Annotated in this window: 188 protein-coding genes, 1 tRNA gene, 3 pseudogenes and 1 riboswitch (1 of these 193 only partly in view); of the genes and pseudogenes, 86 read left to right on the top strand and 106 right to left on the bottom strand. The window is 44.6% G+C overall.

What is annotated here, in order from left to right:
• A protein-coding gene (locus GXP65_RS01895) for a hypothetical protein (protein WP_050919356.1) crosses the window boundary here: on the bottom strand, positions 1 to 64 show its beginning. It extends 545 nt beyond the left edge of the window; the window shows 64 of its 609 coding nt (coding positions 1-64); its start codon is at positions 62 to 64; the stop codon falls past the left edge of the window.
• Between the two features lie 192 nt (positions 65 to 256).
• Between GXP65_RS01895 and GXP65_RS01900 the strand changes: the two genes are divergently transcribed.
• Positions 257 to 1,363 carry a 1-acyl-sn-glycerol-3-phosphate acyltransferase gene (locus tag GXP65_RS01900; RefSeq protein WP_011999473.1) on the top strand — a complete coding sequence of 369 codons (1,107 nt, stop codon included), beginning with the start codon at positions 257 to 259 and terminating at the stop codon, positions 1,361 to 1,363.
• Between the two features lie 162 nt (positions 1,364 to 1,525).
• On the opposite strand, the gene GXP65_RS01905 is transcribed toward GXP65_RS01900, so the two are convergent.
• Positions 1,526 to 2,125: a hypothetical protein gene (locus tag GXP65_RS01905; RefSeq protein WP_045457276.1), complete on the bottom strand. Its 600-nt coding sequence runs from the start codon at positions 2,123 to 2,125 to the stop codon at positions 1,526 to 1,528.
• 149 nt (positions 2,126 to 2,274) lie between these two features.
• Between GXP65_RS01905 and GXP65_RS01910 the strand changes: the two genes are divergently transcribed.
• Positions 2,275 to 2,547, top strand: a complete 273-nt coding sequence (locus GXP65_RS01910) for a YnjH family protein (RefSeq protein ID WP_011999475.1) — start codon at positions 2,275 to 2,277, stop codon at positions 2,545 to 2,547.
• Between the two features lie 89 nt (positions 2,548 to 2,636).
• Here GXP65_RS01910 and GXP65_RS01915 read toward each other — a convergent pair whose 3' ends face one another.
• Positions 2,637 to 2,936 (bottom strand): YfcZ/YiiS family protein, encoded by a 300-nt coding sequence (locus GXP65_RS01915; RefSeq protein WP_010645003.1) that lies wholly within the window; start codon positions 2,934 to 2,936, stop codon positions 2,637 to 2,639.
• Between the two features lie 527 nt (positions 2,937 to 3,463).
• Here GXP65_RS01915 and GXP65_RS01920 point away from each other — a divergent pair.
• Positions 3,464 to 3,925 (top strand): TetR/AcrR family transcriptional regulator, encoded by a 462-nt coding sequence (locus GXP65_RS01920; protein ID WP_005441131.1) that lies wholly within the window; start codon positions 3,464 to 3,466, stop codon positions 3,923 to 3,925.
• A 99-nt stretch (positions 3,926 to 4,024) separates the two neighbouring features.
• On the opposite strand, the gene GXP65_RS01925 is transcribed toward GXP65_RS01920, so the two are convergent.
• From GXP65_RS01925 to GXP65_RS01950, 6 genes are read right to left on the bottom strand one after another with little or no spacing between them, the layout of a single operon-like run.
• Entirely contained in the window at positions 4,025 to 4,807 is a 783-nt protein-coding gene (locus GXP65_RS01925) for a heme ABC transporter ATP-binding protein (RefSeq protein ID WP_162091852.1), read from the bottom strand.
• On the bottom strand, positions 4,807 to 5,844 hold the full coding sequence (locus GXP65_RS01930) for an iron ABC transporter permease (RefSeq protein ID WP_162091853.1): 1,038 nt from the start codon (positions 5,842 to 5,844) through the stop codon (positions 4,807 to 4,809). The genes GXP65_RS01925 and GXP65_RS01930 overlap by 1 nt, the downstream gene beginning before the upstream one ends.
• 9 nt (positions 5,845 to 5,853) lie before the next feature.
• Positions 5,854 to 6,723, bottom strand: a complete 870-nt coding sequence (locus GXP65_RS01935) for an ABC transporter substrate-binding protein (RefSeq protein WP_162091854.1) — start codon at positions 6,721 to 6,723, stop codon at positions 5,854 to 5,856.
• A 26-nt stretch (positions 6,724 to 6,749) separates the two neighbouring features.
• A complete protein-coding gene (locus tag GXP65_RS01940) occupies positions 6,750 to 7,163 on the bottom strand; it encodes a biopolymer transporter ExbD (RefSeq protein ID WP_005433575.1) in 414 nt (137 codons plus the stop codon).
• A complete protein-coding gene (locus GXP65_RS01945; RefSeq protein ID WP_122020774.1) occupies positions 7,160 to 7,858 on the bottom strand; it encodes a MotA/TolQ/ExbB proton channel family protein in 699 nt (232 codons plus the stop codon). Before GXP65_RS01945 ends, GXP65_RS01940 begins: the two co-directional genes overlap by 4 nt.
• Positions 7,858 to 8,604 carry an energy transducer TonB gene (locus tag GXP65_RS01950; RefSeq protein ID WP_162835431.1) on the bottom strand — a complete coding sequence of 249 codons (747 nt, stop codon included), beginning with the start codon at positions 8,602 to 8,604 and terminating at the stop codon, positions 7,858 to 7,860. Before GXP65_RS01950 ends, GXP65_RS01945 begins: the two co-directional genes overlap by 1 nt.
• Positions 8,605 to 8,770: 166 nt before the next feature.
• On the opposite strand from GXP65_RS01950, the gene hutW reads away from it, so the two are divergent.
• The 5 genes from hutW to GXP65_RS01975 all read left to right on the top strand — a co-directional run bounded on the left by hutW (position 8,771) and on the right by GXP65_RS01975 (position 12,503).
• Positions 8,771 to 10,138, top strand: coding sequence for a heme anaerobic degradation radical SAM methyltransferase ChuW/HutW (hutW, locus tag GXP65_RS01955; RefSeq protein WP_162091855.1), 1,368 nt, complete (start codon positions 8,771 to 8,773; stop codon positions 10,136 to 10,138).
• Between the two features lie 22 nt (positions 10,139 to 10,160).
• Positions 10,161 to 10,664 (top strand): heme utilization cystosolic carrier protein HutX, encoded by a 504-nt coding sequence (hutX, locus tag GXP65_RS01960; RefSeq protein WP_162091856.1) that lies wholly within the window; start codon positions 10,161 to 10,163, stop codon positions 10,662 to 10,664.
• A gap of 114 nt (positions 10,665 to 10,778) precedes the next feature.
• Positions 10,779 to 11,309, top strand: coding sequence for a heme utilization protein HutZ (gene hutZ / locus GXP65_RS01965; protein WP_005433525.1), 531 nt, complete (start codon positions 10,779 to 10,781; stop codon positions 11,307 to 11,309).
• 103 nt (positions 11,310 to 11,412) lie between these two features.
• Positions 11,413 to 11,949, top strand: a complete 537-nt coding sequence (locus GXP65_RS01970) for an ATP:cob(I)alamin adenosyltransferase (protein ID WP_162091857.1) — start codon at positions 11,413 to 11,415, stop codon at positions 11,947 to 11,949.
• Between the two features lie 143 nt (positions 11,950 to 12,092).
• On the top strand, positions 12,093 to 12,503 hold the full coding sequence (locus tag GXP65_RS01975; protein WP_005433511.1) for a hypothetical protein: 411 nt from the start codon (positions 12,093 to 12,095) through the stop codon (positions 12,501 to 12,503).
• 6 nt (positions 12,504 to 12,509) lie between these two features.
• On the opposite strand, the gene GXP65_RS01980 is transcribed toward GXP65_RS01975, so the two are convergent.
• Positions 12,510 to 13,424 carry a chemotaxis protein gene (locus GXP65_RS01980; protein WP_079401844.1) on the bottom strand — a complete coding sequence of 305 codons (915 nt, stop codon included), beginning with the start codon at positions 13,422 to 13,424 and terminating at the stop codon, positions 12,510 to 12,512.
• A gap of 253 nt (positions 13,425 to 13,677) precedes the next feature.
• Between GXP65_RS01980 and ppiC the strand changes: the two genes are divergently transcribed.
• The 3 genes from ppiC to GXP65_RS01995 all read left to right on the top strand — a co-directional run bounded on the left by ppiC (position 13,678) and on the right by GXP65_RS01995 (position 16,887).
• Positions 13,678 to 13,971: a peptidylprolyl isomerase PpiC gene (gene ppiC, locus GXP65_RS01985; protein ID WP_223976268.1), complete on the top strand. Its 294-nt coding sequence runs from the start codon at positions 13,678 to 13,680 to the stop codon at positions 13,969 to 13,971.
• Between the two features lie 157 nt (positions 13,972 to 14,128).
• Positions 14,129 to 15,043, top strand: a complete 915-nt coding sequence (locus tag GXP65_RS01990) for a BRCT domain-containing protein (protein WP_077201923.1) — start codon at positions 14,129 to 14,131, stop codon at positions 15,041 to 15,043.
• A gap of 494 nt (positions 15,044 to 15,537) precedes the next feature.
• Entirely contained in the window at positions 15,538 to 16,887 is a 1,350-nt protein-coding gene (locus tag GXP65_RS01995) for an alpha-amylase family protein (RefSeq protein WP_162091858.1), read from the top strand.
• A gap of 104 nt (positions 16,888 to 16,991) precedes the next feature.
• On the opposite strand, the pseudogene GXP65_RS02000 reads toward GXP65_RS01995, so the two are convergent.
• From GXP65_RS02000 to GXP65_RS02015, 4 genes and pseudogenes are all read right to left on the bottom strand, one after another.
• Positions 16,992 to 17,315 (bottom strand): annotated as a pseudogene (locus GXP65_RS02000) (choloylglycine hydrolase); the annotation flags it as partial.
• A 27-nt stretch (positions 17,316 to 17,342) separates the two neighbouring features.
• Positions 17,343 to 17,786, bottom strand: coding sequence for a GNAT family N-acetyltransferase (locus tag GXP65_RS02005; protein WP_050906864.1), 444 nt, complete (start codon positions 17,784 to 17,786; stop codon positions 17,343 to 17,345).
• A gap of 175 nt (positions 17,787 to 17,961) precedes the next feature.
• A complete protein-coding gene (gene sigZ / locus GXP65_RS02010) occupies positions 17,962 to 18,522 on the bottom strand; it encodes an RNA polymerase sigma factor SigZ (protein ID WP_005433506.1) in 561 nt (186 codons plus the stop codon).
• Positions 18,509 to 18,802, bottom strand: coding sequence for a metalloregulator ArsR/SmtB family transcription factor (locus GXP65_RS02015; RefSeq protein WP_005433559.1), 294 nt, complete (start codon positions 18,800 to 18,802; stop codon positions 18,509 to 18,511). Before GXP65_RS02015 ends, sigZ begins: the two co-directional genes overlap by 14 nt.
• 251 nt (positions 18,803 to 19,053) lie before the next feature.
• Here GXP65_RS02015 and GXP65_RS02020 point away from each other — a divergent pair, with 251 nt between their 5' ends.
• Positions 19,054 to 20,148, top strand: a complete 1,095-nt coding sequence (locus tag GXP65_RS02020; protein WP_162091859.1) for a permease — start codon at positions 19,054 to 19,056, stop codon at positions 20,146 to 20,148.
• A gap of 74 nt (positions 20,149 to 20,222) precedes the next feature.
• On the opposite strand, the gene GXP65_RS02025 is transcribed toward GXP65_RS02020, so the two are convergent.
• Positions 20,223 to 20,594, bottom strand: coding sequence for a nuclear transport factor 2 family protein (locus tag GXP65_RS02025; protein ID WP_005433527.1), 372 nt, complete (start codon positions 20,592 to 20,594; stop codon positions 20,223 to 20,225).
• Positions 20,595 to 20,710: 116 nt separating this feature from the next.
• On the opposite strand from GXP65_RS02025, the gene GXP65_RS02030 reads away from it, so the two are divergent.
• Together GXP65_RS02030 and GXP65_RS02035 are read left to right on the top strand one after the other, a co-directional pair.
• Positions 20,711 to 21,577 carry a LysR family transcriptional regulator gene (locus tag GXP65_RS02030; RefSeq protein WP_162091860.1) on the top strand — a complete coding sequence of 289 codons (867 nt, stop codon included), beginning with the start codon at positions 20,711 to 20,713 and terminating at the stop codon, positions 21,575 to 21,577.
• Between the two features lie 152 nt (positions 21,578 to 21,729).
• A complete protein-coding gene (locus tag GXP65_RS02035) occupies positions 21,730 to 22,023 on the top strand; it encodes a hypothetical protein (protein WP_038889088.1) in 294 nt (97 codons plus the stop codon).
• 58 nt (positions 22,024 to 22,081) lie between these two features.
• Here the strand turns inward: GXP65_RS02035 and GXP65_RS02040 are convergent, their stop codons facing one another.
• Together GXP65_RS02040 and GXP65_RS02045 are read right to left on the bottom strand one after the other, a co-directional pair.
• The gene (locus GXP65_RS02040) at positions 22,082 to 24,040 is read right to left on the bottom strand and encodes a monovalent cation:proton antiporter-2 (CPA2) family protein (RefSeq protein WP_162091861.1); all 1,959 of its coding nucleotides are present in this window, start codon (positions 24,038 to 24,040) and stop codon (positions 22,082 to 22,084) included.
• Positions 24,037 to 24,654: an NAD(P)H-dependent oxidoreductase gene (locus GXP65_RS02045; RefSeq protein WP_038889085.1), complete on the bottom strand. Its 618-nt coding sequence runs from the start codon at positions 24,652 to 24,654 to the stop codon at positions 24,037 to 24,039. Before GXP65_RS02045 ends, GXP65_RS02040 begins: the two co-directional genes overlap by 4 nt.
• A 674-nt stretch (positions 24,655 to 25,328) precedes the next feature.
• Between GXP65_RS02045 and GXP65_RS02050 the strand changes: the two genes are divergently transcribed.
• From GXP65_RS02050 to GXP65_RS02060, 3 genes are all read left to right on the top strand, one after another.
• Positions 25,329 to 26,270, top strand: coding sequence for a LysR family transcriptional regulator (locus tag GXP65_RS02050; protein ID WP_162091862.1), 942 nt, complete (start codon positions 25,329 to 25,331; stop codon positions 26,268 to 26,270).
• A 179-nt stretch (positions 26,271 to 26,449) separates the two neighbouring features.
• Positions 26,450 to 27,400, top strand: coding sequence for a hypothetical protein (locus GXP65_RS02055; protein ID WP_050919105.1), 951 nt, complete (start codon positions 26,450 to 26,452; stop codon positions 27,398 to 27,400).
• An 86-nt stretch (positions 27,401 to 27,486) separates the two neighbouring features.
• Positions 27,487 to 28,137 (top strand): hypothetical protein, encoded by a 651-nt coding sequence (locus GXP65_RS02060; protein ID WP_045420292.1) that lies wholly within the window; start codon positions 27,487 to 27,489, stop codon positions 28,135 to 28,137.
• 109 nt (positions 28,138 to 28,246) lie between these two features.
• Here the strand turns inward: GXP65_RS02060 and GXP65_RS02065 are convergent, their stop codons facing one another.
• The 3 genes from GXP65_RS02065 to GXP65_RS02075 form a co-directional block, all read right to left on the bottom strand.
• The gene (locus GXP65_RS02065; protein WP_005433505.1) at positions 28,247 to 28,678 is read right to left on the bottom strand and encodes a YccF domain-containing protein; all 432 of its coding nucleotides are present in this window, start codon (positions 28,676 to 28,678) and stop codon (positions 28,247 to 28,249) included.
• Between the two features lie 205 nt (positions 28,679 to 28,883).
• Entirely contained in the window at positions 28,884 to 30,098 is a 1,215-nt protein-coding gene (locus GXP65_RS02070; protein ID WP_162091863.1) for an MFS transporter, read from the bottom strand.
• 432 nt (positions 30,099 to 30,530) lie between these two features.
• Positions 30,531 to 31,064: a DUF3332 family protein gene (locus tag GXP65_RS02075; protein WP_162091864.1), complete on the bottom strand. Its 534-nt coding sequence runs from the start codon at positions 31,062 to 31,064 to the stop codon at positions 30,531 to 30,533.
• Between the two features lie 343 nt (positions 31,065 to 31,407).
• Between GXP65_RS02075 and GXP65_RS02080 the strand changes: the two are divergent.
• Positions 31,408 to 32,328: pseudogene (locus GXP65_RS02080) on the top strand (helix-turn-helix domain-containing protein).
• Here the strand turns inward: GXP65_RS02080 and GXP65_RS02085 are convergent.
• The 8 genes from GXP65_RS02085 to GXP65_RS02120 form a co-directional block, all read right to left on the bottom strand.
• Complete coding sequence (locus GXP65_RS02085) at positions 32,329 to 33,261, bottom strand: Gfo/Idh/MocA family oxidoreductase (protein ID WP_162091865.1); 933 nt, start codon at positions 33,259 to 33,261, stop codon at positions 32,329 to 32,331.
• A 149-nt stretch (positions 33,262 to 33,410) separates the two neighbouring features.
• Complete coding sequence (locus tag GXP65_RS02090) at positions 33,411 to 35,063, bottom strand: phosphoethanolamine--lipid A transferase (RefSeq protein WP_162091866.1); 1,653 nt, start codon at positions 35,061 to 35,063, stop codon at positions 33,411 to 33,413.
• 21 nt (positions 35,064 to 35,084) lie between these two features.
• A complete protein-coding gene (locus GXP65_RS02095; RefSeq protein WP_038889075.1) occupies positions 35,085 to 35,441 on the bottom strand; it encodes a diacylglycerol kinase in 357 nt (118 codons plus the stop codon).
• 178 nt (positions 35,442 to 35,619) lie between these two features.
• Complete coding sequence (locus GXP65_RS02100; protein ID WP_162091867.1) at positions 35,620 to 36,012, bottom strand: glycine zipper family protein; 393 nt, start codon at positions 36,010 to 36,012, stop codon at positions 35,620 to 35,622.
• Positions 36,013 to 36,145: 133 nt separating this feature from the next.
• Complete coding sequence (locus GXP65_RS02105; RefSeq protein WP_162091868.1) at positions 36,146 to 37,432, bottom strand: ATP-binding protein; 1,287 nt, start codon at positions 37,430 to 37,432, stop codon at positions 36,146 to 36,148.
• A complete protein-coding gene (locus GXP65_RS02110; RefSeq protein WP_162091869.1) occupies positions 37,432 to 38,145 on the bottom strand; it encodes a response regulator transcription factor in 714 nt (237 codons plus the stop codon). The genes GXP65_RS02105 and GXP65_RS02110 overlap by 1 nt, the downstream gene beginning before the upstream one ends.
• A gap of 255 nt (positions 38,146 to 38,400) precedes the next feature.
• Entirely contained in the window at positions 38,401 to 39,120 is a 720-nt protein-coding gene (locus GXP65_RS02115) for an SDR family oxidoreductase (RefSeq protein ID WP_038889070.1), read from the bottom strand.
• Positions 39,121 to 39,362: 242 nt separating this feature from the next.
• A complete protein-coding gene (locus tag GXP65_RS02120; protein WP_005535265.1) occupies positions 39,363 to 39,668 on the bottom strand; it encodes an isoamylase early set domain-containing protein in 306 nt (101 codons plus the stop codon).
• 193 nt (positions 39,669 to 39,861) lie between these two features.
• Between GXP65_RS02120 and GXP65_RS02125 the strand changes: the two genes are divergently transcribed.
• Together GXP65_RS02125 and GXP65_RS02130 are read left to right on the top strand one after the other, a co-directional pair.
• Positions 39,862 to 40,239, top strand: a complete 378-nt coding sequence (locus GXP65_RS02125; RefSeq protein WP_162091870.1) for a hypothetical protein — start codon at positions 39,862 to 39,864, stop codon at positions 40,237 to 40,239.
• A gap of 87 nt (positions 40,240 to 40,326) precedes the next feature.
• The gene (locus GXP65_RS02130; protein ID WP_162091871.1) at positions 40,327 to 40,926 is read left to right on the top strand and encodes a thiol:disulfide interchange protein DsbA/DsbL; all 600 of its coding nucleotides are present in this window, start codon (positions 40,327 to 40,329) and stop codon (positions 40,924 to 40,926) included.
• 58 nt (positions 40,927 to 40,984) lie between these two features.
• Here GXP65_RS02130 and GXP65_RS02135 read toward each other — a convergent pair whose 3' ends face one another.
• From GXP65_RS02135 to GXP65_RS02180, 10 genes are all read right to left on the bottom strand, one after another.
• Positions 40,985 to 41,230 carry a hypothetical protein gene (locus tag GXP65_RS02135; RefSeq protein WP_005433479.1) on the bottom strand — a complete coding sequence of 82 codons (246 nt, stop codon included), beginning with the start codon at positions 41,228 to 41,230 and terminating at the stop codon, positions 40,985 to 40,987.
• Between the two features lie 154 nt (positions 41,231 to 41,384).
• Positions 41,385 to 41,831, bottom strand: a complete 447-nt coding sequence (locus GXP65_RS02140) for a DUF3429 domain-containing protein (RefSeq protein ID WP_038889067.1) — start codon at positions 41,829 to 41,831, stop codon at positions 41,385 to 41,387.
• Positions 41,832 to 41,842: 11 nt separating this feature from the next.
• Positions 41,843 to 42,388: a glutathione peroxidase gene (locus GXP65_RS02145; protein WP_162091872.1), complete on the bottom strand. Its 546-nt coding sequence runs from the start codon at positions 42,386 to 42,388 to the stop codon at positions 41,843 to 41,845.
• Between the two features lie 109 nt (positions 42,389 to 42,497).
• Complete coding sequence (gene ribB, locus GXP65_RS02150) at positions 42,498 to 43,154, bottom strand: 3,4-dihydroxy-2-butanone-4-phosphate synthase (protein WP_005433496.1); 657 nt, start codon at positions 43,152 to 43,154, stop codon at positions 42,498 to 42,500.
• Positions 43,155 to 43,327: 173 nt separating this feature from the next.
• A riboswitch (FMN riboswitch) is annotated at positions 43,328 to 43,468 on the bottom strand.
• A gap of 122 nt (positions 43,469 to 43,590) precedes the next feature.
• Positions 43,591 to 44,208 carry a cob(I)alamin adenolsyltransferase/cobinamide ATP-dependent adenolsyltransferase gene (locus GXP65_RS02155; RefSeq protein ID WP_045396065.1) on the bottom strand — a complete coding sequence of 206 codons (618 nt, stop codon included), beginning with the start codon at positions 44,206 to 44,208 and terminating at the stop codon, positions 43,591 to 43,593.
• 59 nt (positions 44,209 to 44,267) lie between these two features.
• Positions 44,268 to 46,124, bottom strand: coding sequence for an MFS transporter (locus tag GXP65_RS02160; protein ID WP_162091873.1), 1,857 nt, complete (start codon positions 46,122 to 46,124; stop codon positions 44,268 to 44,270).
• Between the two features lie 182 nt (positions 46,125 to 46,306).
• Positions 46,307 to 46,666 carry a hypothetical protein gene (locus GXP65_RS02165; RefSeq protein WP_162091874.1) on the bottom strand — a complete coding sequence of 120 codons (360 nt, stop codon included), beginning with the start codon at positions 46,664 to 46,666 and terminating at the stop codon, positions 46,307 to 46,309.
• 12 nt (positions 46,667 to 46,678) lie between these two features.
• A complete protein-coding gene (locus GXP65_RS02170) occupies positions 46,679 to 47,416 on the bottom strand; it encodes a helix-turn-helix transcriptional regulator (RefSeq protein ID WP_045370603.1) in 738 nt (245 codons plus the stop codon).
• A gap of 1 nt (position 47,417) precedes the next feature.
• The gene (locus tag GXP65_RS02175) at positions 47,418 to 48,071 is read right to left on the bottom strand and encodes an HD domain-containing protein (RefSeq protein WP_162091875.1); all 654 of its coding nucleotides are present in this window, start codon (positions 48,069 to 48,071) and stop codon (positions 47,418 to 47,420) included.
• A gap of 105 nt (positions 48,072 to 48,176) precedes the next feature.
• Entirely contained in the window at positions 48,177 to 48,947 is a 771-nt protein-coding gene (locus GXP65_RS02180; protein WP_162091876.1) for a hypothetical protein, read from the bottom strand.
• Between the two features lie 544 nt (positions 48,948 to 49,491).
• On the opposite strand from GXP65_RS02180, the gene GXP65_RS02185 reads away from it, so the two are divergent.
• On the top strand, positions 49,492 to 49,674 hold the full coding sequence (locus tag GXP65_RS02185; protein ID WP_005433443.1) for a hypothetical protein: 183 nt from the start codon (positions 49,492 to 49,494) through the stop codon (positions 49,672 to 49,674).
• Positions 49,675 to 49,725: 51 nt separating this feature from the next.
• Here GXP65_RS02185 and GXP65_RS02190 read toward each other — a convergent pair whose 3' ends face one another.
• From GXP65_RS02190 to GXP65_RS02215, 6 genes are all read right to left on the bottom strand, one after another.
• Positions 49,726 to 51,003: a cytosine deaminase gene (locus tag GXP65_RS02190; protein WP_162091877.1), complete on the bottom strand. Its 1,278-nt coding sequence runs from the start codon at positions 51,001 to 51,003 to the stop codon at positions 49,726 to 49,728.
• A gap of 9 nt (positions 51,004 to 51,012) precedes the next feature.
• Positions 51,013 to 52,251 (bottom strand): cytosine permease, encoded by a 1,239-nt coding sequence (gene codB / locus GXP65_RS02195; protein ID WP_005433460.1) that lies wholly within the window; start codon positions 52,249 to 52,251, stop codon positions 51,013 to 51,015.
• Positions 52,252 to 53,063: 812 nt separating this feature from the next.
• On the bottom strand, positions 53,064 to 54,410 hold the full coding sequence (locus GXP65_RS02200; RefSeq protein ID WP_005433363.1) for a magnesium transporter: 1,347 nt from the start codon (positions 54,408 to 54,410) through the stop codon (positions 53,064 to 53,066).
• 74 nt (positions 54,411 to 54,484) lie between these two features.
• Complete coding sequence (locus GXP65_RS02205; RefSeq protein ID WP_162091878.1) at positions 54,485 to 55,807, bottom strand: AarF/ABC1/UbiB kinase family protein; 1,323 nt, start codon at positions 55,805 to 55,807, stop codon at positions 54,485 to 54,487.
• 101 nt (positions 55,808 to 55,908) lie between these two features.
• Positions 55,909 to 57,132: a biotin/lipoyl-binding protein gene (locus GXP65_RS02210; RefSeq protein ID WP_162091879.1), complete on the bottom strand. Its 1,224-nt coding sequence runs from the start codon at positions 57,130 to 57,132 to the stop codon at positions 55,909 to 55,911.
• A complete protein-coding gene (locus GXP65_RS02215) occupies positions 57,132 to 57,458 on the bottom strand; it encodes an MFS transporter (protein ID WP_005433326.1) in 327 nt (108 codons plus the stop codon). The genes GXP65_RS02210 and GXP65_RS02215 overlap by 1 nt, the downstream gene beginning before the upstream one ends.
• A gap of 107 nt (positions 57,459 to 57,565) precedes the next feature.
• Here GXP65_RS02215 and GXP65_RS02220 point away from each other — a divergent pair, with 107 nt between their 5' ends.
• Complete coding sequence (locus GXP65_RS02220) at positions 57,566 to 58,567, top strand: AraC family transcriptional regulator (RefSeq protein ID WP_005433351.1); 1,002 nt, start codon at positions 57,566 to 57,568, stop codon at positions 58,565 to 58,567.
• 76 nt (positions 58,568 to 58,643) lie between these two features.
• On the opposite strand, the gene GXP65_RS02225 is transcribed toward GXP65_RS02220, so the two are convergent.
• The gene (locus GXP65_RS02225; RefSeq protein WP_045382099.1) at positions 58,644 to 59,333 is read right to left on the bottom strand and encodes a hypothetical protein; all 690 of its coding nucleotides are present in this window, start codon (positions 59,331 to 59,333) and stop codon (positions 58,644 to 58,646) included.
• A gap of 12 nt (positions 59,334 to 59,345) precedes the next feature.
• Positions 59,346 to 60,887 carry a hypothetical protein gene (locus GXP65_RS02230; protein WP_162091880.1) on the bottom strand — a complete coding sequence of 514 codons (1,542 nt, stop codon included), beginning with the start codon at positions 60,885 to 60,887 and terminating at the stop codon, positions 59,346 to 59,348.
• Positions 60,888 to 61,256: 369 nt separating this feature from the next.
• On the opposite strand from GXP65_RS02230, the gene GXP65_RS02235 reads away from it, so the two are divergent.
• Both GXP65_RS02235 and GXP65_RS02240 read left to right on the top strand, forming a co-directional pair.
• The gene (locus tag GXP65_RS02235) at positions 61,257 to 61,949 is read left to right on the top strand and encodes a response regulator transcription factor (protein ID WP_038889055.1); all 693 of its coding nucleotides are present in this window, start codon (positions 61,257 to 61,259) and stop codon (positions 61,947 to 61,949) included.
• A gap of 3 nt (positions 61,950 to 61,952) precedes the next feature.
• A complete protein-coding gene (locus GXP65_RS02240) occupies positions 61,953 to 63,275 on the top strand; it encodes an ATP-binding protein (protein WP_162091881.1) in 1,323 nt (440 codons plus the stop codon).
• Here the strand turns inward: GXP65_RS02240 and GXP65_RS02245 are convergent.
• Positions 63,256 to 63,912, bottom strand: a complete 657-nt coding sequence (locus tag GXP65_RS02245; RefSeq protein ID WP_162091882.1) for a pyridoxamine 5'-phosphate oxidase family protein — start codon at positions 63,910 to 63,912, stop codon at positions 63,256 to 63,258. The two genes, GXP65_RS02240 and GXP65_RS02245, sit on opposite strands and share 20 nt — an antisense overlap.
• Positions 63,913 to 64,011: 99 nt before the next feature.
• On the opposite strand from GXP65_RS02245, the gene GXP65_RS02250 reads away from it, so the two are divergent.
• Positions 64,012 to 65,445, top strand: a complete 1,434-nt coding sequence (locus tag GXP65_RS02250) for a PLP-dependent aminotransferase family protein (RefSeq protein ID WP_162091883.1) — start codon at positions 64,012 to 64,014, stop codon at positions 65,443 to 65,445.
• Positions 65,446 to 65,457: 12 nt separating this feature from the next.
• Here GXP65_RS02250 and yjeH read toward each other — a convergent pair whose 3' ends face one another.
• The gene (gene yjeH, locus GXP65_RS02255) at positions 65,458 to 66,720 is read right to left on the bottom strand and encodes an L-methionine/branched-chain amino acid transporter (protein WP_162091884.1); all 1,263 of its coding nucleotides are present in this window, start codon (positions 66,718 to 66,720) and stop codon (positions 65,458 to 65,460) included.
• A gap of 176 nt (positions 66,721 to 66,896) precedes the next feature.
• On the opposite strand from yjeH, the gene GXP65_RS02260 reads away from it, so the two are divergent.
• The 5 genes from GXP65_RS02260 (at position 66,897) to GXP65_RS25175 (ending at position 70,029) form a co-directional block, all read left to right on the top strand.
• Positions 66,897 to 67,352 (top strand): Lrp/AsnC family transcriptional regulator, encoded by a 456-nt coding sequence (locus tag GXP65_RS02260; protein WP_005433287.1) that lies wholly within the window; start codon positions 66,897 to 66,899, stop codon positions 67,350 to 67,352.
• Entirely contained in the window at positions 67,349 to 67,726 is a 378-nt protein-coding gene (locus GXP65_RS02265; protein ID WP_077201891.1) for a nuclear transport factor 2 family protein, read from the top strand. The genes GXP65_RS02260 and GXP65_RS02265 overlap by 4 nt, the downstream gene beginning before the upstream one ends.
• Positions 67,716 to 68,630 carry a LysR family transcriptional regulator gene (locus GXP65_RS02270; protein WP_005433503.1) on the top strand — a complete coding sequence of 305 codons (915 nt, stop codon included), beginning with the start codon at positions 67,716 to 67,718 and terminating at the stop codon, positions 68,628 to 68,630. Before GXP65_RS02265 ends, GXP65_RS02270 begins: the two co-directional genes overlap by 11 nt.
• Positions 68,631 to 68,738: 108 nt before the next feature.
• Complete coding sequence (locus tag GXP65_RS02275) at positions 68,739 to 69,353, top strand: LysE family translocator (protein ID WP_005433441.1); 615 nt, start codon at positions 68,739 to 68,741, stop codon at positions 69,351 to 69,353.
• A gap of 337 nt (positions 69,354 to 69,690) precedes the next feature.
• Positions 69,691 to 70,029, top strand: coding sequence for a hypothetical protein (locus tag GXP65_RS25175; protein WP_230624557.1), 339 nt, complete (start codon positions 69,691 to 69,693; stop codon positions 70,027 to 70,029).
• 121 nt (positions 70,030 to 70,150) lie between these two features.
• On the opposite strand, the gene GXP65_RS02285 is transcribed toward GXP65_RS25175, so the two are convergent.
• Together GXP65_RS02285 and GXP65_RS02290 are read right to left on the bottom strand one after the other, a co-directional pair.
• Entirely contained in the window at positions 70,151 to 70,372 is a 222-nt protein-coding gene (locus GXP65_RS02285; RefSeq protein WP_005442428.1) for a hypothetical protein, read from the bottom strand.
• A 255-nt stretch (positions 70,373 to 70,627) separates the two neighbouring features.
• Positions 70,628 to 72,061 carry a glyceraldehyde-3-phosphate dehydrogenase gene (locus tag GXP65_RS02290; RefSeq protein ID WP_162091885.1) on the bottom strand — a complete coding sequence of 478 codons (1,434 nt, stop codon included), beginning with the start codon at positions 72,059 to 72,061 and terminating at the stop codon, positions 70,628 to 70,630.
• 632 nt (positions 72,062 to 72,693) lie between these two features.
• On the opposite strand from GXP65_RS02290, the gene GXP65_RS02295 reads away from it, so the two are divergent.
• The gene (locus GXP65_RS02295) at positions 72,694 to 75,330 is read left to right on the top strand and encodes an ATP-binding protein (RefSeq protein ID WP_162091886.1); all 2,637 of its coding nucleotides are present in this window, start codon (positions 72,694 to 72,696) and stop codon (positions 75,328 to 75,330) included.
• 59 nt (positions 75,331 to 75,389) lie between these two features.
• The gene (locus GXP65_RS02300; protein WP_162091887.1) at positions 75,390 to 76,379 is read left to right on the top strand and encodes a Gfo/Idh/MocA family oxidoreductase; all 990 of its coding nucleotides are present in this window, start codon (positions 75,390 to 75,392) and stop codon (positions 76,377 to 76,379) included.
• Between the two features lie 93 nt (positions 76,380 to 76,472).
• Here GXP65_RS02300 and GXP65_RS02305 read toward each other — a convergent pair whose 3' ends face one another.
• Entirely contained in the window at positions 76,473 to 77,810 is a 1,338-nt protein-coding gene (locus tag GXP65_RS02305; RefSeq protein ID WP_005433405.1) for an MATE family efflux transporter, read from the bottom strand.
• Positions 77,811 to 77,933: 123 nt separating this feature from the next.
• Complete coding sequence (locus GXP65_RS02310) at positions 77,934 to 78,248, bottom strand: DUF496 family protein (RefSeq protein ID WP_005373603.1); 315 nt, start codon at positions 78,246 to 78,248, stop codon at positions 77,934 to 77,936.
• A 238-nt stretch (positions 78,249 to 78,486) separates the two neighbouring features.
• Between GXP65_RS02310 and GXP65_RS02315 the strand changes: the two genes are divergently transcribed.
• The 5 genes from GXP65_RS02315 to luxQ all read left to right on the top strand — a co-directional run bounded on the left by GXP65_RS02315 (position 78,487) and on the right by luxQ (position 83,823).
• Positions 78,487 to 78,690: a hypothetical protein gene (locus tag GXP65_RS02315; RefSeq protein ID WP_005433391.1), complete on the top strand. Its 204-nt coding sequence runs from the start codon at positions 78,487 to 78,489 to the stop codon at positions 78,688 to 78,690.
• Positions 78,691 to 78,783: 93 nt separating this feature from the next.
• Positions 78,784 to 79,437 carry a YceH family protein gene (locus GXP65_RS02320; protein WP_005433425.1) on the top strand — a complete coding sequence of 218 codons (654 nt, stop codon included), beginning with the start codon at positions 78,784 to 78,786 and terminating at the stop codon, positions 79,435 to 79,437.
• The gene (locus tag GXP65_RS02325) at positions 79,434 to 79,748 is read left to right on the top strand and encodes a GIY-YIG nuclease family protein (RefSeq protein WP_045457139.1); all 315 of its coding nucleotides are present in this window, start codon (positions 79,434 to 79,436) and stop codon (positions 79,746 to 79,748) included. Before GXP65_RS02320 ends, GXP65_RS02325 begins: the two co-directional genes overlap by 4 nt.
• 398 nt (positions 79,749 to 80,146) lie before the next feature.
• Positions 80,147 to 81,244, top strand: coding sequence for an autoinducer 2-binding periplasmic protein LuxP (locus GXP65_RS02330; RefSeq protein ID WP_038889042.1), 1,098 nt, complete (start codon positions 80,147 to 80,149; stop codon positions 81,242 to 81,244).
• Positions 81,244 to 83,823, top strand: a complete 2,580-nt coding sequence (luxQ, locus tag GXP65_RS02335) for a quorum-sensing autoinducer 2 sensor kinase/phosphatase LuxQ (RefSeq protein ID WP_005433394.1) — start codon at positions 81,244 to 81,246, stop codon at positions 83,821 to 83,823. Before GXP65_RS02330 ends, luxQ begins: the two co-directional genes overlap by 1 nt.
• A 112-nt stretch (positions 83,824 to 83,935) precedes the next feature.
• Here the strand turns inward: luxQ and GXP65_RS02340 are convergent, their stop codons facing one another.
• Positions 83,936 to 84,598 (bottom strand): PilZ domain-containing protein, encoded by a 663-nt coding sequence (locus GXP65_RS02340; protein WP_045382063.1) that lies wholly within the window; start codon positions 84,596 to 84,598, stop codon positions 83,936 to 83,938.
• 93 nt (positions 84,599 to 84,691) lie between these two features.
• On the bottom strand, positions 84,692 to 85,618 hold the full coding sequence (locus GXP65_RS02345; protein ID WP_162091888.1) for a DMT family transporter: 927 nt from the start codon (positions 85,616 to 85,618) through the stop codon (positions 84,692 to 84,694).
• A gap of 149 nt (positions 85,619 to 85,767) precedes the next feature.
• Between GXP65_RS02345 and GXP65_RS02350 the strand changes: the two genes are divergently transcribed.
• Positions 85,768 to 86,223 (top strand): Lrp/AsnC family transcriptional regulator, encoded by a 456-nt coding sequence (locus tag GXP65_RS02350; RefSeq protein ID WP_005532544.1) that lies wholly within the window; start codon positions 85,768 to 85,770, stop codon positions 86,221 to 86,223.
• 46 nt (positions 86,224 to 86,269) lie between these two features.
• Complete coding sequence (locus GXP65_RS02355) at positions 86,270 to 86,884, top strand: class I SAM-dependent methyltransferase (RefSeq protein ID WP_162091889.1); 615 nt, start codon at positions 86,270 to 86,272, stop codon at positions 86,882 to 86,884.
• Positions 86,885 to 86,941: 57 nt separating this feature from the next.
• On the opposite strand, the gene GXP65_RS25460 is transcribed toward GXP65_RS02355, so the two are convergent.
• Both GXP65_RS25460 and GXP65_RS02360 read right to left on the bottom strand, forming a co-directional pair.
• Complete coding sequence (locus GXP65_RS25460; RefSeq protein WP_077201883.1) at positions 86,942 to 87,172, bottom strand: hypothetical protein; 231 nt, start codon at positions 87,170 to 87,172, stop codon at positions 86,942 to 86,944.
• A gap of 176 nt (positions 87,173 to 87,348) precedes the next feature.
• On the bottom strand, positions 87,349 to 87,918 hold the full coding sequence (locus GXP65_RS02360; protein WP_224726992.1) for an ATPase: 570 nt from the start codon (positions 87,916 to 87,918) through the stop codon (positions 87,349 to 87,351).
• Between the two features lie 86 nt (positions 87,919 to 88,004).
• On the opposite strand from GXP65_RS02360, the gene GXP65_RS02365 reads away from it, so the two are divergent.
• The 4 genes from GXP65_RS02365 to secF all read left to right on the top strand — a co-directional run bounded on the left by GXP65_RS02365 (position 88,005) and on the right by secF (position 92,207).
• Positions 88,005 to 88,673 (top strand): SH3 domain-containing protein, encoded by a 669-nt coding sequence (locus GXP65_RS02365; protein ID WP_005433337.1) that lies wholly within the window; start codon positions 88,005 to 88,007, stop codon positions 88,671 to 88,673.
• A gap of 144 nt (positions 88,674 to 88,817) precedes the next feature.
• A complete protein-coding gene (locus GXP65_RS02370; RefSeq protein WP_038889036.1) occupies positions 88,818 to 89,297 on the top strand; it encodes a hypothetical protein in 480 nt (159 codons plus the stop codon).
• Between the two features lie 166 nt (positions 89,298 to 89,463).
• Positions 89,464 to 91,302 carry a protein translocase subunit SecD gene (secD, locus tag GXP65_RS02375; RefSeq protein ID WP_012129038.1) on the top strand — a complete coding sequence of 613 codons (1,839 nt, stop codon included), beginning with the start codon at positions 89,464 to 89,466 and terminating at the stop codon, positions 91,300 to 91,302.
• Between the two features lie 2 nt (positions 91,303 to 91,304).
• Positions 91,305 to 92,207: a protein translocase subunit SecF gene (gene secF, locus GXP65_RS02380; RefSeq protein ID WP_010644862.1), complete on the top strand. Its 903-nt coding sequence runs from the start codon at positions 91,305 to 91,307 to the stop codon at positions 92,205 to 92,207.
• A gap of 99 nt (positions 92,208 to 92,306) precedes the next feature.
• On the opposite strand, the gene GXP65_RS02385 is transcribed toward secF, so the two are convergent.
• Together GXP65_RS02385 and GXP65_RS02390 are read right to left on the bottom strand one after the other, a co-directional pair.
• Complete coding sequence (locus GXP65_RS02385; RefSeq protein ID WP_162091890.1) at positions 92,307 to 92,573, bottom strand: hypothetical protein; 267 nt, start codon at positions 92,571 to 92,573, stop codon at positions 92,307 to 92,309.
• Positions 92,574 to 92,603: 30 nt separating this feature from the next.
• Complete coding sequence (locus GXP65_RS02390; RefSeq protein ID WP_038889034.1) at positions 92,604 to 93,224, bottom strand: LysE family translocator; 621 nt, start codon at positions 93,222 to 93,224, stop codon at positions 92,604 to 92,606.
• Between the two features lie 757 nt (positions 93,225 to 93,981).
• On the opposite strand from GXP65_RS02390, the gene GXP65_RS02395 reads away from it, so the two are divergent.
• From GXP65_RS02395 to phaC, 4 genes are all read left to right on the top strand, one after another.
• Positions 93,982 to 94,722 (top strand): SDR family oxidoreductase, encoded by a 741-nt coding sequence (locus GXP65_RS02395; RefSeq protein WP_005433356.1) that lies wholly within the window; start codon positions 93,982 to 93,984, stop codon positions 94,720 to 94,722.
• A 12-nt stretch (positions 94,723 to 94,734) separates the two neighbouring features.
• Positions 94,735 to 95,943: an acetyl-CoA C-acetyltransferase gene (locus GXP65_RS02400; protein ID WP_162091937.1), complete on the top strand. Its 1,209-nt coding sequence runs from the start codon at positions 94,735 to 94,737 to the stop codon at positions 95,941 to 95,943.
• A 44-nt stretch (positions 95,944 to 95,987) separates the two neighbouring features.
• The gene (locus GXP65_RS02405) at positions 95,988 to 96,335 is read left to right on the top strand and encodes a phasin family protein (RefSeq protein WP_005433494.1); all 348 of its coding nucleotides are present in this window, start codon (positions 95,988 to 95,990) and stop codon (positions 96,333 to 96,335) included.
• A gap of 66 nt (positions 96,336 to 96,401) precedes the next feature.
• Entirely contained in the window at positions 96,402 to 98,177 is a 1,776-nt protein-coding gene (phaC, locus tag GXP65_RS02410) for a class I poly(R)-hydroxyalkanoic acid synthase (RefSeq protein WP_162091891.1), read from the top strand.
• Positions 98,178 to 98,426: 249 nt separating this feature from the next.
• On the opposite strand, the gene GXP65_RS02415 is transcribed toward phaC, so the two are convergent.
• From GXP65_RS02415 to napF, 6 genes are all read right to left on the bottom strand, one after another.
• Positions 98,427 to 98,561: a TIGR02808 family protein gene (locus GXP65_RS02415; protein ID WP_005433365.1), complete on the bottom strand. Its 135-nt coding sequence runs from the start codon at positions 98,559 to 98,561 to the stop codon at positions 98,427 to 98,429.
• A 15-nt stretch (positions 98,562 to 98,576) separates the two neighbouring features.
• Positions 98,577 to 99,155: a NapC/NirT family cytochrome c gene (locus GXP65_RS02420; protein WP_005433285.1), complete on the bottom strand. Its 579-nt coding sequence runs from the start codon at positions 99,153 to 99,155 to the stop codon at positions 98,577 to 98,579.
• A gap of 28 nt (positions 99,156 to 99,183) precedes the next feature.
• Positions 99,184 to 99,639: a nitrate reductase cytochrome c-type subunit gene (locus GXP65_RS02425; protein ID WP_005537128.1), complete on the bottom strand. Its 456-nt coding sequence runs from the start codon at positions 99,637 to 99,639 to the stop codon at positions 99,184 to 99,186.
• Positions 99,640 to 99,715: 76 nt separating this feature from the next.
• Positions 99,716 to 102,205: a periplasmic nitrate reductase subunit alpha gene (napA, locus tag GXP65_RS02430; protein WP_005433339.1), complete on the bottom strand. Its 2,490-nt coding sequence runs from the start codon at positions 102,203 to 102,205 to the stop codon at positions 99,716 to 99,718.
• A complete protein-coding gene (locus tag GXP65_RS02435; protein ID WP_005433349.1) occupies positions 102,202 to 102,510 on the bottom strand; it encodes a chaperone NapD in 309 nt (102 codons plus the stop codon). The genes napA and GXP65_RS02435 overlap by 4 nt, the downstream gene beginning before the upstream one ends.
• 43 nt (positions 102,511 to 102,553) lie before the next feature.
• Positions 102,554 to 103,039 (bottom strand): ferredoxin-type protein NapF, encoded by a 486-nt coding sequence (gene napF, locus GXP65_RS02440; RefSeq protein ID WP_162091892.1) that lies wholly within the window; start codon positions 103,037 to 103,039, stop codon positions 102,554 to 102,556.
• A gap of 246 nt (positions 103,040 to 103,285) precedes the next feature.
• Here napF and narQ point away from each other — a divergent pair, with 246 nt between their 5' ends.
• A complete protein-coding gene (gene narQ, locus GXP65_RS02445) occupies positions 103,286 to 105,022 on the top strand; it encodes a nitrate/nitrite two-component system sensor histidine kinase NarQ (protein WP_103414024.1) in 1,737 nt (578 codons plus the stop codon).
• Positions 105,009 to 105,641: a response regulator gene (locus GXP65_RS02450; protein WP_005433412.1), complete on the top strand. Its 633-nt coding sequence runs from the start codon at positions 105,009 to 105,011 to the stop codon at positions 105,639 to 105,641. The genes narQ and GXP65_RS02450 overlap by 14 nt, the downstream gene beginning before the upstream one ends.
• A 61-nt stretch (positions 105,642 to 105,702) precedes the next feature.
• Here the strand turns inward: GXP65_RS02450 and GXP65_RS02455 are convergent, their stop codons facing one another.
• On the bottom strand, positions 105,703 to 105,876 hold the full coding sequence (locus GXP65_RS02455) for a hypothetical protein (RefSeq protein WP_010643585.1): 174 nt from the start codon (positions 105,874 to 105,876) through the stop codon (positions 105,703 to 105,705).
• A 263-nt stretch (positions 105,877 to 106,139) separates the two neighbouring features.
• Here GXP65_RS02455 and GXP65_RS02460 point away from each other — a divergent pair, with 263 nt between their 5' ends.
• Together GXP65_RS02460 and pepT are read left to right on the top strand one after the other, a co-directional pair.
• The gene (locus GXP65_RS02460; protein WP_162091893.1) at positions 106,140 to 107,000 is read left to right on the top strand and encodes a DUF6279 family lipoprotein; all 861 of its coding nucleotides are present in this window, start codon (positions 106,140 to 106,142) and stop codon (positions 106,998 to 107,000) included.
• Positions 107,001 to 107,193: 193 nt separating this feature from the next.
• On the top strand, positions 107,194 to 108,423 hold the full coding sequence (gene pepT / locus GXP65_RS02465) for a peptidase T (RefSeq protein WP_038889027.1): 1,230 nt from the start codon (positions 107,194 to 107,196) through the stop codon (positions 108,421 to 108,423).
• Between the two features lie 124 nt (positions 108,424 to 108,547).
• Here the strand turns inward: pepT and GXP65_RS02470 are convergent, their stop codons facing one another.
• Complete coding sequence (locus tag GXP65_RS02470; protein ID WP_005433321.1) at positions 108,548 to 109,006, bottom strand: cytidine/deoxycytidylate deaminase family protein; 459 nt, start codon at positions 109,004 to 109,006, stop codon at positions 108,548 to 108,550.
• A gap of 349 nt (positions 109,007 to 109,355) precedes the next feature.
• Here GXP65_RS02470 and vmeY point away from each other — a divergent pair, with 349 nt between their 5' ends.
• Both vmeY and vmeZ read left to right on the top strand, forming a co-directional pair.
• Positions 109,356 to 110,483 carry a multidrug efflux RND transporter periplasmic adaptor subunit VmeY gene (gene vmeY / locus GXP65_RS02475; protein WP_162091894.1) on the top strand — a complete coding sequence of 376 codons (1,128 nt, stop codon included), beginning with the start codon at positions 109,356 to 109,358 and terminating at the stop codon, positions 110,481 to 110,483.
• Positions 110,484 to 110,491: 8 nt separating this feature from the next.
• Positions 110,492 to 113,644, top strand: a complete 3,153-nt coding sequence (gene vmeZ / locus GXP65_RS02480; RefSeq protein ID WP_045395504.1) for a multidrug efflux RND transporter permease subunit VmeZ — start codon at positions 110,492 to 110,494, stop codon at positions 113,642 to 113,644.
• A gap of 93 nt (positions 113,645 to 113,737) precedes the next feature.
• On the opposite strand, the gene GXP65_RS02485 is transcribed toward vmeZ, so the two are convergent.
• On the bottom strand, positions 113,738 to 115,507 hold the full coding sequence (locus GXP65_RS02485; protein ID WP_162091895.1) for a methyl-accepting chemotaxis protein: 1,770 nt from the start codon (positions 115,505 to 115,507) through the stop codon (positions 113,738 to 113,740).
• Between the two features lie 71 nt (positions 115,508 to 115,578).
• On the bottom strand, positions 115,579 to 115,992 hold the full coding sequence (gene arfB / locus GXP65_RS02490; RefSeq protein WP_005433335.1) for an alternative ribosome rescue aminoacyl-tRNA hydrolase ArfB: 414 nt from the start codon (positions 115,990 to 115,992) through the stop codon (positions 115,579 to 115,581).
• Between the two features lie 76 nt (positions 115,993 to 116,068).
• Here arfB and GXP65_RS02495 point away from each other — a divergent pair, with 76 nt between their 5' ends.
• Positions 116,069 to 116,671, top strand: a complete 603-nt coding sequence (locus GXP65_RS02495) for a beta-phosphoglucomutase family hydrolase (protein WP_038889022.1) — start codon at positions 116,069 to 116,071, stop codon at positions 116,669 to 116,671.
• Between the two features lie 75 nt (positions 116,672 to 116,746).
• Here GXP65_RS02495 and GXP65_RS02500 read toward each other — a convergent pair whose 3' ends face one another.
• Together GXP65_RS02500 and GXP65_RS02505 are read right to left on the bottom strand one after the other, a co-directional pair.
• Positions 116,747 to 117,220, bottom strand: coding sequence for an FKBP-type peptidyl-prolyl cis-trans isomerase (locus GXP65_RS02500; RefSeq protein WP_005433323.1), 474 nt, complete (start codon positions 117,218 to 117,220; stop codon positions 116,747 to 116,749).
• A 14-nt stretch (positions 117,221 to 117,234) separates the two neighbouring features.
• Positions 117,235 to 117,867, bottom strand: a complete 633-nt coding sequence (locus GXP65_RS02505) for a thiol:disulfide interchange protein DsbA/DsbL (RefSeq protein ID WP_162091896.1) — start codon at positions 117,865 to 117,867, stop codon at positions 117,235 to 117,237.
• A gap of 349 nt (positions 117,868 to 118,216) precedes the next feature.
• Between GXP65_RS02505 and GXP65_RS02510 the strand changes: the two genes are divergently transcribed.
• A complete protein-coding gene (locus GXP65_RS02510; RefSeq protein WP_162091897.1) occupies positions 118,217 to 118,840 on the top strand; it encodes an OmpA family protein in 624 nt (207 codons plus the stop codon).
• 82 nt (positions 118,841 to 118,922) lie between these two features.
• Here the strand turns inward: GXP65_RS02510 and GXP65_RS02515 are convergent, their stop codons facing one another.
• From GXP65_RS02515 to GXP65_RS02530, 4 genes are all read right to left on the bottom strand, one after another.
• Complete coding sequence (locus GXP65_RS02515) at positions 118,923 to 119,282, bottom strand: glutaredoxin (protein ID WP_017819296.1); 360 nt, start codon at positions 119,280 to 119,282, stop codon at positions 118,923 to 118,925.
• Positions 119,283 to 119,442: 160 nt separating this feature from the next.
• Positions 119,443 to 119,985, bottom strand: a complete 543-nt coding sequence (locus GXP65_RS02520) for a hypothetical protein (RefSeq protein WP_043883601.1) — start codon at positions 119,983 to 119,985, stop codon at positions 119,443 to 119,445.
• Positions 119,972 to 120,517, bottom strand: a complete 546-nt coding sequence (locus GXP65_RS02525) for a YaeQ family protein (RefSeq protein ID WP_005433408.1) — start codon at positions 120,515 to 120,517, stop codon at positions 119,972 to 119,974. Before GXP65_RS02525 ends, GXP65_RS02520 begins: the two co-directional genes overlap by 14 nt.
• A gap of 74 nt (positions 120,518 to 120,591) precedes the next feature.
• A complete protein-coding gene (locus GXP65_RS02530; RefSeq protein ID WP_005433440.1) occupies positions 120,592 to 120,801 on the bottom strand; it encodes a cold-shock protein in 210 nt (69 codons plus the stop codon).
• A gap of 367 nt (positions 120,802 to 121,168) precedes the next feature.
• On the opposite strand from GXP65_RS02530, the gene GXP65_RS02535 reads away from it, so the two are divergent.
• Complete coding sequence (locus tag GXP65_RS02535) at positions 121,169 to 121,435, top strand: ribosome alternative rescue factor ArfA (RefSeq protein ID WP_051117955.1); 267 nt, start codon at positions 121,169 to 121,171, stop codon at positions 121,433 to 121,435.
• On the opposite strand, the gene GXP65_RS02540 is transcribed toward GXP65_RS02535, so the two are convergent.
• Positions 121,432 to 122,595 (bottom strand): threonine/serine exporter family protein, encoded by a 1,164-nt coding sequence (locus GXP65_RS02540; protein ID WP_005433427.1) that lies wholly within the window; start codon positions 122,593 to 122,595, stop codon positions 121,432 to 121,434. The genes GXP65_RS02535 and GXP65_RS02540 overlap by 4 nt on opposite strands.
• A gap of 363 nt (positions 122,596 to 122,958) precedes the next feature.
• Here GXP65_RS02540 and GXP65_RS02545 point away from each other — a divergent pair, with 363 nt between their 5' ends.
• The 8 genes from GXP65_RS02545 to GXP65_RS02580 all read left to right on the top strand — a co-directional run bounded on the left by GXP65_RS02545 (position 122,959) and on the right by GXP65_RS02580 (position 132,657).
• A complete protein-coding gene (locus tag GXP65_RS02545) occupies positions 122,959 to 124,401 on the top strand; it encodes a sensor domain-containing diguanylate cyclase (RefSeq protein WP_162091898.1) in 1,443 nt (480 codons plus the stop codon).
• A 117-nt stretch (positions 124,402 to 124,518) separates the two neighbouring features.
• Entirely contained in the window at positions 124,519 to 125,265 is a 747-nt protein-coding gene (locus GXP65_RS02550) for an outer membrane lipoprotein-sorting protein (RefSeq protein ID WP_162091899.1), read from the top strand.
• A 66-nt stretch (positions 125,266 to 125,331) separates the two neighbouring features.
• Positions 125,332 to 126,561, top strand: a complete 1,230-nt coding sequence (locus GXP65_RS02555; protein WP_162091900.1) for an FtsX-like permease family protein — start codon at positions 125,332 to 125,334, stop codon at positions 126,559 to 126,561.
• Complete coding sequence (locus GXP65_RS02560) at positions 126,551 to 127,786, top strand: FtsX-like permease family protein (RefSeq protein ID WP_162091901.1); 1,236 nt, start codon at positions 126,551 to 126,553, stop codon at positions 127,784 to 127,786. Before GXP65_RS02555 ends, GXP65_RS02560 begins: the two co-directional genes overlap by 11 nt.
• A complete protein-coding gene (locus tag GXP65_RS02565; RefSeq protein WP_005433467.1) occupies positions 127,786 to 128,499 on the top strand; it encodes an ABC transporter ATP-binding protein in 714 nt (237 codons plus the stop codon). The genes GXP65_RS02560 and GXP65_RS02565 overlap by 1 nt, the downstream gene beginning before the upstream one ends.
• Entirely contained in the window at positions 128,492 to 129,751 is a 1,260-nt protein-coding gene (locus GXP65_RS02570; protein WP_162091902.1) for a hypothetical protein, read from the top strand. The genes GXP65_RS02565 and GXP65_RS02570 overlap by 8 nt, the downstream gene beginning before the upstream one ends.
• A gap of 162 nt (positions 129,752 to 129,913) precedes the next feature.
• Positions 129,914 to 131,914: a methyl-accepting chemotaxis protein gene (locus GXP65_RS02575; RefSeq protein ID WP_162091903.1), complete on the top strand. Its 2,001-nt coding sequence runs from the start codon at positions 129,914 to 129,916 to the stop codon at positions 131,912 to 131,914.
• Positions 131,915 to 132,177: 263 nt separating this feature from the next.
• Positions 132,178 to 132,657 carry a Dps family protein gene (locus tag GXP65_RS02580; RefSeq protein ID WP_162091904.1) on the top strand — a complete coding sequence of 160 codons (480 nt, stop codon included), beginning with the start codon at positions 132,178 to 132,180 and terminating at the stop codon, positions 132,655 to 132,657.
• Positions 132,658 to 132,765: 108 nt separating this feature from the next.
• Here the strand turns inward: GXP65_RS02580 and GXP65_RS02585 are convergent, their stop codons facing one another.
• Complete coding sequence (locus GXP65_RS02585) at positions 132,766 to 133,380, bottom strand: HAD family hydrolase (RefSeq protein WP_005388252.1); 615 nt, start codon at positions 133,378 to 133,380, stop codon at positions 132,766 to 132,768.
• Between the two features lie 125 nt (positions 133,381 to 133,505).
• Between GXP65_RS02585 and GXP65_RS02590 the strand changes: the two genes are divergently transcribed.
• Entirely contained in the window at positions 133,506 to 134,501 is a 996-nt protein-coding gene (locus GXP65_RS02590; protein WP_162091905.1) for a S66 peptidase family protein, read from the top strand.
• Positions 134,502 to 134,528: 27 nt separating this feature from the next.
• Here GXP65_RS02590 and GXP65_RS02595 read toward each other — a convergent pair whose 3' ends face one another.
• The 4 genes from GXP65_RS02595 to GXP65_RS24965 all read right to left on the bottom strand — a co-directional run bounded on the left by GXP65_RS02595 (position 134,529) and on the right by GXP65_RS24965 (position 138,049).
• On the bottom strand, positions 134,529 to 135,605 hold the full coding sequence (locus GXP65_RS02595) for a PQQ-dependent sugar dehydrogenase (RefSeq protein ID WP_162091906.1): 1,077 nt from the start codon (positions 135,603 to 135,605) through the stop codon (positions 134,529 to 134,531).
• A gap of 151 nt (positions 135,606 to 135,756) precedes the next feature.
• On the bottom strand, positions 135,757 to 136,905 hold the full coding sequence (yiaY, locus tag GXP65_RS02600; protein ID WP_012129081.1) for an L-threonine dehydrogenase: 1,149 nt from the start codon (positions 136,903 to 136,905) through the stop codon (positions 135,757 to 135,759).
• A gap of 334 nt (positions 136,906 to 137,239) precedes the next feature.
• Positions 137,240 to 137,890: an isoprenoid biosynthesis glyoxalase ElbB gene (gene elbB, locus GXP65_RS02605; protein ID WP_162091907.1), complete on the bottom strand. Its 651-nt coding sequence runs from the start codon at positions 137,888 to 137,890 to the stop codon at positions 137,240 to 137,242.
• A 12-nt stretch (positions 137,891 to 137,902) separates the two neighbouring features.
• Positions 137,903 to 138,049 carry a hypothetical protein gene (locus GXP65_RS24965; RefSeq protein ID WP_162860243.1) on the bottom strand — a complete coding sequence of 49 codons (147 nt, stop codon included), beginning with the start codon at positions 138,047 to 138,049 and terminating at the stop codon, positions 137,903 to 137,905.
• A 129-nt stretch (positions 138,050 to 138,178) separates the two neighbouring features.
• On the opposite strand from GXP65_RS24965, the gene yddG reads away from it, so the two are divergent.
• A complete protein-coding gene (gene yddG / locus GXP65_RS02610) occupies positions 138,179 to 139,081 on the top strand; it encodes an aromatic amino acid DMT transporter YddG (RefSeq protein WP_045373742.1) in 903 nt (300 codons plus the stop codon).
• Positions 139,082 to 139,661: 580 nt separating this feature from the next.
• On the opposite strand, the gene GXP65_RS02615 is transcribed toward yddG, so the two are convergent.
• On the bottom strand, positions 139,662 to 140,555 hold the full coding sequence (locus tag GXP65_RS02615) for a cation diffusion facilitator family transporter (protein ID WP_162091908.1): 894 nt from the start codon (positions 140,553 to 140,555) through the stop codon (positions 139,662 to 139,664).
• 175 nt (positions 140,556 to 140,730) lie between these two features.
• Positions 140,731 to 141,609 carry a LysR family transcriptional regulator gene (locus GXP65_RS02620; protein ID WP_010643629.1) on the bottom strand — a complete coding sequence of 293 codons (879 nt, stop codon included), beginning with the start codon at positions 141,607 to 141,609 and terminating at the stop codon, positions 140,731 to 140,733.
• Between the two features lie 49 nt (positions 141,610 to 141,658).
• Here GXP65_RS02620 and GXP65_RS02625 point away from each other — a divergent pair, with 49 nt between their 5' ends.
• Positions 141,659 to 142,357, top strand: coding sequence for a class I SAM-dependent methyltransferase (locus tag GXP65_RS02625; RefSeq protein WP_162091909.1), 699 nt, complete (start codon positions 141,659 to 141,661; stop codon positions 142,355 to 142,357).
• A 63-nt stretch (positions 142,358 to 142,420) separates the two neighbouring features.
• Here the strand turns inward: GXP65_RS02625 and GXP65_RS02630 are convergent, their stop codons facing one another.
• Together GXP65_RS02630 and GXP65_RS02635 are read right to left on the bottom strand one after the other, a co-directional pair.
• Positions 142,421 to 144,229 (bottom strand): hypothetical protein, encoded by a 1,809-nt coding sequence (locus tag GXP65_RS02630; protein WP_162091910.1) that lies wholly within the window; start codon positions 144,227 to 144,229, stop codon positions 142,421 to 142,423.
• A 144-nt stretch (positions 144,230 to 144,373) separates the two neighbouring features.
• Positions 144,374 to 146,347: an acetoacetate--CoA ligase gene (locus GXP65_RS02635; RefSeq protein ID WP_162091911.1), complete on the bottom strand. Its 1,974-nt coding sequence runs from the start codon at positions 146,345 to 146,347 to the stop codon at positions 144,374 to 144,376.
• A gap of 221 nt (positions 146,348 to 146,568) precedes the next feature.
• Here GXP65_RS02635 and phhA point away from each other — a divergent pair, with 221 nt between their 5' ends.
• Positions 146,569 to 147,363, top strand: a complete 795-nt coding sequence (gene phhA, locus GXP65_RS02640; RefSeq protein WP_045373734.1) for a phenylalanine 4-monooxygenase — start codon at positions 146,569 to 146,571, stop codon at positions 147,361 to 147,363.
• A complete protein-coding gene (locus GXP65_RS02645) occupies positions 147,353 to 147,691 on the top strand; it encodes a 4a-hydroxytetrahydrobiopterin dehydratase (RefSeq protein WP_005433587.1) in 339 nt (112 codons plus the stop codon). Before phhA ends, GXP65_RS02645 begins: the two co-directional genes overlap by 11 nt.
• A 419-nt stretch (positions 147,692 to 148,110) precedes the next feature.
• Here the strand turns inward: GXP65_RS02645 and GXP65_RS02650 are convergent, their stop codons facing one another.
• On the bottom strand, positions 148,111 to 149,880 hold the full coding sequence (locus tag GXP65_RS02650; RefSeq protein WP_162091912.1) for a choice-of-anchor I family protein: 1,770 nt from the start codon (positions 149,878 to 149,880) through the stop codon (positions 148,111 to 148,113).
• 224 nt (positions 149,881 to 150,104) lie between these two features.
• On the opposite strand from GXP65_RS02650, the gene GXP65_RS02655 reads away from it, so the two are divergent.
• A complete protein-coding gene (locus GXP65_RS02655; RefSeq protein ID WP_162091913.1) occupies positions 150,105 to 150,449 on the top strand; it encodes a HopJ type III effector protein in 345 nt (114 codons plus the stop codon).
• A 52-nt stretch (positions 150,450 to 150,501) separates the two neighbouring features.
• On the opposite strand, the gene GXP65_RS02660 is transcribed toward GXP65_RS02655, so the two are convergent.
• Complete coding sequence (locus GXP65_RS02660; protein WP_162091914.1) at positions 150,502 to 150,810, bottom strand: cysteine-rich CWC family protein; 309 nt, start codon at positions 150,808 to 150,810, stop codon at positions 150,502 to 150,504.
• A 161-nt stretch (positions 150,811 to 150,971) separates the two neighbouring features.
• Between GXP65_RS02660 and GXP65_RS02665 the strand changes: the two genes are divergently transcribed.
• The 4 genes from GXP65_RS02665 to GXP65_RS02680 all read left to right on the top strand — a co-directional run bounded on the left by GXP65_RS02665 (position 150,972) and on the right by GXP65_RS02680 (position 152,872).
• A complete protein-coding gene (locus tag GXP65_RS02665) occupies positions 150,972 to 151,661 on the top strand; it encodes a DUF3313 domain-containing protein (protein WP_162091915.1) in 690 nt (229 codons plus the stop codon).
• Between the two features lie 12 nt (positions 151,662 to 151,673).
• Positions 151,674 to 151,889 (top strand): DUF3820 family protein, encoded by a 216-nt coding sequence (locus GXP65_RS02670; RefSeq protein ID WP_005433583.1) that lies wholly within the window; start codon positions 151,674 to 151,676, stop codon positions 151,887 to 151,889.
• A gap of 42 nt (positions 151,890 to 151,931) precedes the next feature.
• A complete protein-coding gene (locus GXP65_RS02675) occupies positions 151,932 to 152,174 on the top strand; it encodes a hypothetical protein (RefSeq protein WP_005433603.1) in 243 nt (80 codons plus the stop codon).
• Between the two features lie 272 nt (positions 152,175 to 152,446).
• Positions 152,447 to 152,872, top strand: a complete 426-nt coding sequence (locus tag GXP65_RS02680; RefSeq protein ID WP_045454749.1) for a GNAT family N-acetyltransferase — start codon at positions 152,447 to 152,449, stop codon at positions 152,870 to 152,872.
• A gap of 306 nt (positions 152,873 to 153,178) precedes the next feature.
• On the opposite strand, the gene GXP65_RS02685 is transcribed toward GXP65_RS02680, so the two are convergent.
• A complete protein-coding gene (locus tag GXP65_RS02685; protein WP_162091916.1) occupies positions 153,179 to 153,373 on the bottom strand; it encodes a hypothetical protein in 195 nt (64 codons plus the stop codon).
• A 497-nt stretch (positions 153,374 to 153,870) separates the two neighbouring features.
• Positions 153,871 to 154,119, bottom strand: coding sequence for a hypothetical protein (locus GXP65_RS02690; RefSeq protein ID WP_005433595.1), 249 nt, complete (start codon positions 154,117 to 154,119; stop codon positions 153,871 to 153,873).
• Positions 154,120 to 154,381: 262 nt separating this feature from the next.
• On the opposite strand from GXP65_RS02690, the gene pcp reads away from it, so the two are divergent.
• From pcp to GXP65_RS02715, 5 genes are all read left to right on the top strand, one after another.
• Entirely contained in the window at positions 154,382 to 155,020 is a 639-nt protein-coding gene (gene pcp / locus GXP65_RS02695; RefSeq protein WP_162091917.1) for a pyroglutamyl-peptidase I, read from the top strand.
• 175 nt (positions 155,021 to 155,195) lie between these two features.
• On the top strand, positions 155,196 to 155,459 hold the full coding sequence (locus tag GXP65_RS02700) for a hypothetical protein (protein ID WP_162091918.1): 264 nt from the start codon (positions 155,196 to 155,198) through the stop codon (positions 155,457 to 155,459).
• Between the two features lie 63 nt (positions 155,460 to 155,522).
• Positions 155,523 to 156,509: a GTP-binding protein gene (locus tag GXP65_RS02705; protein ID WP_005433589.1), complete on the top strand. Its 987-nt coding sequence runs from the start codon at positions 155,523 to 155,525 to the stop codon at positions 156,507 to 156,509.
• Between the two features lie 163 nt (positions 156,510 to 156,672).
• On the top strand, positions 156,673 to 158,292 hold the full coding sequence (locus GXP65_RS02710) for a sensor domain-containing diguanylate cyclase (RefSeq protein WP_162091919.1): 1,620 nt from the start codon (positions 156,673 to 156,675) through the stop codon (positions 158,290 to 158,292).
• A 165-nt stretch (positions 158,293 to 158,457) separates the two neighbouring features.
• A complete protein-coding gene (locus tag GXP65_RS02715) occupies positions 158,458 to 159,750 on the top strand; it encodes a DEAD/DEAH box helicase (RefSeq protein ID WP_005433606.1) in 1,293 nt (430 codons plus the stop codon).
• A 58-nt stretch (positions 159,751 to 159,808) separates the two neighbouring features.
• On the opposite strand, the gene GXP65_RS02720 is transcribed toward GXP65_RS02715, so the two are convergent.
• From GXP65_RS02720 to GXP65_RS02730, 3 genes are all read right to left on the bottom strand, one after another.
• Entirely contained in the window at positions 159,809 to 162,913 is a 3,105-nt protein-coding gene (locus tag GXP65_RS02720; protein WP_162860244.1) for a polymer-forming cytoskeletal protein, read from the bottom strand.
• 308 nt (positions 162,914 to 163,221) lie between these two features.
• Positions 163,222 to 164,061: an arginase gene (locus GXP65_RS02725; protein WP_051117386.1), complete on the bottom strand. Its 840-nt coding sequence runs from the start codon at positions 164,059 to 164,061 to the stop codon at positions 163,222 to 163,224.
• 6 nt (positions 164,062 to 164,067) lie between these two features.
• Positions 164,068 to 164,802, bottom strand: coding sequence for an IclR family transcriptional regulator (locus GXP65_RS02730; RefSeq protein WP_005442559.1), 735 nt, complete (start codon positions 164,800 to 164,802; stop codon positions 164,068 to 164,070).
• 483 nt (positions 164,803 to 165,285) lie between these two features.
• Here GXP65_RS02730 and GXP65_RS02735 point away from each other — a divergent pair, with 483 nt between their 5' ends.
• Complete coding sequence (locus GXP65_RS02735) at positions 165,286 to 166,755, top strand: EAL domain-containing protein (protein ID WP_162091920.1); 1,470 nt, start codon at positions 165,286 to 165,288, stop codon at positions 166,753 to 166,755.
• 4 nt (positions 166,756 to 166,759) lie between these two features.
• Here GXP65_RS02735 and modF read toward each other — a convergent pair whose 3' ends face one another.
• The 6 genes and pseudogenes from modF to GXP65_RS02765 all read right to left on the bottom strand — a co-directional run bounded on the left by modF (position 166,760) and on the right by GXP65_RS02765 (position 176,371).
• Positions 166,760 to 168,208, bottom strand: coding sequence for a molybdate ABC transporter ATP-binding protein ModF (gene modF / locus GXP65_RS02740; RefSeq protein WP_162091921.1), 1,449 nt, complete (start codon positions 168,206 to 168,208; stop codon positions 166,760 to 166,762).
• A 516-nt stretch (positions 168,209 to 168,724) separates the two neighbouring features.
• Positions 168,725 to 171,886, bottom strand: coding sequence for an AAA family ATPase (locus GXP65_RS02745; RefSeq protein ID WP_162091922.1), 3,162 nt, complete (start codon positions 171,884 to 171,886; stop codon positions 168,725 to 168,727).
• Positions 171,883 to 172,425, bottom strand: coding sequence for an ABC-three component system middle component 1 (locus tag GXP65_RS02750; protein WP_162091923.1), 543 nt, complete (start codon positions 172,423 to 172,425; stop codon positions 171,883 to 171,885). Before GXP65_RS02750 ends, GXP65_RS02745 begins: the two co-directional genes overlap by 4 nt.
• Positions 172,412 to 173,698 carry a trypsin-like peptidase domain-containing protein gene (locus GXP65_RS02755; RefSeq protein ID WP_162091924.1) on the bottom strand — a complete coding sequence of 429 codons (1,287 nt, stop codon included), beginning with the start codon at positions 173,696 to 173,698 and terminating at the stop codon, positions 172,412 to 172,414. The genes GXP65_RS02750 and GXP65_RS02755 overlap by 14 nt, the downstream gene beginning before the upstream one ends.
• A complete protein-coding gene (locus GXP65_RS02760; RefSeq protein WP_162091925.1) occupies positions 173,695 to 174,891 on the bottom strand; it encodes a hypothetical protein in 1,197 nt (398 codons plus the stop codon). The genes GXP65_RS02755 and GXP65_RS02760 overlap by 4 nt, the downstream gene beginning before the upstream one ends.
• A gap of 559 nt (positions 174,892 to 175,450) precedes the next feature.
• A pseudogene (locus GXP65_RS02765) lies at positions 175,451 to 176,371 on the bottom strand (IS5 family transposase).
• Positions 176,372 to 176,387: 16 nt separating this feature from the next.
• On the opposite strand from GXP65_RS02765, the gene GXP65_RS02770 reads away from it, so the two are divergent.
• Together GXP65_RS02770 and GXP65_RS02775 are read left to right on the top strand one after the other, a co-directional pair.
• The gene (locus tag GXP65_RS02770) at positions 176,388 to 177,338 is read left to right on the top strand and encodes a recombinase family protein (RefSeq protein ID WP_162091926.1); all 951 of its coding nucleotides are present in this window, start codon (positions 176,388 to 176,390) and stop codon (positions 177,336 to 177,338) included.
• A gap of 207 nt (positions 177,339 to 177,545) precedes the next feature.
• The gene (locus tag GXP65_RS02775; RefSeq protein WP_162091927.1) at positions 177,546 to 177,869 is read left to right on the top strand and encodes a hypothetical protein; all 324 of its coding nucleotides are present in this window, start codon (positions 177,546 to 177,548) and stop codon (positions 177,867 to 177,869) included.
• Between the two features lie 89 nt (positions 177,870 to 177,958).
• Here the strand turns inward: GXP65_RS02775 and GXP65_RS02780 are convergent.
• Positions 177,959 to 178,049: transfer RNA gene (locus tag GXP65_RS02780), tRNA-Ser, on the bottom strand.
• A 329-nt stretch (positions 178,050 to 178,378) separates the two neighbouring features.
• Here GXP65_RS02780 and GXP65_RS02785 point away from each other — a divergent pair.
• Positions 178,379 to 179,059, top strand: a complete 681-nt coding sequence (locus GXP65_RS02785) for a MaoC family dehydratase (RefSeq protein ID WP_162091928.1) — start codon at positions 178,379 to 178,381, stop codon at positions 179,057 to 179,059.
• A gap of 64 nt (positions 179,060 to 179,123) precedes the next feature.
• On the opposite strand, the gene GXP65_RS02790 is transcribed toward GXP65_RS02785, so the two are convergent.
• Entirely contained in the window at positions 179,124 to 179,951 is an 828-nt protein-coding gene (locus GXP65_RS02790) for a phosphate ABC transporter substrate-binding protein (protein WP_162091929.1), read from the bottom strand.
• A 299-nt stretch (positions 179,952 to 180,250) separates the two neighbouring features.
• Here GXP65_RS02790 and GXP65_RS02795 point away from each other — a divergent pair, with 299 nt between their 5' ends.
• Complete coding sequence (locus GXP65_RS02795) at positions 180,251 to 180,607, top strand: DUF3024 domain-containing protein (protein WP_162091930.1); 357 nt, start codon at positions 180,251 to 180,253, stop codon at positions 180,605 to 180,607.
• Between the two features lie 65 nt (positions 180,608 to 180,672).
• On the opposite strand, the gene GXP65_RS02800 is transcribed toward GXP65_RS02795, so the two are convergent.
• Together GXP65_RS02800 and rnb are read right to left on the bottom strand one after the other, a co-directional pair.
• Positions 180,673 to 181,467, bottom strand: a complete 795-nt coding sequence (locus GXP65_RS02800) for an AraC family transcriptional regulator (RefSeq protein WP_005532315.1) — start codon at positions 181,465 to 181,467, stop codon at positions 180,673 to 180,675.
• 72 nt (positions 181,468 to 181,539) lie between these two features.
• On the bottom strand, positions 181,540 to 183,543 hold the full coding sequence (rnb, locus tag GXP65_RS02805) for an exoribonuclease II (protein ID WP_038892595.1): 2,004 nt from the start codon (positions 183,541 to 183,543) through the stop codon (positions 181,540 to 181,542).
• Between the two features lie 379 nt (positions 183,544 to 183,922).
• Here rnb and GXP65_RS02810 point away from each other — a divergent pair, with 379 nt between their 5' ends.
• Complete coding sequence (locus GXP65_RS02810; RefSeq protein ID WP_162091931.1) at positions 183,923 to 185,869, top strand: DEAD/DEAH box helicase; 1,947 nt, start codon at positions 183,923 to 183,925, stop codon at positions 185,867 to 185,869.
• 50 nt (positions 185,870 to 185,919) lie between these two features.
• Here GXP65_RS02810 and GXP65_RS02815 read toward each other — a convergent pair whose 3' ends face one another.
• The gene (locus tag GXP65_RS02815; protein ID WP_162091932.1) at positions 185,920 to 187,458 is read right to left on the bottom strand and encodes a bifunctional diguanylate cyclase/phosphodiesterase; all 1,539 of its coding nucleotides are present in this window, start codon (positions 187,456 to 187,458) and stop codon (positions 185,920 to 185,922) included.
• A gap of 365 nt (positions 187,459 to 187,823) precedes the next feature.
• Here GXP65_RS02815 and GXP65_RS02820 point away from each other — a divergent pair, with 365 nt between their 5' ends.
• Positions 187,824 to 189,017 (top strand): acetate/propionate family kinase, encoded by a 1,194-nt coding sequence (locus GXP65_RS02820; RefSeq protein ID WP_045373676.1) that lies wholly within the window; start codon positions 187,824 to 187,826, stop codon positions 189,015 to 189,017.
• Positions 189,018 to 189,180: 163 nt separating this feature from the next.
• Here GXP65_RS02820 and GXP65_RS02825 read toward each other — a convergent pair whose 3' ends face one another.
• Genes GXP65_RS02825 through GXP65_RS02840 form a run of 4 tightly spaced genes read right to left on the bottom strand, consistent with a single transcriptional unit; the run spans position 189,181 to position 193,761 of the window.
• Positions 189,181 to 191,337: a cytochrome c gene (locus tag GXP65_RS02825; protein ID WP_162091933.1), complete on the bottom strand. Its 2,157-nt coding sequence runs from the start codon at positions 191,335 to 191,337 to the stop codon at positions 189,181 to 189,183.
• Positions 191,334 to 191,945, bottom strand: coding sequence for a cbb3-type cytochrome c oxidase subunit II (locus GXP65_RS02830; protein ID WP_038892584.1), 612 nt, complete (start codon positions 191,943 to 191,945; stop codon positions 191,334 to 191,336). The genes GXP65_RS02825 and GXP65_RS02830 overlap by 4 nt, the downstream gene beginning before the upstream one ends.
• A gap of 1 nt (position 191,946) precedes the next feature.
• A complete protein-coding gene (gene ccoN, locus GXP65_RS02835) occupies positions 191,947 to 193,356 on the bottom strand; it encodes a cytochrome-c oxidase, cbb3-type subunit I (RefSeq protein WP_010451495.1) in 1,410 nt (469 codons plus the stop codon).
• A gap of 15 nt (positions 193,357 to 193,371) precedes the next feature.
• Positions 193,372 to 193,761: a cytochrome c gene (locus GXP65_RS02840; protein ID WP_045382574.1), complete on the bottom strand. Its 390-nt coding sequence runs from the start codon at positions 193,759 to 193,761 to the stop codon at positions 193,372 to 193,374.
• Positions 193,762 to 194,233 lie beyond the last annotated feature (472 nt).

The raw sequence follows: 194,233 nt of genomic DNA on the forward strand, positions 1-194,233 counted from the left end.
TTTTACGCGCAGCAACATTAAGGAAAGGGTAATTAGCGTCGTGAAATTCAATTGCGTAGTTCATTGTGAATACCAGAGTTTTTGGGGCGCTAAGGGTAACGCTAAACCCCTAAATTGCCAACCGGATAACAGATTTTTTTGTGAATAGAAATTGTAATGCTACTGGTATGACCATGTTAAAAGTATGGGCTAAAATGCTGCGGGTTGGCAAAACAATGCGTAAAATGTGCCAGCTTTTTTTGAAATGAATTGAATAATGACAGCCAATAACGATCCTTATATTGAAATTCGTCCATACAATGACGAAGAAATCCCAGCTGCGCTGGACCGCCTGATCAAAGACGATGAGTTTATCAGTGCGATTTTAAACCACCGTTTTGCAAACAAAGCGGCGTGGTTCAAAACACTCATGAGTCCGATTATCCGTGTCTACTTGAAAGCGAAGTGGAGTAAACTGGATTCTGTGGAAGCGATTCAGCTAGAGGTTAAGAAGTACCTGCAAGATACGCTAAATCGAACCACCGACGGTGTGACATTTTCTGGCCTAGATAAATTGGACAAGAACACGTCTTACTTATTTGTTTCTAACCACCGTGATATCGCGATGGATCCAGCGCTTGTGAACTACGGTTTACACCAAACAGATCATCGTACTGTGCGTATTGCAATTGGTGATAACCTGCTGAAGAAACCTTGTGCGACTGAGCTAATGCGACTCAACAAGAGCTTCATTGTAAAACGTTCTGCGAAAGCACCGCGTGAAATGATGAAAGCGTTGGGTTTATTGTCTGGCTACATCAAGCACTCTCTAGACACAGGCAACTCAATCTGGATTGCGCAAAAGGAAGGCCGTGCGAAAGACGGTAATGATTTTACAGATCCAGCCATCTTGAAGATGTTCCATGTGGAAGGCCGTAAGCAAAAAGTCAGCTTTGGCGAATACACTCGCTCATTGAAGATTGTGCCAGTGTCTATCTCTTACCAAAATGACCCTTGTGACATAGCAAAAGCCAAAGAACTGTATGAAAAGGCAGAGAATGGCCGCTATGAGAAAGGCGAATTTGAAGACATTGAAAGCATCATTCAAGGCATCGTGGGTTACAAAGGCAAAGTGCATGTTGCCTTTGGTGATGTAATCGACCAAGAGTTCGAGACGCCGGATGAGCTCGCGAACGAAATCGACCGCCAAATTCACAATAACTACCGAGTATTCCCAATCAACTTGCTTGCCGCAGGTCGTGAAGATGAGTCGATCACTGAATCAGTAAAAACTCAGTTACAAGAGAAGCTTGAAAAACTGCCGACTGGCGCGCACAGCTACTTAGTAGCTAGCTATGCTAATCCAGTAAACAATCAAGAGTAATCTTGTCATGTCCATTGCTTGAAAGGTAATGGAAATTAAATTGCGAGGAACGAGGCTCAAACGGAATCTATCTCAGGCGTGTTATTGTTAGATTCTGAACTCGTTCCTCTCATTAGACCTTCTTCCTTTCATTGACTTAAGCGTCTTTGGAAACATCCCTCTCTACGGTGCAACAGCACCACCTAAGGTCAAGTTTGTTGGCCACTTTGTCACTTTATTTCCCCCTAAGAAGATATTGCCTCTTACTGTCATGGTATCGGGAAATGTCGTTAGCTTTGAACCTCCGATATAGAGGTTACCATCCACCACTAAACCTTCAGGTAGCTCCGTTAGCGGCGTACGGATAACGCTCAAGTCGCCTTTTACTCTCAGTCTCGCTGGCAAGCTCGTTAACGGCGTATCCGTAAGGTTCAAGTAGCCACCCAGTTTGACACCGCGTGGCCAGCGCTCAATTTTACTGCCGAGTAAGTTCGCGTAGCCTTTAATTTTAATGCCGGGTCTCACCGTTTTAAGCGCGCTGTTGGTGGCCTCAAGGCTGCCTTGTACATCAAGCCCTTTTGGAAGTTTGGTTATCGGCGTCTGGGAAATATTGAGGTTGCCTTTAACGACTAAGCCATCAGGGATGGTCGTATAGGGTTTATTACGTAGGTCGATATTGCCGTAGTTGTCGGTATGGCCAAACTTGGCGTAGTAATCAAGCTCATAGGCAGTGGTGGTACTAGAAAACGTTGTCAGAGCGAGTAAGAGGGGGAGAATGCGCATAACCATCACAACCGTTGATAAAGTCTGGAAAAGGATAACGTAAAGCGCCGTTAGCCGCTACATCGTCACTTAACAAGAATATGAGATGCTGCCAAGAACTTGCGATGCTTCTTTGTTAAGTTATGAGGTCTTGATTGAGGGAAATATTCATGAACTTAAAATCGATATCATTTTTGGCAGCAAGTGCAGCGTTGGTGTTTTCAAGCGTAGTAATGGCGAAATCTTACAGCACGCCAGATACCAAAGCGTTAGTCGTTGCAGATGGCAAACTAGGGCAGCGTGTTTGTTACTACGATGACAAAGCATACACGACGGGGGCAGTGCTGAATGTAGAGGGTGTGCTACTGATGTGTACCGATGAGAATGATTTTGAAACCAACGGTTCACTGAAGTGGGTTGTGTTTCAACAGGACCAGAAATAGACCGGTTCATCAGAGATCAAAAAAGCGAGCCGTGTGCTCGCTTTACTTATCTATCGGTAAAATATAGACCTACCGGTGAAATGTTGTGATTAACGCGCTAGAGAGCGAGTCTTAAGTTCAAAGATCAGTTTTTCAGCACTTACTTCAAACTTGAATCGAGCGGTTAGCTCTTTCGATTCTTCTGTTAGTTCAGAAACGTTGTATTCAACGCCAGCACATACTGCTGTTGCCATTTCGATGTATTTCGCCAACTCAGCTTCTAATGCTGCTTTAGTCTCTGCGAAAATCGTTACGTCGGCAACATCGTCACCTTCTTTGATGATAAAACCCATTTCACCAGCGCAACCGCAAGCTTCACATACTTGGTTTTGTTCTAATTCGACACTCATAACGAATCCTCTTGTAAATACTGTGGGTATTCTATCAGGTATTTGATCTCTATCTACAAAAATGAATGATTTTGGATAAAAAAGGCACGGTATGTTATGTTGTTAATGAGGGGTTAATTAAATTTATTAGAACTTCCTTAATAAAATTAGTGTGATATGTATCAATATTTAAAATCAATTAACCTACATATTCGTGAGATTTTTGTCAGGTTAGTTGAACTGGTGGTTAATTTATAAGACTATTTCTGGATTAATTATTTTTACATAATTATCATTCTTAGTCTGTAAATAGTTTGGATGAATAAAATGGTGTAAGGTTTTGATGGAGTGGACTTTTCGCCATATTTTGAGTCATCAGTATTGACAGAAATATCACTGTAAATTGCACGTTACGCAGTGCGGTTTAGTTATGATTGCTGCCTTAATTTTCATGTCAAGGACATACAGTACATAATGCTGAGGATGATTTCATTCTGGCCTCATTTAAATGTGAGTTAGATGGATTTACAAAGAGAAGAGCTTAAAATATGCCAAAGCGTAGTAAAGAAGATACCGAAATCACTATCCAGAAGATCATGGATGCCGTTGTTGATCAGCTTCTAAGACTTGGTTATGACAAAATGTCTTACACCACGTTAAGTCAACAGACTGGTGTATCGCGTACAGGTATTAGCCACCATTTTCCTAAGAAAACGGACTTTACCGCCGCGCTAGACGGTCGCATCTTCAAAATGTTCGTTGAACATCTAGAATTTGACAAAGGTTTGGACGCGTTTTCGAAGAGCTGGATCAAGGCTTTAGAAGATACTGAGTTCCTAGCGATTTTGCGTTTGTTGTTCCACCATATTGTTACTTCAGAAAGTGCACATGAATTTGCTGCAAATGGTATTGACCGTTTGTACAAAATGGCTGAGAGTCAATTTGGTGCTGGTAGCGACAAAGAGTTAGAGTGGTTGATTGGTCGTTCGTTAATTCAAATGAGCAAATAACACTAGAACAAGAAAGCCCCGCAATCACTGTGGGGCTTTTTGTTTGGGTCTAACTTTGGGTTTAACTTAGCTGCGCGAGTCGGAAAGTGAGTGTTCTTTCTATGCCGCTGAATGGACTTGTGGGAAGTCCAGAGTCGGGTGTTTGGTTACGATAGAGTTATAGCCATAAACCTGCTCAATGCGTTCTGGGGTTAGCGCATTCCATGGCGTGTCATCACAAACGAGCTTACCATCATGCAGCAACACTAAACGGTCTGCATATTGCGAGGCTAAGTTTAGATCGTGCAATACAATGACCACCGCTGCATTATTCTCTTTTGCGGCCTCACGAGCGATTTTTAGTGTGTTGTGCTGGTGGGCTAAATCCAGTGCAGACGTTGGCTCATCCAACATTAGAATCTTTCTATCACCTGATTGATGTAACTGTGTTAGTACACGAGCCAAGTGTAAACGCTGTTTCTCACCACCAGAGAGGGCAGGGTAGAGGTTATCGGCCAAATGCAGTACGTCAGTTTGTGCCATATAGTGGAGCGCTAACTCAGACGTTTCTTTGTGACTGATAGAAAGAGGAATTGCGCCCAACTCGACCACTTCTTTCGCTAAGAATGGGAAAGTCAGCGTGCTGTGCTGAGGCAACATCGCAACGTGTTTTGCACTCTCTGCTGGCGCCCAATCGTTTTTCTGCTTACCAAAGAACTGGATGTCATTCTGAGAGGGAATTTCACCACACAGCAGCTTCAGTAAGGTACTTTTACCAGCGCCATTTGGACCTAGTAACGCAGTCACTTGTCCTGCACGAATATCAATACTGACGTTGTCTAGTACCACTCGGTTTCCGTACCTCATTGAGATATTTCTGCCAGATAAAACGATGTTGTTCATTACAGAATCTTCCCTTTTTGTTGGAACAGTAAGTAGATAAAGAACGGTGCACCGATCAGAGCGGTGACGATACCGACAGGAAGCTCTGCAGGAGCCACCACTACGCGAGCAAACATATCTGCCGCAGTAAGAAGCAATGCGCCCATTAGTGCTGAGATAGGAAGCAGCGTACGATGGTCAGGACCAGCAAGCATACGACCTAAGTGAGGTATCACTAGGCCAATAAAGCCAATGGCACCGCTAATACTTACCGTGATACCAACACCCACTGCCGATAAAAGGATAAGTTGTCGTTTAAGCTTTTGAACGGGAACGCCAAGATGCTTAGCTTCTGACTCACCTAAGAGCAATGCGTTTAGTGGCATGGCTTTTTTCTGGAACCAGAACATCAGCAGTACTAGTGTCACGGCTGCTAAAGCAATCCCTGACCAGTTCGCGCCTGCTAACGAGCCCATCGACCAAAGCGTTAAGTCACGCAGCATCTGGTCGTCAGCGATGAAGTTCATAAAACCAATAGCAGCACCAGATAGTGCACTGATAGCGACACCAGCCAGTAGCATGATGGTTACTGATGTACCAAACTTGTTTGTTCCTAGCCAGTAAACCAATACGGTTGTAAGAGCGCCACCCAAGAAAGCGAAGAATGGTAACGCCGCCAAGTTCATGAGTGTCGGATAGTTTTGGCTAAAGTCGGCAAATACGACAATGGCAAATGCACCACCAAGTGCTGCACCAGCGGAAACGCCGATGATGCCGGGTTCGGCAAGAGGGTTTCGGAATAACCCCTGCATTACAACACCACAGATAGCGAGGATCGCACCGATAAACATACAAAGAATGGTGCGTGGAAGTCGTATTTCGTTGATAACGAGTTGGATGTGAGGAGCAAGGTCTGAACCTGCTCCGGTTAAGCTTCTCAGGCTATCTGAGAAGCTAATATTCATTGGACCAACGGTTATGGACGCTACTGCGATAAAGGCTAAAACGCCAGACAACGCAAGTAGGGTAGTAGATAAAGGCAGACGTCTTAACAGCATTGAAACTCTCTACGGGTAAAGCAGTTCATTCAAACGCTTCGCTTCAGACAGGCTTTTAAGCCCTAAACCGCCAACCAGCGCATGACCATCGATTGTCACGAACTTTTTATTTATGCCAGCAGGCGTTGCAGCAAGCAGAGGCATCGCTTTCAAAATGGCGTCCGCACCACCCATGGTTTGGTAGCTACGGCCACTTACAAGAATCACGTCTGGCTGCATCTCAACCATTGCTTCTGTAGATAGCGGTTTGTATGAAGAGAGTTTGCTCGCTGCTGGGTTTTCACCACCCGCTAATTGAATGATTGCATCAGGTGTAGTGTCAGATCCCGCGACGTTTGCTGGGCGACCTTCGTGAATCAGTAGGAAAAGTACTTTCTTTTTGTCAGCTTTCGCTGGTTGGTTGCCTTCAAGTGCTTTAACTTGCGCTTCAACTTCCGTTTTTAGTGCTGTCGCTTGAGTTTCACGATGCATGATGGTCGCAATTTGGTCAATACGGTCAACCAAACCTTCCACTTTTGCTTCTGTGTTGACGACCTCGACATCAACACCCGCAGATTTCAATTGGTCGAGCGTGGTGCTCGGCCCCATTTCATCTGAACCAATCAATTTAGTTGGGCTTAATCCCAGCAGACCTTCAGCAGACAGACGGCGGTGGTAACCAACTTTTGGCAGCGCCATTCCCTCCGGTAGTTGGCTTGTTACGTCAACGGCAACAAGGCTGTCTTTTGCATCAAGAGCAATCAGCAGTTCAGTCACTGCACTGCCTGCACTGACAACACGCTCAGATGATGAGGCTTCGTTAGCAAGCAGACTCGCACTGGCAAGCATAGTAATGGCTGCAGTCAATGCGGTACGAACGGGCGAAAGTGTTTTATTCATTAGTGTGTTCTCAATCTTGTGTTCTTCTATTGCGACTCTTCAGTGAGTAGTTGAGTCGCTTGAATTCCGTTTTCTTGTAAAAAGCCAAGAAGCTTAACCAGCGATTGAATATCGGCGGTTTTTTCCGCGCCAATCACGATAGGTTTGTCGGTTGATTTACTCTCTTCTAATAGAGCCAGCGTAAAGTTTTCCCAATTTATGTAAGCCTTACCGTTGATTGCCCAGTGCGGTTCTTCTTTCAGGATGTTTACCGTAATCGATTCTTTGTCCACTTCAGCTACCGCTTGGGAGTCGGTACTGGGTAGGTTCACGTCGAGCGAGTCTAACTTCACCGCCGCAGTGAGCATCAAAAACACCATCACGATGAAAATGATATCGAGCAGCGGGGTTAAGTCTGGCGTTAAACCATGACTGTGATTGTCTTGCGGTGCCTTAATCATGAGCTTCTCGCTTCAACATGATTTGCCACAGTAGCGACTTCTTTGTGGTTTTCTGGAGACACGTGTTGCAGGGAAATGCCTTCAAGCCAAAGATTCACATAGTTGAGCGTATGCTCAAGCTTAGCGATCACGCGATCAGCCCAAAGGCCAATAAGTTGCGCGCCAGAAATGGCAGGTAATGCAATGATCAAACCTGCTGCTGTCGTGCGCATCGCAAGGCCTAGACCATCAGCCAAATCGTTTGGTGTGATGTTGCCTGTGGAAGAAGCAATGCCTTTAAACATGTCGATAAGCCCAAGTACTGTTCCTAACAAACCAATCAGAGGGCTGATCACGCCAATCAACGTCAGTAGGCGAAGGCCTGAGTGCAACTGATGACGCTTTTCTTGAAGCCAAATGCCTGCGGCATCCTCACGTAATGATTTAGAAAAAGAGTGGTGAGCGAGCAACATAGCGACACCGCGATAGAGTAGAGGGCGTTTGCCAGAAAGCTCGTCCGCTAGCGCTTCAATATCTTTGTTGTTGGTTGGATCAAGATTGGTCAGCTTTTGACGAATTGCACGCTTCCCCACGCCTAAGCTAATGAATACTTGAAAGAGTCTTTCCGCAATGATCATGACTGTAAGTGCAGAGCAAATCATTAAAGGCCAAGTCATAAGACCAAATTGGGTTTGTAAATGTTGTAGCTGTTCCATTATCCATCCAACTTAAAACGAACTGGGATTTGAACTCGGTGAGCAACTTTTTGCCCACCAGAAATATGAGGAGAGAATTGCCATTGTTTAATGGCTCGTAGTGCAGAAACATCAAGCATCTGTGCGCCTGAAGATTCAATTAGCACTTGTTTAATCTGGTTGCCGTTTGCATCTAGCCACACTTCATAGAGAGCGACCCCCTCAATACCGCGTTTGCGGGCTGAACGTGGGTAACGTGGCTGAACTGGCTGGGAGACAAAAGCCGGTTGATCAATCATGACGGGCTGTGCGCTGGCCCCTTTTGATTGATTCGCAGGTGCCGCTTGTTGCTGTTGAACTGGTTCCTGCACAACTTTTTCGGTCACTTTTTCTTTGGGTTGCGGCTCTTTTTTCGCAACTGGCTTTGGTGGTTGAGGTTTTTTAACGGGTTTAGGTTTCGCTTCAACCGGTTTCTTTTTAACTGCTTCTTTCTTTACGACCGGCTTTTCTACGACCTTTTTAACCGGCTTAGGCTCTGGCTTTGGTTGAGGTTTCTTTTGTGGCTCTGGTTGCTTTTCTTCTACCACTTCTTGTGGTGTCGGTTCAGCTTGGACTGGTTTGGGAGCCGAGACTAAATTAAGGCTTACCGAGCTAGTAGGATTACCTGCTGGCATTGCAAACACCTTTGTCTCTTGGGAGACAAAAAGAAGCGCTGCGTGCACCACGAGAGAGGCACCTCCGGCAATGGCATATCTTTTTACGTTCACGGGTAAATCTCGGTAGTAGGAATCATTATCAAGTGGGAAGATTATTACGCGAAAAGGAAATAAGATCAATTATCAATTGCATTATCATTACGTGCAAATTATGATCTTTGCAGTTTTTTTGAAATGAGCCTCAAACCTTTGTGTGGTGGGCTTTAAGTGAGTAAATATGAGCGTCGAGGTTTATAAATTTGACGAATCAATTCTTGGAAGTGATAGCCCCGATCCGCTGCGTTTTGCGTTTGTGAAAAAACACTCTGCGCACGCGGGTGGTAGCAGCCTACCTGTACCACCGCCGCAACAAGGTGACATTCTGTCGCGGATCACTTCAGAAGTAGCAAAGAACAACAAGCGCTGTCTGTATATTCATGTGCCGTTCTGCCGTGTGCGCTGTACTTTCTGTAACTTTTTCCAAAATGCCGCAAGCCGCAAGCTCGTCGATGACTACTTTGATGCTCTGATGAAAGAGTTGAGAGAGAAGGCGGCAATGCCTTGGACACAAAGTGGCATCTTCCATGCGGTTTATATTGGTGGTGGCACGCCAACCGATTTATCTCCTGAGCAGATTCGTATTCTTGGCCAGACTATTCACGACTATTTCCCTTTGGCTGCGGACTGCGAAATTACCCTTGAAGGACGCATTAATCGCTTTACTGACGAGTTGTATCAGGGAGCGCTAGACGGTGGCTTTAACCGCTTCTCCTTTGGTGTGCAAAGTTTCAATACCCAAGTGCGTCGCAGTGCTAAGCGTCTGGACGACCGTGAAGATGTACTGAACCGTGTCAGTGAACTTGCCAAAGAGGACAAAATTCCCGTCATTATCGACCTGCTTTACGGCTTGCCTTACCAAACCAAAGAAGTGCTCGAACAAGACTTAAACGACTTTATGTCCACTGGCGCGCACGGTTTGGATCTATATCAACTGGTTGTTGGCGGAACAGCCCCAATGCTGAACCTAGTAGAGAAGGGCAAGATTCCACCACCTGCTACTACGCCAGAAAAAGCGGGCATGTACGAACTGGGCGTGAAATTCATGGCTAAGCACCACATGAAGCAGCTTAGCGTGAACCACTGGGCGATCGATAACCGTGAACGCAGCTTATACAACAGCTTAGCGAAGACCTATGCAGAAGTATTGCCTGTCGGTTGTGGTGCGGGCGGTAACATAGGTGGTTACGGCATGATGCAGCACCGCACGCTAGACACTTACGTTAAAGCTGTAAATGAAGGGCAGAGCACCATCGCAATGATGATGAAGCAAGGCCCACTTGAGCCGCTATTCGCAGCGCTGAAGTCTGGCTTTGACCAAGGCATTGTTCAAGCAAGCAAACTCCCGGCATTTATGGACGAAGACACTTTCAGCTTCCTAATGCCGTTATTCAAAGTCTGGCATGACAAGGGCTTAGTTGAGCTACAAGAGCGCAGTTTAGTACTGACATTAGCAGGTAGCTTCTGGGCTGTGTCTTTGGCCCAAGCATGTATTCAGGTACTGACTTCTGAAATGAACGAAAACGTACCAAAAGTATCTAATAATTAATCTGAAAGAAATGGAAAAAACAATGGAATCAATTAAGCAACAGGTCGAAGCCCTACTAGAACAAGAGCCGCAACTACTTCCAGCAGCAATGGCTGAGCGCCTTGGTGTAACAGAGTTTGACGTGGTAGCTGCACTTCCTCAAGAGATGGTTGCAGTAGCACCAGGCGAGCAAGCACAAAGCATCTTAGAAGGTCTTGTTGGTTTTGGCCCAGTAACAACTATCGTTCATTCTTTTGGTTCTATCTTTGAAGTAAAAGCGCCGTTCCCGAAAGGTAAAGTTGCTCGTGGTTACTACAACCTTATGGGTAAAGAAGGTGAGCTTCATGGCCACCTAAAACTGGATAACGTGAAAAACATTGCGCTAGTAAGTAAACCGTTTATGGGACGTGAGAGCCACTATTTTGGCTTCTTCTCTGAATGCGGCAGCAATATCTTCAAGATTTATCTAGGCCGTAACGAAAAACGTGAACTGATTGAAGAGCAAGTCACGGCATTTCGTGCAATGCAAGCAGAGCTGAAGAAGTAGTCTCGCATCAACATGACACTGCATTTAGCGCGAACCCGTTAGAGCAGTGTCGTTTTATTAAAGAATAACTGGGTTAAAACTCGGAATAACATACAAGTAAAGTTAGGTATCAAAATGGATCAGCAAGTTAAACAAGAGCGTTTACAAGGTCGTCTAGGACCAGAAATCAAGGAATTTCGTCAGGAGCGTCGTACCATTCAATTGGCAACCGTTGATGCGGAAGGCCGTCCAAATGTCAGCTACGCGCCGTACGTTCAAAACCAGGAAGGTTACTTCGTTCTTATTTCTCAGATCGCTCGTCACGCACGTAACCTACTAGAGAATCCGAACGTATCTTTGATGATGATTGAAGACGAAGATTCGTCGAAACAGTTGTTCGCTCGTAAGCGTCTAACGTTTGATGCTGTCGCAACGGTTGTTGAGCGTGATACTGAAATGTGGCAACAAGTGGTTGGTCAAATGAAAGATCGTTTTGGTGAAATCATCGATGGCCTGAGCCAACTGGAAGACTTTGTACTGTTCAACCTGAAAGCAGAACAAGGTTTATTTGTGAAAGGCTTTGGTCAAGCTTACCAAGTTTCGGGTGATGATCTGGTTGATTTCGTTCACCTTCAAGAAGGTCACAAGAAAATCGAAAGCGCATAAGCGGACTTTCTATTTATGTTTGTCCAAAGGGATGTGATTGCCCAAAGGGAGTTAGGTTATACTGACTCCCTTTTTTATTAGAACAAAAGCACAGAGAAAGATCATGAGACCAGTAAGCAAGGAACTTGGCGAGATTTGTTACCCATTCATCTATGAAGACAGTCCGGTCTGTGATTTTGAGATTACCGCAGATGAACTGTGTAGCCGTATTGGACTTGTCCTGTCGATGGAGTTGGATGACTTTAGCCGCGACATACTGACTCGAATGCAGCCAAACGTATACCATGTGAATGGCTCTATCCGCGGTAAACTGGCGATCACAGAAGCAGATGTTGATGAGCTTAAAGCCGATTACGATGCCATCAAGGCTCGTATCGACGGCGGTTTTAAAGGGTTTGTGCTTCCTGGTGGTCACCCAACTTCCAGTCAGCTACATCTATGCCGCTGCCAAGCAAAGAAGGTGGTTCGTGCATTGGTTGCGGTTGAGCATTCAGGCAAGAAGCAACCCGACTCGATTTTGTTCCGTTATTCAAACCTGCTTGCGAATGTGCTCTATAGTCTTGCGTCTTACATCAACCACATTTATCAAGTTGAAGAAACCGAGTTTGTGTCTCGCAGCTACACAATGCCAAGTAAGTAGATAAAAGTATCACCTAATAGTCTGAATTTAATGACTTTAAGCTAGCCGTCGCAGAGTTCTCATTCGAGTGCAGTGAGCACCTTTACCCATCTTTATACCTTTGTTTGAATAACAATTAAAATTGATTTCAGAGGAAAGTAACGGTGGGTTTAGTTGTTGGGGGACCTTTATTGATATGGCTATTTTGCGCGCTATTGTCTATCAGAGCCGGGTTCGTGCTGTTTGCAGGGCAGGGTGTTTCTAGTGTCATGATTGCTATAGCGTTAGCGGTGGGGGCTACAGCTTCTATTGTTTTCTACAACTGGTACTCGATTGCGAAAAGGGAGGAGGTTTACTTTTTCTCCCTTGCAATGGAATTGTTGTGTCGCCCTATATTGATTGTGCCAGCGCTTATCGCGGTAGGACTGTATTTCTTCGGCGGAGGGTTATTGCTCAATAGTCACATCAAGATGTTCGTCTTTGTTGCACTGTTTTCGTGTTCGGTAGCGAGTATCACGAGTTTGTTCACCGCTGAAAAAGTCATTGATGTGTACCAGATAAAGCAAACCTATTAGATATGACTAAGAAGCCATCGCTTTTGCTTCGAGCTCTTTTGCACCGCGCAGCATCGCCTCAATCAATTCGCCTGCATTGAATTTTTCCAATGCTTCATGGGCGCCTACTTGGTGTGCTCGGTCGACACAAATCTCGCTAGAGAGTGAGGTGTGAAGAATACGGTAAGAGTTGTTCAACGCGGAATCATTTTGAACTTCAAACGCAAGTTCGTAACCGTCCAATCCTGGCATTTCAATATCGCTCACCAGAAGGTCAATAGGGCGGTTGGCTTCTGCATCTCGTTTCATTAAGTCGAGCGCATCGGTACCGTTTTTACAAATCTGGTAAGGGATGTTGATGCGGTCTAATGCATCGCTTAATTGTTTACGCGCAATCGAGGAATCGTCCACCAAAAGGATGTTAAGGGCTTTCAGACGTTCACGTTCGATGTCCGTCAGCATCGGAATCTTGGTGTTTTCATATTGAGGGTAGATCTTCGAGAGAAGAAGCTCCACGTCCAACATTTGGACGATTTTTTCTTCATAGCGAGTAATGCCCGTGACAAAGATATTGTGACCGGCGCTTGATGGTGGTGTTTCAATGGTTTTCCAATCACATTCAATGATTTTCTCAATACTCCGAACCATGAAAGCCACAACAGTGCGCAAGCAATCCGTCACAATCAAGTAGCAGTTTTGGTATTCCTCTTGCTGGATTGGGCGGAATCCAATGGCGGCAGCCATATCAATCACTGGTACTGTCAAATCACGAATCGTGACCGTTCCAATCACATGGTGATGAGAATATGGAATCTTGGTTGTTGGCATGTAAGGAACAATCTCACGGACTTTAAGTGTGCCAATTGCGAAGTTCTGTTGCTGGGTGAGTTTAAACACCAACATGCCTTGAGATTGGTTCGCTTTACTTGCGACTTTTGCCATGAAAATAACCTTATCAATATCACTGATTTATGCATTTAATCTAATCTTATAAGGCGACAGCTTCAACCGTAGAGCATGGAAAAGTGAGCTTTTTAGGAAATAGCGCAAATTACAAGTGAAATTGAGATGAGTAACGGCCAAGTTTTCATCAAATTACCAGATGGCGTTGACCATAAAAAGAAGAAGATATGGGCGGAATCAGAGAAGTTATTGCGATATTGAAGCGATTCGGTAAACTTGCGCCACCCGAACAGTGAGAGACAGACACATGGCAAATACAGCAGCCGCTTTACACATTCTTGTAAAGCATAAAGAACAAGCTGAAGACATCATCCAGCAGCTTAAAAAAGGTGCTAAATTCCAGACATTGGCAAAGAAATACTCGACTTGCCCATCTGGTAAACGTGGTGGCGACCTAGGTGAGTTTCGCCGCGGTCAGATGGTGCCACAGTTCGATAAAGTTTGTTTTTCAGGTGAGGTTCTAACGCCACACCTAGTCAAAACCAAATTCGGTTGGCACGTTGTGAAGGTGCTATACCGCACGTAGGGTTGAACGTATTTAAGGAGCACCTTGTTAGGTGCTTTTTTGTGTCCTTAACAACGCGTTTTGTTATCTAACTAGCAATTAACCGTCTTGCGTATTGAATGTTGATACTTTAATGAGTTATTAAATATGCAAATGGTTGTTTATTTTGGTGAGAAACATGACAGTAAAAGATACGAAGCGTTTGGATATCGACGCGCAGCCACACAACATTGCTTTTAACTACAAGAGAAATAAAGCAAAGGCAATTTTGACGTTAAAAGGAATTCTTGATGGAATCCATGCAGATGAGCATTTAAACCAGGTTGAAGAGGTATACCTGAGAGCTTGGAAAGACAATGATATCTTCAACTTCAAAGATGGTGATTTCATTGATATTCACGAGCAAATTGAAGATATTTTAGAAGATGGAGTAATCTCGACTTCTGAGCTAAAGGATATACAGCAAATGTTGCAGGACATCCTCGATTATGGTGATTTAGAGGATGGTGGTTACGAGAGCACTGTCAATCACCTCTTGGGATTTCTGAGTGGCATCAGTGCAGATGGTATGCTTTGCGATATGGAAATTGAGCGTCTTTCTAGCTTGCTTCAACAAGATAAGGCTTTATCACGTATGTGGCCTGCTAGTGCGATTAAAAAAAGGTTAGACGCCATCTTAGCGGATGACATTGTTGATGAAGAAGAGAGAAAAGAGCTGTTCGATTTGATCAAAGCTATTTCTGGTCAATCAATGCTTGATACTGGCCTCGCTTATGGAATGTCTGCTGATTTCTCTACCACACAAGATGGTCGTATGTGTGTCGATGGAAAGCGCATCTGTTTTACCGGAAAGTTCTTGAGTGGTACTCGTAAAGTTCAAGAACAAAGGGCATCGGCTTTAGGGGCTGAAGTAAAAGGTTCTGTCTCAAAAAGTATAGATATCCTTGTGCTAGGTGCTATCGCCAGCAAGGATTGGCGTTTTACAAGTTACGGGCGAAAGATAGAGTCTGCTCTTTCATTCCGAGATGAAGGTATTAAGTTGGAAATTATTAACGAGGAGCTTTGGAACGCATTGGTTGGCTGTTCAAGTTAAGCGTTCATTTCTTCTTATTGATAGCGCGTTTATCGCGCTATTTTTGTATCTAGCGTCCTTTATTCGCGCACCTGTCGTCATCATTTCGAGTCTTCCTCTCCTTTCCTATCAATTTATAAACCGCACCAACTGTGACGTAATCAGCACTTTATCTCACTTAAATATTTGTTACATATCGAGTGGATTCTCTATTTTCATGTTGTTCTTGCGCTTAGGAGTATGAGTGAGGTGAGAAGTTAAAAGGTGAGGTTTTTGCTAAGTCTTTTATAAAACAACAGCTTACCTTTGGTTTTTCATGGGGTTGATGATAGCTTGGGCTCAAATAAGGCTTGTTAACCCTTTACGGGGGATGAGCTACGCCTTGTTTTTCCCCCTCGTAGAAATACAAAAGGGGTGAGGGCGGTTCGCTAATAGTTCTTATAATTTTGGCTATTGGATTCGCTCACGATGAATTCGAGTAACAATGGGTGAGCGGACGCGACGAGGAGAGAAACATGAGTGGCTTACAGGAAACACAATCAACAGGTGCAAATGTTATCTTGCACGCTTTTGATTGGAAGTATGCTGACATTGCCCAACGCGCAGCGGAGATCAGCGAGCTAGGTTATGGCTCGGTATTGGTTTCTCCGCCCATGAAAAGCGCACAAGATGAACGCTGGTGGCAGCGTTACCAACCTCAAGATTATCGTGTTATCGACAATGCGCTCGGTAATACGACAGATTTTACAAACATGGTGGAAGCGCTCGACCATGTAGGTGTATTGGTTTACGCCGACGTCGTATTTAACCACATGGCAAACGAAGCACATCTCCGTTCGGATTTACAGTACCCGCGCCAAGCTGTCATGGACGACTATCAGCAACATGCGAATAAGTATCAAGGTCTGGTTCTATTTGGTGACTTATCTGAGCCGCTATTTGATGAAAATGACTTTGTTGAGGCCTTTGGAATCACAGATTGGAAAGACAAATGGGAAGTCCAGAACGGACGAATCACTGGAGGTCCGACAGATCCAGGCTTGCCGACCTTGCGTGTTTGTCACCATGTTGTTGAGCAACAAAAAGCTTACTTGAAGGCGCTTAAGTTAATGGGCGTGAAGGGCTTTCGTATAGACGCAGCGAAGCACATGACATTAGAGCACCTAAAACAAGTGTGGACAGAAGAGATAACACGAGACGTGCATATCTTTGGTGAGATCATTACCGATGGCGGTGCGACAGAAGAAGAGTATGAAATCTTCTTAGAGCCGTATTTGAAAGAGACACGCCTAGGAGCCTACGATTTTCCGCTGTTTTCAACCATCTTTAAGGCTTTCTCGAAGAAAGGCAGTTTTAAGTCTTTAATTGACCCTTACTGTTTTGGTCAAGCGTTGTCCAACCGTCGAGCCATTACTTTCGCCATTACCCATGACATTCCAAATAATGATGTGTTTTTGGATTTAATCATGGATGAAGAAAATGAGTGGCTCGCGTATGCCTATATCTTAGGGCGTGACGGCGGTGTTCCGCTTGTTTACACGGATTTAGATACCAGTGGCATCAAGGGCGCTGATGGGAAGCCAAGATGGCAGAATGCGTGGAAAGACGCTCGCATGGCGAAAATGGTCGCGTTCCATAATAGGGTGCATGGCGAGCCGATGGCCGTGTTAGAAGGTAACGACGATATGTTAGTGCTTCAGCGAGGTGAGAAGGGTATTTTAGTGATGAACAAGTCATCACGACCACAGTCACTTAAGCTTAGTGTCACTAATGCGCTGGTAGATATGATGACTGGCGAAGATGTGCCGTGTGGCGAGGAGATCAAAGTCGCCGCCAAATCAGCAATGTTGCTTGTGGAGAGATAACGTTGCTCTGGGTGATAAAGTGCAAGTGTTGAAAAGCGCCGAGTACATCGGCGCTATTTTGATAGGCGCTATTGCCCAAATACCTTCAATTTCTGCCGTTTAGGCTATTTCGCTAAGTGCTGACCCATCACACCATCGCCTTTTTCTAAGCGAGATGAAATGTCACCAAACAGATCCGGTAAGTCGGCTTTGATCGTGTAGTTATGACCGTCATTTAACTTGTTAAAGTCCACTGAGTACTGCGTGTAGCTGTCGTCATACTGGTAACGTACGTTCATTACTTTTTGGTCAAGGTTGTACACCAAACCATAGATGGTTGCGTAGCCACGCATTTCGCCATTAACAGGACGGTTTGCTGCATCCAATGGGATTTTGTAGGTCACGCTATCCAGTTTCGCAATGCCATTGGTGTATCTGCTAGGTTTCTTATGCTGAACTACTGAGGCAGTACTCGATTATATAAGCCCCAATCTTAATGAAATATCGCCATCATCAAGCACGCCATCTTCATGAAACCCGAACGCACGATATAGCTTTCCCGCTTGCTGATTGGTTGGTTTATGCATTGTGAGTAGGGTTTTACCGCCAAGTTGCTTCACCTCTTCTACAAGTAAGCTTAGTACCTGCTTTCCATAGCCTTTGTTCTGATGATTTTTGTCGATCATAAAACGAAACAGCCAGTAAATGGAGTAATCGAGTGGTTCGTCTTCATGGCAAAAAGCGAGCAAACCGATCACCGTCTCTTGCTCATAAATCACTTTTAACCGGTAGTCGGTTTCAAAGCGTGATTGAGCAATCGTAATCGCGTTGGAGGCAAGATTTTCTTCCTGGTCAGGATGCAGATTGAGACGAATACAGTCTAGGTAGTTTTCTTTGGTGAGCTCTCTTAGTGAGATCATAAATACGGGATTCCTTCTTCCTTAAAGCAAAAGAAGTAAAGCTTACTATTCAGTAAGATAGCAAATGAGATAACTAACGGCGGGGTAAAGCTGTGAGGGAGTTCATAGACGGGCGGCGCCAAAGAAAGCCGCCAGACTATTGGTATTTATTACGAGATGGGTGTTTGCCGTGAGGCTAGCACTTATCGCATGAAGAACCGTTTTGATTACAATCTGTCATTCGGCCTTGCTTGTCGAATGAGAAGCTACAACATTCTTCAAACAGCTTTTTCAATTCTACACGTCCTTTCTGAACACGTGATTTGAGAGTCGAATAACTGATGCCTTGTTGTTCCGCTAGCTTCTTCTGGCTCATGCCTTCAAGTTCAATAGAAGACAGGAGTTGCGATTGCTCTTCTGGTAGCGCCTGCACAAACGGCGCAATGCACTTTGACAGTTCTTGTTTAAGGCTCGCTTCTTGTTCTTCAAACCAAAGATCATCAGCGACGAGGTCATTATCACGCTGATTTCGTGCACGTTTACGGTAGAAATCGATGATGGCGTTATTGGCGATTTGGAATAGCCATGATTTCACGCTTGATACGTCGCGAATGTCCCCAAGATTCTGATACGTCTTGAGCAAGATCTCTTGTTTTAAGTCGTCTACGTCATCTTCATTACTGACTTTAGAGCGTAAGAAAGCATGAATAGCGTGTTCGTATTCGCTCCAAATCGATTCAAGGTTAGCAGTTTTCATTGATGCAACACTCGTCGCGTAGGAAGCCAATCACCGTATCTAAGCATTCATACTCAGCAACACAATACAAAGTACGACCTTCACGGCGCTGACTGATCAAGCCAGCTGAGGCAAGGCTCGAGATGTGATGAGAAAGAGTAGAGGCAGGAATGCCGAGTTTGTCTTGTACGCCACCAACAGCGATACCTTCATAGCCCGCTTTAACCACCTCTTTATAGATACATAAACGGGTAGGGTGTCCTAGCTCTTTGAGCGCTTTTGCTACAGCTTCGAGTTCCATACTGACCTCTTGGAATGACTGACGATAAATACATTTCGATGATAGTGAAAGTGTAGATGAATAGCAAACAAGAAAATTTCAATACCTAATTCATTGATTAGTAAGGGTTAAAATTATATTTCGATAATTATCGAAATATAATGGTTGACGCATCGGTTTTTAATTCTATAATTCGAGAAAAATAGAAATGAAGAGTTCAGCTTCATTAGGACATTTACGGTTACTGATGCGACATCAGTAGGAGATAAAATATGAATCCAGAAATCATGACCATGGCTAAAGAAGCGCTTGATATGTTTGCGTTTCTTGCAACCGAACTCATCATCCTATTCTTAGCAATTAGCTACATTGTGGGTGTGTTGCAAGATTTTCTAACGCCAGAAAAAATTCAATCTATCTTGAGTTCTAAAAAGGGTAAGGGCTACTTCATTGCAGCCTTGCTAGGTTCGATTACGCCTTTCTGTTCGTGTTCAACCATTCCTTTCTTAAAAGGCTTGTTGCGTGCAAGAGCAGGCTTTGGACCTATGATGGTGTTCCTATTTGCTAGCCCACTGCTTAACCCAGTGATTATTGGTTTATTTGTTGTGACCTTTGGCTGGCAAGTTGCAGTGTTCTATTTTGCTGTAGCGATGACAGTGTCTGTAGTTGCAGGTTATGTACTTGAAAAGCTGGGGTTTGAGCGCTACGTAAAACCAGAAGCGTACGAAGCAGCAGGCACATCTTCATGTGGTACATCTTGCGGTGATTCAAGCAAGAAAAAAGAACAAGCGAAACCAGCATCAAGCTGTGGCATTAGCACTTGTGGCGAACCTGTGCCAGTTGCAGCAAAAACATCTTGTTGTGGTGACGCACCAAAAGCTGAGCCTAAAGTGGAAGTGTCTTGCTGTTCATCAGATGGTACTGCGACAGCAACGATGGTCGAAGAGAAGAAACCAAACCGTTGGGTTCGTATTTGGCACTCTACTTGGAAAGACTTTAAACAAGTGTTCCCTTACCTAATGATGGGTATTGCGATTGGTTCATTCATCTATGGCTTCATCCCAACTGACCTCATTGCGGAATACGCAGGTGAAGGCAAGTGGTACGCGATTCCAGTCGCTGCAATTATTGGTATTCCGTTGTACATTCGTGCGGAGGCTGTGATTCCACTAAGCGCTGCTTTAGTGCAAAAAGGCATGGCATTGGGTTCAGTAATGGCACTCATCATTGGTAGTGCGGGCGCAAGTCTTACGGAAGTGATTTTATTGAAATCAATCTTTAAGAACCAAATGATTGCAGCCTTCCTATTTGTCATCCTAAGCATGGCAATGGGTGCCGGTTACTTGTACACCTTTATCTTTGCTTAATTTAATTAAGTAAACTGAAAAACAAAAATCCCCAAGTTTCGGCTTGGGGATTTTTTATTGCTATCGCTTAATGCTTATCGCTCGCCAAGCACTTCAAATTCATCGTAAGTAAGACGAGATTGGCCATCTTCTTGAACTTCCCACAGTTCTTTGTGTACCACGCCAAACGCTTTGTTCATCGTCCAATCTGACGTAAGAATGTAGCCATTTTCGCTGTCTTTTTCCCACTTAGTGTTGGTGTAATCGACACTGTTAAAACCTTGGTCCATGATGTGTTGCCAAAAACCTTGGATCGCTTCGCGTCCTTCAAATGTGCCAAATGGTTTCGCAACCATAATGCAATCTTCAGTGTACTGCGCTGCACAACCTGCCGCATCTTGATTGTTAAAAGCCGTTTTCCAAGCTGCGCTAGCGGTTTTACCACGTTCTAAAGCTGATTGAGTCATTCTGAATTTCCTGTGATTGGTGTTTGTTTATGTGGCAATCATAGGGTTAGAATTAAAACTGAAAAACAAACAAATAAGAAATAAGTGTTCTGTTAAATAGAACAATAAGGAAGGCGATGAATAAGCTGCGGTTAATGTCTCTGTTCGTTCATATTGTGGAGTGTGGCTCAATCTCGAAAGCAGCAGAGAAGTTGGAACTTTCCAAGTCTGTGCTCAGCTCTGCCCTTAAGCAGCTCGAGCAAGAGTTAGATACGTGTTTACTCAAGCGTACGACGAGGAGACAAACATTGACCTCTGCGGGCGAACGCTTTTATAAACAATGTGCGCAGATGACAAAACAGGCGGAAGAGGCGTGGTTAGAAGCGGCAGAGTTAAAGCAAGTCCCAATGGGAACTCTTACCGTTACCGCGCCAAATGCGTTGATGCGTTCTATAGTATTGCCTGCTTTAACGGAGGCTTTTGCACATTACCCTGATGTGCATTTAAATTTAGTCAGCGACGATAAGCATGTTGATATTGTTCAGCAGGATATTGATCTTGCAGTGAGAGTCGGAGCGTCTGGTGATTCGAATATTAAACAACGTAAAGTAGGGCAGTTTTGCGATGTATTATGTCGAGCCAAAAAGACGCATACGGATATTGAAAGTGCTTCTTATATTGCTCAACACTGGCAGATAGAACCGATTGCCCATAACTTCACTCTGAATGGGCAAGATCACCTAGTGCAATACTCAGTAACGCATCGAGCAAACACCGTGTTCGATGTTGCGAGTCTTCTAGAAATGGGACTAGGCTTTGGGATCCTGCCAGATTTTATGCTGGACTCGAATCCACTTCTTGAACCTGTGCCTGATGCGAAAGCATCGAAAGCGAACTCTATTTACGTATTACATCCTTACCATGCACATGTTCCGATGTCGGTGACATTAGCGATAAAGGCAATTGAAGATCGTATCGAAGAAGTGATTTCATGTGAAAACTGAGGGTTAGAGCTGAATGAAAAACAGAGGTGATAGAAATTAAACCTTCTGCATTTTTATTCAGGATCAATCTTCATCATTATTTCACTCCACGTTCTAGCTCTCTCGTCTACACTGTTTGATGAGTTGTCAGTTGGCAGACCAAGGAGGCAGTCATGATTGCAGTCCATCGAGAGTATTGTTTATCGAATAGTCCAGATTTACACGCGCACGTTGAAGTCAATCCAGTAGGGAAATTGGAAGTCGAAATCGTCGAACTACAAGAGCGACATATCACCGAGTTTGAAGATCTTTCTTTTGAAAGTCGTGGTGCTCAAACTCGAATTTGCGGTAAAGAAGACACGGTTCCATGGCAATTTAACCTTGCCAAGACAGATGCGTTAGAGCTATCTCACCTTGTTGATGAAGCAAATGAGGAATACGAGACTTTGATGAGTGATCTGATGTAGGTGTTTATTCTCCCTTTCTCGCATTAAAAAAACCTCCCAGTGTGGGAGGTTTTTGCTTTTATTGAGGTTGTTCTTTGCAAGGGTTCAGCTCTTGAACGTTTTCTTCGTTGAAGTCATCCGCATACCCTTTTGGTGGCGGTGTCCAACCACGTTCTGAGCGAGAAAGTTTGTCATGACGATCTTTCTGCATCTCTTCAGCCATTCTTTCTTCAAGGTGAATAAACAGCTGACGGAAGTTGTTATCATAACGCTCTCCCTCAGAGTCATCAGCCCATGCTTCATACAGCATGTCAGACTTACGGTCTTCGACGCGTCGATACGTTGATTTCTGTTGCTCAGTGTAGAACGGGTGTATGCCAATGGCTTTCATTGCATGTCCACCAATTTCTAATGCAGAATGGTAAGTCTCCGACTCAATGATGTCGGCTCCAGCTTGGCGCAGCAGATAACCATGACCACGATCGAATGCACGTGCAATGATGGTCACATTCGGGTAGCTATGCTTCACGTGTTTCACCAATCCAACGCTGGCCTCTTGGTTGTCAATCGCCACCACAAGTGCTGAAGCGTGCTCAATACCCGCCGTGTGCAACATATCGGGACGAGTCGCGTCGCCAAAGTAAGCTCGTGTACCGATTTGACGCATGTTATCGATTTGACTTGCTTGGTGGTCAAGAACAACGGTTTCCACGCCATTGGATACCAATAAGCGGTTTACAATCTGACCAAAGCGGCCTATCCCAGCAATGATTACGGTGCCTTGTTCTTCAATTGTGTCACTTTCGCGATCGTTCGATTCACTCTCAAAGCGAGGAAGTATGACTTTATCGAACAGGATGAATAATCCCGGTGTTAGGAACATTGAAATCGCAACAACCAGCGCCAGAGTCTGTGAAAGCTCAAATGGAATTACATGGTTTTGCACTGAGAAGCTCAGTAATACAAAGCCAAATTCACCTGCTTGTGCCAAGCTCAGTGTAAATAACCATCGGTTGCTGCCTTTAATACGAAAGATTAGAGCGATGACAAACAGAATTGCCGCTTTCAGAGCCATTACCCCGAGTGTCAGGCCGATGACCAAACCAAAGTCGCTGAACAGTACTGAGAAGTCGATGCCTGCACCTACGGTGATAAAGAACAGACCAAGCAATAGACCTTTAAATGGCTCAATGTTGGATTCCAATTCATGGCGGAATTCACTGTTCGCGAGCATAACACCTGCCAAGAAAGTACCTAGAGCAGGGGATAGGCCAACTAAGCTCATTAAGGCCGCAATGCCGATCACCAGCATTAATGCGGTGGCGGTAAAGATTTCGCGCAATCCAGAGCTAGCAACGTAGCGGAACAGCGGACGACTTAGGAAGTGTCCACCAACCACCACTATGGCAATAGAGGCGGTGATTACAAGACCATATGCCCAACCAGGAAGACCAGCGACTAGGCTGAGCTCTTCATGATGTTCAGCCGCCGATTGAGCTGCAGATTGCGCCTGCTCTACGAGTTTCGGCAGTGCTAATAGCGGAATAAATGCTAGCATTGGAATAACCGCGATATCTTGGAAAAGCAGTACCGAGAACGCATTTTGACCGCCTTCGGTCTTGGTTAGCCCTTTCTCGCTAAAGGTTTGCAGAACAATCGCAGTGGATGACAACGCAAAAATTAAGCCGATCGCGAGTGCAATCGTCCATGGTTGTTCAAAGTAAAGCGCAATTGCCATGATCAGTGCTGCTGTACCGCCAACTTGTAGGCCGCCGAGCCCCATCAAGCGATTTCGCATCGCCCAGAGCATTTTGGGTTCAAGCTCCAAACCTACGAGGAACAGCATCATCACAACACCGAATTCGGCAAAGTGTTGGATTGTCGTCGTTTCTTCACCAACCAGACCAATGATTGGGCCAATAACCACGCCAGCAATCAAATAGCCCAGCACTGAGCCTAAGCCCAAGCGTTTGGCTAGAGGAACGGCAATAACGGCGGCAATTAGGTAAACAAAGGCTTGTAAGAATATCCCTGTCATGACGCTTCCTTAATCAGTTGTGGGAGTGCGCTATTGAGTTTGATGAGTGAAGCGGCTGCTTTAAGATCCAGTGTGTCTTTTACCAATGCATTGAGCAGCGTCTTGTAACGTTCAATATGTTGAGCGATGCGATTTTCTTCAAGCGCAGTGCGGGAGCCGAACAGTGCCAGTGGCGCAATGTAATGCATTCCAGTGAGCGCCGACATTTGCTCGATTGGAGCAAGCAGTTCGCGAATAGTGAAATGGTTATACCCTTGAGCTTTATAAGCTTCTTCTTTCCCGCCAGCAGATAGCACACAGAGCAGTGTTTTACCTTGTAGTTCTGTACCTTCAGAGCCGTAAGCAAACCCGTACTCTAAGACTAGATCTTGCCACTCTTTTAAGATGGCTGGGGTTGAATACCAGTACAGTGGAAACTGAAAAATGACGACGTCATGATCCCGTAAACGCTGCTGTTCACGGTCAATATTGATATTGAAGTGAGGGTACTCGGCGTATAGGTCGACACAAGTCACGCCGTCTATCTGTTGAGCGGCATCAAAAAGGGGGGCATTCACTTCGGAGCGATGCTGTGAAGGATGTGCATAGAGAATAAGCACTTTTTTATTAGTCATAGGAGTCCTTGTTACGCGTCGAAACCACTTTTGGTATAAGAATGAAAGACCTTTTGTTTGTTGTAACAAACTGTAACTCATAAATTTTATCCTATCTACTTTGGTGTATGAACATAGAAGAGTGAAAATCACTTTCGATACAAATAAGAAGGTGATAGCGTGATGTCATCGGGATGCTTAGAAAACCAGAAAGCGGCCGTTCGTTAGCTCCCAGCATCAGTTTCCAGGTCATTCGTGTTATTCAGTAATCTCGATGGACATGACGACAAGATCGGGAATGCCGCCGGATTCTAAAGGCGAAAGATGTGCCCATGATAAAGATTGATGGGTTAAGGCATGGTTACGAGATCTTTGGCTATGAAAAGCAGTGAGCGTTGCCTGTTGTTTAGCGGTATTTTGAGGTTAATTAAGATAGGAACATTTTCTGCAAATTAAAGTATCACGGCAGCTTATGGTTGGTGAGATTGCTGCAGTTATCTATGTTTTATAGTGGGCAAAGGTGGCATCGAATGGAGGGGGAGGTAGCTTTTCAAACGCCAACTTGATCGTAGGCTGTGTAATTTTTTCGTCATTAAGACGTATCGATCGCAAACATTTGGTGCCTTGCGGTTGGAAAGTCGTCAAATCTGTTCTTATGCTGAATAATAACCTTAAGTTATCAACGACGTGAATTTATGGCCAAAGATCTCTTCTCCAACCTCGACCTCAATTTATTAAGAACGTTTATTATCCTCCACCAAGAACGAAATATGCGCCGTGCGGCAGACCGGATGTTTGTGTCTCAACCTGCGGTGAGTAAAGCATTGCAGAGACTGCGTGATCACTTTGATGATGAGCTATTTGTGAAAACCCATCATGGCTTGCGAGCTACCGAGTACGCGAATGATTTAGCGGAAAGCTTAGCGCCGTTACTTGATGAGATTTCGATAACGTTAAATGGATCAAAAGACTTTAACCCACTAGAGATGAATGGGACGGTCAAGATTGCGTTAGCCCCTTTTATCCTTAGCTCCTATGCGAGTGAAATTTTCCAAGCAATCAGACAGGCGGCACCAAATGTGCAAATTCATTTACTGAACTGGTCGCGTTCTACCATGGATGAAATTATCAAGGATGAAGTGCTGCTGGGAGTGAACTACGAAATCAACCACTCCCCCAAAGAACTCTTGACGAAAGAAATCGTAAAAGATGCGTTCTGTGCTTATGTTCGAAAAGATCATCCTTTGCAAGGTGATCGCTTACGAGTGTCAGACTGCCAGCATCTCGAGTTTGCTACCGTGATTGCTGCTGACTGGAACTCTAATATTTCACTTTCAGAAAAAATCATGAAGATCAAAGGGTTAGAGCCTAAAATTGCGTTTCGCTCTGAGCTGCCATCTGCAATTATTGATGTGGTCGCAAACTCAGATATGGTGTTTCCAGCATCAAAAACGGTGAATGTAGATAAGTTGCATAAGCTCCGCAGGCTGGATATTGAGCTCGAAGGCATGGTGATCGAGCCATCACTGCTGGCTTACTACCACCATAAGAATCGACGTAATGATATGGTGCATTGGTTGCGCAATATTGTAACGGAGATTATTACCGGGCACCTAGATCGAGATCGCCAACAATGATAACCCTCGGTTATCAAGCTATCTACCCTTGTTTATTAATAACCCGCTGTTAAGTGCGGGTTTCTTTTTGGCGATTAGAGTCATAAAACACTGTTCAATATACTTCTCTTCATCGGGCAGGGAGTCCACTGATTCTGCAAGAGGCAGCCCTGAATTTCGACAAATTAAGAGAGTAAATCATGAAAGTTAAATTACTGAGTGCAGTTATCGCAGCATCTTTTCTGGCAGGTTGTTCATCATCAGGTTCTTCGGACTCCCCTAGTGAGCCAGCAGGTGTGGCATCGGTGCAAACCTTCGAAGGTGAACATTTCGATGGAATGGCCATTCAAGGCGACAACGGTGAATACAATACAGTCGCAATCCGTGGTGTAGAAGGTAACACGGTATTCAATGTGGGTGGTGAGTTGTACTTTACTGATGGTGATGTCGTGAAAGACGCATCAGGTAACGTAGTCGGTAGTATTGAAGTTCGTAATAACGAATTGGTGTTTGTCAATGACAAGGGTTTTGTTCACTTGAGTGTAGAAGATGGTCGATTAGTGGTGGAGGAGTTTAAACCAACTATCGAGCATCCGATTGAAGGAGAAGTCGATCCGGGTTTCGGTACAACAGTGCCTACATATGGCGACATAACAAATATTGGTGGTTTTGTTGTGATAGCGGCAGATAACGGAAATCATGTAGTCATCAGCAAAGATGCTAGCGACACAGTAAATATTATTGTCGGTGAAACAGGCGCTTACTACAGTGTGAAAGATAGTGAGATCCATAATGCAGATGGTGAACTTATTGGTCATGCATCTAAAGAAGGTGATAACTACATTGTGCGTCTAGAAGACGGTACTGAAGTGGTATTCCGCAACGAGGATGGTCGTTTATTTGCCGGAGTCACGAACCGCCCAGATATCAGCCATCCAATCATGGATGTACCAATGCAACCTATTGAGCCACAGCCTTCAAATCCAATTCAACCAGATGTTGAGAACCCTATAGAAGGTCCGGTAAACCTTCCTGCAAATGAATTAACCAAAGAACAGCGTGCAGAGCTGAAGCAAAAAGTTCAGTCTCTGTCACAAGAGCAACGTCAGCAAATTAAAAGAGCGATTCGCGACCGCGTTGAGCGTTCGTAAACCAATCGTATTAGGGTAAGCAGCAGGGAGCCGCTTGAATAAAGTGGCTCCTTTTTTGTTTTTATTTCTTCTTATTAGGTTTTCTCATGAACAAGTCTTTGACACTTCTGTGCACCGTTTTTGCTGTTCCGTGTTTTTCTGCTGACCATAAGATGCCAGAGTTTGGTTTGGATGTTTCTCATACGGATGACGAATGGATTGTTACTGCTAGCGGCTATTTGCAAGCGACAGAAGAATTGAATATCTCTGCGGAAGTTGACTCGACAGGCTATTTAGAACTCGGTACAGGGTATGGAATTATGCTTGGACAGTTCTACACCGAGGCTTTTGTTAGCTACGGACGTGCAGATTTATTTGATGTGTATGATGCCGGGTTATTTACCGGAACCGCTCTGGGTGACGATTGGATGGTCTACGCCAATAGCTCTCACGAGTGGCGAAAGAGTGCGCTTGGGAAATCATTCCCTGCATTAGAGAACACGAATCGTGAATGGAAAAATACCGTTGGTATCAGTTATGCACCAGTTGATTTAATTACTCTTGGCTATGCTTACAACTACGATAAAAAGCTGACGGAGGGAGGGCATCGAACCAATCACGAGGTGCGAGTCACGCTAAAACCTAAGTGGGTGGAACCTTACGTGAAATACACCTTTGGTGAACATCGAGTGTCTTCTGGTTCGACTAAGGTGAGTGAAGACAACAGCATTGAGCTAGGTGTTAATTTTAATTTTTAGGGTGTAGATATGAATATACAATCAATGATTATTGAATACGCAGTGGCGATCATGGGCTTACTATTGACAGGAATAACCCTCTAAGCGGGTTGCTCAGAGGGCTAAAGCATTAACGATTGATGTTGTAGCGAGCCATAGCGGCTTCTTCAGTCGTTACCACTGTTTTTCCAATCGGAGCAAGAGAGATAACGGCGAGCTTTAGGTGTTGAAGCGCAAACGGAATGCCAATAATGGTAACAAAGCATGCCACCGCCGAAAGCACATGACCGATTGCCAGCCAGATACCCGCAAACACAAACCAAATCACATTACCAATGACGCCAAGTGGGCTCGTGCCGATGTCCATTTCATTGGTCAATTCATCTCTTGAAACGGCTTCTTTGCCGAATGGGAAGAACGAGAAATTACCCATTACAAAACAAGCACGTCCCCATGGAATACCGATGATACTGATGAATGCCAGTAGTCCAAAGAACCACCATAGCAAACCCATAAATACGCCACCGAATACAAACCAGATGATGTTGCCGAGTGTTCTCATTTAAAACCCTTTTTGATTTATAGCGTTGTGTTAAGTATGTCACACGAATCTTAACAGAGGATGAATGGATGCACTTTATCTTAAATAAGCCATCATTGATGAGAATGCGTTGATGAAAAAACGAAATTGATCGAAGAGATAGGGAGAACATTGATGGCTTTATAAAGAAAAGGCCCTTAACGTATCATATTAAGAGCCTTTAGAATTATGCTGTTGCCATAGTTAAGCGTGGTACGGGCTTGTCGTTGATTGGCAGGTGAATCAGTGCTGCGATGAACGCCAGCACAACGGTTGACCACCAGATAGGATCGTATGAACCATAGTAATCATAGATACGACCACCAACCCAAGCGCCCAAGAAGCTGCCTACTTGGTGAGTAAAGAACACCAGTCCGTACAAGGTTGAAAGGTAACGAGCACCAAATATCTGACGAACTAAGCCAGACGTTAGCGGAACGGTGCCTAGCCAACAGAAGCCAATCGCACCACCAAAGATAGCAGCCGTGTGTTCGGTAACAGGTAGAGTCACAAAAGCACCGATCACGACTGTGCGCATCAGGTACAACGCCGACATAACATGACGCTTGTTAAAGCGATCTGCCATCACTCCCCAGAAGTAGGAACCAAAGATATTGAAGATACCGACATACGCCAGTGCCATTGCAGCGGTTGATGCGGGTAGATCTTTATCTGCCAAGTAACTTGGTAGGTGAGTCGCGATGAACATGACATGGAAACCACATACGAAGAAGCCCGCATGAATCAGCCAGTAACCTTTATGTGAAAAGGCTTCTTTCAATGCCTCTTTGAGTGTTTGAGTATCTTCCTGTGCATTTGCTGAGGTATCGGCTTTTGGTTTGGCTGTTTTCATGAACAATGCAAACATCACCATAAAGCTACACAATACGGCGAATGTTTGTAGTGCGCCTTGCCAACCAAAATCGCTTAACAATGCCTGTGCACCTGGGATCATGGCGAACATACCGAATGAGCCAGCAGCCGTTGTCAAACCAAATGCTTTTGCTGCGTGTTGTGCAGGGACAACTTTGGCAACCGCACCTAGCACGATCACATAGCTGGTTGCACTCAAACCAAAGCCGACTAAAACACCAAGCGATAGGTACATCATGGTTGGTTCAACTGCTATAGAAGTCAGGTATAGACCCAAAGCGTAAGAGATGGCACCTAAAATAATGATACGCTTTGCCCCCCAACGATCTGACGCCATGCCGACAAACGGCTGAAAGACGCCAAACAGCAAGTTTTGCAATGCAATGGCAAAGCTGAAGAACTCGCGGCCAGTGTGGAAGTAGTCTGAAATAGGCATCATGAAAATGCCGAACGATTGTCTGATCCCTAGACAAATAATCAAAATCCCTATTCCAAGCCATACAAGAACTGGAAATCGGAAAATACTCATAGTTTGCTCTTATTAATGATGGTGGTGATGAGAATGATCATGATGCTCGCTATCACCTGTTGTTTGGTGACAGCCGCTGTTAATCGCTTGCTGCGCCAATATCTCCAGTAATTTAGGAGAGTGGTGGACGATTATTAAAGATAGCCCCAACATGACGGACATTCTCAGCACCTGAGCGAAAATGGATTGAGAAAAAAGCATGCATTGTGCGCTCAAGTAGAAAAATGAGCGCGAAGTTTAGTGACTATTAAAGGATGAAACAAATGACAAAAAGTGAAGTAAGTTATGCGTTTTATGCATGTGATTAACTGTTAAGCAGGTGTACATTAAAAGCGGTGATATTTTGTTCTGAACTTGGCTCTAAAAACGATAAAAGCTCATGCTTTATAGGTGGCATGAGCTTGTTCGATTTGACTCAGTTTGAAGAGGGATCTAACTGTTTTGAAAAGACTCTAAAGCAGAGATTGAAGTTTCAGAGACCAACTCACCATCCATATAATAACGGACTTGTTCACCATCTTTGATGCCTGTCAGTGTTGCCGTTGTCCCATTGTCGTAAACAATGTGCATTTGAACTGTGTTTTCATCAACTTGATACATTTCACCAGATTCAATCTCACGGTTGTTGGTCAATGGATCAATTGGCGCATCTTTAAATTCAGGGCTCAGATCATCATTCACATTAATGTGCGTCTTGGTTTTACTATCAAAAATATGTGGTGCTCCAGTAATTGGGTTTTTACCTGTCCAAAATTCAAGTGAGTTGAAAACCACGTAATCCGCTGCAGTCGTAATACCGTAAATAGGGGCAAGCAAAAAGTTCACGCCAGCACGTGCGTAACGGTTATCTACTACTTCAACATTAAACTTCATCAGTTTACCTGTGACGGCGTTACTGCCTACACAGCCTGATAGTGAAGCTGCAAGAAGAGAAAAACCAATTACTTTGATAGTGAGTTTTTTCATTTTATTACCAGAATTATTAATAGAAGAAAGAAGGCGCAAATTCTGGCGGAAAATAGGCAAGAAAAGTTACCATTTTACGCCATGAACAGAATTAGTAGGGACGTTCTAAGCTTCTCTTTATCTCTGATTTTTATGGTGATTATCCTGACCTAAATAATAGTGCTGATTATGTATTTCAATGACTATTGCAGGGTGATGAAAGCCAGCAAAACATTCTATGCTGAGAGAGTTAGCCTTATTTTGCTCAAGGTAATACCTCCAACATAGTGGCGTTTGTGAGCACTTTCTGTAGTATTGTCTCGTGTCTAAAATGGCAATAATTAGGTTAAAAATGACAGGTAGTATGCAAGAGTTTAATTTCGCAGTTGTGGATTATCCGGGCAGTTCAAAAGCGTCGATTTATGGCTTTCTGGAGCTGTTTGAAACAGCAAATCGTGCCGCTATTGAAGTGGGGGTTGGAAAGCGCTTTTGTACGGAAATGATCAATGGAGAAAGCACGCATACTCATAAGGAATACTCGGTGGTTTTATTACCACCTAGTGGTGAAGAGCAATATTATTTAGCGCCCAATCAACAACTAATGGCTTGACTATCGAAGCAACATAGCGCAGGGGCAATTGTCGCTTCAGCTTGCGCTGGTGCCTTTATTCTTGCTCATGCCGGTTTGCTGAACAACAAAACGTGCACAACGCACTGGGCATTAGCGGGATTGTTTCGAGAACAGTTCCCTCATGTGGCAATGAAGCAGGAGTCAATTTTAATCAACGAAGGCAGTGTTATTACTGCTGGTGGCATGATGTCTTGGCTTGATTTGGGACTAGAGCTTGTTTCTCAGTTAAGTACGCCGACGGTGATGCGTTTACTGGGAAAGATGCTGGTAGTAGATACAGGTGCGAGAGAGCAACGCTTCTATCAGCAGTTCATGCCTAATTTGCAACATGGAGATAGTGCGGTACTGAATGTTCAACATTACATGGCGGACCACTTCTCACAAGCGATTTCAAATCAATCTTTATCAGAAATCAGTTGTTTGACTGAACGAACGCTACAAAGACGTTTTCAAAAGGCCACAGGTTTGAACTTGAATCAATACCTACAACATCTTCGAGTGCAAAAAGCGTGTGATTTAATCGAATCGAGCAACTTAGCGTTTGAGGTGATTGCTTACCAAGTTGGGTATCAAGATGCGAGCGCGTTTCGCAAAGTGTTCATTAAAACCATGGGATTGGCACCCAAAGCGTTCCGCGCTCGTTTTAGTGCTTAGTTATCGATGCACGGCTTGTTCAATATGCTGACAAATCGCTTCTGCAAGTTGGTGGCTAGCAATATTGCGTGCGACGATTTCAGGTGCGATGTTGCCTGATTGAATCACTTCAAACCAGTCTAGCAACATAGAGTGGAAACCTTTACTTGTTAGCATTGGCGTCCAATCTTTTAAGCTCAATTTCTGCTCCTGATTGTCTTGCCACAGTTTCCCTTCAACAAACGAATCAAACTCCATCGCTTTGTTTGCGTAGCAAGCTTGAACATGCTCCGTCGTGATACCAAAGTGGCGGTTCATTGATGCATGAAGCAGTGTGTCACCATGCTGCCATTGGATATCAAGGCGCGCCAGCTGGTCACCATCCATTTGATGTGTGATGTAGGCGTTTTGCAGATCGGCTTTAGCCGTGATGTTTATACTATCGAGAGGGTGGATAAAGTCATCGAAAATGAACGTGCGAATATCGCCGGGCAATTGATGACGGTTCTTTTCCCAGCGCAGTGATTTCAGGCCTGAAAGTTCGCCTCGCTGTACTCCAAGCATATGCTGGTTGTAGAGCGGAATATGACGGCGATTAAAACCAATATACAAAGGCTGTTTCACGCGCTCTGCAAGATCGTAAAGCTTTTCTACCTCTGCGGCGCTATCAGCTAAAGGTTTATCGACGAAGGTCGGGATGCCTTGTTCTAAAAAGAAAGCGGCAATTTGAGGGTGAACGCTGGTAGCAGCGTGAATCATGACCGCATCAACACCCATACCAACCAGTTGTTGATAGTCTTGGCAGGTTTCTGCTATTCGATATTGTTGTGAGAGGGTGTTAAGTGTGTTCGCGTTGCGAGTACAAAATACGAGTTCAACGTTTGGAAGTTGAGCGATAACAGGAAGGTAGGCTTTCTGAGCGATATCACCTAAGCCAATGATGCCAATTTTCATTTGGTTCTACTTTGTTTGCTAATGAGGCCAATATTATAGCCCTAACTGTTGGGATTTCTGGGAGCGAGATGTCATAAAAAAGCCTGACTCACGTCGTGGTCAGGCTTTACTTTCATATTGTCTTATTACGAAGTCCTACAAAGAGTTCATTAAGAGGTTCTGCACGTCTTAAAGATATCCAACTTACCGTCATAGGCATTGGTTTCAACATCCATAATCCCCAACAACGAGTGGAATACATTATCGTGTGAATGCGTTGCTGTTTGCTGGGCTTCTTGTGCCAAGCAATCGGCATTGATGTGTTTGGCTTGTTCAAAGCCAGGAGACATCCAAACCATCATGGGTACGCGTTTTTGAAAATTTGGTGCCAACCCATATGGCATGCCATGTAAGAACAAGCCATTTTCGCCCAAAGACTCGCCGTGGTCAGAGACGTAGATCATCGCGGTATTGTATTTGTCTTCTAACGTTTTCAATTTCGCAATGGTTCGATCCAAGACGAAGTCTGTGTAGCGAATCGTGTTGTCGTAGGAGTTAACGATTTGCTCAACGCTGCAGTTTTCAATGTCTGCACGAGGACAGTCTGGTTGGAAGAAAGCTTTGTCTTTCGGGTAACGTTGGAAATACGTCGGCCCATGACTACCAATGAGGTGTAACGCAACAAGGCGGTTACCTTTCATGCCTGCGATTTGATCATCTAAATTATCCAGCAGCGCCATGTCGTAGCAGGTATTGCCGTTACAAAGCGTGTTTTTCTTGCTGCGTTCCACATCCATCTTATTGATCTTATGAGCGACGCCTTTATCACCACCATCATTATCTTTCCACATGAGATCGATGCCTGCGCGCTGCATGATATCTAAGGCATTATCTTGGTTATCTGCTTTGCTACGATCGAAATCACTGCGAGGTAATTGAGAGAACATACAAGGCACAGAAACCGCGGTCGCCGTCCCGCAAGAAGAGACGTCTTGGAATGAAATCACGTCTAACTTGCTGGTGTACGGGTTGGTTTCACGATCATAACCGTTTATTTGGTAGTTTTGAGTACGTGCCGTTTCACCGAGCACAAAGACAAGCAGCGTCGGTTTTTCTTTTGCTTGTTCCAGTGCTAGTTGGGACTGTTTTGCATCCGTACCAATTTCGCGGTAAGGCTCTGGCGTCGTTAGGTAATTTTCTTTTACATAGCTAGAAATGGCATACACATACTGAGTGGGGATGATGACTTTCTTTAGGTAACTATTGTTTCGGCCGACAGACGCATAGTCTTGGTAGTACAAACCTGCAATCACGGCGATTATCGCCAATGAAGCCAGCATAGATACCGTTTTAGTTAATGTAAATCGAAGCCATTTACCTTCTATAGGCTTGAGTTTCACCTTGAAGACCAAGATAGCGGGAACAACTCCCATAATCAGTGTCCAGATAACTGAGTAGGCACTTAAGTATGAACTGGCTTCACTGCTGTCCGTCTCTACGATGTTGGTGATCATATCCGTATCGAACAGGGTGCCATAGTTGTAGCTTGCGTAGCTCACCATGCCCGATGTTATCAACAATAGGATAAAGAAAGGTTTGCTGATCCAAGGCCAGCTGAATAGGTTAAACAGGAAATTCAACGCGGCAAAAAAGAAGATAGGAATTGTAATAATAAAACCGATCTTGACTTGATCAAGGCTTGAGAAGATGTGTACTAACTCTTTGTAAATCGGAATGTTTACTACAAGAGCGAAGTACAAAGCGAGTAAGAATGTAAAGGTAACATACGAGATACCTTTAGTTGGGAGTTCAATTGTCTTCATAATTGATCCGCTTCGGTGTAACTAAAGTAAAATTGACGCCCAAACAAATAGGGCGAGAACAAGCGCAACGAAAACCGCTGCAGAGCCAATATCCTTGGCTCGTCCACTGAGTTCATGCCAGTCATCACTGACACGGTCTACAACCGCTTCGATGGCGGAATTAATCAATTCAACGATGACCACTAGCAGTAGGCTGCTGATCATCATTGTTCGTTCGAGCATGGTGACAGGAAGCAAAAATGCACAGATAGATAGTACGAGTGTAAGTACCAGTTCTTGTCTGAAAGCGGCTTCGTGAATCCACGCAGCTTTCAATCCTTGAAGTGAGTAGCCGGTTGCGTCCAATATCCGGCGAATGCCTGTTTTACCTGGTTTCAAAATGTGGCCTTTTAACTGCTAAGCCTAAAAAGAGGGGCGCTTCGAGGGATAAAGCCTCCCCTGATGACAGAAGTGCATCGAATTGGGAAAACATGAAACTAATGGATCGGGCGTGAAACATTTGTGAAAAAGATACGCACCGACACCAAATTTTGTCTAATTGATGCGGATTTATACACTATGACTCTAGGTCGTAGACGGTGTAGCCTTTACTAGCTAGACACTTGCGTAGAACAAGTGCTTGAGTTTTGGTCGAGTCATTTGCACCACCAACGGCACCTGCGCCTGCGCCAACAGCAGTGCCCGCCACCGCGCCTACAGCAGCACCACCGATGCCATCCTCCAGTGCGCCGGCAACTGCACCTACTAATGCGCCAGTGATTGCACCATTTTGTGCTTCTGTTTTTGCTGCTTCGCCTTTATCCACTTTTTCTGAGTAGCCTTGGCAATAGGTAAAATCTTGTTCGTATTGCGCTTGGTCGACATCGGTCATATCAACAACGGGTGCTTGGTTGTACGCACACGCCGTTAGTACGGAAGAAAGAGTGGCAAGAAGAAATGGTTTATACATTGCGCTGATCCATTATTGCAGTGAATTAATGGATTAAATGTACACTGTTTTATTGAGGGGAACTGTCGGCCGATTGTATAGAAGTGTCGCCTTTTGTAATCTCGATAATGCGATTGTTGATAAGTTTATGAATTTACTTAGGAAAGCAGATCGTAAAGCATGCGCCGCCGTACGGGCTGTGCGAAATGAAGACTTCTCCTTTTTGTAATTCGACAATCTGTTTGACGATGGCAAGCCCTAAGCCAAAACCACTGGTGCTCTTGTTACGTGATTTGTCGGCACTATAAAACGCATCAAATAAATGGGGCCAATCTTTTTCTTCGACACCACAACCGTCATCATGAATGCGAATGCATGATTTCTCAGGCGTTTCGACGATCTCCAGTACGATTTGGTTCTGAGCATAGCGCATTGCATTTCGCAGTAGATTATCTAAAGCGCGTTTGAGTAATTGGGGGTCGGCCTCAATGGTCGTCGTTGGTGAACTTGAGTCATCAATCAATACAGACAGTTGTGTGTCGCGTTGCCACTTGGGTAAAAGCGATTGGGTAAAGCTTGATAGTGCGACGGATGATGTCTGAATTTCGGTATTTGGTCGCTCCATCTTCGCGTAATACAGTAGCTCTTCAACCATGCTTTCCATCTCATCAATGTCTTCCACAATGCTGTCGACATACTTTTGCTGCTGTTGATTCAATGAAGCGTCAGCAAGCAGATCCGCTTGCCACTGGAGACGGAAAATAGGCGTGCGTAGCTCATGCGCTACCGCATTGGTAAGCATTCTGTTGGTGGTGATCAGTCGCGATACTTTATCGGCCATATGGTTGAAGCTTTTATTCAACGTACCAACGGATTTGCTGCTAGACGTATCTGCTCTTGCATTAAAATAACCAGAGGCAAAGGCTATGGTGACCTTTTCTAGCTCACGAACGCGACGGCTCAAAAACCAAATCAATAGGACACAGTAGAGCGCAAAGCCCGCGAGAAAGAAAAGCCACACAATATTGTCATCAAAGTTGATGGCTTGAATGATGGGGCTATTGGGGTTTTGACTTAATTTAAACGTGGGTGAACCGGGCTCGAAGCGGAACCATAAGTCCCGCTCCTCATCAAAGGCAGTATTGATGGAGGGATCTTCATCAAACACTTGTTGTATCTGCGAAGGAACGCTTTTCATTTCCTCGGCAATCAATAACATATGGCTAGAGGTAGCGAACTTCTCGAGTTGTTGAATTGTATACTCTTCGCCTTTTTCCTGATAAATCGGGTAAATCAGCTCATGGAAAGCTTGTGCTTCGTGCTCTTCTAGTAAGTAGTCGTAGTCGGTATTGAGTTGATAAACAATTACCTCATACCCAACCAAGCTTGCGACAAAAAGAATGATCAAACCAAGGAAGCTTTCTAAATAAATTCGCTTCATTATGCGTTCCAAGCGTCGGGCATAAACAAATAACCTTTACCACGCACTGTAATGATCTTCTGAGGTGGTGTCGTCGTGTCTCCCAGCTTTTTACGCAGCGTTACCACACGGTTATCAATGGTACGGTCCGTGCCGTCATACTCAATACCACGTAATGTTTTAGTAAGCCACTCGCGAGAAAGGGTTTGTTCAGGATGGCTTGCGAGTACCCAAAGTAAGTCAAATTCACCGTCGGTGAGTGCGATCGGTTCGTGGTTGAATGCACAAGCCTTACGCAGGCGGTTGAGGGATAGAACCCCAACTTCTAAACAGGTGTCAGAATCTGCATTTGCCGCTTCTTTGCGACGTAAAAGCATTCGAATGCGGGCTAGCAAGACACGTGGTTTGATTGGCTTGGTAACAAAGTCATCTGCACCAATTTCAAGGGCAGCGACGTGGTCAAAATCATCGTCACTGGCGGTGAGCATTAACACTTTGCCTTTGTAGCATTCGCGAATCTGACGGCAAACGCTCAACCCATCTTGCCCAGGTAGCATTAAGTCTAGAAGCACCAGGTCCGGTTGAGTTTCCAGAATCGCATCTGGCGCATCTGTTCCGTTGTCTATGCTGTGCACTTCAAAGCCTTGCTCTTCAAAGTATTCGCATAGCATAGCCTGCAGTTTCGGGTCGTCTTCCACGATGATAAGTGATTGCTTGGTGTCTTGTACGTTCATAGCCGTGATGCGCTTGTAGGAATTATCCTTGAAACTTAAACAAATTTGTCAGTGATTTCAATAAAGACAAAGAGTCAGAGGGGATTTATAGATATCAATGATGAATTTGTAGAGGGGAAGGGAGATAAGTGGAAGGAAAGTCTTGGATGTGACAGTTATGACCCTCTCACATACTAAAAGGCTGAAGACTAAGCGAAGATCAAAAAAGCGGCTTAAAGCCGCTTTTTGAATTTCTTCGTCTTAGAATCGTGGAAATTAAGGTTGTTGCTTAGTCGGTGCTAGCGCAATTTCACGGATGCAAACGTTTTGTGGTTGTTGGTAAGCAAACAGAACTGCACGTGCGATGTCATCAGCAGCAAGAACACCACCCATGTCTTCTTTCCACGCACCGTAACCATCTTTGATTTCTTGTGATGTAGTGTGAGAAAGCAGTTCAGTTTCTACTGCACCCGGAGCGATTGTTGTTACACGAACGTTTGAAGCAGCGACTTCTTCACGGACGTTTTCAGAAATAGCGTGAACGGCAAATTTGGTACCACAGTAAGCAGCATGATCTGGGAACGTCTTTTTACCGGCGATCGAGCTGATGTTGATGATGGTACCGCTATTGCGTGCTTTCATTGGTGCTAGAACTGACTGCATGCCGTTTAACAAACCAAGTACGTTCACGTCGAACATACGTTTCCACTCTGACGCATCTTGTGTGTCGATTTGACCAAGTAGCATCACGCCTGCGTTGTTTACTAGTGCGTCAGCTGGACCAAACTTCTCTTCTGCTTTCGCAATTGCTGCTTCAAATGAAGCTTTATCTGTTACGTCTACTTTCTCACATAGCGTGTTTGGCAGGTTTAGTGCTTCTAAGCGCTCTACACGACGAGCAAGAAGAAGAAGTGGGTGACCTTCATCGCTTAGACGGCGTGCGATAGCTTCACCAATACCAGAACTTGCACCTGTGATTACAATCAGTTTTTTCATCTTTTGTTTCCTTAATTGTTTTAAGAGTAGCCATCGCTAGGAATAGCTTTTATTTGAGAGCGACTTTCAGTTGATAACACCTGTCTCGCTGCGATGGAGGTATATTAAGGAAATGGGTTTTGTTGATATATATCACTTCAGTTAAAACACTGTTGTCATATAACAACAATGAGCAATAACTCAATGAAAATTAGACAATAAAAAAGGCGCACTCGGTGCGCCTTTGTTTCTGAATTGCGTGCTTAAGCTATTCGCTCTTGTGTGCATACAACGCTGTTATCGCTTCCAAAGCCATTTGGTACGTATGCGTCCGCTTGTGGATCGTTTTCCCACTCGGCTTCGTTAAATAGGTAGCGGAACTGGATATTTTGTTCTTTCGGCAAGCGCGTTTTAAATTTAAATTGGCCACTTTTCTTCACGAGCTTCATTGGTTCTGGTTGCCAGTTGTTAAAATCACCCGCAATTTGAATCGACTCCCACTGGTTTTTGTCTAGCTCGAACGTGACTTCGACTTCATCTTTTGTTTTAAAGAATCTCTTTTTAAGCATTAATCTTTCCTTGTTTGTACAAAAACTGATCTAACTATTACTCAGGTTTCATAGTGATTTCAAGCTTTATTGGCATTGCGGTCGGTATAGGACGTAAGAATCCTCTGGTTTGTGAAGGTGGCACTAAGTGATTGGCTTGTATGAAAAGAAGGATTCTGTATGATGAAGATCCACCGTATTTTGAAGAAGTTATATGCTGAGTTTTAACCGCACATTCATGATGACAATGCTCTGTCTATTAGCCATGTTGCTAACGGGTGTTGCGTCGAGCGTGCGTGCAGCAACGGCACCAATCGAAGTGAGTACAAGCAAAGATCGAGCATCTGAGTTTCATCAAAAAATGGGAGTGGACAATACGGACTGTATTGAATCACACCATGGTGATCACTTGATGGAGAAAGGGAAGCAAGCTCATACCAGTTGCAGTTCTTCTTGTATCGTCAAAATACCCACCAATCTCTTGCAAGATGATGTCGTCTTATTACCGTACAGTCTTGCACTGATCGATAAATCACCGACACCTAAAACAGTGATTGTGGCTTTTAAGCCTTACCGTCCCCCTATTGTTTGACCTTCTTATTCATCCCTGACCAGCTTTGCTGGATGCTCAAATTATTAACTAATGAATACGACACACATGTGTCTGAAGGTATCAAACATGAAAAAGATTTTTGCACTTTGCAGCACTCTATTATTGGCATTCACTGCTCACGCTGCGCAATTTGAAGCAGGCAAACATTACAAAGTATTGGATGTGGAGAAGGCGAAGAAACCGACGGTAACCGAGTTCTTCTCTTTCTACTGCCCACACTGTTACAAATTTGAATCTGTCATCGATAACCTAAAGCCTGCTCTGCCAAAAGATGCAAGTTTCGAGAAAGTGCATGTTGCTTTCATGGGAAGTGACATGGCAGTACCAATGGCTAAGTCATACGCGACAATGGTGTCACTAGGCGTTGAGAAAAAAATGGTACCAGCGATGTTTGCGCAAATTCACCAGAAGCGTCAAGCACCTCAAAATGAAGCTGAGTTGAAGCAAATCTTCGTTGATAATGGGGTCGATGGTAAGAAGTTTGATGCTGCATACAACAGCTTCGCTGTTAACTCGATGCAGAAAGGCTTTGATAAGCAGTTTAAACAAAGCACATTGACCGGCGTTCCTGGAGTGGTAGTGAACAACAAGTATATTGTGTTGCCAAATGAGATTCGTAGCTACGATGAGTACAATGATTTGGTGAACTACCTACTTACGCTTTAACGGCGAGAAGAAAAAATGGCGACCAATCAGGTCGCCATTTTTTATGTTCTGTTGTTCTTTAGCGAAGGACTGCTGTACAAGCGGCAGTTGGCATATCGGTCATAAAAATCGCATTTGGGTAGAACAAACTCGCGACGGTAACCGCTACGTTACATGGTTGAGCGATCGTGGTTTTCACGACGTTGTTTAAAACCACGCCAGTGGTGTTCACTGTATTGACCGCGGCTTGTTGAGCTTGGTAGGACACACAACCTGCTGTTGCGTTGATGACCGCGGTACTGAAAAGAAGCTTACGAAAAAACATATTCATATCCTTTGTGAATGCTTTTGAGATACTTATATGACCATCCATTCATAATTAAAACAAAACGGTGTTCAAAATTACACACGCTTCACGAAATGAACATTGTTTTATATAACTTGGTTAATTTTGTGATCTGGTAGGTGGACAGACCAGTTTAAGCAATTAAAACCAGCCCATGCATAAGTACCACACCTGTAGTGAGCTTTCCTCTCATCATCTGGTAACCTTTTGGTTCTGCTTCCTTTTCTACTTTTCGGATCAGCTTTTCTGCATACCAAACGGCAATGTAGCCAGCAGCGAGTAACAGCGTCGCAATCACATAGTGTTTGTTGCCTTGAAGTAGCGCTCCCCATGCGAGTAGTACAAATAAGTTACTGAGCACCAAGGCATTACGGCTTAGTCGATGATAGAAATGATCAATCGCATTGCCCCAAAGTACACCGGAGAGAAAGCTCAAAATCACTGCACTGTAAGCGATAAAAAACTGCTCCCCAGATAAGTTGAATAGAGTCCTTTCCGTAACGATGAGAACCAAGCTGAACATAAATGGCAGCAGTCCCAAATATCCCAATTGGATCATTGTCGTACGTGTAGTTGCCATGGCCGCTTTCCTTATAGTTGCTGTTCAATCATGTTAGTAAGCGTAGTACTTGTCGGGGAAGTTGAACTTGGAAAGGTCGCAACAACTTTGCCGTCTTTGTTGATGAGGAACTTGTAGAAATTCCATTTTGGTGTAACGCCCGCCTGGTTGGTTATCTCGGCAAATACTGGGTTTGCGTTCTCTCCGAGAACTGAGGTGCGAGCCATCATAGGGAAGGTGACACCATAGTCGAGGTAACAGATTTTCGCAGTCTTCTCTTCGCTGCCGCGGTCTTGGCGAAAGTCGTTACTAGGAAATCCTACAACGGCAAAGTTTTGATCTTTATAAGTTTGGTGTAGTTGTTCCAACTGCTCGAATTGGGGAGTAAAGCCACACTGGCTCGCCGTGTTCACAACCAGCAGTGTCTTGCCTCTGAAGGCATCACACAGCGCTATTTCTTCCGTTGAATTGAGAAGTCTTTGCTTTCCTTGCAAGATATCTGGACAGCTCGATGCAAAAGCCATAGGGCTGGTGAAGAGTAGTGTTGCGATAAGTGCGTTGAGAGTGATTCCCTTCATGATGTTGATTCCTTTTGTTTTTACTAGTTATAACTACTAGAAAAGGAATCAAATCGATCAAAAAAGCCGCTGAATTCAGCGGCTTTTATCGAGATTGACGACGTGTCGATTATGCAAGCTTTAAATCAAATTGATTACGGTAAGCCACCATATCTTCGATGGTCAGTACTGGCATGTTGTGTAAACGACCAAACGCAACGATTTCTGGTGCTTTTGCCATGGTGCCATCTGGGTTTGTCACCTCACACAGCACGCCTGCGGGTTGCAAACCGGCCATTTGCATCAGATCGATAGTGCCTTCTGTGTGACCACGGCGAGTCATTACGCCACCGGGACGAGCGCGTAGAGGGAATACGTGGCCAGGACGAGCTAAGTCATCTGGTTTTGCATTTGGGTTTGCTGCTGTTTTGATGGTTGTTACGCGGTCAGCGGCAGAAACGCCAGTGGTTACACCTTGCTTCGCTTCAATAGAAACCGTGAAAGCCGTTTGGTTTGCGCTGTTGTTGTTCACAACCATTGGTGGCAGTTCCAATTTGTCTGCTTGAGCATCGGTCAGACACAGGCAAACAATGCCGCTGCATTCGCGGATCATCAGAGCCATTTGCTCATTAGTTAGGTGTTCTACGGAATAAATGATGTCGCCTTCGTTTTCACGATCTTCATCGTCGAGAAGAAGCACGCCACGGCCTTCTTTAAGTGCGATAAGTGCGTTTTCAACGCGAGTAATTGGGTCGCCAAATTCGGCAAGTAGTGATGACTGATTCATGGTTAACTCCTAAATATCACCAGAATCAGGGCGGTATGAGGGATCGTCACATTTTATGCACGTAATAAGCTGCCTACAACAAAATGGCACAAGCTCACGCAATAAAAATGCGATCCAAAAAGAAGTTCATCAGGGCTCATCAACAAAGAATGTTGAGGAAACTACTGATGTTTTCTTATTCTCTTTCATCCGGACTATAACCGTCGGCTCTGGCATCTCACCAGATCTGCTGACCTCGACGAATCGAGCGCTCGCGGGCTCACTCAAAAGAGTATACCGCCGGTGGGGAATTTCGCCCCGCCCTGAGAACATTGAATCCAACCAATAAGGTCAGAAATAAAAAACTCCGATACTCAAATGAGTGGTCGGAGTAGAGATAGTACTGCGAACGCCTTGGCTTGAAAAGTAGATTACAACTACTTGATGGAAAAGTGCGCTATCTGCTGAAGTGATCAGTTTTGATAAAGTGATCGATCTGCGTTGGTACATAGGTGTTGTAGATAAGGCTAGTGTGAGTTTGTTTAGTCTCTATATGATCTTGCATGCCTTCTAAGCGTGTTTCGTCTACAGTCACCGTTCCGTCAGACATTGTGTTGTCTCTGCGCATTAGAATCGGCCTTGCACCAATCGCCATCGTTCCCGCGATGCTGCCGAGTTTTTGCGGGAAAGTCCAAACATCCTCGTGCTTATTAAGACCATGATAGGGAGAATTACCAAGCATCGCACCGAAACCTAAATCTTGAATGCGAGTGACGATAGATGCCCCTTTCAATGGTGAGCCAATTGCCACAACGTGGGACACCAGATTTGACGATGGTTTTCTGCTTGCAAGGTATCGTTTAATCATCAAGCCACCTAGGCTATGACCTACCAACACATTTGCCGTCAGCGGATTAAGCGCTTTGTCGATCGAGCCGAACAGCGACTCTTCGTTAATTGAAACCGTGTTGTAACTCAATACTTGGGTCTCGTAGCCCAGCTTTCTCAGCTTTTGGCTAAGAGGCTGCATGACCAGCCCATGCATATAAAGACCATGTAAGATGATGATTTTCATAATACCTCCTAGATTTATGACGTTGATTTTATCCTACTAAATTCTCCGCCAGAGTACTGTCAGCGAATTAGCAAATCTTGCACTTCTTTTTGTAACAAATGGCGATCTAACATGGTTGGTTGTAATAGCTCACCAATATTGACTTCGATACGAGACCAAAAGCGAGTCGGGCGCTTAGTTAACGCGTGTCCATTTTTGTGGCTGAAGAAAGAGCCCCATAAGCCCTTCAACGCCATTGGAATCACGGGTACAGGTGTTCGCTTTAAAACCTTCTCAACACCCGGTCGGAACTCGCCTAGTTCACCATTTGAGGTCAAACGTCCTTCAGGGAAGATACAAACTACTTCATCGTTATTAAGAGCTTGCTCAATCTGTTCGAAAGCTTTTTTATAAGTCTCTGCGCATTTGCGTGGAGAGCAGATTGGGATAACGCCAGCATGACGAAAAACGTGTTTAAGAACCGGCAGCTCACTGATTGACTTGTCCATCACGAATCGAACAGGGCGGGTTGATGTACCCATTAGAATCAAAGCGTCCACATAGCTTACATGGTTTGCCACAATCAGGGCAGCGCCTTGCTCCGGGATATGCTGACGACCGGTTACCGAAACTCGGTACAGACAGTGGCTTAGCAAGTAGCTAATAAAGCGCTGAGTAAACTCAGGTACTTGACGGTAAACGTAGATGGCCACGATGAAGTTACCGACGGCCAAAATCGCAAATAGCTCAACAATAGATAACTCTAAAACACTTAACACCAAGATAGAAACAGCAGCGGAAGCGACCATAAACAGTGCGTTCATGATGTTGTTTGCCGCAATAGATTGAGCACATTCGCCTTCTTCTGAACGCGATTGGATAAACGCATAAAGGGGAACAATAAATACGCCTCCGCTCACACCTACCAAGAACAAGTCGATCATCACCCTAATATGCGAAGACTGAGCAACAAAGCTTTGTACATCGTAATACTGACTTGGGAAAGATTCGATTGCAGGTACTGCCCATAAAAGGTCGGCACTGAAAATCGTTAAGCCCAAAATACCAAATGGCAGAATGCCCAGTTCAACTTGATTGAAAGACAGCTTTTCACACAACCATGAACCTGCCGCGATACCAACTGAGAATAGAGCCAATAGCAGAGAAACCACCGTGCTGTCTGCAAATAGGTGTTCGCGAGCAAAGTTAGGGAATTGAGTTAGGTAAGTCGCACCCATAAACCAGAACCAACTGATCGCTAGAATAGACATCCAAATACCGCGTTGTTTTTGTGCCAGTTTGAGTGTTTTCTTCAAACCAGTAATAGGTTCGAATTTTACTTTGCCACTTTTCTTACTTGGCAGAGAAGGGATGTTAGCGCTGTTTAAAAAGCCCAGCAGTGAAAGCGTAATCACAATGCAAGAGGCGATAATCATGCCGTTTGGAACTGCAAGAAGAAGACCTGCGCTTAATGTACCAATCAGGATAGAAAGGAAAGTCCCAATCTCAACCCAAGCATTACCTTTCACTAGCTCATCCGATTTTAGCGCTTGAGGAAGTAGAGCGTATTTCACAGGTCCGAAGTAAGCGGATTGAGTGCCGGTCATGAAGAGTAGAACCAGCATCAGGATAGCACTCTGCGTCATGATAGCCGTCGCAGCACAACTCATGATCACTAATTCAATAAGTTTTAAGCGGCGGATTAACTTGGCTTTATCCATGTTGTCGGCAATCGCACCGGCGTGGGCAGAAAACAGAAAAAATGGAAGGATAAACAAGCCAGCAGCAAGGTTAACAAAAAGATCAACCGACATTGGTAGTGAATCAATTTGGCTGTAGGTCACCATCAGCAAGAGAACATTTTTGTAGATATTGTCGTTCAGTGCACCAAGGCACTGAGTAACGAAATAGGGGAAGAATCGTTTAGTAAGAAACATGCTGGCTCCGTAGGGGCAAAATCGCGTTGAGATGGGAGCACTTTAATGGCTGAGCTTTAGGAAACCAGCGTAAAGAAAAGAGTTACGTTATGAGAAACCAAAAGTAACACTTTACGATACTTTTGGTTTCATTAACTTGTGATATTGAACGGATTGGTGCTTTTATACGTTACGAGATGAACTTAGTGTCGGAACCAGACGCTTAGCATTCGCAATGTGACAAATAGAATAAAACCAGAGAGTCCAATAAAGCCTAATGTCACCAAATAAAAGAACAGACGCACCAAGCGAGCTTTCATTCGTTTGAAAAAACCGAGGCTCGGCGTAAGTTCAGGAACATGTTGAAAGCTCGAGATCATCACCCAAGCGGCAAGCGCCCACAACGCGGTTACGCCACTCGGAATAAGATGAGACTCTTTAACTACATCAGAAAGTTGCAAGAGCGTGGCAATGAACACCGCAAAACCACCAAACGCAATGAGTACGAACAAAGGGAGAATAGGTCTTGCCTTGACCGATAGGCTTTTGAGTTTATCGAGCATCAGCAGTTCTTCCTATTTACGTTCCCAAGGGTTAAACAGCGGGAATGTCCAACGACGCATCGCTATCACCAGAGAGGTACCGTGCTTCTCTTTCATGTCCAATGAGTCATCGCTTTGGCAGACCTGATAAAATTCATCAATGACCTTTTGTAGCTTCTGCTGCATCTTCTTATTGGTTGGCAAGCTCATGAGGCCTGTTGCCATCACCAGCTTTTCACCTTCGGCAGAGAAATGGCTTTGGAAAAAGGCGTCTTGAACTTGTTGTTGGAAGAAACGCTGAATAGGGCCGCCGGTATGCCAACGAAAAGTCGGGGAAATACGCAGACGAATCTTGTTGCCAGGTAGCAGGTCAATAATATTGAGGCGGTCGAGTTGGGCGAGCTTTTGTATCAGCTCTAACTCATCAAAGGTGTACTGTTCAATGATCTGTTCGAAGCGATAGCCATTGACTACACAGACAGCGACAAGCAGTAGGCCCTTATCATCGACCAGTTGCTTTTCTTGCGCTAATGTCAGTGACTCCAGCCCTTTGTTGTGTGCCGCAGCCAGCTTAAATAGCTCAGCCATCTCCAAACCAATGAGTTGACAGATACGCTCCAATCGATCGAGGCTAATTTGACTGCCTTCTGCCAATAAGCGCTTTACAGAGCCCTCGCTTAACTCCAAATGCTGTGCGACATCGACGTAATGCAAACCAGACAGTTTGAGCTGGCGTTTGAGCTCTTTAATTAGGTCGTGGCTTTCCGACATATTAACCTTCTACTTCTTGGCGTAGCTGTTCGAGGTAAGACTCCATAAATGCTTTACGTTTTCGACCTTCTTCATACGCTGCTTTGGTGTTCATTGTCTCAACAATTTTAAACAGTTTGGTTTGGAAATGATCGATGGTAAAGCGTTTATCTTCCAATTCTCGATGCTCTGCAAACATGTCCTGTTCGTTATACAAAGCGGCATCAAATAACGTGCTCACTTGAATGCAACGTGTCACACCAATTGCGCCAAGCGCATCTAAACGATCGGCATCTTGGACAACCTGAGCTTCTAAAGTGTTTGGCGTAATGTTGGCACTAAAGCTGTGGGATTCTATCGCGTGGGCGATGGCATCATGGTACTGAGCAGGGTAGTCGATGCTTTCAAGAAACGAAATCGCTTTGGTAGCTGCAATCGTGGAGCTTTGTTTGCGATTTGTGTGGTCTTTCGGATAAGTGAAGCAATCGTGCAGATAGGCAGCGGGCAGGACAACGGCTAAATCCGCACCTTCTTGTTCTGCTAGCTGGCGAGCCGTTTTCACTACGCGGCGGACGTGGCTGAGGTCGTGGGCCGCGTCGGTTTGCATTTCTTGCTGCATAAATTGAAGGAACTGAGGTTCAAATTTGCTGAGGTCTGACTTATTGAGTTGAGGCATAATAATATTGAAAAAATAAAGACTTAGACAGATTATGCCTAAGCCTTTATTAAATTGCCAAGTGAGACGTTGTTATTGAGATGTTGCGAAGAAAGCTTTGTTGTTTTATTGGGTGCGAGTGAATCGGAACGTTTGTACTTTTTGTTCTGCTCCGTCGATGTAAGCGTAGCTATCGATGGTCCAAACGTTTGGACCTGCAAAACCTAGCTCTACACGAACATCCCCAGTAGGAATACCTTGGTAAATGACGTCGTTAATGTTCATCGGGTAGAAGTTGTAGCGATGGTTTTGTGATTGTTGTTCACCAGCAAAAGCAACCGATACATCTTTTGCTTCATTGGTCAGCGTCAGTTGGTAGCCCGCTTGTGGATCGAACGTGAACGCAGCATTCAGATCAACGCCTTGTGAGTTAGTTACCTTTACATTCGCTTCTGTTGTTTTTGCTAAAGAACCGTGCGCTTGCAAACCGTCTAAGCCTTTGAAGTCGCGATTGTGGTTTTGGATATTAACGTTCCAATCCCCAACAAAGTTATCGATTTCTTGCCATTGCTGAGGGGTATTGGTTGCTGTGGTGTTCTGACCTCCGTTGATACCGCCGATCGCTTCATTGCGGCTGTCGTGTCGGATATTTTCACGGTTGTTGTGAATGTCAGCACTCGCACCTGCTACACCACCAGTGACACCACCGGCAATCGCTCCCTTTAGAGCTAAGTCAGCATCACCCGTTAGAGCCCCCATAGTAAGGCCCAGTAGCGCGCCACCAGCGGCGCCTTGTTTTGTTAACGCATTTGGGTCGTCTTCTCCCGGAGTCACGCATCCTGCAAGTAGGGGAAGAGATAGCGCTGCGACCAATGTTGTTTTGTTGAAAGGGTTCATGTGTTTACTCCGAGATGGTTGGTTCGGAGCTATTATTGAACGCTGTTTGATTAGGAATCCACTTATCTCGCTGATAACCAGCAGTTATCAGTAGGTTCTTTTGTTTACTGAAAGGCTCATATTTTCTGTGTGGAGCTCGGTTGTGGGTAGGTAAAGAAAAGGGTCAACATTGCTGTTGACCCTGTTTTTTGTTTTATTCTTTATTTTATAAGCACTAATTTTGACGTTGTTAGTGGTAAATCTGAGTTTGGGCGACTTGAGATTTTTTATTTAAAAGCTCAACTAACCTCCTAACTTTAGTATTTGTTGAGAGTCAGTGCAAATATTTATTACGAAAATTGTCTGTATTGTGAAGCTTTCTTTGAAGGCGTTTCACAAATAGGGATTATTCCTCGCCTTACGTATCGCAAACGGCCCATGTCTGTGTCTCAACTTTGAGTAAGCATAAGTTGGATCAACATTTTGTGATATAGATCAATATTATTCCCCCTTCAGAGGGATAGCATTCACGCGAAATTAAATAATTATAAATTGAGTCCGAAGCATGCAGGATTTATATGAGCTAGAGCGTAAGTTGGTGGAATACGGCGCAGACATGAAAGGCTTAAAGGTTGTGCCTGCGATCATCGATGAAGATGGCAAGGTTGTTTACTTAGGCAATACTCCCTCGTTGCTTAGGAATGTCATTAGTTGCCGTAGACAGCTAACGCAGCGCTTGAAAAAATAGAAAAAGGGTCTGATGTAAGTCAGACCCTTTTTTGTGTTTGAAGATCAGTGATTAGCGTTTGTAGGTCACTTGCTCTTGTTCACCAAGATGAATGTGTGTTGTCGCTGGTTGTGTTTCTGCAATCACTTTACCGTGACGAACAGAGTAACGAACTGGCACCTGACGACGAACTGCATCAAACCCATTTTCCGCAGGAAGGATCAATAAGCTACCTGGCTTACCTGCTTCAATGCCGTGCTTGTCTTGAATGTTCAGTGTGCGTGCTGAATTCGTGCTGATCAGATCAAGCGAGTTGTTGATTTGATCGTAACCCATCACCTGACACACATGCAGACCCATATGCAGTACTTGTAGCATGTTTGCAGTACCTAGTGGATACCAAGGGTCAAATACATCATCGTGACCAAAACATACGTTGATGTTTGCATTCAGCATTTCTTTTACGCGAGTCACACCACGGCGTTTAGGATAATCATCAAAACGGCCTTGAAGGTGGATGTTCACCAATGGGTTTGCAACGAAGTTGATGCCAGACATGCGTAGCAGACGGAACAGGCGAGATGCGTAAGCACCGTTGTAAGAGCCCATAGCCGTTGTATGGCTTGCGGTTACCTTGTGGCCCATGTTGAACTTATGCGCTAGTGCTGCAAGCGTTTCAACAAAGCGTGATTGCTCGTCATCGATCTCATCACAGTGCACGTCGATCAAACGGTCGTATTTTTGCGCCAGCTCGAAAACGTAGTGCAGAGACTCGATGCCGTACTCACGAGTGAATTCAAAGTGAGGGATTGCACCAATAACGTCAGCACCCAACTGAACTGCTTCTTCTAGCAATTCTTTACCATTCGGGTAAGACAGAATACCTTCTTGCGGAAACGCAACGATTTGAATGTCTACCCACTCTTTCATTTCTTCACGAACTTCTACCATCGCTTTTAGGGCAATTAGGGTAGGGTCAGAAACGTCAACGTGGGTACGAACGTGTTGGACGCCGTTTGCAATTTGCCACTTAAGCGTTTGCTTTGCGCGTGACTTCACGTCTTCAATCGACAGCGTCTCTTTGCGCTCAGCCCAACGCTCGATACCTTCGAAAAGCGTACCAGAGATGTTCCAGCTTGGTTCACCGGCGGTTTGCGTGGTGTCTAGGTGAATGTGCGGCTCACAGAAAGGAGCGACAGCCATGCCGCCCTCCGCATCAAGAACATCACCTGTGTAATTTAGTTCTACATTATTGTCTTGAATACGCTTGAATTGACCATCCTCAATCAAAATTTGCTGGAGACCTTCCTGTCCCTTTAGCGTTGCGTTCTTGATCAATAGTGTCGTCATGATGGTTCCTTACGCTGGCTGCTGTGCCAGTGTCTTTTTATTAAGAATAGGATTTAGAATCAGGTAGCTGATTGTGCCGCCCAGTACTGCGTTTACAGGTACCACTCCCGGAAGGAAGTGACCAGCTGCAACACCAATCGCCACTGCGATAATGCCAGCCCAGTTAACCGTTTGGAACTCTGCTGCTGCGAAATTTGTGTAACGTTTACGGTTCATGAAGAAGTCCGCAATGATTACGCCGCCAATTGGTGGAATTGCAAGCGATAGGAAGGTTAACCAGCCTACAAAGTTATTGTACAACCATAGTGCACACAATGTACCGACTAAACCGTTCGCCATAGAGATGTATTTGCTTGGCAAACCAGTGATGTTTGAGAAACCTAGGCCCGATGCGTAAAGCGCATTGTCGTTGGTTGTCCAAATGTTCAAACCAAGCACGATGATAGCTGGGATTAGAAGACCTTGAGCGATCATCACTTCGGAAATGTCTGATTGGCCAGTTACCGCAGCGCCTGCTGCGCCGAAGATGAACATCAGTGAGTTACCGATAAAGAACGCCACCATAGTGACCATCACTGCACCTTTTGGCTTTTTGCCGAATCGTACGAAGTCCGCAGTCAGGGTACCTGCGCTGACGAATGAGCCAACGACCATTGCTAGTGCCACTGAAAAGTCGATAGGTTGTGCTGGTTGTACTTTTTGTAGTTCAGCCACACCACCCACGCTGTTTACCGCTTCTACTACCGAGTATCCGCCGAGTAACGCAATTGCTGGTACTGCAATCGCAGATAGCACCATAAGCGCAGAGATACCGAAGTAAACCGTCGCAGTCATTAATAGACCAGAAATGATGATAAGCGTGTTTGTATCGATGCCTGTTGCTTTGTTTACTGGAATCGCAAACATTGCTACGCCAACACCAAACCAACCAACTTGTGTACCGCCAAGAAGTGCGGAAGGAAGCCAAGAGCCTTTAGAGCCAAAAGAGAAACGAGCAAGGAGGTGAGTAGAGAGACCAGTAGAAGCGCCGATGTAACCAAGAAAAGAAGTGTAGATGCCGAGGATTAGGTTACCAATGAGAACAGCGAGGAAGAAATCATCAAAAGAAAGTCCGGTACCGAGCGAGCCGCCCGTCCACATGCTTGCGGAGAAGAAAGTGAGCCCCAACATAACCATGGTTAATGATGCCACGCCTTTTCTGGCAGTGTTAGGAACCGGTCCAAGACTGTAGTTATTGTCCGCAGCCATTTTTACCTCCGCAAAGAAAAATTAAAACAAATTGTAGATCCCAATTTCTGGGCAAACGGCGCGTATTATGGTGATGTAACTCTCATAGTCAATGGGTTTTTTGTCACTTAAACGTTTACCTCTAGCTTTGTCTTTTTATAGTCCTTTAAAAACATGTGGTTATAGTTTTTTAGAAAAATAAAAAAGTTTGGAACTTGACGGCTAATCTGACCAGTAATGTGTAATGAAATCGGTGTCATTGGTGGCTTTCTTTTATCTCGTCATATTTTTGTGGTTTGTTTATAAAATAGCGATTCAATGGATTTTTATAATGCTTAGCAAACGTTTTTTTGAGCTTGATAGTAACGATTGTTCATAAGTTGAACGCGAAGTCATTTATTTAATGGTTATTTTGGTGTTTATGCTGTTAAATTTTTCTTAGATGGCTATTTATTGTAGATAACTTAAGAAAATGTCGCATGTAATCGATTGTAAATTGAGTGAATAAAATTAGTTCAACAGGGAGTAAGGATGTGGAGAAGGAATTTGAAGGGGCCAGATAAAAAAATAGCCAACCGCAATTTGTGCGATTGGCCTATATATTTGTGAACAAATTCGAGTTCACTAACAACGTCAGTTGGCTAGGTGACCCTCGGCTTAAGAAGGGTCACACTAGATAATGCAGTTAGTGTGCCAACTTTAAAACCACCGAAAAAACACGGTTTCTGTGATAAAGGTTGCCTAAAATTTGCTGTGAGTTGCAAATTGCAAATGCGGTTTGCAATTTGTAATTATAATGCTAATGATGAATTAATTAACTAGAGCGATTCTTTTTACAACATTACTAAGCTCGCCGTGCCCAAGAAAGCAAAGAAGCCAACGACATCAGTTACCGTAGTCAGAATCACCGAGCCCGCAAGTGCTGGATCGAGTTTGAGCTTATCAAGAACAATTGGGATCAGCACACCAAATAAGGCCGCGGTAACAATATTGACGATGATCGCGAGAGCGATGGTGCCGCCCAATACAGGAGATTGGAACCAAAGCCCTGCTAAACCACCGATGATCAACGCCCAAAGCAAAGCGTTAAGAGAGCCGATACCCAATTCATTTTTGAGCAGGGCAAAACGGTTACCAGGGGTAATTTGGTTTAATGCCATGGCACGAACCATCAGCGTCAGTGTTTGGCTACCTGCAATACCCCCCATAGAAGCCACAATCGGCATCAGAACAGCAAGAGCGACCACTTGTGAAATCACATCTTCAAACAAGCCAATCGTCACCGATGCTAGAATTGCAGTCAGCAAGTTAATGCCCAGCCAAACGCCACGCTTTTGTGAGCTCTTTAGAATTGGCGCGAACAAGTCATCACCTTCATCCATACCCGTACCAGCCATCAAACGTGCTTCGTAGATTTCACGTTGAGTGCTGAGTGCGAATTGCCAATCCACTTCCCCGATCAAGGTTTGATCTGCATCGGTAACTGGCAAAGCAGGGAGAGGGCTGTGCTCAAGTGCCTCTACGGCTTCAGACAGTTCCATTTTACTGTCGAGTACGGTGACGGTATCAATCGCAAGGGTTTTGAGACGAACGTCCGCTTCACTACGTAAGATTTCATAATAGTTTACTGCGCCACGAAACTGCTTTTTACGGTTGATCAGATACACTTGCTGCGGTGTATCGTAACTATAGCGCTCCATTAAGCGTCGAGCTTTACCAACAGTAATATTAAAAGGGAGAGTGATGATCTTCCGTTCAGCCCATCGACCGAGTTCTTCGTCTTCATATTCGTTTGCTTGGTCGTAGAGATCGAGTTCATCTTTCTCAATCAGCTCTAACGCTTCATTAATGAACTCTTCAGGAAGCGAGTCAGCCCATTCAATCAGCGATAAGTTATCCAGCTTGGCTAAGGTCAGCTTCAGCTCAACTTCAGAAAGTGCTTCGATGATGGAAAGACGTACTTCAGCACGCATTTCAGTCAGCACATCGATGTGCAATTCCATAGGTAATGCGCGCCACAAGCGTACACGTTCATCGATCGGGAAAGCCTCGAGTATCAGTGCCACGGCACCGGGTTCGAGACCACATTCGATAGAATCATTCAAAGCGGTAACTTGATCCGCTTCGTCTGCTTGGACAATTTGTTCGATTAGAGTGGAGAGGTCTTGAAACTTACTCACCGAGCACCCCGACAGTCAGATTATTCTTATAGGCAGCTGCTCAAGGTACTCGAAAGTGGCAGAAAAACAATAGTCTATTCGTCAATAATCTGTAGGTACGGTGAGACCAATTGGCGAATGTTCACTTTTGCACCAATGCGAGCTGCCAGCAAGTACATTCCACCTATTTTTCTGTGCAGGAATAGGGCATCTGCTGGTGGCGTGTGCCAGTAGTCTTGTTCCATGCTTAAAATGGTGCCGGCCTCGCGGAGTTTCTGAGCTAAGCCACTGGCTTTGAAGTCATAAGGCTCATCAACCAGCATAGGTTCACACGCCATTTTGACGAGATCAAGAATCGCTTGGCGCTGTACAGGCATAATGGTCTTGCTGAAAAATCCAATCTGCTCAAGCGCATTGTTCAAGCCTTGCTCGTCGTCGTTGACAACCGATGCGAAAGCTTGGCGATAACCAGTGCTAAATTGTTCGCTGTATTCGCGAGTCGCGCCGAAATCTAACAAGCCGATTTGACGGGAGTTCTCGATATACAAGTAGTTGGCAAAGTTGGGATCGGTTTGCACCATCCTGAATTCGAACAGCTCTCGGAACAGCAATTCTAGTAAACTGTGCATAACAAAGTCGCGTGTGCTTTGGTCATAATGCTCGATTTGTTCAATCGGGCTACCGTCAATAAATTCCATTGCGAGCACGGCGTCGGAAGAGCTCTCGGTGTGGATTTTCGGCACGACAAAATGAGGGTGATCCTTCAAAGCGTCATGATAACGAATGGCAAAGTGCGCTTCTCGTGCGTAATCAGCTTCATCATGCAGTTGCTTTTTAGCTTCTTCCAATAGTCCTTTGTAATCAACAGATTCGGGAATCAAGCCAACGACTTTGAGCAGAGTCCCCACATTATCGACGTCACTGTCGATACTTTTCCTTACTCCCGGATACTGCACTTTCACCGCGAGGTTATCACCTGCATCACTGTAGGCTTGGTGAACTTGACCAATGGAAGCGCTGGCTATTGGCTTGAAGTTAAAGGAGAGGAACTCAGTTTTCCAATTGGTTCCTAGCGCGTTTTCCATTACTCCGTTGAGTTGTTTTGCTGGCATAGGATCTGCGTTTGAGCGAAGTCGCGAGAGAATATCAGCGAGTTCTGGTTCCAAAACATCGCCAGCATCCATAGAGAGCATTTGACCAAGCTTCATCGCTGCACCGCGCAAGTGGGCCAGTTGGTCTGTTAAACGCGCAATGTTTTGCGGCGTTAGCAACAGGTCTTTCGCTTTGGGTTTATTGCCTTTAGCGATTTGTTTGGTGCCTTCAGCAATCACGTTGCCTGCGACTCGGGTTGCAAGGGAAGCGAACTTGCTGAATCTTGAGATGCGATGGGTGGGTAGGCTTCTTTCCTTTGCCGACATGAATTTTCTCCGTTATTTACTAACTATTTGTTATACGGGAAAACTACGTGCTTGGATACAAATGAAAAGAAAACCGCCAGCGGAACTGGCGGTTTGGGAGTTTAGATAGAGTAGAAGAAGTACAGTTGCGACTTCATTCGGATGATGATGCCACGAATCACATCCAAGAACGCTAGGAAACCGATTGGTTTCTCGCCGCTGACCCATGCTAGGCCAACTGAACCGACAGGGATATCGTAGCCTTCTGGCTCATCAATCTTAAGGCGAACAAAGTGGTGTTTGTTCTGTAAGTTCTTACCAGTTGTAGCGCGAACGGAATCATCCAGACCAAGTAGGTTGCCTTGTGATTCACCGGTCGCTTCAACAATGCCCTCTACTGTAGCAGAGAAGATTTTGCCAGGGTAAACCGAAGAAGAGAATTCCGCAGGTTGACCTGGTTTGATATTACGAATTGCTTGGTGGTTCACTCGCATCAGAACGTACTTCTCGTTAGTGTACATGTTGATACGCGGCATCATCGATACACGTTGACCTTCACGCAGGATAAAGTTGGTCACAAAGCCATCTGCTGGTGCGTGCACTTTGGTGCTGTTCAAATCCCATTGTGCTTTTGCAATTTGCTCCTCTGCTTGGCGCAGTTCAGCCTGTTTGGTTTCAACCGCGAGCTCAGCTTTATGAATCGCCAGTTTTGCGCGTGAGATATCGACTTGTTTCTTCTTGATTTGAGATTCAAGAGTTAACACGTTGTGGCGTGCCATATCAACGGCACTCGATTGTTTGTCGATGTCGCTTGCCGTAATGGTGTTTTGGACCACGCGGTTTTGTTCAACGTAACGATCCAGCATTTTTTTCTGCAATTTATAGTCAACTTTCGCCGCTTCCAATTGGCTTTTTGACGTTTCTAGATCTTGCACCAGTGCTTGATGGTTTGCTTCTTCAATCTCGATATCACCTTGTGCTGTTGCCAGTGCGACTCGAGCAGAATCTGCCGACACATTTGCTTGGTTCAATGCGATCTCATATTGCGTTGGGTCGAGTTCGTAAATGAGCTGACCTTTTTCAATTTGTTGATTCGGCTTGATATAAATATGTTCAACTTTGCCTTTCACATTGGTTGAATCCGGACGCAACTGGATGTGTGGTGATTGCACCACTGAGCCGCCGGATAGATCCATCGGGGTGAAGTTGATGAGACCTACCCAGACGAACATTAACCAACCCAAGCCGCCTAGGTAAGCGAACGATTTGGTTGCTTTGTTCCAAGGCATGCCGACTAAACGGAGCAGATAGATGAAGAGTGCCCATACCGCTAAACCTTCTAACATTATGCCTCCTCTTGTGGCTGTGTTTCTGTTTGCGGTTTACTTTTCCATGTATCACGCAGATTGATGATGGCTTTTTCCATATCAACGAATGCAAAGATCACGGCTAGCACCCATACCCAGTGCCAGACAAATCCTATCCAGGTGAGGGCGGTAATGAGCCCTATCTGATGATGGTCTTTGCTGTGCGCCTTATTAATTGGCAACTCATGGATTTTCCAAAAGCCGTAACACGCGCCAGCGACACTCGCGATTAAAACGACGGCAGCGACAACATGTAACGCTGTATCTGCGCCTGTTCCGACAAATGGGACACTCAGTAAACTCATTAAACACTCCTCTATCAAACTGTTGGCGTATTGTGATCTGGAATTGAAATAGGTGAGGGTTTGTGACAAATTCAATCACTAGAAGATTAAATTTGATGTGATTGGTTATGAAAACGGTTCGATTTATTCGCGCGATGGGTATTTTAAATATGCATAACCTCGCGTTATCTAAGTATAATTTGAGATCCGAAGAGCTTGGCATCCCTGCATCAGTGTTTCACAACCCGATGACATTGATACCTTTGAAGGCTGTTTCGGAGTGGTATCGACGTATTGAACAACTGACTGATGACCCAGATGTGGTGTTAAGTTTAAGCCGTGGCATTGAGCTGCAAAAGCTTGGTCCGGTCGGACGTTGGTTATACTCAGGTAATGATCTCGCTAGCACCATTCGACGCGTGAATTATGGCGTAAGTAACCTTCAATCAGGTGCTTTTTTAGCGGGTGAGCAATCAGGCAAGATCATCAAATGGACTTACCACAACCCATTTGTGGAAACTTCGGTCAAAGTACATGACAGTATTCGCTGCGCGATATTCATGACCAAGATTTTGCGTGAATTTTTGGGGCAAGATTACAAGCCATTACGTGTGATGATTTCTGGTTCTAGGAAAAATGGCAAACCATACGAAGAGTACTTTGGCTGTGAGGTTGAGTGGAGTCAGCCAAAAACAGAAATCTGGATCCCAGGAGATGACCGCCTCGCTTCGCGTCAAGTAAGCCATCGTGAAGACAGCCGTCTAGCGATGAGCTTTTCAGATTTGGATGATTTGCTCAACATGCCCGATCCGGAAGATGAGCTTAAAGTGATTTATGAAGTAGTGAGTTACAGTAGCCATTATGGATTGCCGACATTGGAGCGTGTCTCATCTTTACTTGGGCTTTCAGAGCAACAGTTCCAGCGACGTTTGCACAAGCTAGGACTTAATTTCTCTACGGTATCTGGCTATGTATTAAGTAACGTTGCAGCCGGTTTATTGATCAAACATGTCAGTATAGAGGAGATTGCGGAGCGTCTCGGATATACCAATGTCGCGAGTTTTAATCGTATGTTCAAAAAACATCGCGGCTTAACTCCCAAACAATACGCGGCTCGATTGGAAAAATAATCTTTGTGATGACCAGTGCTGCCAGCAAATAAAAGCCCTCAAATGAGGGCTTTGAAATTTTTGGGAGCGTTAACGCTTACTCTTCAGGACGCCAGCTCAGTGCACTAGCCACAGCGCCAATGGCAACCACGTCTTTTTGCTTATCGTTAAGCTCGGGCAGCATTTGCACTGCGATTGTGCCATTCGTCTGCACTGCCGCAACCTCTTGCGTCCCTTGCTTAAAGCTGTAACCCAGTGGAATATCTACCGCCATCATCGAATCAGGGCTCGTGTGAATGGTTTCTACATTGAAATGGGTATTGCCAATGCGAACTACGCCCGTTTCTTTTTTCTCAAGGCTGATGTCGATCAGCGCAGATTTCGGTTCCATAGCAAACTCACCGACTTTCTTACCATCTTGAGTGATGTCGCAGGTGTATGGATCGTTGCCACCAAAATCAACGCCCATGTAGTTTACCGACATGCCGCCGCCGGTGCAGTTTAGGAGCCAAGTTTCACCGCTGTCTATACGAGTCACTTCTGCGCCCATTGCCCCTTCTTTGAATGAGATACGATTGAACCAACTTGAGTTTGAAGCACTGCGCGAATATTTGCCTTTGTACTTGCCAGCAAAATCAAAATGGCCATCCGCACCGAATCCCCAAAAGTCGCCGTCGGTTTTCACCAACATTTCTGGTTGCGCTTTTACTGCATCAGTACGATCCATGACAGCAAGGCCACCACAACCAACAAGGAATAGGGGAGCGAGTAGAGTAAGTTTCTTCATGTTTTTCATTGTTTATAGCTTGGTTACGTCTAGAGTTTGATCGGTGAACTGGATGTTCTGAATGTCGTACAACTCGTCAATGCCTGTATTAGGGCACTCAACAGAGACGTTCTTCGCTTTGATAACGATACATTCCGCCAGCTTGTGTCGCACGATGTAAGTGTTGACGCCTCCCTCACCAAAAATACTGTTGTTTTTATGGTTGCCTTCAAATGTGTTGTCTTGGTCATTACCGATGACATTTATCGCGTCGTCGCCAACGATCTTCACTTTTGTCAGCCATTGAGACTTGTAGGTGTAGGCTTCTACTAAACCATGTTTATTTGGTGCCATGCGGAAGGTAGGAACCGTGCCTGGATTTGTTTTTTCTGTGTAGAGTTTGACGCCTGCAGAGTCGATGCTTGCGGTGTATTGCAAGTAGTCGTGGAACAAACCGTCAATCCAATCAATCGCTTGTGGATCTTGGGTTTGCATTTCGTCACGTGTTAACGCTTGGTAGCCATCTAAACCATACCCGTTTGCTTTTGCAACGCCCATGTAAGCTTCAAAAGCAGCAGCAAAGTATTCGTGAGAGTAAGAAGTGCCTGTTAGCTTAACGCGTTCTGGATCGAAGTCGTCAGACTCCCAATCTTCCCAGTCACTCTGGGTTGGGCGCCACACCGTTGGCTTACCTGATTGGATGTCGTTATAAATGCTTAGAGCATGCGCTTGAATGGCTTTTTGTAATGAGGAAGTCGATGCGTTAGGAGCAATGCCTTGCGCTTGGACCAAATGTAGAATCTCTTCAAAAGCGGCATCTCGGTCGGCATGTTTACCCAGATTGGCACAGTAATCGGCAAAGTTACTCATGTAGTGACAATCGCCTTCAACTGTCAGTTCGCGGTACATCAAAGATTGGCTGTTCATCAACCAGTTTGGTGTATCCCCGCTGCTCATCAACGTTAATGCAATGGACTCGATAAGCGTGTCCATGTCGTCTTCATTAAGCACCATCATGGTTGCAATGAAGTTTTCTAATGAGCTGGTATCAAAGGATTGTGGTAAGCCAGAATCTGCAATCGCGTCGTCCAATTTATCTTGACGAAGCAACTCACTGACGAAAATTTTGATGAGCATTTCGTCATTCTGGTCGTCGTTTTCTGTCAGCATTAATGTTGCATCACGCTCGGCTAGTGTCTTTGCGATACTAGATTTGTTGGCACCATACTTCGAATTTGGCTGGTTTGTGAGTAGGTGCTGAACGATTTTGGCGGCACGAAATATTTTTTCATCATTCGCCCCGTCATCCATCGCGATAATGTGGAATGACGCATTGTTCCCGTCTTGCGAAAGGGAGACTTCAAGGTAGTGGGTAAAGCCAGCATCAGCAGCCACTTGCAGCTTGGCTGGAAACTTTTTGGAAACGACGCTAGGGATCGTCACGGTTTTCAATGTTGGAGCTGATTTGGGAGGCAGCGTGGTTGTTGGAGACTTTGAATTTGAGTCACTGCCACCGCAGGCAGTTAGGCTTACTGTACAAAGTAAAGCCAGAGGCGTTAATTGAGCGAATTTCATCTTTGCAATACTCACGGGCTGAAGGTTCGCTGAGGAATTTATTTGCAAGAGTATTTTCTGTCTACATGAGCAATTGTAGTCATAATTACTGTTGATGATTTGTTGTAAGGTTTTTAATTCGACAAAACTAAAATAGTAGGGGCTTTATATTTTGTAGTGGCTTTAATTGATGATATTAAATCTTAACTTGTGTTTATAAATTGGTTTTTTGTTCTTTTACAGGTCTTTTGTAGAGAGCGCTTTTTTATAAATGTATGGTTTGTAAGTGTTTGTAAGCACTTTCTGTCGCTAGAGGTTCGGTTTATACGGGTTGCATGGAACAAAACGAGCGATATACTGCTTCTGTTTTATAGGTAGAGTGAATGGATTATGGTCGGTAATAAAATTTTGCTCGTAGAGGATGATTCAGAGATTGCTCGATTAACCAAAATGTACCTAGAGGCCGAAGGTTACCTAGTTACTGTGGTCGACAATGGTCTTAATGCACTCGATGCTATCAAAGAATTGCAGCCTGATCTGGTGTTATTGGATTTGATGCTCCCAGGCAAAAATGGTGCAGAGATATGCCAAGAGGCTAGGGCGTTTTATCATGGGATCATCATTGTGTTGACGGCCACTGATGATGAGATGAGTGAAGTTAGCCTATTTAAATTTGGTGCTGATGATTACCTAACTAAACCAATTAAGGGCAATATCCTCCTCGCTCGTATTGAGGCCTCTTTACGCCGCTACCGTCGCCAAATAGATACGGCTGAAAAGACAGAGCTGAGCCGTTATGGCATCGACTTATGCACCCGTCGCTCTAAAGCTTATTACTTAGAGCAAGATATCGATCTCACTGATTCTGAATTCGAAATATTGGAGCTATTAATGCTCAATGTCGATAAACCCGTTTCTCGAGAGTCCTGTTGCCGCCTTGCGCGTGGCATTGAATACTGCATTACTGACCGTTCAATTGATATGCGAATCTCTTCTTTGAGGAAAAAATTCTCAAAAGCCCTTATTCACACCGCTACCATTAAGACCGTGCGTAATCGTGGATACATGTTAACGGGGAAATAGCGGATGTTCTCTCTGTTTACTCGGCTCTATGTTGGATTGGTAACGGGCCTTGCCGTGACTGTCGCCTTGTTTTTTACTATGGGTGACGAGTTCATGCGCAAAACTGAAGTTGGCATCTTCTTGAGTGATGGTACGTATTTTGTCGATCAGTATACTGAGCAACGCGGGACGCCTAACTCACTCTACAAGCAGTTAACGAGAACAGGCAAACAGGATTTTTTCATCTTCGATCTGACTCTTCTTAATAACTGGGACGGTTCGCCTCCTTGTTTGGACTGCGAATTGCTTTATCGTATGCAAGGTGTGCCTGTGTACTTGATCGATGGCAATATCTACGCTGCGGTTTTTCCACTCCCAAACTCATCAGAAAGTCTGGTATTTAAAGAAAAGCGAGATTTTTTTAGTCCAGATATTGATTGGGATGAAGACTCAGAAAGCATCTTTGTGTTCAGCTTGTTACTCACCATAATATGCAGCTTGGGTGTCATGGTTTATGTTCCGGTGCGTAGACTTGATCGCCAGATTCAACAATTGACGTCAGCACAGCAGCAATTTGGCTCCGGTGAGCTCAGCACTCGTGTGGATTTAAAGCACTTCTCTTCTCCGGTCCGAGAGCTTGCTACTGGCTTCAACAACATGTCGGAAGACATTGAAAGGCAAGTGCGCCAAACACACATTTTCACTCAGGCTATCCCTCATGAAGTTCGAACGCCACTGAGTCGAATTCAGCTAGCTATCGACTTGGCAAGGCGTACGAAAGGTGAAATGCAAGCGGAACTGCACGATGATATTGAAAGATATGTGGATGTGGTGACGGATTTAACGTCTGACATCGTAATGCTTTCCCGCTTGAGCGTGAATAACCATTCGTTAGCCGATTCTGTTGAAACCATTGAACTGCCGCTTTGGTGTAAAAGCCGCATGAATTATCGTGGGTTGGAGTCAGCGAAGCTTACTGTTGAGAATGCTTTGGCTTACCAGTCCATCCACCTGCAACCAACGTTGGGTAATTTGGTTCTTGATAACCTACTGCAGAATGCAAAACGTTATGGCGAGTCTTGTGTGGAAGTGACGATCCGGTCGGTAGAGCACTTCTGGATCGTCGATATTGAAGATGATGGCCCAGGGGTTCCTAAAGAGATGCGTGAAGAGGTATTCATTCCGTTTTCTCGTTTAGATAAAAGCCGTAACGCCGATGTCAAAGGTTTTGGCTTGGGGCTCGCCATTGCGTCTAGTGCTGCGAGGCAACTAGGCTGGGAGCTGTCAGTCGGCGAGAGCCACTTAGGGGGCGCGTTGTTTACCGTGCTTATTCCTGCCAGCGATTAGGGTAGGCACGACGGTAGTCTGGCTCTTTAATGCCTTCATACAAATCTTCACAAGCTTGCAGCGGGCCTACAACAGTTCGGTACGGCAAGACGCCAGCCCAAACTGGAATGTCCATGTCTTGTGCATCGTCGTTAACACCAAAATTGCTGATTTTCACTGATGCTTCCGTTAGTGGTATACGCAGTAGCATGGTTGCTTTGAGTTCTTTCTCATTGCTCAAGCGGATGTCTTTTGTTCTTCCCGGAGCGATTTGTTCAATAAAGTGATTCAGTAATCTGTCTTTCTCTTGGTTATCCGCCACCATCTCAAACTGGCCAAAGACAACAGCGCTACGATAATGTGCGCTATGATGAAACGCGCTTCGAGCCAGTACCCAGCCATCAAACAAGATAAAGGTTAGGCATGTTTGCACTCCTTGTTTGAGTGAGCGCAGTAATCGACTGTTGTTGGCACCATGAATATACACGTAATCATCTACACGCCAAGCCAGCATGGGGATGACTACAGGGCCAGACTCGTTGGTTATTGCAATATGAGCGATAAGGCTTTCATCTATGATGGCGTGCAGTTTGTCGACATCAGAGATGGCTTTATGCGCGCCTTTCTTAATTTCCGTTCTGTTGGTATTGGATAACATTTTCTCTCCTTTTTGCTCACAGGGACGAGCACTTGCTTCTCAATCTTTGATTGCAATGTAGCGTTTAACTGGTAGCTTAAAGAGAGCCAGTTTTAACTAATGGATGGATCCAGTTTGTCTTTGATTGATATCGGTGACCTGCATTTAAAAGAAAGTGATGGAACGCGTCAGCAAGCGTTGTTTTTTGCTATCCGCGAGAAGATTGTTCAAGGGCTGTGGGCGAAGAATGGGAAATTGCCGTCTACACGAAAGCTATCACAAGAGCTTGAACTCAGTAGGAATACCGTGATTGCAGCCTACGAGCAGTTAGTGGCGGAAGGGTACTTGAACAGTCAAAAAGGCTCTGGCTTTTATGTTGCTGTAGAACTGCCGGAGCAGTATCTGCCTGAACCCAGTTCAATCAAAACGGACTCATTACCGAAAACCAACTTTGACATCAACCGCGCATTTGCTCCGGGTGTGCCTGATTTAGAAGCTTTTCCTATGGCGCAGTGGCAAAAGTTACTTGCTCGTCATCTTTCCCGTACCTGTTTGCTAGGGAACCAAGATATTCAGGGCAGTTGGGCATTGCGTTGTGCTTTAGCTGACTACCTTGCATCAAGCCGTTCAGTAAATTGCTCCCCAGAGCGCATCATTATTACTTCTGGGGCACAGCAAGCATTGTCAATCGCGACGATGGTAGCTCTGAAACAAGGTGATAAGGTTTTGATGGAGCAACCGGGTTACGCGCAAATGCGGAAGCTAATTCAGTTCCAGCAATATCAATTTGAGCCTCTATTAGTACGAGAAAAACTCGGCTTTGATGTGGAAGCGGTAACCAGCAGCGATGCCGATGCTCTATATATCACACCAAGCAATCAGTATCCGATGGGAACTACGCTTAATACCGAGCAGCGAGGGAAGATCATCAACTGGGCGGTCGAGCAATCACGTTGGGTTATCGAAGACGATTACGACAGCGAATTTCAGTTTGCCCATCGTCCATATACCAGCTTACAAGGGCTAGCGGCTCAAATGGGGCGAGATGATCGCGTACTGTATGTGGGCTCGTTCAGTAAAGTGATGTTTAATGGAGTGCGCCTTGGCTATCTTGTGGTTCCTGAACGTTTAGTTGAGCAATGCTTGGTGGTTAAGGATGCGTTAACCGGTGATTCGCCAACGCACACCCAAGAGGCGTTGGCTGATTTTATTACTGAAGGTGGGTTAATTCGTCATATCCGCAAAATGCGCCGACTGTACAAAACTAAGCATGAGCAGATGTGTTTGGCTGTTGAAAAACACTTTGGCGATAGAGTTGCGGTGATCAGTCAGGCTGCTGGTCTCCATATTACTTTAAAGTGGCAGCAGGGTATTGATGAACATGAATGGACGCAGCGCGCTCAGTCAAAAGGTATTGTGCTGCGTCCGATGAGTTTTTATGAGCATTCAGATTTTAGAACGCGAGACTGGCAAGGCGCTGTACTAGGCTATGGCAATGTCGCGTTGAATGAGATTGATGCGCTGGTTGAACAGCTTTCTGAGTTGTTTGAATAACCACGCTAAACCTTATTCAGTCACTCGGCGAGTGTTCTTTTTTCGCCACTGTTTCCATGGTAGGGAGAGCACTGCAAAAATAGTAACGGCGTACAGCATAGACCAACCCAAACAAATGAATACTGCGGTGCACAACACGAGAGAAAATCCTGCGAGGATCTTTCCCCAACCTTTGAGCAGTTTGTAGGCCGCAAGCATTGCCAATAGATAGACCAGCACAAAGATGCCGTTGGCGAGCTTTAGGAAGAACTCCAAATCTAGCCCTGATAGCGACCCAATAACACAAGAAGCAAGCAATATAGCGCCGACGATTAACGTGGCATTCGCTGGTACGCCTCGAACTGAAACTCTTGCGATAGCGCTAGTTGGTTTGTGCTCCCTTGCTTGGGCCCACACCATTCGAGCCAAACTTTGAGTGTAGAGATTCACACTCGCGAAACACGCTGAGAAACCGATAACACTAATAAGCCATTTCGCATGATCACCAAATAGATACGCACTCAACCAAGGAATCGAGGCACTGTCGAATTCAGCACTGCCGTAAGCGCCAAATTTGAGTATCACGACAGAGCAGGCCCAATAGGTGAGGCCTGCGACAAAGCAGCCAACAATAATAGCAATTGGGAAATCACGTTGTGGGTTCTTAAATTCCTCCCCCATATGCGCAAAGGCTTCTATTCCAACAAAGCACCAAAACATGACGCCTAATGCTGTCGCAATTGACCAAGTTGAATTCATTGTGATGGTAGGCATGGTGAGATCGGCGGGGCCAACATCACCTTTCCATAAAAATGCACCAACCAAAGCAAAAATGCTCAGTGCAATGACGGTTTGCAAGCGGCCCGATGATTTTGTGCCGAGTAGGTTGACGACAATTAACAGAGCCACCGTAAGAATTTGTGCGAAAAGATGGTTACTCAGTGGCTCTGGTATTAGCTGTTGTAGAAAGCCGGCTGCAAGTGCGACAGCAGCAGGTACACCAACAGGAATGACGCTGACAAACAGCCACGCTACGCTGCTTTCCAGTTTACTGTTAAACGCTTTGCGAACAAAAAACGCTGTGCCGCCCGCACTTGGATAGCGCTTACCCAATTGAGCAAAAGTAAGCGCAATAGGACAAATCGCGACGAATAAGATTATCCAAGCCCAAAGGGAAAAGTGCCCAGCGATACCAGCGGCAATGGCTGGAATCATAAATAAACCCGTTCCCATTAACGTGGTGGAGAGTTGCCCAATGCCTGAGATCAGCGTGATGTCTTTTTTGAGTTGTTCCATGACGACCTCTAAACGTCTATGTAGGTGATGCGACAAGCATATCTAAGTTCTCCCTATCAAAATGATGTTGTCGACCGTCAAAATGACGGTTGTTTTGTTTAGAAAGCGCAAATTGTCGGTTTTCAATAAGTTGTATTTGGGTAGAATGACAAGATTAAGGAAAGCGTGGTGATGTTATGGACAAATTTGATCGTCAGATCATAGACCTATTGCGGCAGAATGCCCGCCTCTCTATTACGGAAATTTCAGAGCAAGTCAGCTTGTCACGTTCAGCAGTGACAGCGCGAATCAAAAAGCTCGAAAATGATCGAGTGATCCTTGGCTATCATGCCGATATTGCAACATCTGAAGAGTCGACGATTTGTGCTTATATGGCACTAAAGTTTGATACGTCGGCATCGAGCCATCACTGCGATAATTACGCCAAAGACCTTTACAAAATCGACGGTGTGAAATGGTGTCATGCAATTAGTGGTGAAACCGATATGATGCTGTTTGTTGAAGTACCGAATATCGCCCGTTTGAATGAGATTCGAGACTATATCCAAAGTTATCCAGAGCTTCGTAATGTGATGACACATACCGTGTTAACGGAGTTTTTCAATACCACAGGGAGCAAGTTTGTAAAATGACCGAGAAAGACATCGTCCTCAATTTCTGGAACGTAATGGCAAGCAATGATTTCTATGCGGCAGCAGAGTGTCTTTCGCCTGATTGTGAAGTGATTTGGCCATTGACCAAAGAAGTCATTCGCGGCAGAAAGAACTTTGCCGAACTGAACTCAGCCTATCCAGCAGAAGGTAAGTGGACCTTTACGATTGAACGTATTGTGGGAGAAGATGATCAAGTAGTCACCGATGTGATTGTGAGTGATGGCGTTCGCTCAGATAGAGTGATTACTTTTCACAGCATCCGTGATGGGCTGATTTGCAAACAAGTGGAATATTGGCCGGAAGATTACGCCGCCGCAGATTGGCGCACACAATGGGTTGAATGTGCTGAATAACATTAACCTGAATCTGCTGCGCTCTTTGCATGTATTGCTTGAAGAGTGCCATGTGAGCAGAACCGCGGAGCGTTTGCACATCACTCAATCCGCGGTCAGTCGTCAACTAGCGCAGTTACGCGAATTATGCGGCGACCCTTTATTGGTTCGGCAGGGTAACCAATTGATTCCCACGCCAAGAGCGCTACTTCTAAAAGAGAAGTTGGACGACTTATTGGCGGAATTCGATCACCTTCTCGATGACAAGCCTTTTGAACCCGGGGATTGGAAAGGAGAGTTAGTATTAGCATCGAGTGACTATGTCGCGCAATATGTACTCCCTGACATTGCTTCGCACTTGAGTAGTTTTGCTCCTCAGCTGGATATGGCGTATCGACTTTGGCAACCAGACTTTCTTGATAAACTTCATGAGACAGGTATTCATATTGCGTCTTCAATTTATCCAGAACAGCCTAAAGGTGTATCCAGTGTGAAGATTGGTGAGGACTCGTCCGTGTGTTTGATGAAGGCCTCCCACCCGTTAGCAAAGCAAGACCATATTAGTGTCGAAGATTTAATTTCGTATTCTCACATCAAAGTGAACGGTGGAGGGGACAAAGATTCCTATACTGACTTGGCATTGAGAGAGCTGGGTTATACACGCCACGTTACCTTCAAGGTGCCTTTCTTTTCTGCTGCTATCAATCGCTTAGTCTCAAGTGAGCATCTGATGGTGGTACCCGAGCATATTGCCGTGAATCTCGCGAAGCATTGGGATTTAGCCCACAAAGCGTTGCCACTCGAAACCCCTACTCATCAGTATTGGTTAATGTGGCATCCAAAGTACGATACGGATCCGGCGCATAAATGGGTGCGAGAGGAGATTCGCTCGGTTATGCAAATCTCAGAGTATTCGATTCGTTAATGTGCGTATCTACTGCTTATGATCTGAAATCATAGCTAGTATGAAAAACTTTGATTTCTAATTATACCTGCTCCGTTGATAGATTAGCGTCAAAGAGGGGGGATTCTTATGACACTAACAGTTTGGTTATCACTTTTTACCGTGTGTTTATTAGGGGCGATGTCCCCAGGTCCGAGTTTAGCGATTGTCGCTAAGCACTCGTTGGCTGGTGGTCGAGTGAATGGTTTGGCTACCGCATGGGCGCACGCGTTTGGTATCGGTATTTATGCGTTTATTACCTTGATAGGTTTGGCGGTAGTGCTGCAACAAAGCCCATTGCTATTTAAGACTATTAGCTTGGCTGGTGCAGCTTACTTGGCGTATCTTGGCTTCAATGCTCTGCGCTCAAAAGGTGGGGTTGCGGCGAAGTTAGAATCCGGTGAAGAAACGACGGTTTTACAATCGGCGCGAGAAGGCTTCCTTATTTCAATTCTAAGCCCGAAAATTGCGCTGTTCTTCATCGCACTGTTCAGTCAATTTGTAGCGCTAGGTAACGATCTAAGTAACCAAATGATCATCGTCGCGACACCATTTGTTGTTGATGGCTTGTGGTACACCTTCATCACATTGGTATTGTCTAACTCGCGTGTTGTGGACCGTATTCGCTCAAAAGCGGTACTGATTGACCGATTATCCGGTATCGTTTTAATGCTACTGGCAGTGCGAGTGGTTGTGACGATTTGATCATCATTTAGTTTCTCAAAAGCAGCCTAAGTTGGCTGCTTTTTTTGTTTAATTAGTTTGATTTTTTTATGAATTATTCGCATTCATTTGACATGTCACATAGTTAAAAAGATTATTATCAATAAATGTTACCTTGGTTCATAAATCAGGTATTATTGGTGAGATTCCCTACTCTGACAGTGAAGTCTCTAGCTAGAATCATCATTCAACTAGTGTATTTAACGTGGCGACTAATTTGGTCGCATATAACACCTAGATAACTTGTTCGAACAAATGGATTTTCCTTATCCCCCGCACAAATGGGTTGAAACAAGATCTTGATTTAAGTGAGAGAAAAGTGAAAAAAACACTTGGCTTGACTCCTGCCATACTATTGATTGGCTTACTCTTAGTCGCCTGGATATTCTTAACTGGTAACAGTTTTATCGGGTTCTTTGGTGTGCTTCTCTTTATCATCGGCTGCGCAGTTTTGTTTCGAGCGTACATGAATAAAGTAGACCCTGACTCGTCTGTGTTCATACGAAGTAAGGTTGAAGACATTCGAAATGAAGGAAGATGCGCCTTTCTTGCCGGAGAGGCAAAGGAGGCCAACCCGTACACTGGTATCGATGGAGAGCTGTGGGATGATGGCTATGATTCAGCTATTAAACAAAAAGAGCCGGCTAAGAAGGGATAACCCTATCACGCTGTCTTTCTTATACACAGCGAACAAAAAACATCCTAACTCTTAACGAGGTAGGATGTCAGCAAAGAAGGTTGCTCAGGAACATAGGGGGAGTGTGGAACCTTCAGAAACGTTAGCGACGAACTTCTTCAAACTCGCCTTCAATCGCGTCGGACTTACCCGTATTGAATTCATACTCTTCATGCATTTCTTGTTGCATTTGCTTCACGCGTTTTTCAATACGTTTACCAGTGATTAGGGCTGCGATGGTCAATGGAATCGCCATGATTAGGCTAAATACCAAAGTAAAAAAGCCAGTAATCAGTGCCAATGCAGTAACGATAATTCGATTCATAATCATGACCTCTCTTTCAATCTATGGGTTCATATTATTACGCTGAACATGAACGAAACATGAATATACCGTTCAATTTCACATCGATTTGTCTGAGGAATGTCAAAGTGTCTTAAAACGAAAAAACGCCTGAGGGTCATCAGGCGTATAAGCGGGGAAGTATATTAGTAATGCGCAAGGCGCTTATTATTTAAAACAAATGCTGGGGTGTTGCTCGTTACACAGTGTGGTTAACGTTGTGGAGCAAGGTTCACCTTATCGAGGGAATGTTTGGTAACGAACACCCATCATTTGTTCCATACAGTGTACGACTTGACAGCTGTAACCAAATTCGTTGTCGTACCAGATGTACAATACACAGCGTTTGTCTTGAGCGATGGTTGCTTGACCGTCGACCACACCTGCGTGGCGAGAGCCAACTAGGTCGCTTGATACGATTTCTGTCGAATCTGTGTAATCGATCTGCGCAGAAAGCTCAGAGTTTAATGCCATTTCACGTAGATATTCGTTTAGCGAATCACGGTCGACATCTTCACCTAAGTTTAGGTTTGCAACTGCCATTGATACGTTTGGAGTCGGTACACGAATTGCGTTGCCTGTAAGCTTACCTGCAAGTTCTGGTAGTGCTTTTGCTACCGCTTTTGCTGCGCCTGTTGACGTCAGAACCATGTTCAATGAAGCGCTGCGACCACGGCGATCGCCTGAGTGGAAGTTGTCGATTAGGTTTTGATCGTTAGTGTAAGAGTGAACGGTCTCAATGTGTCCAGAAAGCACGCCGTACTTGTCGTTAAGTGCTTTAAGAACCGGTGTGATGGCGTTAGTCGTACAGCTTGCTGCGGAGATGATGGTGTCATCTTCTTGAATCACAGATTCATTTACACCAAATACGACGTTCTTGATGTCACCTTTGCCTGGTGCAGTAAGCAGTACTTTCTCTGCACCGTTACACGCTACGTGTTGGCTAAGACCTTCGGTATCGCGCCAAACGCCCGTGTTATCAACAACTAGCGCATTGTTGATACCGTAAACTGAGTAGTCCACGTCGCTCGGGCTGTTTGCGTAAATAATTTGAATGTAGTTACCGTTCACGATCAGCGCCTTGCGCTCTTCATCAATCACGATACTACCGTTGAACTGTCCATGAACGGAGTCACGACGTAGCAAGCTTGCACGCTTCTCAAGATCACCCTTCTTACCGCCACGTACCACGATAGCACGCAGACGAAGCGGGTAACCAGGACCACTCTTTTCAATCAGCAGACGAGTAAGTAGACGACCAATTCGACCGAAACCGTAAAGAACCACATCACGAGCTGCTAGAGAAGAGTCGGCGTCACGAGCACCTTGAAGTGCAGTGTGTAAAAAGTCGCTAAGTGCGGCTGTGTCTTCGTGATCTTTCCAGTACATACCAGCAATCTGACCAACATCAACACGGCAAGACGAGATGCTCATTTCGCAAAGCGCTTGGATGATAGGCATGGTTTGTTCTAGAGAGAGAGGGCTTCCGGTGTAACGTCTTGCAATACGGTGAGTTTTGAGAATGTCGATGGTTGTTGCGTTGATAAGCGTTTTACCAAACAGAACCACTTCGATTCCTTTTTGACGATATAACTTACCAATAAGAGGGGAAATAGATTCAGCAATCGTTTGGCTAGTTTGCCAGTCTTGGAGATATTTCTCTGGACTCATTGTTGTTTTGGACCTTTCACGTTTTGGGGGGCTGACCTTACTTTTCGGCTAGTACCTCAACGGTAGAGCGTGAAGTGAGGGTGTTTGTAATTAAGTTGTAATAGTTATGTGTGCGGATTGTACGGGTGGAGGTCTTATTCTGCTAGGAAAAATAAATCCAGTGGAAAGTGTGGGGTAAGGTCTAATTCTTGGCTGATTAATGTGATTTTAGCGGTCTTTTATAGGTATTGACTTTTTCTATCTGCATGGCTTATTTCGCGACAATAATGGATCATTTCAAAGTGATGATATGTAACAAGGTGAACTATGCCTTGAATTATGTGATCTTTGTTGTCTTTACCACTTAAATGGTAAACAACTTTTGCCATTTTAGGAGATATGCCCAAGTCTCTCCTTACAATGAGTTAATTTAACGAAATCTGTTTAAAATTGATGCTGCAAAATTTTGCAAGCTATCACATTTTTGTTTCACATAACTTTGGGTTACATCAGGGCAATGAATAGTGATTTTGGCGTTTTGACCACTTTAGGCGAGTTAAATAGCAAATAAAACACTTCATACAAGTTCATATTTAATCTATGAAAGTAGTCTAGTATTAATTCGAGAGCCTTTTCTTAATACGGGCGAACGGATGATCAAACTTTCTATAAAACTACGTTTAGCTCTACTTGCACTGCTACCTGCGGTGGTGATTGCAGTATTTGCTGTTAATCAGTTCTTTATTAATTCTCAAAGAGTCGTACAACTCAATCAAACGGTTAGTAACATTCAAGGTTTAAAGCTCATTTCTGAAGCATCGCATTTTGTCTATGAGATGGAGAAAGAGCGTCACCAATATGGGGAAGAGCAGCCTTTACCGATTGAAGTGAAAGTGCAACGCGACAAAGCGCTTTCTATTTATGATCAGTTCACTCAAAACAGTCATACGATAGAGTACTCAGATGACTTAAAGCGCGCGATGCTTGACGTAATCTCTGGAGATATCAGTGACACGGTAGGATCGGGGGATTGGTCATTTCGTTTGTTGCAGGAAATGTCTGAAGCGTTAGTGCAGCACTATCACTTATTTGACAGTGATGAAGCGCACTGGATGCAAGATTTCATCGCCTACCTCGCGCAGCTATCGTATTGGACACAAAAAGAAGCCTGGTTAACGTATCGGTTAGTGTTACAACCTAATAGTGTGCCGAATCAGAATATGTTCTTTCAGGCGATAGAGCGTCAACAGCAAAGCTTAGAAGGCTTTATAAAGCTAGGTGCGTCAGACGAACAGGTCGAAAAGCTGCTCAGTTTATACACTTCTCCCCGTTATTTATCGAGCATCGAAGCCCGGGGGCGTTTGCTAGCAGGAGAGATGTCTCAATCGGATTATGTAGGCTACTTGAGAGACCTTGATCACCGTGTTCAGCGTTTGCATGTAATGACTGCGGGATTCACTCAGCAAGTCGAGCACGCGCTCCTCGTTCAAGTCAGTTCTCAAAAACAAAGTATCATGCTGATGACATCGGCGGTGATGGTTATCATTGTACTACTGTGTTGGCTGGGGTTTGGTACTTGGTATCGAGTGCACAGCAAATTGGACTCCATTATTCACTCTCTCAACACCTTGATTCATGAGCATGTGAAAGGGGAGAAGGTGGTGGTTGATGGCAATGATGAGTTCACAATCTTTGCGGAACAAGTTAATCGAATGATGGAAGAGCAAAACCGTCAAACAGAAGAGATTTTGCAAACCAAAGAATCGGCCATTTCTGCAAACCGAGCAAAATCCGTTTTTCTTGCCAGTATGTCTCACGAAATTCGCACGCCTCTAAACGGCATCATTGGAATGACTGAGATCTTGTCGCAAAGCGATCTATCGGATCATCAGAAAGAAGTCTTGAGTGACATTGATACGTCGTCGCACACACTACTTACTTTGCTCAACGACATTTTGGATTTATCTAAAATTGAATCGGGCCACTTGCAATTGTCTTTAATCGAGACTGATATTCGCGAAGTCGTTTATCAATCCGTGATTTTATTTCAATCCAAAGCAACCTCCAAGCGGCTGGAACTCAACATCAATTTAGACGAACGTATTCCTGCTCGGATCAAAGTTGACGACCATCGCATCAAACAGATCATCATGAACTTGGTCTCTAATGCAGTGAAGTTTACTGAGCAGGGCAGCATTAATATCGACGTTAATTACCAAGAATCTACCACACAAAAGAGCGTATTTTTGACCTTCCGAGTGTCCGATACTGGTGTGGGGATAGAGCAGGACAAACTGGACACCATCTTTGAGCCTTTCACCCAAGAAGACGAAGGCATTTCGCGTCAATTTGGCGGGACGGGATTAGGGCTGGCGATTTGTCGACAATTGGTCGCCATGATGGGTGGACAGCTAACTGCTTCGTCTTCCAAAGGAATAGGGACCAGTTTCGAGTTCTCAATTGAAGTGGAGGCGCTACCAAGCGTCGGTTGGCATTCCGAAACCATTCGCAGTGGTCTTCTTATTGGTGACAAATGCGCATATTCCGCACAAATTGTTAAAGAATGCCGCCTTGCCAGTATACAGCTCTCCGAGGTAGAAACTATTGACGCACTCGCTGAATCCTCATGGGACGCTGATGTCATCTTTTATTGTCATGATGGTAAAGCTGAGTTAACTCCGATAGTGGATGAACTGGAAAACCATGTTGATGTAAGCCGAGTGATCATTTGTCAGCATCACTTGGCAACCACGTATACCAACTCGGAACGCATTCACGCGGTACTGACATTGCCTTTTCTCGGTAATCGCTTTAGGCACGCCATTGATGAGCTTGCGCAGGTTGAGCAGAATGCTAAAAGTTACAATGTCACCAGCTCAGCAATGGTCCACAATATCAACCAGTCTCGTACACATCGTCGAATTTTGATTGCGGAAGATAATTTGATGAATCAAAAGATCGCCAGCTTCTTCTTAGATAAAGCGGGCTATGATTACTTGATTGCCAGTAATGGGCAAGAAGCCTTAGAAGCCATCACGAAAGGGGAACAGTTCGATGCCATTCTTATGGATTGCATGATGCCAGTTATGGATGGTTTGACCGCAACAAAAGAAATTCGCCGTTGGGAGAAAGAAGTTGGGAGTGGGAAGACCACCATTATTGCTTTGACAGCGAGTGTGCTTGAAGAAGACATTCAGAACTGCTTTGCCGCGGGGATGGATGCTTACTTACCGAAACCTTACAAATCGAATCAACTGTTTGAGTTGTTTAATGAACTAAAGCTTGCTTAAATCGTGTCTGCGAGCCGGACTCCTTACGGCTTCCAGAACGAGAAAGAAAAGGAAGTAATATGTTCAAACTTGCTGTGATCGGGACGAACTGGATCTCTCAACAATTTGTTGAAGCGGCGATTCAGACCAAAGAGTTTTGTCTTCACGCCGTCTACTCGCGTGATGTAGAGAAAGCACGTGAATTTGGCTCACCTTACAACGCAGAAGCTTATTACGATAACCTCGATGCTTTAGGGGCGGATGAAAGCGTTGATGCAGTATACATCGCGAGCCCAAACTCATTTCATGCGCCTCAGGCAGTGCAGATGCTCAAAGCGGGCAAGCACGTGATCTGTGAAAAGCCGATGGCATCAAATTATTCTCTTGCTCAAGCAATGTTTAAAACGGCTGAAGAAAATAATGTCGTGTTGTTTGAAGCCTTCATGTCACCATACACTCCGAATTTCAAAGTATTAAAAGACAGTCTACCGACGATCGCGCCTCTTCGTCATGCTACGATCAGTTACTGTCAGTACTCTTCTCGCTATCAGAAATATCTAAATGGTGAGAATCCAAACACTTTCAATCCTGAGTTTTCCAATGGCTCCATCATGGACATTGGTTACTACTGCGTTGGTTCTGCCGTTGAGTTGTTTGGCGAGCCTAATAGCGTACAAGCAAGTGCTCATGTTCTGCCTTCCGGCGTTGATGGTTGTGGCAGCGTGACGCTCGCTTACGATGGCTTTAATGTGAACTTGTTGCACTCGAAGGTGAGTGATTCACTTATCCCTAGCGAATTCCAAGGTGAACAAGGTAGTCTGCTGGTGGATATGATTGCCACAGGCCGTGGCGTTGAACGCATTTTGCGTGGTGAGGACAAAGAAGTACTCACGCTACCTCAAGAAGAGAACCACATGTTCTATGAAGCGCAGGCGTTTGCTAAGCAACTGAAACTTGGCTCGATTGACCCTCAAATGAAGCAGCGCTCATTGACGGTCGCGAAAGTGCTAACTGAGGTAAGAAGACAAACAGGCGTTGTATTCCCTGCGGATAAAGTCGCACTAAACTAGGCGCTTGCTTTTCTAAAGCTTTAAAACAGCATCATGCTAAATGGTTTAAAGAACAAAGCCCTCATCGTGAGGGCTTTGTTTTATGTGGCTCTCTTAAGCCGCAGCTTCAGCAGAAACGAGCTTATGAATGGTTTTACGGTATGTTAAATAAGCAGCGATACCTGCCATGAGGTTGCCTAGGCAAGCGCCAATAAGCAGCCCTTTAATGCCTCCCATTTGCGCGCCAACCCAAAGGCATGGAAGGAAGAACAAAAATAGTCGTAGTGCGGAGATGGTTAGTGCTGTGTACGACTTACCTAAAGCATTGCAGATCGATACCATCAACATACACACACCCAGCGAACCTAAGCTGATAGGCACAATCATCAAATGCATTTCAAGCACGCTGGTCACTTCAGCATCACTGGTCATAAGCAGAGCAAGTGGATCAGCAGCGACAAAGGTGATGATGGCGATTAGAAGCTGGAAGCCAAGAACAAATTTCACCGCGATAGAAATCAGCGATTGAATGTCAGCGTAGTTTTTCGCACCAAGTAATCGGCCCACCATTGGCGGCATAGACATGGTTAATGCTAATACCGAAACGATGGCAAAGAATTCGTAGCGAGATCCCAAAGCCCAAGAAGCGACGGCTGCGGTACCAAATCCCGCAAGTAGCTTAGTTGCCAACATCGAAGAAAGTGGTGGCAACAGTTGGCTGATCATCGCTGGCCCCATGATATTGCCGATGGATGTAACGCTCTTAACCACATTCAAATCGTGCCATTCGAAGCTAGCCCAATGATTCCTCTGAACGCGAGGAGCCACTACTAAAATACCGAAGCCAAAAGCAATCACTGTCGCAATAGCGGCACCGTTGATACCGAGATCGAAAGTGAAGATAAACAGTGGGTCGAGCACTAAGTTCACACCACTGGTGACCATCATCATGGTGCCAGGCAGCATGGTGTTGCCATTGGCTCGGCAGATACTGTAGTAGAAATACAGTACCGCACCTACCCATGAACTCAATAGCCACCAAGGCCAATAGCTATCGATGATGGGCATAACTGAATCTGGTGCGCTCAATAGAGAGAGGATAGGGTAGCGCAGCAGCCAAATAAGCAGGCCAAAGACGGCAACACCAACAGAGCCAATCATGAGCACTAGGCCTCCTAGCTGCTTAGCATAGCGAGCGTTGTTTGCGCCGAGTGCTTTTGAGATGACCGCTGTGGTCGCGATGCCTAAGCCAACTTGAATACCAATCACCACCATTTGAAGGGGAAGAGTGAAACCCTGTGCTGCAAGGGGAAGGACACCAAGTTGGCCAATGAACGCACTATCAACTAATTGGAAGCTCATTAATGACAGAACGCCAAACAGCATTGGCCAAGTCATCGTAAAGAGTTGTTTCGCTAACGTCGGTTGGGCATTAGAAGAAGTAGAAGACATACAAAATATGGGTGTTTTTGGAACGGAAATTGTGTTTATTGTACACACTGTACAACAAAGAGACAAAAAGAAACCCCGAGCAAGGCGTGCTTGCTCGGGGTTGAATATGGCAACTAAGTCGGCTTATTTTTTACCGCTAGTTTGCTTGTCTTCTTCTGTTAGCTCACGGATACGACGGCTGATGTCACGGCGTGCTTTAGAGATTTCTGCACTCTTGATGATGTGATCGTCAACGCGGTCTTCGTAGTCAGCTTTCATGTTTTTGATGATTGCAACGATCTCGTCGTGAGTCATTTCTGGCTTGATGTAGTCTAGTAGGTTTTCTAGTAGGTCTACACGTTTACGGTTGTCACGAACTTTTTTCTCGTTATCAAGCAGCTCACGTTTTAGTTTGTTTTTACGACGAGCTTGGTTCACGATTTCAAATACGCTACTCATGGTTCCCTTTCCTAATTTGTGAATATCTGACTCGATTAAAGCACAACATCTCGTGGCATAACAGTCTTTAGATCAAACGCGCGGCAGGGTTGAACATTTATCCACCAATTTTGATGTGGTATTAACAATCGCGCGTTAAAAGCGTGAATGTTGCTCACTTGAACGCAGGGACTCGTTGTCATGCTGGGGCCTTCGCTATATTATCGATAGCATTCAAGATAAAGATATGAAGCTCGAAATGAACTCTGGAACTATTGCGGAGCAAGTCGAAAACCAAGATGTCGAATCCCATGACGACTCTATGGCAACGAAGCTCAAAGCCGCATATGTGGCGGCGAGGACGCAACTCGAAATCACCGAAGTTGAACTGAACCGTTCAAAGATAATGATGATTGATGAGAATGGGAAGATGACCAAAGTGTCGATTCTCTCAGAGCATTAAGACCTAACCCGATTCGCAAAGGGTGTCAGGTCCATGCGCTATGCTTTAGCCTGATACCCAAATTCAAATGCAACAATAATAAGGAAATGCATTATGAAAGTTGAGCTAACGGCAATTGAAGCACGAGTAATTGGCTGCTTAATCGAAAAAGAAGTGACCACCCCCGACCAATATCCTCTCAGCCTTAACGCATTGACTAACGCATGCAACCAAAAGAGCAATCGTGAGCCAGTAATGTCGCTATCCGAAGCTGATGTACTGGACGCGGTTGATGCGTTGATCGAACGCCGTTTAGTGAGCGACGAAAGTGGCTTCAACAGTCGCGTGAGCAAGTACCAACATCGATTCTGCAATACCGAGTTTGGCGATCTAAAACTAACGGAACAAGAGAAAGGCATCGTATGCTGCATGCTGCTTCGTGGTGCACAAACGCCAGGTGAGATTCGCACTCGCACAAACCGTCTTGCAGCTTTCAACGATGTTAAAGAAGTTGAAAATGTACTTGAGCACCTTGCTAATGATGAAAAGGGCCCATTAGTCGTGAAGCTACCTCGCGAAGCCGGTAAGCGTGAATCTCGATACATGCATTTGTTCTGCGGTGAAGTGGATGTCAGTGAGCTTGCGGTAGCAACGACGGCACCTTCTTCTGCGGGCTCTGAACGTATTACACAGCTTGAGCAAGAAGTCGCAGAGTTACGTGAAGAGCTTGCCGCTTTGAAAGAGCAGGTTGAATCTTTGCTTTCATGAGTGATACTGCCGAGCAACGTTGGAGTGTTTATCTGATTCGTAACAACCGCAATGCTTTGTATTGCGGGGTAACGAATGACGTGGAAAGGCGTTTCAATCAGCACCAAAGTGGTAAAGGCGCGAAAGCACTAAAAGGAAAAGGGCCGCTTGTACTTGAGTGGTCCTGTGCTTTTGAAAACAAAAGCATGGCTATGAAAGTGGAATACTTCATCAAACAGTTAACTAAAACTAAAAAAGAGTTACTGGTGCAAGAAAGTGCAGCGATTCAAGTTGGTGAAGACCAATCACTCGTTTTTTACTCGCGTAAATGAGTTGGTGCACGCCAATTCGTTTATTGGGAAGGCTTAGGTGTAATAGTCATAAGTGCAATGTATTGCCAGCCGATATAGAGGTATCGGCAGTCAAAAAGTGCAAACTTGAGCGACTCGCTCCGTATTTTTTCCTCGAATGAATACCCAAAATGACAAAAAATAAACCGCCTTTAAATGGCGGTTTATTTTTGACGCGTGTGGGCGAATTATTAATAGTTGTGGGTATCATTTCGAGCGGTTGTACCACATAATACGTTGATGCCCGTTCGGCTTTGTATCAAGAAAATTTATATAGAAACGGGCAATTTATGGAAGATGAATTGATTAGGGTAAAGGATGACTCGGCTAGGCAAAAATAAGAGCAGATCCATGCTCGATAAAAACTAAAAGAGCAATAGATGAAGAAAGCGTTACTATTTTCCCTGATTTCTATGGTCGGTTTTTCTCCAGCGTCTCAAGCAACACAAGTTTTGAATGGGTACTGGGGTTATCAAGAGTTTTTGGACGAATTTCCCGAGCAACGAAATCTCACCAATGCTTTATCAGAAGCAGTACGAGAACAGCCGGTCCCTCTGTCTAAACCGACAAAACGCCCGCTTAAAATATCAGTGGTTTACCCAGGGCAGCAAGTTTCAGATTACTGGGTAAGAAATATTGCAGCATTCGAAAAACGTTTGGATAAGTTGAATATTAACTACCAACTGAACCAAGTGTTTACTCGTCCAAATGCTGATATCAAGCAACAAAGCTTGTCATTAATGGAAGCGCTCAAGAGCAAATCGGATTACTTGATTTTCACGCTTGATACGACAAGACACCGTAAATTTGTTGAGCACGTTTTGGACTCAACGAACACCAAATTGATCTTGCAAAATATCACTACACCAGTCCGTGAGTGGGACAAACATCAACCGTTTTTATATGTCGGATTTGACCACGCAGAAGGCAGTCGTGAATTGGCAACAGAATTCGGAAAGTTCTTCCCAAAACACACATATTACAGTGTGCTCTACTTTTCTGAAGGTTATATTAGCGACGTGAGAGGTGATACTTTTATTCACCAAGTAAACCGTGATAATAACTTTGAGCTACAATCAGCGTATTACACGAAGGCAACCAAGCAATCCGGCTATGATGCTGCGAAAGCGAGTTTAGCAAAACATCCAGATGTTGATTTTATCTATGCATGTTCGACCGATGTGGCATTGGGTGCAGTAGACGCACTTGCCGAGTTGGGACGTGAAGACATTATGATCAATGGCTGGGGTGGAGGCTCTGCTGAGTTAGACGCTATCCAGAAGGGTGATTTAGACATCACCGTCATGCGTATGAATGATGATACTGGCATAGCCATGGCAGAAGCGATTAAGTGGGACTTGGAAGATAAACCAGTTCCGACCGTATACTCAGGTGACTTTGAAATCGTAACAAAGGCAGATTCACCGGAGAGAATCGAAGCGCTGAAAAAGCGCGCATTTAGATATTCAGATAATTGATGACAACAACGCGATCAAACATTAAAAAGCGTCGCTCGCTGGCGACGCTCATAACAAAGATCATCATTTTAGTTCTTGCCCCAATTATTCTGGGGATTTTCATTCAGAGCTATTACTTCTCCAAGCAAATCATTTGGCAAGAAGTAGACCGAACCAAACAGCAAACTTCTGCACTGATCCACAATATATTTGATAGCCACTTTGCGGCGATCCAAATACATCATGACAGTAATTCCAAGAGCGAAGTCATTCGTGATTTTTACGCTGATCGCGACACGGATGCGCTCAACTTTTTCTTCCTCAGTATCGACCAAAGCGATCCGTCGCACACACCAGAATTCCGTTTTCTAACGGATCACAAAGGCATCATTTGGGACGATGGAAATGCGCATTTCTACGGCGTAAACGACCTTATCCTTGATAGCCTTGCCAATCGGGTCAGTTTCAGTAACAACTGGTATTACATTAATGTCATGACCTCCATTGGTTCTAGACATATGCTCGTGCGCCGTGTGCCGATCCTAGACCCGTCAACAGGAGAGGTGCTTGGTTTCTCGTTTAATGCCGTCGTCTTAGACAACAACTTCGCTTTGATGGAAAAGCTCAAGAGTGAAAGTAACGTCGACAATGTGGTGCTGGTTGCTAATAGCGTGCCTTTAGCAAACTCTTTGATTGGTGATGAGCCTTATAACGTCGCTGATGTACTGCAGCGTAAAAGCTCAGACAAAAGACTCGATAAGCTGTTGGTAATAGAAACGCCAATTGTGGTAAATGCAGTGACTACCGAGCTTTGCTTGTTAACGGTACAAGACAATCAGAGTGTGGTGACATTACAAATCCAACATATTCTAGCCATGCTTGCATCGATCATCGGAATGATCATGATTGCCTTAATGAGTAGGGAATGGATTGAGAGTAAAGTTTCGGCGCAGTTAGAATCTTTGATGTCTTACACCCGCTCTGCTCGTGAGGAAAAAGGGTTTGAACGATTTGGCGGTTCGGATATTGAAGAGTTTGATCACATCGGTTCAACCCTTGAAAGTACATTCGAAGAGCTTGAAGCGCAGAAGAAGTCGTTCCGAGATCTGTTTAATTTTGCCTTATCACCCATCATGGTTTGGTCTGAAGAGAGTGTCCTGATTCAGATGAACCCTGCCGCGCGCAAAGAATTAGTGATCGAAGACGATCATGAAATCATGCATCCGGTCTTCCAAGGCTTTAAAGAGAAATTGACCCCACACCTTAAAATGGCGGCTCAAGGTGCGACGCTGACTGGGGTGAACGTACCTATTGGTAATAAGATCTACCGATGGAACTTGTCGCCAATTCGTGTTGATGGTGATATCAGTGGCATTATTGTGCAAGGCCAAGACATTACAACACTTATCGAAGCCGAGAAGCAGAGTAACATTGCGCGTAGAGAAGCAGAAAAATCGGCGCAAGCACGTGCAGACTTCCTTGCTAAAATGAGCCATGAAATTCGTACGCCAATCAACGGCATTTTAGGTGTCGCCCAATTATTGAAAGATTCTGTCGATACACAAGAGCAGAAGAATCAAATCGACGTCCTGTGCCACAGTGGCGAGCACTTGCTTGCAGTACTGAACGATATTCTCGATTTTTCAAAGATAGAGCAGGGCAAGTTTAATATTCAGAAGCACCCATTCTCTTTCACCGATACCATGCGTACATTGGAAAATATTTATCGTCCGATTTGCACAAATAAAGGGGTTGAGTTGGTCATCGAGAATGAGCTTGACCCGAATGTTGAAATTTTCACCGATCAAGTCCGCTTGAATCAGATTCTATTTAACTTAGTGAGCAATGCCGTCAAGTTCACGCCGACCGGCTCGATTCGATTACATGCGGAACTGGAACAATTCTATGGTGCGGAGAACAGCGTGCTAGTTGTGGAGCTGACTGATACTGGCATCGGCATTGAAAGCGACAAGCTCGACCAAATGTTCGAACCTTTTGTGCAAGAAGAGGCGACAACCACGCGCGAATATGGCGGTAGCGGCCTAGGTTTGACCATCGTTAAGAACCTAGTCGATATGTTAGAAGGTGATGTTCAGGTCCGCAGTAGCAAGGGAGTGGGAACAACATTTGTCATAACACTTCCAGTAAAAGATCGTGAGCGTGTCTTAAGGCCTCTGGAGGTCAGTCAACGTATCAAGCCGGAAGCTTTGTTTGATGAAAGTTTAAAAGTGCTGCTGGTGGAAGATAACCATACCAATGCGTTTATCCTTCAGGCTTTCTGCAAGAAGTATAAAATGCAGGTGGATTGGGCGAAAGATGGGCTGGAAGCGATGGAGCTCCTCTCTGATACCACTTACGATCTGATCCTCATGGATAATCAATTGCCTCACCTTGGTGGTATAGAGACAACGCACGAGATTCGCCAGAACTTGAGGCTTGGAACGCCAATTTACGCGTGTACAGCAGACACCGCGAAAGAAACCAGTGATGCGTTTATGGCGGCAGGTGCAAACTATGTCATGCTGAAGCCAATTAAAGAGAATGCGTTACATGAGGCGTTTGTCGATTTCAAACAACGTTTCTTGGTAGAAAGAACCTAACGGTTTAATGGCAGTGATAAGTTAGGGGCTGAAGTTAAATAATAAAAGTGAAGAAGGGAGCGTAATGCTCCCTTTTTATTTTGTGCAAACTCATGCCTATTAAGGCTTATTGCTAAATCGTGCTAGCCGAGAAGGAGTGCTCCAAGAGCTCGTTCTTGAGATCGTCGGTCATGTTGAGCGGTTCAGCGAACTTTACGCCGACAATCCAACCTTTTTGAAGCTTTTTGATATTGGCCACAGAGCAGCGGTTTTCCTCATCGATATGCCCGCTGAGGGGAGATTCGATGGTGATGATGTCACCAACGGCGAACTCTGGTTCAATCAATGTGGAAATGCCACAACCGGAGAGCGAGAAATCGACTAAGTTGCTTTCGTACCTATTGCTCATGTGATCGATAGTACATGCCAATTGCAATTTATATCGCTCATGCCCTCTTACTGGCTTCGTAGCAAAAGTGGCTGGAATCCTCACAAACAGCAGTGGGGAAGGGCGTAGCAAGTTCATTAATACACTGGTTTTAAACGCAACAACGTGCCCGAGGTCGGTATCGGACACACCGCGAATAACAACGTCCACATTGTTGAGCTTTCTTAGTGCTTGCTCTTCGAGTAAGCGGGTGGGTATATCGAGAATAATATACGCGTTTTCTTTTAACCCCAGATACGTTGCAGCATAAATGTACTTTTCTTCCGGACCAAACTCGAAGTTAATCGAGACTCGCATTCCTGTTTTTAGGAACTTATGCAGTTCATCATTAGTGTGAGTTGAAGGCATAACTTCTGACGTTTTAAATTCTTATCGCAGTAGGTTATCAAATCGCTGTTTTTGCTTTCAATAGGCGAGATGAAAAGTTATGCATTTTTGTTCTTATCTGTGAACAGGGGGCCGATAATTTTGGCTAGGATCTTGTTTCATCAAGACATTACTTGCGACGATACTGCCACAGGTGACAAGCAGCAACGCACACCAAGTGAGTGAATCAGGTTGTTCGTTAAAGACTGGAATCGCTAATAAAGTTGCCAACACGGGCGTTAAGGACCCAAATGCAGCACTGGCTTCCGCTCCTATCGTTCTAACAGCATAAAGAAAGGTGAAAGAGGCAATCAGACCAGCGCCAACCCCTTGCAGCATTAGGTGACCAACTAATTCATTCCAAGGCCATTGTTTGATAGGCGTTGTCGCAAGGTAGCTATCAAGCCAACCAAACCCCACGGCGATAACGAGCATGGCAAAAGAAATGACCGATACAAAACCTGCGCAAACATAGGCGTTTAAGTTCGCCACGCGCGCACTAATCGTAAAGATTGCCCACATCAGGCTGCCAACCAAAAATAAGCTGTGTCCCTTAAGTTGTAGCCAGTTGTATTCGGCCCCTAAGTTGGACAATAAAAACACCAGAATGCCAAGTAATACGGCTGATAAGCCAATAATGCGATGTTGACTCAATGGTTGCTGATAACACAAGACAGCGATAGCAGAGACAAATAGCGGTAACGTCCCTGGAATTAAAGCACTGCCATGAGAAACAGGTGCATAGTGCATCGCAGTACCTGCAATCAGAAGATAAGGCAGCCCACTGCCTACAATGATGCCGAGCAAATACTTACTTGGCACCGCGCGTATTTTGTTCATGGACTTGAGCACAAACGGCAGTAATACCACGGCAGGAATAAGAAAGCGTGCTAAAGCAATGTCTACCGGCTGAAGATCGGATATCGCGCCTCCGCGCAGAGAGAGAAAAAAACCTGACCAAAGAAAAAGCGTTGTAATGATTGCAGCGTATCCAAGTGCCATAAGGCAATCCGAGTGTTTGTAAATGATGTGTTAATTATTGAATGAAAGTGACGCTCAATGGTGGCAAAATATGACCGAATAAAACTTAAACTTAGTGAATTTCATCTTGGTATGGATAATATGTGGTGAAATTTGGCAAGGGAGGCGGAATGGATAAAATTGATCGACTGTTATTGGATTTGATACAGCAAGACGCGACGATGACAACCAGTGAGCTCGCGGATAAGGTGGGGCTTTCTGCTTCTCCCTGTGCGAGAAGGATCAAACGCCTCGAACAAGAAGGGGTGATCAGTGGCTATCGAGCGATGATTTCTCGGGAGCGAGCAGGAATTGCAATGACGGTGTTTGTCGAAGTTAGCCTCAATAATCATCAGGCAACATCGATTGATGACTTTGAGCAAGCGATCAGCGATATGGAAGAAGTCATTTCATGCCATGTTGTTTCCGGAGCGTATGACTATCTGCTAGAAGTTGTGAGCAAAGATCTCACGGGTTACGAAGCATTCACGCGCAAGTTGCAAAGGCTTGAAAACGTTAAAGACATCCATACTCATCTGGCCATCCGCCAAGTTAAAGGCAACGGTAACTTACCGGTTTACTCATAATTACGACGGTTTACAGATCACTCTTACGCTCAGGTAGCAAGGCATTATGAAATGGCTCGATAGATTACGCATCGCTCATTACCACCGAAAAAGACACAAGCAGTTCGGTGCCGACAAAGCTCGAACCTTGGGTTGGCAAGACACCTTTAGCCAAATCACGCGCTTTGAAGCTCTTTGTCGTGACTTGCATTTGGACGGAGCGAGCATTCTTGACGTTGGCTGTGGCTACGGAGATTTGCTGGCGTTCATTGAACAAGCAGGGCATCGACCGAGCGTTTATGTGGGTATCGATCAGCAGAGGCGGTTTATTGCTGATTCACGCAGACGTCTCTTCCAAACAGAAAATCAGTTTATGCGTGGTGACTTTTCTAAACTTCTCTTGCCTAGAGTAGACTATGTGGTTGCGTCAGGCTCGCTGAACTACCAATCAACGAACCCTAACCATACGGTCGAGATGATTGACAAAATGTATCATGCGGCAAATTTGGCTTGTGCTTTTAACTTGTTGGATGAGGCTAAATTGCCAAGTATGAGGATGTTGGAGTCCCACAACAAAGAGGGAATACTGCGTTATTGTAAGCTGTTGAGTGAGCGGAGTTATCTCATCGAGGGGTATTCCGACCATGATTTCACGGTGGTGATGCCTAAGCTGATCAAATAGCGCGCAATAAAAAACGGAGCCAGTTTCCTGTCTCCGTTTGAAATATTCTTTCAAGCCTTATTGGTATTTGTATTTTGAGATCTCACAGTTACCTGTGTGTCTATCAACCTTAAATGAGAACGCGGCTGAATGGTACTCCCTCCCATCGCTCCAAATTGTCTCTCCGAAGATTTTACATAGGTCCAAATCACTGATTGAACCGAACTCTTTAACGTGCCTAACTACTGACAAAAACTTGGCTTTGGTAGCATTAGGACAATCCCTGTTACTTAATCGATTGATAACCATTGGTTTAGTATCATCTCCAGCCAAATGTGACTTTATATTAAATTTTGTTAATGGGTAAATTACCCAAAAACTGGTCGCAAGTAAAGCGTTATTGTGACGTACCTCTCTATAAATTGACCTGTTTGCCTATTAATTGCTCAATTTCATTAACGGGAACAATCCCAATATGAATAGGGTTATTGAGGCACATTTTGAGCGTATTTCAACGCGCTGGCTTCTTTAGCGTACAGCTGTGCTAAACCCAAATATTGTGTTGCTAGTTGCGTATAGTCTTCAGCAAGCTGGGAGGCGTTGATTTGATACCACTCTGCGCTAATTTGATTCGCTTTTTCATCCGAAATCTCACACTTATCGGCGAGTTTTTCCCAGCCGTTGGCCATCCATGTCGATTCTTTGCTGAGTTTTGCTAATGTGTTGGCTTTGTCAGTGAGTTCTCTTTGGTACTGAATAGACGCTTCGAGTTGATTATGGAAAGCGCGTTGGTTAGTTTGCGCGCGCCATAAGAGCGTCAGCTCATGAGGTGAGAAGGTCTGTGAGAGTAACTGTCGTTGCTTGTGCTCGGTTAAGAGTGCATTGAATGTCTCAACATACTGATTGTAGTTGGACTCTAAACGGTTGAATTGGGTAAGATTGTCATTCCAAGATGCGTGATCACACTGAATGCTTGCGTAAGCAGGAAGTGGGAATAGTAGCAATATCCATTTGAACTTATTCATCATTCTCTTCACGTTGGTTAGTTGACGCATCTGTTATGCACCTTCTGTCATTATAGTTACTATGGCGATACTTATTGCTTGAGTGATGCTGTGTAAGGAACAAAAAGGAATAGAATATGAAGAAGGCCCTGATAGCACTGGTTATTCTGCTCTTATTTGGTGGGGCTGGAGCTGGGTATTACTTTTTCTTTATGCAGAAAGAAGAGCCCGTTGCTGAACAAAAGCAAGAACCAGAAAAGCCGAATGAGCCAGCAGAGAAGCCGAAACCAATCATGGACCTAGAGGCTCCTGCACCCGAGATCACGGAATACTACGTAATAGAGCGACGTATTGATGTTTATAACAAGCCTGAGCACCAAGCGTTAGTCGTTGACTCATTGTACAAAGGAGAGAAGGTCTCTGTACTGGAAAAGGTCGATGGCTGGTTCCGACTATCGGATTATATTGTGTATGAAGAGGGTGGGGAAGAAACAGCAGAATGGGTCGATTCAAAAGGGTTGTCTGATGCGGAACCTGTTATCAAAGAACATGAGCGTTTAGAAATTCTAGATGGTTACTTACAAAAATCAGACGATTTAAAAACGCACCTCGATATGTTTCGAAACAAAACCCAGCAGTTACTGGATGACGAGACATGTGACCCAAGTGATTTTGAAGAATTGGGCGGCTGGGTTCGCTCAGTGACATACAAGACGCGTAATGTGTACTTCATCTACTGTGGCGGGCTAGAGCAAGAAAACAAAATCTATTTGGATGTCGATAAAGGCGAAATATTTTACCGATGAATATCGCGTCAGTCCCTATGGCAATTGCTTTCCATGGTTGAAAACAGAGATTTATAACTTTTTAGTTGTTAAGTATAAGCAATAGGAATACTATCACCGAGCTGAGTTGAAGAACTCGGCTCGTTTTGTTTTAAGTGAGCTATCATGCCTTGGATTTACGTTAGAAAACTGCTTTTGTTGCTTCTTGCAATGGCTTTGTCGCCACTGCAGGCGTCGGCTGCACAAGCAGAACAGAAATCCTATTTGCCTCACTTCTCCAAGTTGCAGCCATTTACTGCAACCAGCTCTACATCAAGTTCACCGGTGGATTTTGCGGAATTCACAGAAGAAAGCACCCAGTCTCCAGTTTCTGAAAGCCATGCTTTCCAAGACTCTCTTGCTATCTTTAATTCTCAACGTTGGACATCGCACCTGCGTGAGAATATCGAAGACGAACACATTGACTTCATTGGCGATTTAAATGCGCCATTTTATGCTGATGCTGGCTACGCTTATAGCCTAATGGACATCAGTTGGCGTCAAAACCAATCTGTATTTAATCACTTCGTTAGCGACCATCGTCTTTCCGGCTGGAAAGAAACCAACGCCATGTATGTCGCGCTTAATAGTCAATTTTCTGCGTAGGCAACATCACTCTGCACATCTTGTGCGTTCTTAACACGATAACTCTTCAACAGGGCCACTAAAGCTCTGGGCATTCTGTACCTGTATATCGTTCAGGTAAGCGTTTTGTCGTGTCTTGAATTTAATTATTTAAAGCTTCACTGCTCAGTGAAGGGATGATGTTTACATGAAGAAAACACCAAAACCACAAAAGAACAGAAAAGTGCTGAATCATTACTCAGCATGGAAATACGTCGTACTTATTACGACCGTTATTATTTTAACCTTGAGCGCGATCCCAACCTGGTTTGGTGAGCAGCCTTCTATTCAGGTCACGTTTGCTGACCAAAGCAACAGTGCGATGTCAGTGGTCCAGCTAGACCAACTGTTGAAAACGCATCATATTCCTGCGTCTAAGATCATTGAGAAAGACGGAAAAACCACCATCGTTTTTGATGGCGAAGACGCGCAAAGTAAAGCACGCGCATTGCTTAACGAGCAGCTAGACAAAGACGACAGCATTACGTTCTCTTACGTTTCTGTTGCACCTGAATGGTTGAACGAAATGGGCTTTAGCCCGATCAAACTTGGTCTTGACCTTCGTGGCGGCGTGCAATTCCTACTAAACGTAGATGTGAACAAAGCGTTCGAGGAACAACGTGATGCATTGGTTGATGAGATCAAAGCAAATCTGCGTGAAGAGCGTATTCGCGGTGTTCAAGTTCGTGCAGAAGCGCACAACCACATCGCAGTAAACAGCGAGAACGAAGCCGGTCTTAAAGCGGCAAGCCAATTCATTCGTCAAAACTACCCTGGTTGGACAATGACTGGCTCAGATCGCGGTTTTGAGCTTCAACCAAGTGAACAGAACATCCAAGAATTCCAAACCACAACACTTCAACAAAACTTGAAGATCATGCGTGGTCGTATCGAAGAGCTGGGTATTACAGAAGCGTTGGTTCAACGCCAAGGCAAAGAGAGCATCCGTATTGAGCTTCCAGGTGTTCAAGATCCAGCACAAGCGAAAAATGTTATCGGTGCAACAGCAAGTCTTGCGTTCTATGAAGTAAAAGACGCAGGTCAAGCTCGTAGTAGCCAAGACCTTGTATTGAAAGACAACGACGGTCGTACTGTAATCCTGACTAAGCGCCCAGTACTAACGGGTGAGCACATCGTAAACGCACGTGCTGGCGTCGACAAAATGGGTATGTCAGAAGTAAACATCTCTCTAGACCACGCGGGTGGCAAGAAGATGAGTGACTTCTCTGCAACACACATCGGCAAACCAATGGCGACCGTGTACCGCGAGTACAAAACGGACGAACGTGGTATGACAGAGCGTAGTGAGCGCGTCATCAGTGTAGCAACTATCCAGTCTCAACTTGGTAGCCAATTCCGCATCACAGGTGCGGGTAGCATGGATGAAGCACAACAGCTTGCGCTGCTTCTGCGTGCGGGCTCTCTAACAGCGCCAGTGACGATCGTTGAAGAACGTACAATTGGTGCATCTCTAGGTGCAGAAAACATCCAAAACGGTTTTGCTGCTCTAGCACTAGGTATGGGTCTAACCCTGACATTTATGGCGCTTTGGTACCGTCGTCTTGGTTGGGTTGCGAACGTGGCTTTGTGTGCAAACATGCTTTGCTTGCTTGGTCTAATCGCACTGCTTCCTGGTGCCGTGCTAACGCTCCCTGGTATTGCTGGTTTGGTTCTGACTGTCGGTATGGCGGTGGATACCAACGTAATCATCTTCGAACGTATCAAAGACAAAATGCGTGAAGGCCGCAGCTTCGCTCAAGCGATCGACCTCGGCTTCGACAGTGCATTCGCAACTATCCTTGATGCCAACATCACCACCATGATCACTGCTGTGATTCTATACGCGATTGGTAACGGTCCAATCCAAGGCTTCGCGCTAACGCTAGGCTTGGGTCTGATGACCAGTATGTTTACAGGCGTATTCGCTTCTCGTGCAATGATCAATTTAATTTGGGGCCGCGATGGCCGTCGTGATGTGAGGGTTTAATCATGGTCGAAATGCTAAAACAAAATATCCGTAAGATTCGTTACTTCACGACTGCTGTATCGGCAGTTCTAACGATTATTGCTCTTGTTGCTCTGGGAATGAAAGGGCTTAACCTAGGTCTAGACTTCACTGGTGGTATGGTTACCGAAGTGAAAGTCGATAAACAATTGACTAACCATGATCTGCTTAACGCACTTCAACCAAAGCTTGGCGAATCAACATCAGTCACGCGTTCAGGTGAAGATGGCCGTTGGGTGATTCGTTACTCTGCACCTGCAGAAGGTCAAACACTACCGAGCGTAGCAGATGTGCTTAAACCAATCTCACACCAAGTTGATGTGGTAAGTAACAGCATCGTTGGTGCTCAAGTAGGTCAAGATCTGTTTGATCAAGGTGGTTTAGCGCTATTGATTTCAGTACTGACGATTCTTGGTTACTTGTGTTTCCGCTTTGAATGGCGTTTGGCAAGTGGTTCGCTGTTTGCTCTGGCACACGACGTTATCTTGGTTCTCGGCTTCTTTGCCATCACGCAAATGGAGTTTAACCTAACGGTGTTTGCGGCGATTCTGGCAATTCTTGGTTACTCGCTCAATGACTCGATCATCATCGCAGACCGTATTCGTGAACTGCTGGTGGCTAAGCAAAACTGGAAAACAGAGCAAATCAACGACGAAGCAGTACTGGCGACATTCTCACGTACTATGGTGACGTCAGGTACTACTCTGATCACCGTTGGCGCGCTGTGGATTATGGGCGGCTCAGCTTTGGCTGGCTTCTCGACTGCAATGTTTATCGGCGTACTGTCTGGTACGTGGTCATCTATCTCGATTGGTACGGTGCTCCCTGAATGGTTGAAGCTAGAACCAAAACACTACCTACCAGTAGAGATCGACACTGCACCATAATACTTGGTGTGTAAGGTAAAAGTGCTTGCGCCACTCAATTTGAGTGGCGCTTTTTTATCAAGAGAAACGAGAAACGAGATAGAAAACAGAAGAGGGAGGTTATTTCACTCGCATCAAGCGATGTTTGACTGCACCTAAATCAAACTCGATAACCTGAGACCGCTTCATTGATTCTACTTTGGTGAGCATGGAATCTTTGTAGCCTTTCTTTTTCATCCACTGTAACGGCTCAGAGAAGCTGTCCTCATTGACCACATAAGATTCTCCTTTGTTTTCACCAGCGTAGACATTTACTACCCATACTCGAGCATGGAAATCCAATACCTCACCGATGGCCTGTTTGATCTTATCTAAAATTTTCTTCATAACTCGGACTTTCTATCGAAAACGTTTTCCTTAACTCATCAACAGCCAAACACCCACACCCATCATCAAGGTGCCAGCAATACGGTTCATCAAGCGGACGTTTTTTGATTGCCCCAGTAAACGCTTCAAGCCTTTGCCACCTGTGGCGTAAAGCGACATACAAATGAACTCGAACATCAGAATAATCGAAACAAGTACGATCAGCTGAGGCGCAAGAGCGGCATTTTGATTGATAAAAGGCGGCAGAAGGGAAATCATAAACGCCCAACCTTTAGGGTTGGCGATTGCGGTGACAAAGCCCTGTAAAACCAAATCCCAGTTGCCACTGGTCGGAACATCAACATTCTCAACGTTGATGGCGAGTTTGCCTCGTGAGCGCCACATTTCGATGCCTAAATAGAGAAGGTAGCCACCACCAATCAATTTAAGGGCGGTGAATAACCAAGGATAATTCAGCATTATTGCAGCGATGCCCAATACCGCAGAGACAGACACCAGTGCCACGCCAACCAGTTCACCAGCCATCATCCATAGGGTTCGGCGATACCCAATACTCATTCCTAACGTGAGAGCAAGGGTCATACACATCCCTGGCGTGATCGAAACAAAGAAGAAGGTAGGGATGAACATGGTTAGCAAAGCGGTATTCATGAATATTGATGATTATGTAATTTAGGAGTTAGGGCTCAAAGATAGTGCAAAGTGACGTTCAATGCCACCTTTAAAGAAAATAGTCATGGGGAGCATAGGGCTAACATTCAGCTATTTAATAAAATTTAAATAGCAATTAAATGCGTGCGACATATTAGTGCGCCTTTGCACCAAATAATTGCAAGAATAGATAAGTCTCTGTGTTTCTATTTATAAAATTGAATCATATTTTTGGTATTAATTGTTAATTAAATAGATTTCTTTTTTATCAGTAAAGGTCAAAGTTGAACTCGCTGTTTTTAAGTGTTTTATAGGTAAGTAAATGATATATTTAACATTTGGTAGTGTAAGCTTTGAAGGTATTTATCTAATGATTTGATTGAGATTTATTAGTTAAAAAAAGAAAGATGATCTTAAACTACTTGCAAATGTAACGTAGATGAAAAATCACCTAAGTGATTGAATATATGATGGTTTACATTTTAATTTAGTAATCTGTTTTTATTTAAAGTTCTTTTCTATCAATGACTTAATCTAGATTAACGTTTTTATAACATTTCATTCTGAGTGAGATCTAAATCAATCTTATGCAAATGATTTGGTTTTTTATTTGAAATGTAACAATTCTAGGTTAACTTAAAAATAAAGGCGGCAGAGGATTTGTTGCCACAAGAATATATTAACACGTCAGTTGGCGAAGAATTTCGCCAGTGTCTTAATTCGCTTTTTTAATGCCGTTAAGAATGGAGTCTTTTTAATGAAGAAAGTCGCTTTGATCACTGGATCAAAAGGCGGAATTGGTTCTGCAATTTCCTCTCAACTAGTGAATGATGGTTACCGCGTTATTGCAACGTATTTTACTGGTAAATATGAGTGTGCTTTGGAATGGTTTAATGAAAAAGGGTTTACCAAAGATCAGGTTCGCCTTTTTGAATTAGACGTGACCGACACCGCTCAGTGTGCCGAGAAATTGGCACTTATCCTCGAGGAAGAAGGGACAATAGACGTCGTTATCAACAACGCAGGTATCACACGTGATGGCGTGTTCAAAAAGATGACTGCTCAAGCTTGGAACGACGTGATCAATACCAACCTAAATAGCTTGTTCAATGTGACGCAGCCACTTTTCGCAGCCATGTGTGAGAAAGGTGGTGGTCGCATCATCAATATCTCTTCTGTGAATGGTCTGAAAGGGCAGTTTGGGCAAGCAAACTACTCGGCAGCAAAAGCTGGCATGATTGGATTCTCCAAAGCATTAGCCTACGAGGGCGCACGTTCAGGCGTCACAGTAAATGTTATTGCCCCAGGATACACAGGCACTCCAATGGTTGAGCAGATGAAACCAGAAGTGCTTGAGTCGATCACGAGTCAAATTCCAATGAAGCGTCTGGCGACGCCAGAAGAAATTGCTGCATCAGTGAGCTTTTTAGTAAGTGATGCAGGCGCGTACATCACCGGCGAAACATTGTCGGTGAATGGCGGCCTATACATGCACTAAGGAGTACTGATGATGGAAAAAGTATTTATTGTTGCTGCGAAACGTACCCCAATTGGCGCATTTGGTGGAAGTCTAAAAAATACCTCGGCAGGTAATCTTGCTGCGGTCGCGATTAAAGGTGCGCTTGAGGCTGCATCACTTTCTGCCGATAAGGTTGATGAAGTGATCGTTGGTAACGTGATTGCTGCGGGCCAAGGCATGGGTGTTGGGCGCCAAGCAGCATTGTTTGCTGGTATTCCAGAGTCAGTACCCGCATATGGCGTCAACATGGTTTGCGGCAGTGGTATGAAAACCGTCATGGATGGCGTTTCTCATATTCGCAGTGGCGATGCAGAAGTCGTTGTAGCAGCGGGTGTTGAGGTCATGTCGCAAATCCCATTCATTGTGCCTAGCGTTGTGCGCGACGGTAACAAAATGGGCAACATGGAGTTGAAAGATCTCCTTATTGCTGACGGTTTGACGGACGTTTACAACCAATACCACATGGGCGTAACTGCTGAAAATGTGGCTAAGGAAGTGGGTCTATCGCGTCAACAACAAGACGAATATGCACTCTCAAGCCAACAAAAAGCGGTGGCAGCGATTGAAGCAGGCAAATTCAAAGACGAAATTGTTCCTGTAGAAGTCAAGCAGCGTCGCGAAACCGTCGTATTTGATACGGATGAATACCCAAAAGCAAACGCGACACTAGAAGGTTTGAGCAAGCTACGCCCTGCGTTTGACCGTGAAGGTACAGTAACTGCAGGCAATGCGTCAGGCATAAACGACGGTGCAAGTGCCATCATTTTAGCATCAGAAAGCGCGGTTCAAGCGCATGGTCTGACGCCAATTGCTGAAGTAGTGAGCTACGCTCAATCCGGTTTGGATCCTAAGATTATGGGTCTTGGTCCTGTGGAGTCAGTGAACAAGGCGCTGCAAAAAGCCGAGCTGAAAACCAGCGACATTGATGTTTATGAATTGAATGAAGCCTTTGCTGCGCAAGCACTAGGTGTGATTCATAAACTGGCAGAAACCAACCAAGTACCAGTGAGCTCAATTCAAGATAAAGCCAACTTTAATGGTGGTGCTATCGCATTGGGCCACCCACTCGGTGCGTCGGGTAACCGTATTCTGGTTACGTTAGTACACGAACTTCACAAACAAGACGGTCAGTACGGTGTTGCTTCACTTTGTGTGGGCGGCGGTATGGGCACGGCTGTGGTTGTAAAAGCGGTTAAATAGTTATTTAAACGGAAATTTTTAATTCTTTCTCTAGGAGATAAACCATGTACACTGATTTCTTCAAAACTTTTAGCGATCAAACTGAAAAGAATCTAGAACCATACTTGAAGTTCAACAAGCTAGTGACAAAGAACGTAGAAGTTCTTACTGAGCTACAATTGAACGCAATCCGTACATACAGCGAAGTTGGCCTAAATCAAATGAAAGCGGCGTCAGAAATCAAAGACGTGACTTCTTTAACCGCTTTCAACAGCCAACAACTTACCGTTCTTACTAAGCTTTCTCAGCAGATGATGGATGACAGCAACAAGCTGCAAGCTATCGCGAAAGAATTCAAAGAAGACGTTGAGCAAATGACTTCGGAAAACCTAAAGACTGTTACTCCTGCGTAATACGTCCACTTATCGCCGCCCGCATTCTTGGGCGGCGTTGTTTTTTCCGAATATAGGAGTAAGACTATGTTTCAACACTTCTTTTCGGACTATCTTGTAAAACTTCAGGAAACCAATCAACAGTGGTGGCATGATTTCGAAGTGAACAAGGCAGTCGTGAATTCTCCTTTGAATAAGGCTATGCAAGAAGTGAACTTCGAGGATACTGCTAAACTGTTCGAACAAGCGGCGAACCAACCTGCTGCCATCTTGAAATTGCAAGCAGAGTGGTGGGAACAGCAGCTTCAAATTTGGCAGAATGTCGCTCTCGCAGGCAATCAAACACAGATTATTGAAGCAGAGAAGGGTGATAAGCGTTTCTCAAACGATGCTTGGCAGCAAGAAGCCATGTACAGCTTTATCAAACAATCTTATTTGTTATTTAGCAAAACCTACCTAGACACACTCGACTCAATCGAAGGGTTGGATGAGAAAACCAAAGAGCGTATTACCTTCTTCTCTCGTCAAGCCATCAACGCACTTTCCCCATCAAACTTCATTGCGACTAACCCTGAGCTGCTAAAACTCACTCTTGAGCAAAATGGTGAGAACCTCCTAACGGGTTTAGAGAAGTTAAAAGAAGATGTCGAGTCGAGTGCGGATATTCTCAAAGTGCGCATGACCAACAACAATGCGTTTCGTGTCGGTGATGACGTGGCAACGACTGCTGGCGATGTAGTTTTTCAAAACGAACTATTTGAGTTGATTCAGTATCGTCCGTTGACAGAAAAAGTCAATGCGACACCGTTGCTGATCGTTCCGCCTTTCATCAATAAATACTACATCCTTGACCTAACGGCGAAGAACTCCATGGTTCGTTGGCTATTAGAGCAAGGCCATAGCGTATTTATGATGTCGTGGCGCAACCCAGGTAAAGAGCAAGCTCACGTTGAGTTTGGTGACTACGTGACGGAAGGCGTCGCTAAAGCTGTGACTGCAATTGAAGACATCACAGGTCAAGAGCAAATCAACGCAGCGGGTTATTGCATCGGTGGTACGGTTCTGGCGAGCACGGTTGCGTACTATGCGGCGAAGCGTATGAAGAAGCGTATCAAGTCTGCGAGCTTCTTTACAACGTTACTGGACTTCTCTCAACCGGGTGAAGTTGGGGCGTACATCAACGACACGATTATTAGTGCCATTGAAACGCAGAATAATGCGAAAGGTTACATGGACGGTCGTTCTTTGAGTGTGACATTTAGCTTACTCCGCGAAAACAGCCTGTACTGGAACTACTATGTCGATAATTACTTGAAAGGTAATAGCCCGGTTGATTTTGACCTGCTCTACTGGAACAGCGACAGTACAAACGTGAGTGCTGCGTCCCACAACTTCTTACTGCGTGAACTCTATCTAGAGAACAAGCTAGTCCAAGACAAGGGCGTGAAGATCGGTGGCGTGTGGATCGACCTGAATAAGATTAAGATCCCAAGCTATTTTGTGTCGACCAAAGAAGACCATATCGCGTTGTGGCAGGGTACATATCGCGGCGCACTAAACACAGGTGGCAACAAGACCTTTGTTTTGGGTGAATCAGGGCACATTGCTGGTATCGTCAATCACCCTGCAAAAAACAAATACGGCTATTGGCTAAACGACAACCTTGATGACTCGGCAGATGAGTGGTTTAACAACGCGAATCATCAAGAAGGCTCTTGGTGGACGCATTGGCATCAATGGCTGTTGCAATTCAACCCAGAAGAGCAAGTTGAGCCATTCCCAGTGGGTTCTGAGCAGAACCCTGTGATTGATGAAGCGCCTGGTCAATACGTAAAGCAAGTTTTGCCTATTAAAGGGTCCTAAACTGCTCCTCACAGCAGTCTCATTTGGCGGCCTACTATAATGGTCGCCTTTTTTGTTTCTCACGTTTCAGGCTAAAGCGGGGAAGGAGACAGTAATTGTCTTGAGGGTTTCTGAATGTGGGGCAGAGGAGGGGCTTTTAGAGCCTGTTAGTGACGAGGGATGTTTAGGATACAAAGAAAAAACGCCAAGCAAATGCTTGGCGTTTTCCGTCAACAAAATAGGCAAAAATGTCGACTGGTTTGAGGTGGTTTAGACCTCTTTATCCTTACCTAGTGAGAGTAGCCATAGAGAGATTGCTGCTACTCCGACAAAGCCGGAAAGAATAATGACTGGCATTGCACTGTATCCGAGGAAGTGCCAGATAAAAGACTCAAGATTACTCATTGTCTGTATTTCTCCTTATTGCCAGCCTTCAACGCCGTGCATGTCAGGCAGTTTATGTGCGATACCTTTGTGACAATCTACACAAGTTTTGTCGCCTGACGCCAACGCTGTAGAGTGCTGCGCTGAGGCACGTTTACCTTGCTGAGAGTAGTCCATGTAATCGAACTGGTGACAGTTACGACACTCAAGAGAGTCGTTTTTCTTCATACGCGCCCACTCACGTTCGGCAAGGTGCTCACGACGTGCTTGGAACTTCTCTGGCGTATCGATGGTCTTCGTTACGAAGTGTGCAAACAGCTCTTTAGATGCTTGAACTTTACGAACGATTTTATCGGTCCATTCATGTGGTACGTGACAGTCTGAACAGATTGCACGAACACCAGAGCGGTTCGAGTAGTGAATTGTTTCTTGAATTTCAGCGACGATAGGAGCGTGACAGCCAGAACAGAACTCTTCTGTGTTGGTCGCTTCCATACCTGTGTTGAATGCGCCCCAAAACAGAAGTCCACCAGCGAAGCCTAAGAACAAAACTACACCAGCGGCAGCTTTGCTTGGGCTCGACAGTCTCTTCCAAAACGCTTTAAGTATTTTCATAAGTAACCTCTTAGTACTCGCGTTTCAATTACTGAAGCGAATCGACTGCCTTAAACTCGTTTTCCACTAATGGTTTACCATCGGTTTGTGGAACGTGACATTGCAAACAGAAGTAACGACGTGGTGACATATCTGCCAATACCGCGTCTTCACGGTTAACATAGTGCGTTACACTGATTTTGGTAGCGCCTGCGTCTTTAGCATTTTTCCAGCTGTGACATGCTAGACATTTGTTTGCGTTCAAAGACACTTCGTAGTTACGGATGCTATGTGGGATCAGTGGCGGCTGATATACATAGCTGTCTGCAACGATTTGGTCTTTTGGAAAGTCTTTAAAATCATCTGCAGGACGCGTGTCTTCAAGTTGCGCGCTGCCACGTAGCGAGTCGAGACCGCCTGTGCCGCCTGGGTTATCCAGTTCTGCTTGTGCAACGCCTGTCAATAAAGCACCTACAGATAAAAGTGCGATAAGGTATTTTTTCATCATTTCATCTCCGCCTTATGGCTTAAATTCTTTTTAGGCCGCCGAGTAGACGGCCCTTGCATTCGTTATTTGACGGTTAAGCAATTTTCGTGATTTTGACTGGACACTTCTTAAAGTCTGTCTGTTTAGACAGAGGGTCAGTCGCATCAAGGATCAACTTGTTAATCAAAATACGGGCATCAAAGAACGGTACGAATACCAAGCCTTCAGGTGGACGGTTACGGCCGCGAGTTTCAACGCGAACGCGAACTTCACCACGTTTGTTTGCAATCAGAACCTCTTCACCGCGACGAACGTTACGTTTCTTCGCATCCGCAGGGTGCATGTAAACCACCGCGTCAGGCACCGCTTTGTAAAGCTCTGGTACACGACGAGTCATAGTACCTGTGTGCCAGTGCTCAAGAACACGGCCAGTACATAGCCATAGGTCAAACTCTTCGTTTGGCACTTCTGGTGGCGCTTCGTATGGTGCAGAGATGATCTTCGCTTTACCATCAGCATTGCCGTAGAAGTCCCAACCTGAACCAGCTTTCGCATATGGGTCAGAGCCTTCTTTAAAGCGCCATTGTGTTTCTTTGCCATCAACAACCGGCCAACGTAGACCACGTACTGTGTGGTAAACATCATATGGTGCTAAGTCGTGACCGTGACCACGGCCAAACGTCGCGTACTCTTCGAACAGACCTTTCTGTACGTAGTAGCCGAAGTGGTGAGCGTCATCGTTCATCTCACGCGCTTCTTCTATAGGGAACTTGTCGACTTGACCGTTTTTGAACAGCATGTCGTACATAGTCTTGCCGCGGTACTCTGGTGCTTTTGCAAGTAGCTCTTCTGGCCACACTTCTTCCATCTTGAAGCGTTTCGAGAATTCCATTACCTGCCATAGGTCAGATTTTGCATCACCGATGGTCTCTACTTGTTGATACCAAGCTTGAGTACGACGCTCTGCGTTACCGTAAGCACCCTCTTTCTCAATCCACATTGCGGTCGGAAGAACAAGGTCAGCCGCCTGCGCGGTTGCTGTTGGGTATGGGTCTGAAACCACGATGAAGTTGTCTGGATTACGGTAACCCGGAAGACGCTCAGAGTTAATGTTCGGACCTGCTTGCATGTTGTTGTTACATTGAACCCAGTAACAGTTCAGAACGCCGTCATGCAACATACGGTCTTGAAGTACTGCGTGGAAGCCCGGTTTCGGTGGGATAGTACCTTCTGGTAGCTTCCAGATGTCTTCTGCGATCTTACGGTGTTTAGGGTTAGCAACCACCATGTCTGCTGGTAGACGGTGAGCAAACGTACCAACTTCACGAGCCGTACCACACGCTGATGGCTGACCTGTTAGTGAGAATGGGCTGTTACCCGGAGTCGCAATCTTACCGGTTAGTAGGTGGATGTTGTAAACCAAGTTGTTCATCCATACACCACGAGTATGTTGGTTCATACCCATCGTCCATAGAGACATTACTTTTGTGTTTGGATCCGCGTATTGCTTCGCAAGCTCGATTAGTTTTTCTTTCTCTACACCAGAGATTTCAGACGCTTTTTCTACTGTGTATGGTGCAACTGACTTCTTGTACTCTTCGAAAGAGATAGAAGTTAGTTTGCCTGAGTTCGGGTTCTTCGCCGCTTTTTGTAACGGATCATCATCGCGTAGACCGTAGCCGATGTCCGTGTCTGCTTGAGTGAAGTTGGTGTGCTTGTTCACGAAGTCCCAGTTTACTGCATCGTTTTCGATGATGTAGTTTGCGATAAAGTTAGCAATCGCAAGGTCAGACTGAGGATTGAAAATGTAGCCGTGGTCTGCCAACTCAAATGAACGGTGGTAGTAAGTAGAAAGCACGTTCACTTTAACGTGAGGGTGACTTAGACGACGGTCAGTAATACGAGTCCAAAGAACTGGGTGCATTTCTGCCATGTTTGAACCCCAAAGAACGAAGGCATCTGCGTTCTCGAAGTCATCGTAACAGCCCATTGGTTCATCGATACCAAATGCACGCATGAAGCCTACTACCGCAGACGCCATACAGTGACGCGCGTTCGGGTCGATATTGTTTGAACGGAAGCCTGCTTTCATCATTTTGGCAGCGGCATAACCTTCCATTACTGTCCATTGACCAGAACCGAACATACCGATGCTTGTTGGACCTTTCTTCTCTAGAGAGGCTTTCCATTTTTCAGCCATGATGTCGAAAGCGGTATCCCAAGATACAGGAGCGAAGTCGCCGTCTTTGCTGTATTTGCCGTCTTTCATACGTAGAAGAGGCTGAGTTAGGCGGTCTTGACCGTACATGATCTTAGAAAGGAAGTAACCTTTGATACAGTTAAGGCCTTTGTTTACTGGTGCTTCAGGGTCACCCTGAGTTGCTACCACTTTGCCGTTTTGTGTACCAACAAGAACAGAACAGCCTGTACCACAGAAACGACAAGGCGCTTTGTCCCATGTGATTTTGGTTTGATCAGAGCTTGCAATCAGGTTGGTTGCAGAAGCTGGTAGTGTAATACCTGCGACAGCAGCAGCTGATGCAGCCGCGTTTGCTTTCACAAACGCACGTCTTGTCATTTTCATACTTCACCCTCGATTTGGGAATGTTGTGTTCCAGTGTCTTTTTCTTCCGTTTCTTCAAGCCCAGTTTCGATTTGGTGATAAACCAGTACTGTGCTCAAGACATTCGGTAAATTATTAATCGCATCGATAGTGTCGGTGATGAAACCTTGGTTCTCAGTTTCTAACACCACCACGATTTTGCCTTCTGGACTGTCACCGTAGATCTCTGCGTTTTCGTACGCTTCAATCTGGGTTTTCACTTCAGCCAGATGTTCAGGCAGAACATGGACTACCAGACTCGAAATGTGCACTTCGTTTAGTGACATACATCTCTCTCGTTTTATCGCCTTTCGTGCCGACCACTGACGGCTAGGCTTTTATATTGCTCACATTGATGGATGAAGTCGGACACACTGAGACACAGGCGCCGCAGCCGTTACACTCATCAAGGTCTAAATTTGGTTGTGCTACTTTGCCAAGCTCTAACTTGAACTGAATTGCCATCGGGTCGCACATGTCCCCACAGCTTCGGCATTCGACATTTTGTTTTGCTAAACAGCTATCATTGATGCTCGCTTTCGCCTGCCAAGGCTGTTCCGCTTCCGCTAAAAACAGTGGCTCTGGGCAAGCCTCGGCGCATTGGTAACAAAAGGTGCATTCATCAATAGAAAAATCGACAGCGGGAAACCCACCGTCGCTTTTTGATATAATTTTAGTTTCGCACGCCTCGATGCATTTACCGCAACGAGTGCAATCGTCTGTGAATTGAGTTGGCTTAGCTAACCAAGGAAGACGTACCGAATTGTCCGGTTGCGTTTTACGTGCAAAAAGTCTTCTTCTCGAAAGATCTACCACTTAGTCACCTCGGAAATTGAAACCCCAAATAAGCATAGTTCACAATTTCATTAATAAACTGTCATTTAAGTACATGAAATTGTAGTTTTTGACATATATGTATAAATACCTCTTAGGAGGTAATTGGGATGCTATATTGTTTTAGATCAATAAATTCCGACGCAGGTGATCACATATTGATAAAGTTGAAAGATAATGCGTGTTGTATAAAGGCAAACATGGTTATCAAACGAGCGGAGTTCAGAGTTGTTTAAAAATGTGAAAAAGTCAGTAACACGCACAATCGCATCTGCCATGATGTTGATTTTGCTTCTTTCAGTGGCGACAACTGGCTTCGCTATTTTCACTCTTGCGTCGAGCCTTAATGATGCAGAAGCGGTAAACGTAGCGGGCTCAATGCGAATGCAGAGCTATCGTTTAGCTCATGATATTCAAAGTGAATCTGTTGACTATTCTTCACATATTGACTTATTTGAGCAGTCAATTTACTCACATTCAATGCTGGCGCTTCAACATTGGTCAGTGCCAGAAGATATTACAAAAGACTACTACCGACTGATTCTTCGTTGGCATGAACTGAAATCGGTACTTAAGAGCCAAGACAGAGACCAATATCTGATCTTAGTCGCTGGTTTTGTTCAACAAATTGATGCCTTCGTATTTAAGCTACAGAACTATTCAGAGCAAAAACTGATCAACTTAGCTTGGATTGGTGGGTTAGGGCTTGGCGGCATACTGTGTGTGAGTATGTTCGTTGTGCACTTTGTTAGGCTAGAAGTCGTCAGGCCGCTTCGTGCGCTGGTGTTTGCTAGTGAGCAAATTCAGAATCGCTCGTTTAACGTTTCACTCAATGTTTCAAGTGATAACGAAATGGGCATTTTGACCAAAACTTTCAATAGGATGGCAAATGATCTTGGTAAGCTCTATCGAGGTTTGGAGCAAGCGGTGGACGAGAAAACACGTAAGCTGCAACACGCAAACCAATCGCTTAGAGTATTGTATGATTCGTCGAAAGAGTTGACTGCTTCTCGCATCCATCAAGAAAATTTCCAAGCGATTTTACAACATATTGCAAGTTTGGAAGGAATTCGTGCTGTTAAGCTCGAAATAGACCAAATAGGGGAACCAAACTGGATACTTACTGAGGGGGAGGAGTGTCGTCATGAATGTGACAGTGAATGTCACACCAAAACACTAACGCTAGATGGCGTACACCTTGGGTATCTACATTGGAAAGCGGGCCTACCGTGCCCGAATGAGTCTCTTATTGATAACTTTGTTCAAATCTTATCTCGTGCGGTATATTACAACCGAGCACAAAGACAAGCAGAACAGCTACTGCTAATGGAAGAGCGCGCTACTATCGCGCGTGAATTACATGATTCATTGGCTCAAGCTCTGTCTTATTTGAAGATTCAAGTATCGCTGCTTAAAAGAAGCGTGAAGAATATTCCAGACGAGAGAGCAATTGCTCAGACCAACCAAGTGATTGCTGAATTAGATACTGGATTATCGGCGGCATACACCCAGTTAAGAGAGCTTTTGACGACATTCCGCTTAACGATAAAAGAAGGCAGCTTTGGTCAGGCACTGCAGGAGATGGTTTCGACGCTTGATGATCAAACAGCAGCGAATATCTCACTTAATAATGAGCTTTCTTCAACAGAATTAGATGCGCACCAACAGGTCCATCTACTACAGTTGATTAGAGAAGCGACGATAAATGCAATCAAGCATGCTCAAGCAAACAATATCGATATTCAATGTCTTGATTCTGATGGCAAAGTCACAGTGACGGTTGCCGATGATGGTATAGGCTTTGAGCAGCAAGACGAAAAATTAAATCATTACGGTATGAGCATCATGCAAGAGCGAGCAACAAGATTGCATGCAGATTTGCAAATTGAAGCGGCAACGAACAGCGGCTGTATCGTAAGACTAGAATTCCAACATAGTAAGGAAGTAAACATTGACAGTGTGTAAAGTAATGCTGGTGGATGATCACCCACTCATGAGACGTGGTATTCATCAGCTTCTCAGTTTCGAGCCAGAGTTTGAAGTGGTTGCAGAGGCAAGCAGCGGCGCAGATGCGGTTGCTACAGCTCACGAACTAGAACTGGATTTGGTACTTCTTGATCTGAACATGAAAGGCATGTCAGGCCTAGATACGCTGAAAGCGCTGCGCGCAGACGGTTGTGAGGCCCGTATCGTGATCCTGACGGTATCGGATAGCCCTGCCGACATCGAAGCCATTGTGCGAAGTGGAGCAGATGGTTACCTGTTAAAGGATACTGAGCCAGATGAATTGGTTGAATTGCTGAAACAAGCGCATGAAGGGGATAAGGCATACAGCCAAGCGGTAGCTAAATACCTTAATGAGCGAGAAGGGCAAGAAGACGTGTTCGATACGCTGACCGACCGTGAAACGCAGATCTTGCAGGAGGTCGCACGTGGCTTCCGAAACAAGCAGATCGCCGACCGTCTGTTCATCTCTGAATCGACTGTTAAAGTGCACATGAAGAGCTTACTCAAGAAGCTAAAAGTGCCTTCTCGTACAGCAGCAACCGTGCTTTACCTAGAGCGATTTGGTGAAATTAAATAACCTTTAAACGCCCACTCTAAAAACGCCAGATACAAAAAAACGCCCGAGTTAGGGCGGTTTTTCATTTGTCTGGGCGAATTGAGTACAGGTCACTGTTGTGTTTGCCGCACTCCAAATAGTAATGATGTGCCGCGCGTTTATCTTCCGCGACGACATTCATACTGTGGATTTTCCCCTCTTCGAAGTAACGAATTTCGTACTCTACACTCGTATCAAGTTGCTCAGCAGCAGCCATGCTACGCCTCCATAAACTATCCAGTTGTTATTGATGCAAATTATATGCCATTTAAGGAACGCTGTATCGTTCAAGATTTGGCCTAAAATTGCGCCCTAACTCACTTTTTTGCGAATAGTTGTGATAAAAAAGTTAATTTCAAACTCTATATACTACAAGAGTGGCAATGTCACTTTGCCGGACTGACGAAAGTTTGCCGCAATAATAAGTGATTTAGATTGAGTATAGAACTTAATCAATAAAAAAGGGAATATGGATCGGTGATGAAATTAAAAAGTTTATCTAATAAAGCGGTTCGATATGGATGCATCTTGATATCTATTTTGGTGTTAGCCGGGTGTGCTAAAAAATTTCTATACAGTAACCTTGATTGGGTAGTGATTGAATATTTAGATGACTATGTCTCCCTAGATGGAGAACAAGAGGCGTTGCTGGAAGAGCGTATATTATTATTAGCGGATTGGCATAAAGAAGAGGAATTACCTTTATATATCGATCACTTAAAACAATTAGAAGCGCTTAATAAAGACAGCGTTACGTTGGGCGCTTTGCAATCGAACCGAGAACAAATGCGCGACCACTATCAACGTTTGGTTTCCAAAGCGGCACCAGACCTGTTTTCACTGAGTATGCAGCTCGACAGCAAACAAGAAGTCGAGTTTATCGATAGTGTAAAAGAACGTTACAAAGAGCGGGATGAAAAATACGCAGGTAAAACGGAACAAGAGCTGCGAGAAGTTGTCTTAGAGAATACTGAAGAGTGGATGGAAGAATGGCTTGGTAAATTATCAAGACAACAAAAAGCACGCGCCAAACAGCTTTCTCAAGATGTGATCATAAATAGTCCACTATGGCGTGACTATCGCTCGTCTATAATTCAAGAACTCGAATACCTTTTCGAAAATAAAAGTAACAGCGTGGTTTACCAGCAGGTATTCATGAAACTCTTATTTGAGCCAGAAAGTTATTATAGTGATCAACTAACCAAGAATATTGATCATAATATTGCACTAACGGATCAATTCACCCTAGATATTTCCCAAACAATGAGTGATAAACAGTGGCGACACTTCCATGGAAAAGTTCGTGAATGGCGAGAGCTTGCTGAAGAATTATTGAATTAATTCCTTATAAAACAAAGTCTTAATGTGAGTTCTGATGGAGCCTGTCAGCACTTTCTAATGAAAAACTGATTCAAAGCAATTTCTTATTGCAGTATGAGCGTAACATGGCTTGTCGAACCATGTTGGTTAGGATCCTCGCACACCTAGCATCCCAGTGCGTCGCATCCTTTGCCCAAAAACAATGAGAATAATTATGAAGCATTTAGTTGAAAGATTTCTTCGCTACGTCACGTTCGATACTCAATCTAATCCCCATGAATCAGCTTGTCCAAGTAGCAGTGGACAACTGGTGTTTGCACAGTTGCTTAAAAAAGAAATGATTGAGCTTGGCTTAAGCAATGTGACATTAAGTGATAACGGCTACCTAATGGCAAAACTGCCATCGAACGTTGATTATGATGTGCCTGCTATTGGCTTTATCGCGCACATGGATACCGCCCCTGATGCGTCTGGTAAAAATGTGAACCCTCAGTTTATCGAAGACTATCAGGGTGGTGATATTGCACTTGGTTTGGGCGATGAAGTGCTTTCCCCTGTGCAGTATCCAGACTTACACGAGCTTCATGGTCATAATCTGATTACTACGGATGGCACAACACTCCTAGGTGCAGACAACAAAGCAGGCATTGCTGAGATTCTTTCTGCGGTCGCTATGCTGATTGAAAATCCAGACATCCCACACGGTGATATTTGTATTGGCTTCACGCCAGATGAAGAGATCGGTCGTGGCGCTGACTTGTTTGATGTTGAGAAGTTCGGCGCGGAATGGGCGTACACCATCGATGGGGGGCCTCAAGGCGAGCTGGAATACGAAAACTTCAATGCAACCAGTGCGGATGTCATTTTCCATGGCGTGAGTGTTCATCCAGGCACCGCGAAAGGCAAACTGGTTAATGCGATGAACTTGGCGGCTAAATTCCAAGTGCAGATGCCAGAAGATCAAACGCCAGAAACCACAGAAGGCTACGAAGGTTTTTTCCACCTAAAATCTGGTGAACTTGGTGTGGCTCGTAGTGAGTTAGGCTACATCATTCGTGACTTTGACCGCGAAGGTCTGGAAAATCGCAAAGCCTTTATGCAGAAGCTAGTCGATGATATGAACGCAGGCTTGAAGCACGGTTCGGTTGAGTTGAAGCTCACTGACAGCTATTACAACATGCGTGAAATGGTTGAACCATATCCACATATTATCGATTTGGCGAAACAAGCGATGGAAGTGTGCGATGTTGAGCCTCTTATTAAGCCAATTCGTGGTGGTACAGACGGTGCCCGTTTGTCGTTCATGGGCTTGCCTTGTCCGAACATCTTCACCGGTGGCTACAACTTCCACGGTATCCATGAGTTTATCTCCGTAGAGATGATGGAGAAGTCTGTTCAAGTGATCGTTAAGATTGCTGAGCTAACGGCCAAGAAGCACGGTTAATCGTGCTAATTAATTAATCTCACCAAAGAGATAAACAAAAGCCCAGACATGTGTCTGGGCTTTTTGGTTGGTTTTGGCAAATGTTTAGATTGTCTGAACATTTACACAAAAGCTGAGTAATGTCTTAACGAACGCTTTTCTCTTCGATCTCGTTGATTGGTAGCCAGTTTACTTCCACACCCGCTTGGTCGAACATGTCTTGGCTCACTTGAATCTTGTCGCCCCAGCGAGATAAGAAATCTTCAGATTGTTCAGGGCAGCTTACACGTGCAATCCCTGTTTGAATGATTTTTGCTGCGCAGTTCGGGCAAGGGAAGTGGGTTACCCAAATATCACAACCATCTAAGTCACGCTTCGAAAACAAAATTGCGTTCTCTTCTGCGTGAAGCGTTTTTAGGTATTTCAGTTCGCGTTCATCTGTATCAACGCTGTCAGATACGCCGTGTGGGTAGCCGTTGAAGCCAACAGAAACAATGCGGTTATTTTTGGTGATTACCGCGCCAACTTGTGTGGATGGATCTTTACTCCATGACGCAACAAGTTCAGCCATCTGGTAGAACCGTTTCTCCCATTTAGAAATCATACTCATCCTCTCGGTCGAAAGCTTTGAATTGTCTGCATGATAACGCATTCAGTTTAAAAAAATAGTCAAAACACTCGCGGTAATTATGAAGTTTCGATTTTTACGTGAAGCTGATGAATTATTGTCTAATTTATCGGTATGTTTTCACCACAACATCACAGTGATTTTCAGCGTGATTCGTGTACATGATCGCAACAATTTTATCCTGCTGATCACCATGTTTGCGAGTCGTTTCATCGGCTTACACTTTGATACACTTTCCCCGGTTTCTCTTGAAGTTTTCGGACAAAGCACCCTGTAAGGTTAGGGTATTGTCAAACGAATCCTGTTCTATAAAGACGGTATATACATGCAAAAGAAACCACTCGTCGCACTAATGGCGGCAACAGCTATCCTCGCGGGATGCGGAGAAGCAAGCAATGCCCAGAAGGGAGCGCCAGCTCCTCTTGTTGTGACTCAGGATGTCACAATTATCGACTACCAACCGAGCAAGTCTTACATCGGTCGCATTGAAGCAGTAGAAGATACGAATATCACGGCACAAGTCTCCGGCTATCTTGAAGCCCGCCATTTCGACGAAGGTCAGATGGTGGAGAAAGGGCAGTTGTTGTACTCCATTGAGCCTTCATCTTTTGAAGCGCAAGTGGCGAGTGCAAAAGCGGCGCTAGCTCAAGCAAAAGCGGCACTTAAAAAAGCGGAACTCGACCACCAACGTGGTAAAAACTTGTTGCCACGTGGCAGTATTTCCCAATCTGAGTTCGATGCGTTGACGGCGACGTTGCTGGGGGCTCGTGCAGAGCTAGAGGCGGCAAACGCTCAGCTTAAGCTTGCGGAAGTAAACCTTTCTTACACTCAAATTCGTGCCCCATTTAGTGGCCGAATCAGTGATAGTAAAGTGAGTACAGGTGATCTGCTTTCACCGTCTTCTGGCATTCTGACTACATTAGTGAGCCTAGACCCAGTGCATACCTCATTCAGCGTGAGTGAGCGTGAACGCTTAAATCTTGGTATGGATGGTATCAAGGGTGACGGAAGTGCAGAGTCGAGTGGTGTTGAGGTTCAACTTGAACTGGAAAACGGCGAGTACTTCGAACATCTAGGTCAATTGGACTTTTTAGGTAACCGAATTAATACGCAAACTGGTACGATCGCGATGCGCGCATTGGTACCAAACCCAGATCAAAAGCTGCTTCCCGGTCAGCACATTAAAGTAAACCTTCGTGACAAGGACGCGAAAGACGTGATTGTCATTCCTCGTCGCGCAGTGCAAACGGATCTTGAAGGTGACTTCGCCATGGTGATGACGGAAGGCAACGTAGCGGAACGTCGTAACGTAGAGCTTGGACCACAAGTCGAGCAGGGCATCATCATCAAAGAAGGTTTAAATAAGGGCGACACAGTGATTACCCAAGGTCTGCAACGTGTGCGTAACGGTGTAGAAGTACGTATTCAATCACCTGCTGAAAACAAACAGTAGGAGGCGGTATGTTAAGTCGTTTCTTTATTCAAAGACCCAAATTCGCGCTGGTTATTTCGATCATATTGACGTTGGCAGGTGCCATCTCATTAGCGATCTTGCCCGTTGCAGAATATCCTAAAATCAGTCCACCATCGGTGAGCGTGACAGCATTCTACACGGGTGCAAGTGCTGAGGTTGTGGAGCAGGCGATAGCCGACCCAATAGAAACCTCCGTGAACGGCGTTGAAAACATGATTTACATGTCTTCAAAGAGTGCTAACGATGGTTCTTACAGCCTAAACGTCACCTTCGATGTGGGTACTGACCCCGATATGGCACAGGTTAACGTGCAAAACCGTGTATCGCAGATTGAGTCAAAACTGCCTCAAGAAGTGCGCATGGTAGGCGTAACGGTGAAAAAGCGCTCTCCTGACTTGTTGATGGTTCTTAACTTCTACTCACCAGACGGTAAGTATGACGACAAGTTTCTTATCAACTACATCAACCTGAACGTAAAAGACCAGCTGGCGCGTGTTAAGGGCATCAGTGAAGTTAACGTTATCGGTGGTGGTGAATACGCAATGCGTGTTTGGTTAGACCCAGAAAAAATGGCTAACCTGAATCTCACAACAACCGATGTGTACTCGGCACTGGCAGAGCAGAACGTGCAAGTGGCGGCAGGTCGTATCGGTGCTGCGCCGTACAACAACCCTCAAGAAGTTCAATTCAACTTGGTGACCAAAGGTCGTCTAGAGAGCGTGAGCGAGTTTGAGGATGTAGTACTTCGTGCTAACCCAGATGGTTCTACGGTATACCTAAAAGACGTTGCTCGAGTTGAGCTTGGCAAGAAGTTCTATGACGGTAACGGTAAGTTCCGTGGTCAAGATGCCTCTATCGTTGCACTGTCACTTCAATCGGATGCAAACGCACTGGAAAGTGGCAAAGCGGTCATGGACTTGCTTGAACGTTTGAGCACTAACTTCCCTGAGGGCATGGCTTACGAAACCAGTTACGATACTACCGTGTTCGTTGCTGAGTCGATCAAGGGCGTAGTAAAAACGCTGATTGAAGCGATCTTGCTGGTAATCGCAGTAACCTACCTGTTTTTGGGTAGTGCGCGCGCAACCTTGATTCCGGTTGTCGCGATTCCGGTATCTCTTATCGGTACATTCGCTATCATGCAGGCGACGGGCTTTACCATTAACACGGTAACCTTGTTCGGTTTGATCCTCGCCATCGGTATCGTGGTAGATGACGCGATTCTAGTTATCGAAAACGTCGATACCACCATGGCGAAAGACCCAACCATTTCACCGCGTAAAGCCACTTTGCTGGCGATGAAAGAAGTAACGGGTCCAATCATTACCTCGACCTTGGTTCTATTGGCGGTATTCCTACCTGTAGCCATGCTTCCGGGTATTACCGGCATCATGTATCGTCAGTTCGCACTGACGATCTGTATCTCGGTAGTGATCTCGTCGATTAATGCGCTAACTCTGTCTCCTGCGCTATGTTCGTTGGTACTGAAACAGGGCGGTGGCAACACGGCAAACTGGTTCCAAGCGTTTAACCGTGGTCTAGAGCGTGTAACTACGCGTTACGGTCAGATCGCTGGCTTCTTGGTTAAGAAGTCCATGTTACTGATCGCTTTCTTCTTCGTCGCGGTTGCCGCAGTAACGTTCTTTGCTAAAACAACGTCTACGGCGTTTGTACCTCAAGAAGATAAAGGCATTTTGTTGGTGAACGTGCAGCTTCCAGATTCTGCGTCACTTTCTCGTACCGAAGAAGTGACCAATGAATTGATGAAGATGGTTGAGCAAGAGCCGGGTGTTGATGGCGTGACGGTTGCGAATGGTTACTCATTCATGACAGGTGCCGCAGCATCAAACGGTGCGTCTCTGTTCATCAAACTGCATGATTGGGACACGCGTAACTCGCTTGACGGTGAACACGCTGCTAATGCTATTGCAAACCGAATCAATGGTCGTGCTGCAATGGAACTTCCTCAAGCGGTGGTATTCGCAATGGGGCCTCCGGCAGTTCCGGGTATGGGCGCAGCTTCTGGCTTTGAATTTGTACTGGAAGACACACTAGGTCGTAGCCGTACGGATTTGTCGATGGTAATGGGTGAAATGATTCAGGCTGCTAACCAAGCTCCAGAAATCGCGTATACCTTCAGTACCTTCCGTGCAAACGTACCGCATTACTATGTCGACATCGACCGCGAGAAAGCACAACAGTTAGGTATTCCACTGTCGTCAATCTTCCAAACATTGCAAGGTAACCTTGGTTCGCTATACGTGAACGACTTCACCATGTTTGGCAAGAACTTCCGTGTGACCATGCAAGCAGACAGCGAACACCGCAGCAGCATGGAAGATCTTGAGCGTTTCCACGTTCGTTCTTCGAGCGGCGATATGGTGCCACTGAGTACATTAGTGAGCTACGAACAGGTGTTTGAGCCGGATGTCGCATGGCGTTATAACATGTACCGTAGTGCCATCATTCAAGGTCAACCTGCACCGGGTTATTCAAGTGGTGACGCGATTGCAGCTATGGAACGTGTCGCGGCTGAAGTTCTGCCACAAGGTTACACTTACGAGTGGACGGGTATGGCTTACCAAGAAGTATTAGCAGGTAATCAAGCGATTTACGCGTTCGCATTGGCATTGATCTTTATCTACTTGTTCATGGTGGCGCAGTACGAGAGTTGGAGTATTCCTCTAGCGATCATCCTAGTGGTGCCAGTGGCAACGTTAGGTTCCTTCCTCGCATTGAACTTAACCGGAACGCCGCTTAACTTGTACGCTCAGATAGGTCTCGTCCTGCTCATAGCGCTCGCGGCGAAGAACGCAATCCTAATTGTGGAATTCGCCAAGCAAGAGCGTGAAGAAAAAGATGTGGATATCGACAGTGCCGCAGTACAAGGTGGTAAGCTTCGTTTCCGTGCTGTGAACATGACGTCTTGGTCGTTCATCTTGGGTATCTTCCCGTTGATCTTCGCTGCTGGTGCGGGTCACGTGAGTCAGAACTCATTGGGTATTTCCCTAATTGGCGGTCTGCTATGTGTGCTTCTAGCGGGTACCTTCCTGATCCCTGGCTTCTATGCTCTGGTTCAGAGAAAACGTGAGAAGATCCACGGCGGCAGCACTAAGCTTGTTCCTCTAGATGACGAATAAGCGCTGAGCTACCTTAAATAGAAAAGCCCGAAGCATGAGAGTGCTTCGGGCTTTTTGTTAGTATTAATTTAAATCCGAATATGCGAACTTGGTTTACGCGCTACGGGTTTTAAATTCAGCGACTGCATCGTCCATGTCATGGGCTTGAGCAGAGACAGAATCGACTTCATGCAGACATTCTTGTGCGGATTGCATGTTGTTTTCAGAAATCACGTTCAGCTCAGTAATCGAGTCGCTGACTTGATTCATCACGATGCCTTGCTCTTCGATGGCAGAAGCGATGCGTTCAGAGTTGCCTTGAATTGCATGCATGTCTGCAATGATCTGCTGAAGGCTTGAATCGAGCTTCTCAGATGCTTGAAGGGTTTGCTGACCTTGGTCGTTACATTGATCGATATCTGATACCACCATCGACATCTGCGATTGAATATCAGACACCACGCGGGTGATTTCTTCTGTCGATTGATGAGTACGGCTGGCTAGTGCGCGTACTTCATCCGCTACCACGGCAAAGCCACGACCTTGTTCGCCCGCACGCGCTGCTTCAATGGCTGCGTTTAGTGCGAGTAGGTTAGTTTGCTCTGCAATGTCTTGGATGATATTCACTGCACCGCCAATCTTTGCAACGTGCTCGTTAAGCGATCCGATTGACTGCTGACTATTCGAAAGAATACCGGTCAACTGGCCGACATTTGAAACTGTCGTCTCGACAACGGTGCGGCCTTGTTCTGCATTGTTTGCGGCTTGGTGAACGCCTTCTACTGCCACAGAGGTACTTTCCGAGATTTCACCAATAGTGGCGACCATTTGCTGAACTGCAGTTGCCATTGATGAAGTATGATCGGCTTGAGCGTGGAATTGCTCCATCACGCCCTCGAGTTCACGATGCATATTATCGGTGCTTGCCGATAGCTGTGCTGACTTCTCTTGCGTGCCGTGAATCAGGTGTTCAAGCTTATCCAGCAGATCGTTTAAGTGATGGCTGATGTCCGCCAGTTCATCTTTACCTGCCAACTCTGAACGCAAGCCCATATTGTTGCTTTCGCTGATATTTTTGATCGTCGCAAGTAGGCTGCTAACACGGGTATTGATTGAGCGTGAAATTTGCAGAATCAAGGCGAAGATAACAACGAAGACGACGGCAGTGATGACTTGTTTCACCTTGGTGTTTTGCGCATTCCGAGCTTCTGCCGCTTGGCTCAACGCAGATGAGAAGGTCTTAAATTGCTCTTCAACTGCGTGTGATAGGGCACGAGTGTCACCCAGTAAACCTTTGTTGTATGCCACACCAATGGTCTGCTTCTGCGTAGCAAGTTGGCGCGCATTGTCGATTAATGAAGGAACATACAAACTTTGTAACAGACCTTCGTTCATTTGCCCGGCTTTGACGCCTTGTGCGAACTTGGTTAACGCCATCAGTTGCTGGTGGTTTGCACTCTGTTCAGCTTCCAACAACGCTTGTTCAAAGCTTGCCAATAGACCGCTGTCGGCATTTAAACCATAGCGCTCGTAAGCGGAAACCAAATTCTGGAACCCTTTTTTATAGGCAAGTAAGTCTTGTTTAAATTGGAGGCTAGAAGGGAGGTCATAATGGTTTAGGATGCCAGACAATTCTTGCTCGGTCCCGACAAACTTATCGACGTTTCCATTGAATTTGTCGAGGTATTTGATGTTGCCGCGTAACAAGAAGTCTTTTTCATTGCGACGTAGATTAAGGAGACGAATTTCGAGATCGCCAACCAATTTAATCGCGTGATTGAGCTCTTGGCTTTGGTTCGCGAAGTGTGACGAGGTACCCAATAGGGTCACAATACCTAAAATGGCAATTACTCCAAGGGAGTAGAGCTTGTGCCTTATAGTCATAGAGTTTGTCCTGAATAGTTGACTAAAGTAAGGAACCCAACAAGGCTCCCAATGGCTAGCTCTGACGTTTGCTAGTACAGCACTTTCTGGCGTTGCTGTTTTTTTGTCGCTTGCTTGTTTTTACTATCAAGCCTGCGACGTTGCGAAGCGCGAGTTGGTTTGGTTTTAATACGCTTCTTTTCTTGTCGGCTTGCAGATTGTATTAACGCTTGTAATCGATTTAGTGCGTCTTCTTTGTTCTGCTCTTGTGTCCGAAACTGTTGCGCTTTAATGATGATCACGCCATCTTTGGATATCCGACTGTCTGAAAGGGCGAGAAGTCGCTCTTTATAGAATTCCGGCAATGTGGAATGACGTACGTCAAAGCGCAAGTGTATCGCGGACGATACCTTATTAACGTTCTGCCCACCATTTCCTTGAGCCCGGATAGGCAATAATTGGATTTCCCAATCTTGAATTGTGACGGAGTTCGAAATTTTGAGCATGATAACTAAATGCCAATAAGGAATGGGATGATGGCTGATAAATTACCATCAGAGATGTACAAATAGAAGAATTGACATGAACACAATAGATTTAAGCCCTTATAAAGGGTTAATTTTCGACATGGATGGCACCTTGATTGATACCATGCCTGCGCATTTGGCGGCGTGGCAAGCAACGGCGGATCGTTTCGACTTCCCTTTCAACCAAGAGTGGTTACACAGCTTAGGTGGCATGCCAAGTTTCAAAATTGTTGGCGAAGTAAATCGTCAGCATGGTTTGTCTCTCGACCCAAAAACCGTTTCTCGCTTCAAAATGGACACGTTTGCTGAGATGGAGCAACACGGTGAAATCATCTCATGCACTAATACCGTTTTGGATGAGCATCTTGGCAACAAGAAGATTGCCGTGGGCACAGGTAGCCAGCGCGACAGCGCACTACGTCTACTAGCAAAAGCCGGCATCCTGAAAAAGCTGAATGCGGTGGTTACGGCTACTGACGTTGAAAACCATAAACCATTCCCAGACACGTTTCTTATGGCTGCAGAACAACTTGGTTTGAGCGCACAAGATTGTGTGGTGTTTGAAGATACTGAGTTAGGTAAGAAAGCTGCGCACGCCGCGGGTATGGATTGTGTGATGGTAGAAGAGAATAAGTTAGTGTTTTATCCGAAAGCGTAATACTTCGGGCCAGAAAATCATACCCAATAAAAAAACGCCGCAATTGATGCGGCGTTTTTTTGTTTTTGCTGAGGATTATTGGATGTCCAATAGTTCCACGTCAAAGATCAGCACGCTTGCTGGTGGGATAGGGCCCGTACCGTTTTTACCGTAGCCAAGTGTACTTGGTACGAATAGGCGAATCTTCTCGCCGACAACCATGTACTGTAGGCCTTCTTGCCAGCCTTTAATTACTTGGTTTAGACCAAACGTGATTGGCTCGCCGCGCTCTACAGAGCTATCGAAAACCGTACCGTCGATCAGTGTGCCATGGTAGTGCACTTTCACTTTGCTGTTTGCAGCTGGGTGCACGTCACCAGTACCTTTTTCAAGCACAAGGTATTGCAGACCGCTCTCAGTGGTAATCACGCCTTCTTTCTTGCTATTTTCTAGCAGAAATTCTTGACCCTTCGAAAAGTTTTCGTCTGCCACTTTGTGGTTCGTCCAAGTGCGGTAGATAAAGAATGCCGCTAGGACAAAAATAATAAGAGGAAACAGAAATTTAGACACAATAGCTCCTTGTCTTATTTTGGTTGTGTTAGCAGATAGTTGATGGTGTCTGCCATTGCTTCAACGGTTTCGTGACCACCTGTGATCACTTGGTACTTACCGTTTACGATGAAGGCAGGCACTGAGTTGATTTGACCACGAGTCGTGATCTGTTCTGCTTTGGTGATGTATTCAAACAGTTTTGCTTGTTGAGCATCGTCTAGCTGATAAGGGCTCACTAGATTACGAGACTCGAATGCTTTCTCTACCGCTGCTTGACGCTCATCAGCAGTCGCCTCTGCCCCAATTTGAACCGCCGCGAATAGTTCTTCCATAAACGCTTTGTCAGGCGTACCGTTCACCTGCATTGCTGCTGTGTAGAAAATGATTGCGCTGATTTGTGCACTCTCATTGAAGGTTACGTGCATTTTCTCGACTTTTTGTTCTGTCAAAGATTCGATTTTTGGCACAAATTGTTCCATGGTACGGCAGTGACCACAGTTCAGAGAAAACACCTCAGTTACAGGAGTCAGGTTGTACTCTGCAAGAGAGACTGGCAACACTTCGTATTGCTTGCCTTGTTGTGGCTGACTATTGCCGTTATCACAAGCCGTTAGGGCAAATACTGCGGCAAAAAGTGCTGCACCTTTAGAAATAGTTTTAAACATGGGTAAAGCTCTAAATAGTAGAATTATTGCTAGTTTATCGGTTAACGGTATCGACGAAAACCATTAATACGGCTTGTTACACTAAAGTGAGACAATCGAAGAAAGTTTAGACAAAACAGAGCAATGACGCAGAAAATAAAGGTGCTGATGCTTGAAAAAGACGAATCTCGTCCACTTCAAAGGCGAGTTGTCATTCACCGAAAGCCGCAGAATTAGAGAAATGAAGGTGCATATGGGATCTTTGGCACGATAGGTGCTTGCTAAATGAAGATAAATAGCAATGGGCACTAAAGTTTGGGCAATTTAAGCCGACACAGTGAACAAGAATTCATTCTACGTTGGTAACGGTATGAAGCATTGGTTTTTAGTTGCATGCGGTTTCTTAGCCGGATGCACCAGCATTAATTCAGATATGGTTCCGGGCGGCAACATGTTAGACACCGCTCCTCGCACTAATTCAGAGCTTAGACATCCAGAGTGGGGTTATGCGAAGTCATACTCTTCTGCCCCTCGTTATGTCGCTCAGGTACCGGGCTCAATGGAAAAAAAGTCACAGGGCGTGATGTCATTGGAGATGTTCTTAAATAGACATCAGATCGCCCATGAAACCATCAGTGGCGAACATCTTATGATACGTTTGAAGGAGCAAGTTCATTTTCAAACTGGCTCTGCAAGGTTATCGGCGCAATCTCAAGACTGGATACAGAGCCTTGGGCATTATCTTGCCGGACGCACTGACGTTGATGTGGTGATTGATGGCCATGCGGACAGCACGGGGGCGGCGAGCTTCAATGATTCGTTGTCTGAGAAACGTGCGCGTGAAGTTGAAAAGCAGCTACTAGCGACTAGCTTGCCACGCCAAAGAGTGTTCTCTCGAGGCTTTGGTGAGTACGTACCGCAGTGTAGTAACGCAACGGCGAGTGGCAAAGCATGTAATCGTCGAGTGGAGTTGATGCTGATTGTCGATCAGTAACCACCATTTTAAGACATTGAGATAAAAGAAAAGAGGCACCGTTTGGTGCCTCTTTTACATCCGCCAATGTTCTTAGGGGGAACTAGGCAAATTCTTTTTCAATGTAAGCGACAATGTCTGAAGATTCGTAAAGCCATTGCGTTTCGCCATCTTTTTCAATGCGAAGGCAAGGGACTTTCACACGACCACCACCTTGCTCTAGTGCTTCACGGTGTACTGGGTCATTTTTCGCATCACGCAACTCAATGTTTACAGATTGACGCTTCATAGCACGACGAACTTTTACGCAGAAAGGACAAGCTTCAAATTGGTAAAGTGCGTAGTTCTTCGCTTTGTCATCAACGCTTTTCTGTGCCTCTGCTGAGCGTTTAACGCCGCGAGGTGAGAAGACTGCGTTGAGAAGTAGAATGATTTTTCCCAAAATCCAGCGGATAAACTTCATAATGATCCCTTGATGTTCAGTGGGTGAGTGTCCTTAGCTTTCATGCAACAACCGACGTGACGAACTCGTTTAACGACGTGACGAACTCGTTTAACGAAAAGAGCCGTTGCATGAGAGGGCGTAGTCTATCAGGTGTTTGGTTTTGACAAAACCATGTTTTTTATGAGGAAAAAAGACGTTTCACCCAACCAAAGAGTCCACTTGCTTTTGCAGGGTTCGCTTCTTTACCGAGATAAAAGCTTTGCATCAAGTCTGTACGGAATGCATCTAAGTCCATACGTTTGATCACCAGCTCATGCTGCAGGGTATTTTGTGTTTGCTCTGCGTGATCATGAGCAAGGCTGAAATCCATATTCAGGTAGCCTTGAGTGTATAGCCATAAGTGCGTGACCAATACTAAGTCTTCGGCAGACTGGTTAGTGAACTTCTCAGCATGCTCTTCGCCCAACGTATCACTGAATACTTGCTGCATTTTGTGAGTGGATGTGGCGTGCTGCTCATACAGCGCACTGGCTTCGATGTGAGACTTAGTCAAAAGCCCGAGTAAATGCAGCGCAGGGGCTGTGTCAGGCTTGTTTTCACATACTCTAATGAACAATGGGGCTTGTTCTTTTACCCAGCGTCGCCTTGCTGCTTTATGCTCGTCAACGAAGGGAATGTTTTTGAACCCCATTTCTTGGATCAGTTCATTAAGAGGCGTCATTACTTTGCAATTCCTTCACCGTCACTTCGACGTGTTGTTCGTTAATATCAACGAAAATAGAGGTGCCGGTAATCATAACAGATAGGCTAGTGCCACGGTCAAGGTGCTGTGAAATCAAATCGATAGCATCGTAATCTAGGCTTGCCACGTCGACAGGAAGCATGCCAAATTTGCCAGCCATCTTGTCCCACCAAACTGACGCTTTGGTGTTGTAGGTGTAGACTTTCACATTCTTAGCCAAACGGGTCGCTTTCTTGATGCGATCTGGCTCTGGCTCACCAATCTCAATCCAATGTGTGATGGATTGATCGTCCTCAACACGCCACAAGTCTGGCTCTTCTGTTGTAGAGAGACCTTTAGTGAACTCGAGATCATCCTGTGCATTCAAGCAGAACGCGAAAATACGAGCCAGCATACGCTGTGGCTTTTCAGAGGGATGAAGGGCGATAGTCAGGTTTTTTGAATCGTAGTAATCGTTGTTCATATCGGAGATAGCGATACGAAACTTGTATATTGTTGGTTTTAGAGCCATGGGAAGTATCAACAAATGAAGGGCAAAAAAATAGCCAGCTAAAAGCTGGCTATCATATCAAAATCTTAAAAGGATTAAACTAGAGTGATTTTCTCAGCTTGTGGACCTTTTTGACCTTGAGTGATTTCGAATTCTACTTTCTGACCTTCAACAAGCGTACGGAAGCCGTCACCTTGGATTGCAGAGAAGTGAGCGAAAACGTCAGGACCGTTTTCTTGTTGGATGAAACCGAAGCCTTTAGTTTCGTTGAACCACTTAACTGTACCAGTAGCTTTGTTAGACATGTCTATTTCCTAAATATCTAATTTTGTGTAAATCTCGCCTAATCGGCGCTTATAGCGTGGAAAAATAAATTGCTATTGCGTACCACAGGACGGGGGAGTTACGAGTAATCCAACGAAATGTGAAAACAAAGAACTTTCTTTCTAGCCGTGTTCGAGTCTAGGTTAATTACGGGTATAGTCAACATATATCGACCTCTCAAGGGCAAATATTTGTATCTAGTCACTTTTTATACGGTGTATTTTTGATGTTTTTTCAAATAAATGACGTTGTTGTGAAGTTTTTGGGAGGCAAAATGAAATTTATTATACAAATTTGACTATTTTCCCTAATTATTGTCCAATCTGGTTCGACCATTAAGGAGGATCTATGGCGAAGAAGAAATCTAATCCTCAGCCGAATGAATTGGTTCAAGATACCGAATTTGGCAGAGGCGAAATTAAAGACAATGCATTGAAAGCCGTTGTCACCAGTCAACTGTTTAGAACTCGAGTTGTAAAAGCGAAAAAAGGCAAAGGCAGCTTCAACCGGAAAGCGAAGCATAGAGGCAAAGAGCCCTATTCAAAGTTCTCACTAATGTGGATTTTGAATAGGGCTTTTTTCTTGTCTGAAGGTTATGGAGATGCGCTGTCCTAGCGTTCGATTTTTGGTGAGTAAATAGAATAGGCTGTGATTTGCCCTGCAACGATCGCCGAGAACATAAACAGCGCAGACAAACCAATGCTTGGGATCGGCAAAATCGATTGCTCAAACACTGATTGGCTCGCACTGACCAATACACGGCTACCCGGAACCAATATGATAATGCCTTGAACAATGTAGATAGAGCCCGTCAGTTCCATCTTTTTCGCAATCCAAGTCCCGTATAGTGTTATCAGTACAGTGGTAACCCAAGTGCCCACAACCCAGCCACTTTCGAAACCAAGATAAAATGGCCCCCACATTCCCAACATTGCCACCGGTAAGCCAAGTAGAATGTCGATAGGGCGGGCATTAAAGATCACCCCAAGGCTGATTGAAATGATGAACAAGCCACTAATGTGCATCCAAATAGGAACTGCATTGGTGTAGGCGATAGATTGCGCTTGACCCCAAATGGCTTCACCGATATTAAGCCCCATGGTAATGCCGACAAACAGTTTGATCAGCGTGAGGGCGCATTGTCCCAATAAACTGGTTCCTGAAACTAAATCGTTGAACGCGAGACACTCCAGCGAGTTAGCGATCGAAAGTCCGGGCACAAACAAAACAATCGTAGCGATGCAGAGCGCCCATACTGGAATAGGCAATCCAGTGCTGGATAGGTAAGCGACAATAATGCCTGTGAACAAAGCCGCGATAAACTCAACTGCAATTGCGCGTCTCGCTCGGCAAACTTGCTGACATCCCCAGACCATAAAGCCGAGAATAAAAGCAAAGCCGACTGCCTCTAGGGTACTGCCAACCAACATTAAGTAAGCGGGTGGAATACCCATGTTTGCCAATGCGATGATCCATGAAGGATATCCCGCAGGTTCAGGGACAGGTTCGCTACTTGGTTGATTGATACGAATAATGGTGTTGGCCAGCAAACTCAAGTTAATGGAAGCTGGTTTCAGGCGTTTGAGTACCACTGCGTTGTTGTCATCAGGAAACTGATAATTGATCGCGGTTGGTGTGGCTTGAATCATCACATCCACGCCATGTTTTTGCGCATAGTGCTGAGTGTATTTCTCTACTTTGTAAGGCGCACAACCACTGCGATGCAAGGTATCGCCAATTTCGACGATTTTGTTAATTCTATATTGAGAAGGCATGGCGAAAGCGAAAATTTCGGGTCACAAAAAAATTGCGCGTAAGTTAACAAAGTGATTCTTATCGAGCGAATAATCATTACTTTTTTGATGTGATTTTGTGGGCTGTGTCAGGTGTTGTTTCGTTTATCGCGGATTTGCATCGAGAACGGTTGGTACTATCGCACTTTCATTCATATGAATGTCATAATAATTCGCGACAAATTAATAAATACTTCTAGCAATAAAGTACCGTTTTTCAGAAGAAGTGTATTAATTTAGATTCATATCAATAAGAGTCTCTTCCCATATCTAAAAGCTCTGCTATATCTTTAGTTCGATTTAAGTCTTAGATAACTCTTTCGGACAGGGTGGCGAGAAGTAGGAATGACTCTCATACGTTATAGTACTTATGTTTGGAAAAACACCACGTTTAGCATTGCCCTATTATTAGTGGGCGTGCTGCATAGTGCTGTGACGTATGGTCATGAGACCCAGAAAGAGACTCTCGTTATCGCTAATTCAAAAGCGTGGAAGCCTTTCTCTTATCTCACACCAGATGGTGAGCCTAAAGGCATCTTAATTGATTTTTGGCGTGAGTATGCCGTTAGAAATGATGTTCATGTTCAGTTTCTTCTGCTTGATTGGGAAGACTCTTTGCTTGCAGTGAAAGAGGGTAGAGCAGACATTCATGCAGGGCTTATATTTTCCGAAGAGCGCAACCAGTACCTGAGTTTTGGCACAGTGATCATGCCTATTGATACCCAACTGTACGTGAACAGCGACCTACTAGGAGTTGACGTGGAATCGGTGCTGAAAGGTGAGTCGGCAATGGAAGTGAGTTTGGTGAAAGGAGGATACGAAGAGACTTTTGTTCGTAAGCGTTATCCCAATGCCGCAATAAAACGGTTTGCGAATAATGATGCATTATTAAAAGCCGTTACCGACAAAAAGATATTCCTGTTTGTTGTCGATACTCAAGTGTCTAATTTCTATATGGCGACGACATCAGATGCAGTGACGTTCCTGCCTGCATTACACCTTTATAGCAAAAGCTTGAGAATCGCGACGGGAGAGGCGAGTTCAGAGTCGATCGAAGCCATCTCCAAGAAATTTGAAACGGTGTTGGAAGCCGACAAAGATCGAATTTTAAGTCGTTGGATCCACGTTAAAACGGTTTATCCCGCCTATCTGGCGCCCCTTGCTGTGTTTGCTCTAATTATCGCGGCTATGTTCCATATCTTTTCACTCAAACGCACGGTGGCTCTGCGCACGCGGCAACTCACTATGGCGAATCAACAGCTTTTTGAGCTCACCCTGACTGACCCTCTCACTAAGCTTTATAATCGACGTCATTTGATTGAGCGTTTAGCGACGTTAAGTAACGTAAGGCGAAACTTGACCGTGATGGTGTTTGATATTGATGACTTCAAATCCATCAATGACCAATTCGGGCATGTGGTTGGCGATCAAGCCATTATCGCTGTTGCGAATACGGCGAGAACAGTGATCGATGAAAGAATGACGTTGGCACGCATTGGTGGTGAAGAGTTCGCTTTGGTGACAGCTTCGCTTTCTGCTGAAGAAGCTGAAGTACTCGCTCGTACAATTTGCACCCAAGTGCATTGCTCACCGGTGACTTTGGATGGACAAACGATTAGCGTGAGTATCAGTTTAGGGTGCGCGTATTATCCAAAATTTGATGAACAACCAAGCCTGCAAGATGCTGATCAACTTATGTATCGTGGGAAAGCCAGCGGTAAAAATCGCGCGGTGTTCCAAATCATCAACAGAAACAAAGTGGAACCATTACTTCGTAAAGCTCAGTAAAACTTTGAGCGAGCTCTCGCTGACCTTCATCCTCTCCTTGCTATACTGATTTGAACTCCCTGTTTTTATTGTCATTTCTGACGCGAATAGTGTTGGATTTGAGTGTCGAGGACGGTTATGCGTACTGCTTTGTTATCTCTATTGTGTTGGTCCATTTCATTTACTGCTGTGGCTGAAAGTGCTTTTGATATCGTGCAAAAGTCAGATCAGGCAATGCGCGGCGATTCCAGTTATACCGAATCCACTATGGAGATCATTCGTCCTGATTGGACTCGGTCGATGACCATGAAGAGTTGGACCAGAGGAACGGATTTGTCTTTGGTGTTAGTTACGGCGCCAGCCAAAGATAAGGGCAGCGCTTCTCTAAAACGACAAAGAGAAATGTGGAATTGGGTGCCGAGCATTGAACGCGTCATCAAAATTGCACCATCTATGTTGAGCCAATCGTGGATGGGCTCTGACTTCACCAACGATGATTTGATCAACCAGTCTTCTATCGTGGTCGATTATCAGCATCAACTAAAAGGTGAGGAGGTGTTTGATGGCGACAAGGTTTGGGTGATAGACGCCGTCGCAAAGCCAGATGCTCCGGTAGTGTGGAGTAAAGTAACTCTATGGATTTCTAAGTCGACGTATCTGCAGCGCAAAGTGGAATTCTACGACGAGTTTGATGAGCGAGTGAACGTGATGACGACTTATGACGTGAAAGAGCTCGGCGGTAGAAAATTAGCGACCAGAATGGAAATGCAGCCGCTTGATAAGCTAGACAATAAAACCGTACTTATCACCCACCAAGCACAGTTTGATTTCGATATCGATGACAGCTTTTTCTCTCAGCAACAGATGAAATCGCTGCGCGACTGAGTTTGGGTAAATGAACGGCTAAAAGAAGAAACGGATAATCAAACATCAACGGAAGGAAACGAATCAATGCTTGTGAAACTGGCTTGGCGAAACCTCTGGCGACAAAAGCGCAGGACACTACTGACGGCGTCTGCGTTGGCATTGGTGTTGTTTCTTTCGCTTATTACACGAGCGTTTCAAGAAGGCAGTTACACGTCCAATATCAAAAATGCCGCCAAGTTTTATACGGGTCTGATTCAACTGCAAAACCCTGAGTTCGGTGACTCTTTTAGCATTGATGATGTTTTGCCGCAAACCAACACCTTCGTTTCGGCGGCGAAAAACAATCCCAATATTGATGTGGTATTACCTCGGGTGGAGTCTTTTGCTCTAGCCGCAAAAGACGAACGCTCAAAAGGCGTGATGGTACTAGGCGTTGAGCCTGAAGCTGAAGATCAGTACTCCAATATCAGCGACAAATTGATTGAGGGAAGCTACATCCAATCAGGGCAAAAATCAGTGCTAGTCGGTGGTGGTTTAGCCAATTATTTGCAACTCAAGGTTGGTGATGAACTGGTGCTATATGGTGTAGGTTATCGAGGACAAACTGCGGCAGGTTTGTATCAAATTTCGGGCATTCTTCATTTTCCTTTGCAGCAGCTTGATTCTCAGTTGGTGTACATGCCGCTCGATACTGCGCAAAACCTGTATTCATTGGATGGCCAAGTTACCGCATGGGTTTTGAATACTGAGAGTCTAAGAGACTTACCTGATACCGTTGAACAACTTAAAGCCGAGTATGGCAAAAATGTCGCTGTGAAGGATTGGAAAGAGTTGTCGCCAGAAATGGCACAGCAAATCGCCTTAGATAAAGCGGGCGGTATTTTCTTGATTTACATTCTCTACGGCATTGTTGGTTTTGGCTTGTTCGCGACAATCTTAATGACGACATTGGAACGCCAACGTGAGTTTGCTGTTATGTTAGCAACCGGAATGCTGCGCTCCAAGCTCGTCCTTCTGCTCACGATAGAGTCTCTGTTTATGTCCGTCATTGGCATCATTCTTGGGCTTATCGTGAGTGCTCCTGTGTTGGGGTATTTCTATTTTAATCCAATCGAAATTACCGGCGATGCTGCCAAGTTGATGCGCGAAAGTGGTTTTGAACCTATTGTGCCTGTTTCGCTCGACCCACACTTACTGCTCAATCAAATCGCCGTCGTGCTGTTCATTCTCTTGTTGTGTTTACTTTACCCAATGATTCGTATGCTTCGAATGCCTATTGCGGCAGGGTTAAAAGGAGGTGCTCATGCTGGTTAAGTTGGCGTGGCGTAACTTGTGGCGCAACAAGTTGAGAACCTCAATCATGCTCGGTGCCATGGTATTTGGCTTGATGGGCGTAGTTGCCATGATGGGGTTTATGAATGGCTTGGTCGATAGCATGATCAAGAACGCTATCTCATGGCAAACCAGTCACTTTCAGATCCAGCAAAAGTCCTACTTGGTCAATCCTGAGCTAAAAGATGTGATTCCCGATGCGAATAAGATAGGCAAAGTGTTATCGGCTAATCGAGAAGTGAAAGCCATTTCTGAGCGATTTCTGGCAGATGGCATGATAGCGTCGGCGCGCAGCACACGTGGTATTCGCATCAACGGCGTTAATATCGAGCAAGAGCAAAACATCACGCCACTCTCACAACACATTGTCGACGGAGAATGGCTGAGCGAAGAAGGCAGAAATCCGATTTTAGTATCGAGCAAAATAGCCGAACGATTGAAGCTACGAGTCGGCTCCAAAGTCGTACTTACTTTGTCTGATGTGAATGGGGAAGTCGCAGGCGCGGCATTTCGTGTTCGAGGTATATTCAAAACACCATCGACAGGGTTTGATGACGGTAATGTCTACGCCCGCAAAGCAGATCTTGAAAAGGTCGCGGGGCTGAGTGGCACACACGAAATCGCGATACTCCTTACTTCTAATAACGATACTGAGCTCAAGCAACTACTGGCGTTCACTCATTCTATTTTGCCGCCGGAAACTAAAGACTTGCTCAGTGTGAGACCTTGGCAAGAGATCCAACCTTTGCTCTCGACCATGATGAGCACAATGGATGTTTCCAACCAAGTGATGCTGGTGGTGTTTGTGCTGGCGATGACCCTTGGCATCATCAATATCATGCTGATGTCGGTGTTTGAACGCACGCGAGAGTTCGGTGTGTTAATGGCTGTCGGGATGCAAAAACACAAGATACGCTTGTTGATCGTTTTTGAAACCTTGTTCCTCGGATTAAGCGGTTGTGCGCTTGGGTTGCTCGGGAGTGCAATTATGCTCAAGGTGCTGAGTGTTACTGGATTGTCGCTGGCTGGTATGGCGGAAGGGTTAGGGGCTTATGGCGTGGATACCTTGCTTTATCCACGGGTATCAATAACGGAATATCAAATGATCATTGTCGCGATTTTTGTTGCCAGCCTTATCGCAGCCCTGTATCCCGCGCGACAAATTTTGAAGCATCGACCTGTGGATGCCATGGCGGAGAAAAGCTAATGACCATCAAACTAGAAAACCTAACTAAGATTTACAACGCCGATGGTGATTTCCCTGTGCACGCAGTGCAGTCGGTAGACTTGGAGATTAAGCAGGGTGAGTTCGTTGCGATCATGGGGCCATCTGGTTCGGGTAAAACGACGTTGCTGAACATGATTGGCGGTATTGATGCCCCAAGCTCTGGCAAAGTGGAAATCGACGGTTGTATGATTTCATCGATGTCAGAAAAAGAACTGATTGCCTATCGTCGCGATAATATAGGCTTCATCTTCCAAGACTACAGTTTGTTACCTGTGTTAACCGCGCTTGAGAATGTGGAATTCGTCATGCAGCTGCAAGGTAAAACCGAGCGAGAATGCCGTGAACGTGCGACGTCCTTGCTTGAACAAGTGGGGTTAGCGGAACAAATGAATAAGGTGCCAGGCAAAATGTCCGGCGGGCAGCAGCAGCGCGTTGCGGTTGCTCGTGCTTTAGCGCCGAAGCCTCGTTTTGTCATGGCGGACGAACCTACTGCCAATCTAGACGCCAAAAGCACCGCGGAGCTGCTCGACATTATGGAGCAACTGAGTGAACAAGAAGGAACGACGTTTATCTTCTCGACTCACGATCCGCGAGTGATAAAACGTGCACACCGAATTATCGTGTTTGAAGACGGTCGTTTAGCGCGTGATTTCAGTAATATCGATAATCGCGCAGAGAGGTCGCATGCATAGAGCTGTTTCCCATTTGTCTGCGATTTGTACCAACGCTCTCCGATTACATACTTACTTGCCAAGAACGAACACAAGTGCAGTGTTTATCAAGGCGTTAAGTCTTTCTCTGCTTAGCCTTCAGGCTGGTGGCGCCTTTTCTGCGGTTCCCGGATTAGAGCCACAAAAGTCATGGGATTTGGATGGTTACATCAAATACATGGCAACCTACAGTATTCCTGATGGCGCTGATAATACGTTTGATAACCTAATACACAATCGACTTAACTTTGAATACCGTTTTTCTTCTAGTTGGCGTGTGAATGTTGGGCTACGAAATCGAGTACTCTGGGGCGATTCTAACGACTTTCCTGGCTATGCCGATTTGGTTGCGTTGGATTCTGGTTACATGGATTTAAGCAAAAACTGGCATGAAGATGATGTGGTCATCAACAGTCAGCTTGATCGTTTGTATCTCACTTGGCAGCAAGATGACTGGGGAGCGCAACTAGGGCGCTTCCGTATTAACTGGTCGATGAATACGATATGGAATCCAAACGATATCTACAATGCGTATTCGATTTACGATTTTGATTATGAAGAACGGGCAGGCACGGATGCCGTCATGTTGAGCAGGAAGCTGGGTTTTGCCGATGGGGTCGATTTGGTGTTTTCGCCTGCTCGTGAATCTGGGCAAAACAGTGCCTCACTGCGTTATTTCGCCAATCAATCGGGATGGGATTACCAGTTTATCGCAGGCCGAGCTCGGATGGATTACGTACTCGGCGCTGGTTTTGCAACGGATGTGTTTGATGCGGGTTTTCGAGGAGAACTCACGTGGTTTGATCCCATTGATCCAGAATTTGAAGGTAAACCGACCAAAAAGGCCGCGGTTGCCAGTTTTGAATCGGATTACAGCTTTGGCGGAGAACGCAGTTGGATGGGGCGCGCAGCGTGGTTATTTATCTCAGAACCGCAAGATGCATCGAACGCATTGGCGTATTTGAACCTTCCTCTCGATGCAAAAACATTGAGCTTTACACGAAATACATGGTATGCCGATATGAGCTTTGATTTAACGCCTTTAAATCGTGTCACGCTCTCGGCCAGCTACTACGATGACCATTCCTATTTCCTTGGTATGTCGAGTAACTACTCCCTCGCTAATGACTGGCAATTACTTACAGTAATCCAAAGCTTTAACGGCAGCAGTGGTAGCTTGTTTGGCGAAGCGCCTGCGACTCTGTTGTTTGCGAACGTAAAGTACAGCTTTTGATGCTGACTGTTCCTTTATCAGTAAAATAAATCGCCAATAGGTTCCCCAATTTTTACGATAAGCACCCGCATACATTCTTTTTTGTTTAACTTGTGATACATATATTTAACATTCCTATTAATCTCGTTATATTTAGGGCTCATCGTTGTCAGGAGTTTATGGATGAACCTTACGATATCAGGGAAGTTGCAGCTCAGTTTTGTGCTGCTAGCCGTACTTTTTATGGCATCAGCGGTATTCACGTATCGCAACGTCACCACCGTAGAGCAATACGCCTCTTCGCTACTTAAATCCGATTTACCGACCGTAGACACTAGTCGCGGTATCCAACAGTCCGTTCAAGCGTCGCTGTCCTCTATTCGAGCCTACATGTTGCTAGGTGGCGATGAAGAGGCGAGCGCACGTCTAAGTGAGGACGTACGCAATATCATGGCGTCAACAGACGAGTCGCTTCCGACGTTGCAGGCTTTGATCTCTGAACAGGATTTTCAAGCGATTCAAAGTCAGTGGGACGCGGTAAAAGTCTCTTTAAACAAGTTGATTGAACTCAGCCACAGTGACGAGAACTTGCCCGCGCACAACCTCTTTATTAACGAAGCGGCACCCATTGCAGAAGTGGCACTTGATCAGCTTCAAAGCTTAATCAATGAAGAGTCAGGAAACCCATTTGGTGGAGACAGAAAACGTCTGTTTAAAGTCTATGCCGACAGTTATACCTCCCTCGCCAATGCACTGTCTGCTTTGCGAGATTTCCTGTTGTACGGCCAGCAAGATCATCTGGACAAATACCACGACTTGATTAAGTACCACAATCAGTCTGTCGCGGAAATCGACAGTAAACTCGACAGACTAACTGATAACGACCAATCATTGTGGTCACTGTTTAAGGAAATGCAGCAACTGTACTTTCCTTTAGCAGAGCAGGTAATTGCATTGCGTCAATCGCCAGAGTGGAACGAATCAAACCTGTTAATGGCGAATGAACTGTTGCCAGCAGCGGATGCCCTAGACCAAAGTTTAGAAACGATCGTATTGGCTCAGCAAAGTCGTGCTGATCAAAGCGGGCAGGGCATTAATCAGTCAATCAAGAACGTACTCACCACCATGTTGATTGCAGCGGCATTGGTTTTGTTTGCCGCAGTAGCGATTTCAAAATACATGGGCAATACCATTGGTCGCCGAGTGAAAAACTTATCGGAGCGAGCCAAGACGATCGCTTCAGGGGACGTTTCTCAGCCTCCGCTCACTGTTGTTGGGAAAGATGAATTGGCAGACCTTACCGATTCGATTAACCGCATGAACCAATCGTTAGCGAGCATCGTGGCAGGGGTGAGTGAAAAAGCGCACCAAGTGGATACCAGTATGGGGGCTTTGTTGGAATCGGCGCAAGTCACCTCATCGAATGTGGAACAGCAACAGACCAGCATTGTTGAAATGGGAAGCCAATTGAATGAAATCGCTTTAGCCGCGCGTAACACTCTAGATCAAGCCAATCAATCAGTGCAGAAGCTTTCTGATTCAAAAGGCGAGATTGAACAAGGTCGTGATGCTTTAGAGCAAAACAAAGTCACCATGGAAAGCTTGCATGGCAGCATTGAAACCGCGAGCACGCAAGTAACACAGTTAAGCCAAGAGAGCGAAGCTATTGGTCGGGTTACTGAAGTGATTGAAGGCTTAGCAGAGCAAACCAACTTACTGGCATTGAATGCGGCGATAGAAGCGGCGCGTGCAGGTGATCAAGGTAGAGGCTTTGCAGTTGTGGCGGACGAAGTACGTATGCTGGCGACTCGCACTACTCAATCGACGACAGAAATCAACGGCATCATCAATGCGATTCAACGTTCGACTAATTCAGTGGTTGAGGAAATTGAACACAGCCAATCACTTGCAGAGCAGGGTGCAGAGCACATTGAAAAAGCGGTCACTCGTTTGCTCGCTACTACTGAGCAAATCGGTTCTTTGAATGAGCAAATGGCAGAACTTGCGGCAGCGGCAGAACAGCAATCTCATGCGACCAATTCGATCACTGGATTGATGTCCGATATAACTCAATCAGTGGATGAGGTTTCGAATAACAGCCAACGTGCATCAGAGACGTCATTGCAAGTAAAAGAACAAGTTACTGAGCTGAATCAACAGATGGCAACTTTCAAGACCGCATAAACTTTATCTAGAAAAGTAAAAGCCCAGTATCTTGCAATAAGATACTGGGCTTTTTGTTGGATGATACGCCGGTATTCGTCTACTTGCTCATTGGATTTGGCTATTTAAATCATAGCTAAAACCAAATTTTCTTCACCGAGCCGGAGTCGTAATATGACTCCATCGGCAGCAAATACTGCAAAAGAATTTTTAAACTTTATACCAATCCCAGTAAGAGAATCGTTTGTTACTACGATTGGTATCATCCTTCTAGGAGCAAGATTATGAACAAACAAGTAAGCCTAATTGGTCTAGACAGCGAACAATCAGCACAACTAGCTCAACAGCTAAATCAACTGTTAGCGCATTACCAAGTGTTGTATATGAACTCTCGCGGTTACCACTGGAACATCAAAGGTCAGCAATTCTTCGAACTGCACGTAAAATTTGAAGAGATCTACACGGATCTACAAACAAAAATCGACGAGCTTGCAGAGCGTATTCTAACTTTGGGTCATACGCCAGCGCACGCATTCAGCAATTACTTGGAAGCAAGTGAAATTAAAGAACATCAAAACGCGACTTCTGGTGAGGAGTGTGTACAAGGTCTGGTTCAAGGCTTTAGCGTTCTACTTCTAAAACAGCGTGAGATTCTACAAAACGCGGGTGAAGCAGATGACGAAGGTACAGCGGCATTGATGGGTGACTACATCCGTGAGCAAGAAAAATTAATGTGGATGCTTAACGCTTACCTACAAAGCTAAGCGACGCATCACTCAAGCAATCCTTGGGAACGCATGAAACAATCGGGAATAAGTCATAAGGGGCACGTTGGTGCCCCTTTTTTTGTTTGCGTATTTTATATGTGTGCTTTATTTGCGTGGTAAGGATTCGAAACGGCTCAATAAATCACTGAGTTCATTAAGCGCCAACGAGGCTGAGTCATTGAAAGTTTCTTGATTACCATGATGCACAAGACAAGAGGGCATCTGAGCGTTATACGCTGCCTGTAAGTCGTAAAGGTAATCGCCGACATAAAGCACTTCATCAGGCATCAAACGCCACTCTTTCGCCAATACCTGCAAAGACAATGGGTCTGGCTTGGGCGGGAAGCATTCACGAGTGATGACTCGTTCCACTGAGATTTGGTTGTGCTCTAGTTTACGCTGCGTGGCGATTTGACAGTTGCGCGTCACGATAGCGGTTTTGATTTCATTTTGATGCAAGTGGGCGAGCAACTCATGGCAGCCAATCATTGGAGCAGACTGCTCAGCATCAGAAATCTCGTAATCAAATATCACGTTATGAGCGTGCTCTCTATGGTGAGGATGCTCAAGTGCGTCGACAAAATCCAATAGATCTTCACTCTGCGGACAACCTAGCTGTTGTCGCAATTCGCCGAAGTTCATATCAGAACTCACCAAGGTGTTGTCTAAATCAAACACCACGGCTTTAATTTTATCGAGCTGTAAAGGGAATGGAATCATAATGACCTCGTACAACTTAACCGAACTATCGTTTTAAAAAACAAAAGGTTATTGTTAAGTTTAGATTCTTCTGCTTAGATTGTACGAAAATAAATCAACCATGTATCACAAAACAAGGACGAGCCATGATCATTCCTAAACCATTACAAAAAGGCGACACCATCGGCTTTTTCTCTCCGTCATCTCCAGCCACGGTATTTGCTCCAGAACGTTTTGAGCGCGCTAAAGCGTATGTGGAAGCACATGGTTACCAGGTAAAAGCAGGCTGCTTAACGGGTAAAACTGACCAATATCGCTCGGGTTCGATTCAAGAGCGAGTAGAAGAATTGAATACGCTGATTCGTGATCCCGAAGTGCGCTGTATTATGTCTACCATTGGTGGTTATAACAGTAACTCATTGCTACCTTACATTGATTACGAGGCGCTGAAGCAAGATCCCAAGATCATTGTTGGTTATTCGGATGTGACGGCTCTGCTCATGGGCATTTACGCACAAACCGGCATTGTTACTTTCTATGGTCCTGCTTTGGTGGCATCTCTGGGTGAATTCCCGCCACTGGTGGACGAGACCTTCGCTTCGTTCGAATCGATAGTGAATACATTAGTTGGCTTGGAGCATCAATACACAATGCCACAAGGTTGGACGGATGAATGGATAGAGTGGGGTGAGCAAGACCGCGCAAAGCAAACCTTGCAAAACCATTGGCATTTCAAAGGCGAAGGCAAGATCACTGGGCGTTTGATTGGTGGCAACCTTAATACCATGACAGGCATCTGGGCAAGTGAGTTTATGCCGAGTATCGAACAAGGCGATATCTTGCTGGTGGAAGATTGTTTGCAGGGCATTGAAACGGTCGAACGCTCTTTTGCGTTGCTTAAGCTTTCTGGTGTGTTTGATAAAGTCAGTGCGGTTGTTCTTGGCAAGCATGAAAAGTTCAACGATAAAGGCACAGGACGAGCACCTATAGACGTGTTGCTAGAAGTGCTTAACGGTCAACCACTACCGATTTTGTATGACTTTGATAGCTGCCATACTCACCCAATGCTCACCGTTCCATTGGGATCGACCATGACGCTCGATTTTGACAATGAAACGGTAGCAGTGAGTTTAAAGAGCTAGCTTTTTTGACTAGTTCGTCTGAGAAAACTAGTTCTCCTCAAGACGAAAGATTTTGCCACTGTCGGTGGAAAAGTAGATATAACCATCGGGGCTGATGGTTATATCTCTTACTCGCTCACCAAGATTCTCCATCAATCTTTTTGATTCGGTGAGCTTGCCATTCTCAATAGAAACCACGTTGATGTGCGCCAGTTTTAATGCACCGGCGAGGATTTTTCCGTCCAGCTCTGGGTATTTATTGCCACGGTACAAAATCATATTACTGGGTGCGATAGAAGGGATGTAAACCAGCTTGGGATCTTCCATTCCGGGAAGCGATTTGGCTTCCCCGACGTCCAATGGTCCCCAATATTCTTTGCCATGAGAGACTTTTGCCCAGCCGTAGTTCGCGCCTTTCTTGATTAGGTTTATTTCATCGCCGCCGCGTGGTCCATGCTCAATCGACCACAGCTGTTTTGTTGCTTCATCGTAAAACATACCTTGTGGGTTGCGGTGCCCGTAACTCCATATCTCAGGATGAGCTTCGGAAGGTTTGAATGGGTTGTCTTGTGGAACCGAACCATCAAGGTTGAGACGAAGAATACTGCCAGCATGGGTTTGAGTGTCTTGCCCATTATCACGTTCGCCACGGTCACCGATTGAGAAGTAAACTTTGTCGTCAATAAATGAAATTCGACTGCCGTAGTGACGCCCTGTGTCTGTGATGGCATCAGCAACAAAGATATCTTTCCATCCCACAAGCTGATTGTTTTGCAATTGCGCCGTCGCTAAGGCCACCGTATTGCCGTTGCTTGTCCGCTTGCTGTAGGTAAAGAAGAGCTGCGGGTTTTGCTTATCGGCATTCGGTGCGAGTGCGACATCCAATAAGCCAGCTTGTCCGCTGGTGTTCACATCGGGGACGTTAAACAGCTTTTGAGGTTTGCCTGTGGTGATATCCAGCAACGAAACCGTACCGTTCTTTTCATTGACGACAACGCGTTGGTTATCTAAGAACTCGATCCCCCAAGGGATCTGAAATCCATTCGCCACCTCTTTGGCATGGTACTCAGCAGCGTTGGCAGAAAAGGATAAACAAGCGAGTAGGGCAGCAGCAATCGTTCTCATGGTTCCTTCCAATATGAATCGTATTATTGCTTAAAAGCTAACACTAAAAGAGAACGTTTGGCAGAGCATGAGTAGTATCAGAATGTAAAAAATCCCCGATACAAGATCGGGGATTGAATTAAGGCAATAGAGAATTGTTTAGTTCGCGAAATTACATCGCTTCTTCGAAGATCTTAGAGATTTCTTCGTGAGTTGCTTGTTTAGGGTTAGTGAAACCACAAGCGTCTTTCAGTGCGTTGTCTGCTAGTGTTGGGATGTCTTCTAGCTTCGCACCAAGCTCCTTGATACCTGCAGGGATGCCCACATCTTTCGCTAGAGTTACGATAGCGTCGATAGCTGCTGCCGCACCTGCTTCAGCAGACATGTCTTCTACGTTTACGCCCATTGCTTTCGCTACATCACGTAGGCGCTCTGGACATACTTGCGCGTTGTAACGCTGTACGTGAGGTAGAAGAATCGCGTTACAAACACCGTGTGGAAGGTCGTAGAAACCACCTAGTTGGTGTGCCATTGCGTGTACGTAACCTAGAGACGCGTTGTTGAACGCCATACCCGCCATGAACTGTGCGTATGCCATTTGCTCACGAGCTTCTAGATCTTCACCATTTTTCACTGCTGTGCGTAGGTAAGCTTGGATAAGTTCAATCGCTTTGATTGCTACCGCATCAGTGATTGGTGTTGCCGCGATAGATACGTAAGCTTCAATCGCGTGAGTTAGGGCATCCATACCTGTTGCCGCAGTTAGCGAAGCAGGTTTAGCTAGCATTAGCTCTGGATCGTTTACTGAGATAAGCGGTGTTGTGTGCTTATCAACGATAGCCATCTTGATGTGACGCTCTTCGTCAGTGATGATGCAAAAACGCGTCATTTCAGATGCAGTACCTGCAGTCGTGTTGATTGCGATAAGTGGCATCATTGGTTTTGCAGACTGGTCTACGCCTTCGTAATCTGCGATTTTGCCGCCGTTAGAAGCAACAAGTGCGATACCTTTCGCACAGTCGTGTGGTGAACCACCGCCAAGAGAGATAACGAAGTCACATTCGTTATCAGTAAGAAGTGCTAAGCCGTCATTAACGTTGCTGATAGTAGGGTTTGGTTGAGTACCATCGAATACAACGGTTTCCACGTCGCGTTCCGCCAGTAGATCTTGAACCTGCTTTACTACACCGATTTGGTTAAGAATCTTATCCGTAACAATCAAACCTTTTTTAAAGCCTTGAGATTGGATGCTGTCTGTTGCGTCTTTCAAACAACCAGCGCCCATTAGGTTTACGGTAGGGATAAAAAATGCACTTGTCATATTGGATTGCTCCGTCGTTATTTTTAATAATCTTTCTTAATCTGTCATTTACTCTTGCATACTCCATTCTTGGTTGAGATTGATCTAGAACAAGATTACCCCCTTAGAGGTACCTTTAAGGATGAAAATGTGATGCTAGTCTTGTTGCACAGTGAGTTGGTGCAACATTAAATCAACAGATGGGAAATAATTCATTTGTTACGCAAACGATTGGCAAAAATGATAGGGCTAGTGTGTTTCTAGATTAAGTGAGGAGAAAGTATAAAAAATCCCCATTAATATGTTCTTTATCAACGGGGATTGGTATGATGTGTTTTAAGCAAACGTTTTCGAATTAGGCGATTTTGACTAACTTATCAACCAGTTTTTCAATGCCTGACGCAGCTTGAGAGATATTCTCCGCTAACATATAAGCTGGAGTTGAAAGTACGTTGTGTTTCTCGTCGAAGTGTATCTCGTCTACCTGACAGTTTACGTGCTCTCCACCCATATGACCAAATGCAGCAGCCGTTGCTTCATCGTTACCAATTGTGCCTTGTACGCCTTGGCCGTAAATCAGAGGGATAATGGTTGGCGCGATGCATAAATAACCCGCAGGTTTGCCCGTTTGAGCGAATGCACGACACGCTTGGGCTACATGAGTATTAATCGAACATTCCGCCCCTGAGACGGCGAAGTCGGTTAAGTTTTTCGCGGCACCAAATCCACCCGGAAGCAGTAGGGCATCGTATTCATCAACGTTGAGTTTGGCGACATCATCAATGTTACCGCGAGCGATACGAGCCGCTTCGATCAAGACGTTGCGTGTTTCATCCATTTCGTCACCAGTTAGGTGGTTGATGACGTGGAGTTGGTCAATGTTAGGTGCAAAGCACTGCCAAGTTGCCCCTGCTTTCTCGATGGCGTAGAGCGCCAATACTGCTTCGTGGATCTCAGAACCGTCGTAAACGCCTGAACCACTTAAAATAACTGCGACTTTTTTCATGATTGGATTCCTTTACTCTGAACGTTCCTTAGATTGTTCTTCACTATCTAGACCATGCGTTTCCGAATGTGTTTCAATGTTTTCACTCTCGTCGTCTTCATCATAGTAGCGCACAACAAACGGTGTCAGCATGACACTCGAAGGTAGAAAATGTTTCATATCGACTCCAACCGCTTAATAGAGTGGTTTTTATACCGATTTTGGAAAAAGAGTACGTTGAAGCGGATCATTTTTGAGTTAAGCTGCAGTTTCCTTTGGCATTCATGAGCACTAGGTCACATAGATAATATGCAATCCTATCAATTTCGTTTCACACTCTACGGTTGTATCGCCATTCTTTCTTGGAGCTGTTTGCTGGGCATCGCACGATTGGTGACCGAAAGCTTGGGGCCAGTAGGGGGCTCAGCAATGCTGTACTCGCTGAGCGCCATTTTTCTGTTGATTGTGGTTGGCATCCCAAAACTGTCGTATTTCTCACCCAAGTATTTAGTTCTGGGTGGAGCGATGTTTGTCTGCTACGAGATCTTCCTCGCGCTGGCATTGGGCTACTCCAATTCTCGTTCTCAGGCGATTGAAGTTTCCATCGTCAATTATCTATGGCCGGCACTAACCGTTTTGTTTGCTGTGTTGGGAAGTAATAAAAAGCCAAACTGGTTATTGTACCCAGCGGTAACGTTGGCGTTTATTGGTGTGGCTTGGACTGTCAGTGGTGATAGCGGTTTATCACCAACGCAGTTAGTGGCTAATATCAGTAGCAATCCGATTGTTTACTTCATGGCATTTGCAGGTGCAGTCATCTGGGCGGTGTATTGCAATCTGACTCAGAGACAGCAATCGAAGCACAATGCGATCACTTTGTTCTTTATCGCGACAGCTATTTCTTTGTGGATCAAATACGCCTTTACTGATGAGCCGCCCATGGCATTCAGTTGGGAAGCGATGGGGTACTTAATTGCGTCTGCGGCTTTAATGGCGGGGGGCTACGGATTATGGAACATCGCGATTGTTGGCGGCAATATGGTGTTCCTCGCAACCTTGTCTTACTTTACGCCGATTTTCTCTGCTTTGTTTTCTTCTATTATTCTAGGCGTCACTCTAAGTCACAGCTTCTGGCAAGGTGTCGTAATGGTAACGGTTGGTTCATTGATGTGTTGGCTGGTCACTAAAGAGAAGCGCGAAGCGGCTGGGTAATTCAATATACCAACCCCTCCTAACCTCCCCTTGTATTTGTCACCTAAGCTCTCAACACTCCGAGTCAAAGGGGAGGGACTGGTCCTGCATTTGAGAATAATTCAGTGCTCATTGTTCGCATTCGCCGGAACAGTAGAAGAACGGCTAGCTTAAGTTAGCAAAGAATAACTCTCCCCCTTGAACATCGTATTCAAATGCGAAGCAACTCGAGTCAGAAAAAGGGGGGAGTTGGAGGGGGTTGCAAGTGCACAAGCCACAGTTAAATGAACCAACCCCTCCTAACCTCCCCTTGTATTTGACATCCAAGCTCTCAACACCCTGAGCCAAAGGGGAGGGACTGGTCCTGTATTCGAGAATAATTCAGTGCTCATTGTTAGCATTCGCCGGATCAGTAGAAGAATGGCGAGCTGAAGTTTGCAAAGAATAGCTTTCCCCCTTGAACTCCTTATTCAAATGCAAGGCAGTGTTAGTCGATAAAAGGGGAAGTTGGAGGGGCTGCAAGTGCATTAATTGAAGAAATGAAAAAAGCTCCCGAGGATGGGAGCTTTTGTTTTGAGTTCTAATGATTCTTGGTGGCGCTCTAATAAGCGACGTTCAATTGTAACTGAAGCTTGAATCTGTGCTTCGATAGTCGCTTAGTAAGCTGCTTACGAGTGTGCTCTAGCGTATCAAGCTCTAGTGTGTCGTCATCTACATGCACGTCCACATTTACTCGCAGTTCCTGACCAACTTTAGTTACGCCAGCCAGTTTCAATTGGTGCTCAGTTACCTTTTCAATCTCAAGAACGTCTTTACCAACGCTCTGACACAACTCTTTGCTAGGTGTCATCATTAGCAGTTCACGTAGGGCACCAACTAGCATATCAAAAGGTACTTTAAGGAAGTAGAAGCCCATCAAAACCATCATCATAGGGTCTGCATAGATCGCGTAGTGCGCGTATGGTGTTAGCGATACTAACCATGCAGCGATAAAACCAAGGGTTACTGCAACACTCAATAGCGTATCCATTTGCCATTGCTTTTTCTCGGCTTCGATTAAACCAGATGAAAAACGATGGCTTTTCTTCGCCATAAACCACCAAGCGTAACCACAACCAATCACGTTAACGACACCGAAGATGGTTGCGATTGAAGCGTCTACCTCACGGCCGCCTGTCATCAACGCCGTTACCGCAGAGAATAATGAGAAAGCTACAACAACTAAAATAACCGCTGCTTTGATAGCGATAACGATAGGTTCAAGTACAGCTTTGCCGAAAGGGAAAATAGATTTTGATGGCTTGCTGATGTAGTAAGATGCTGCCAGCGACAATAAAGTTAACAGCAGACTGACTAGAGAATAAACACCGTCAAATACAATGACGATCGACCCAACAAGCAAGCCAAGTACCATGCCTCCGACAGCAAACCCTGATGCTAAAAGGGCTGAGAAGGTTAAGATACTGTTTTCGTTTTTGCTTGTCCTGTCACACATAAAAGATGCCTTAAATTATTACACCCTTACATTCTTCTCCTTAGGGCAAATTTAAGCAAATGAAAACTGTGTGACATTTAAACGATAAAATGATAATTCTGATGTATATTTTTATTTTTCAGTGATTTACATTTAAATTTTGCTGTCAATATAATTGACGCTCACTGTAATATGTTTAGAAGTCGAATAAATACTCGCTTAATTTATCAGCCAGCCAACTCATTGCAGGGTGCTCTGTTTGTCCGTTTGGAACGAACATGCAGTAGTCTTCTTGCGTCAAACCATAGGTGTGTTTGATCACCGCAAGTTTCTGATGTCTCAAATAATGTCGGATCAATGGTTCTGGCAACACCCCCCATGCATCTTCTTCTAAAATGGTATTTAGCATGTAGTCAAAGCTGGAGAAACCAATGTATCGAGTAGAAAAGGGGTGTAGCTCCGGGTTGTCTTTTTCATTCAAGTACACCATCAACGCTTGCATCTGATTACGAAGGTCTTCATCGGTTACGCGGCGCATTTTACTGAGTTGGTGATCGAAGCCGCAGACTGACATCATGCGAATTTTACCAAGTGGGTTATAAACGATGTGCGGATCATCCACTCGTTCATAATCGACACCAAACGCAAAGTCGACCTGTTGGGTGCTGACTAAGTTAGCCAAGTCACCACTGGATGCGAGAATCAGATTGAATGTAGTGGAAGGGAAACGGTTATTCAGCGTATGCGAGAGTTCTTGCCACAATTCATCTGGCAGTGAATCATCACGCGCCACCCATACCTCAGCGTTGAAGCCATCAGAAACTTGAGCGCAGGTCTTTTTGATTCGCTGTGCGGTTACTAGCAAGTTTTCACAGTCTTTAAAGATGGCTTTCCCCGCTTCCGAGAGCGTGAGTTGATTGCCCGTACGAGTAAATAGCTCGACGTCTAAGTCTTTTTCAAGCGCTTTTATCGCCATACTGAGCTTAGTACGGTTGCAGTCGAGTTGACGCGCGGCCTCCGATACGGAGCCATATTCGGCAATGGTACAAAAGGCTTCAACTTGCGATAAGTTCATGATTAAAAAAGACCTAAACTAAAATGATGAGAATCGATAACGTAGACGAATGAACGTACTGACGCCTAGAAAGATTATCGAAAAAAACGCGGATTCGCCAGATAAGTCTATGGTGTTTTGGCGTTTTTGCGGTAATCTATGGGGGTTACAAGAAGTGAACATGGAGGCCACGATGGCACAAGATTGGGACGGCTTAGCAAAGAACTGGGAATCTAACCCAGCAACAGATCAATTTGCTCAGTCGGTGTTTGCACAGTTACAACAGCTTACTCAGCTTGATGGCATTAAAGTATTGGACTTTGGATGTGGGACAGGGCAGTTAAGCCAACTATTGTCGCCATCCACAAAAGAGATTGTGGCGCTGGATGCATCTGAAGCCATGATTGAAGAGCTTGATAAGAAAGAGCTAGAGAATGTAGAACCGGTTGTTGACGCATTGACGCGTGGTCTAGTCGCTCAGCACCCAGCATTCCGTGGTCAATTTGACCTAGTCGTTGCTTCTTCAGTGCTGGCGTTCATCGAAGATTACGAAATGTCTCTAGAGATTGCTCATTCGTTACTTAACGCTGGTGGCCACTTCGTGCATTTTGACTGGATCGCAGATTCAGCAAAAGAAGGCTTCACGCTAGCGAAATCAGAAAACGCACTTATCAAAGCCGGCTTTACTGAGGTAGAAACGAAGAAGGTCTTCGAAATCACATCAGACGGCCACACAATGTCAGTGTTAATGGGCGTAGGTCGCCGTTAATCTCCGACAAAGAACATAAGAAAAGCGAGCTACTTAGCTCGCTTTTTTGTTTCCAAACTGCCGTTATTTTTGGATGATGACGGTATGGGAAATGCCATTAACAGTTGCATCACCAACAATATTTAGCTTGCCACCTTTATCATAAAAGACAAACTTAGGAACCGTTGTATAGCTAGAGCCATTAACGGTTGTATTTGGAAGGCTGAATGTCTCCATTTCAGTTAGGTACAAAGAGTTCAAAATAGCGACTCTATTCTGTGCTCCCGCCAGTGCGATTGCGACCTCTTTGCCGTTATGAGATTCATCGAGAGACTGAATTGTCTCAATATAAGGCCAAGTATAGTCATTATCTGGTAGCGTGATCTTACCTGCATAAGTCATGTCAAATGCTGCATCACCTGACGCATTTAGCCTAACTCCACATTCTGTGTAAATGTATGTGCCTGCATGATTAAACCAGAAGTTACGGCAGAACTCATAGTCACCATGGTACGGTGAATCAATTGGATCACTCGGGTTTGCTGCGTCCGTAATGTCGGTTCTCGAAATATCTCCAGGGCTTACTGTTGTGGATAAACTATATAAAGCACTTCCTGATGGGTCCATTTTAAGCACTGATTGAGCATAGTAATTCCAGCCACCGGTTGACGTTACAGCCCCAGTTCCTAGATCAATGATCTGCAACCCCGCCCATTGGTCGTCTGCGGGCAATGTCCATACGAAGTTACCATTAGTAGAGAGGTCATAAATGTTTTGTGATGTGAATACATTTGACGCGACAGTACTCAGCGGCGAAGTTGCGTTGTAATCAAATGTTGTGATCATCGCATCATGTCCAACGACAAAACGATTTGTCCCATTTATGTTATCTACGTCTACTGAAGATGGGTACTTACCAAGTTCAAATTCATATGACTTAGAGTCGTTGAGATCATAAAAATAAATCGCATTTTTGGGCGAATTTGAAACAACGGCGATGACATTTAAAGCGTCAGAGTATGTAGAGTCGACCACGTTATGGCGAGATGCGCCATCAAAGGTTACCTCGGTTCCTGCCGCAGGCGTATCAGGCAAACCTTCGTCAGGGCCTGGTGTCGAATAATCTGTGATCGTGTAACTAACCGGAACAGTTAGAGGGCTACCTTCAATAGGGTAGTAACAGCTATTATCAAAACACGCATTTACGGTTATTTCCGTGTCAAATGTTCCCGTACCAAGGAAGATAGGATCTTCCATTTGCATGTAAAGGTTTACGTTTGTATTCGAAACACTCGGTGAAACGTATGAAATTACCGAGCTGTTTTCGTCGGCATTTATATTTAGATTGTAGAGATTGGAGCCAGAAAGAGCGATGGCATCTGAAACATCTTTGGAGACAAAGCTTTCGCTGTAATCAGCTGCAACATCAATTTTCGGAATAATAAGCTCAACTTTCTGATCAAGAGTAACCTCATTCGTTAACGTCACATCTATTGGAGAGCCAGAATAGTGTTTGTCACAGTTTATGTCATGACATATAGCAAACTGCGCAGTTGTCGATTTTTCGCCGTTTCCGATCTCATAACCTCTTTTGAATGTGACCGATGCATAACCACTTCCGTCTTCATTGAAGTAGAAAAAAACATCAGAAAGTAAGTTGCCGGTATCGGTTAATACGCCGTAGTACAGGTCATCACCTTCCACGTAGTTGACGCGGAAAGGGACTTCGACATAAGCTGAGTAGTACGCACTTGACTCCGTCTTGAAGCTGGTTTCAGCCATGGAGATGGAGCTTGAAGCTTTTGAGCCACCGCTGTCACCGCCTCCTCCACACCCAGTTAGCGCTACAAGCGCCAAGCCTGACATCATGCAATAAATATCTCGCCTGATCATATAATTACATCCATTTTATATAGTTTGTTGAATAGACGAGCGAATGTAATCATATGGTTGCAAAGCCTTGCAATGCATACACTCTGTAAATCGGTTTCGTTTCACACTTCTTGTTGAGTGTATGGCTAAATATTCGGCATAACGCTAACTTTGGAATGAATATCTCTTTATTTCCTCCAAAACTTCTGGGTTAGCAATCGCACCTAAGTTCTCGACTTCCTTACCATTTATGACTTGTTTGACCGCAAGTTCTACCAACTTTCCTGAGCGCGTTTTTGGAATGTCGCTGATAGCGAATATTTGGCTTGGTACATGCCTTGGTGAGCAGGACGTTTTAAGGCGCGACTTAATCTCTGATACTAATCCGTCATCTAAAGTGACACCCGAAGCGGTCTGCACAAACAGCCAGATTTGCTCATTGCGATCGACCTCTTTACCTACAGCGATAGAATCGACAATGCCTTCAATAGCATTCACTTGTTGATAAATTTCCGCAGTGCCGATGCGTACACCGCCAGGGTTCAACAATGCATCGCTGCGACCATAGAAAATGAGGCCACCGTTCGCGCTGCGTTCTACATCATCACCGTGGTGCCAGATATTATCGAACTTGTCCCAATAGGCACTGTGGTAGCGTTCACCTGTATCGTTCCAAAAGCCGACAGGGAAGTTAGGCATGGAGTTCGTGCAGACGAGCTCTCCGCGCTGTTCATTCACGCTCTGACCCTGTGAGTCGAACACTTGAACATCAATGCCCAAGCCAGCGTACTGGCACTCACCACGATAAACAGGCGAGATAGGGTTGCCTAATACAAAGCAACCACAGATGTCTGTGCCGCCTGAGATGGAAGCCAAATGGAGGTCTTGCTTGATGTGTTGATACACGTAATCAAATTGCTCTGGATAAAGCACTGAGCCCGTAGAGCACAACGTTCTTAAAGCAGGGAGAGGATAATCTTTGATAGGTGATAATCCGGCTTTTTCTATCGCTTCTAGGTACTTAGCGGCAGTACCAAAGAGACTTACTTCTGCACGCTGCGCTAAATCCCACAACACATCAGGTGTCGGATAAACAGGGCTACCATCGAAAATCACCAAGCAGGCGCCGCTTGCAAGGGCAGACACGTGCCAGTTCCACATCATCCAACCACATGTGGTGTAATAAAAAACACGATCTTTAGGCTGGATATCTGAATGGAGTTGATGCTCCTTTAGGTGATTAAGAATCGTGCCGCCAACAGAGTGCACGATGCACTTAGGCTTGCCCGTCGTGCCGGAGGAATAAAGCACAAACAGTGGGCTATTGAATTCCACACGAGTGAAATGCAACGGAGCAGGGGAATACTGATTAATGATGTTTTGCCAATCGTGAGTACAAACGTCGCACTCAAACACATTCGGTTTGAGGTAACCGATCTGACACACTTGTTTTAGCCCATCAAGATGATCCGCGATGTGATGGTTCTTCTCCGACATATCGAAGGTCTTGCCACTGAAGGTATAACCATCGCAGGTGAACAGGACTTTCGGCTTCACTTGCCCGAAGCGCTCGATGACGCTTTCTACCCCAAAATCAGGAGAGGTAGACGTCCAAGTTGCACCTAAGCTGGTGGTGGCTAGCATTGCAATAACGGTTTGTGGCATATGCGGTAAATAGCCTGCAACCACATCACCTTGCTTGATGCCGCACTCTACCAACCATTGCTGAACGCTCGAGACCTCATTACACAGCTCTTTCCATGTGTAGGTCTGTTTATCTCCGCGTTCATTTTCGAACCAAATTGCCAGCTCATCGGCTTGTTTCTCTGCCAAGCTGAGTAGATTCTCTGCATAGTTAACTTGTGCTTGAGGGAACCACACGGTGTCACGGTTTGACATAGGCGATTGCCAGCGGCTCTCACCTTGCGTTTTGATTGTATTTCCTTGCGTTCCAATCAAGTCACAAAACTGCCAAACCTCTTTCCAAAAATGCTCGTTGTGCTCCAATGACCATTGGTGCAAATCAGAGTAGTTTTTGAGCTCGAAACCCTGTCGATTAATGTGTTCGATAAACTGCGTGATATTGGCTTGCTCGATTCGATCTTCCGTCGGATGCCAGACTCTGTTGCTCTCGCGCATAGTTCCCTCTATAACAAAGTTTTAACGTTTTCAGTCTGAAGTGAAGCTTCAACAAAGTCAAACCAATGAGTGAATATGGCTTTCCAGTTATATCAAGGCGTTAAGTGTTAATGTAAAGAAAATGTTACACCTAAATTTTGATTGAAAAATAGTCGGGGGATTGGAAGGTGAAAAGAGTGTAGATAGGCTTAATGTAAAGGATTTGTTAACGGAGATGTGCGATGACTCAGTATCATTCAAAACCCGTCGATCAGGATGGAAGGGTAGAATGGAGCCATGAAGAGGATGCCATTTGGCGCGACTTGGTAACCAGACAAATGAGCGTGATTCAAGACCGTGCATGCGACGCGTATCTGCATGGACTTAAGCTGCTTGATTTACCCCAAGACCGAGTGCCACAACTGCCCGAAATCAATCGTGTTTTGATGGAAACCACGGGCTGGCAAGTGGAGCCAGTGCCAGCGTTGATCGACTTTGATCGTTTCTTCAATCTGCTTGGCAACAAGCGCTTCCCAGTCGCGACGTTTTTGAGAACGCGAGAAGAGTTTGATTACCTACAAGAGCCGGATTTCTTCCATGAGATTTTTGGTCATTGCGCCATGCTCACCAACCCTGATTTTGCCGCCTTTACCGAGCACTACGGACAGCTTGGACAAGCTGCGACACCAAAGCAGCGAGGGTACCTTGCGCGTCTATATTGGTTTACAGTCGAGTTTGGCTTGGTCCGAGAAGGTAATAAAACCAAAATCTATGGTGGCGGCATCCTTTCATCTCCGGGAGAAACCATCTATTCATTGGAAAGCGACATCGCGATTAGAGGCGAATTCGATCTGCAAACTGTGTTAAGAACGCCTTATCGCATAGATATCATGCAGCCGAAATACTACGTGATTGAGGATTTGTCCCAGCTTTTCCAAATCAGCCAACTGAATTTATTGAAACAAGCCGATCTAGCGATTGAAGCCGGATTGCTTCCACCACTTTTTGAACCAAAGGAACCTGCTCATGTTGAATGAACAAAAATGCGAAGCTTGTAGTATCGATGCCATTGCACTTAGTAAAGAGGAACAACAGTCTTTGCTGCTGCAATTGTCTGATTGGCAGATCATTGAGAGAGATGAGATTCCTCAACTTGAAAAGGTCTACAAGTTTAAGAACTTCAAACAAGCGTGGGCGTTTAGCAACAAGATTGCTGAGCTTGCAGAAGATGAATTCCATCACCCATCTATCTTGTTGGAGTGGGGCAAAGTGACCATCACTTGGTGGAGCCACTCTATTAAAGGTCTGCATAAGAACGACTTTATCTGTGCTTCGAAGTGCGATGCATTGGCGATTGAAGAGTAAAGCTGAGTGATTAAAGAGAGATTCCGGACATCTCGTTCCTCGATTCCGGAATGACGTTGGTGGCGATGGGGTTACTCAGAACTGCAAAATGGTCTTTGCTAGGATGGTACCTTCTGTTAACTCGAACTTTTATTTCTCCAAATTCTTTAGTTGTGTATTGAGCATTGGAAAGTACAGTTCAGAGATAGTCGGAATGACGTTGGTTGTGATGGTACTACTTGGAGCTGGAAGAGAGCTTTTCCACTTTGTAGGCTAGTATCGTTGTGAACTGCTAAGCTAGTTTCCGTCATTCTCGAGAGCGACGAAGGAGCGAGTCGGGAATCTCACTCTCAAACAATGCTCAATCTTTATAAACAAAAAGCGCCCGGATTGAATTTCGGGCGCTTTACTTTTAAGTTTGTTCTCTTGAAGTGTGGGTATTAAAGCTCAATTCGAAACACAGACGTCGTCCCCGACACTTCACTACCAACCGCGATAAAGTGTTGTCCGTTACGAGCAAAGTAGTTGATTGACTCTGGCGCCAAATCACCTGCTTTTGGATTGTAAGTGTTGTTCGCACATTCTCCATCTTCCACTTCTGTACAAACTGGTTGGCTGTAATCACGACGGTTTACGTAATGCAGGAACTGCGCTTGCTTCGGGTCTGTGATGTCATAAATCATGATGCCACCTTGACGCTCCAAGCCGATGAACGCGTAGTGACGGCCATTGATTTGTGCCACTTCAATCGCTTCTGGCTCAATGCCTTTGTCGTCGCTACGGTCATCGCCGCTGTCATTATTATCGTTGGTGCTGTTGAAGTTCTTACCTTCATTCATTAATGCGATGGTTGCGAAATCGTCACCACTATCGAAAACCAACTCACCGTTTTCATCCCAAATAGAGAATGAACGTGCGCCAAAGGCTTGAACATTGTCTTGCGCAGAAAGTGTTTGTTCAGGCTTGATCACTTTAAGACGCGCGAGTTGCTTGTTGTCTTTTAGTGCTTCTGCCAATGGGTGATCTGTTGCGACTTTTAGCTTCTTACCGCGCACTTCATCAACATGGCTTAAACAGGTGCCTTGCTCAGAAGTATATTCATCTGTACCGAGGTAATCGTCTTCATCCCACTTAAAGTCCGCTTGGTCACACAGAGCTTGCGTTGTTTTGAAGCCATATTCACGACCGTCACCTTCGTTGGCAGAGAGTATGTACGTTTTACCGTTTACGGAGTAGCTGTCGAGGGTATCTGGCATGTACAGGCCAACCAGTTGAGGATAGTTCTTAAAGTTGCCAATGATTTTGTCTTTGTTTGAAGCATCCAGTTTCGAGTCAGACCAAGATTTCTCGCCCAGACCGACAATCTTCTCTACCGATTTGCTTTCAGGGTTTACGATTGCCATCGCATTGTTCTCTTGCAGTGCAACGTAGATTTTACCGTTTTCAGCAAAGGTGAGGTATTCCGGCTCTAGATCCTGCGCCACCGTAGCATTTGGACCAGAGATTCGAACATCAGCTGGTAATTCAGACTTACGTGCTCCATCGAACTCATTGAAACCAATCTGCGTGACTTCTGCTTGGTTTATGCCTTGGCTCAAGTCGATCAGCGTGATGCTGCCTTCTGGGTCGACACTGTAGTCACCATTTGGCTCACCTTCGTTTGCTGTTGCGATGTATCTGCCGTCTTTGGAGAAGCCAACCATGTCCGGCAGTGCGCCAGTAGGGAAGGTGGTGATCAGTGACAAATCATCCGAGCGGTACAAACCAACAATACCATTTGCTTGTTTATCGCTGTTTTCAATCGCAACAGCAACTAAACCATTAAAGACTGCAACGCTGTTTGCCGCACCAATTTCAACGTCTGCCGCTTCGCCCGCGCTGTTGAGATCAATGAATGCGGTTTGTGTTGGTGCGCCGTTGTCATCCATAGAAAGCACATCGACACGCTTTGCTTGAGCGTTGACCACGTAAAGCTTGTCAGTACACGCATCATATTGAACGATTTCTGCTGATGATGTGTCGAATGGTGCTTCAGCGATAGACGTTCCCATAAAGGTCAAACCTTGGATGGATGCCTCTCCCGCAACAGGTGCTACCGACGCTTTGCATTGGGCTGCAAACGAAGAGAGAGAATCGTCAGGTTGAGATGAACATGCGATGGCAAGTGAAGATAGAGCCAATACGCCTATTGCCTTAAATGGGGTGGTCATGATATTTCCTTATTAAACGGATACAATGTCACTCAATGCACCTAAAGTAGATATCTATTCATTCACTAACACAGTGAGGAATAGCGCATTGATTGAAGTGTTATTAAACAAGGCTCTGAATATATGTATGATTTATGACCCTTGTATTGGCTTTTTATGAAACAAATGTGTCACTGTTTATCCAATGTTATTTGGGAAAGTAAAGACACTAGGAAGTAGGAATAATGGAACTAAAACAATTTTTGGATGCGCTAGCGGCATCACCAGAGACAGTTGAATTTGAAACGACAATGGCAGTAATTGAAGCGAACTATGAGTTTATGCCAGCGGCCTTTGTGAATGGTGAAACGCAGAATAATGCAGGTGAGAACAACGGTTCATGCAAGATCTTCGCTTTTGGTCAACTGAATAACTTAAGCAAAGAGGCAACGTTGGCGTGTTTTGGTCGTTTCTACCGAGAAGATGTGTTGGCGCACCCAGAGAACAACGACCATCAAAACATTCGTAACTTTATGGTGACGGGCTGGGATGGCGTGAAGTTTGAATCCCAAGCGTTAGCGCAGAAATAGCGCGCTAATAGTCTCGATTTCAATGACAAGCCAGTCAGCAAAAGGCGACTAACTAGGCGACTGGCTTTTTCTCCAAACACTTACGGCATAAACAAAGCTGTCCTGCCTCTGGCTGTGGTAAATCTCTGATCTCAATATCAAAGCACCAACACGTTTCTTTCCCTGCAGCAATATCGCAGTGCGCATTTGTGCCACATTCAGGGCAAGAGTGGGTCGAATCATTCCCAACCAATTGCTCGATGATGGCGTCTCGTTGAGCATCAGACTTATCTTTCCACTGCACAATTTCTTCCACAGTTCGGTGGCAACCAGAACAGATTCCGCCATTATTTTTACAGGCCGCGCGGCAAGGTGACTTCATTATTTTTCTCGTAGTACTTTCCAGTAAGCGACGTACTTTAACATGAAATTGTGCTGCGGGAAGCTCAATCCGTGATTCAACAAAACATCCATTAAGTGAATAAATACTGGTCAATTTTATATGGAATGGTAAACTGTATACTCAAAGTTTGAGGAGTTGGTATGTTTAAGTCATTGGTAGAGCGTTTGTTTAAAGCTTCGGTAGTCGTATCTCTGGGTTTTGTCTTGAGCGGATGCGCTGGTGGTCCTGTCGTCAGTGCGACGAAATTCACCAGTTATGAAGATTTTCGTCCAGGCCCAGAGGGTGGGGTCGATCTCGTTTGGGCCAGAGTAGGCTTGCGCGATGCTACTCGTTTGAAAGAGAAAATGGATGAATACGACAGCGTAGTGATTGATCGAGTGATGGTCGTGGTTCAAGAATCTGAGCTGGATGATGAAGAAATCAATGAATTGACGACATACATGGTCGATCAGCTAAAAGCGCGCATCTCACCCGTCAAAAAGATTGTCGACCAACCCGGTGAAAAAACACTTCGTTTGAGTATTGCCGTTAGTAATGTGGAAACGCCGAATCCTGTCCTTGCTGTCACCTCAAGTATTCTGCCGGTTGGCTTGGGGATTTCTACCATATCAAAAATCACGACAGGTGAGCACACCAATGTAGGTTCCGCGACGGTGGAGTTACTTGTGAGTGATTCAGAAAGTGATACACCGCTGTTTGCTGCAATTGATCGTCAAGCAGGGAACAAAGACTTCTCAACCATGATTGATTCTTTAGACGATGCCAAAGATGCAATTAACTGGTGGGTCGATCGCTTGGGTGTTACTCTTAGCCAAGATTTATCCCAATAGACCCCGTAGTATATGTTAGAAAAAGAAAACCTTATTAAACTCGCTCGAATGCAAATGCCGTTCGGCAAATACGCTGGGCGTGTACTTATTGATCTTCCAGAAGAGTACCTACTCTGGTTTGATAAAAAAGGTTTTCCAGAAGGGGAGCTAGGCGAACTGCTAAAACTCTGCCTCGCACTAAAAATTGAAGGCTTAGACAGTGTTGTTAAGCCTTTAAAGCGTATGTAATCTGCTACAGCAACTCCCCCATTTTTAAATAAAAGAATGACCATGAATTTTGATATCAATGCACTGAAACACCACCAGCTGGTTGAAGATGGCCAGTTAGAAGGGTGTTACCTCCATCAGCCTGCGCAAGGTAGCCAACAAAATGACAAAGCTGTTTTGGCAGAACGCCAAGCGTTGGAAAAGATGGGGTACAAGGTGATTCAGGTTCAAGCCAAAGGCGGCACAACAACGTTTGCTGAGGCGATGCAAAAGTTTGTGAAAAAGACCGGGCACCAGCCTCAATAACAAACGGCTCAATAACAAACGGATAGGTCCGACCAAAGTCCCTTCAATCTTTTGAGCAATACCAGCTACCTTCATACAAAAGAGTCAGGCTGTCGGGCTGACTCCTTTTGTCCCTTTCCGTACCAGCGACACTTAGCTTTTCAAACTATAGCAATGTGCTTTGCCTCACTTTTCCTCATACCTACTCGTACCGCGAATTAGGAGGGGACCATTAATATTTCCTCATTATCTGTGCATAATGGGCGATATCACTCCCAAATTATGGATGTATAATGAGAATAGAAGTCACCACTTCTCCAGATAAAAGCGACCTTGAAACGATAAGTAAAGGCATCCAATCCTTTAATCAGAAACACATACCTGATGATGTGGTATTTGAGCCAGATACAAGATTTGCGGCTTTTGCAAAAGACGATGATGGAAATGTATTAGGTGGAGTTAGGGCTTGTGCTTTCTGGAACTATTGCATCCTAGAGTTATTATGGTTATCTGAGGACACACGAGGTCAGGGGATTGGAAACAAATTAATGGATGCTGCTGAAACCTTCGCTAAAGAAAAAGGCTTCAGCTATATGCGAACTGAAACACTCAGCTTTCAAGCAAAGCCTTTTTATGAGAAGCGTGGCTATAAAGTTTTTGGTGAGCTACCCGACTACCCTAAAGGCCATGTAACATACTGTCTTGTAAAAGAGTTATAACATGCGCCTTCAAGTGAAAAGCTAGCTTTAACAGGCTTGATTATTAGCCTTGCTTATCTTCAAGCCTGTGAGAGCTATACTGGCTCATCTTTGCCGCAACATCGTTTAGGATATTCTATGCGAAATGGATAGTGTGTGTGTTTGTCCTACTCAAGTAATCCCTTTAACACTCCATCAATCTTGCGAGCTACGGTATCAGCAGAATGAAGACCCCTTCTGTGGCCAATCATTAGATGTGTAAGATCGATTATCAATTGCCCCAACCAAAGAGTGGCGCTTGCACCACATTCGGCGCAAGCAAACAAATTAGGAGCCTTGCTCCAGCTTTTTCTCCAGCTCAGCAACTTTTTGCTCAAGCACTGCAATCCTCTCGTTGCTATCACTACGAACCTCTTTCATTAAGCTGACGATGTTCTCTGATGGATTTAATACGAACATCATCAATGGAAACAGTGCCATCAGCGCAATCATTCCTGCGTAGTTTTGAATAAACTCCCACATTACGGTTCCTTCCTTGTTACTTGAGTGTTGCTTAGATAGTAATAGATATGCTCGTCAGAACTCAATAAAATTAGTTTGAGTGAAGTTTGATCCCTATAAGATCGCCATAAAAGTCATCTATGAAGTGCTAATTTAGAATAACCACTGACATGTATTTTCCCAGCAGCAATTTACACGATGAGAAATAAAAAAGCCCCGTGTAACCCAAGGCTGTCAAGCGGGCTAAACGGGGCAAACAGAGCGAGTAGGAAAACTGCTCTGCGATGGTGTCCGGAAACGACAATTAGAAATCGCCTCCGAGATAAATTCTAGGAATTTTCCAGCTTGCTTTGTCAGCGAAATGTCACGACTGCTTACCATGCAGACAAGCTTATTTTTTATTTTTGAACAATAGCTTAGAAAGCCAGCGGGCATTGTAGGAATGAGCTGAAATGCCTGACAGATAGTACAAAAAAAGCTCGCAATATAAGCGAGCTTTTTGTCAATTAAACGCAGGATCAGTGCTTGCGCTGTGGGCCGTGACGAACGATGTCTTTACCGTGTTCGTAAACGTGTTGAGAAACCCAACGGCCAAGAACTAGCTGATGCTTGTCATCTAGTACTGCAACAAATGGACGACCATCTGTGTTGGTTGTCGCTAATGCTACGCCAGCGACGCCTTCAAGACCTAGCGCGCCACTTTCAATCAGGTGTAGGAAAGCTTCTAGCTCTTCCAATGTTTCGATAACGTGATTATCAATGTTCATTGTCTTCAATCTCTTTGAATTGCAGATGTTCAATGGTCGCGTACTCTACCTAACTTACCATTAGAAACCAAGTGAGGATTTGCTCGGCAGAACATGGCCTCGCAAGTTCAAGATAGGGCCTGACTCTAATTTTACGCCAAATGTGAGTCACAAGTTTGGGTAGACCACCGCCGCGATGCGATAATACTTGGGTTTGTGACACTAAGTTATTGTAAATTCGAGTCTCAACCATTGAGTTTTACTATCAAGAGAAAACAGAACGATGAAGAAAGTGTTAATGACAGGTTTTGAACCATTTGGTGGTGAATCCATCAACCCTGCTTTAGAAGCAGTAAATCGACTTGATGGCAAAAAACTTGATGGTGGTGAGGTGATCATTTGCCAAGTCCCTGTAACACGTTATGAATCTATCGACACCGTGGTTAATGCGATTGAGCAATACCAGCCAGACATTGTGATTACAGTAGGGCAGGCAGCTGGGCGTGCAGCGATTACTCCAGAACGTGTGGCGATCAATGTGGATGATTTCCGCATTCCTGATAATGGTGGCCATCAACCCATTGACGAGCCGGTAATCCTAGATGGTCCAGACGCGTACTTTACCACGCTACCCATTAAGGCGATCACGAGCGCTTTGCACAAGGCAAGTATTCCATGCCAAGTCTCGAACACGGCAGGGACATTTGTGTGTAATCACCTATTTTATGGCATTCAGCATTATTTACGCGATAAATCGGTTCGACATGGTTTTGTGCATATTCCTCTTTTACCCGAGCAAGACGCTTCCGGTAATCAGCCAACCATGTCGTTGGATGTGATTGTTGAAGGGTTAGCGTTGTTAGCTCAAGCCGTGATCGATAACGAATCTGATGTTGCGATCACTGCCGGACAGATTTGTTAACCAGCACAACAAGCTCAAGTCTTTACGCAAACACCGAGCGATGAACGAGCTCGGTGTTTTTGTATCTGTTAAGTCGCTCAAATTTTGTGGAGTATAAAAGGAGTAGCATTGGGGCGTGAAGTGGAGAAGTAATACTGACTCACTTTGATCTCTCGTTCAAATAAGGCGAACTATCATGAAAAGCAATAGAAGTAAGATCATTGCGCTTTCCTCTGCGGTTGTTTTCGCTTTGGCTATTGCCGCTTTAAAATTTGAAAACACCCTCGGACTGCTTCCTATCCTTGTAGCGATTGTCGCGTTCTTTACTTGTGTGATTCACACCAGCATGCACCTTTCTGGTGTCACAAATGCCGATGCGTTAGGTTATTACCAACAAGCTCAACAGACAAAAGCAGAAGCGCTGCATAAAGGCTTAGACCCTCGCGATAAAAAGCATTGAAGCATGTCACATTCTCCGTATACTTTGGACAAGCATTAAAGCACAAGCTTGTCGGAGAAGAGCATGTCACATCGAGTACCTACTAATATACTGACGGGATTTCTTGGCGTCGGTAAAACCACGACAATCCTGAACTTACTGAAAAACAAACCAGAAAATGAAAACTGGGCGGTGTTGGTGAACGAGTTTGGTGAGATAGGTATCGATGGTGCGATGATGACTGACCAAGGTGCGATGATCAAAGAAGTACCGGGTGGCTGCATGTGCTGCACGGCAGGCGTACCTATGTCTGTTGGTATCACGGCTTTGTTGCGCCAGAACCCAGATCGTCTTCTTATTGAACCAACGGGCTTGGGCCATCCAAAGCAAGTGGTTGCGACACTAACCTCTGAGCAGTACCAGCCGTACGTGGATCTTAAAGCAACGATTGCGCTTGTGGACCCGCGTAACCTAAGTAACGAGAAGTATCTTTCTAATAAAAACTTTGTCGACCAGCTTGATAGCGCAGATGTGGTCATCGGAAGCAAAGTTGACCTGTGTACAAGCCACGATATCGATGTGTTCAACGACTGGGTGACTGATCAAACGCCTTCGAAAGTGTTCAGCAAGCTGATTCACGACGGTGACTTGCCAATTGAAGTGTTGGACATTGAGCGTGTGCACGGCAGTGCCTCTTCTCATATTGAAGCGCATCATCATGATCACGCTCACCAAGAGCCTCAATTCCAACTGCCACCGGGTGAAGCGTTTATCCGTAAAGAGAATAAAGGACAGGGCTACTTCAGCTGCGGTTGGTTGTTTGGCGCGGAATACTCGTTCAACTTTGATCAACTGTTCTCTATGCTGTCTGAGCTAACGGCTGAACGTGTCAAAGCGGTGATGAACACTGACCAAGGTTGCTACGCGTTTAACGTTGCTAATGGTGTGGTTTCAGTCAATGAAATGAGCCTGCAGGGCTTCGAATCACGCCTTGAGGTGATTGATTCTCAGTTGATGCCTTGGGATCAGTTGGAAGCGATTCTACTTAAGCTTTGTGGTATCTCAGAATAGACGCCCACTAAGATTGAACAAGGCCTGAGCAAATGCTCGGGCCTTTTTGATTGCTTTTCATTATTGAGACGATAGAAAACTATCATCGTCATAAATCTATCTGTATGTGATGTGTGTCACTATAATCACTGGTTTTCTTACTGCATAAGAAACCGGAGAGCGCTTGAATCCTGCCGTAACCTTCTCAAAACTTAAGTTCTTCTGCCTGCGTTTTGTTGTGATCTTCTTCCTGCTCGTTGCGGTGTTTGGTGCCATCATTCACTACGATACGTCTGCGTCTGAAGAAGCGGAAAAGAGCAACATTCGTGTGCAACAAAAAGCGTTGTTACAGGGCAAGAAGCAATACATCGAGTGGGTGATGAGTTCGGTTGTCCGCGAGACTGCATTGTTGGCTGACATTATGTCCGCAAAGCGAGTTTATGAGATTACCGATCTTCCTTTGGATGAGCAGCGCAGTGCACAGCTTTCTCGTTTAAGCTCGATTCTAGAAGCAGTAAGCCAACGAAAAGAAGTTTACGACCAGTTGCGCTACATTGATTTGGAAGGCAATGAAGTTGTGCGAATCAACTTTAATCATGGCCAATCCCAAGTCGTCTCTGAAGGACAACTTCAAAACAAACGTCATCGTTACTATTTCTCAGAAGCGCTTCAACTCGGTTGTCGCAGGATTTATGTTTCGCCTCTGGATTTGAATATGGAACACGGGCAGATTGAAGTGCCCGTTAAGCCGATGATCCGGCTAGCAACGCCCGTGCTAGATGAAAGTGGCAATAAACGCGGTATCGTGGTGGTGAACTACCTGGCGAAGTATCTTATGGAAGGCATGCAATTGTTCAACCTTGATAGGGGCACGAACTACATGCTACTCAATCGAGATGGTTTCTATCTGTTCAATAAAGAGCACCGCGAGGCTGAGTTTGCGTTCATGTACGACGATCGACAAGGCGAAACCATTTACGCTGATTACCCAGAGTTAGCCGATCAAATTCGAAATACGCTATCCGGACAAATTGAAACGGATGAGGGCATTATAACGATTGAATCGGTTGGGGCAGTGGATCGCATCAACCCATACTGTTTTCAGGATTACCATGTGAGTGAAAACAGTTCGACAGCTTGGAAGTTGGTTTCTTACGTCGATTTTAGTAAGAGAAAACAGATCTGTAACTCGCAGTATGAACGTAAGTGGTTAATGCAAGTGGGTGTGGTGCTGAGCATTGTTCTGGCTTATTTCATCGCACGCTTTCAGCTTCGCGCGTTTTCGGACAACCAACGCATTTACTATTTAGCGCATCATGACAGCCTGACTGGTTTGGTTAACCGAGCCGCTTTTCAAAGCCAAGCATCGGAGGTTTTAGCCCAATGTTTGAAAGCGGGTAGAGAGGTGTGCTTGATATACCTTGACCTTGATAGCTTCAAGTTTATCAATGATGAGTACGGCCATGCGGCGGGCGATAAGACCCTTCAACACGTCGCGTCCGTGATGCAGCGAGTGTTTGGCAGTAAAGCGCTTCTTGCTCGCTTAGGGGGCGATGAGTTCGCTATTCTGTTGAGCAGTCAAGAACATATGCAAGATCCAGAACATTTCGCGTCGTCTTTGATTCAATTGATTCAAGACCCGATCGAGGTTCGCCCTGATGTGTACCATCAAGTCACGACCTCAATTGGTGGTTGCTATGCGAAAGAGACAAACTGCACTTTGGATGAATTAATGCATCAAGCGGATATGGCGATGTATGAAGCGAAGAAGTCGGGAAAAAACCAGTATTTCTTCATCCAATAAGGGAAAAGCACGCATAAAATTAAGAATGCGGAATCGAGTGGTGCGTAATTCCATGAGTTTTTACGCTAACGCATGAGAAAAGTGAGATAAATCACTGGAATTCGGGTATAGTGCACCGCTAAAATTTTTATAGCTATTTAGTGATTTGTTTAAGGAATACGCTCAATGTCATTTTCATCTCAAGGTTTTGCGCCAGAAGTGGTTAAAGCTCTGGCAGAATGCGGTTATGAGAAGTTAACGCCAATTCAACAGAAGGCGATTCCAATGGCCCGTAAAGGTCATGATATTTTTGCAACGGCACAAACGGGTACGGGTAAAACTGCCGCGTTCTCTTTGCCTATGATTCAACAGTTATTGGAATCCGGTCGCAGCGCATCTCGCAAAACGGCACGTGCACTGATCATGGCGCCTACTCGTGAGCTAGCAGAGCAAATCGCGGACAATATCAAAGCATACACTAAATACACAGACCTATCGGTTGCGGCGATCTTTGGTGGCCGTAAGATGTCTTCTCAGGTGACAGCGCTAGAAGGTGGTGTGGATATTCTTGTTGCGACGCCTGGTCGCCTAGAAGAGCACATCGAGCAAGGTAACGTATCAGTCGCGAACATCGAGTTTCTTGTGTTTGATGAAGCGGACCGTATTCTTGATATGGGCTTTATCCATGCTGTACGTAAAATCATGATGGATGTGGATACAGACCCTCAAATCATGATGTTCTCAGCAACAACATCAAGCCAGCTGAACCTATTGGCGAAAGACATCCTTCGTAAGCCAAAGCGCATCGAAGTAGAACGTGCAAACACAACGGCACAAACTATTGCTCACGTACTTTACCCAGTGGATCAAGAGCGCAAGACAGAGCTTCTTTCTGAGCTAATCGGCCGTAAGAACTGGAAGCAAGTCTTGGTGTTCGTAAACTACAAAGAAACTGCGAACGATGTTGTGAAAGAGCTTAAGCTAGATGGCATCAAAGCCGTTGTGTGTCATGGTGACCGTGCACAAAGCGCTCGTCGTCGTGCGTTAGAAGAATTCAAAACAGGCAAAGCTCGTGTAATGGTTGCAACAGATGTCGCCGCTCGAGGTCTGGATATTGAAGATCTACCACACGTAGTGAACTACGATATGCCATTCCTAGCAGAAGACTACGTTCACCGCATCGGTCGTACAGGTCGTGCTGGTAAACAAGGTCACGCTGTATCGTTTGTTAACCGCGAAGAAGAGCTAACAGTGGTGCAGGTTGAAAACCTAATCCAGCAACGCATTCGTCGTATCGAGCTAGCTGGTTACGAGCCAAAACAGCGTGAATCTTACATTGAGAAGCTAAACTCAAAGCCTGCATTCAAGAACCGCCAAGGCCGTCGTAACAACCCGAACCAATCGGCAACAGACCAAGGTTCTGCAGAGCGTCGCTTAGCCATGGTAAAACGCTTGAAAGCGCGTCGCTCTTCTAAATAATTGAACAAAATATAAAACGCCCCTCACGTGAGGGGCGTTTTTTTGTGCGGCGAAGGTTCTAATTCATCCCAATAAAATTCGGCTCTCCGCGGTAAATAATGCGGTCATTACCACGATGGATGCCAAAGGTTACTACTGTTGGTGGGTTGTCTTCGTCTGCGTCACTCTTATCCCAGTTGTACTTAAGCCAAGGTAAGTTATTCCCCGCACTGCTCAAATCCAAATGGAAGCGAACTTGCTCTCGTGCTGAGTCGACTTGGCTGGCAACAATGCCATAGGTTCTGCCAGCGATTATCGAACCTTCGCCAGATAACAAAGTGTTGTTAGGGGCCGAGTTGGACCAAATTGGCGTACGAGTATGATGCTCACCATTTGCTTTGGTCGCGTTATCCTCAAAGTTGGTCGCAAAGCGGCCGTTTTGCCAGACTTCGACATCCAGAGGTACTTTAATTGTCATGCCTTGGTTGCCACCAACGTCTTTGAAGTTGAGCCTACCAAAGCGGATATCCGGTTGCTGTTCTAAGATATGTCGGTCATCAAAGAAGTGTATTTCGTCGACGACATTTGTGTGAGTTAGGCCGATTTCACTCTGTGTTGAATTGGAGTCTTTGTTGAATGGACCATCTGGATACTGACCATTCGTCTCGTCCTTCTCCCAACACGGGCTATTATCGCAAGTTGCATTACCACTGGCTTTTTTGATTGTGAACGTGCCGACACTTGCGTCGCCCACCAAGTTCCACTCAACCGAGTGCGCTGCTGGTGGAATGAAGCGATCGACGTAGTCACTCAATTCACCCAAATGGAAATGTTCTCGGAGGCTGGCATTGAAATAGACGTAATTCTCGATGTCTTGTTTTTCCGCATTGAGGGCAACCACGTCATAACGTACCTCCTCAAATGGTTGATTCATGTAGATGAAGTTTTGCTTCGTCGGGTACTTCCATTCCGCTTCCCTCACCTTAAAGTATTTGGCGTAGAAACGACCCACATTTCGAAAGCCAGTGTTAACCGTCATATCAAGGTACTGGCCACTTAAACTGGCTTTGATCTTTAGGCTGCCAACTTCTTCCCAGTACAAGCCGGAGAAGGTGTATTGAGAGTTCTCACTCTCAGTATGGCTACGAGTGAGTGACAAGGTACTTTCCAGCAACTTCTCAGATTGGTTTGCGGTTTCGATCGGTGTCTTCTGTTTACTGCTGATGACGATGCTCGCCGCGGGCGCGTCTTCTAACATAAAGTTGTGAGTAACGTCTGCGTTGCAATAACTCTTTGTATTAACTTCACCGGTAACAGAGCCACCGCTTTGCCAGATGATGGGTTTAACGGTCAGTGAGAAGTGTTCTCCAGCGGCAATAAAACCAGGGCCACTTTTCGAAGTACCTGAAGCCAGTGCGGTTGAACCGTCACAAATAGCTAGGGTCCATGGTCGAGACTTCACATCAAATGTGCCTTCAACGTATACGGAGCCTTCATCTGGACATTCTGCGAAGCCTGAGCACTCGAACCTATCGGACATTTTTACAGAGAACAATCCGGATTCATTCGTGATTAAGCCGTGACTCGAGAGACCGTCTTTAAAATCTGCAGAATAACTGAAGTTGCCTTCGCTGCCACCTGCGGGTTTGATCAGAGGATGAGTGATTTGCGGTTTGCCATCATAATTGGTTGCAATGACTTGTTCACCGGTAGTTGCACACGCCAACAAGCGAGTGTCCACGGTCTGTGATTTACCAGCAATGACGTGGATTTCTTTAAGTCTACTTAGGTCCTCTGCGTAGGCTTCGAACATATATGGCGTAAACATAAACTGCACAGTCTGCATTTTGTTTGTGTCATCCACCATGGTAAAGGTGAGGGTATAGTTTGCATCGAGAGCGATAGCATCAATGTTGTTAGGAACGACTTTTACTATCAGCGTACCGTCATCTTTTGAGATAAAGTTGTTGTCATCAATCTTCTGCTTTCCTTCAACCATCTCAAGGGTGAATAGGTCAGGATCAGAGAGAGAAGCCAACACTTGAGCACTTGTCATTTCACCATTATTGGTTGTGGTTACAGTAAACTGAGGCAATTCGTCACCACACATTAGTGCCATATCCTCTGCCGGTGTAACGACAAGGTCGAAGTCATCATCGGTTGGGGGGGTAATATCACATATCGGAATCTCATCCGGCATAGGACACTGTTTAGGCAACTGATTACTATATGTACAGTCTAAGTCGTCGAAGCCACAATAGTTTTTTGAGACCGTTGCGACTGGTACTGCGGAGTATATGAAGCCACATATTGATGTGTCTTGGAGAGAGGCTTGCTGAAATGAATTTACCGCCAACTCCGGAGCGTATACGTTACTAATGGCATCAATGGTGACTTTATTACCTTTAACACTGTCCGTTAAATTCTTGGTTCCGAAGATATCTATATTCTTAAAGTCTACTGTCGAGAATGCGTTAGTGTTACCAACAATTAGGTTTCGCCCACCTTCTGAAGAGATGTGTTGGCCGATTGATTGTAAGTCACCACAAACTTTTGCTTGAACTAACTTGATATTACCATTGCTGGTCAGGTTGCCATTGACGACGCTGTCTTTAGCTAATAGGGAAGTATCTACTATGTTGGAGCTAGAAGAACCTGCATAAACGTCGCCCTCTATCTGAGTCTGCTCAAGTTCAACTTTTCTCAAGGCATGGATATCACCGAAGACAAAGTTTGATTGCCCTTTAAGCGATATACTGCCACCAGAGCTCTTGATATCACCAAAAACAATCGTATCTTCGATAGAAAGCAGACCATGTGAGGTCAAATTACCAACTATCTGACTCGGTTGGCCTGTATTTTCAACGACGATCTCTAGGTTTGCGCCTTCTGTCTTTATGTTGATTGGCGTTGTTTCAGAGCCAATATTATTTTGCCCTTTGAGCAAGACATTGCCATAGGCAACGATGGTCGCAGTTTGTTGAGGCTGAGTTGAGTTTTCAATATGAGCGCCTTCTGGGATACGAATAGCACTGGAGCAGGTATAAGTGGTTCCCTGAACTTTGAATGTGTCGCCCACACAGATTTCATTCAAAGTGGCGATATCGGCGAGGTCATAAATTTTTGCCTCTGCCATTACTGGGAAGAGTAATGCTGTACTTAAAATGCTGAAAAAGCGCATCATCAAGTGTCCTAAATTTAGTGGAACTTAATGGCACCAAGCGAAAGTGAGTAATAGACTCACAGAATATGATTTAGCGAATGTTTTTTATCACGCTTACTTATTGAACTGTGGTTGTTTTTTATTTCGTATGTTGTACCAAGTTCATATGTAAGCATTAGACCTTGAATGTGATCTTAGTTCAATACCTTGGGCTGAAGTGCGTCACACTTTTGGTGGAATAATTTGTTAGAAAGTAAGTAAAAAGAGTGATTTGGAGTGTTCAAGGCAAAGCCACAACAAGGCTGTGGCTTTATCCGTTTAAAAACAAGTTAAGCCGCGTGGTCAATCAAGGGGGCAATTTGGTACAACTCTTCAAGAATCGCTTTAGTTTGCTTCGAATACACAAGGCGATCTCGGTCTCCGACTAATTGAATCGCTTTTACTTTTCCTGATACTAAACACAAGCGAATCATGCGCAGCACCATCTGAATATCTAGTGCTGGTGTGCCATCAAGGTGATTCTTAGTGAGCAGTGAGGCCAAATCAATCGACACTATGATTTGGTCACAGTGATCAAGATAGTTGCCGACTTGCTGCTTCAAATGATTTCGGAAACGGAATGTAAACTCACGGTCTGTTACCCAGTCACAGCCTTGATCTTCTGCGTATTCCCATGCTTCTTGTTTTGTGTCTTGTTCGCTTGTGCCTGCAAAGAACAAACGGACATTTTGGTATCGCGAGAGGGCAAAATGGAATGCAGAACCGACGCGTGGTTCGAGTGTTGGGTCAAGATTCATCTTGTGACCGATATGGATGATCCCAACTTCGTCATTGTTGCTGACCACAACAGGCAGCATGGATAACATTGCCTCGGTGCAATTTGACAAAACGACGGGTACTGAGTGACGTGAGAGAGACAAGCTCAATGCTTCTTGAAAATCGCCGGTCTCAATTTGATGATGAGAAAAGTGGCCAAGGTTTGCAGCAGAGCCTTGGTCATGCTGTTGGTAAAGCCAGTCACTGGCATTCTCAAGACTCTGATCAGCTAATTCAAACGTTCCATGGCTCATCGGGGCTAAATGCTCACATACCGTCATAAAAGAAAAAGGGTAGTGATGGATTGATTTATTCGCTCGATGAAGTTTGTAACGTTTGAAAAAGCTCAACATGGTGAATTACCTTTCTGGCGGCAACGCCCTCGCTGCCTGCAACACATGCAAAATGATACGCTGCTTATCCTTCTCGACTCGGTGAGCTGGAGCCATCACCGAGACCGCGCCAATCAATTTACTTCCTTTCATGACTGGGGCACTGATGCCAGATACACCAGGATCGATTTCTGATGTACTAACAGCGTATCCGTTCTTACGGATGGTGCTAAGTTCCTGTTCCCATTCGCTGAGGCGATGATCTTGCCCAAAATGACGCAAGATTTTTTCGCAACGGCTTTGAGGCATGAAAGCCAGCATCACCTTAGATGAGGCGCCACGAAGCAATGGTTGACTTTGACCCTGGACGTAGCTGCATCGAAGCGCCTGCATACTTTCTTTTTGTCTGACACAAAGCGCACGATAGCCAGAAGGCACCATGTAAGCCGCCATCTCACCCGTTTGTTGAACCAATCGAGCAAGAATGGTCTCCACCATATCCAAACCGTGTTGAGCGGTTTCATAGCTGTGCATTAACAGCAGGGCGGCAGGACCAACTACAAAAGTTTTGTCGTGTACGCTTTCTTCGATCAAGTTCCACTCTTTGAGTAGCTTCAAGTGTCGGTAAAGACTACTTAAAGGCACATTCAGTTGTTCACTGAGCGTTTTCGCAGAGACTGGGAATTGACTAACTGCGACTTGCATTAGCAACTGCAGCGCCTTTTCGTTGACTTGGTTAGCGTTGGCTTTGTTTGTCGTCATGAGCGTGTTGTAACGTGATAATGGATAGGCAACAACTATAATTCTTAATAGCTGAGAAAAGGAAAATAATTAGAAATGGATATTCTCATAGAGTGAGAAAGTGGCCTATTAATATTTTGTTTGTCTCAGCCCAAAGGTTCGCGTCTGTCTTGAGATAGGAGGCCATTCGCGTTTACGCAATACGAAAAACGTTAGAACCAGACGAGCAGCAGTGCTGAAAATAGAGAGTCTATAGGAAAATTTTGTGTGAATTTCTCTTAACGGATCGCGTTTGGGTAAGGAAAGTTGATACACTCCGTCTCTGAAATGAGCCACATATCAATAAGTCATTGTTATGTTTGCTGCTTTGTGTTTTGTTAACCATACTCAATCAATGGATTGGTGTGGTCGTGCTTTTTAGTAATGAGCCTTAATAAGTAGTTGATAGAAAAGCATTACTTACTCTTTCGCTACCTAATTTTATTCAGAAGAGACAATATTTAAATGATAAAGAAAGAGCTTTTGAAAAAAGCCATTATTTTTCTTCTGCCTATACCGTTAGTTGCGGCAGAAGTGCTCTACTTAGCGCATCAAAGTATTCAACGAAACCTTGACCATATTCTCGATAAGAACATCCAAGTAGCAGATGAGATCTTTCATCAGATTGAAACTGAGAATCGCACAGCATTGCTGCGTCCTGAGCGCTGTGAAGCGTTACAACAAAACTTGATGTTCGAACGTAACATCGATGAGATGCTGATTGTAAAAGGCGATCAGATTATCTGTTCATCAAAGCTCGGCGCGATATCCCGTCCTGCAGATGACTATATCCAAATGTATCGCCCAGAGACTTTGTCACTTGGTCATGTAAATGGTTATCCAGATCAGGTTTTGTTCTTGAGCACTAAGAGTGAAGCTCAACCAGAATATCAAGCGGTCACCATTGTCGACCGAGACTATTTTGGTGCCACGATAGGCTACCGTAATGACCTGAGACTTAAGCGGACTGCAATCTTTGTTGGCGATGAGTCTGCACCAATGGATTCGACGAAAGATGGTGAGAACGAAGTTGCGCTCAACCACTCCACCAGTTTCGATTATGAAGGGTTAATTGAGGCCAGTGACTATTACGTCGAGCAACAACGCTTTTCATACTTACTGTCTTCCATTCCTATTTTATTGGTTTTCTATTTCCTCATTTTCCTCGTCCGTCGCTTTATCGATCCACAGCGCAACATGGTCTCTGAGCTTAAAAAAGCAATCAGAAAGCGTGAATTGAAGCTCTACTATCAACCTCAAGTGGATGCTCAAACAGGCAAAGTCTTTGGTTATGAGGCATTAGTTCGATGGCCGCATAAACTGAGAGGTTTTATCTCACCGGATGAATTTGTACCTGTGGCAGAAGAGAGTGGGTTGGTAGAAAGCCTAACCGATTTTGTGTTGGATAAAGCCTGCGAAGACTTCTCAAAAGTTAAATTGGAAGAGTCGATACATTTGGGCGTCAACGTACCGCCTGGTTATTTGTCTGATTCGCATGTGATAAGAAAAATTGAGAACATTCATCGTACTTTAAAACAACACAACGTCGAATTAGGGATTGAAATTACCGAAAGGCAGTTGATAGACAGTAACGCCATTCAACATATCGCTGCTCTGCGAGTCCACGGTATTCAAGTGCTTATCGATGATTTTGGTACAGGGCAAACCGCCTTAGCCGTATTACAGCACATGAAGGTCGATTACTTGAAAATCGATAAGTGCTTTGTCGACACTATTGGGATTGAGAGTGTTAATTCGTCAGTATTACACGCCATAGTCAGGCTGGCTGGCGATTTAAGTGTTGAGTTGGTTGCAGAAGGCGTAGAGACAAAAGAGCAAGCGGACCACTTAAAAGCGTTAGGGGTGAACATTCACCAAGGTTACTTCTATGCCAAGCCACTCCCTTATGCCGAAGTGGTTGGCAATAGAGAGTAGACGTTTATTCGATGTGCCCCTTGTAACATTGAGACGCTTGATCGAACTTAAACTCAAGATAGTTTTGAATGCTGTCTAAGCCATCTTCTTGATAATGGGAAACGTAGAGGAGTTGGCTTAGATTTTCTTTCGCGATTAGCTCTAGTGTATTTTTCACAAGAACTCGCCCTAAGTAATCTAAGCCTTGATAAGGCTCGTCCAAAATCAACAGAGTAGGCTGTTTCACTATCGCTCTAGCAATCAGCAATAAACGTTGTTGACCATACTCTAGTTGTTTAAAGGAGGTCTTCTCGTTTTGCGCCATATGGAGAATCGTCAGCCACTCTTTCGCGATGTTGATTTCTTTTTTGCTTGGTTGAGAATACAGTCCAATGGAGTCATAAAAGCCCGACAGAATGACTTCTAATGCACTGCAGTTCACGCGGTACTGGAGATGTAACGCCGAAGACACCATGCCAATGTGCTGCTTAATTTCCCAAATGGTCTCGCCACTGCCACGCTTTTTACCAAAGATGTGGATGTCGTTGCTGTAACATTGGGGATGATCACCAAAGATAAGGCCTAGTAATGTGCTTTTTCCGCAGCCATTTGGGCCTTTAACTTGCCAGTGTTGACCTTTATCGATACGCCAATTCAAATCGGTGAAAATGGTTTTCTCAGTGTATTCCACCTTACCGTTCTTTAACTCAAAGATAGGGTTGTCGAAATGCGTCGAGTGCTGATGCTGACGAATCAGCGCCATCATCTCCTCGCTTTGTTTTTCTGACTGCGCTTTTATCTGTGCAATGATAGGGTGCTGATCCCAGCTCTGTCGGTCCATGGTGCTATCGAGCTTGCCACCATTGAACAGCGCAATACGTTCTATCCAGTCGGGCATGTCAGATTCACGGGAAAACGTAATCAGCATTTGTACCGATTGAGAGAGTGTCTGGAGATACGTTGCTAATGACGCACGGTGCGCGACATCTAAACCAGTAAAGGGATTGTCTAACAACACCAGATCGGGTTTTACCGCGAGTGCTCTTGCAAGCATGACTCGTCGTGTTTCACCCGTTGATAGCACTCTGAATCCGCTTTCTGCTAAATGCGATAAGTCGAGGTCTTCAATCAGAGCTTGCGTGAGGGCTTCATCTTTACACGCTTCATAAATCAAGCGATAAACGGAACTCCCTTGGTCAATACGGTCGAGAAAATCGGTGTCGTCTTTTTCTATCTCTAGTTCCAACAGTCGTTGTTGCTCAGAGAGAGATACCTGAGCAATCCGGTAACCATCAATGTTCAGTTCACCAGATTCAGGCTTTATCTCACCACACAACAAGTCACCAAGCATTGAACCTATATCGCCTTCAGAGCTGAATATGCCCCAAGATTCCCCGGTTTCAATCCGCCAATCATTAATAGAAAGGGTAGAAGTGTTTTCCTTTGCATTAAGCTGATGAAATTGAATCGGCATTGTGTCTGTCTTCCATGATTTATTGTTATGTTGTGTCTAGTTATAGCAAGTCTGACGCCTGCTTAGAAAGGGGGAAGTACAGATATTTTCAACAATAACGAGAAGTACGAGTTTGGTCGGCAAATCTAGAAGAGATTAAAAGAGGACAGTCATTGCTGGAGCGCCGGGGGCGTACACGACTAGGGATTTAGAAATCCCGTGATTTTCCAAATGCTAAAACGACGAAAGCCCGTTGATTTCTCAACGGGCTTTCTAAATGTGGCGGGGCGAATGGGACGAAGATGGGTACTGGGAATTTGAAGTATTTGCAAGTCAGTAAGATCAATTATTTCAATAAGATAAGTCTGCAATTGGAGCTTAATTAAAGAATCCTATTCAAGTCCAAGTTAGATCATATCGTTAAACTAAAAAGGAATAGTTATGAAAAGGCTATTATTCGTAGAGGCCAAATAAAGTTGTAACTTACAGACGGCTGATCTTCACATGAAAATGAAAAAACAGCCGTCTGTTAAATGATCAGACGGCAGCGAAGGGCTTGAGCTTTCCTTCACCAGCCAACTCTATGTATCTGCTTTTATTGTATTTTTCTGGAATTTTATTTTGCATTAGTTTGAAAAACTTTTCGTCATGAGTAGACAAAACTATTTGCTTGTTATGAGTCGACGTTAGGCTGCGCAACAAGTCAATAAAGGATAGGATATTAATGTCACTCAAATTATGCACAGGATCATCCATGAAAATCGTGCTAATAGAGTCTCCACCATGCTCGAAAGCCTTTGCTAAGAAAATACTCAATGATAGAACATTGACTTGTCCCGCGCTTAGATAGATAGCCGGGTTAACTTCTTCGTTATCACCTTTCGCAGATATAAGTAATCTAGGGCCTCTGTCACCAATTTCTGCTATAAAATTTATTTCTGTTAAGCTAGGATGAGGCTCGATACGTTGATACATCTTGTTAATTACTTCTTTGTTGAAATAACTATCTATTCCTTCTTGCATATATGTCATGCACGAAGATATCAACTTATTTAGGCGTATCTTTGCGGCCTCTACTGGTTGCAATTTTTCGCGCAGAGCTTCCTGCTTATTAATGTACTCACTGCGTAGATTTTGGTTGATAGCTCTCTCAACATGTGTTTCAAACAAATCTAATTGATTAATATTCTCTTCGAGATACTCTTTAGTTTCTCCTTCTTTTTCAATAAATTGAGAAATAACTTCCTCTTCTGGTTCGCCTTCAAGGTTGCAGCGTTGATAGCGCTCTAGGTAATCAAAGATATACTTATCAGATTTAGATCTAAACGCTTCCTTATCTATCAACGTATCTAAAATTGAAGACTCTGATAAGTTTGATTCATCTGACTCAAGCTCATCATTTACCAAAGTTATTTTTTCCGACAGTGTGTCTTTTTCCTTTGTTCTTTCAGCTAGTTCTTTCGAAATAGAATTTATTTGTAACTTTAAACTTACTTTACTGTCTTCATCAATATCTAGGTGATATTTATTAGCTAAATTTAAAGACTCCTTCTGACTGTCATTAAAAGTAATTATATCTTTTTGGTTCTGACTTGAAGATATTAAGCTTTCGTACTTGGATTTAAACTCATGCTTATAATCTGATTTTTCTCGCAAGTTATGTAATATCTTCTCTACACGCTCCACTTTAGAGGTATTAGTATGTATATTTTCAACTATACTAGCATTTAATATTGAAACAGTATGTTCATTGATATCATTTGCATCTAAATCATAAAATTTGAAAAATGATATTTTCTCATTAATTATTGAAGTTATGAGTGAAATCTGAGACTCAAGTTCAACTCTATAGTTGTTTAATGGAACAAGCTGCTTGTTGAAATCATCTAATTCGTAATTAACTGATTCAATTTTTTCTTGAATCATAGAGACCAAAGAGCTTTCTGTATCCCTTATATCATTCTCAACAGCATCTGACTCAAGCTTGATCTTTTCAATTCTTAATTTTTTTTCAGTTATTTTTAGTGCATCATCCTTGCTCTGTGTAACCTGAGCCAAAAGCTCTTCAAAGTTGGAGAACATAGAATTACATAGGGGACAATTATCTTGCCTTGTCGAAGCAATATATTTTTCACCCCAAACTTTTATTTTGTCCAAATTTTCTGAGAGCTCTCCAGCAGTGTTGAATTCGATATTTTTCTTTTCTAACTCAGTACGCAAATCATTTAGAGTAATATTTAGTTCAACTAGTTTACTTCGACTTGTCTGGAAAAGTGGATCATTAGAAAGAACATCATGTTCCCATTGCTTTTGAGAACAAACGGAAGTAAAAGTAACCTTTAGATACTCTAGTTCTTTGATCTTACTTAGTATTTCTTTCTTTTCTAGATCTGAATTTTTGATCTTATTATCTATGTTTTCTTTTTGACTTTTTCTTTTCAAAAACTCTAGATAGTTTTGTTCTATGATGTCTTTATCTTTTCTAAGCTTAGATAAAGACTCATTACACTCGATGACGAACCTACTAAGTTTGTCCATCCACTTATTATAGGAGGATAGGTTGATATTGATAGAACTGATTTTTTTGTATGAATTATTGATAGTTGCGTTAATGCTTCCAATATCTTTTTTTGACTTCAAAATTTCATCAATATCATTGAAGACAATTTGGAATTCATCATGTTTTTTTTGCAACTCATTGAGGTTATTATTGACAGCTGTAATCTCAGAGTTAAGTTGATTAAGTTTTCTAAACAAACTTAATCGATATTTTAGTAAATCAATGCCTTTAACTAATGAGGACATCTCATTGTTTTTATTATTGTAAACTTCAAAGTTTTCGTTTAACCATACTAATTGACTACTTCTTCTTTTACTTTCTTCGATAGCCTCTATGATTTTTTTCTTGTTTAAAGAACTATTAAACAATAGGGTATCATACTGTTCTTTTCCTAATCGATTATCTGAAAATTCAAATTTGCTAGCCAAATAGTCCCTAGAGTTGATTGATTCTATAAGTTGCTCTATGAGAATGGAACTGTCACTGGACAAAGACAACTCGTCGATTTGACTCTGTAAACTATTTATTTCCGCAGTGATCTCACTGGATTTACCTTCGACTTGGGATAACAAAACTTTAATATCTTTATATTTTTTAAAAGTTCTTTTACCTTCTGGCCAAAAATCTTGCAATACCGCAAATTTTTGTTCTGGCGTTTCTTGCCTTAGAAACCTATCTATCTGGTCATGTGTTAATATATTAGTGCTTGGAAGATCTTTAATTTGCTCCTTCGTATAGAATCCGCTGATAGTGCCTGCTCTATAATCATCTTTTGTATCAACACCATTTCTCTTCCTTACAGACACTTCCTTAATCAATAGGCCATTTTCTGTGTCAATCGTAACTTTTCCGCGTGATTTCTTGCTCTTTCTATAACTACTCCTATTTGTTAACACGATTTTATCGTTAATAGAAAAATCATCACCCTTAACTTCCTTTTTTAAAACACTTTGTTCTAATCGGTTGATTTTATCACTATAAGCCCATTCTATAGCGTCAAAGAACGAAGTCTTTCCAAACCCATTTGGAGCATATATAGCCACTAAGTTCGCAATACCTTTAGAATCGCAAAATTCGAACCGCGCTGTACCTTCATATACCCTAAAGTCTCGAACTTCAATTGATTTTATTTTATTCATTTATTAAGTTCTTCTATCATTAGATCAAGATTTTGTTTTGTTTCGCCTTCTGAAAATTGCACAACTAACCTTAACGTATCTAGGTCTTCATCATCCAATCTACTTTCTAGCGGTATCTCAGGAACATTGGACTTTTTGACATCGAATTCAAACAGCTCTTTATAGAGACGAGTGTTGATTTCATTACTATTATGCCATTGACCCAAATTTGACTTAACTATCTTTCTTGTTGAGTATTTGTCTTGTTCAATCATTAACTCTAACGATTTACTTACCTGACTTTCTACTAGATGGACTTGGTAAATATTCCACCTTTCTACATCTTTTGTGAGTAACTGACCTTGAAAGTAAAAAGCTATGTAATCTCTAAGATTGGAATATACTTTACTTAACTCTTGCTCATTTTTACATTGAATAACAAATATGTATATATTGTAATCTAATTCTTGTTTTTTCCAACATGACAAATTATCAAAGCAAAATTCTTTGTCCATATCTTTGATACTATCTATAATATAGTCGGCATTAGTTAATTGCATCTTCAATGGCTCCTTTCAACTTTGATTTGGCATCTTCTATATTGTCACTCATAATCACTAAATCAGTTAGCTGTCGAAGGCTAACAACTCCTGACTTAGGTCGTACAATATTGGGACCAGAACCATCAGGAATTCCTATGTCACTAATCACATTTCTTGTATTTATTTTTTTTATCCCAAAATCGATGGAGTTTGAATTAAGCACAGTACAAATTGAGCCTTTGGTTTCTTCAGAGTTTCTTTGATGTTGCAAAACTTCAGACGCGACTGTTATGAAACTTTCATGTTCAGTAAACATAAAATCAACACTCACTTTGAAATCTTTACTTTTCTTTCTCTTTATAAATCCGAGAGTTTTAAATAGAATTTCCAAACTTATATTTACGTTGACGTCTTCAATGTTTTCGAAATTACCTTCCAATATTTGAATATATGTAAGGAACTTGGTCCAACCGACCCATAATTCTTTATCAATGTTTCGATTATTCTTTAGGTAAGCTCTTATGTCCTCAAACGACTCCATCTTGGTAGGATAAAACATATCGTTCGATTTTTTCTGAAGAATATTAAATGGGGTGTGGACGCTCAATGGCTTTTCGGATTTTTTTTCACAAGCCAATTTTAAATTTTCAAAGCCAGTAAATGCTAAATGTTTATAACTACTGAATGACTTGAGTTCATCATCAGAAACGGAAATACCGCTTTCTCCGAGAAAAGAAGCTGCTTTTTTAATGCTAATTGCACTTAAATATCGTTCACTTTTAAATCTAATAAATGATAGTACTTGATTTTTCCCATTTACAACAGGAGATCCAGAAAATCCGCTATAGTCAGTGTTAGTGTCAAATCCATCAATATTAATACTAACGTCATGAATTGTAGCTTCACTATCTTCGATATATCTCAAAACTTTCCCAGTTAGTGGCTCTCCTACTAACTCACCGTCAAAATTGCACGGGTATCCATATATAGATATAATCTCATCTTTTATTATATCTGCATTTATAAGCTCTAAAAAATAATCGTTTTGATAAGTGTCATTTATTTCAATAATGGCGATATGAGCATGAATATCGTGATAGATGCACTTAGCAGTATGTGTATTTTCATCTAAGTAACAATTTGAAACTTCTATTTCTTTTTCTTCTTCAAAACTTTCATCTATCACATGTATCGCTGTTAATATCCTGTTCTGGGATATAAAAAAACCCGTGCCAGACTCATCACCACAACTAATCTTACATGTAGATTTATTTAATAAACTATCAGTCAAGATATTTCAACCTCTGTTCCGATTTCTATATCGTAATTAAATCTAATTTTTAACTCTTCATTTTCAAGATCTTTTAGATGCTCTAAATCATAATTAAAATTTAGAATCCTTTTTTCTACTCCATTTGGTAAATCTCTATTTATAATACATGCTATTGTTTCTATATCAGGATGTGTATGTTTAGGGTGCTTACCATTTGTAGAAAATAAAAACCTCTTGCTATCTATAATTTTAAATAGATCCGGCGGGTTATTACGGAAACTACCATGATGAGAAACTTTAATTGCATCAAAATAAATTGGAAATTCTTCTGTATCTTTATATAAGTTACTAATCTCTCTCATTACATCTTCAGCGTAAGCATCTGCTAAAAAAAGAACTTTCTTGCTATCTTTTTCTAAGATAAATGATATTGATCCGCCATTTCCAATACCATCGTCTTGTTTATATCCAACTCCTTCTGAGTACCCAACCACTGTATCTATGGATAAGCGATTACTATTGTAAGACACATTTTTTTCTTGAGGTGAGGTCTGATTTTCAAACTCTTTTATACACAACTCGAAGGCATCATCGAAAATCTCATCATTAGTAGGTGTTAATCCAACTTTGCGAAGATCTGCTCTAAATTTCTTTTCTTGTCTCCTTAAGTTAGTCTCATTTGGTGTAAGTACTGTCAACTTTATATCGTTCGGAAGAGTTACTGTATCTATATTTTCTACGCATATGGCTCTACCATCAGCATCAGTGTTCCACTCATAGTTGTTTTTGTAGACTTGACTCGCTAATCGTGACGCTTGAGCCGCGCTGATATTACCTTCTTTAGATTGAGACTTACTTTTGCTGGAGATATAAGCAGTGAGTCTTTTTCTTTGCACAGTAGATATCTCTTCATCTGAACGATCAAAAAACTGTAAATGACGATAACTATTCAACCATACTTGGTCGATCTCTAAATGAACTGGAGAAGTAGACTCACCGTTTTCTTCCAACAAACTGCAAGCACCTTGGATATGGTCTGAGTCAAAGTGAGTAATGATAAACCTATCAATTGCTTCCTTTCCTAAAATCCCCTTAATCTCTTTAAGAATATCTTTGTAGCAAAAACCTAGATCAACTAATATATTAGCGCTTCTTTTCCCAGTTTCTGATACACGTACCAATAAGCTATCACCGTAGCCGGATTGGAACATATGCAACCTTATCATTTCGAACAACCTTGTTTCTATCTGTCAATGCAGTGTAAAAATATGCGTATCGTACCATAATTTTGGTTGATTTTCCTTTATAAGATCATGTTTTAATTATATAAACTCGAAAACTTGGTCACTTAGTTGTAAGTTCATAAATGTAAACTTTGGTTGAGCTTGTATGCTCAATTGCCCTCCTAACTGGAGCTTCCACTTACTTTGTCTTTCTCATTTAACCATCTGTTATTTTACAAAGAATTTGTTATGTACCAAGTTGCTTTTTCATCTGACGATATCTGGGCAAGAGGCCTATTTTTTGTCAATAAATTGATTCGTATATCATGCTCAAGCACTACTTGCTTGAACACGAAGAGTATTGAAGTAGAAATAGAGCATCCTCTCAACAGAGTTGTCGGAAACCAATCCAACAACTCATAGCCACAAAAGAGAAGTCAGCTCATTGGTCTCTATAGAAGTAATTTAATAGGCCTGTTGAGTTTCTTGCATGGCTTTGTTGCGTAATTCGGACAGAAAACCAAATTGCCCGAAAATTAAGTGATTATTAAACAACATACTGAGTTTCAGGCATACCAAGCCCTGTAAGCTTGTTCAGCGCTTTAATCATGGCGTAAGTCTCACCAACTTGAGCGTTGTAGTTCCTCAGGCTTAATTTCCCACCTAACAACTGTTTCACTCAATACATTGCTGTCTCTGATAGCGAGCGCTTATGATAGCCATAACGCTTTTTCCACTTCTTGTTGGAGCCGTATAGCTTCTGACAACCTACTGCTAAATTGCGAGGATGTCCTTCCTCCCAGAAGGCTGCGCCTTCTCGTGGCGGGATAAGCGGAACCGCTCGCTTGAACCGTATAGCATCATGGCAATTCCTTGTGTCATAAGCACCATCACCTGATATCTCAATGATTTTACGACGTGTCTGCTTGAGTAAGTTGGGGAGCACTTCGGCATCGGTTACGTTAGATAAGCTCAGCTCTGCTGCGACGATTTCGTGGGTGCTTGTATCTACTGCGATATGCAGCTTACGCCAGACTCTGCACTTCCCTTCAGTACCATGCTTCTTGACCTTCCATTCACCTTCGCCATAAACCTTGAGGCCAGTGGCATCAATAGCCAGATGTTGTATTGCTCCTCTGGTTTTGGTTTTAAATGAAATCTCAACTTTCTTAGCTTGGCGGCTTATACAGGTGTAGTGCGGGCAAACAAGCGGGATGTTAGCCAGCTTAAATACTGAGTCTAGAAAACCTTGCAGCGCTCTCAATGGCATAGAGAAAACGCGTTTCACCATCAGTGCGGTAGTAATGGCTAAGTCGCTGAATCGGCGAGGTCTACCACGCTTGCCTTGTTTGTTTTGCTTCCACTCGGCTATCGTTTCCTCATCAATCCAAAAGGTCAGAGAACCACGGTTGATTAAGGCTTTGTTGTACTGCTTCCAGTTAGTTGTTTTGTAACGAGGTTTAGGCATGAGGCTACGACGATTGATGGGTGTAGCCGATCAGATCGTAGCTTCTAGATTTAGTTCCATCGATTTAAGCAACAAAGCCATTGAAAGGTGGTGTAATCAAAACGAATATGATGTCGTTAATTACTATGTCGACGCGGGAATTCGTGCTTACAGTGGTAGATTCAGACCACAATTGAAAGCAATGCTAGACTTTGTTGCTCACGAAAACCGAGAAGGGCAGCAAGTTTATGCAGTTGTTGTTTATGACTTGTCAAGGTTAACTAGATCCGTAGAAGAGCAGTCGAAGCTTCTCAGACAATTAAAGGAAAGTAACGCTCAGCTTATATCGGTAAGAGAGAATATAGTCTATTGGGATGCATCGACTGAGTTCATGTCTAACATTTTAGCAGCAATGAATCAGCATCAAAGTGCGGTTAATGGGCAAACTGTAACTGACAGACTCTTTGATACGGCAAGGAAAGGTTACTTTACTGGTGGAACTATCCCATTTGGATACAAATCAGTAAAGATAGAACAAGTAGATTGTGGTCATAGGAAAATACTTCAAATTGAGGAGGAAGAAGCTAATTTGGTTAAACGTATATTCGATTGGGCTCGTGGTAACGCATCAACTAAACCTCTTGGAGTAAAGTCAATTGCAATTAAGCTAAACGAACAAGGTGTAACCAAAAGAGGCACACGCTGGACAAAAAATGCTATCAGCAGGATCCTTAATAACACCGTCTACATTGGTCGTCTCGTATTTGGAAAGCATTCTAAGCATATTAATAGAACGCCCATTACCATTCCCGTACCAGCCATTGTAGACGAAGAAATGTTTAACGCAGTAAAAGATGGGCTTGTAAAAAGAGAGCTTAAGAATCGTACTCCGTTCGACTGTAATAACAAATATCTTCTGTCTAGAATTTTAAAATGCCCTAAGTGTCAATCTAACCTAGTTATGATGTCCGGCAAATCAGGGCGCTAAAAGTACTATGACTGTGGAGGAAAGATTAAAAATGGAAAAGGTTCCTGTGATTTTCAACCACTTCCAAAGACCGAGATAGAAGCAAAGGTCATCGATGTTCTTGTAAATAATGTCTTTACAACAAAGAACATACTAGATATCAGCAAGGATGTTAGAGCAAAGTATGCAGATTGCTTTACAAGTGTGACTAAAGAACGAAAAAGACTTATGAGCCTATTGGAAAAGGAAGAGAAGAAATTATTTACTTTCATTCAAAAGCATTACGACAATGCGTCAGAGCCACACAGCACCACTTTAGGTCGTTTCATCGAAGAAAAAGAAAAATCTCTGACGAAGCTCAGAACTGATGTAAGTCGACTTCCAGAGAGCCCTAAGGAGGTTCCATTGCTTAAGTTCGGTGCTCCTCAGGCAAAGCTGTTCTGTACTAAGCTTGCAGAGACTCTGACTCAGTCTGATGATGGAAATGCCAATTGGCTGCTCAAGAGCTTAGTGTCAGAAGTGACAGTGGAGTGGGAAGAAAAAAGAAAATAGTGGTACGCGGAAAGAAAATGTTCCTCCTTACCTGTGTATCAAAAACAAAAACGGGAACTGATTTCTCAGTTCCCGTTCCCGTAACAATATGGCGGAGAGATAGGGATTTGAACCCTAGATACGCTATTAACGTATGCCGGTTTTCAAGACCGGTGCTTTCAACCACTCAGCCATCTCTCCGTTGCGGGACGTATAATAGGGTGAGGCAGAAACGTTGTAAAGCATTGTTTTAATGAAAAAGAACTGATTGCTTGTTTTGTGGTCACACCTAAAGAAGGAAGCAGTGCGATGGAATGCCCAAAAGGGCGATTGTTACAGCATTTTGTAGAGTATTTACTTTATGTTGTGGTTACTTAATAAAATAGTGTTTTATTTCTATCCTTATGAAAAGTAAGAACTAAATAACTTTGAGCAAACATGTGTTCGCCCGAAAGTGTTTGCAACATATTGTGAACTAATTCAAAATTAACTGGTATAGCCAGTTGTGCTGAATTTATCTAAGGGTTTTTATGAAAGTCACGAATCTATTTAAAGACAAAGTTGGTGCGATTTCTGCTCACCAATCAGAGTTTATGAATTGGATGTCTCCAACGCTACGCGATTACTGGAGTGACTTCTTAGGTCGAGCACAAAGCAGCTTCTTATTTTCTAAAGTACGCGATCACCAGCAACCTGCTGTGAACGAAGAAGTGATCCCTCAACCTGAGCCGATCGTGCTTAAGCCAGAAGCGCAAGTTCTATTTGATGAGCTAAGCGACAAGGTGGGTGAAGTGATCCACGTGGGTGATTGGATTCATGTATCTCAAGAGCGTATTAACCAATTTGGTTCTGTTACTGAAGATATGCAATGGATTCACACGGATCCTGAGCGTGCGGCTTCTGAGTCTCCATTCAAAACGACGATCGCACACGGCTTCCTAACGCTAGCGCTATTACCTAAGCTGACAGACTCTGTTGACCCATCAAACCCAATGTTCCCAACGGCGAAGCTAGTGGTGAACCTAGGTCTGAACCAAGTGCGTTTCCCTTACCCAGTGAAAGCGGGTAACAACGTTCGTGCATCAAGTACGCTAACTAAAATCACGCCAATTAAGAAAGGTCTTGAGATAGAGCGTGAAATCAAAGTAGAAATCGAAGGTGTGCGTCGACCTGGTGCTGTGGTTGTTTCAGTGATTCAATTGCACTTCTAATCGAATTCAAAGATTCAAACAAAAAAGAGAGCCGGATTTGGCTCTCTTTTTTTATGTTTGCGTTTTATTGGTTAAAGCTTTTCACGGGTGTGTAGCCGTAATCGGCAATCGCTTTTTGGCCTTGTTCCGATTTCAGGAACTTCACGAACTCTTTGCCTGCGTTATCCAAACCATCTACTTTGTACAGAACTAAGAAAGGACGAGCCAGTTTGTACTTGTGGTTGGCGATATTGCTTGCGGTTGGATCAGTACCTTCAAACTGAATCGCTTTTATTGAGCGATCCACTGAGCCGACGGAGATAAAGCCGATAGCGTGTGGGTTGTGGTTAACAATGGTTTTAACCATGCTGTTGCTGTTTACCACTAGGTTGTTTGGGTTGATGTCCGATACTAAACGGTCGTTGATGATCTTAGTGAGGCCTAGCAAGCTTTCAAAGCTGTAGCGAGAGCCGGAAGATGCTTCACGTGTTACCACGGCAATGGGTTGGTCTGCACCGCCGACTTGTTTCCAGTTGTCGATTTTACCTTTGTAGATATCAAACAGTTGTTGTTCCGAAAGGTTAGTGACAGAGTTAGTGCGGTTAACAACAACAGCAAGACCATCGTAAGCGATAGGGAATACGTTGAGGTCTTCGCCTTTCTCTCTTTCTGTTAAGTAGCGCGAGCTCATTCCAATCTCAACCACGCCCTTGTTCACCATCGTGATACCAGCGCTTGAACCAATGCCCTGTACGGCAATGTAATCGTCAGAATGCGTTTTATTATATTCTTCAGCCAATACATCCATTACGCGTGCAACAGAGGTAGAACCGGAAATATTGACTTCTTTTGCCATAGCAGAAGGAAGGGACAGAGCCATGGCTAGTAAGGTCGCCACAGAAAGACGTAACATATTGAACTCCAAATACGGTATAAAGCAGCGCTCATCATATTTCGTTCAGGTTACACTTTTGTGAATGTGTATCGATATCCATAGTGAATGATCGATTGCTCTCGCTTTAAACGGATAGCTATCAATAATATGCGAAGGGAGGCTTTTAGCGATTTGAAACACAAGAGGTGACGCAGTTAGCTTTTCGTCGTTAAATGGAGTGTTATTCTAGCCTTGAGCGAGCGCATGCCTCGATGGTGATTTCTGCCTCTCTCAGGTACTTGGGTATATACTAAGAACAACATATCAGGAGTAGGCTCATGTCCGTGTCTCAAATGGCGACCAGTCGTCTGCACAAATTGGTTCAAACGCTCTGCGCTAGGCGCAATGTCAATTTGCCGGTAGAAGCGATAGGCAAATGCTTGTACGAACCCATAGAGAACGGTGTTGAGCTTTATCATGCGCACTTCTTGCTTGATTCACAGCACAGTGAATATACGTCTCCCATTGCTAAAATCCTGTTTGATGCCAACACTCAGCTTTGGTGTTTCTACGTGCCAACGTATCGTGGAGAAGATCTGGTGTGGGTACCTTACGAAAGGCTACCTATGAGTAAAACGCTTGAGGTGCTTCTCGCCGAATTAGAGAGCGATCCTCAAGCGTGTTTTTGGGACTAACGACAGTTTCTATCTGTTAATCCTCTATCCGTTAACCCTGTCACCGTTTCGTGCCATGCCATGCGTTACTTCGCAATTTGGCTACGAAACTCTTTAGGCGTAATGCTGTAAATCGATTTAAACGCGGTACTAAAGTGTGCGGCACTCTTAAAGCCAGATTCAAATGCAATTTGAGTAATCGACTTCTGTGACACACGCAGTTGCGTTGCTGCGTGGTTGATGCGTTTCACCTTCAATATGTGCGAGAACGAGAGGTTTTCTGCTGCCAGTCTGCGTTTCAAGGTCGCGATAGACATGCTCATGTGCGTTGCTAGCGCTTCTAATGTGATGTCTTTCTCGATGTTCTTCTCAATGTACTTAATCGCCTTCTGAGACGCGGTGAGGCTGCTTGCGTCATCAATGATAGATAGAATGTCTGGCTGTAATTCGACCATCAGTGATAGTAGTGAAAGCGCAATATGACCTTGGGCGTATTGCGGTGCTTTATTGTCCGCTAACTCAATTAACGTGTCTTTAAGCTTTGCAATCGAGGATTGGTTTTCAGAAGAAAAAGGGTAGAAGCGGCGTTCTTCTGTTTCTGACTGTACGCCTGGATGGGCAGATTTAAACTCGCTGAACAAGCCAATATCAAACACTAGCGCTACGGCTTTGAACACGCCGGGCTTGGCTTCGGCACTGCGTAGGTCTGCGGAGTTATAAAGGGTGAAGTCTCCGGCGTTTAATTCAATTCGCTCACCACTTGGCTGGTTAATGATGAGTGAGCCTTCTTCAACAACATATAAGCCATTATGGGTGGCGGTGTAGCGTTCACTTTTGCGAGCAGTGAAGTGATTAAAGCGAATGATCTCAATGTTCGGCATATTCGTTCTTATCTTTCTTGCATGACGTATAAAAAAGGCGCTCACTTGAGCGCCTTTAAACTTCAATCGGTATTATTCACTTACAGTTTCTTCTGCTTGTGTTGCTGGTTTATCAGCAAATACCTGGGTTGGCTTTGCAACGATGCTGCGGTTCTCTTGGTTCACGTCCGCTAGAACGATTTCCAATGTGTCACCTAACTTGTATACCACTTCTTTATCGATAGAAATGGTACCGTTGTCGCCGTTACACTCAATTCTTTCTTTATTATCAAGAATCAAGCTACCAGGAATAAAGGCCGCTGCGCCATTTTCGAGAAGTCGAACACGTGCACCAGCACGATTAATATCAAAAATCTCACCTGTGAAACACGTTTGTTTGCTTGGCTCTTCTGCAAGAGTACGTGCGTATAGCCAATCTGATACGTTTCGCTCGGCAATTTTGTGATGTTTACGGTGCAGAGCCAGTTCTTCGCCCACTTCATCGTCTGGTTTTTGAACCGGTTCTTTGTTCAAAATGACGGCTTTCAGCATGCGGTGGTTGATCATGTCACCGTATTTACGGATTGGTGAAGTCCAAGTCGCGTAGATATCAAGACCCATTGCGTAATGAGGAAGAGGTTGATTGCCCACTTCGCTGTACGTTTGGAACTTGCGAATGCGGTTATCTAAGTATGAGGTCTCTTGCTCACCTAACCAACGACGAAGTGCTGCGAAGCCTTCTAGTGTTGCGATAGATTCAGCAGTGAACTCTAGTGCGCCTTCTGGGTTTACCAGTTCAACCACTTCTTCAATTTTCTCAGCTTTGAAGCCAGCGTGTGTGTTGAATACGCCTGTTTCAAATTTCTCGCGTAGTGTACGACCCGCACAGATGTTTGCTGTGATCATTGACTCTTCAACTAGGCGGTTTGCGCTACGACGCATGTCAGCGTGAATAGCAACAACGTCGTTGTCTTCGCTTAGTTCGAAGCGGTAGTCAGGACGGTCTGGGAACACAACTGCGTTCTTTTCACGCCACTCAGCGCGAGCGCGAGAGAAATCGTATAGGTCACGAACGATAGTCGCGATCTCTTCTGACGGTTGCCATTTATCTGAGCTGCCGTTTTCTAGCCAATCAGATACGTTGTCGTATGCTAGACGAGCATGTGATTTGATGTTGGCCGCGAAGAAGTTGATGTCATCACCAATCACACCATCTTTATTTACTGTTACTGTACAGCAGATAGCAGGGCGGATTTCACCTTCGATTAGAGAACACAAGTTGTCCGCTAGATCGCGAGGTAGCATTGGGATGTTACGACCTGGTAGGTAGATAGTGTAGCCACGTTCACGCGCGACTTTATCCATGTCATCTTCAGGTGTGATGTACGCCGTTGGGTCTGCGATTGCGATAGTGAGTTCGAAATCGCCAGATTCTGTTTTCTTCGCGTACAATGCATCGTCCATATCTTTGGTTGATTCACCATCGATAGTCACGAAAGGAACGTGAGTCATGTCTACGCGTTCTAGATCCGCGTCGTCTTTTAGTTCCCAGTTCTCGATGCCTGCTGGCTCAGAGTTTGGTAGATCGTTTTGCGCTAGCGTTACCCACCATGGCGCAATCTTGTCGTTTGCATCGGTAATCTTCTCAGAAATTTCTACGAAGAAGGAGTTATCGCCTTTAAGTGGGTGGCGAATAAGATGAGCAACAACCCAATCACCTTCTACGAACTCGTCAGGTTTTAGGCCTTTCTTTAGTTTCGCTTTAAGAGAGAGCTTTTTAAGCTGTGGGTGATCGGGTGCAACGTTTAGCTTGCCTTTGAACATTTTTACTCGGCCAATAAAGCGAGTTACGGCTTGTTCTAGCAGTTCTTGTGGTTCTGCGACTTCACGTTCGTTTTCAGTGCGGATAATGGCAACGACTTTGTCGCCGTGCATGCACTTTTTCATGTACGCTGGTGGGATGAAGAAGCTGGTTTTGCTGTCCACTTCCAGGAAGCCAAAGCCTTTATCGGTTGCTTTGATTGAGCCTTCTTTTTTAGGCAGGTTTTCTTGGATTTGCTGCTTAAGCTGAGCTAATAGCGGGTTATCTTGAAACATCTTTTCTTAACTTACCAATGGAATTGGGCACACTATAATCATTGCGCACTATTATTACTACCTAAAGCACACAAATTCGCTGTGAATTATTGATGAATTGAACAGCGTACTGGTGCTTTTCTCTCCGGAGAATGGGGGGAGAGGTGGAAATTTATGCGAATAATACCATTAGTGAGAATAAATTGTGATGTAATTCAATTTTTTCTAGCTTTTTTTATGCATTTAAGGAATAATCCGCCTCCCTTAGTCGTCCCTAATGGCTTATCGCGGTTGTGTACTGTACTAGCTCCTGTCTGAACGGATTTAGTAAACGGATGGATCAGTATCGAATTGGAAGAGCATATGGGACTGTTTTTTTGTTTAATTAAGTAGGATCCCAATGCAAGATTCTGTTATTCAATTCAGCGATTTATCTCTGAATGATTCTATCCTTTCTGCTCTAGACGGAATGGGTTTCGTGTCACCAACTCCAATTCAGGCTGCGGCAATCCCACACCTGTTGGAAGGTGCTGACGCGCTGGGTAAAGCACAGACGGGTACAGGTAAAACGGCAGCATTCTCTCTGCCTCTTCTAAACAAACTAGATCTTGATCAACGCAAACCACAAGCAATCGTACTTGCTCCAACACGTGAGCTAGCGATTCAGGTTGCAGCTGAAATGAAAAACCTTGGTAAAAACATCAAGGGTCTTAAAGTTCTAGAGATCTACGGTGGTGCATCTATCGTGGATCAAATGCGTGCACTAAAAAGTGGTGCTCACGTTGTTGTTGGTACTCCTGGCCGTGTTCAAGACCTTATCAACCGTGAGCGTCTACATCTAGACGAAGTAAATACTTTCGTACTTGATGAAGCGGACGAAATGCTAAACATGGGTTTCGTGGACGACGTAACTGCGATCATGGAGCACGCTCCTGAATCAGCTCAACGCGTTCTGTTCTCTGCAACTATGCCTCCAATGCTGAAAAACATTGTTGAGCGCTTCCTACGTGATCCTGTAACGGTAGACGTTGCTGGTAAAAACCACACTGTTGATAAAGTTCAACAACAGTTCTGGGTAGTGAAGGGTGTAGAGAAAGATGAAGCTATGTCTCGTCTTCTTGAAACTGAAGAAACTGACGCGTCAATCGTATTCGTACGTACTCGTCAAGACACTGAGCGTCTAGCTGATTGGCTATCTGCACGTGGCTTTAAAGCTGCTGCACTGCACGGTGATATTCCTCAGTCTCTACGTGAGCGTACTGTTGATCACATCAAACAAGGTGTTATCGACATCCTAGTTGCAACTGACGTTGTAGCTCGTGGTCTTGATGTTCCACGTATTACTCACGTATTTAACTACGACATCCCATTCGATGTTGAATCTTACATCCACCGTATCGGTCGTACTGGCCGTGCTGGACGTAAAGGTAAAGCGATCCTTCTAGTTCGCACTAACCAAATCCGTATGCTTCGCACTATCGAACGCGTAACTAAGTCATCTATGGAAGAAATCCAACTTCCTCTACGTGACCAAGTTGCAGAAGCTCGTCTAAACAAGCTAGCGGCTGAACTGGAAGCAGAGAAAGAGCACAAAGCACTAGACAAGTTCGCTGAGCTTGTAGAGAAACTACAAACTTCTCTAGAAATCGATCCAGCGATGCTTGCTGCAATGCTTCTTAAGCGTCAGCAAGGTAAACGTCCTCTATTCTACATTGGCGAAGACCCAATGGTAGAAGCGATTGAACGTGACAAGCAACGTCGTAAAGAGCGCCGTGAAGGTGGTCGTGACGGCGGTCGTAACTTCAACAACCAAGACTGGGATACTTACCAGCTTCAAGTTGGTCGCGAGCAAGGCGTTCAAGTTAAAGACATCGTTGGCGCTCTAGCAAACGAACTAGGTCTAGGCAAAGGTTCTATCGGTGCGATCAAGCTAGCGCAAGGTCACACATTCGTACAGCTACCTAAAGCAATGACTTCAGACGCTGCGAACAAACTAAGCAAGCTACGTATCCGTCAACAAGATGTTGGTGCTGTAGTATGTGACTTCGATGACTTCCGTGAGTCTCGTGGTGGTCGCCGTGACGGTGGTCGTCGCGATGGCGGTCGTCGTGATGGCGGCGGTTACCGTGGTAACCGTGATGGCAACCGCGAAGGTGGTCGTCGTGAAGGCGGTCGTCGCGAAGGTGGTCGTCGCGAAGGTGGCTTCCGTGGTAACCGTGACGGCAACCGCGATGGTAACCGTGAAGGTGGCGAACGTCGTTTCGACCGCAACCGTGGTGGTGATCACCGTGGTGCACACCGTGGTGAACGTGGTCACGGCCGTGGTCGTCGCTCACAAGAAGCATAATTGCTTAATCGCTAGATGAATTTAAAAACCGAGCCAAGTGCTCGGTTTTTTTATGCGCGTCGAATACGAGTTTGTTCTTCGTCGTGATTGTTTACCCAGTTAATGACTTCATTCAGCGGCAGTGCAGGGCAAAATAGGTAGCCTTGAATGATGTCACAGCCTCTGCTGCGCAAGAAATGCAATGTATCCATATCTTGTACACCTTCTGCGACTACCGAATAGCCTAAGCCGTGGGCGAGGGCGATGGTGTTCTCGACAATAGAGCGGGTGCCTTCGGTTTTGCTTGCAGTGCTCAAGAAAGAACGGTCGATTTTGATCTGATCGACAGGTAAGTCTCGCAATAGGGAGAGAGAAGAATAGCCGGTACCAAAATCATCCAAGCTAATCTTGATACCCAGCCCCTTAATTTGGTTGATAAGCGGGTTGAGTTCTAAGACACGATCAATCGCCATCGTCTCTGTGATCTCAAGGCTAATCAGGTTCTCAAAGCTGGGGTTGTCGCTAAGCATCTGCTCAAGCCTTGAGAAAAGGAGGTTTGAGGAGAGATCTTTGGCTGATAAGTTAACGTGTACGGGCAGTCGGATACCTTGCTCGATTAAGCTCAGTAAATCCTTCTCTACTTGGTCTAGTACCCACATTGTAATGTTATGTACCTGATTACTCCGCTCAGCGATTGGAATAAAGTCGTTAGGAGAGATGTTTTTACCATTACCATCTCGCCATCGAATTACCGCTTCAAACCCTACAGCAAGGCTGGTATGGGCATCGATCAGAGGTTGGTAATATAGCTGGAATTCGTCTTTCTCTAAAGCGCATTGAATTCGAGAGGAAATCTCAAGCTGATATTTGGCACCGACGTTCATGTCTTCGTTATAGAACGCCATTAACTGCCCATTACGCTTTGCATGGTACATGGCGATGTCAGCGCACTTGATAAGAAGATCGTTTGACTCCGCATCAAAAGGAAAGGTGCTCAAACCAAAAACCACGCGAGAAGAGACCTGAAATTCACCGAGATTGAAGCGTTGGGACATCGCACTATCTAGTCGTTCAACTAAGTTTGAACCTGCTCCATATTCAGCACACGAGGTGAGAATAACGAATTCGTCGCCACCGACTCTGAAAATCTTGTCGTCTCCGCTCAACTCAGTTTGTAATCTCTGACCGATTTGGATAAGTAGCTGGTCTCCACTGAAATGCCCCATGGCATCGTTAATCTGTTTGAAGTTGACTACATCAAAAAGTATGACAGAGAAGGGGGCGCTTTCTTGGATTCGGTTATCGATTTGTTCAAAGCAAAACTTTCGGTTTGGTAGGCCAGTAAGGGCGTCATGAACAGCGTTGTGTTTTTCTCGCTCCGCGACTGCATGTAGCTCGTGTATCGAATCATTACTCCATTTGATAACGAGCACGACAAAGATGCTGCCACCTAGCAGCAGTAGCGCAAGCCCCGTTTCTAACAAGGTAGCAACAGGCTTGTTAATGATCTCGTGAAGAAAAGCAGCATAGGCAAATATGAACCCAGTAATCAAAACCAACAGCACAATCCATCCCGGAACGTCGGTTTTCGAGCAAATATTTTTTGTCATCTGCCATCCCCAGCAGAGCAAAAGTAGACCTATGATAACTAGTACAAAGGCAAATGTGGGCACGTTATTATTCCGAATTATTGATATGTTTGTAACTTCTGAATCCCCAATAAACAACGTAGCTCATACTTTTGGTTTTGTACAAATATGAGTATTCATACATTTGTTGTAACAACAGATATTTTTTAGTCTTCAAATAAAATCTAAACTTGTCATAGATCAACAAAAAATGTCCAACTAAATAACTAACACTAAAAGATAGTTGAAAGATTAAAAAATTATTGAATAATAGAAGGCACAAACAAGAAGTACGCAGCGCGGAAGCGCAATTACAAAACCTCTGCTCCACAACAGGAAACTATTTCATGTCTAATTCGTTTGTACTGGTGATCAACTCAGGTAGCTCATCACTAAAATTTGCAGTAATCGACTCTCAATCAGGCGATGCTGTGCTAAGTGGTCTGGGCGAATGCTTTGGTCTATCAGACGCTCGTATGAGCTGGAAATTCAACGGTGAGAAAAAGGAAATTACAATCGAAGGCGACGATAGCCATCACAAGATCGCTATTGGTAAGCTGGTTGGTTTAACCGAAGAGTTAGGTCTAGCTCAAGACATCGTTGCTGTGGGTCACCGTATCGTTCACGGTGGTGAGAAATTCACTCAAACTGTGCGTATCACTGAAGAAGTTACTGCGGAAATCGAAAAACTTGCGGATCTTGCTCCACTACATAACCCTGCAGGTGCTATCGGTATTCGTGCTGCTGTTGAAGCGTTTCCAAGCCTTCCTCAGTTTGCTGTGTTTGATACTGCGTTCCATCAAACAATGCCTCAACGTGCATTCACAGGTGCAATCGCGAAAGAACTTTACACAGACTTCGGTATCCGTCGTTACGGTTTCCACGGCACTAGCCACTACTTTGTAAGTCGCGAAGCTGCGAAGATGATTAACAAGCCGGTTGAAGAATCGAGCTTCATCTCTGTTCACCTAGGTAACGGTGCTTCTGTTTGTGCAATCAACAACGGCGAATCTGTAGATACATCTATGGGCTTCACGCCACTGTCTGGTCTAATGATGGGCACACGTTGTGGTGACCTAGACCCTGGCATCATTGAGTACCTTCTAAAGAAAGGTTGGTCTCAAGAGAAAGTGTTCAACTCATTGAACAAAGCTTCTGGCTTCTTAGGTGTGTCTGGCCTAACAAGCGATGCACGCGGTATTTTGGAAGCGATGGAAGAGGGCCATGAAGGCGCTGCTCTAGCATTCCAAGTGTTCACGTACCGTGTGTCTAAATACATTGCGTCTTACCTTGCTGCTCTTGATTCATTCGACGGCATCATCTTCACAGGCGGTATCGGTGAAAACTCTATGCCAATCCGTCGCGAAATCCTAAGCAACCTAAAACTGCTTGGTTTCGTTGAAGATGTGAAAGGCAACGAAGATGCACGATTTGGTAACGCAGGTGTTGTTGCTACATCTGAGTTACTTGGTGCGAAAGCACTAGTTATTCCTACCAATGAAGAGTGGGTTATCGCTCAACAGTCGGTGGAACTGCTGTAAAACGGCAAAAATTTTGGGAACTAAGTCAAAGCCCTTTCCGGTTGGAAAGGGCTTTTTTTGTGGACGAAATTCAACAATAGTTTGTTTAAATAGCAATAGTTCGTTTAAACAACAATTCGCTTCATCAACAATTTTCTTCGGCAACAACTCAACTCAACAGTAACTAGCGGATGTTGATGTTGTTATCGCGTCTATCGTACATATCAGGCGTTGTATGCAGCCCTCCTGCGTATCCAGCGGCTTCTAGCGTCTCACGTACTTCCTGTACGTCAGCGGCAGTAACTGCTTCTTGTTGGTCTCCGAGGTGTTTACGCACAAAGGTAATTAACTCTGCTAAACGCGCGTCGGAGAGGATGTCCTCAAAGCTCGCCATCGGCATGAAATTACGCTCTGGATCAATGTAGGTAGGTTGCAAACCTCGCACAGTTACCGCAATGGTGTTGAACGGGTCGCTGTGCATGATGATGCCGTTATTTAGCAATGTTGGCGCTATTGGGTCTCGCCCTTTACCATCGTTGCCGTGACAAGCGCCACAAGTCTGTTTGTAGACGGTGTAGATTGGATCTTGATAGGCGTCGTCATCGAACCCTTTAGGTTCTAGTGGTACTGCGTCGGCGGCAATAAAGTTGTTCACATCGCCACTGAGCAAGTAGTAGGACATGGATTCAATGTCTTCACGCGTCATTAAACTCAAGCTATTCTTCACGACATCCGCCATCCCGGCAAACGCGGTGCCTTTGTCTGAATGACCAGTGTGTAAGAAGTCGGTCAACGTCTTTTCATCCCAACCACCAACGTACAACTCTGTTGAGGTAATGTCAGGCGCATTCCAGCCGTCTATCAAGTTACCTTGGAAGATACGCTCAGGAATTAGGGCTTGAGCAATGTTACGCGGTGTGTGGCACTCTGAGCAGTGTCCTAAGCCTGCTACCCAATATTTGCCTTTCTGCCACTTCTCAACATCTTCTACGTGTCCTTCAAGTTCTTGAGGCAAGCTGTAGTCGATTGGGTCGGTATCCATAAAGACGATATTCCAGCCCAGCAAACCAAGACGGATGTTAGATGGGAACATCATATGGTTTTCATCGTTACGACGAGCTACCGCAGGGATAGATTGCATGAATTCCCACAAATCCGTCATGTCTTGTTCAGTGAGGTATTGATAAGACGTGTAGGGCATTGCAGGATAAAGGTAACCATGTTTGCCTTTACCCTTCACAAGCGCATCTCGGAAGTCATCATAATCATACTCACCTATACCTGCGCTGGCATGGGGCGTGATATTAGTGGAGTAGATGGTGCCAAATGGGGTAACGAACGGTAGACCGCCCGCAAAAGGTTCGCCACCTTCAGCACTATGACAAGCCACACAGTCCCCAGCATGGGCAAGGTACTCACCGCGTTTCACTGACTCAGCATTAAGCGCTGCGAGTTTCTGCTCTTGCTCTTCACCCGCTTTACGGATGTAGGCACCCAGAGCGAGGATTTCGTGCTCAGAAAGTTGGTTTTCAAACGCAGGCATTAAGTTGTTTAAACCGTAATTGATGGTGTGTTGAATCTCCTCGATGCTCCCGCCATGTAGCCAGACACTGTCTGATAGATCAGGCACGCCCGTTTGTTGATTTGCTATGGAGCCGTCACCATGACATGACGAGCAATATTCGACGAACAAACTCTTACCTAGTTCAACTTTCACTTCTGGTACGTCACTGTGACGTTGATTAAGGGATGCAAGGTAATAGGCAACCTTATCGACTTCGTCTTTCCTCATGACCTCTACCCAGCCTGGCATGGCGCCGTTACGACCTTTGGCGATAGAGTGAATTAGAGCATCGTCATCGCCGCCATACATCCATTCTTTATCGATCAGATTAGGGAAGTGCTTTTGGCCCTGAGCATTGTCTCGGTGGCAAGCGGCGCAATGGGTTTGAAACAGGATTCGACCAGAGCGGACGATATCGTTGTTTTGTGCCAATGCGTCGAGTGACGTGTCCGTAACTTGCCTAAATTGTTCATCAAGCGTCGTTGACGGTGCGCTGAGTTTATCGTCACTTTGATCGTAATTCGCCAAACCTTTCCATTCGCCCAAGCCCGGATATAACACTAGGTATCCTGCTGACAACAGAAAGGCGACCGCGTAACTGGCAAACAGTAACTTGGGTGGCGGTGCGTCTTTTTCATCAATGCCATCAAAGGAGGCGATGGTATGGTCTTGGTCTGCTTTATGGTTGCTACGCCAATATTTGACGATGACAGACACCATCAATATGAAGAAGACAATCGTGGCGGCAATTGCCCACCAGTTCCAGAATGTGCTCATTGTGCCACCTCCTGTGCTGTGTCTTGACCAAGGCTTTGAAGATAACGAATCAGAGCTTCCCCTTTGGTTTTACCGCGTATTTGTAATCGCGCGTCTGAGATCTCTTGGTCGGTGTAGGGCACGCCCAACGTACGGAGCGTTTCCATCTTGTTACCAATGGCGTTACCAGACAAAGTCTGCTCAAACAACCAAGGATAAGCGGGCATGATGGATGTAGGAACCACTTGGCGTGGGTCGATAAGATGCAACACATGCCATTGGTCCGAATACTTACGTCCAAGATTGGTTAGATCTGGGCCTGTGCGTTTGGAGCCCCACAAGTTAGGGAACTCGTAAATATCATCGGACTCTTGGTTAGCGCGTCCGTTACGTTTGATTTCGGGTTCTAGCGGGCGAACCATCTGCGTGTGGCACACATGGCAACCTTCGCTGATGTAGATATCGCGACCAGCAAGCTCCAACGCGGTTAATGGCTTCGCTAAACTGCCTTTGGCGATGTCGTCAGTACGCAGGATATTAGGCACTACCCACACTGCAAGAGAGAAGGAAGCCACAACAACGGTGGTGATGATCAAGATGATCACTGAATGCGTAAAGTCTTTGCTCATCTTATGCCTCCTTCGCTACTAATACAGACGGAGAACGTACGGTCTTGTACAAGTTGAATGCCATCAGGAACAAGCCGAGTACAAAGAGCGCACCACCAAAGAAGCGCAAGAACAACCATGGTGCTTTAAAGTTCATGGCTTCGATAAAGCTGTATACTAGCTCACCATTCTCGTTTTGAGTGAGCCACATGTAGCCTTCACCAATACCGGCCACCCAAAGTGCGATGGCATAAATGGCAACACCTGCATGGGCAAGCCAGAAGTGCCATTTGATCAGTCGCTTCGACCACAGTTCCGTTTTATTCCAAAGACGTGGGATGAAGTAGTAGAACACCGCAATGCCAGACATGCCCACCCAACCTAATGCGCCAGAGTGAACGTGTCCGATCACCCATTCTGTGTTGTGCGCCAGCATATTGAACCAGCGAATGGCAAGCAGAGGCCCTTCGAAAGTGGCTAAGCAGTAGTAAAGGATTGCTGAGAAGAAGAACAAGCAGATATAGTCAGATTTGAGTTTCTCTTTGTTTTGCAGCAGCGTCATCGCACTGTTGAAAGCGCCAGCCCAAGACGGAAGCCAAAGAATGAGTGACATGATGATGCCGATGTTTTGCACCCAAACCGGTACCGAAGAGTAAACCAAGTGGTGCGTACCCGCCCAAGTGTAAAAGCCAACCAAGCCCCAAAAATGGATTACAGACAAACGATAAGAGTAGATAGGGCGATCAGCGGCTTTAGGAATGAAGTAATAGTTCATCCCAATCACACCTGCAGTCAGCAAAAATCCTACCGCGTTATGACCCCACCACCATTGGACAATGGCATCTTGTGCACCAGCAAAGACGGAATAGGATTTCATCAGTGAGACGGGCATTGCGAGATTGTTCACGACGAAGATCATCGCAATCACGATAATAAAGGCGGCAAAGAACCAGTTTGCTACAAAGATATGGTCTACTTTGCGCTTGGCAATCGTGCCAAAGAACAGCACAGCATAGAGCACCCAAACCAAGACGATTAATACGTCGATTGGCCATTCCAACTCCGCATACTCTTTTGATGTCGTATAGCCTGCGGGAAGGGTAATAAGCGCCAAGAGCAGAACGAGTTGCCATCCCCAGAACACCATCCAAGACAAGCTCTGGTTGAACAAATTACAACGGCCAGTACGCTGGGCAATGTAGAGCGAAGTACCCATTAAAATGTTTACGACAAAGCCGTATATCACGCCAGATGTGTGTAGAGGTCTCAGACGACCGAATTGGAAATATTGCGAATCAAAGTTCAGAATGGGCCAGTACAACTGCGCCGCTAGAATGACACCGATGATCATCCCCGCAATCGCCCAAACCAGCGATGCCAAAACAAAATACTTCACAACTTGAGTGTTGTATTGAGTAGTTGTTTGTTCCATAAGAACGCTCCTCGTTTAAGGCTGGGGCTCGTTATCTGACGGTGAATGCTCGTTCCCTAACTGCGAATAATAGTGCGCGATGTCTTCTATATCTTGGTCAGACAGGGCGTCGGCTTGCTGCTGCATGAGCACCGCCAACCCACTAGTCCGCTCCCGCGCTTTATAATCTTTCAAAGAAGAGATCAGGTAGCTTTTTTTCTGACCGCGTAGGTTTGGATAGGCGTCGATGGTAGAGATGCCGTCAGCACCGTGACATGTCATACATACTTTCGCTTTCTCTTTACCAACCTCAAATTGCTCGTCGACTTTGGCGTCAGATGCGAAAGTGAAAGGAGAGAAGCACATCGTGGCGAGGAGAGCCGCCTTTATACCTGTGCTCATGAAATGCGTGTTCTTTAATCTCATCACTGTTTCCCTGGTAAATTGAATGCGTTTTTCACTAACTTGGGCTTTGAAAGCCAGCGCTTCGCTCTTATTTGTGAGATGAATGAACTGGCGTGTTTCTTATATTTGTAAGTTAAAGAGTAAGCAGGTACTGGCAATATCGCTATGTACAAGCCGATTTAGTTATGAATTTTATTAGTAATACGTGCTGGCACGGCGGATTGGACAAAATCAGCGCCAATAAAACTAAAGTGAAAATAGATGCTTAGCTTTTGGCGTTTGAAAAATGGTGGGTTTTGTATGATTTGTTCGTCTTTGGGGTGTTTTAAAAAGAACAGTAGAAATTGAAAACCGCTCATGGTTTTAAGCAAGAGCGGTTAGAGAATAAGAGAGCTTGGGAAACAAACTATCGACCGCGATAGATCATCATGTCATAGATGTAGTGGTCAACAAATACCGGACACAGATTTAAGCCGATTTTCTGCATCAACCG

The organism is Vibrio sp. LB10LO1 (genome assembly GCF_010092875.1).
Classification (GTDB): Bacteria; Pseudomonadota; Gammaproteobacteria; order Enterobacterales; family Vibrionaceae; genus Vibrio; species Vibrio campbellii.

What these genes read in the sequence shown, in the direction of transcription:
- GXP65_RS02625 (WP_162091909.1), top strand. Translation starts at nt 141,659, where the DNA reads ATGAACGTACTGACGCCTAGAAAGATTATCGAAAAAAACGCGGATTCG.
- ccoN (WP_010451495.1), bottom strand. Translation starts at nt 193,356, where the DNA reads ATGGAACAAACAACTACTCAATACAACACTCAAGTTGTGAAGTATTTT.
- GXP65_RS02800 (WP_005532315.1), bottom strand. Translation starts at nt 181,467, where the DNA reads ATGCCGAACATTGAGATCATTCGCTTTAATCACTTCACTGCTCGCAAA.
- GXP65_RS02090 (WP_162091866.1), bottom strand. Translation starts at nt 35,063, where the DNA reads ATGAAGACAATTGAACTCCCAACTAAAGGTATCTCGTATGTTACCTTT.
- GXP65_RS02795 (WP_162091930.1), top strand. Translation starts at nt 180,251, where the DNA reads ATGTCCGTGTCTCAAATGGCGACCAGTCGTCTGCACAAATTGGTTCAA.
- GXP65_RS02725 (WP_051117386.1), bottom strand. Translation starts at nt 164,061, where the DNA reads ATGTTGAGCTTTTTCAAACGTTACAAACTTCATCGAGCGAATAAATCA.
- GXP65_RS02240 (WP_162091881.1), top strand. Translation starts at nt 61,953, where the DNA reads ATGTTCTCTCTGTTTACTCGGCTCTATGTTGGATTGGTAACGGGCCTT.
- GXP65_RS02730 (WP_005442559.1), bottom strand. Translation starts at nt 164,802, where the DNA reads ATGACGACAAACAAAGCCAACGCTAACCAAGTCAACGAAAAGGCGCTG.
- GXP65_RS02235 (WP_038889055.1), top strand. Translation starts at nt 61,257, where the DNA reads ATGGTCGGTAATAAAATTTTGCTCGTAGAGGATGATTCAGAGATTGCT.
- GXP65_RS02810 (WP_162091931.1), top strand. Translation starts at nt 183,923, where the DNA reads ATGCAAGATTCTGTTATTCAATTCAGCGATTTATCTCTGAATGATTCT.
- GXP65_RS02615 (WP_162091908.1), bottom strand. Translation starts at nt 140,555, where the DNA reads ATGTGTGACAGGACAAGCAAAAACGAAAACAGTATCTTAACCTTCTCA.
- GXP65_RS02520 (WP_043883601.1), bottom strand. Translation starts at nt 119,985, where the DNA reads ATGACGCCTCTTAATGAACTGATCCAAGAAATGGGGTTCAAAAACATT.
- GXP65_RS02030 (WP_162091860.1), top strand. Translation starts at nt 20,711, where the DNA reads ATGAATAAGCTGCGGTTAATGTCTCTGTTCGTTCATATTGTGGAGTGT.
- GXP65_RS02405 (WP_005433494.1), top strand. Translation starts at nt 95,988, where the DNA reads ATGTACACTGATTTCTTCAAAACTTTTAGCGATCAAACTGAAAAGAAT.
- sigZ (WP_005433506.1), bottom strand. Translation starts at nt 18,522, where the DNA reads ATGAAAACTGCTAACCTTGAATCGATTTGGAGCGAATACGAACACGCT.
- GXP65_RS02130 (WP_162091871.1), top strand. Translation starts at nt 40,327, where the DNA reads ATGAAAAAGATTTTTGCACTTTGCAGCACTCTATTATTGGCATTCACT.
- GXP65_RS02260 (WP_005433287.1), top strand. Translation starts at nt 66,897, where the DNA reads ATGGACAAATTTGATCGTCAGATCATAGACCTATTGCGGCAGAATGCC.
- GXP65_RS02505 (WP_162091896.1), bottom strand. Translation starts at nt 117,867, where the DNA reads ATGTTTAAAACTATTTCTAAAGGTGCAGCACTTTTTGCCGCAGTATTT.
- GXP65_RS02360 (WP_224726992.1), bottom strand. Translation starts at nt 87,918, where the DNA reads ATGCGTCAACTAACCAACGTGAAGAGAATGATGAATAAGTTCAAATGG.
- GXP65_RS02330 (WP_038889042.1), top strand. Translation starts at nt 80,147, where the DNA reads ATGAAGAAAGCGTTACTATTTTCCCTGATTTCTATGGTCGGTTTTTCT.
- GXP65_RS02470 (WP_005433321.1), bottom strand. Translation starts at nt 109,006, where the DNA reads ATGATTTCTAAATGGGAGAAACGGTTCTACCAGATGGCTGAACTTGTT.
- GXP65_RS02455 (WP_010643585.1), bottom strand. Translation starts at nt 105,876, where the DNA reads ATGGCTGCTGCTGAGCAACTTGATACGAGTGTAGAGTACGAAATTCGT.
- hutX (WP_162091856.1), top strand. Translation starts at nt 10,161, where the DNA reads ATGGAATCAATTAAGCAACAGGTCGAAGCCCTACTAGAACAAGAGCCG.
- GXP65_RS02165 (WP_162091874.1), bottom strand. Translation starts at nt 46,666, where the DNA reads ATGCTCGATAAACTCAAAAGCCTATCGGTCAAGGCAAGACCTATTCTC.
- GXP65_RS01970 (WP_162091857.1), top strand. Translation starts at nt 11,413, where the DNA reads ATGAGACCAGTAAGCAAGGAACTTGGCGAGATTTGTTACCCATTCATC.
- GXP65_RS02825 (WP_162091933.1), bottom strand. Translation starts at nt 191,337, where the DNA reads ATGAGCACATTCTGGAACTGGTGGGCAATTGCCGCCACGATTGTCTTC.
- GXP65_RS02160 (WP_162091873.1), bottom strand. Translation starts at nt 46,124, where the DNA reads ATGTTTCTTACTAAACGATTCTTCCCCTATTTCGTTACTCAGTGCCTT.
- GXP65_RS02045 (WP_038889085.1), bottom strand. Translation starts at nt 24,654, where the DNA reads ATGACTAATAAAAAAGTGCTTATTCTCTATGCACATCCTTCACAGCAT.
- GXP65_RS02770 (WP_162091926.1), top strand. Translation starts at nt 176,388, where the DNA reads ATGGGTGTAGCCGATCAGATCGTAGCTTCTAGATTTAGTTCCATCGAT.
- GXP65_RS01915 (WP_010645003.1), bottom strand. Translation starts at nt 2,936, where the DNA reads ATGAGTGTCGAATTAGAACAAAACCAAGTATGTGAAGCTTGCGGTTGC.
- GXP65_RS02170 (WP_045370603.1), bottom strand. Translation starts at nt 47,416, where the DNA reads ATGTCGGAAAGCCACGACCTAATTAAAGAGCTCAAACGCCAGCTCAAA.
- GXP65_RS02220 (WP_005433351.1), top strand. Translation starts at nt 57,566, where the DNA reads ATGAAAACGGTTCGATTTATTCGCGCGATGGGTATTTTAAATATGCAT.
- yiaY (WP_012129081.1), bottom strand. Translation starts at nt 136,905, where the DNA reads ATGACAAGTGCATTTTTTATCCCTACCGTAAACCTAATGGGCGCTGGT.
- GXP65_RS02285 (WP_005442428.1), bottom strand. Translation starts at nt 70,372, where the DNA reads ATGAATCGAATTATCGTTACTGCATTGGCACTGATTACTGGCTTTTTT.
- GXP65_RS02215 (WP_005433326.1), bottom strand. Translation starts at nt 57,458, where the DNA reads ATGAGTTTACTGAGTGTCCCATTTGTCGGAACAGGCGCAGATACAGCG.
- GXP65_RS02760 (WP_162091925.1), bottom strand. Translation starts at nt 174,891, where the DNA reads ATGTTCCAATCCGGCTACGGTGATAGCTTATTGGTACGTGTATCAGAA.
- GXP65_RS02550 (WP_162091899.1), top strand. Translation starts at nt 124,519, where the DNA reads ATGCGTACTGCTTTGTTATCTCTATTGTGTTGGTCCATTTCATTTACT.
- GXP65_RS02105 (WP_162091868.1), bottom strand. Translation starts at nt 37,432, where the DNA reads ATGAAGCGAATTTATTTAGAAAGCTTCCTTGGTTTGATCATTCTTTTT.
- GXP65_RS02140 (WP_038889067.1), bottom strand. Translation starts at nt 41,831, where the DNA reads ATGGCAACTACACGTACGACAATGATCCAATTGGGATATTTGGGACTG.
- GXP65_RS02525 (WP_005433408.1), bottom strand. Translation starts at nt 120,517, where the DNA reads ATGGCTCTAAAACCAACAATATACAAGTTTCGTATCGCTATCTCCGAT.
- GXP65_RS02205 (WP_162091878.1), bottom strand. Translation starts at nt 55,807, where the DNA reads ATGTCGGCAAAGGAAAGAAGCCTACCCACCCATCGCATCTCAAGATTC.
- GXP65_RS02595 (WP_162091906.1), bottom strand. Translation starts at nt 135,605, where the DNA reads ATGAGAACGATTGCTGCTGCCCTACTCGCTTGTTTATCCTTTTCTGCC.
- GXP65_RS02580 (WP_162091904.1), top strand. Translation starts at nt 132,178, where the DNA reads ATGAACAAACAAGTAAGCCTAATTGGTCTAGACAGCGAACAATCAGCA.
- GXP65_RS02175 (WP_162091875.1), bottom strand. Translation starts at nt 48,071, where the DNA reads ATGCCTCAACTCAATAAGTCAGACCTCAGCAAATTTGAACCTCAGTTC.
- GXP65_RS02790 (WP_162091929.1), bottom strand. Translation starts at nt 179,951, where the DNA reads ATGTTACGTCTTTCTGTGGCGACCTTACTAGCCATGGCTCTGTCCCTT.
- GXP65_RS02210 (WP_162091879.1), bottom strand. Translation starts at nt 57,132, where the DNA reads ATGTTAGAAGGTTTAGCGGTATGGGCACTCTTCATCTATCTGCTCCGT.
- GXP65_RS02120 (WP_005535265.1), bottom strand. Translation starts at nt 39,668, where the DNA reads ATGCTTAAAAAGAGATTCTTTAAAACAAAAGATGAAGTCGAAGTCACG.
- GXP65_RS02185 (WP_005433443.1), top strand. Translation starts at nt 49,492, where the DNA reads ATGCAGGATTTATATGAGCTAGAGCGTAAGTTGGTGGAATACGGCGCA.
- rnb (WP_038892595.1), bottom strand. Translation starts at nt 183,543, where the DNA reads ATGTTTCAAGATAACCCGCTATTAGCTCAGCTTAAGCAGCAAATCCAA.
- GXP65_RS02545 (WP_162091898.1), top strand. Translation starts at nt 122,959, where the DNA reads ATGACTCTCATACGTTATAGTACTTATGTTTGGAAAAACACCACGTTT.
- GXP65_RS02025 (WP_005433527.1), bottom strand. Translation starts at nt 20,594, where the DNA reads ATGACTCAATCAGCTTTAGAACGTGGTAAAACCGCTAGCGCAGCTTGG.
- GXP65_RS02085 (WP_162091865.1), bottom strand. Translation starts at nt 33,261, where the DNA reads ATGAAAATTGGCATCATTGGCTTAGGTGATATCGCTCAGAAAGCCTAC.
- GXP65_RS02055 (WP_050919105.1), top strand. Translation starts at nt 26,450, where the DNA reads ATGAAAGTTAAATTACTGAGTGCAGTTATCGCAGCATCTTTTCTGGCA.
- GXP65_RS02560 (WP_162091901.1), top strand. Translation starts at nt 126,551, where the DNA reads ATGCTGGTTAAGTTGGCGTGGCGTAACTTGTGGCGCAACAAGTTGAGA.
- ribB (WP_005433496.1), bottom strand. Translation starts at nt 43,154, where the DNA reads ATGAATCAGTCATCACTACTTGCCGAATTTGGCGACCCAATTACTCGC.
- GXP65_RS02540 (WP_005433427.1), bottom strand. Translation starts at nt 122,595, where the DNA reads ATGCCTTCTCAATATAGAATTAACAAAATCGTCGAAATTGGCGATACC.
- GXP65_RS02585 (WP_005388252.1), bottom strand. Translation starts at nt 133,380, where the DNA reads ATGATTCCATTCCCTTTACAGCTCGATAAAATTAAAGCCGTGGTGTTT.
- napA (WP_005433339.1), bottom strand. Translation starts at nt 102,205, where the DNA reads ATGAAAATGACAAGACGTGCGTTTGTGAAAGCAAACGCGGCTGCATCA.
- GXP65_RS01910 (WP_011999475.1), top strand. Translation starts at nt 2,275, where the DNA reads ATGAACTTAAAATCGATATCATTTTTGGCAGCAAGTGCAGCGTTGGTG.
- GXP65_RS02110 (WP_162091869.1), bottom strand. Translation starts at nt 38,145, where the DNA reads ATGAACGTACAAGACACCAAGCAATCACTTATCATCGTGGAAGACGAC.
- GXP65_RS02355 (WP_162091889.1), top strand. Translation starts at nt 86,270, where the DNA reads ATGAAATGGCTCGATAGATTACGCATCGCTCATTACCACCGAAAAAGA.
- GXP65_RS02400 (WP_162091937.1), top strand. Translation starts at nt 94,735, where the DNA reads ATGGAAAAAGTATTTATTGTTGCTGCGAAACGTACCCCAATTGGCGCA.
- GXP65_RS25460 (WP_077201883.1), bottom strand. Translation starts at nt 87,172, where the DNA reads ATGGTTATCAATCGATTAAGTAACAGGGATTGTCCTAATGCTACCAAA.
- vmeY (WP_162091894.1), top strand. Translation starts at nt 109,356, where the DNA reads ATGCAAAAGAAACCACTCGTCGCACTAATGGCGGCAACAGCTATCCTC.
- GXP65_RS02005 (WP_050906864.1), bottom strand. Translation starts at nt 17,786, where the DNA reads ATGATCTCACTAAGAGAGCTCACCAAAGAAAACTACCTAGACTGTATT.
- GXP65_RS02385 (WP_162091890.1), bottom strand. Translation starts at nt 92,573, where the DNA reads ATGAAGAAAATTTTAGATAAGATCAAACAGGCCATCGGTGAGGTATTG.
- GXP65_RS02680 (WP_045454749.1), top strand. Translation starts at nt 152,447, where the DNA reads ATGAGAATAGAAGTCACCACTTCTCCAGATAAAAGCGACCTTGAAACG.
- GXP65_RS02050 (WP_162091862.1), top strand. Translation starts at nt 25,329, where the DNA reads ATGGCCAAAGATCTCTTCTCCAACCTCGACCTCAATTTATTAAGAACG.
- GXP65_RS01980 (WP_079401844.1), bottom strand. Translation starts at nt 13,424, where the DNA reads ATGGCAAAAGTCGCAAGTAAAGCGAACCAATCTCAAGGCATGTTGGTG.
- GXP65_RS02225 (WP_045382099.1), bottom strand. Translation starts at nt 59,333, where the DNA reads ATGAAGAAACTTACTCTACTCGCTCCCCTATTCCTTGTTGGTTGTGGT.
- GXP65_RS02655 (WP_162091913.1), top strand. Translation starts at nt 150,105, where the DNA reads ATGGAACTAAAACAATTTTTGGATGCGCTAGCGGCATCACCAGAGACA.
- GXP65_RS01935 (WP_162091854.1), bottom strand. Translation starts at nt 6,723, where the DNA reads ATGAATAAAACACTTTCGCCCGTTCGTACCGCATTGACTGCAGCCATT.
- GXP65_RS02075 (WP_162091864.1), bottom strand. Translation starts at nt 31,064, where the DNA reads ATGAAAAAACTCACTATCAAAGTAATTGGTTTTTCTCTTCTTGCAGCT.
- GXP65_RS02750 (WP_162091923.1), bottom strand. Translation starts at nt 172,425, where the DNA reads ATGCAATTAACTAATGCCGACTATATTATAGATAGTATCAAAGATATG.
- arfB (WP_005433335.1), bottom strand. Translation starts at nt 115,992, where the DNA reads ATGCTCAAAATTTCGAACTCCGTCACAATTCAAGATTGGGAAATCCAA.
- GXP65_RS02390 (WP_038889034.1), bottom strand. Translation starts at nt 93,224, where the DNA reads ATGAATACCGCTTTGCTAACCATGTTCATCCCTACCTTCTTCTTTGTT.
- GXP65_RS02685 (WP_162091916.1), bottom strand. Translation starts at nt 153,373, where the DNA reads ATGTGGGAGTTTATTCAAAACTACGCAGGAATGATTGCGCTGATGGCA.
- GXP65_RS02370 (WP_038889036.1), top strand. Translation starts at nt 88,818, where the DNA reads ATGCCTTGGATTTACGTTAGAAAACTGCTTTTGTTGCTTCTTGCAATG.
- GXP65_RS02570 (WP_162091902.1), top strand. Translation starts at nt 128,492, where the DNA reads ATGCATAGAGCTGTTTCCCATTTGTCTGCGATTTGTACCAACGCTCTC.
- GXP65_RS02630 (WP_162091910.1), bottom strand. Translation starts at nt 144,229, where the DNA reads ATGATCAGGCGAGATATTTATTGCATGATGTCAGGCTTGGCGCTTGTA.
- GXP65_RS01930 (WP_162091853.1), bottom strand. Translation starts at nt 5,844, where the DNA reads ATGCTGTTAAGACGTCTGCCTTTATCTACTACCCTACTTGCGTTGTCT.
- GXP65_RS02620 (WP_010643629.1), bottom strand. Translation starts at nt 141,609, where the DNA reads ATGAACTTATCGCAAGTTGAAGCCTTTTGTACCATTGCCGAATATGGC.
- phhA (WP_045373734.1), top strand. Translation starts at nt 146,569, where the DNA reads ATGACTCAGTATCATTCAAAACCCGTCGATCAGGATGGAAGGGTAGAA.
- GXP65_RS02665 (WP_162091915.1), top strand. Translation starts at nt 150,972, where the DNA reads ATGTTTAAGTCATTGGTAGAGCGTTTGTTTAAAGCTTCGGTAGTCGTA.
- GXP65_RS02660 (WP_162091914.1), bottom strand. Translation starts at nt 150,810, where the DNA reads ATGAAGTCACCTTGCCGCGCGGCCTGTAAAAATAATGGCGGAATCTGT.
- GXP65_RS02100 (WP_162091867.1), bottom strand. Translation starts at nt 36,012, where the DNA reads ATGTATAAACCATTTCTTCTTGCCACTCTTTCTTCCGTACTAACGGCG.
- GXP65_RS02350 (WP_005532544.1), top strand. Translation starts at nt 85,768, where the DNA reads ATGGATAAAATTGATCGACTGTTATTGGATTTGATACAGCAAGACGCG.
- GXP65_RS02065 (WP_005433505.1), bottom strand. Translation starts at nt 28,678, where the DNA reads ATGAGAACACTCGGCAACATCATCTGGTTTGTATTCGGTGGCGTATTT.
- GXP65_RS01920 (WP_005441131.1), top strand. Translation starts at nt 3,464, where the DNA reads ATGCCAAAGCGTAGTAAAGAAGATACCGAAATCACTATCCAGAAGATC.
- GXP65_RS02345 (WP_162091888.1), bottom strand. Translation starts at nt 85,618, where the DNA reads ATGGCACTTGGATACGCTGCAATCATTACAACGCTTTTTCTTTGGTCA.
- GXP65_RS02245 (WP_162091882.1), bottom strand. Translation starts at nt 63,912, where the DNA reads ATGTTATCCAATACCAACAGAACGGAAATTAAGAAAGGCGCGCATAAA.
- GXP65_RS02020 (WP_162091859.1), top strand. Translation starts at nt 19,054, where the DNA reads ATGAATCCAGAAATCATGACCATGGCTAAAGAAGCGCTTGATATGTTT.
- GXP65_RS02290 (WP_162091885.1), bottom strand. Translation starts at nt 72,061, where the DNA reads ATGAGTCCAGAGAAATATCTCCAAGACTGGCAAACTAGCCAAACGATT.
- GXP65_RS02310 (WP_005373603.1), bottom strand. Translation starts at nt 78,248, where the DNA reads ATGAGTAGCGTATTTGAAATCGTGAACCAAGCTCGTCGTAAAAACAAA.
- GXP65_RS02485 (WP_162091895.1), bottom strand. Translation starts at nt 115,507, where the DNA reads ATGACTATAAGGCACAAGCTCTACTCCCTTGGAGTAATTGCCATTTTA.
- GXP65_RS02180 (WP_162091876.1), bottom strand. Translation starts at nt 48,947, where the DNA reads ATGAACCCTTTCAACAAAACAACATTGGTCGCAGCGCTATCTCTTCCC.
- GXP65_RS02670 (WP_005433583.1), top strand. Translation starts at nt 151,674, where the DNA reads ATGTTAGAAAAAGAAAACCTTATTAAACTCGCTCGAATGCAAATGCCG.
- GXP65_RS02775 (WP_162091927.1), top strand. Translation starts at nt 177,546, where the DNA reads ATGAGCCTATTGGAAAAGGAAGAGAAGAAATTATTTACTTTCATTCAA.
- GXP65_RS01990 (WP_077201923.1), top strand. Translation starts at nt 14,129, where the DNA reads ATGACAGTAAAAGATACGAAGCGTTTGGATATCGACGCGCAGCCACAC.
- GXP65_RS01995 (WP_162091858.1), top strand. Translation starts at nt 15,538, where the DNA reads ATGAGTGGCTTACAGGAAACACAATCAACAGGTGCAAATGTTATCTTG.
- yddG (WP_045373742.1), top strand. Translation starts at nt 138,179, where the DNA reads ATGCAATCCTATCAATTTCGTTTCACACTCTACGGTTGTATCGCCATT.
- vmeZ (WP_045395504.1), top strand. Translation starts at nt 110,492, where the DNA reads ATGTTAAGTCGTTTCTTTATTCAAAGACCCAAATTCGCGCTGGTTATT.
- GXP65_RS02275 (WP_005433441.1), top strand. Translation starts at nt 68,739, where the DNA reads ATGACACTAACAGTTTGGTTATCACTTTTTACCGTGTGTTTATTAGGG.
- GXP65_RS02420 (WP_005433285.1), bottom strand. Translation starts at nt 99,155, where the DNA reads ATGAAAATACTTAAAGCGTTTTGGAAGAGACTGTCGAGCCCAAGCAAA.
- GXP65_RS02365 (WP_005433337.1), top strand. Translation starts at nt 88,005, where the DNA reads ATGAAGAAGGCCCTGATAGCACTGGTTATTCTGCTCTTATTTGGTGGG.
- GXP65_RS02060 (WP_045420292.1), top strand. Translation starts at nt 27,487, where the DNA reads ATGAACAAGTCTTTGACACTTCTGTGCACCGTTTTTGCTGTTCCGTGT.
- yjeH (WP_162091884.1), bottom strand. Translation starts at nt 66,720, where the DNA reads ATGGAACAACTCAAAAAAGACATCACGCTGATCTCAGGCATTGGGCAA.
- GXP65_RS02495 (WP_038889022.1), top strand. Translation starts at nt 116,069, where the DNA reads ATGAACACAATAGATTTAAGCCCTTATAAAGGGTTAATTTTCGACATG.
- hutW (WP_162091855.1), top strand. Translation starts at nt 8,771, where the DNA reads ATGAGCGTCGAGGTTTATAAATTTGACGAATCAATTCTTGGAAGTGAT.
- GXP65_RS02635 (WP_162091911.1), bottom strand. Translation starts at nt 146,347, where the DNA reads ATGCGCGAGAGCAACAGAGTCTGGCATCCGACGGAAGATCGAATCGAG.
- GXP65_RS02115 (WP_038889070.1), bottom strand. Translation starts at nt 39,120, where the DNA reads ATGAAAAAACTGATTGTAATCACAGGTGCAAGTTCTGGTATTGGTGAA.
- GXP65_RS02125 (WP_162091870.1), top strand. Translation starts at nt 39,862, where the DNA reads ATGCTGAGTTTTAACCGCACATTCATGATGACAATGCTCTGTCTATTA.
- GXP65_RS02315 (WP_005433391.1), top strand. Translation starts at nt 78,487, where the DNA reads ATGAACTCTGGAACTATTGCGGAGCAAGTCGAAAACCAAGATGTCGAA.
- GXP65_RS02535 (WP_051117955.1), top strand. Translation starts at nt 121,169, where the DNA reads ATGGCGAAGAAGAAATCTAATCCTCAGCCGAATGAATTGGTTCAAGAT.
- GXP65_RS02565 (WP_005433467.1), top strand. Translation starts at nt 127,786, where the DNA reads ATGACCATCAAACTAGAAAACCTAACTAAGATTTACAACGCCGATGGT.
- GXP65_RS01945 (WP_122020774.1), bottom strand. Translation starts at nt 7,858, where the DNA reads ATGGAACAGCTACAACATTTACAAACCCAATTTGGTCTTATGACTTGG.
- GXP65_RS02190 (WP_162091877.1), bottom strand. Translation starts at nt 51,003, where the DNA reads ATGACGACACTATTGATCAAGAACGCAACGCTAAAGGGACAGGAAGGT.
- phaC (WP_162091891.1), top strand. Translation starts at nt 96,402, where the DNA reads ATGTTTCAACACTTCTTTTCGGACTATCTTGTAAAACTTCAGGAAACC.
- GXP65_RS02305 (WP_005433405.1), bottom strand. Translation starts at nt 77,810, where the DNA reads ATGTCTTCTACTTCTTCTAATGCCCAACCGACGTTAGCGAAACAACTC.
- GXP65_RS02015 (WP_005433559.1), bottom strand. Translation starts at nt 18,802, where the DNA reads ATGGAACTCGAAGCTGTAGCAAAAGCGCTCAAAGAGCTAGGACACCCT.
- GXP65_RS02815 (WP_162091932.1), bottom strand. Translation starts at nt 187,458, where the DNA reads ATGACAAAAAATATTTGCTCGAAAACCGACGTTCCGGGATGGATTGTG.
- GXP65_RS02690 (WP_005433595.1), bottom strand. Translation starts at nt 154,119, where the DNA reads ATGAACATTGATAATCACGTTATCGAAACATTGGAAGAGCTAGAAGCT.
- GXP65_RS02460 (WP_162091893.1), top strand. Translation starts at nt 106,140, where the DNA reads ATGAAATTAAAAAGTTTATCTAATAAAGCGGTTCGATATGGATGCATC.
- GXP65_RS02325 (WP_045457139.1), top strand. Translation starts at nt 79,434, where the DNA reads ATGAGTGATACTGCCGAGCAACGTTGGAGTGTTTATCTGATTCGTAAC.
- GXP65_RS02735 (WP_162091920.1), top strand. Translation starts at nt 165,286, where the DNA reads ATGATAAAGAAAGAGCTTTTGAAAAAAGCCATTATTTTTCTTCTGCCT.
- GXP65_RS02785 (WP_162091928.1), top strand. Translation starts at nt 178,379, where the DNA reads ATGAAAGTCACGAATCTATTTAAAGACAAAGTTGGTGCGATTTCTGCT.
- pepT (WP_038889027.1), top strand. Translation starts at nt 107,194, where the DNA reads ATGAAGCATTTAGTTGAAAGATTTCTTCGCTACGTCACGTTCGATACT.
- GXP65_RS02650 (WP_162091912.1), bottom strand. Translation starts at nt 149,880, where the DNA reads ATGACCACCCCATTTAAGGCAATAGGCGTATTGGCTCTATCTTCACTT.
- GXP65_RS02820 (WP_045373676.1), top strand. Translation starts at nt 187,824, where the DNA reads ATGTCTAATTCGTTTGTACTGGTGATCAACTCAGGTAGCTCATCACTA.
- GXP65_RS02575 (WP_162091903.1), top strand. Translation starts at nt 129,914, where the DNA reads ATGAACCTTACGATATCAGGGAAGTTGCAGCTCAGTTTTGTGCTGCTA.
- GXP65_RS02590 (WP_162091905.1), top strand. Translation starts at nt 133,506, where the DNA reads ATGATCATTCCTAAACCATTACAAAAAGGCGACACCATCGGCTTTTTC.
- GXP65_RS02145 (WP_162091872.1), bottom strand. Translation starts at nt 42,388, where the DNA reads ATGAAGGGAATCACTCTCAACGCACTTATCGCAACACTACTCTTCACC.
- GXP65_RS02230 (WP_162091880.1), bottom strand. Translation starts at nt 60,887, where the DNA reads ATGAAATTCGCTCAATTAACGCCTCTGGCTTTACTTTGTACAGTAAGC.
- GXP65_RS02265 (WP_077201891.1), top strand. Translation starts at nt 67,349, where the DNA reads ATGACCGAGAAAGACATCGTCCTCAATTTCTGGAACGTAATGGCAAGC.
- hutZ (WP_005433525.1), top strand. Translation starts at nt 10,779, where the DNA reads ATGGATCAGCAAGTTAAACAAGAGCGTTTACAAGGTCGTCTAGGACCA.
- GXP65_RS02515 (WP_017819296.1), bottom strand. Translation starts at nt 119,282, where the DNA reads ATGAAGTTTATCCGCTGGATTTTGGGAAAAATCATTCTACTTCTCAAC.
- GXP65_RS02745 (WP_162091922.1), bottom strand. Translation starts at nt 171,886, where the DNA reads ATGAATAAAATAAAATCAATTGAAGTTCGAGACTTTAGGGTATATGAA.
- GXP65_RS02840 (WP_045382574.1), bottom strand. Translation starts at nt 193,761, where the DNA reads ATGAGATTAAAGAACACGCATTTCATGAGCACAGGTATAAAGGCGGCT.
- GXP65_RS02415 (WP_005433365.1), bottom strand. Translation starts at nt 98,561, where the DNA reads ATGAGTAATCTTGAGTCTTTTATCTGGCACTTCCTCGGATACAGTGCA.
- GXP65_RS02155 (WP_045396065.1), bottom strand. Translation starts at nt 44,208, where the DNA reads ATGAAAATCATCATCTTACATGGTCTTTATATGCATGGGCTGGTCATG.
- elbB (WP_162091907.1), bottom strand. Translation starts at nt 137,890, where the DNA reads ATGAAAAAAGTCGCAGTTATTTTAAGTGGTTCAGGCGTTTACGACGGT.
- GXP65_RS02395 (WP_005433356.1), top strand. Translation starts at nt 93,982, where the DNA reads ATGAAGAAAGTCGCTTTGATCACTGGATCAAAAGGCGGAATTGGTTCT.
- GXP65_RS02295 (WP_162091886.1), top strand. Translation starts at nt 72,694, where the DNA reads ATGATCAAACTTTCTATAAAACTACGTTTAGCTCTACTTGCACTGCTA.
- GXP65_RS02435 (WP_005433349.1), bottom strand. Translation starts at nt 102,510, where the DNA reads ATGTCACTAAACGAAGTGCACATTTCGAGTCTGGTAGTCCATGTTCTG.
- GXP65_RS01925 (WP_162091852.1), bottom strand. Translation starts at nt 4,807, where the DNA reads ATGAACAACATCGTTTTATCTGGCAGAAATATCTCAATGAGGTACGGA.
- codB (WP_005433460.1), bottom strand. Translation starts at nt 52,251, where the DNA reads ATGGCTGCGGACAATAACTACAGTCTTGGACCGGTTCCTAACACTGCC.
- secD (WP_012129038.1), top strand. Translation starts at nt 89,464, where the DNA reads ATGAAGAAAACACCAAAACCACAAAAGAACAGAAAAGTGCTGAATCAT.
- GXP65_RS01940 (WP_005433575.1), bottom strand. Translation starts at nt 7,163, where the DNA reads ATGATTAAGGCACCGCAAGACAATCACAGTCATGGTTTAACGCCAGAC.
- GXP65_RS01900 (WP_011999473.1), top strand. Translation starts at nt 257, where the DNA reads ATGACAGCCAATAACGATCCTTATATTGAAATTCGTCCATACAATGAC.
- GXP65_RS02135 (WP_005433479.1), bottom strand. Translation starts at nt 41,230, where the DNA reads ATGTTTTTTCGTAAGCTTCTTTTCAGTACCGCGGTCATCAACGCAACA.
- GXP65_RS02510 (WP_162091897.1), top strand. Translation starts at nt 118,217, where the DNA reads ATGAAGCATTGGTTTTTAGTTGCATGCGGTTTCTTAGCCGGATGCACC.
- GXP65_RS02700 (WP_162091918.1), top strand. Translation starts at nt 155,196, where the DNA reads ATGAAAAGCAATAGAAGTAAGATCATTGCGCTTTCCTCTGCGGTTGTT.
- GXP65_RS24965 (WP_162860243.1), bottom strand. Translation starts at nt 138,049, where the DNA reads ATGAAACATTTTCTACCTTCGAGTGTCATGCTGACACCGTTTGTTGTG.
- GXP65_RS02040 (WP_162091861.1), bottom strand. Translation starts at nt 24,040, where the DNA reads ATGACAGGGATATTCTTACAAGCCTTTGTTTACCTAATTGCCGCCGTT.
- GXP65_RS02720 (WP_162860244.1), bottom strand. Translation starts at nt 162,913, where the DNA reads ATGATGCGCTTTTTCAGCATTTTAAGTACAGCATTACTCTTCCCAGTA.
- pcp (WP_162091917.1), top strand. Translation starts at nt 154,382, where the DNA reads ATGAAGAAAGTGTTAATGACAGGTTTTGAACCATTTGGTGGTGAATCC.
- GXP65_RS02675 (WP_005433603.1), top strand. Translation starts at nt 151,932, where the DNA reads ATGAATTTTGATATCAATGCACTGAAACACCACCAGCTGGTTGAAGAT.
- GXP65_RS01905 (WP_045457276.1), bottom strand. Translation starts at nt 2,125, where the DNA reads ATGCGCATTCTCCCCCTCTTACTCGCTCTGACAACGTTTTCTAGTACC.
- GXP65_RS02830 (WP_038892584.1), bottom strand. Translation starts at nt 191,945, where the DNA reads ATGAGCAAAGACTTTACGCATTCAGTGATCATCTTGATCATCACCACC.
- luxQ (WP_005433394.1), top strand. Translation starts at nt 81,244, where the DNA reads ATGACAACAACGCGATCAAACATTAAAAAGCGTCGCTCGCTGGCGACG.
- modF (WP_162091921.1), bottom strand. Translation starts at nt 168,208, where the DNA reads ATGCCGATTCAATTTCATCAGCTTAATGCAAAGGAAAACACTTCTACC.
- GXP65_RS02300 (WP_162091887.1), top strand. Translation starts at nt 75,390, where the DNA reads ATGTTCAAACTTGCTGTGATCGGGACGAACTGGATCTCTCAACAATTT.
- GXP65_RS02425 (WP_005537128.1), bottom strand. Translation starts at nt 99,639, where the DNA reads ATGAAAAAATACCTTATCGCACTTTTATCTGTAGGTGCTTTATTGACA.
- GXP65_RS02320 (WP_005433425.1), top strand. Translation starts at nt 78,784, where the DNA reads ATGAAAGTTGAGCTAACGGCAATTGAAGCACGAGTAATTGGCTGCTTA.
- GXP65_RS02645 (WP_005433587.1), top strand. Translation starts at nt 147,353, where the DNA reads ATGTTGAATGAACAAAAATGCGAAGCTTGTAGTATCGATGCCATTGCA.
- GXP65_RS02070 (WP_162091863.1), bottom strand. Translation starts at nt 30,098, where the DNA reads ATGAGTATTTTCCGATTTCCAGTTCTTGTATGGCTTGGAATAGGGATT.
- GXP65_RS02705 (WP_005433589.1), top strand. Translation starts at nt 155,523, where the DNA reads ATGTCACATCGAGTACCTACTAATATACTGACGGGATTTCTTGGCGTC.
- secF (WP_010644862.1), top strand. Translation starts at nt 91,305, where the DNA reads ATGGTCGAAATGCTAAAACAAAATATCCGTAAGATTCGTTACTTCACG.
- GXP65_RS02555 (WP_162091900.1), top strand. Translation starts at nt 125,332, where the DNA reads ATGCTTGTGAAACTGGCTTGGCGAAACCTCTGGCGACAAAAGCGCAGG.
- GXP65_RS02340 (WP_045382063.1), bottom strand. Translation starts at nt 84,598, where the DNA reads ATGCCTTCAACTCACACTAATGATGAACTGCATAAGTTCCTAAAAACA.
- GXP65_RS02715 (WP_005433606.1), top strand. Translation starts at nt 158,458, where the DNA reads ATGTCATTTTCATCTCAAGGTTTTGCGCCAGAAGTGGTTAAAGCTCTG.
- GXP65_RS02035 (WP_038889088.1), top strand. Translation starts at nt 21,730, where the DNA reads ATGATTGCAGTCCATCGAGAGTATTGTTTATCGAATAGTCCAGATTTA.
- GXP65_RS02530 (WP_005433440.1), bottom strand. Translation starts at nt 120,801, where the DNA reads ATGTCTAACAAAGCTACTGGTACAGTTAAGTGGTTCAACGAAACTAAA.
- GXP65_RS02250 (WP_162091883.1), top strand. Translation starts at nt 64,012, where the DNA reads ATGGATGGATCCAGTTTGTCTTTGATTGATATCGGTGACCTGCATTTA.